This window comes from Caballeronia sp. LZ019, from assembly GCF_031450825.1.
Taxonomy (GTDB): Bacteria; Pseudomonadota; Gammaproteobacteria; order Burkholderiales; family Burkholderiaceae; genus Caballeronia.
In genome coordinates this window covers 1-227,978 of sequence record NZ_JARTVZ010000005.1, presented here as the reverse complement: position 1 = coordinate 227,978, position 227,978 = coordinate 1, and the positions used below count along the sequence as shown (strand labels likewise).

Below are 227,978 nucleotides of genomic sequence, written 5' to 3'. Positions count from 1 at the left end.
CGACTGCGAAGTCTTCTTCGTCTTCAACGGCACGGCGGCTAATTCGCTCGCGCTCGCGTCGCTGTGTCAGTCGTATCACTCGGTCATTTGCCACGAGCTCGCGCATATCGAAACGGACGAATGCGGCGGCCCCGAGTTCTTTTCCGGCGGCTCGAAACTGCTGACCGCGAAGGGCGAGAACGGCAAGCTCACGCCCGACGCAATCGAAGAACTCGTCACGAAGCGCGCCGATATTCACTATCCGAAGCCGAAGGTCGTCGCGCTCACGCAGGCGACGGAGGTCGGCACGGTCTATACGGTCGAGGAAGTGCGCGCGATCGCGGCAATCGCGAAGCGCCGGCATCTGAAGGTGCACATGGACGGCGCGCGGTTCGCGAATGCGGTGGCGACACTGAACGTGCATCCCTCGGAGATCACCTGGCGCGCGGGCGTCAACGTGCTGTGCTTCGGCGGCACGAAAAACGGCTTGCCGGTCGGCGAGGCGGTCGTGTTCTTCGACAAGGCGCTCGCCGCCGATTTCGCGTATCGCCTGAAGCAGGCGGGGCAACTCGCGTCGAAGATGCGCTTCATCTCCGCACCGTGGCTCGGCTTGCTCGATGACGACGTCTGGTTGCGCAACGCGCGCCATTCCAACGCGATGGCGCAACTGATGGCCGAGCGCCTCGCCGGTATCCCCGGCGTCAACGTGCTCTTCAAGCCGCAGTCGAACGCGGTGTTCGCGGAACTGCCGCCGCACGTTTCGGCGGGATTGCGCGCGAAGGGCTGGCGCTTCTATCAGTTCATCGGCTCGGGCGGTTGCCGTCTGATGTGCGCGTGGGATACGGCGCAAGAGACCGTCGAGCGTTTCACCGACGAAGTGCGCGCGCTCGCCGCGCGTTGAGCGCGCGTTGCCCCGTCCCGCGCCGATCCCCGATTGACACGCGCGCCGCGCGGCTCCTAACATGGCCGCACCATCCACCCTGCGTTTGGAATCGTCGTCCGCCATGGCCTTTATCTTCTACCTGACGCACATTCATCTCGGCTATGACTCGCTCGCGATGCTGCAAGGCGAATGCGAGCGCATCGGCATCAAGCGGCCGCTCGTCATCACGGACAAGGGCGTGGCGGCGGCGGGGCTGGCGGCGCGCGTCGTCGAAAGCGCGAAGCTCGGCGCGCTGCCCGTGTTCGACGATACCCCCTCGAATCCGACCGAAGCGATGGTCCTGCAGGCCGCTGAGCAATACAGACGCGAAGGCTGCGACGGGCTGATCGCGGTCGGCGGCGGATCGTCGATCGATCTGGCGAAGGGCGTGGCCATCGCCGCGACGCACGACGAGCCGCTCACGGCCTACGCGACGATCGAAGGCGGCAGCGGCAAGATCACCGAGCGCGCCGCGCCGCTGATCGCGGTGCCGACCACATCGGGTACGGGCAGCGAAGTGGCGCGCGGCGCGATCATCATCCTGAACGACGGGCGCAAGCTCGGCTTTCACTCGTGGCATCTGCTGCCCAAGTCGGCGATCTGCGATCCCGCGCTGACGCTCGGCCTGCCGCCCGGCCTGACCGCCGCAACCGGCATGGACGCGATCGCCCATTGCATCGAAACGTTTCTCGCGCCCGCGTTCAATCCGCCCGCGGATGGCATCGCGCTCGACGGCCTCGAGCGTGCGTGGGCGAACATCGAGCGCGCGACGCACGACGGTCAGGACCGCGACGCGCGTCTCGCCATGATGTCGGCATCCATGCAGGGCGCGATGGCGTTTCAAAAGGGCCTCGGCTGCGTGCATTCGCTGTCGCATCCGCTGGGCGGTCTCGCGGTGAACGGGCGCACCTCGCTGCATCACGGCACGCTCAACGCGGTCGTGCTGCCCGCCGTGCTGCGCTTCAACGAAAGCGCGCCGACGGTGGTGGCCGAGCGGCGCTTCGCACGCATGCGCCGCGTGATGAATCTCGCCGATGACGCCGATGTCGCGCAAGCCGTGCACGACATGACCGAGCGCCTCGGCCTGCCGACGCGTCTGTCGCAAATGGGCGTCGATGCGACCATGTTCGACAAGGTCCTGAAGGGCGCGCTCGCGGATCACTGTCACAAGACGAATCCGCGCGAGGCGAGCGCCGAGGACTATCGGCGCATGCTGACGGAGTCGCTCTGAACGATGACCAAGCCGGTTCGGACCACGCGGGCGGACTATCCGCATTTTCTGTCGATCAGCACGCGCTGGTCCGATAACGACGTCTACGGGCATGTGAACAACGTCGTCTATTACAGCTACTTCGATACGGTCGTGAACGAGTATCTGCTGCGCGCGGGCGTGCTCGATTTCACCGAGGGCGAGACGATCGGCCTGGTGGTCGAGACGCGCTGCAACTTCTTCGCATCGGTCGTGTTTCCGCAGCGTATCGACGCGGGCTTGCGGGTGGAAAAGCTCGGCAACACGAGCGTGCGCTACGAAGTCGCCATTTTCGCGGAAGACTCCGATGAAGCGGCCGCGCAAGGGCATTTCGTGCATGTGTACGTCGATCGCGAGACGCGCCGTCCGGTGCCGTTGCCCGCGCCGCTCGTCGATGCGTTGAAGCCGCTCGTCAACGCTTGAGGGCTTCGTCTTGCTTCAGTGGTTCATCGTCAGCCTGCTGAACGGCGTGAGCGTCGGGCTGCTGCTTTTCATGTTGTCGGCGGGCCTCACGCTGATCTTCTCGATGCTCGGCGTGCTCAACTTCGCGCACGCGAGCTTCTACATGCTGGGCGCGTATGTCGCGCAGGCGCTTGCGGTCCATGCCGGATTCTGGGGCGCGCTCGTGCTCGCGCCGCTCGTCGTCGGCCTGCTCGGCGCGGTCTTCGAACGATGGCTTCTGAGGCGCGTGCATCCGCGCGGCGCTCTCGCCGAGCTGTTGCTGACCTTCGGCGCCGCGATGGTCATCGGCGAGGGCGTGAAGCTGATCTGGGGACTCGGCCCGTTGCCCGCGACCGTTCCGCATCTGCTCGACGGCCCGCTCTTCACGCTCTATGGCGCGGCGTTCCCGCGCTATCGCGTGTTCATGATGACGCTGTCGGTTGCGACGCTCGTCGCGCTCGCGGTCGCGCTGCGGACTTCCAAGACGGGGCTGATCGTGCGTGCCGCATTGACCCATCCGGCGACCGTCGAAACGCTGGGGCACGACGTGCCGCGAATTTTCACGACGGTCTTCGCCGGCGGCTGCGCGCTGGCCGCGCTCGCGGGCGTGATTGGCGCGCCGCTCGCCGTGGTTGAACCCGCAATGGCCGATGCAATGGGGCCGATCGTGTTCGTCGTCGTCGTGATCGGCGGGATCGGATCGCTGGCGGGGGCGCTCGCGGCATCGCTCGTGATCGGCTGCGTGCAGACGTTCGCGGTTGGATCGACGGCGTCGGCGGGCAGTATCGCGGCATCGCTCGGCGTGAGCTTGCCCGACGCGTGGGCCGCGTTGACCGTCGCCCAGCTCGCGCCCGTATTGCCCTACGCGCTGCTCGTCGCGATGCTGGCCGCGCGGCCGCACGGCTTTCTCGGCGAGCGCACGCGCGATGCTTAGGTTCGTTGCGCTCGTTGCGGCGCTCGCGCTGCCGCCGTTGCTCATCGATCAGTCGTGGCTGCTCGCGTATCTCGCGCAGACGGCGACGCTTATCGTCTTCGCGCTTTCATACAACATCCTGCTCGGCGAAACGGGCCTGCTGTCGTTCGCCCATGCGGTCTATGCGGGCCTCGGCGCGTTCGCCGCCGCGCACGCGTTCAATGCGTTCGGAGTGCCGCTACCGTTGTTGCCGTTCGTCGGGGGATGCGCGGCGGCGCTCGTCGCATTGCCCATCGGCGCAATCTCGACGCAACGCGCCGGCACGCCATTCGCGATGATCACGCTCGGCATCGGCGAGCTCGTCGCGGCGAGCGTGTGGCTCGTGCCTTGCTGGTTCGGCGGCGAGGCGGGCGTGACGATCGATCGCGCGAGCGGAACATCGCTGCTCGGGTGGACGTTCGGGCCGCTGTCGCAGGCGTATGCGCTGATCGCGTGCTGGTGCGTGGTGTCGTCGATGGCGATGTTCGCGTTCTCGCGCACACCGATGTGCCGTCTCGCCAACGCCGTGCGCGACAACCCGGCCCGCGCGGCGGCGATCGGCTTCGCGCCGCGCGGCGTGCGCTTCCACGTGCTGGTGCTGTCGGCGTTCTTCGCGGGCATCGCGGGCGTGCTGTCGCTGATCAGTGTCGAGCTGGTATCGGCGGAAAGCGTGGGGCTGGCTCGCTCGACGGGCGTGCTCGTCGCGACGGTGATCGGCGGGACGGGATCGTTTTTCGGGCCGATGATCGGGGCGGTGCTGCTGACCTTCTTCAGCGTCGCGGTGGCGAGCGTGTCCGCCGCCTGGCCCATGTACCTGGGCCTCTTTTTCATGTGGGTGGTCGTGGCGTCGCCGGATGGCGTCGCCGGCTGCTTCGCAGGCGATGCACGCACGGTCGCGCTTCGGCTGCTGAGTGCGCTTCCGTGGGGCGTGGCGGCCGTTCTCGTGATCGAGACGCTGTATGGGCGCGAGCACATGCCGCGCATGATGTGGCTCGCCGCGCTGCCGCTCGCGATGCTGGCCGTGTGGCTCGCGCGACGGAGGACCGCACGATGACCGCGGCGCTGCACATGCACGGCGTCGTGAAGCGCTTCGGCGCAACCGCTGTATTGCGCGGCGTCGATCTGCACGTCGCGCAGGGCGAGCGCCACGCGATCATCGGCCCGAACGGCGCGGGCAAGTCGACGCTCTTCGATCTGATCTCCGGACGTGCGCGGCCGGACGAAGGACGCATCATTGCGCGCGGCGTCAACATCACGGGGCGCGCGCCGCATCGCGTGAGCCGAATGCTCGCCCGCAGCTTCCAGACGACGAGCGTGTTCGGCGGTCTGTCGGTGCTCGACAATCTGCGTTGCGCGGCGCTGGGCGCGGGATCGTCGCGTCTGCTGGATCGCTGGCTTCATTCGCGTTCGATCGATGATCGCGCCCGCGCGATGCTCGATGCGATCGGCTTGTCGTCCCGCGCCGATCATCCCGCCGCGCGCCTCACGTATGCGGAGCAACGCGCGCTGGACCTGGGGCTCGCGCTCGCCACCGATGCGCCGCTGATTCTGCTCGACGAGCCGACCGCCGGCATGAACCGCGCCGAGGCCGCGCGCGCGCTCGCGTTGATTCGCGCGACGACGGAAGGCCGCACGCTGCTCGTCGTCGAACACGATATGGACGCGGTGTTCGCACTCGCGGACCGCATCTCGGTGCTGGTGCGCGGACGCGTGATCGCATCCGATACGCCCGCCGCGATCCGCGCGAATCGCGATGTGAGGCAGGCGTATCTCGGAGCGACGCCATGAGTGAACTGCTGCGCATCGACGGCCTGCGCGCATGGTACGGCGCGGCGCAAGTGCTGCATGGCGTACAGCTTGCGATAGGCGACGGCGAAGCGGTCGCACTTGTCGGACGCAACGGTTCGGGGCGCTCGACGCTTGCGAAGGCGATCATGGGCCTCGTGCGATGCGAGGGCGACATGCGCTATCGCGGCGTCCAGCTTGTCGGTTTGCGCGCGTTTCGCATCGCGCGCCTGGGTATCGGTTATGTGCCGGAGACGCGCGATGTGTTTCCGACGCTGACCGTGCGCGAGAACCTCATGCTCGGGGAGAGGAGAGGCGCGCGTTTCACGTTCGACGATGCGTACCGGCTCTTTCCCTCCCTGCATGAACGCGCGACGGTGAGGGCGGGCGCGCTTTCCGGCGGCGAGCAGCAGATGCTGGCCATTGCCCGCACGCTGATGGGCGATCCGTCGCTGATCGTCATCGACGAGCCCGCCGAAGGGCTTGCGCCGCGTGTGATCGAGCAACTCGGGGCGGCGCTTGCGATGCTGCGTTCGCGCGGTGTCGCGATGCTCCTGATCGAAGAGCGCCTGACGATCGCGCGCATGCTCGATGCCCGCGTCGTGGTGATGGGGCATGGCGCCGTGCAGTTCGACGGGCCGCTCGCGGAACTGGGGCGGCGGGAGGAGGTGGTGCGTGAGTGGCTGGCGGTGGGTTGAAAATCACCCGGGCTCGTTAGGAGTTCACCCCTTGCTATCCCTCTCCACGATCCACTCATGCTTCGGATCGTTCCTGAAGTGCCACGTGCGCTTCTCTCCCGCCATCACGTTCAGATAGTAATTGTCGTAGCCATAAGGCACGACGACCGGATGATAGCCGCGCGGCACCATCACCACGTCGCGGTCCTCGACGGCCATCGTTTCATCGAGGTCGCGTTCATCGGTATAAACGCGCTGGAACGCGAAGCCTTGCGGCGGGTCCAGCCGATGGTAATACGTCTCTTCGAGCGCGCTCTCGGCCGGCACGTTGTCCTGATCGTGCTTGTGCGGCGGATAGCTCGATGCATGACCGCCCGGCGTCCTCACTTCCACGACGAGCAGCGACTCGGCGGCTTCCGTCTGCGGAAGAATATCGCAGACGTATCGCGTATTCGCGTGCTTGCCGCGCGTCGAGCGCTTCATCTGCGAAGGCGCGATGAGACGCGGCGGATAGATGCCCTTGGCCGGCGCGCTCGCCACGCCGATCTCCGATTCGCGATCGGCCCGCACAATGGCGGCGAGCTTCGGCGGCACATACACCGCGTACGGCGCCGCATCCTCGAACACGCTGTCACGCGAGCCGATCGATGCCCAATGCTCGTCGCCCGCTTCGACGCTCACCGTGCCCGTCAATACGACGATGCAGCTCTCGCGTTCCGCGTCGTAGACATGCACGACATCGCCCGCATCGAGACGATACGCCGCGAAGCCCACATGCTTCCAGCCTGCGGAATCCGGCGTGACGCGCGTGATGGTCTGTCCTTCACGCGATGCTTTCACTAGCAGGCTCATACGGCCTCCTTCGAGTTGTGCGGATGCGTTGCGTTCAACGAGCGCGCGCAGCGTGCGGTATCCCTTCTCGGCATACATACGGCTCCGCGCGATGACGGGGTCCTGTTCGGCTTCGACCACGAGCCAGCCGCGATAACCATGCTTCGCAAGACATGCGACGATGCCCGCATAATCCACCGCGCCATCGCCCGGCACCGTGAATGCGCCGTTGATGACGGCATCGAGAAAGCTCCAGTTGCGATTGCGCGCCAGCTTCACGATCTCGGGGCGCACGTCCTTGCAATGAACATGGCACACACGCGCAATATGCTTTTCCAGCATCGCGACGGCATCGCCGCCGGCGAACGTGATGTGTCCCGCATCGAAAAGCAGGCCGACGGCATCGGTCGTCGAGGCCATCAGGCGATCCACGTCCGCAGGCGTTTCGACATACGCACCCATGTGATGATGATAGGCGACGCGCACGCCCTTTGACAGCGTGTATTCGGCGAAGCGGTCGAGGCGTTCGGCGTATTGCGACCACTGGGCGTCGGAGAAGAAGCGCGGCCGTTGATACAGCGGACGCGGCGCGCCCTGGATCGAATCCGCGACTTCGCCATAGACCATGACGGTCGCGCCGTTCTGCGCGAGCAGGTCCAGATGCGGACCGACGGCTTCGATCTCTTCCTCCGCGCTGCGTTGCGCGAGCCGGCCCGAAAACCACCCTGAAACAAGGGCTAAATCGTATTGCGCGAGCAACGCCTTCAGCGCCTGCGGCTCGCGCGGAAACTTGTTGCCGAGCTCGAAGCCTTCATAGCCGATCTCGCGTCCTTCGGTCAGCGCGACGGACAGGGGCGTTTCGCCGCCGAGCGAAGGCAGGTCGTCGTTCATCCACGACAACGGATTGATTCCGATGCGGACTTGCAGGGGCATGGCGTTCGTCCTTGTCTAGTAGTCGTTGCCGTGGCGCGCGTGAATCGCGCGTTCGTATTCGGCCCGCGCGGACTTGACCGCATCGCGATCCGATACTTCCGGCACCGCGACTTCCCACCACCAGCCGCCTTCTTCGGTACTGCGCGCGGGATCGGTGTCGATCGAAATCAGATAGCTGCGATCTGCCGCGCGCGCGCGTTTCATCGCGGCCTGCAATTCGTCGATGTTCGCCACGTGCTCGGCAAGCGCGCCCATCGAACGCGCGTGCATCGCGAAGTCGATACTCGGTATCCCTAACGAACCGTGCTTGCAATCGTCGAGCAGATTGTTGAACGGCGCGCCGCCGCACGCCTGTTGCAAGCGATTGATGCAGCCATAGCCGCGATTGTCGAGCAGCACGACGATCAGCTTCGCACCCAGCATCACCGACGTGGCAAGCTCGCTGTTCATCATCAGATAGCTGCCGTCGCCGACCATGACGATGACCTCGCGCTCGGGCCGCGCGAGCTTCACGCCGACGCCGCCCGCGATTTCATAGCCCATGCACGAATAGCCGTATTCGACGTGATAGCCGCCCGGCGTGCCGGTGCGCCACAGCTTCTGCAAGTCGGCGGGGAGCGTGCCCGCGGCGCACACGACGATATCTTCCGCAGCCGATGCGTCGTGCGAACGCTGCACCGCGCCGATGACATCCGCTTCGCGCGGCAATCGTCCATCCGGCACGGTCATGTTCGTCACATGCGCGACGGTCTCGCGCCAGTCGTTCGCCGCGCGATGCGCTCGCGTCGTCCATTGCGGCGATGCGCGCCAGTCCCCGAGTGCTTGCGACAACGCTTCGAGCGCAATGCGCGCATCGGCTTCGATTGCGGTGGCGTTCTGCTTGAGCGCATCGAACGGATTCGCATTGATCGCGACGAGCCGCGCCTGCGTGAAAAGCGTATTCGATCCGGTCGTGAAGTCCTGCAGGCGCGTGCCGACGGCGAGCACGCAATCGCTCGCATGCGCAAGATCGTTCGCCGCCGATGAGCCCGTCACGCCGATGCCGCCCACGTTCAACGCATCGTCCCACGCGAGCGCCCCTTTGCCGGCCTGCGTCTCCGCCACAGGTACGCCGTGCCGGTGCGCGAAGTCACGCAGCGCTTCGCCGCCAAGGCCGTAGAGCACGCCGCCGCCCGATACGATCAACGGCTCGCGCGATTCGCGCAGCATCGCGGCGGCGCGTTCGATCTCGCGCGGCGCGGCAGCGGGCGCATGGAAATACACCGCGCGCGGCTCGAAGAAGGAAGCGGGGTAGTCGTAGGCCATCGCCTGAACGTCTTGCGGCAGCGCAAGCGTGACAGGGCCGCATAGCGCGGCATCGGTCAGCACGCGGATTGCACGAGGCAGCGCGCTCAGCAATTGCGCGGGATGCACGATGCGATCGAAATACCGCGAGACCGCTTTCAGCGCATCGTTCGCCGATGATCCGCCATCCTGACTATCTTCCAGTTGCTGCAGGACGGGATCGGGCGCGCGCGAGACGAAGATATCGCCCGGCAATAGAAGAACCGGCAGCCGGTTCACGTGCGCGAGCGCCGCCGCTGTGACGAGGTTGGTCGCGCCCGGCCCGATGGATGTTGTCACCGCCATCATGCGGCGCCGCATATGCGCCTTCGCATAGGCAATCGCGCTGTGCGCCATCGCCTGTTCATTGTGCGCGCGATACGTCGGCAACGCCTCGCGATGCTTGTACAAGGCCTCGCCCATGCCCGCGACATTGCCGTGCCCGAAGATCGCGAACACGCCGCCGAAAAGCGGTTCGCCGGTCTCCGTGCGCAACGCGGCGAGGTAGCGCACGAGGGCTTGCGCAACGGTCAGTCTGACGACGTTCATGCGGCTTGCTCCTGAGTTCCTTCGATGGACGTTTGCGACGATGCCCGCGCGTCGCGCCACGCGGCGATCAAGGTTTCGAACGTGCGGCGCACGCGTGCGATGAGTTGGGTATCGTCGATATCGCCCGCAAGCCATGCCTGGCTCGGTTCATGAAAGATAGTGCGGCCGACGGTGAACCCCTTGCACGTTCTCGACGATGCCGCCGCCTTGAACCCCTCGCGCAACTGATCGACACCCGCCGACAAGCCGAGCAGCACGACCCCGCGGCAATACGGGTCGCGTTCGGCAAGCAACGCATCGATGGCCTGCCATTGCGTCGCGCTCATCGGCTCGAGCTTCCACCACTCGGGGTAGATGCCGAGGTTATACAGACGCTTCAACGCGCGATACACCGTATCGTCTTCGACCGGCGGACCGTTTTTCGGCGCGATCACTTCGAGCAGCAGTTCGTGGCCGCTTGCCTGCACCGCATCGTAGAGCGCGCGCAATTGCGCTTCCTGTTCGAGCCGCACGTCATGGGGATGATCGGGATGATAGTGAACGAGGCACTTCACGACATGCTCGCGCGGCCATTCGATCAGCGTCGTGCCGACCGATCGTCCGTGATCGAACACGAGCGGCATCGAGCCCGGCAGTTCGACAGGCCGGCCGATCCACCAGCCGCGTCCCGTCGCGGCGTTGAGCGCGTCCTGTCCATAGCGGTCATCGATCAGCACGCCGATGCGCCCGGCAAGTCGGAGTTCGCTTTCGGTCTGCGCGACGGCATCGACGAACAGGCCCTTGAGCCTTGCAATGCGCGCTTCGTCTGCTCCCGCCTGTTGCGCAAGCTCGAAAAACTGATTGCGATGATCGAACGCGAAGCCGAGCACTTCGTCCCACTGCTTGCGCGCCGGACTCACGCGATGCAGCCGCGCGAGCGTCGCATCCTTGTCGGGACGACGCATGCGCAAGGGGTCTTGGTTAGCAGCAGCGAGGAAGTAATCGAGTTCGGCGGGCGTGGGCATCGCGGGCGCGCAGCCGTGCCGCGAGACGACGAGCGCGCCGCATGCATTCGCCGCGCGCGCGCAGGCTTCGAGCGGCGCATCGCGCAGCCATCCGGAAAGGAAGCCGGATGCGAAAGCATCGCCTGCGCCGAGCACGTTCAGCACTTCCACTTCGACGCCGCCGTGAACCGGCGCATCGTCGATGGATGCGGGCGTCGCGCCTTCGATGATCGAGCAGCCGAGCGGTCCGCGCTTCACCACGAGCGTTGCGTTCGTTACCGCGCGAACCATCGCGAGCGCATCGATCAATCGATCCTTGCCGCCCGCGATGCGGAACTCTTCTTCGGTGCCGATCACGAGATCGAAGCGCGGCAAGATGCGCTGCAGATGCGCGGTCACGCCTTCATTCGCCACGAAGCGCGTTTCGCCGTCGGCCTTGCCGGTCAGGCCCCACAGCACCGGCCGGTAATCGATGTCGAGCACGGTGCGGACATCGTTGCGCCGCGCATGGTCCAGCGCGCGCAGGCTCGTGCGATTCACCTGCTCCGTCGAGAAGTGCGTGCCGGTGATGAGCAAGGCCTTCGATGACGCGATATACGCTTCGTCGAAGTCGCTTTCATCGACAGCCATGTCCGCGCAATTCTCCCGGTAGAAGACGAGCGGAAAGGTGTTGCGGTCCTCGATGCCGAGCAGCACGAGCGCGGTAAGCCTGTCCTTGTCGATGCGAACGTGGCTCACATCGCAGCCTTCGCGCTGCAGCGTCTCGGTGAGAAAGCGCCCCATGTGATCGTTGCCGACGCGCGCGAGCATCGACGATCGCAGCCCGAGCCGCGCGCAGCCGAAGGCGATGTTCGCCGACGAGCCGCCGAGATACTTCGCAAACGACGACACGTCTTCGAGCCGCGCGCCGACTTGCTGCGCGTATAAATCGACGGCGAGACGCCCGAGACACACGATGTCGCGCGTGCGGTTCGCCGCAAAGCGTGATGGAGATTCTGCTGACATGGCTCGTGTCCTCATATCGTCGCGCCTTCGAGTTCGCTGATCATCTTCTGCATCTCGGCGCCGCCGGCCATCATGTCGAGCACTTCGTTCTTCGTGATGGTGTCCTTGGTGAACGTGCCCATCGAGCGCCCGCGGTTGAGCAGCGTGAACGAATCGCCGATCGGATAGGCGTGGTGCACGTTGTGCGTGATGAAGATCACGGAGATGCCTTTCTCGCGTGCCTTATGGATGAGCTTCAGCACGTTGAAACTCTGCTTTACGCCGAGCGCGGCAGTCGGTTCGTCGAGAATCAGGACGCGCGCGCCGAAGTGAATCGCGCGTGCAATCGCGAGACACTGCTTCTCGCCGCCGGACATCGTGCCGATGGGCTGATGCGGGTCGCGCACGTTGATGCCCATTTCGGCGAGCTTCGCGCGCGACGTTTCGGCGGCCAGATCGAGGTCCATCACGCTGAAGAGGCCGAAGCGCTTCTTCTGCGGTTCACGGCCCATGAAGAAATTGCGCGCAACGGAAAGCAGCGGCACCAGCGCGAGGTCCTGATACACGGTCGCGATGCCGAGATCGAGTGCTTCTTTCGGCGATTCGAAACGCACCGGCTTGCCATCGACGAGATATTCGCCGGAAGAGGGCGCATGCACGCCGGCCAGCGTCTTGATGAGGGTGGACTTGCCCGCGCCGTTATCGCCGAGCAGGCAGTGCACTTCGCCGCGCCGCAAGCGCAGCGTCACGCCGTTCAGTGCGATTACCTTGCCGAAGAACTTGCTGACGTTCTCCAGCGCGAGGATGTTGTCGTCGTTCATGGCGGTCGTCCTCATTGAGCGGCTTCATTGAGCCTGTGACACGCGGCGGCGTACATAGTGATTGAAGAGCACGGCAATGAGCAGCATCACGCCGAGGAACACGCGGAACCAGTCGGAACTCACGTTCGTATAAGTGATGCCGATCTGCACCACGCCGAAGATAAGTGCACCGAAACATGCGCCGACCACCGAGCCGTAACCTCCGGTCAGCAGCGTGCCGCCGATCACCGCCGCAATGATCGCTTCGAACTCTTTCTGCAGGCCGCGATCCGCCGCCGCCGATCCGATATCGCACACTTGCAGCACCGCGAAGAGGCACGAGCAGAACGCAGTCAGCACGAACAGCGATATCTTCACGCGCTTGACCGGCACGCCGACGTTCTTGGCAGCGTTGGCATCGCCGCCGACAGCGAGAATCCAGTTGCCGTAGCGCGTCTTGGCGAGCACGAATGCGCCGATGGCCGCGAGTGCGAGCCACCACAGGATGACTTTCGGCATGCCGGGCACCAGCGGTTCGCCGCTATCGAGCAGGGTGCCGACGCCCATATGTGCGAGCCACGTGAAGAAGCCATGCAGCGCGACGCCGTGAAACAGCGTGTTGGCGAGCCAGTCCTTTTGTGCGAGATCGCCGACGCCCGAGATGATCGTGCGATCCGCGAACATGATCGAGAGCGCGAGCGTGAGGCCGCGCAGAATGAAGAGAAACGCGAGCGTGACGATGAACGACGGCAGGCGCGTGCGCATCACGAGATAGCCGTTCAATGCGCCGAGCAGCATCGAAGCGATGAACGCGAAGAGGATCGACAGCGATATCGGCCAATGAAAGTAGACCGAGGGCAGCGCGACCATCATGCCGGCGAAGCCGATCATCGAGCCGATCGACAAGTCGAACTCGCCCGCGATCATCAGCAGGCACGCGCCGACCGCGAGCAAGCCGAGATACGCGGCGACTTGCGACCAGTTCATCACCCCGTCGAGATTGAACATGCCCGACGATCCCGCACCGAAGCCGAACACGAGAAACACGAGCACGGTGCCGGAAATCGCGGCGAATTCCGGGCGGTTCAGCAAGTGCCCGAACCACGACTGCTGGCGCACGCGCTCGTCCGACGGCTTGTCCCGGTCCGTTGCGGCGTCGGCGTTGTCCTGCTGAGGGTTCGCGTGGGGAGGATAGTGCTTGCCGGCTACGCCCATGATGGCTCCTTAGTACGACGATGCAATGTGATGCGATGCGTTTCGGTGCTGCTGCGTGCCTCGTGACGGATGGAGAGACGCGGGCGGCGTCGCGTGTTCGACCCGATGCCGCCCGAAGAGGTCAGCCGCGCATCAGCGATATTGCCCGGCGTACTTCACGACCTTGTCGAGGTTTTCCCTGGTGATGAAACCCGGTCCCGAGCGAATGTTTTTCGGCCCATAAGAAGGCTGAAGGCCATAGGTTTCGAGGCGCGCCCTGAACTTCGGGTTCGCTTCGAGGAGCTGGCGGATCTTCGCGGGATCGGTGGTGTGCTCCTTCTTGACGATGGCAAGCACCGCTACCGGGATATAGCCCTGCAGATACGGCTGCTGATCGATCGCGAACTTGATGGTGCCGTCCTTGATCGCCTTCGCGATGTCGTCGGAGAAATCGAAAGTCACGAAATAGAGCTTGTTTTGCAGGCCCATTTGCGCGACGGCCTTGAGCGTCGCGGACGCGGGCGTCGGTCCCAGCGTGAGCACCGCCTGCGTGTCCGGATGATTGCGCAGATACGCGGATACCTTCGATTGAATTTCCGTCGGGTCCTGACCGGAATCGAGCGTGGCGGCCTTGTAGTCCGCGCCGATGGCATCGGCGAAACCGCGGCATCGATCGAAGGACACGGTGTTGGTCGCGAGATGATTCACGCACAGAAACGACTTGATGCCCGCCGCCTTCGCTTTCTCGCCGGCTGCCTTGCCCGCGACGTATTCCGGCTGGCCGATATGCATGATCGCGTTGAGCTGCGCACTCTGCTCCTCGGTGCCGGAGTTGATCGTCACGAGCGGAATCTTTTTCGCGGTGACCTTGTTGATCGCGCTCTTCAGCACGTCGAAGTCTGCGATGGTGGTGATCACGCCGTCGTAATTGCGCGCGGCCGCCTGCTCGATCAGACGCGCCATGTCCGCGATATCCCCGTTCGGCGGATTGCGATAGTCGGTCTGCACGTTGAAGTCTTCGTCGGCCTGCCTGATCGAATTCTTGATGGTGTTCCACCACGAGTCGGAGTCCGGCGCGTGGCTGATGAGCACGAACCTGGCGTCCGGCGCGGCATGCGCGGGGGACGTCGTCAACAACGCGGCGCTGCATAACGCAGCAGCAGCCGCCAGCGCGCGCAGCGCGGCCCGACCGTTGCAAAGGGTCATTGTCTCCACCTATCTCGGTTGTTGTTCGGTGTGATCGTCCTGAGCCGATGCGAGCCTGCGTCGATGAGTCGATGAAACGATGCATCGTGCTCACGAGCGAGATTAGGTCAGTTTTCGGCGGGCTGCAATAGGTATTTCATCGGTGCGACAGATAGAAAATGCATTCCAATTTGCGTGCCGCCTTCCTATAATCGCTTCCACTGGGGCTCACTTCGAGCGCCGATGAAGCGAGTCTTTCATGCAGGACGAAACCAGCACCGACGTGGCCGGCGTTGACGAACTGATGCAACGCATCACCGATGCTTACGATTCGCTGCCGCGTCAGTTGAAGAGCGTGGCGACGTATATCGAGCAGCATCGACCGAGCGTGATGATGGACCGCACGAGCGATATCGCCGCTTCCTGCGGCGTGCATCCGTCGGCGGTGGTGCGCTTCGCGCAGCGCTTCGGCTTCTCCGGCTTCTCGGACCTGCAGGCGGTGTTCCGCCAGGCGTATGCGGGCGGCAACGCCTCGCAGAGCTATCAGCAGCGCATTCGCAAGCTGATCGACGAAAAGGCGGGCGAGGCGTCGGGCGTTTCGGTGGCGCGCGAATTCATCGCGGCGAGCCGTGCGGGTCTCGTCGAACTGGAAGCCGGGCTCGACGATGCGCAGTTCGAAGCCGCTGTCGAAATGCTGCAGCAGGCGGAGAACATCTACGTCGTCGGCGTGCGCCGCTCGTTCGCGGTGGCGAGCTATATCGTCTATGCGCTCGGGCATACGAAGAAGCGCGTGCATCTGGTGTCGGGCATCGGCGGGATGATCCACGAACAGATTCGCAGCGTGAAAAAGGGCGATGTCGTGATCGCGATCAGCTTCGCGCCCTACGGCAAGGAGACGCAGTATTGCGTGCGCGCGGCGCAGCATCACGGCGCGAAGACGCTCGTCATCACCGACAGTCAGCTTTCGCCGCTCGCGCGTCATGCGAGCGCCAGTCTGCTCGTGAAGGAGGGCAGCGCGTTTGCGTTCCGCTCGCTCACGAGCACCATCTGCCTGTGCCAGGCGCTTTTCATCGCGCTCGCGTACCGGCTGGAATTGAACGTCGAAGAATCCAGGGAGACAAGCGGCTATGACGATTGACGTGGCGGTGTTTGGGGCGGGGCGCATCGGCAAGATTCATGCGGCGAATCTGGCGCGGCAGCCGGGCGTGCGGCTCAGGTATGTCGTCGATGTGAACCGCGACGCGGCCGCCGCGCTCGCGGCGCAATATGGCGCACAGGTCGCCGATGTCGATGGCGCGATGGGCGACGCGTCCATCGGCGCGACGGTCGTCTGCTCCAGTACTGATACGCATGCCCAACTAATTGTCGCGTCGGCGGCGCAGAAGAAGCATGTGTTCTGCGAGAAGCCCGTCGATCTGACGGTGGAGCGGGCGCGCGCGTGTGCGGATGCGGTGGATCGCGCAGGCGTCGTCTGCATGATCGGCTTTCAGCGCCGTTTCGATCCGACATTCTCCGCGTTGAAGGCGCGTGTCGATGCAGGCGAGATCGGCGATCCCGAGATGCTGATCGTGACGAGCCGCGATCCGGGCGCGCCGCCTGTTGACTACATCCGTCATTCGGGCGGCATCTTCAAGGACATGCTGATTCACGACTTCGACATCTTTCGCTGGATGCTCGACGACGAAGCCGAGACGCTGCATGCGACGGGGAGCGTGCTGTCCGATCCGGCCATCGCCGATGCGGGCGATATCGATTCGACCGCCGTCACCATCCGTACGAAGCGCGGTCGGCTGTGTCAGATCAACACGGCGCGGCGCGCGGCATATGGCTACGATCAGCGCTTCGAACTCCTCGGCAGCGCGGGCATGCTGCAGGCGGGCAACGTGCGGCCGACCGAAGTCACCGCGTACTCGAAGACGGCCGTATCGAGCGACGTGCCGGAAGCGTTCTTTCTCGAGCGGTACCGCGCGGCGTATGCGCTGGAAAACGCGCATTTCTTCGATGCGGTCGTGCACGGCAAGCCGGTCCGCACGACCGTCGCCGACGGCGTGAAGGCGCTCGAGCTTGCCGAAGCCGCGACGCTTTCGTGGCGCGAGAAGCGCGTGGTTCATCTTGGCGAGAGCGCGGCATGAACACGGTGCGCGTGGGCATCGTCGGACTTGGGCGGCTCGGTCGGCGTCATGCGGAAAACCTCGCATGGCATGTGCCGGGCGCGCGGCTCGTTGCGGCGTGCAGTCCGGCGCCGGAAGAGCGGGAATGGGCGCAGGCGCGCTTCCCCGAGGCGGTGCTTCACGCCGATTACGAAGCGCTGCTCGCCGATGCATCGGTCGATGCGGTGTGGCTCGTCACGCCGACAGCGCTGCACGCGACGCAGATCATCGCTGCGCTGGCGGCGGGCAAGCACGTGTTCTGCGAGAAGCCGCTGTCGCTCGATCTCGCGGAGTGTGATCGCGTGATCGAGGCGCATGGGCGGCATGGGCATTCGCATGTGATGATCGGCTTCGTGCGCCGTTTCGATGCGAGCTATCGCGATGCGTTCGACAGCATCGCGAAGGGCGCGATTGGCCGGCCTTTCATGGTGCGCTCGCAAACTTGCGACAGGAACGACCCCGATGGCTTCTTCGTGCGCTTTGCGCCGACATCGGGCGGGCTGTTTCTGGACTGCAGCGTGCATGACATCGATCTCGCGCGCTGGCTGCTGGGTAATCCGCGAGCGAAGCGCGTCTTTGCGAGCGGGACCATCGCGATTCACGAGGGCTTGCGTGAGTGCGGCGATATCGATAACGGCGTGGGCGTCGTCGAATTCGACGATGGCCGGCTCGCCGTGTTCTACGCTTCCCGCACGATGGCGCATGGGCACGATACGCAAACGGAGGTGATCGGCACGGCGGGGGCGTTGTCGATAGGGCGCAATCCGCGCCTGAATCGCGTGGAGATCGCGGATGAATACGGCGTGCGCAATGCCTGCACGCCGACGTTTTTCGAGCGTTTCGAGGATGCGTTTCTGCGCGAGGCGCAGGCGTTCGTTAGCTTGCTCGCCGATGGCAAGCCGACCGGGCTGACGCTCGAGGATGCGCGCGAAGCGACGCGCATCGGGCTGGCGATGCGGGCCGCGTATGAATCGGGGCGTGCGGTGGATTTGTGAGCTCGCACACGCCGGCGTTCAGCCGACGACCATCGTGACCGGCTTGCCGATGCGGGCGAGCATCGCCACGAGTGTATCGATCGTGAACTTGCTCGTCTTCTTGTTGACGACATCGGATACGCGAGGACGTGTGACGTGCAGGGTCGCGGCGGCATCCGACTGTCTCAACTCATGCGCTTCGATCCACGAAGCAAGCTCGTTCATGAGCTGCTCCTTGAGTACGACCGTCTGATCGATGAGCGCCTGTGACTCGGCTTGATACCAGCGCGCTTCGTCGGGTGTGAAGCCGAGTTCGGCGAACAGATTCGCTCCGGCCTTTGTCACGTGCCGGACCTCGGTGTCGGCTTTGCTCATGATCGTGCCTTCCTTTCCCGAACGATTGCGCGATACCGAATCGCTGCAACCTCTTTGTCTTGTCTCGACGTCGCTTGTGTCTTCTTCTGGAAACAATGCAGCACGAAGACCGCTTCCTCGAACTTCGCCACGTACATCACTCGATAGATGCCGTTGATATCCCTGATGCGGATTTCGCGCACGCCGGGGCCGACGTCGTCGAATGGTTTCCAGTCTTCAGGATCCAGTCCGACTTGTAGCCGGCCAAGCTGGAAGCCCGCTTCTCGTCGCGCAGCAGACGGGAATTCGAGGATGTCCTCGTACGAAGAGCCGACCCAGCGGATTTCTTTCGCGTCGGTCGTTGTACAAAATTTTATACGGACGGCGCGTGCATCGAACAGCACGGGAAGGAAAAAGAACGGGTTCGCAATCTACCGAATTCCGCGCCGGCCCGGAACAAGTAAACTCCCATTAAGGATGTCTTTCGGCATGAGCGTTACGGCCGCGTATGAATCGGGGCGTGCGGTGGATTTGTGAGCGCTGCGTTAAAATCGATCTCTTACAGCGCTCAACGCAGGCACACGGAAGGTTCAATCGCGATGGAAGTTCACAAGGAAGTTGACGCGCGCGGGCTCAACTGCCCGTTGCCGATTCTGCGCGCCAAAAAGGCGCTCGCCGACATGACGAGCGGCCAGATTCTGAAAGTACTGGCCACCGACCCGGGATCGCAACGCGATTTCGCGGCCTTCGCCAGACAGACAGGCAACGAAATCGTGGAAACGTCGTCGCAGGACAAGACATTCATCTTTCTCATGCGCCGCCGCTGAATTCGGTGCTCATAAAACAAAATGCCCGTCACGTGCGTGACGGGCATTTTTTTATCGAGCCGACGAAGGGGCTTAGCCTTCGAGAATCGGCGAACGCGTGCGCAGATACTCTTCGAAGTCCTTCGACACTTCCGGATGGCGCAGCGCGAATTCCACCGTCGCCTTCAGATAGCCGAGCTTGCTGCCGCAATCGAAGCGCGTGCCGTGATACTTGTACGCCAGCACTTGCTCATCCGACAGCAGCGACTGGATCGCGTCCGTCAGTTGCAACTCGCCGCCCGCGCCCGGCTTCAGCGCGCGAATGTGATCGAAAACGCGCGGCTTCAGCACGTAACGGCCGACCACGCCGAGGTTCGACGGCGCAACCGCAGGCTCCGGCTTCTCGACGATGCCCGACAGCTTCACGATGTTGTCTTCCCATTCCTTCCCGTCGATGATGCCGTACGACTTCGTGTCCTGAGGCGGAATCTCTTCCACGCCGATGACCGAGCTGTGATAGTGGTCGAACACTTCGATCATCTGCGTGAGCACAGGCGGCTTGCCGTACAGCAAGTCGTCCGCGAGGATCACGGCGAACGGGTTGTCGCCGACGAGCTTTTCGGCGCACAGCACCGCATGACCGAGACCCAGGGCTTCGGCCTGACGCACGTAGAAGCAATCGACATGGCTCGGCTTGATGCTGCGCACGAGTTCGAGCAGCTTCTCCTTGCCGCGTGCCTCGAGCTCGGCTTCGATCTCATAGGACTTGTCGAAGTGATCTTCGATGGCGCGCTTGCTGCGGCCCGTCACGAAGATCATTTCGGTGATGCCGGCGGCCATGGCTTCTTCCACCGCGTATTGAATCAGCGGCTTGTCCACGACCGGCAGCATTTCCTTCGGGCTGGCCTTGGTCGCGGGCAGAAACCGCGTACCGAGACCCGCAACCGGGAAAACTGCTTTGGTAACTTTTAGCATGTGATAACCCTGATCCTTTAATCGTCTGAAATCATCTGGAACATCGAGCCAGTGAGCCGAAGGGAAGTCGGTATAAAACTCCCGGTTCAAGCGGGCAGTCGCAATAATTGCGCCTGAAGCTTCTCGATAGTGGTCTCATATTCTGCCAGCCTTTTGCGCTCCTGATCAACGACAGCGGCCGGCGCTTTTGAAACAAAACTTTCGTTACCGAGCTTGGCGTTACATTTTGCGATTTCGCCGTTCAACCGGTTGACTTCCTTCGAGAGGCGCTCGCGTTCGGCGGCGACATCGATCTCGACTTTCAGCACCAGTTTATGCGCGCCGATGATCGCTACCGGTGCGCCATGCGCCTCTTTGTCGAGAGCGGCTTCGTCGTCGATGATCTTCACTTCCGAAAGACGCGCGAGCGCCGCAACATAAGGCGCGAACGTCGAAAGACGCGCCGCGTCGCCGTGCGCGAGCAACGGCACTTTCACCGCGGGCGAGAGATTCATTTCGCCACGCAGATTACGACATGCATCGATCACCGCCTTCAGTTCGGCGGCCCACTGTTCCGACGATTCATCGATTTTCTTCGCTTCCGCACGCGGATACGGCTGCGTCATGATCGACGCTTCGCCTTCCTTCGCACCCGCGGGGTAGGCGTCCGTCAGCGGAGCGACCTTCTGCCAGAGCGCTTCGGTGATGAACGGGATCACCGGATGCGCGAGGCGCAGCACCGTTTCCAGCACGCGCAGCAGCGTGCGGCGCGTGGCGCGCTGCTGCTCGGGCGTGCCGTTCTGGATCTGCACCTTCGCGAGTTCGAGATACCAGTCGCAGTACTCGTCCCACACGAACTTGTAGATCGCGCTCGCGACGTTGTCGAAACGATAGTCCGCGAAGCCTTTCTCGACGTCCGCTTCCACGCGCTGGAGAAGCGAGACGATCCAGCGATCCGCCTGCGAGAAGTCCGTATAACCGCCGGGGCCGCAATCGCCCGGCTGGCACGCGCCCGGTTTCGAGAAACCGCAATCGTGGCCCTCGCAATTCATCAGCACGAAACGCGTGGCGTTCCAGAGCTTGTTGCAGAAGTTGCGGTAGCCCTCGCAGCGCGCGAGATCGAAATTGACGTTGCGGCCGAGCGTGGCCATCGACGCCATCGTGAAGCGCAGCGCATCGGTGCCGAACGACGGGATGCCCTCGGGAAACTCCTTGCGCGTCTTTTTCTCGATCTGCGCGGCCTGCTTCGGATTCATGAGGCCGACGGTGCGCTTGGCGACGAGCGCTTCGAGATCGATGCCATCGACGATGTCGATCGGATCGAGCGTGTTGCCCTTGCTCTTCGACATCTTCTGGCCTTCGGCGTCGCGCACGAGGCCGTGCACGTAGACGGTATCGAACGGCACCTTGCCGGTGAAGTGCGTGGTCATCATCACCATCCGGGCGACCCAGAAGAAGATGATGTCGAAACCCGTCACGAGCACCGACGAAGGCAGGAACGCCTTCAGCTCCGGCGTTTCGTTCGGCCAGCCGAGCGACGAGAACGGCACGAGCGCCGACGAGAACCACGTGTCGAGCACGTCGTCGTCGCGCTTGAGCGGGCCGGTGTAGCCTTGCGCATCGGCTTCGGCGCGGGCTTCTTCCTCGCTCTTCGCGACGAAAATTTCGCCGTTCTCGCCGTACCATGCGGGAATCTGATGGCCCCACCACAACTGACGCGAGATGCACCAGTCCTGAATGTTCTCCAGCCACTGATAGTAGGTCGTGGTCCAGTTTTCCGGCACGAACCTGATCTGGCCGCTGCGCACGACATCGAGCGAGGTTTCCGTGATCGACTTGCCCGGATTGAACGTGCCCTCGGGGGCGGGCTTCATCATCGCGACGAACCACTGGTCCGTCAGCATCGGCTCGATCACGACGCCCGTGCGGTCGCCGCGCGGCACCATCAGCTTGTGCGGCTTGACGGAGTCGAGCAGGCCGAGCGCTTCGAGATCGGCGACGACCTGCTTGCGCGCATCGAAACGGTCCAGGCCGCGATATTTCTCGGGCGCGTTGTCGTTGATCTTCGCGTCGAGCGTGAGAATTTCGATCTGCGGCAGCTTGTGGCGCTGGCCGACGGCGTAATCGTTGAAATCGTGCGCGGGGGTGACTTTCACGACGCCCGTGCCGAACTCGCGGTTGACGTAATCATCGGCGATGATGGGAATCTCGCGGTCGCACAGCGGCAGCACGGCCGTCTTGCCGATCAGATGCCGATAACGCTCGTCTTCCGGATGCACCATCAGCGCGACGTCGCCGAGCATCGTCTCGGGGCGCGTGGTCGCAACCGTCATGTGGCCCGAGCCATCCGGCAGCGGATACCTGATGTGCCACAGGCTGCCGTTCTCTTCTTCACTGACGACTTCGAGATCCGACACGGCGGTGCCGAGCACCGGGTCCCAGTTCACGAGACGCTTGCCGCGATAGATCAGCCCCTGCTTGTACAGCGTGACGAAGACATCGCGCACGGCGGCGGACATCTTGTCGTCCATCGTGAAGTATTCGCGCGACCAGTCGATCGACGCGCCGAGCCTGCGCACCTGATTCGTAATGGTCGAGCCGGATTGCTGCTTCCACGCCCACACGCGTTTCAGGAAGTCTTCCCGGCCGAGGTCGTGACGCGAGACGCCTTGCGCATCGAGCTGACGTTCGACGACGATCTGCGTCGCGATGCCCGCGTGGTCCGTGCCCGGCACCCACAGCGTGTTCTCGCCGAGCATGCGGTGATAGCGCGTGAGGCCATCCATGATGGTCTGGTTGAACGCGTGCCCCATGTGCAGCGTGCCGGTGACGTTCGGCGGCGGCAGTTGAATGGAGAAATTTTTCGCGCCTTCCTTGAACGTGGGCGCGGACAAGCCGCGCTTTTCCCATTCGGGGCCCCACTGGGACTCGATGTTTTGAGGCTCGAAGCTCTTCGCAAGCGTGTTGTCGCTCATCGTGAAATCTGCCGAAAAATGCGTGAAAAAGTGCGTGGAATCCCCAATTATAAGGTTCCGCCGGGTTCCGCCGGATGATTGTCGCCCTCAGCCGGACGGCATAGGCCCGAACGCCGCCATCGGCGCGGTCTTATAATGAGCGGCCCGCCTTCCGCCTTACGTGCGTCCCGATTTCTCCATGCCCGACTTACTCGCCAACCTCAACCCCGAACAGCTCGCCGCCGTGACGCTGCCCAACGAGCCTGCGCTGATTCTCGCGGGCGCGGGGAGCGGCAAGACGCGCGTGCTCATCACGCGCATCGCCTGGCTGATCCAGCAGGGCTATGCGTCGCCGCCGACCATCCTCGCGGTCACGTTCACGAACAAGGCCGCGCGCGAAATGATGTCGCGTCTGTCCGCGCTTCTTCCCATCGACACGCGCGGGATGTGGATCGGCACCTTCCACGGCCTGTGCAACCGCATGTTGCGCGCGCACTACCGCGACGCGGGCCTGCCGCAGACGTTCCAGATTCTCGACACCGCCGACCAGCTTTCCGCGATCAAGCGGCTCATGAAGGGGCTGAATGTTGACGATGAAAAGTACCCGGCGAAGAATCTGCAGTACTTCATCAACAACGCGAAAGAGCAGGGCCTGCGCCCGAAGGACGTTGACGCCACCGACAACTTCAATCGCAAGTTCGTGGAGCTGTACGAAGCGTACGATCAGCAGTGCCAGCGCGAAGGCGTCGTCGATTTTCCGGAGTTGCTGCTGCGCTGTCATGAACTGCTCGCGCACAATCCGCCGTTGCGCGCGCATTATCAGGCGCGCTTTCGCAACATCCTGGTCGACGAGTTCCAGGACACCAACAAGCTGCAGTACGCGTGGCTCAAGCTGCTCGCGGGCGAGCACAACGCCATCTTCGCCGTCGGCGACGACGATCAGTCCATCTACGCGTTTCGCGGCGCGAACGTCGGCAACATGCACGACTTCGAGCGCGAGTTCCGCGTGCGTAACCTCATCAAGCTCGAGCAGAACTATCGCTCTCACGGTCATATTCTCGATACCGCCAACTATCTGATCGCGAACAACGCGCGGCGGCTCGGCAAGAACCTGCGTACCGATGCGGGCCACGGCGAGCCGGTGCGCGTCTACGAGGCCGCGACGGATTCTCAGGAAGCGGGCTGGATCGTCGAGGAAATCAAGGCGCTCATCAATACCGGGCTGGCGCGCGGCGAGATCGCGGTGCTGTATCGGAGCAACGCGCAGTCGCGGACCATCGAACATACGCTCGTGAACGCGGGGATCGCGTATCGCGTGTATGGCGGGCTGCGATTCTTCGAGCGCCAGGAAGTGAAGCACGCGCTCGCGTATCTGCGCCTGATCGACAACCCGAACGACGACACCGCGTTCGCGCGCGTCGTCAATTTCCCGACGCGCGGCATCGGTGCGCGTTCCATCGAACAACTCGCGGACGCAGCGCGTCTCTATAACTGCTCGATGGCGGCGGCCGTGCCGTATGTGACCGGCAAGGCGGGATCCAGCCTCGGCGCGTTCGCGACGATGATCGCGAAAATGCGCGCCGAGACGCAGCAGATGAGCCTGCCGGAAACGGTCGAATACGTCGTGCGCGCAAGCGGCCTCGCCGCGTTCTATGAAACGGAGCGCGAAGGGCAGGACCGGCTGGAAAACTTGCAGGAACTGGTGAACGCGGCGGCGGCGTTCGTGAGCGAAGAGGGCTACGGCCTCGATACGCCCGCACGGTCCATCCCGCTGCGTCCCGGCGCGACGGCCGCGCCGGAAATCGCCGGGGTGAGCGAGGACGGCGAAATCGAAGTGCTCGATGCGCCCGGCATCGCCGATCCCGCACAGAATCCCGACACGATGACGCCGCTCGCGGGCTTCCTGTCGCATGCATCGCTCGAAGCCGGCGACAACCAGGCGCAGGCCGGGCAGGACGCCGTGCAACTGATGACCGTCCATGCGGCGAAGGGCCTCGAATTCACGGCGGTGTTCATCACCGGGCTGGAAGAAGGGCTGTTCCCGCACGAGAACAGCGCGCAGGAATCCGACGGGCTCGAAGAGGAGCGGCGGCTCGCGTATGTGGCCATCACGCGGGCGAAGGAGCGGCTCTATCTGTCGTTCGCGCAAAGCCGGATGCTGCACGGACAGACGCGCTACAACATCCGCTCGCGCTTTTTCGATGAATTGCCGGAAGGCTCGCTCAAATGGCTCACGCCGAAGGTCGAGCCGGGCGCGCGCTGGGGCGGGCGGTCGGACAACGCCGGCTGGGGCCGCGACTGGTTCGCGCGGCCGGGGCAGGAGCGCGGTGCTTCATCGGCGGCGAGCGCGGCGTTGCCGTCGTTCGCCAATGAGCAGCGTGCCGCCGATACGGGCTTCAAGGTCGGGCAGGCCGTCTTCCACACGAAGTTCGGCGAAGGCACCGTGACCGCGCTCGAAGGCTCGGGCGGCGATGCGCGCGCGCAAGTGCGCTTCAAGCGCCACGGCGAGAAATGGCTCGCGCTCGCGGTCGCAAAGCTGCAGGCGGTCGAATGAAGCGGCTCGGCATCATGGCGGCGCTGCCGCAGGAACTGGGCGATCTGATCGCCCGGATGCGCGCGGCCGGCGACGTGCGGACCGTCACGCTCGGGCAGCGCGAATATCACGTCGGCGAGGCGCATGGCGTCGGCGTCGTGGTGACGCTCGCGCGCATCGGCAAGGTCGCGGCGGCGGCGACGGCGAGCGCGCTGATCCACGTGTTCGAAGCCGATGCGATCGTCTTCACCGGCGTCGCGGGCGGCGTGCATCGCGATGTGCGGGTGGGCGATATCGTCATCGCCGATGCGTTGCTGCAGCACGATCTCGACGCCTCGCCGTTTTTTCCGCGCTACGAGGTGCCGTTGCTGGACCGGGCGCGTTTCGATTCGGACGGCGCGTTGGCCGATGCGCTGGCGGCTGCGGCACGCGCGTTCGTCGAAGCTGAAAGCGCCGCGCTCGCCGAACGCTTCGCGGTGACGGCGCCGCAAGTGCATCGCGGGCTGGTGGTGAGCGGAGACCGCTTCATCGCGAGCCATGACGAAGTATCCGCATTGCGCGACGCGCTGCCGGATGCGCTCGCCGTCGAAATGGAAGGCGCGGCGCTCGCGCAGGTCTGCTACGAGCACGGCGTGCCGTGCGCGGTCGTGCGGACCATCTCCGACACCGCCGATGCCGCCGCGCCGCTTTCGTTCGCGGAGTTTCTGGCGGCCATCGCCGGGACGTATTCGTCGGGCGTTCTCGGACGCTTTCTGCAAGCGCGCGGCTGAACCCGCCGCGCCTTCTCGTCGCACCTCCTCTCGAAATACACGATCGCGCTTGTTATTGAGAATGATTCTCAATACAATCGATCGTGATGCATTCGGAGGACGCCCGACATGACGAACCATTCCACCAGCGGCGCGCACGACGCACTCGAGCGCTGCGCCGTCGCCGTGAACGCCGCGAAGGTGCTCGAAACGACGCGCCGCGCCTGGTCCGCTGCGCCCGCGCTCGATGCCGGAAAGCAGGCCGATCGCCGGCCGCCGCGCGCGTTGCGGAAAAAGCGCGTCGTGCCGCGGCGTTCGCGCTGGCCGAGCCTCATCGCCGCCCTGAATCACTGGAGCCCGAAACCGCTGTGAACGCCGACCTTTTCACGAATCCGCCGCTCGCGCTCGACTCGCAACTCTTCGACGCCAGCCGTTTCCCGCTCGTCCGGCTGCGCCGCCGCGCGGTCCAGCCGGGGTTCGCATTCGCGTGGGCCGCGCAGATGCGCCGCCTGCTGGCGCTCGCGACGCCGTTCGTCGTCGTTGCGGAGCACGCAGGCGACGAAAGCCCCGATGATTTTCAGCTTCGCGCGGCCTGGCTGCGCACGCATCGCGCGGCGCTCGGCGCGCACTGCCGCGGCCTCGTCGTGATCGAACCGCGCATCGAGGCGCGCGCCGGCACGCGCGAAACGCTGCGCCGGCTCACCGATGGCAGCGGCGTGCGCACGGTCGTCGTATCGAGCATGCGCGTGGCGAACGAGCTCGCGCCGGTGCTGCTGAAACACGCCGCCACGCAGGCGGCCGCGCGTGTCTCGCGAAGCCGCGCGTCATAGAACCGTCGGACCGATCAGGGCGCGCCCTCTCTAGGCAGGCGTTCGCCCGCTGCTCTATTCTGTGGAGCCAACGCCGCTTTGCAGAGGACGCGCATGCCGACTTACCGAGAAGCGTATCGACGGTCGATCGACGAGCCTGAAGCCTTCTGGGCCGACGAGGCCCGCCGCATCCACTGGCAGACGCCGTTCGACAGCGTGCTCGATGCGAGCAATCCGCCGTTCGCGCGATGGTTCATCGGCGGGCGGACGAATCTCTGCCACAACGCGGTCGACCGCCATCTGGCGACGCGCGCGCAACAGGACGCGCTGGTCTATGTATCGACGGAAACGGGCATCGAGCGGCGCTACACGTTCGCCGAACTTCACGCCGAAGTGAACCGCATGGCCGCAGTGATGCGCTCGCTGTCGGTGAAGAAGGGCGATCGCGTGCTCATCTATCTGCCGATGATCCCCGAAGCCGTTTTCGCGATGCTCGCGTGCGCGCGCATCGGCGCGATCCATTCGGTCGTGTTCGGCGGCTTCGCGGCGCCGAACCTGGCGGCGCGCATCGACGATGCAGAGCCCGCGCTCATCGTCACCGCCGACGCGGGCGCGCGCGCGGGCAAGGTCATCGACTACACGCCGCTCGTCGATGAAGCGCTTTCCCGCGCCGAATTCAAGGTGACGCAAGTGCTGCTGATCGACCGCCAGCTTGCGCCCGAGCGATTGCAGGCGAGCTATCTCGTCGCCTACGAGCCGCTGCGCGAGCAGTTCTTCGACGCGCACGTGCCGTGCGAATGGCTCGAATCGAACGAACCGTCGTACGTGCTTTACACGTCCGGCACGACGGGCAGGCCGAAGGGCGTGCAGCGCGATGTCGGCGGTTATGCGGTCGCGCTCGCAGCGTCCATGGAGCACATCTTTCAGGGCGCGGCGGGCGACACGATGTTCACCGCATCCGACATCGGCTGGGTCGTGGGGCATAGCTACATCATCTATGCGCCGCTGATCGCGGGACTGACCACGGTGATGTACGAGGGCACGCCGGTTCGTCCCGATGGCGGCGTCTGGTGGCGGCTCGTCGAGCAATATGGCATCAACCTGATGTTCACCGCGCCGACTGCGCTTCGCGTGCTGAAGAAGCAGGACCCGGCGCTGATGGAGCGATACGATCTGTCGAGCCTGCGCACGCTGTTTCTTGCGGGCGAGCCGCTCGACGAGCCTACCGCGCAGTGGATTCAGAGCGCGTTGAAGAAGCCCGTCATCGACAATTACTGGCAGACCGAGACCGGCTGGCCGATGCTCGCGATTCCGCGCGGCATCGAGGCGTTGCCGTCGAAGCTGGGTTCGCCGGGCGTGCCGTCGATGGGTTTCGCGCTGACGCTGCGCGACGAGCAGACAGGCGACGTCTGCGCGCCGGGCGAGAAGGGCGTCGTGACGCTCGGCTATCCGCTGCCGCCCGGCTGCATGCAGACGGTGTGGGGCGATGACCGGCGTTTCGTCGACACCTACTGGCGCAGCGTGCCGAATCAGATGGTCTATTCGACCTTCGACTGGGGCGTGCGGGACGAGGACGGCTATGTATCGATACTCGGGCGCACCGACGATGTGATCAACGTCGCGGGGCATCGCCTGGGCACGCGCGAGATCGAGGAGGCGCTGTCGGCGCATGCGGCGGTGGCGGAAGTGGCGGTCGTCGGTGTCGCCGACCCGGTGAAGGGCCAGGCCGCGACGGCGTTCGTCGTGCTGCGCGACGCCGATCGCATCAATGCGCCCGGCGCGCGCGAGGGGATGGAAGCGGAGCTGTGTCATGCGGTCGATACGCAACTCGGCGCGATCGCGCGGCCGGCGCGCGTGCATTTCGTATCGATGCTGCCGAAGACGCGCTCGGGCAAGCTGCTGCGGCGCGCCATCGCGGCGCTGGCGGAAGGTCGCGATCCGGGGGATCTCCCGACGATCGAGGACGCGGGGGCGTTGGCGCAGGTGAGGTCGGCGCTGGAGGGGAAGTAGTGGCTTCCCGGCATTGATTTGCCGCAAGAAGCGCGCGAATTCCGCGTGCTTCGGCGAACCGCACGAAGACGTCGCTCATATGATTCGGAGGCCTTTTTACCGGAGGTCTTCATGTCATACCGCTACAACGACGCAGCCAATCTGGAAGGCGCCGAAATGGCCGGTTCGCACCAGTGCGTCGACCTCGTCGAGCACGATGCACACGCGCCCGCCACCGCGAGCTGGCGCGCAGGCACGAGCGTGCCCGATACCGCGATCATTCTGCCCGGGACGGCCATCGCTACCTTCGTTGGTGGGCGCTATCGAAGCCACGCTCACGGGAACCACGCCGCGCTTTTTTTGCGTCGCGAAGGTGACTGCATATGGGTAATGGACCAGTGGGGAAACGACAGTAACAAGCCGCTCGTATCGGCTCGCAAGCTCTGTCCCAAAGGCACGCGGAGAAGCGGCGGGTACGAGGACCCGAGCAACAATGCCGACGCTTTTTCCATCATCGAATGACGGCGAAGATGAATCGACTGTGCAGAGCCTTTGTCGGCCTTGCGTGTCTGCTCGCGTCTTTTTACGCGATGGCGATGCAAATCGAATGCCCTGCGCGCATCGACATGCAGCCCGCAGTCGTCACCGATGCCCCCGATGGCTGGCAGCCCGAGCAGCGACGCACGACGCTGCCGGTTCAGGACATGCTCGTGACCATCGGGCCGCCGGCGAACCGGCGCGACCTGAAGCCGGAGATCAGCAAGAACAACGGGCGGAAATCGTTCGAATGGAGATTCGTCGCGGCCGAGAACGACGAGGGAATCTGGCTCTCGTGCGGGTATGGGAACACCATCTTGCTTTCCCGAAAGCTGTCGGGACATGTCTCGCGATGCCGCGCGTCCGAATCGATCGCCGGCGGCGGATACAGGCAACTGATCGCAACCTGCGACTAAGAAAGCAAAACGCCCGGTCACGAACCACGACCGGGCGTTTGCGCATGAGGACGCGTTAGCGCGGCATCAGCGCATCAAGCCTTCGCATCCTTCGTCTTCGGCAGGAACACGGTAAGCACGCCGATCAATGGCAGGAACGCGCAGAGCTTGTACACATGGTCGATGCTCGTCACATCCGCGAGATGCCCGAGCACCGCCGCGCCGACGCCGCCCATCCCGAACGCGAAGCCGAAGAACAGCCCCGCGACCATGCCGACCTTGCCGGGAATCAGCTCTTGCGCATACACCAGAATGGCCGAGAACGCCGATGCCAGCACGAGGCCGATGACCACCGACAACACGCCTGTCCAGAACAGGTTGACGTAGGGCATCAGCAGCGTGAACGGCGCGACGCCGAGAATCGATATCCAGATGACCGCCTTGCGCCCGACCTTGTCGCCCACCGGCCCGCCGATGATCGTGCCCGCCGCGACCGCCGCGAGAAACACGAACAGATGAATCTGCGCGGCCTGCACGGAGACGCCGAACTTGCTGATCAGGTAGAACGTGAAGTAGCTCGTGATGCTTGCGAGATAGAAGTACTTCGAGAACACGAGCAGCACGAGCACGCTCATCGCCATGACGACCTTGTCGCGCGGAAGCGCGGCTTGCGTGCTTTGCGCGCGGCCCTTCTTCGTCGCGGGATGACGCTTGTACCAGCGGCCGATGTTCGCGAGCACGACCATCGCCAGGAGCGCCGCCGCCGAGAACCACGCGATACTGCGCTGGCCGTGGGGAATGACGATCAGCGCGGCAAGCAGCGGCCCGAGCGACGAGCCCGCGTTGCCGCCCACCTGAAACAGCGACTGCGCGAGACCGTGCTTGCCGCCCGACGCCATGCGCGCCACCCGCGACGATTCCGGATGAAACACCGACGATCCGCAGCCGACGAGCGCCGCCGCGATCAGCAGTGTCCCGAAGCTGCCGGCAACCGACATCAGCAACAGCCCCGACAGCGTGAAGCCCATGCCGACGGGAAGCGAATACGGTTTCGGATGTTTGTCCGTGTATAGCCCGACGAGCGGCTGGAGCAGCGACGCGGTGATCTGATACGTCAGCGTGATCAGCCCGATCTGCCCGAACGTGAGCGCGAATTCGCTCTTGAACATCGGATAGATGGCGAGGATCAGCGACTGGATCATGTCGTTGAGCAGGTGCGAAAAACTGATCGCGCCCAGCACGGAATAAACGGTGCGCTGCACGGCGGGCGCAGCGGCGGCAGTCGTTTCCGATGGCGGAAACGCGCCTTTGTCGATGCTCGTTTGCATGTCGATGGCTAAAAGAAACGGTTGTCTCGGGGTCTTCTAGATTGGGATTCATGCGCGAACCGCATGTCCGGCAAGTTTAGGTTGTCTTGCTTGCGGTGTCCTGCCAAGAATTGTCGCGAATCGGACACGGCTGCCCGATGCATTCGTCAGACGCTTGCGATTTTTGGCCGGTTATAAAAGCGCACGGGCGTCGCATCGGGCGAAGCAAGTGGTCGCGCTGGATGACGTTAAAGAAAACCGGAGCTCTGCCGTAGATGCACACAGAAGCAGAGCATGGAAGCGCGCCGAAGCGCGCACGCTCGACCATAACGATTACGGGGATCATCGATGAAACTGCACACGCTGCGCGCCGACAGGCGCGCGGGTTCACCGCGCGCGGCCAGGCGCGGCCTATCCGTCAAAGCATCGCTGCGCCTCGCGTTCGGCCTCGTGCTGGCGGGCACGCTCGCCATCGGCGCGATCTCGCTCACGCAGATCAGCCGTCTCAACGGCGCGACGGAATCGATTTATACGCAGGGCTATGTCGCGAGCCGCGCGGCGGAGGAAACGCGCGGGTATCTGTTGCGCGCGAGCCGTTCGCAGAAGATGCTGCTCACCGCGTCGACGGCGAAGGAGCGCGACGAGCTCGGCGATCAGATCGAGCACGCGCTGACGGAAATCGGCAAGGAGCAGGCGCAGTTATCGCAATACGTCGATCACGCCGACACCGACGCGCTCGCGCAGCAGAAGCGCTTTTCCGCGGCGCTCGGAACGTGGAGTGGCAATCTGCGCACCTTCGTCAGGCTGGTGAAGGAGCAGCCGCTCGATCTTTCGCAGATGAACTGGCAGGTCGGCACGCAGGATGTCTCGTTGCTGGTGGAGACCGGCAAGCTGGAAAAAATGGTCGACGAGCTGGTCGAGCGACGCGGCGCTGCCGCGAAGCGCACGATCGATGCGGCCGCGTTCATCTTCCAGTCGTCGTTCGTGATCGTGCTGGCGCTGACGGCGGCGCTGTTCGTGCTGGCGATCGTCGTCAGCGAGTGGATGGTGCGGCGCCTGTCGGGGCAACTCGGCGGCGAGCCGGGCTATGCGAAGGAGATTGCGAGCCGCATTGCGTCGGGCGACCTTGCGTATCCGATTGCGCTGAAGCGTCGCGACGATGCGAGCATGCTCTATGCGCTGTCCGAGATGCAGTCGGGCTTGTCCGCGACGGTCGGCGATATTGCGGCGAGCGCGGAGGCGATTGCGTCGGCGTCGAGCGAGATATCGACGGGCAACGTCGATCTGTCGCGCCGTACGGAGGAGCAGGCTGTCGCGCTGGAGAAGACTGCGGCGAGCATGGAACAGCTTACGTCGACGGTGCGTCAGAACGCCGACAACGCGATGCAGGCGACGACGCTCGCGCACAACGCGTCGGAGATCGCTGAGAAGGGCGGCGCGGTGGTGAATCGCGTGGTCGAGACGATGCAGCGCATCGATGCGAGCGCGAAGAGCATTGGCGACATCATTGGCGTGATCGAGGGGATTGCGTTTCAGACGAACATCCTCGCGCTGAACGCGGCGGTGGAGGCGGCGCGTGCGGGCGAGCAGGGGCGCGGTTTCGCGGTTGTGGCGGGCGAGGTGCGCAGTCTTGCGCAGCGTTCGTCGGCGGCGGCGAAGGAGATCAAGACGTTGATCGATACGTCCGTCTCGCGTGTTTCCGATGGTTCGACTTATGCGCAGGAAGCGGGCGCGACGATGGAGGAAGTGGTCAAGGCGGTGCGGCGCGTGACGGACATCATGGGCGAGATATCGGCGGCTTCGGCGGAGCAGAAGACGGGCATCGAGGCTATCGGACACGCGGTATCGCAGATGGATGCGGGGACTCAGCAGAACGCGGCGCTCGTGGAGCAGGCTGCGGCTGCGGCGCAATCGCTCGATGATCAAGCGCGCGCGCTTAAGGCGCTTGTGGGTAAGTTTCAGCTTTGCTGAGCTTGTGTTGGTCGTGGTGGTTGTATTTGTCGGTGAACTTGTATTCGTGTCGGTCTATTAGCTCGCCCCTCCCCGGGGCGGGGGTCACTTTCTTGGCTGTCGACCAGAGTTGGCGCTTTAGCGCCTTACTCTGGTCCCATGCAAAGAAAGTAACCAAAGAAAGCAGCCTCTGGGCCCGCAGCACTAACTCATGTGGTCACTCCGTAGAACACCCGTGGCCCTCAGCTTGACACAGCCCTGAATCACCTTCCACGCCCACTGACTACTTACGTCCTCCGAGCCCCTTGGCTCGCTAACACCAACGGGATGCCTAATCAATCGCAAAGTACATCTCTTGCATTTCGCACAATCGATTTCACCATGCTTTGCAGTCCATGGATCATCGATCGCGGATTTCGTTCGGGTTGCTAGGTGAAGCCCAAGATGTGAGTCGCTGGTCGTGGACCGGGGAAAACATTAAGATGTCTAAATAATGGCGTGTGTCTTTCCCTTCGTGGGTGAGTTTTGTTTAACAAACGACATGGTTTTGTATGCTCAGCCCGTGAAGAACGACGGTGTTAACGAGCCAAGGGGCTCGGAGGACGTAAGTAGTCAGTGGGCGTGGAAGGTGATTCAGGGCTCTGTCAAGCTGAGAGCCACCGATGTTCTACGAAGTGGTTACGCGTACTGTGCTTTGGGCCCGAAAAGCTGCTTTTTTTGGTTACTTTCTTTGCATGGGACCAGAGTAAGGCGCTAAAGCGCCAACTCTGGTCGACAGCCAAGAAAGTGACCCCCGCCCCGGGAAGGGGCGCACTAATAGACCGACACGAATACAGGTTCACCGAACGACCAGGTTCACCGAACGACCAAGTACACAGAAAACCCAATCGCACCCCTTGCGAAAAATCCGGAACAAGAACTAAAATCCCGACCGCAATGAGGGCGCGGCAGGAGCGCCCACTCTCGCGAAAGCCATACGCACCTGCCAGGCAGTAAAAAAAAGCATCGTCCACGCGTTCGATCGAACGCGTATCGAACCGCAACGTCGAACCTTATCCAGCCGCAGCGAGAACGGCGCATAGAAAGGGAACAACGTTATGTGGTCCACATCCTGTCCGATCGAATCGTCCGCAAGCAACACCGACTACCTGCGCGAACACGCGCGACGTCTGCTCAGACAAGCCCGCGACGGCGATGCAAGCGCGGCCTTGCCGATACTGCGCCGCCTGGCGGCAACATCGAGAGCCCCCGGCAGTCCGAGCCTGACAACCCTCCACGCCTCGCGCAGCGAATTACAGCTGAAGCACATGCTATCGATGCTGGCCATCGAACTGGGCTATCCAACCTGGGACGCATGCAAAGCCGACATCGACACACGCGAACCCGCCTGCATCGATCGATACCGCCTCGACGCCGGCGCGTTCAACGACTTCGAAAAGAACTGGTTCGCGAGCGAGCCCGAGGCACTCGACTGGCAGCGCAGCCACGGCGGCTACATCGTGCGATACGCCGGGCAGGCCGTAGCCATCCTGAAACGCTGAAAATACGCTGAATAAACGCTGAGAGGACGCGAACTGCAAGAGAAACCGAGCATTCAGATCAGCTCGACTTCCTTCCAGTTCGCGTTAGAAAAAAAACGGCTCAACTCCCGCGTGAGTTCGTTGAGCGCAGCCATCTCTTGCGGCGAAATCTTGTGCACATGCTGGCCGATCGTCCAGTCGCCATAAACGAGCGCAACGGTCGTATCGTTCGATTTCACCGGCAGCAGCACGAACGCCTGCGCTTCGCCGAGCGTCTCCTTGTACCAGCGGGGCAGCCGCGCGTCGATACGCGCATCGTGAGCATTCTCGATGAAAATCCCCACCGGATTCGTAATCGCAAGATGGAACACGTCCGGCCGGAACTCGGCGGCAAATCGCAGCGCCGGCAGCATCGGCTCGATACCGGAACCCAGCCCGAGCCGCGCCTGAAACTCGTTGTTGGCCTGCCGCACGAACACCACCGTGCGCGACAACCCGAGCCCCGCGAGCACCGCTTCCGATGCGAGCGCGAGCACCGGCCCCAACGCGTTCTTCGACGGCAGCGAGCGCAAGTCCTCGAGGCTCGCGCCGATGCGCGCCTCCGCCGACACGCCCGCCCGCGCGATCGCATCCGCGTTGGCCTGCAACTCGACGATCTCGCGCATCACGCCGTCGCCGCTCTCCTCGTTGGCGAGCGCGAGGCTCATCGCCGCGAGCGTTTCCGCATCGGTGTTGAGCGCGCCGCAATAACGTTCGGCGAGATCGACCAGCATCGATTCGCGTCCGTCCGCGGCCACGTTCTGCGCGGTGAGCGCATCGGCGACTTCCGTCGAATAGTTGGTGACGGCCTGCAGCCAGCGCACATGCCTCGGCACGGTTTCATCAGGAGGCGCGCTGGGATCGCTCACGCGCATGCCCGCGCGAATCGTCTCCGGAAGACGCCAGCGGTCCGCCGCCTCGATGCCGATTTCCTCGAACGTCACGCCCAACAGTTCGGCGCACGCGTGACTGTCACTGATGCGCTCGGCAGCGGCCTTGCGCCGCAGCTGATCCCACTCATGCTCGAGATAGAACGCGACGAGCAGCTTGCCGATCTGCCGCATCAGCGTGCAGACGACGGCTTCCTCCGCCGAGCGCAAATCGATGCGTTCCGTGACCTGCCGCGCCACCGTGCCCGACAGCAGCGTGCGGTTGAGCTCCAGCTTGGCGTCGATACGGCGCGGCGCGCTGTGATGAAAGTGATCGACGAGCTTGAGGCCCACGACCAGATGCCCGACCGCGTCCATGCCGAGCACCATCAGCGCGCGCGTGACCGTCGTGATGTTGCCGCCGAAAGCCATGTACATGGCGGAATTGGCGAGACGCAGCACCTTCTGCGTGAGCCCGAAATCCGACAGCACGACTTGCACGAGCGCCGTGAAGTCGAGGTCGTCGTCGCTCATCGCGGACACGGTCGTGCGCAGCGCCTGAGAGAGCATCGGGAAATCCCCGCGCTCGCTCATGCGCCCCCACAACTTGTCCAGTAGTTCGGCCTTGGTGCGTGCCATGCGTAATAAAACCTATCGTTCTCGCAACGGCTAATCCGAAGCGGCTGAAGCGCATCCATCCGTTCGGTCTTGCCCGAAGAGACGGAAGGCGTCGATAAATCGAGGCGCGATCGTCGATTAGAACACGAACATGCGTACTCTCATAATGTCTCGTGCAACAGCAGCGAGTGCGACTGGAACGAGCGCGCCAGTTCCTCCGACGGCAGCGCGTGACTGATCAGCCAGCCCTGTATGTGATCGCAGCCGAGATCCGCGAGCAGATCGCGCTGCGCTTCCGTCTCGACGCCCTCCGCGACGAGCTCGAGCCCGAGCGACTGCGCGAGCCCCACGACCGCGCTCACGATCGCGCGGTTGTTGCGCGACGTAATCAGGTTCTCGACAAAGCTGCGGTCGATCTTGAGCTTCGACAACGGGAAGCGCTGCAGATACGCAAGGCTCGAATAGCCGGTGCCGAAGTCATCGACGGCGAAGCGAATGCCGAGCGAGCGCAGTGTTTCGAGCAGGCGCGTCGCTTCCTCCGGGTCCTGCATCAAGAGGCTTTCGGTAATCTCGAAGACGATTCTTTCCGCGTCGATGCCCGTCAGCGCGATCGCTTCCTTCACCGCCGCGATGAAACGCTTGTCGCGGAACTGCTGCGGCGACACGTTCACCGATACGTAATCCAGCCGGATGCCGATGGCGTCCCACTGCACGAGCTGCATGCAAGCGGCTTTCAGCACCCAGTTGCCGAGATAGTTGATGAGACCGATCGACTCCGCGAGCGGAATGAAGAGCGACGGCGGCACGAGCCCGTGCACCGGATGATTCCATCGCATCAGCGCTTCCACGCCGACGACCGCGCCCGTGCGGATCTTCGTGATCGGCTGAAAAAAGAGCGAGAACTCGCCGTTGCGCACGGCTTCGTAGAGATCGGCTTCGAGCTTCAGGCGCTCGGCGTCGGCGGGGTTGTCGTCGAAGGTATGGAAGACGAGCGTGTTGCCTCCGGCCGCCTTCGCCTGCGCGAGCGCGAGATCGGCCATGCGCAGCAGGCTCGCCTGCACGCCGGGCTTGCCTTGCTTGCCTGCTGCGTTCTTTGCCGCCGCCAGATCGGGATACAGGGCGACGCCCACGCTCGCCGACAAATGCGTGTGCTGCCCGCGATACCGGTACGGCTGCGCGATCGCGGTCAGGAGACGCCGGCCGAGGCTTTCGGCGGCCTCGGCAGTCGCGCCGGCGGGCAGCAGCACGGCGAACTCGTCGCCGGCCATGCGCGCCACGCGCTCGCCGTGCGTGGCCGTATGCTGGATGCGCCGCGCGGTCTCGCGCAGCATGTCGTCGCCGGCGTCGTAGCCTAGCGCCCGGTTGATGCGCTGATAATCGTCGATATCGAGCAGCACGAGCGCCGCCTGCGTGCGTGTCTGCTCCGCTTCGGCCTGCGCCGCGCCGATCGCGCCTTCGAGCGCCGTCGCGTTTTCCAGACCGGTCAGCGGATCGTGATGCAGCGCATGCACGAGCGACAGTTCCCGCTCCCGCCAGCGCGATACGTCGAAGGCGGCGAGCGCGAAGCCCGGCGTGCCGAGCGCATCGGTCGACATCAGACGCAGCTCGACGCAGATCGGATAAGTGAGCGACTTCACAAGATTCAGTGTCGCCGATTCGAGCTTGCCGCTCATGCGCGCGCGGGCGATCAGCGCGTTCAGTTCATCCGCTTCCTCCGACGGCACGAGATCGTGCAGCGTCAGCATGTTCAGGTAGTCGCGGTGATAGCCGATGAAATCGATGCTCGCATCCGACACGTACTGAAAACGCAAGGCGTCGTCGAGTTGCGCGAGGAAATCGACGGGAGCGAGCGTCGGTTCGAACTCCGGCGCGCGGGCAGGGCGCACGGTCGCGGGCGCGGGTGCGTCGTCGACGGGGCGCGCGCGCTCGTCAGTCTCGTGGTGCGCTTGCGCTGCGCCGCCCCATGCGCGGCGCAGCGCATCGAGCGCGATGCGCCAGGGTGCGCGGCGGGAGTCGTTGATCCGGTTCGCTTGCATGGTCTGTTAGGGTTCTCGCGGCGGCGCACGCCGTCAGCGGTCGACGCAACCCACGCATCGGACGCTCGCGGCGGCGCGGTTGCCGCATCGAGCGGCTACCGTGCTGGCCGTGCCGGCACGGCGCGGCACGCTCTATCAGGCGAGTTATCGGCGGCGCGCGCCATTTCTTTAATGCCCATGCACGGCGAGCGAATCCAGGCTCCGGCTCGCGTTTTCGTTTACAGTGGCGCGTTCTGGCGATCGACCGCTTGCCCCGCGCCGTGCTGCGCCGTGCCGCGTGGTTCGATCGAATCCGAGAACTTGCTCGACACGTTCCGCCTCATGCTCGATGCCACTCCATTGCAGGCCGACGCACGCCGGCCCGCGTGCCCGCCTCCTGTCCGTCAACTCTTCGCGCAAACCTTTGCGCTCGCGCGGGGCGCAGCCCTGGGTTGCGCCGTCGCCCGCCCGTTTTCGTCATGACCCATTTCCCGTCAACGCGTGCGCCGCGCGTTTATGTCGGACGCCAGCCGATTCTCGATGGCGCCGGCGCGCTCGCCGCTTACGAACTGCTCTTTCGCGATAGCCCCGACAATCGCGCGCGCGTGCACGACGACGTCCAGGCGACCGCTCACGTCGTCGCGCGCACGGTCGGGGAGATGGGCGTATCGGCGGTGCTCGGCCTGCATGCGGGCTACGTCAACATGAGTCGCGAGCTGCTGTTTGACGACATCGTGCATCTGATGCATCCCGAGCGGTTCGTGCTGGAACTGCTCGAGAGCATCGTGTTCGACGACGCCCTCTTCAAGCGATGCGCGCAGTTGCGCCGCGAAGGCTTTCGCTTCGCACTCGACGATGTCGCGCGCATCGACGACACGCTGCTCGCCGCGCTGTCATCGGTCGATATCGTCAAGGTCGATCTGCTCGCGGCGGAGCGCAGCCACCTCGCCGAACTCGCGTCGCTCGCGAAGCGGCACGGCAAGCTGCTCGTCGCGGAGAAAGTGGAGACGCACGAGGCTTTCCTGGAAGCGCGCGATCTCGGTTTCGATCTCTTCCAGGGCTATTTCTTCGCGCGCCCGCAAGTGCTGTCGGCGCGTCGCGCGAGTCCCGCGCGCGGCACGCTGCTGCGGCTGCTCGCAGTGCTCGGGGCCGAGCCTGGCTTGCGAGAACTCGAAGCCGAACTCAAGCGCAATCCGGACATCGTGCTGCAATTGATGCGCCTCGCCAATTCGAGCGCACATGCGCGCGGGCGGCGCGTGTCGTCGCTGCGCGAGGCGGTGGCCGCGGCCGGCACGCGCCAGTTGATGCGCTGGACGCAACTGCTGCTCTATGCCGACGGCAGCGGCCTGCCGTGGCGTTCCGATCCGCTGCTGCAACTCGTCGGCGCGCGGGCGCGGTTCATGGAGCTCGCGGCGCATGCGCTGCGTCCATCGGATGAAGCCTTCTCCGACGCGGCGTTCATGGCGGGCGTGTTCTCGCTGGTGCATGTCGTGCTCGACATGCAGCCGGCGCAAATTGTCGATAAGCTGCATCTGGCGGCCGATATCAGCTCGGCGATCCTCGCCGGCGAGGGCGTGCTCGGCGCGCTGCTCGGCATCGCGCAGGCGGCCGAACGGGGCGATGCCCGCGCCATCGATACCTGCCGGCTCGCGGAACCCGCGCTCGACGCGCTGACGCCCGCGCTGCTCGCCCGGTTGCAGGTGGAGGCGGCGGCGTGGTTCGCGGGGCAGCCGCTCGACTGAAGCGCGGTTCGATCAACGTCAGGATGGGAGAGGGCACATGAGGAACGGATTGGGGAGACTGGCCGTGGCGATCGCGTGTGCCGCGGCGCTTTGTCCGCTCACGGCGGGCGCGACGCTCAAGCCGGGCGATGCCGCGCCGGACTTCGTCGCGAAAGCGTCGCTGGGTGGCAACGTCTACGATTACTCGCTCGCCGATGCGCTGAAGCAAGGCCCCGTCGTGCTGTACTTCTATCCGGCGGCGTTCACGAAGGGCTGCACGATCGAGGCGCATCAGTTCGCCGAGGCGGTCGATCAGTACAAGGCCGAAGGCGCGACGGTGATCGGCGTATCACACGACGATATCGACACGCTCAAGCGCTTCTCCGTGAGCGAATGCCGCAGCAAATTCCCGGTCGCCGCCGACGACGGATCGAAGATCATCCGCTCCTACGACGCCGCCATGCCGATGAAAAGCTCGATGGCCAATCGCGTGTCGTATGTGATCGCGCCCGACGGCAAGGTCATCTACGAATACACGAGCCTGTCGCCGGATCAGCATGTCGCGAATACACTGCAGGCGCTGCGCGACTGGAACGCGAAGCACAAAGCGCAGTGACGGCGCCAGTTCACGCGTTGAGACCCAGACAAGCGCCATGCCGATCGTTCTAGCGCTCGTCGCGCTCGCCGCGCTGATCTACGGCGCGGTGTGGTCCTTCAATGCGATTGATGCCCGCTTCGGGCTGTCGGTCGCAATCGGCGTCGCGCTGGTGGCCGCGGCGGCGATCGCGGCGGCCATTGCGTACTGGCTCGCGCGGCGTCGCGAGATCGCGCCGAATCTGCCGCGCATCAAGGGCGATGACGGCGCCGGCTGGACGCACGAACTCGCGCGCGAGTGGGGCGGCGTGCGGCTCGCGGCGGGCAAGCGGCTGCTCGACGTGCGCGTCGGCGAGAAGCGCGGCCACTATATCTTCGCGGACCTGCGTGGCGCGAGGATCGACGAAAGCGAGGGCTGGCAGGTGTTGCTCGATGTCGTCGATCCCGCGCACGGCCAGTGGCGTCTGCCGATGCGCAACCGCGCGGAGGCGCGCCAGTGGGCGCGCATCCTGTCGCTCGCGGTTCAGCAAAAGCTCTGAGCGGAACGCCGCGTCATTCGACGTGGTAGCCGATATCGCCGCGCACTTTCCCGCGGAATACCCAGTACGACCATGTCACGTAGACCATCAGCACGGGCAGCAGGAACATCGTGCCGATGAGAAAGAACGTATGCGAAATCGGCGACGCCGATGCGTCCCACAAAGTCACCGATGGCGGCGCGATGAACGGCCACAGGCTGATGACGAGGCCGGTGAACGCGAGAAAGAAGAGGCCCATCGAGCAGACGAAGGGCAGCGCTTCGCGGCCTTTGCCGAGGCTCGACCACAGTGTCCAGGCGAGCAGCGCGGTCAGCACCGGCACCGGCGCGAATGCGAGGCTGCCCGGAAAGCCGAACCAGCGCGCCGCGATGCGCGCATCTTCGAGCGGCGTCCAGACGCTGATGAGCAGGATGAACGCAATCACGCCGATCAGCGCGACGCGCGCCATCCTGCGGCCCCAGTCCTGCAAATCGCCTTCCGTTTTCAGGACGAGCCACGTCGCGCCCTGGAGCGAATAGCCGAAGATCAGCCCGACGCCGACGAGCAGCGGAAACGGCGCGACCCAGTCCCAGCTCGTGCCGGCGAACTGCCGTCCGTGGATCGGAAAGCCCTGGATGAACATGCCGAGGACGATGCCTTGCGCGAACGTCGCGACGAGCGAGCCGTAAGCGAACGCGCGATCCCACAGCCACTTGCGCGCGCCCGTCACTTCGCGGAATTCGAACGCGACGCCGCGAAAGATCAGGCCGAGCAGCATGAAGAGAATCGGGAAGTAGACCGCCGGGACGATGATCGCGAACGCGAGCGGGAACACGGCGAACAGGCCGCCGCCGCCGAGCACGAGCCACGTCTCGTTGAAGTCCCATACGGGCGCCACCGAGTTGATCATGAGGTTGCGTTCCTCCGGATCGCGGCGCAGCAGAAAGAGCATGCCGACACCGAGATCGAAGCCGTCGAGCAGCACGTACATGAAGACGGCCAGCGCCAGAATGGCGGCCCACAGCGGCACGAGATCGAGCATTGCGGTCTCCGTTATCGATGATGGAATCGGCTAGTTCGGCCTGCGCGGCGGCACGATGTCGTCGCTCGTCGCGACGTGGCCCGTCTGCCGCGACGTCTCGCCGCCCGACGACACCGCCGACAACGGCCGCGCCGCCCGCGTCTTCGGCTGAAGCATGTCGTTCTCGTGATCCTGCGTCGCCTGCGCGGGGCCGATACGCACCAGACGCCGGAGCAGGATGAAGCCCGCGCCGAAGATCACCGTGTAGGCGAGCACGTAGAGCAGCCAGGACAGCGCGACATCGCCGGTGGTGAGCGAGGGCGTCACCGAATCGCGCGTGCGCAGGATGCCGTACACCGTCCACGGCTGCCGGCCGGCTTCGGTGGTCGTCCATCCGGCGATCACCGCGATGAAGCCGAGCGGCATCGTGAAGGTCGCCGCGCGCAGCCATCGGCGGCTGTTTTCGAGCTTGCCGCGCGCGAACAGGACGACGCCGCTCGCGACGGTCGCGAGCATCAGCAGCGCCACGCCAACCATGATGTGAAAGGCGAAGAACACGACCGCGACAGGCGGACGATCCTCGCGCGGGAAATCCTTCAGCCCGCGCACGACGCCGTTCGGGTCGTGCGTGAGGTAAAGGCTGCCGAGCACGGGAATCGAGATTTCGAAGTGATTGCGCTCTTCGTCCTGATCGGGAATCGAAAAGAGATTCGCGGGCACGCGCGATCCCGTTTCCCAGAGCGCCTCCATCGCCGCCAGCTTGGCGGGCTGATGCTTGAGCGTGTTGAGGCCGTGCGCATCGCCGATCACCATCTGGAGCGGCACCATGATGGCGAGAAAGATCAGCGACATCTTCAGCATCACGCGGCTTTCCTCGATCGCGCGCCGCTGCAGCATGTACATCGCGCCGACGCCGAGTATCACGAAGGCCGTCGTCACGAGGAACGCGGTCACGGTATGCGCGAGTCGGAACGGGAACGACGGCGAGAAGATGACGTCGAAAAAGCTCACCACCTCGAAGCGGCCATCCGGCAGGATGCGGTAGCCCTGGGGCGTCTGCATCCAGCTATTGACGGCGAGAATCCAGAACGAAGATATGAGCGTGCCGATCGCGACGAACATCGCGGACATGACGTGCGCCCACTGCGGCACGAGCTTGCGGCCGAACAGCAGCACGCCGAGGAACGCCGATTCGAGGAAGAACGCGGTGAGCACTTCGTAGCCCATCAGCGAGCCGACCACGTTCGCGGTCTTGTCGGCGTAGCGGCTCCAGTTGGTGCCGAACTGAAACGGCATCACGATGCCCGACACGACGCCCATGCCGAACGACACCGCGAAAATCTTCAGCCAGAAGGCGGAGAGACGGCGGAAGACATCGCGCTTCGTGATCCACCAGTTGAATTCGAGCGTCGCGATGAAGCACGAGAGGCCGACCGTGAATGCGGGCAGCAGGATGTGGAATGCGACCACCCACGCGAACTGAAAACGGGACAACAGCACCGAGTCGATATGCATGAACGCTCCCTGGCCGGTTCTTCGTGTCTTGTTCGTTGCTTCGTTGGTTGCTCTGTGTGTCGCTTTCCTGGTTGCCTCTTGATACACCAGTTTCGCGGGACCGGTCGACGCCCCGTGCATCCGCGCTGCTGTAATAGAATGGCCGATTCGCTAAGCTATAGCCGTGCCGGACGACCGCACGCGCTTCGACTCATCGGGGACGGCCCCGCTTTTACAGGGAGTCACTGATGTCCTGGATCCTTCTTTTCATCGCCGGTCTGCTGGAAGTCGCATGGGCGGCCGGGCTCAAATCGTCCGAGGGCTTCACGAAACTCGGGCCGTCTGTCTTCACGCTCGTCACCGCCGTCGGCAGCTTCGTGCTGCTCGCGATGGCCATGCGGCAGTTGCCGCTCGGCACCGCCTATGCCGTGTGGACGGGCATCGGCGCGGTCGGAGCGTTCGTGTTCGGCATCGTGTTCATGGGCGAGGCGGTGTCGGCGGCGCGTATTGTCAGTGCAGTGCTGATCGTCGCGGGGTTGATCGGCCTCAAGCTGACGTCGGGACATTGAGGCGCGGCGCATCGGTGAACATCGTTGCGCTTTTCGATACCGATGCCGGGCGAGAATCGCGGGAACGGCAATCGCTTGGACGCCCGGTGCACCGCGCGCTTTTGCGTGGATATAATGGTCTTAAGACTTTCTTGAGAGCGCTCGAGTGTCTGGACGCGTCGTTTTTATCTCGCGCTTGCTGCACTCTCGCGTGTTTGCCGGAATCGGCCGTTCGATGCACGTGGCCACGGCGGTGCGTATTCGCGTGGGATCGGAGGAAGCGGTGGAGCGCTAACTTTGATCGACAGCCTTGCATGGGATCCGAGTAAGCGCTGAAGCGCTAACTCGGATCGACAGCTTTGCATGGGATGCGAGTAGGCGCTGAAGCGCTAACTCGGGTCGACAGCTTTGCATGGGACGGCAGTAAGCGCTAAAGCGCTAACTGCCGTTGACAGCCTTGCATGGGGCCGGAGTGAGCGCTGAAGCGCTAACTCCGGCCGACAGCTTTGCATGGGGCCGGAGTAAGCGCTAAAGCGCTAACTCCGGCCGACAGGAGACAGCAATGCTAGAGTCACTTTCGCTCGCGGCGGGCCTCTCATGGGCGAGCGGGCTGCGCCTGTATCTCACCGTCTTCATCGCCGGACTGTTCGAGCGCATCGGGCTCATTCACCTGCCGGATTCCCTCGCCGTGCTCGCCTCGCCATGGGTCATCGGCGTCGCAGGCTTTCTCACGGTCGTCGAATTCCTCGCCGATAAAATCCCCGCGCTCGATTCGCTCTGGGACGCCATCCACACCCTCATCCGCATTCCAGCCGGCGCCGTGCTCGCCGCCGGCTCCCTCGGACACGCCGATCCGGCCATGCTCACCGTCGCCGCGCTCGCAGGCGGCACGCTCGCCGGGGCGTCGCATTTCGCCAAGGCAGGCACGCGCGCCCTCATCAATCTGTCGCCAGAGCCGGTGTCGAACTGGGCCGCCTCCGCCACCGAAGACATCGGCGCACTCGGCGGGCTCGCGCTAGCGTTCTTCGTCCCCTTGCTGTTTCTCATCATGCTGATCGCGTTTCTCGTCGTCGCCGGATGGGCGCTGCCCAGGCTCGTGCGCGGCGTGCACGGGGGCGTGCTGCGCATGGCGAAGCACATGATGCCCGGCACGCATCACCCGATCAACCGACTGCGGAGCAAGCACGATTGAGCACCGCAGCCCGCAACGACAAACCCGCGGCCAAAGCGTCGCCTTCTCTCCACGATACGCATCCGACAGCCCGGCTCGACTTCCTGCAGACCGTGCGCCAGGCGTGGCGCATGACCGCACGCGACTGGCGGGCCGGCGAGCTCACGATGCTCCTGCTCGCGCTGGTGCTCGCGGTGGCGGCGCTCGCCAGCGTCGGTTTTCTCGCCGATCGCATGCGTCAGGGTCTCGCGCGCGATGGCCGTCAGATGATCGCCGCCGATTTCGTCGTGCGCGCCGATCACCCCGTCGATGCGATGTTCGCCGCAGAAGCCCGCTCGCTCGGACTCGACACCGCCGGCACGACGATCTTCCCGAGCATGATCAGCGCGACATCGCGCGAGCCGCTGTCGCGGCTCGCGGCGATCAAGGGCGTCACCGATGGCTATCCGTTGCGCGGGAAGCTGCGCATCGCGCCCGCGCCGGATACCCCCGACGCGCCCGCGCAGGGCATTCCCGCTCCCGGCACCGTCTGGGTCGATCCCGCGCTGCTCGATGCGCTCAAGACCCGAGCCGGCGGCACCGTGAAGGTCGGCACGCGGACGTTCACCGTGGCCGCCGTCATCACGCGCGAGCTGGATCGCGGCTTTTCGTTCATCAACTTCTCGCCGCGCCTCATGATGCGCGCCGACGAAATCGCCGGCACGGGCCTGCTCGGTTACGGAAGCCGTGTGACCTACCGGCTGCTGGTGGCGGGGCCGGATGCGCAGGTGGATCGCTTCGCGCAGTTCGCCCGCGACAAGACCGATGGCGGCAAGCTGCGCGGTGTGTCGCTGGAATCGCTGTCGGATGGGCAGCCGCAAGTGCGGCAGACCATCGACCGCGCGAGTCACTTCCTGACGCTGGTCTCGCTGCTGACGGCGCTCCTGGCGGCGGTCGCCATCGCGATGGCCGCGCATCGCTTCGCCCGGCGCCATCTCGACGGCTGCGCCGCGATGCGCTGTCTCGGCGTCAGCCAGCGCACGCTGCGTGCGCTGTTTCTCAACGAATTTCTCGCGATCGGCGTGATCGGCAGCGCGGCGGGCATCGCGCTCGGCTTCATCGGCCATCTCGTGCTGCTGCACTGGCTCGGCTCGCTCGTCGATGTCGAACTGCCGCCAGCGAGCGCGTGGCCGGCGCTCGAAGGCATCGCGATGGGCCTCGTGCTGCTGCTCGGCTTCGCGCTGCCGCCGCTGTTGCCGCTCACGCGCGTGCCGCCGGTCCACGTCATTCGCCGCGAACTGGGCGATGCCGGGCGCGTCGCTTATGCGGCGTACAGCGTCGGCGTGCTGCTGTTCGCGGCGCTGCTCGTCGTCGCGGCGGGCGAACTGAAGCTCGGCGGCATCGTCGCGGGCGGCTTCGCGGCGGGGCTGCTGCTGTTCGGCGCGATCGCGCGGGCGGCGCTGTGGGCGGCGGCGCGTATCGTGCGCCGCGAGAAAAGCCGCGCGGGCGTCGGCTGGCGGTATGCGCTGGCGTCGCTGGAGCGGCGCAGCGGGGCGAGCGCGTTGCAGATCACCGCGCTCGGCATCGGCCTGATGTGCCTGTTGCTGATCGCGATGACGCGCAACGATCTCATCAAGGGCTGGCGCGACGCCACGCCGCCGGATGCGCCCAACGAGTTCCTGATCGACATCCAGCCCGAGCAGCGCGACGGCGTGCTCGCCTATCTCCACGGACACGGCCAGCCGCAGGCCGCGCTGTCGCCGATGGTGCGCGCGCGTCTCGTGTCGATCAACGGCAAGCCGGTCAACCCGGACAGCTACGAGCGAGCCGATGCCAGGCGTCTCGTCGATCGTGAATTCAATCTTTCCTACACGACCGCGCTGCCCGACGACAACCGCGTGACGCAAGGCGCGTGGTTCGGCACGGACGCCAGGCCGCAGGTGTCGATCGAGGAGGGCATCGCGAAAACCATTCGCGTGAAGATGGGCGATGTGCTGCGCTTCGACGTCGCGGGGCTGCCGGTGGAAGCGCCCGTGACGAGCCTGCGCAAGGTCGACTGGAATTCGTTCAAGGTCAACTTCTTCGTGCTGATGCCGCCCGAGGCGCTCGCCGATCTGCCCGCGACGTTCATCACGAGCTTTCATCTGCCCGCCGACGACCAGCGCATGATCGACGGCCTCATCGCCGCCTATCCGAACGTCACCGCCATCGATACCGCGCCGATTCTCGCGCAGATTCAGCGCACGCTCGCCCAGGTGATCGGCGCGGTCCAGTTCCTGTTCCTGTTCACCCTCGCGGCGGGCGTGCTCGTGCTGTACGCCGCCCTTGCCGGCACGCGCGACGAGCGCATGCGCGAATCGGCGCTATTGCGGGCGCTCGGCGCGTCCCACAGGCAGGTGCGCTCGGTGCAGGTCGCCGAGTTCGTCGCAGTCGGCGCGCTCGCGGGACTGATGGCCGCGCTCGGCGCACAAGGCATCGGCTATGTGCTGGCGTCGCGCGTGTTCGAATTTCATATCGATTTCAATCCGTGGCTCGTGCCGGCGGGCATCGTCGCGGGCATCGCGTGCGCGGGGCTCGGCGGCTGGCTGAGCCTGCGTCGCGTGCTGGCCCGTCCGGCGCTGCAATCGCTGCGCGACGCGTAATTTTGTGGAAGCAATGACCGAAGTGACTGACCAAGAGCAACAACCGACCGCGTTCGAACTGGTCGGCGGCGAGGAGCGGGTGCGTGCGCTCGTCGATCGTTTCTATGACCTGATGGACCTCGAGCCGGAGTTCGCGGGCATCCGCGCGCTGCATCCGCCGACGCTCGACAATTCGCGCGACAAGACGTTCTGGTTCCTGTGCGGCTGGATGGGCGGACCGGACCACTACATCAGCCGCTTCGGGCATCCGCGCTTGCGGGCGCGCCATCTGCCGTTCGCAATCGCGTCCGCCGAGCGCGACCAATGGCTGCGCTGCATGGCGTGGGCGATGGAAGACATCGGCCTGCCCGAGCCGTTGCGCGAACGCCTGCTGACTTCCTTCTTCGATACCGCCGACTGGATGCGCAACCGTCCCGGTTGATTCGCCCGCTTTTGTATCGGGCGAGGCCGCGCTCGTTTGCGGCATCATCTGTCGGATCACCGGCCAAGCCAATCGAGGACAAGAAGTCATGAGCACACGCGCACTCTTTCGCGAGGACGCCTATCAGACGCGCTGCGACGCGACCATCACCGGAATCGACGAAACGGGCATCCATCTCGACCAGACCGTGTTCTATCCGCTCGGCGGCGGCCAGGCGGGCGATGCGGGCACGCTGACGCTCGGGGACGGCACGGTCATCGCCATCGCGGATACGCGCAAGGCCAGGTTCGAAGGCGCGACGCCCGACGACGCGGTGCACGTGCCCGCGCCCGGCCAGGAAGACGCGCTCGCGAAGCTGCAGGCGGGCGACAGGGTGAGCGCGGAGATCGACTGGGCGCGGCGGTATCGGCATATGCGGCTGCATACGGCGAGCCATCTGATCTGCGCCGTGCTGCCGTATCCGGTCGATGGCTGCAGCATCACGACCGACTACGCGCGGCTCGATCTCGCGACCGTCGAGCCGATCGAGCGGGAAGGCGTGGAGACGAAGCTGCGTGAATTGATCGGCGGATCGCACGACGTTCGCACCGAATGGATCACCGACGACGAAATGGCCGCGCGCCCCGAACTCGTACGCACGATGAGCGTGAAGCCGCCGATGGGTCTCGGCCGCGTGCGGCTCTTGCGCATCGAGAACGTCGATCTGCAGCCGTGCGGCGGCACGCATGTGCGCAACACCGGCGAGATCGGCGGGCTGCGCATCGCGAAGCTCGAGAAGAAAAGCGCACGCACGCGGCGGCTCGTGCTGGAACTGGCTTGAGTATCGATCCTCGCGCGCAGGCGGTGCTCGACGCGTGGTTCGGCGCGGCGGGTTCGCCCGAGTTCGGGACCGAGCGCAAGCAGTGGTGGACGAAAAAGCGCGCGTTCGATGCGATGCTCGTCGAACGCTTCGGCTCCCTGCTCGACGACGCGCAGGCGGGCGGCCTTCAGGCCTGGGAGCGTTCGTCGCCTGGCGCGCTTGCGCTGATCGTGCTGCTGGACCAGTTGTCGCGCAATTGCCATCGCCATACGCCGCGTGCGTTCGCCGGGGACGAACGGGCGCTCTCGCTTGCCAAGGCGATGGTCGAAAAGGGCGACGACCTGGGCCTGCCGACGGCGTACCATCGCGCGTTCGCGTACATGCCGTTCGAGCACGATGAATCGATGGAAAGCCAGCGTGAATCGCTGCGTCTCTTCGAGAAGCTAAAAGACGAAACGGGTGTCGCGAGCTTTTATGAATCGGCGGTGGCGCACGCGGAAGTCATCTGGCGGTTCGGGCGGTTTGCGCATCGCAACCGGATTCTCGGGCGCGCCACGACGCCCGAAGAAGCGGCGTGGCTGGCGAAGCATGGCGGGTTCTGAGTCGCACGGTTCTTGACGAAGCTTTACGCCAGACGAGTCGCCAAATAGCGTGCGCCGTCTAGAATCGAAGTCTCGCGACGGATGCGCTCGCTGCGGGAAACGACGAGACAACGCAGCAGCTCCATGTGCCATGCCTGATTTCAGCAACATTACGCTCGTCTCCGTGACCGGGCTCGACCACGCTCAGGGCGCGGCCTATGCGCTCGAATTAAGTGCGCGGCGCATGCCGGGTGCACGGGTCGTGCTCTTTTCGCCGCAATGTCCCGCGCATCTGTCGCCCGTCATTCATTACCGCGCGATCGCTCCGATGAACTACTACGAGTACAGCTGGTTCATGTTGTTCGGGCTGTGGCGCTTCATCGACACCGAGTATGCGATCGTCGTCCAGGATGACGGCTGGGTGCTCGATGCAGCGAACTGGCGCGATGAATTCCTTCAATACGACTACATCGGCGCGACGAATCATCTCGCGTGGGTGACATCGCCGTCGGGCAGCGGCTGGATGGGAGAATTCTCGTGGTGTAGCCGGCTAGGCCAATCCGACCACGTCATCATGCCAGTGCTCAACGGCGGCTTCAGCCTGCGCAGCCGGCGCATGATGCGCGCGCTCATCGACCATCCGCACATCAAGTACGAGCTATCGCCGCCCGACTTCGTAGGCGGCGAACCGATCGAAATCCGCTGGCTGACCTATGCCCAAAACGAGGACGTACAGTTGACTGCGGTCTTGAGAGAACGGCTGGAGGGTGTCGGTCTGCGCTATCCGCCGCTCGCCGTCTGCCAGCGGTTCTCCCTCGAATTCGCCGGCTACCATGACGGCGGCACCGATCCGATGCAGCTCTTCGGCCATCATTGCCGATGGCGCCGCCTCGTCAGCATCGATCCACCGACGGTTCGCTATTCCGTGCCGCGCAGCACGATGGAAAGGGCGTTCCGAGAGACGGATGTCGTGCAGATGCTTCTGCGGCGCGGGTATCGGGTGGAATTTGCGACAGAGCCGGCGTGATCGGCTCACCGCCCGCCGGTGACATCCAGAATCGCCCCCGTCACATACGACGACGCATCCGACAGCAGCCACACGATCGATTCGCCGACTTCATCCGCCGTGCCCGGCCGCCCGAGCGGCGTCTGCACGCCGAGCACCTGTGCGCGGTCCGGCTTTCCGCCGCTCGCGTGAATATCGGTTTCGATGAGGCCGGGGCGGATGGCGTTCACGCGCACGCCTTGCGGCCCGAGTTCCTTCGATAGCCCGATGGTCAACACATCGATGGCGCCTTTGGACCCGGCATAGTCGATGTATTCGTTCGGCGCTCCGAGCCGCGCCGCCGCCGACGACACGTTGACGAGCGCGCCGCCCTTGCCGCCGCGCGAGCGCGACAGCCGCCGCGCCGCTTCACGCGCGCAGAGATACGCGCCGAGCACGTTCGTATCGAAGATGCGCTTGAGACGCGCGACGTCCATATCCGCGAGCGCCGACCCGGGAGCCACGATGCCCGCGTTGTTCACCACGCCGTCGAGCTTGCCGAAGGCTTCTTCGGTGGCGTCGAACATCGCGAGGATCGCGGCTTCGTCGCATACGTCGCCCTGAATGGCGATCGCCTTGCCGCCCGCGGCCTGCACGGCGGCGACGGTTTCATCGGCGGCACGCGCGTTGGTCGCATAGTTGACGCCGACCGACCAGCCGCGCGCGCCCGCGAGCACGGCAGCCGAGCGGCCGATGCCGCGGCTTGCCCCGGTAATCAGGATGACTTTCGACATCGATTCGATCCTCAGACGACGTTGCGATTTTCCGACCACTTGTCGTGGGCGGGCGGCGTGTACGCTTCGAGTTTCGCGATCATCTCGCCGGAGTCGGCGGCGATCTGGATCAGGTCGAGATACGGCTTGCGCATGAAGCCTTCCTCGACGGTATGGCGAAGCATCGACAGGAGCGGCTCGAAATAGCCGTTCACGTTCAGCAGGCCGACCGGCTTCTGGTGATAGCCGAGCTGCGCCCACGTATAGACCTCGAAGAATTCTTCGAAGGTGCCGACGCCGCCGGGCATCGCGACGAACGCATCGGCGAGATCGGCCATCTTCTTCTTGCGCTCGTGCATGTCGGGCACGACGTGCAGTTCGGTGAAATCCGTATGCCCGACCTCCTTCGCCAGCAACAGCTCGGGAATGACGCCGACGGCGCGTCCGCCGGCGGCCAGAACCTCATCGGCGATGAGGCCCATCAAGCCGACACGGCCGCCGCCATAAACGAGCGACAAATCGGCTTCGACGAGCGCGCGGCCGAACGCTCTGGCCGCTTCGGCATAGACGGGGCGGGCTCCGGTCGCGGAGCCGCAATAGACACAGACTGCCTTCATTATCGGGAATCCTTCGGTGTTTCGGTCTTCGATGCGGCGGCCGCATCGTCGCGCGGCGGCAGGAAATCCGCGTATTGGCGCTTGGGTAGTCTACCGGACACCAGATCGTCGAAAAGCTGACGCGAGCGGCCGCGCAAATACGGCGCCATGATCGAGATGATATGCAGGCTCGCCTGATGGAGCTCCGCGCGGATCGCTTCCTGATCGTTGTACTTGCGCGGGTTCATCACGTACTGGTACGAGAGCCAGTACGTCGAGATCACACCGATGTTCGTCGCGATCACCTTGATTTCGTCGGGTGTCGCGACCATCTCGCCGTCCGCGACGAGCGCTTCGCACAACTGGCCGGCGAAGCGCACCTTGTGCGTGATGATCTGCTTGAAGTGCGTCTCGAGCGTGCGGTTGCGTGCGAGCAGGTCGTTCAGGTCGCGATAGAGGAACCGGTACGCCCACAGAAAATCGGCCATGTACTGCAGATACGACCACATCTCGTCGATGGTCGGACGGTGATCGTCCGGGAAGCGCAGCCGCTTCTGAATCTGCTGCTCGAATTGCGCGAAGATGCTGTTGATGATGTCGTCCTTGTTGCGGAAATGGTAGTACAGGTTGCCTGGACTGATCTCCATTTCCTCGGCGATGGTCGTCGTGGTGACGTTCGGTTCGCCGATATCGTTGAACAACTTCAGTGACAGCTCGAGAATCCGTTCGCGGGTGCGGCGGGGAGGTTTCGCTTCCATGTCGTCCGACCTTGGCATCCGGCTCGCGCGGGCGTGCAGAGAGTGCTCCCGTCCGCTTCCGTTGCTATTTTTGAGAATATCGGACGATTATAAACCGCGTCTCTGCCTTCCCGGACTTGCCTCTGCCGGCGGGGTTTCCTTTTTATAAGACGGAGTCAGGTCATCGCCATCACTTCGCGGACCGCGCGATCCATGCGGCGAACGCGGGCGCGAGCGGTCGCGGCCGTGACCGGGCGGCGACGGTCACGAGGACTTCTTATCAGTTGCGCGGTGCCGATTTGGCGGCGTTCGCGGGCGCCGCGACGATGCGCGTGCCTGCGAGCCGATCGTGGAGGAACTGGCGCGCCGGATCGAGCCGGACGGCCGCCGCCCACAGCGTGACCCAGACGCCGAACACGACGAGCGTTTGCGGCACGGCCAGCGACAACAGCGGATGCAGCGCGAGCGGCGGCAGGAACCACAGCCATGCGAACGCATAGCGGGCGAGGGCGCGCCCGGGTTTGACAGGCTCGCCGCGCGCATCGACGACTTTCAGGCGCCAGGTTTTCATCGGCAAGGTCTGTCCGCCGTGCGTCCAGAACCACACGAAGTAGGCAGCAAGCACGACGCCGATCCACGACATCAAGAGGTTGTGATGCGCGAGGCCGTTGCGTTGCTGCGTGAGCGTGCTGAAGAGATAGCCGGCGATGAACACGACGCCGAACAGAATGACGCCTTCGTACACCATCGTCGCGAGACGGCGGCGCAGCGCGGGCGCGTGAAGCGGCGGGATGGTCGGATCGGCGGCGCGGACGTCGTTCATTCGCGCGTCTATGATCCGTTGTACATCGACGGCGCTTGCTGCGGCGAAACAGGAATCGGCGTGGCGGGGACGATGCTCGCCGCGTTCGGGATGGCCGGCTGCGATGACACGCCCGGCAGCGACGCCGATGCGCCCGATTCGCCTTGCGCGTGCCCGGCGGCATGGCCCTGCTCGCGTGCGGTGACGAGACGGTTGATGTCCTTGACCTCCGTCTTGCCGGTCGGCGGCGCGCTGACGACCGTCGGACGGCGATTGTGCTCGCTCGCGGCGAGCTTCTTCTTCTGATCCTCGGGGAGCTTCTGATACGCGTCCCACGCGCGCTCGCGCTTGTCGAGCGGCACCGACTTCGACACCTGGTAGTTTTCCCGCGCGACCTTGCGTTCGTCGGGCGTCATCCGAACCCATTCCTGCATGCGCTGATGCAGGCGCTTCTGCGCTTCTGGCGACATCCGGTGATAGCGCGACGCGATCTTCAGCCACTTCTGCTTGCGTTCGTCGCTGAACGAATCCCACTGCGCGGCGAACGGCGCGAGCGCGGCATGCTGCGCGTCCGTCAGGCGATTCCACGAGAGCGGATTCGCCGACAGCGCGGCAAGCGGCAGGCCGTCGTTGTCGGCGGCGGCGCTCGCCCCGACGGGCGCGGCCTGGTTAGCGGTCGAGGCAGCAGGGGACGAGTAGAAGCGCGGGTAAGTGGCGGCGAACGCGACCAGACCCGCAATCGCGCAGCCAAAGACAATCGCGAGACCGCGCTTGTAACTCACCCGAAGATTCCCCCGCTGTGTTCGTTGCTCGATGAGCGATGTTTCAATGATTGCGTGTCAGGTACGCGTTGAAGCCGTGGTCGAGATAGGCGTCGAGCGGCAGGCTGTCGCTCATCATGGCCGCGTCGATGTCGGCCAGTTCGGCCTTGCGCTCCTGATCTTCCCAATACGCGACGCCCGCCAGCGCGACGGCGAGCGCGAGCACCGGCCACGCGAGCCCGAAGCCGCCGAGCCGGGCGGACAGGCCCTTGCGCGCGCGGGGCTCGTCGCCGAGCCCGCCTCCGCTGCCGAGGCCGCCCGCCGCGCCGGCGAACGCGGGCGAGGCAGACGTAAAGGCCGGCGTGAAGGCGGCGACGGGTACTTTCTCCGGCTTCTTGCGCGCGAGCGCCGCCCGTCGCGCGAGCGCGAGGCGGTCGCTTGCTGCGGCCGGAATATTCGACGCATTTTCGTCGAGCGCGCGAATCACTTTCAGCGCGAACTCGTTTTCGTTTAATTCAGGAGCGGAACTCATAGCGTGATCCCTTTGGCTTTCAGGGCTTGCGCGAGCGCGTGCGTGGCGCGTGAACAGTGTGTCTTCACGCTGCCCTCGGAGCAGCCCATCGCGGCGGCCGTCTCGGCGACATCCATATCTTCCCAGTAACGCATGAGAAACGCTTCTCGTTGACGTGCCGGCAATTTCTGAATTTCCGCGTCGATCAGGTTCAGCACCTGTTCGCGCTCAAGCCTGTTCTCGCTGCTTTCGCTGCCGCCGCTTTCCGCTTCTAATGTTTCGAGCGGATCGAATTCGTCGTCGTCCGCGCTTCCGAACGACGAAAACAGGCTCACCCAGGTATTGCGGACCTTCTGGCGGCGAAAGTAATCGTGTGTCGCATTCTGAAGGATACGCTGGAACAAAAGCGGAAGCTCGGCGGATGGACGGTCGCCGTACTTCTCCGCGAGCTTGATCATCGCGTCCTGCACGATGTCGAGCGCCGCGTCGTCGTCGCGTACGGTGTAGACGGTCTGCTTGAACGCGCGTCGTTCGACGCCCGCCAGGAAGTCGGCGAGTTCCTTGTCTGATGCCATCCGTTGGGGACCCGGCGCAGCGAAAGTTGCGTCGAAAGAGAATAAGGAGTTGCAGGGAAACCTGCGGATGCTAGCAAACTTTCACCGCCCCCGGAAAATTCGGGACGATTTATTGCCGGACGCCCGTGCGTTGCGTGAGCGGCGAAACGCGGCGGCGCAAGCGCGCGCAATGATCGGAAAATTTTTGCTTGACCCCAAGCGCCGAACCGGGCTATCTTTTCTGACTCGCATCATAAAGTGAAATGTCTGCTTTGAGGCGAGCCCAAGAAGCACGCCTGTCAAACCTAGACGCGCCGCTTGAACCCGAGCCACAAGCCCGGCAGAGAGCACCCGATCAATTTTTTGCCGAAAATTCGAAAGGTGATGAATGAACATGCCTAGCGCGGAATTCTCCACGTCGGATACCACTCCTCCCCACGACGCTGACTCCATCGGCGCGACCGTGCTCATGCGTGCGCTCGCCGACGAGAACGTCGAGTTCATCTGGGGCTATCCCGGCGGCTCGGTACTCTACATCTACGACGAGCTGTACAAGCAGGACCAGATTCAACATATCCTCGTGCGCCACGAGCAGGCCGCCGTGCATGCCGCCGACGCGTATTCGCGTTCCACCGGCAAGGTCGGCGTTTGCCTCGTGACCTCGGGCCCGGGCGTCACCAATGCCGTCACCGGCATCGCCACGGCCTATATGGATTCCATCCCGCTCGTCGTCATCAGCGGGCAGGTGCCCACTGCGGCCATCGGCCTGGACGCCTTCCAGGAATGCGACACCGTCGGCATCACGCGTCCCTGCGTGAAGCACAACTTCCTCGTGAAGGACGTGCGCGATCTCGCCGCGACCATCAAGAAAGCGTTCTACATTGCCCGGACAGGCCGTCCCGGTCCGGTGCTGATCGACATTCCGAAGGACGTGTCGAAGGCGCCGTGCCAGTACGAACCGGTCAAGAGCGTGTCGCTGCGGTCGTACAACCCGGTGACGAAGGGCCACTCCGGCCAGATCCGCAAGGCGGTGCAACTGCTTTTGTCGGCGAAGCGCCCGTATATCTATACCGGCGGCGGCATCATCCTCGCGGATGCGTCGCGCGAGCTGAACCAGTTCGCCGATCTGCTCGGCTATCCGGTCACGAACACGCTGATGGGCCTCGGCGGCTATCGCGCGAGCGACAAGAAGTTTCTCGGCATGCTCGGCATGCACGGCACCTACGAAGCCAACATGGCCATGCAGCACTGCGACGTGCTCATTGCAATCGGCGCGCGTTTCGATGACCGCGTGATCGGCGACCCGAAGCATTTCGCGTCGTCGCCGCGCAAGATCATCCATATCGACGTCGATCCGTCGTCCATTTCGAAGCGCGTGAAGGTCGACATCCCCATCGTCGGCGACGTGAAGGAAGTCCTGAAGGAGCTCATCGAGCAGCTTCAGCACGCGGAACACGGTCCGGATACGCAGGCGCTCAAGCAATGGTGGGACGACATCGAAGGCTGGCGCGCGAAAGACTGCCTGGCCTACGACCGCAAGAGCGAGATCATCAAGCCGCAATACGTCGTGGAAAAGCTCGCGGAACTGACCGACGGCAACGCGTTCGTCTGTTCGGACGTCGGACAGCACCAGATGTGGGCGGCGCAGTTCTATCCGTTCAACAAGCCGCGCCGCTGGATCAACTCGGGCGGTCTCGGCACGATGGGCTTCGGCCTCCCCGCCGCGATGGGCGTGAAGATGGCCTATCCGGACGAGGACGTCGTCTGCATCACGGGCGAAGGCTCGATTCAGATGTGCATTCAGGAACTGTCGACCTGCAAGCAGTACGACACGCCCGTGAAGATCATCTCGCTGAACAACCGCTATCTCGGCATGGTTCGCCAGTGGCAGCAGATCGAATACAAGAAGCGCTATTCCAGTTCGTACATGGACGCGTTGCCGGATTTCGTGAAGCTCGCCGAGGCGTACGGTCATGTCGGCATTCGCGTCGAAAAAACCGCGGATGTCGAGCCGGCGCTGAAGGAAGCGCTGCGCCTGAAGGATCGCACCGTATTTCTCGACTTCCAGACCGATCCGACCGAAAACGTATTCCCGATGGTGCAAGCCGGTAAAGGCATCACGGAAATGCTGCTCGGCTCTGAGGATCTATAACGCGGGTTTCGAATGCGCGGGTTCGCGTGGCGCCTGTCTCCACGAAAGACAGGTGCGGCGCGTGAATCCGCATCGAAGCTCAACTGGAACGCCATCGGGAAACGACATATGAAACACATCATCTCCGTACTGCTGGAAAACGAGCCGGGCGCGTTATCGCGTGTCGTCGGCCTCTTTTCGGCGCGCGGCTATAACATCGAAACGCTGACGGTGGCGCCGACCGAAGACAGTTCGCTGTCGCGGCTCACCATCGTCTCCATTGGCTCGGACGACGTGATCGAACAGATCACGAAGCACCTGAACCGCCTGATCGAGGTGGTGAAAGTGGTCGACCTGACAGAGGGCGCCCACATCGAGCGCGAGCTGATGCTCATCAAGGTAAGGGCGGTCGGCAAGGAACGCGAGGAAATGAAGCGGATGGCGGATATCTTCCGCGGCCGCATCATCGACGTGACCGAGAAGACCTACACGATGGAACTGACGGGCGCGTCCGACAAGCTCGACGCGTTCATCCAGGCGCTCGACGCCACGGCGATCCTCGAGACGGTTCGCACGGGCAGCTCCGGCATCGGCCGGGGCGAGCGCATCCTGAAGGTCTGACCGCCGGACCATCCAGTTAGCAGCGCAATCAAGCACACCAATTCACGCATCAGGACTCAAGGAACCACCATGAAAGTTTTCTACGACAAAGACGCCGACCTCTCCCTCATCAAGGGCAAGCAAGTGACCATCATCGGCTATGGCTCGCAAGGCCATGCGCACGCGCTGAACCTGAAGGAAAGCGGCGTGAACGTGACGGTCGGGCTGCGCAAGGGCGGTGCTTCGTGGAGCAAGGCCGAGAACGCCGGCCTGCCGGTGAAGGAAGTGGCCGAAGCCGTGAAGGGCGCCGATGTCGTCATGATGCTGCTGCCCGACGAGCAGATCGCCGAGGTCTACAAGAACGAAGTGCACGACAACGCGAAGAACGGCGCGGCCCTCGCATTCGCACACGGCTTCAACGTTCACTACGGCCAGGTGATTCCGCGTGCGGACCTGGACGTCATCATGATCGCGCCGAAGGCTCCGGGCCATACCGTGCGCAACACGTACCAGCAAGGCGGCGGCGTGCCGCACCTGATCGCGGTGGCGCAGGACAAGTCCGGTTCGGCGCGCGACGTGGCGCTGTCGTACGCAGCTGCGAACGGCGGCGGCCGTGCGGGCATCATCGAGACGAACTTCCGTGAAGAAACCGAAACGGACCTGTTCGGCGAGCAGGCCGTGCTGTGCGGCGGCACCGTCGATCTGATCAAGGCCGGTTTCGAAACGCTGGTCGAAGCGGGTTACGCGCCGGAAATGGCGTACTTCGAATGCCTGCACGAACTGAAGCTGATCGTCGATCTGATCTATGAAGGCGGCATCGCCAACATGAACTACTCGATCTCGAACAACGCCGAGTACGGCGAGTACGTGACGGGCCCGCGCATCGTGACGGAAGAGACGAAGAAGGCGATGAAGGCCGTGCTTACGGATATCCAGACCGGCGAGTACGCGAAGAGCTTCATCATCGAGAACCGCGCCGGTGCGCCGACGCTGCAATCGCGCCGCCGCCTGACGGCCGAGCATCAGATCGAGCAAGTGGGCGAGAAGCTCCGCGCGATGATGCCGTGGATCGCGAAGAACAAGCTCGTCGACCAGTCGAAGAACTAAGCGTGTCTGCGTGACCCCGCGTCACGGTTCTTGCTCAACCGAAAGCCGCCCGGAAGCCGCTGTGCGCCGGGCGGCTTTTGCTATCCTACGGTTTTTAGTGCGACGTGAGTCGCATCGACTGGACGGCGCAAGCCGTCCCATTGGTGGCACCTTGAGCCACCCCTTGTGTAGCAAACGAAACCGAGTGCGGTTTGGCTTGGAATCGTAGCTTTAGACGCACCGGAGTCTTCGGACCCTTGCGCGTAATCGCATTGACCTGATTACCGTCAGGTTCCGCCCAGTTAGCGGCTTCAACTCCGCTAACAAAGCGGATTGGAGTATGTGATTTTAGGGTAGGTCGAGCGCAAGCTCGGTTTGTCATTGTTCAATCTCACGGGGTTAGCCCCCCTATGAGGTAGAGAACCTGCTGTACGACCAGCAGTAGCCTAGGAGGACATGCGTCACTGGCAACGGTGGGGTGTGAAGCTTCTCTGACAATGTAGCCCCCGAAGTTTGGGTGACTGCCTGTTGTGAAACAGGTATTCAGAGACTCCTAGCAGCAAGGGGGTTGAGGCGCTAGGCTGGCTGATACGGTTAACGGAAGTGAACTGCTGATAAACCTCGTAAGTAGGACGATGCCAAAGCTGCTGATAGGCATTAACCAAAACGGTGTGCGGTCGGATAACTCGCTTGAAATTCGGGTTACGTCGTCTTAGGGCCGCCGGGGGAAAGGCAGAACCTACGTCAGTCATGTGGCAGGCCGGGAACACGGTAAGCCCGTATCGTTGCCAGTGCAGTTGGGCTGGCAGGCGGCCCGCAAGGAACGCTGTTGACGATGCGGGTAGAGGATGACGGAAAAAGCGAATGACGGGCTGTAATGGTCCGGATAGGGATTGAGACATCATCCCACGCGAAAGCGGGCAGACTTCCGTCTGGTCTACCGTCGCAAGATGGCTGACAGACCTTGTGACTTGGTGAGACACGAGCGCTCGCGTTCGTGCGTAGTACATGGATGACATATGGGCGCATGCGCCCGTATTTGTTCAACTGTTGTTCCCCAGCGGGGTGTGTCTATCCCGCTGGGGAAGATGCGCCTTCTGCTGTGGGAATGATCAACCCAAGGTAGGAGAGCAGCATGAAAGTATCTGTCCGGAAGGATGGATCTGCGCTTTCCCACGTGCCTGACAACTGGCACGCCGTAGATTGGCGTCGCGTCGAACGGAACGTGAGAGGGATGCAGATACGAATTGCGAAGGCGACGCGGGAAGGCGACTGGCGCAGGGTGAAAGCCTTGCAACGGATGCTGACCCGCACGTTGTCCGCAAAGCTGTACGCGGTACGACGTGTTACGCAGAATCAAGGTGCGCGAACGGCCGGAGTCGATCGCGAACTGTGGGATTCGCCTGAGAGCCGGTGGGAAGCTATCGGCAGGTTGAAGCGGCGTGGGTACAAGCCTTTGCCATTAAGGAGAGTCTTTATCCCCAAGGCCAATGGAAAGGAGCGCCCTTTGGGCATTCCGACCATGCGGGACAGGGCGATGCAAGCCCTGTATCTGCTGGCCTTGGAGCCGGTGTCGGAATCGACGAGTGATCCGAACTCTTATGGGTTCAGACTCAATCGCTCGACAGCCGATGCCATGTCGCAGATATTCGTCGCAATGTCCCAAAAGGGCTCGGCCCGATGGGTGCTGGAAGCGGATATCAAAGGCTGCTTTGACTGGATCAACCACGACTGGTTAGAAAGCCATGTCCCGATGGACAAGGAGATCCTCCGGAAGTGGTTGAAGGCTGGCCTGATTTACAAGGGGCAGCTACAGGCGACCGAGGCCGGTACGCCGCAGGGGGGCATCATCTCCCCGACGCTGGCAAATGTGACGCTGAACGGGCTGGAGCGTGAACTGATTGGGCACCTCGGTGCGACGTTGGGAATCGCGAAAGCCAAGAAGCTGAAAGTGAATGTGGTGCGATACGCGGATGACTTCGTGATCACCGGCGACTCGAAAGAGATTCTGGAAAACGAGGTCAGGCCTTGGGTGGAAGCATTCCTTGCTGTTCGGGGCTTGCAACTGTCCGAGACAAAAACGCGGATCACTCACATTGACGAAGGCTTCGATTTCCTTGGGTGGAATTTCCGGAAGTACTCGGGAAAGCTGCTCATCAAGCCGAGCAAGAAGAACGTGCAGACGTTCTATCGCAAGGTGTCGGAAACGATCAGTGGTAACAAGACGGTGAAGCACGAGGATTTAATCCGATTGCTGAATCCGATGCTACGGGGTTGGGCGCAATATCACAGCCCCGTCGTAGCTAAGCAGGCATACAGCCGCATGGAGTCTCTGATCTTCCGAAGACTTTGGTGGTGGTCAAAACGGCGACATCCAAACAAGGGTGCTGAATGGGTGAGGAAGAAATACTTTCATTCCGATGGCACTCGACACTGGATTTTTGCTGTTCCTGTAGTTCGAGACGATGGCAGTAACGGCTTGACCGAGTTGTACCAGCTTCGCGGTACATCGATCAGGCGGCATCGCAAGATCAAAGGCGACTTCAATCCTTTTGATCTTGGTTGGGAGCAGTATGGCGAACAATTGCGACAGGCGCGCATGGAAGTATCAATGCGTCATCGCAAGCAATGGGTTTCGCTATACCGATCGCAAGGCGGGCTGTGTGCGCACTGCGGCGGTGCTCCGACACGAGAGACCGGTTGGCACGATCATCATCTGGAATACCGGATGCATGGTGGTTCCGACGGCCTCTTCAATCGAGTGCTATTGCATCCCGACTGCCACCGACAAGTGCATGTAGGTAAAATTGCGCTAACTAAGCCGGCCCGGTCATAAAACTGGGCTTTGTACGTAGATTGGAGCCGTATGCGGGGAAACTCGCACGTACGGTTCTTAGGGGGCTCTCCTTCTGCGAAGAAGGGGGGCTACCCTCCTAAAACACAGAACACGTTCATGAACTATCCTCATCCGATCATTGCCCGCGAAGGCTGGCCGTTCATCGCCATCGCGGCCGTCGTTGCCATTCTCGTGCAGGCGATCGGCGGCTTCGGCTTCGCCTGGCTCTTCTGGCTGATCGTGATCTTCGTCGTCCAGTTTTTCCGCGATCCGCCGCGACCCATTCCCACTCAGCCGAACGCGGTGCTGTGTCCGGCCGACGGGCGCATCGTCGCGGTCGAAACGGCGCATGATCCTTACGCCGGACGCGAAGCACTCAAGATCAGCGTGTTCATGAACGTGTTCAATGTTCACTCGCAGCGTTCGCCCGTCGACGGCGCGATCACCAAGGTGCAGTACTTCCCCGGCGCGTACTTGAATGCTGCCGTTGACAAGGCATCGACCGAGAACGAGCGCAACGCGATCGTCCTGCATACGGCGGCCGGGCATACGGTGACGTCGGTGCAGATCGCGGGTCTGATCGCACGGCGCATTCTCTGTTACGTGCACGCGGGCGAACCGCTGACGCGCGGCCAGCGTTACGGCTTCATTCGTTTCGGCTCGCGCGTTGACGTGTATCTGCCGGTCGGAAGCCGGCCGCGCGTGTCGATCGGCGAGAAGGTGTCCGCCTCGTCGACCATCCTTGCCGAATTCGCGGAATAACGCGGAGGTTCCGATGGCGGCATTCAAGACGCGCCGTAACCGCGCGAACGCGACGCCGCCGCGCGCGTTCCGCCGCAACAAGGCCATTCAGGACGTGAGCGTCGTCGAGACGCGGCGCGCGAAGCGGCAGCAGTTTCTCCGCAAGCGCGGCATTTATCTGCTGCCGAATGCGTTCACCACGGCGGCGCTGTTTTGCGGCTTCTTCGCCGTCGTTCAGGCGATGAACGTGCGCTTCGAGATCGCGGCCATCGCCATTTTCGTCGCGATGGTCCTCGATGGCATGGACGGCCGCGTTGCCCGCATGACGCATACGCAAAGCGCGTTCGGCGAGCAGTTCGACAGTCTCTCGGACATGGTGTCGTTCGGCGTCGCGCCCGCGCTCGTGATGTACGAATGGGTGCTGAAGGATCTCGGGCGCTGGGGCTGGCTTGCGGCGTTCGTCTACTGCTCGGGCGCGGCGCTGCGGCTCGCGCGTTTCAACACCAACGTCGGCGTGGTCGACAAGCGCTATTTTCAGGGCTTGCCGTCGCCGGCTGCAGCCGCGCTGATCGCCGGTTTCGTGTGGCTCGCGACAGATAACCGCGTGCCGCTCAAGCTCGTGTGGCTGCCGTGGGTCGCGTTCGGTCTGACGATCTACGCGGGCGTCACGATGGTGTCGAACGCGCCGTTCTATAGCGGCAAGGCGCTCGACGTGCGGTATCGCGTGCCGTTCGCGGGCGTGCTGTTGATCGTGGTGGCGTTCGTGCTCGTATCGTCCGATCCGCCCGTCATGCTGTTCTGCCTCTTCGTGCTGTACGGCTTCTCCGGATACGTCTGGTGGGCCTATATGGCGATGCGCGGCAGGCCGAATCCGGCGCGCAGTTCGCAGCGCGATCACTGACGCGCGGGTTTATCGGCATCGGGAAGAGCGGCGGCCTGCAAGCCCGCCGCTCTTTTCATTCACGCGCAATCAACCCGCTTCCAGCACGCCGTTGCGCACCCGCACATGCTGGCCTTGCGCAAACGGCGGTTGCTGCTTGTACGTGAAATAGCGCGTCTTGCCGTTCTCCATTCTTACGCGCACCGAGTAATCGGTTTCGCTGCGGATGTGTTTCTCCACCGAGTTGCCCGCGAGACCGCCGCCGAGCGCGCCGAGCAGGGTCATCGCGGTGCGTCCGCCGCCGCGCCCAAACTGGTTGCCGACGACACCCCCGGCCACCGCGCCACCGACCGCGCCGATACCCGTGCCGTGTCCTTCGCGACGGACGGCGGAGATAGCTTCGACTGTGCCGCATGTCGAGCAGTACGCGGCTTTCGGCGGCGGCTGCTGCGCGTAGGAAGGTTGTGCGGGCGCCGGCTGGACAGGCGCCTGCTGCACCGGCTGCGGAGCGAGTTGCGGAGCGGGTTGCTGCGCGACCGGCTGTGCGGGCGCGGGTGCGGCCTGGCTGACCACCGGCTGTGGCGCGACGGCCGCCGTCTGCGTCTGCGGATTTTGAGCGGACGTGCTCGACGCCCTTGGAAATACCCCTGTAATCGCTGCCGTCGCGGCCAGACTTGCCACGATCACCGCGCCCGCCGCCGTCGCGACGAGCGGATGCAGACGCCGCTGCTGCGGTTGCGGCTGGCTGGCGTCGGAAGAGGGCGACGACGCGAATTTTCTGGTCCCGTTATCCATGCTGAACCTCCGTTCGAGGCAAAGTGCCGACGCCATCGATTCTGGTGCAAGCGTGCGATCGGCGCTTTTTCAGGTTGTAACTTCGTGTTTTCGTTAGGAAAGCACGTTGGATGCCAGCCTCGACCGGAAATAAAAAAGCGCGTCCCGCAGGACGCGCTTTTCAGCGTGGATAAACCGAGCGTACCGCTCAGTCCTCCCGCCGCAGATGCGGAAACAGAATCACATCGCGGATGCTGGGGCTATCAGTCAGCAGCATCACCAGCCGGTCGATGCCGATGCCGCATCCGCCTGTCGGCGGCATGCCGTATTCGAGCGCGCGAATGTAATCGGCGTCGAAGTACATCGCTTCTTCGTCGCCGGCATCTTTCTGGTCGACCTGCTTCTGGAAGCGCGCAGCCTGATCTTCCGGATCGTTCAGCTCCGAGAAGCCGTTCGCGATCTCGCGCCCCGTGATGAACAGCTCGAACCGCTCCGTGATGCCCGCCACGGTGTCCGACTCGCGTGCGAGCGGCGACACTTCGATCGGGTAATCGACGATATACGTCGGCTCCCACAACTGCGATTCCGCTGTTTCTTCGAAAAGCGCCAGCTGCAGCGCGCCGATGCCGGCATTCAGAAACGCGGGCTGCGTCGTATCGACTCCGAACTTCTTCAGCTCCGCGCGCACGAACACGCCGTCGTTCAATTGCTCGTCGGTGTATTGCGGCGCGTACTTTTGAATGGCCTGGTTGATCGTCAGCCGATGGAACGGCTTGCTCAAGTCCAGTTCGCGGCCCTGATACGTGATGGTCGCGGTGCCGAGCGCGTCGATTGCGGCCTGGCGGATCAGTTGCTCGGTGAAGTCCATCAGCCAGCGGTAGTCCGTGAACGCCGCATAGAATTCCATCATCGTGAATTCCGGGTTGTGACGCGGCGAAACGCCTTCGTTCCGGAAATTACGATTGATCTCGAACACGCGCTCGAAGCCGCCGACGATCAGCCGCTTCAAATAGAGCTCGGGCGCGATGCGCAGGAACATCTGCATGTCGAGCGCATTGTGATGCGTGACGAACGGCTTCGCCGCCGCGCCGCCGGGAATAGGGTGCAGCATCGGCGTTTCGACTTCCATGAAGTTCGCCTGCGCCATGAAGTTGCGGATCGACGTGACCGCCTTCGTGCGCGCCATGAACGTCTTGCGCGATTCCGGCGTCACGATCAGATCGACGTAACGCTGGCGATAACGCATTTCCTGGTCGGCGAGACCGTGGAACTTGTCGGGCAACGGGCGCAGCGCCTTCGACAGCAGCCGCAGCTCGGTGCAGCGCACCGACAGTTCGCCCTTGTTCGTGCGAAAGAGCACGCCGCGCGCCGCGACGATATCGCCCAGGTCCCACTTCTTGAACGCCTCGTAGACGTCCGCGCCGACATCGGCGGGCGTCACGAAAAACTGGATCTGGCCGCTGCCGTCCTGAACCGTCGCGAAGCTGGCCTTGCCCATCACGCGCTTGAGCATCATGCGGCCGGCGAGCGCGACGGGCAGGGGATTCGCTTCGAGCGCTTCCTTGTCGGTTTCGGCGTACTCGGTTTGCAGCGCGGCGGCCTGATGCGTCGGGCGGAAGTCGTTCGGATAAGCGACGCCTTGCTCACGCAGCGCGCGCAGCTTGTCGCGGCGCTCGGCGATGATCTGGTTGTCTTCCAGTTCGGGAGCGGCGCTCGTCTGGGTCGGTTCGGTCATGATGATTCTTGGCTTTTAAGGCGAGGCGGATGCGCGGTGAGTCGAAACGAAAAACGCGGATATCGAAGCCGATATCCGCGCCGGCGGTCAGACGCCCTGTTTCAGGCTCGCGCTGATGAAGTCGTCGAGGTCGCCGTCGAGCACGGCGCGCGTGTTGCTCATTTCCACGCTGGTGCGCAGGTCCTTCACGCGGCTCTGATCGAGCACGTAGGAGCGGATCTGATGGCCCCAGCCCACATCGGTCTTGCTCGATTCGAGCTTGTCCTGTTCGGCCTGGCGCTTGCGCATCTCGAATTCGTAGAGACGCGCTTTGAGCATCTGCATGGCTTCGGCGCGGTTACGGTGCTGCGAGCGGTCGTTCTGGCACTGCACGACGATGCCCGTCGGCGCGTGCGTGAGGCGCACGGCGGAGTCCGTCTTGTTGATGTGCTGGCCGCCCGCGCCCGATGCGCGATACGTGTCCGTGCGGATATCGGCGGGATTGATTTCGATCTCGATCGAATCGTCGATTTCCGGATACACGAACACCGACGAAAACGACGTATGCCGGCCGCCCGACGAATCGAACGGCGACTTGCGCACGAGGCGGTGAATGCCGGTTTCGGTGCGCAGATAGCCGTACGCGTATTCGCCTTCGACCTTGATGGTCGCGCTCTTGATGCCGGCGACATCGCCTTCGGATTCTTCGAGCACTTCGGTCTTGAAGCCCTTGCGCTCGCAGTAGCGTAGGTACTGGCGCAGCAGCATGGACGCCCAGTCGCACGCCTCGGTGCCGCCCGCGCCCGCCTGAATGTCGATGAAGCAGTTGTTCGGATCGGCCGGGTTCGAGAACATCCGGCGGAATTCCATGTCTTCGACGCGCGCCTTCAGCGCTGCGGCGTCCGCTTCGCAGGCGACGAGGGTGTCTTCGTCGCTTTCGTCGCGCGCCATGTCGAAGAGGTCCTGCGCGTCGCGCAGATCGTTGCCGAGCGCGGTCAGCGTCGTCACCACGCCGTCGAGCAGCTTCTTCTCACGACCGAGCGCCTGGGCGTTTTTGGAATCGCTCCAGACGTTGGGGTCTTCGAGTTCCTTGTTGACTTCGGTCAGACGCGCGAACTTGGCGTCGTAGTCAAAGATACCCCCGTAGCTCGTCCGCGCGGCGGCGCAGGTCGGCCAGAAGGCTTTCGATCGCGTTGAGACGTTCTGCTTCCATTGTCGATCTTCGGCTTCGTAAAAAGGTGCAATTATAGCCGATCGACACGTGGCGCCTGACGCGCCTGCGGCAGTTTCACTGCGAGTCGGCAAGCAATGCTTCGCATGCCGCGACGTGCTCGGCGGCCTCCTCCGCGGTGAGCTGGAACAAGTCCCGCGTGTAGGTCTGCGCGATCTGCTCCGGCGAAAAGCGCGAACGCACACGCGAATACAGCGCGCGCGTAACGGACGTCCTGCCTTCCTTCCGGCAACTCAGGCACAGATCGAGAAAGTCGGTAGTTTGCACCGAGCGCATATGCGCGTTTTCGGCGAAGAAGATAATGTCGGCGTCTTCGACAAAACGATTCATGTTGAAAACTGCGTGAAAACCGAAGGGCGGTTGTGAAGCGCGCGTGAATTCAAGCGAGAAACGATCGGCCAGCTGTTCGTCGGCGAAGCGAATGCCGAATTCGCGTTCCAGCAGTGGGCGATATGTGCGGCAGATCAGTTCGTCTTCGACGATTTGCGGATGCGGCGGAAACCGTTCGTCGGTTGCGAGTATCTCCAGAAGCCGCCGGGAACGCAGCGAAAAGCCGCCATTGCCGACGGACATCCCGTCGTGATGAAACGGCCAGCGCGCGCCGATGTAATCGCACGAGAAGAAATCTTCCGTCCACGCCGACGGATTGACGACGAAACCGTCCCATTGGATCAGCAAGACCCACGGCGTCGAAACGTGCCGCAGCAAGTGCTTGAGTATGAACGCACTGTATTCTTCTCGCGATCCGATTGCCGGAATCAGCGCGATTCGTGAATTGCTTTCGACGCGTTTATCAGTCAGTAAAACCGAATCGCCGAACAGGCAGCCCCGTTTTGAAATATCGAGTGCTCTCGATGCGAGCACGGGATTGATGCAATCGACGGCACAAAGCGTCACATTGCGCAGATTTATTTTCTGGGAATCCATCGGGAAACAAAAGCCTTCGGCTCGGAAATCCATCGATTATAGATGTCATCGAATAGAAGATTTCCGAGGGGCCGTCAAGCCGAATGAATGCCCTTCTAACCCGCGTGTTCGACGATCATTTGCACGCGCGCCACGCCGTTCCAGGAATCGCTGACGAGCCGGTACGCGACCGTCGCGCGCGGCGGCAACGGATCGACGTGATTGAACCAGATCGCGTTGAAGCGCTGCCGCCCGCGCATGAGCGACAGCTTCAGATGCTTCTCCTTGACGAGCGTCTGGGACGCGACATCGAATTCGCCGGAGAAGGTCGGCGCCGGGAAGCCCTGGCCCCAGACGGCGGCGTCGATCAGTTCCACGAATTGCGGCGTGAAGTACGCATCCTCCAGTTCGCCGTCCGTCTCGATGGTTCGAGCGACCGCTTCGGCCGTCAGCCATTCTCGCCCGACCGTTTCGAACGCGGCGGTGAAGCGCGCGATATCGGCGGTGGCGAGCGTGAGGCCCGCCGCCATTGCGTGGCCGCCGAACTTGTGGATGAGACCGGGCTCGCGCTTGCTGATCAGATCGACGGCGTCGCGCAGGTGAAAGCCCGGGATCGAGCGGCCCGAGCCTTTGGAAAGCGTGCCGGCGTCGTCGGCGTGCGCGAACGTGAACGACGGACGGTGAAAGCGCTCCTTCAGCCGCCCCGCGACGATGCCGATCACGCCCTGATGCCAGCCGGGATCGAAAAGCGTGAGCGTCGCGCGCTCGCCGGGATCGAAAGTTTGCAGCTCGGCGAGCGCCTGTTGCTGCATCCCCGCTTCGATCTCGCGCCGCTCGCGGTTCATCGAATCCAATTGCTGCGCGAGTTCCCACGCGCGGCCGATGTCGTCGGTAGTCAGGCATTCGATGCCGAGCGACATGTCCGACAGCCGGCCCGCCGCGTTCAGCCGCGGTCCGAGCGCAAAGCCGAGATCGAAGCCCGATGCGGCGCGCGCATCGCGGCCCGCCGCGCGAAACAGCGCCGCGATGCCCGGCTGCATGCGGCCCGCGCGAATCCGCTTGAGTCCCTGCGCGACCAGGATGCGGTTGTTCGCATCGAGCTTCACGACGTCCGCGACGGTGCCAAGCGCGACGAGATCGAGCAGGCCGTCCAGACGCGGTTCAGGCGCATTCCCGTAAGCGCCGCGCCGGCGCAATTCGGCGCGCAACGCGAGCAGCACATAGAACATGACGCCCACGCCCGCGATGCACTTGCTCGGAAACCCGCAGCCCGGCTGATTCGGATTGACGATCGCGCGCGCGGCGGGCAATTCGTCGCCGGGCAGGTGATGGTCGGTGACGAGCACGTCGATGCCGAGCGCATTCGCCGCCGCGACGCCTTCGACGCTGGCGATGCCGTTATCGACGGTAATCAGCAAGTCAGGCGGGCCGAGCGGCGAGCGTGCGGCCAGATCGACGATTTCGGGCGTCAGTCCGTAGCCGTATTCGAAGCGGTTCGGCACCAGATAGTCGATGGTCGCGCCGAACATGCGCAAGCCGCGCACGGCGACGGCGCAGGCGGTCGCGCCGTCGCAGTCGTAATCGGCGACGACGAGCATGCGCTTTTTCGCAGCGAGCGCATCGGCGAGGACGACGGCGGCATCGTCGCAACCCTTGAGGCCGACGGGCGCGTGCAGGCGCTTGAATTCGGTTTCGATCTCATCCGGCGACGTGACGCCGCGCGCCGCATAAAGCCGCGCGATCACGGGATGCAGGCCGTGGCGCATCAGCGCTTCGGCGTCGGCGGGAGACGAAACGCGCGTAACGATTCGGGTCATTCGGCTATGGCCTTCATTCGATGAAAAGCGCCGCAATCGGCCGGCGACGCCAGAACTTGCGCAAATCCGAACGCGTGACGGAAAGCGTCACCGAGCCGGTGTCGCCGCACAGCGTGATGCCGAGGCGCTTGAGCGAACCGTTCGACAGCGCGTCGAGCGCGGGCGCGAACCAGTCCTTCTCGAGCGCCCGAAGGGATGAGTTCCAGCGCGCCCAGTCCTGCTCGATGAACGGCGCGGAGAACGGATCGAGTTCGACGAGCGTAGTGCCTTCGGCATTCGCCTTCACGAGCGCGGGCAGGCTTTCCGGCGGCGTGTGCGCTTCGATGCCGGCGGCGATCGCCAGCCCGCGCGTCGCGGCGGCATCCGACATGACGCGTGCGAACGGACTCGTGACGGGACGCATCGCGCCTTGCGCATGCAGCCAGATGGAGTTGATCGCGGGCAGGCCGCGCGACTCGCGTTCCACGTTGAGCGGATGTTCGAACCACGCCATCTGCACTTCGTTCTGCAGCTTCATCCATGCGCGCGAGCGTTCGCCCGTGCGGGCTTCGTGCGGCAGCCAGATTTCGATGTTGCGTCCGGTCGCGCGCAACGGCGATGCCCCCGCGAGCGCGCCGAGCGCTTCACCGGACACGTACCAGCGCAGCGGCGTCGGCGCCTGCAACGCGATGCCCAGTTCTTCGATCACCGGCCGCGCCGTCTGAAGCAACGCGCGCGCTTCTTCGGTCCGCACGCCGAGCGTGGCGGGATCGATCAATACCAGATGATCGTGCGCGATCCGGACATGAACCGGCTCGATGCACGCCCACGACGCATCGCCGGGCGTGCCGCCATCGGCGAGAAGCATGAAGGGGGCGAGCGGGGCGTCGTCGGCGTGGCGCTCACCGGCCCCCTGCATAACCACGCCGAAGCGCTGCGCGATCCAGCGTTCGTGCGGCAGCGTGCGCTGGAAATCCTCTCCGATCACGCGTTCTTCGAGCGTGGCGCGGGCGAGCAGCTTGTCGAGCGCCGCGCTTTCCAGTCCGTGCAGCGCAGTGGCGGCGTCCGCCGCCGAGGGCAAAGCGAACGGCAGGAGAAGGTGAAGGTCGGGAACGGGCATGATGGTCGGCATTGTAGGGCATGCGCCGATGCCACGCGCGTCGGGGGAACGCTGCGAATCGCCCGCCGAAAGGCCTTCGCGCACTCCGCCGAATGGCCGATGCCAGCGCCCGTTTGTTACGGCGCTCACGCCACCTATGGCAAACTTTCGCAAATTCCGGCCATGCCCCGCATCGGTTCACGGCCGCGACAGCAACAGCAGACACAGGGATTCGCTTGAAACTTCCGTACGAATGGCAGATCGGCTGGCGCTACACGCGCGCCAGCAAACGCACCACAGGCAACGGCTTCATCTCCTTCATCGCGCTCGTGTCGATGGCGGGCATCGCGCTCGGCGTCGCCGCGCTGATCGTCGTGTTGTCGGTCATGAACGGCTTCCAGAAGGAAGTGCGCGACCGCATGCTATCGGTGCTCGCGCACGTCGAAATCTTCTCGCCGACCGGGTCGATGCCCAACTGGCAACTGACCGCGCAGGAAGCGCGCCGCAATCCGGAAGTGACCGGCGCGGCGCCGTATGTCGAAGCGCAGGCGCTGCTGACGCGGCAAGGCGCGGTGAGCGGCGTTGCGCTGCGAGGCGTGGAGCCGTCGCTGGAGCCGCAAGTGTCGGACATCGCGAAGGAAATGCGCGCGGGCAAGCTCGCGGATCTCGTGCCGGGGGAATTCGGCATCGTGCTCGGCCGCGATCTGGCGACGAACCTCGGCGTGATGACCGGCGACAAGATCACGCTAGTCGCGCCCGAAGGCACGATCACGCCGGCCGGCATGATGCCGCGGCTCAAGCAGTTCACGGTCGTCGGCATCTTCGAGTCCGGGCACTACGAATACGATTCGACGCTCGCGCTCATCGCCATCCGCGATGCGCAAGCGCTCTTTCGCCTGCCCGCGCCGACCGGCGTGCGCCTTCGCCTGAAGGACATGCAGCGCGCGCCCGAAGTCGCGCGGCAACTGTCGCATACGCTGTCCGGCGATTTGTACATCCGCGACTGGACGCAGCAGAACAAGACGTGGTTTTCCGCCGTGCAGATCGAGAAGCGCATGATGTTCATCATCCTCACGCTGATCATCGCGGTGGCCGCGTTCAATCTCGTTTCGTCGCTGGTGATGACCGTCACCGACAAGCAGGCCGATATCGCGATCCTTCGCACGCTCGGCGCGCAGCCCGGCTCCATCATGAAGATATTCGTGGTGCAGGGCGTGACGATCGGCTTCATCGGCACGGCGCTCGGCGTGTCGCTCGGCTGTCTCATCGCGTGGAGCATTCCGTGGCTCGTGCCGATGATCGAACATCTGATCGGCGTGCAGTTCCTGCCGCCTTCGGTCTATTTCATCAGCGAGCTGCCGTCCGAGCTCGTGCCGGGCGATGTCGCGAAGATCGGCGTCATCGCGTTCCTGTTGTCGTCGCTGGCCACGCTCTATCCGAGCTGGCGCGGCGCGAAGGTGCGTCCGGCGGAGGCGTTGCGTTATGAGTGACATGATTCCAGACAACAATATCGTGCTGCACGCGTCGGCGATTTCGAAGACCTTCGTGCAGGGCGGCTTCAACGTCCAGGTGCTCGACAACGCGCAGCTCGAAGTGCGGCGCGGCGAAAAGCTGGCGATCGTCGGCGCATCCGGCTCGGGCAAGAGCACGCTGCTGCATGTGCTCGGCGGACTCGACGAACCGAGCGCGGGCAAGGTGTCGCTGCTCGGCAAGCCGTTCACCGAGCTGAAGGAAAAGGAACGCAACGACTTGCGCAATCGCGCGCTCGGTTTCGTGTATCAGTTCCATCATCTGTTGCCGGAATTCACCGCGCTCGATAACGTCGCGATGCCGCTGCGCATCCGCCGCATGCCCGAGGACGCGGCGCGCAAGGAGGCGATGGCGATGCTCGAACGCGTGGGCATCGGGCATCGTGCGAAGCATCGGCCGGGCGCGCTGTCGGGCGGCGAGCGGCAGCGCGTGGCGATCGCGCGTGCGCTCGTCACGCGTCCGGCGTGCGTGCTGGCCGACGAGCCTACCGGCAATCTCGACGGCGGCACCGCCGATACGGTTTTCAATCTGATGCTGGAACTGTCGCAGACGCTCGAGACGAGCTTCGTGATCGTCACGCACGATGCCGATCTCGCCGCGCGTTGCGACCGCATCATGCGTTTGCGCGACGGCGTGCTGCACGAAGAGCCGTCGGTGCCGGTCTGAGCGTCGCGGACCACGGAGCGCGCCATGTGGATCGATACCCACTGTCATCTCGATGCCTCGGAGTTCGACGCGGATCGCGATGACGTCGCGCGCGCCGCGGTCGAGTCGAACGTGACGCGCATCGTGATACCGGGCGTCGAGCGCGCGAACTTCGATACAGTGCGAGTGCTCGCGCATCGCATCGAAGGCGGGGCGTATGCGCTCGGCATTCATCCGCTCTTCACGCCGCGCGCCACCGAGGATGACCTTCTCGTGTTGCGCGAACGGATTGCGGCGAGTCTCGACGATCCGCTCTTCGTCGGCATCGGCGAAATCGGGCTGGATTACTTCGTCCCGACGCTCGACGACGCGCGCCAGCAATTCTTCTATGGCGCGCAGCTCAAGCTCGCTCGAGAGTTCGATTTGCCGGTCATTTGCCATGTGCGCAAGTCGCAGGACAAGGTGTTGAAGGGCTTGCGCGTGAATCGGATTCATTGCGGCATCGCGCATGCGTTCAACGGCAGCTTTCAGCAGGCCGAGGCGTTCATCGCGCAGGGCATGCGGCTCGGCTTCGGCGGCAATCTGACGTTCGAGCGCGCGCGTCAGATTCGCCGGCTGGCGGCGGAGCTTCCCCTCGACGCGATCGTGCTCGAAACCGATGCGCCCGATATCGCGCCTGCGTGGCGGTACAAGGGGCGCAATACGCCGGATCAGGTCGCGGGCATCGCGAAGGTGCTCGCGGAGCTGCGCGGCATCGACGAAACCGCGCTTTCCCTAGGCACAACGGCTAACGCGCGCGCGGCGCTGCCCCGGCTGGGACTCGCTTCTTCATAATCGTTCGCAGGGTCATTCGATTCGGACCACTGATGGTGTCCGGGTGGATGCGTTCGCGTCGACGATGAAAGAGGAACGAGTGCGTGCGATGTTGCTGGGGTTTGCGTTGGGTGTCGGGTGGCTGCAGCAACAGGCGCGTTTGCCGGGCTTGCTGCTTTGTTGCGTGGCTGTCTGTATTGCACTGAGCGCGGGAGGCATCGCGCGCCGCCGGTTCGGAAGCAGCGCATTCGTGATCGCGGCGGTCGTCGCGGGCTTCGCGTATGCGGCGTTGCGCGCCGAGATTCGCTTGCGTCCGCATTTGCCGGTCGACTACGAGCAGCGCGATATCGAACTCACCGGCTTCGTGCGCGGTTTGCCTGAGCCACAGCCGCAAGGCACGCGCTTTCTGTTCGAAGTGGAGGCGAACGGCGCGGGGTTGCACGACTTCCCGAAGATCGTGAGGCTGCTTTGGGTGCCGGCGGCGACGCATGCTCCGCCCCCATCGCATGCCGGTCAACGGTGGACGCTCACCGCGCGTCTCAAACGCCCGCATGCGAACGCGAACTTCTCGCTGCGCGACGGCGAAGTGGCCCTGCTCGAGCGCGGCATTCGGGCGACGGGATCGGTATCGCTCGCGCGTGCGCCGCGTTAACTTCCCGGCGATGCGATCGGTCCGTGGCTCGCCATCGATCGATGGCGAGGGCATATTCGTCAGCGCATCGAGACGGTGCTCGGGAGCGCGCCGCATCGCGGGATCATCGTGGCGCTTGCGGTGGGCGCGCAGGAATCCGTCAGCGACGACGACTGGGCCATCATGCGCGCAACCGGCACGAGTCATCTGGTTGCGATTTCCGGGCTGCATATCGGCTTCGTCGCGGGGCTGGCGGCGCTGGCTTGCGGGTTCGTCTGGAGGCGAGTCAGGGTGCGCGGCGTGGACGGGCCGCTGCTCATGGCCACGCCGAAAGTCGCGGCGCTCGGGGCGGCGTCGTTTGCGGCGGTGTATGCCGCGCTTGCCGGATTCAACGTGCCGGCGCAGCGGACGCTGTGGATGCTGACGGTGTTCGCGATCGCGTTCGTGTGCGGGCGGCGGCCGGCGTCGTCGCTCGTGCTCGCGTGGGCGCTTGCGCTCGTGCTGCTTGCCGATCCGTGGGCGGTGACATCGCCGGGGTTCTGGCTGTCCTTCTGCGCCGTGGCGGCCATTTTGCATGCGATCGCGGCGCAAGGCCGGCGGGCGTCGAAGGCGCGAGGCGATGATGATGACGATTGGTTAGCCGGAGTGGAGGCGCGTGATCCGGTGTTGCCGGATGAAGGGGCGGCAGTTGCGTCGGATGAGGCGAGGGCGTCGAATGCGCGCCGAGCGTCGAATGTGTCGGATGCGTCGAGCATGTCTAACGCGGTGAACGCGGTGAGCGCGGTGAGCGCGGTGAGCGCGGTGAGCGCGGTGAACGCGGTGAACGCGGTGAACGCGGCGAACACGGCGAACACGGCGAACACGGCGAACACGGCGAACACGGCGAACACGGCGAACACGGCGAACACGGCGAACACGGCGAACACGGCGAACACGGCGAACACGGCGAACACGGCGAACACGGCGAATAAGGCGAATGCTTCGAATGCTTCGAATAAGTCGAGCATGTCTAACACGGCGGACGCGGCGAAAGCGTCGAACACGTCCTACGCGCTACATACGCGCGCCACACGACACTCACTGCTCACGCCGACTCCTATCGGCCCGAAGCGCCGGCTCATTTCCGCATTGCGCCGCACCGCTTCGAAGCTGCGCGCCCACATCGCATCCAGCGCGCGCGTCCAATACGCCGTCACGCTCGCACTCGCGCCGCTGACCGCGTACTGGTTCTCGCAGGTGCCGCTCGTCGGGCCGCTCGCCAACGCGTTCGCGATTCCGTGGGTCAGTTTCATCGTCACGCCGGCGACGCTCGCCGGTCTGATCCTTCCCGCGCCCGTCGATGCGCCCGCGTTCCACATCGCGCATGCCGCGCTTTCCGTCCTTTGCGACGCGTTGAAGCACCTCGCCGATGCCGGCCCCGCATGGTCCCTCTGGCGCCTGCCGCAGCCTCGACCGTTCGCGCTCGCCGCCGCACTGGCCGGGACAGCATGGGCGCTCGCCCCGCGCGGGTGGCCGTTGCGCTTCGCCGCGCCGCTGACCTGGCTGCCGCTGCTCGCGCCTGCACCACACGTCACACCGCCCGGCGCGTTCCGCATCACGGCGCTCGACATCGGCCAGGGCTCGGCGCTCGTCGTCGAGACGGCGAAGCACGCGCTGCTTTTCGACGCCGGCCCCGGTCCCGAATCGACCCACGCGGGCGAGCGCATCACCGCGCCGTATCTGATCGCGACCGGAACGCGCACGCTCGATGCGCTCGTCATCAGCCATTCCGATTCCGATCACTCGGGCGGTGCGCCGGCGGTGCTGCAAGCGATCGCCGTGCGCCAGCTGCTCGCATCGCTTCCCGCCGACGACGCGCTCTGGTCGGACGCCCGCAAGCGCGGCAGCGACACGCTGCGATGCGCGGCGGGACAACACTGGACGTGGGACGGCGTCGATTTCCGCATGCTGTGGCCGGACCCTGGCCCGCTGACGGGCAAGCCGAATCATCAGGGCTGCGTGCTGAAAATCACGAACGCGTCCGGGCGAACCGCGCTTCTCACCGCCGACATCGAAGCCGATGTCGAACGCACGCTTCTCGCCCGCAATCCATCTGCGTTGCGCGCCGATGTTCTCATCGTGCCGCATCACGGCAGCCGCACGTCGTTGACCGAACCTTTCCTCGATTCCGTCGAGCCGCTCGCCGCGGTATTTCAGGTAGGCTATCGCAACCGTTTTCACCATCCGAACCCGACCGTCCATGCGCGCTACCGGATGCGGGGCATCGTGCTCTCGCGCAGCGACGAAGACGGCGCGGCCCGCATCGACGTGGGCTCGGACATCGTGCTCGAACGCTTCCGGCAAACGCACGCGCGTTACTGGATGGACCACTGACAAGGAAGCGCTTGAAGGACATCATCCATTTCTCGCACGCGAACGGCTTTCCGGCATCGACGTATCGCACGGTATTCGCCGAACTCGCCGACGACTACGAGATTCGCAGCATCGAACGATACGGCCACGATCCGCGCTTCCCCGTCACGCGCGACTGGCCTTATCTCGTCGATGAACTCATCGACGACATGAGCCGTCATCGGCGTGAAGCAGGCGGCGCGCATCCGAAAGTGTGGCTGGTCGGCCATTCGCTCGGCGGCTATCTGTCGCTGATGGCGGCGCACAAGCGCCCGCAGTGGGTGAAGGGCGTCGTCATGCTGGATTCGCCGGTCATCGCGGGGTGGCGCAGCGGTCTGCTGCGCGTGATGCAATGGACCGGGCTCGACGAACGCCTGTCGCCCGCCGCCGCGACGCGCAACCGCCGCACGCGCTGGGCGAGCCGTGACGAGGCGTGGCGTCACTTTCGGGCGAAGCCCGCGTTCGCGCGCTGGGACGAACGGATGTTGTCGGATTACATCGAGTTCGGCATTCCGTCAACGCATCCCGATGGCACGCGCGCGCTCGCGTTCGACCGGCGGACCGAATACCTGATCTATCGCACGTTGCCGCACACGCTCGGCGCGCGGCTCGCGCATGGCGCGCCGGTGCCGGTCGGATTCGTCGCGGGCACGCAGTCGACCGAAGTGCGGCAGGTCGGACTCGCGATGACGCGGCGCATCGCCGGCGAGCATTTCGAGTGGATGGAAGGCAGCCATCTCTTCCCGATGGAACGGCCCATCGACACCGCTCGCGCCGTGCGGCGGCTGCTTGTCGCAATGGACCGATAGACGCGCATCGAAGCCGAAACGATCGCCATAAATGGCGTCAAAAGCAGGGCGCGCAAGGCGGATTTCACCGGCGCGCGCGTTGGGTCGCGGGCGGCCTTTACGGTATAATCCGTTTTTCCCGCGAGCATCTAGCGATGACCAAATATGTATTCGTCACCGGCGGCGTAGTTTCTTCCCTCGGCAAGGGTATTGCCGCCGCCTCCCTCGCCGCGATCCTCGAATCGCGCGGTCTGAAAGTCACTCTCCTCAAGCTCGATCCCTACATCAACGTCGACCCCGGCACGATGTCCCCGTTTCAGCACGGCGAAGTGTTCGTGACGGAAGACGGCGCGGAGACCGACCTCGACCTCGGCCACTACGAGCGCTTCATCAGCACGAAGATGCGCAAGGCCAACAACTTCACCACGGGCCAGATCTACGAATCGGTGATCCGCAAGGAGCGCCGCGGCGAGTATCTCGGCAAGACGGTGCAGGTCATCCCGCACATCACCAACGAAATCCAGGCGTTCGTCGAGCGCGGCGCGGCCGCCGCCACGTGCGGTCAGCCGGATGTCGCGATTGTTGAAATCGGCGGCACGGTGGGCGACATCGAATCGCTGCCGTTCCTCGAAGCCGCGCGTCAGATGAGCCTGCGCATGGGCCGCCACAGCGCGTGCTTCGTGCACCTGACGCTCGTGCCGTTCATCGCCACCGCGGGCGAACTCAAGACCAAGCCGACTCAGCACAGCGTGCAGAAGCTGCGCGAAATCGGTATCTATCCGAACGTGTTGCTGTGCCGCGCGGATCGCCCGATTCCGGACGACGAGCGCCAGAAGATTTCCCTCTTCTCGAACGTGCAGGAAGACGCGGTCATCTCGGTGTGGGACGCGGACAGCATCTACAAGATTCCGCAGATGCTCAACGATCAGGGCCTCGACGAGATCGTCTGCGACGAACTGAAGCTCTCGCCGCCGCCGGCCGACCTGAAGATGTGGTCGGATCTCGTGGAGAAGCTGGAGAATCCGAAGAACGAAGTGACCATCGGCATGGTCGGCAAGTATGTGGAACTGACCGAGTCGTACAAGTCGCTGATCGAGGCGCTGCGCCACGCGGCCATCCATACGTCGACGAAGGTCAACATCGAATATATCGATTCCGAGCAGATCGAAGCCGAAGGCACGGGCGCGCTGGAACATCTCGACGCCGTGCTGGTGCCGGGCGGGTTCGGGCGTCGCGGCACGGAAGGCAAGATCAAGGCCATCCGCTATGCGCGCGAATCGAAGACGCCGTATCTCGGCATCTGCCTCGGCATGCAGCTCGCGGTCATCGAATTCGCGCGCGACGTCGCCGGTCTCGCCGATGCGAACAGCACCGAGTTCGACTCGCACACCACGAACCCGGTCGTCGCACTCATCACCGAGTGGTATGACCGTGCTGGCCGCATCGAAAAGCGCACCGAAGAATCGGACCTCGGCGGCACCATGCGCCTCGGGTCGCAAAAGTGTCCGATCAAGCCCGGCACGATGGCCGAGCGCATTTACGGCACGGATGTGAACGAGCGTCATCGTCATCGTTATGAAGTGAATAACCGTTTCGTGCCGCAACTCGAAGCGGGCGGGCTTATCATCAGCGCGCGTACGCCGAGCGAAGACCTGCCGGAGATGATGGAGCTGCCACAATCGCTGCATCCGTGGTTCGTCGGCGTGCAGTTTCACCCCGAATTCACCTCGACGCCTCGCGACGGGCATCCGCTCTTCAAGGCGTTCGTCGAAGCGGCGCGTTCGCACGCGCTGGCTGCGGGCGGCGCGAAGGGCGGCGAGCAGATCGCCGCGACGGCAGGAGCGCAGGCATGAAGCTATGTCATTTCGAAGCGGGTCTGGACCAGCCCTTCTTTCTGATCGCGGGCACGTGCGTCGTCGAATCTGAACAAATGACGATCGACGTCGCCGGGCGGCTGAAGGAAATCACGTCCAAGCTCGGGATTCCGTTCATCTACAAGTCGTCGTTCGACAAGGCGAACCGCAGTTCGGGCAAGTCGTATCGCGGTCCGGGAATGGACGAAGGCTTGCGCATTCTCGGCGAAGTGAAGAAGCAGCTCGGCGTGCCCGTGCTCACGGACGTGCATGCCGAAGAGGAAATCGAAGCGGTGGCATCGGTCGTGGATGTGCTGCAGACGCCCGCGTTCCTGTGCCGTCAGACGGACTTCATCCACGCGTGCGCGCGTTCGGGGAAGCCCGTCAACATCAAGAAAGGCCAGTTTCTCGCGCCGCACGACATGAAGAACGTGATCGACAAGGCGCGCGATGCGGCGCGTGAAGCCGGTCTCTCTGAAGACCGCTTCATGGGGTGCGAGCGCGGCGTGTCGTTCGGCTATAACAACCTCGTGTCCGATATGCGTTCGCTCGCGATCATGCGCGAGACCGACGCGCCCGTCGTGTTCGACGCCACGCATTCCGTGCAGTTGCCGGGCGGGCAGGGCACCAGTTCCGGCGGCCAGCGCGAGTTCGTGCCGGTGCTGGCGCGCGCGGCAGTCGCTACGGGCGTCGCGGGGCTTTTCATGGAGACGCATCCCGATCCCGCGTGCGCGAAGTCGGACGGTCCGAACGCCGTGCCGCTGCATCGCATGGAAGCACTGCTCGAGACGCTCGTCGCGCTCGATCGCGCCGTCAAGAGCGGTCCGTTTCTCGAGAACGACTTCAACTAACGCGCGGGTCGGCATAGCCGGGCGGACGCCTCGCGGTCGGCGTCCGCTTCACGAGGACAGAAATGGTCGCGCGAAGGCAGGCGCGAACCACGAGAGCCGTCAGAAGGTCTGAGCGAAGCCAGTGCAGCATCGAGTCATCGCTTCATTGTGACCGACAGAATTCATCGTCAATTTGAGGAAACCATGAGTGCTATCGTAGATATCATCGGCCGCGAGATTCTCGATTCGCGAGGCAACCCCACCGTCGAGTGCGATGTTTTGCTCGAATCGGGCACGATGGGCCGCGCCGCGGTGCCGTCGGGGGCGTCCACGGGATCGCGTGAAGCCATCGAACTGCGCGACGACGAAGCCGGCCGCTACGGCGGCAAAGGCGTGCTGAAGGCGGTCGAACACATCAACACCGAGATTTCCGAAGCCATCATGGGCCTCGACGCCTCGGAACAGGCTTTCCTCGACAAGACCCTGCTCGAGCTCGACGGCACCGAAAACAAGTCGCGCCTCGGCGCTAACGCGTTGCTCGCCGTGTCGATGGCTGTGGCGAAGGCCGCAGCGGAAGAAGCCGGCCTGCCGCTCTATCGCTATTTCGGCGGCTCGGGCGCGATGCAACTGCCGGTGCCGATGATGAACATCGTCAACGGCGGCGCGCACGCGAACAACAGCCTGGACATCCAGGAATTCATGATCGTGCCGGTGAGCCAGCCGACCTTCCGCGAAGCGCTGCGTTGCGGCGCGGAAGTGTTCCACGCGCTCAAGAAGATCCTGTCGGATCGCGGCATGAGCACGGCAGTCGGCGACGAAGGCGGTTTCGCACCGAACTTCGGCAGCAACGACGAATGCCTCTCCACCATTCTCCAGGCCATCGAGAAGGCGGGCTATCGCGCGGGTGAAGACGTGCTGCTTGCGCTGGACTGCGCGGCGAGCGAGTTCTACCACGACGGCAAATACCAGCTCGCCGGCGAAGGCCTGCAGCTTTCGTCGGGCGAATTCACCGACTATCTCGCGACGCTCGCCGACAAGTTCCCGATCGTTTCCATCGAAGACGGCATGCACGAAAGCGACTGGAACGGCTGGAAGACGCTGACAGACCGCCTCGGCAAGAAAGTGCAGCTCGTCGGCGACGATCTCTTCGTCACGAACACGCGCATCCTGAAGGAAGGCATTGAGAAGGGCATCGCGAATTCGATCCTCATCAAGATCAATCAGATCGGCACGCTGACGGAGACGTTCGCGGCCATCGAAATGGCGAAGCGCGCCGGCTACACGGCGGTCATCTCGCACCGCTCGGGCGAAACGGAAGATTCGACGATCGCGGATATCGCCGTCGGCCTGAACGCCGGTCAGATCAAGACCGGCTCCCTGTCGCGCAGCGACCGTATCTCGAAGTACAACCAGTTGCTGCGTATCGAGGAAGACCTCGGCGATATCGCAAGCTATCCCGGCAAGTCGGCGTTCTACAACTTGCGCTAAAGCTTTCGCCGCTTTAGTCGATAAGGACGTTAGCTTTATTCTCTGTCCGCCGCGCCGGCTTCGGTGTCACTGAAGCCGTCCGGCGGCGCTTATTTCGGCTACTCGAATGCGGCTTGTAACTGTCGTTCTGGTCTTGTTGCTGGTGCTGATCCAGTACCCGCTCTGGTGGGGGCACGGCGGCTGGTTGCGCGTGCATGAATTGCAGCAGCAACTTGCGCAGCAGACCGACAAGAACATGAACCTGAAACTGCGCAACGAGCGCGTGCAGGGCGAAGTGCAGGACCTGCAAAGCGGCACCGCCGCTGTCGAAGAACGGGCCCGCTATGAAATGGGCATGGTGAAGGACAGCGAGGTGTTCGTGCAGTTCGTATCGCCCAATTCGACGGCGCCGGTCAGCTCGGCGAATGCGCCGTCGGTGAACGGCTCGACGCGCGGGCAGGTATCGGCGGCGCCGCTGCGGGTGGTGCCGAATCCGGTATCGCGTTCGAAGCAGGAATTGCGCGAGCTGGACCGCAAGGCGCGCAAGGAAAAAGAGGCGAAGAAAAAGCCAGGCGCGACGCAGTAATATCGGGCAGCGGACACACAAATGGCGCAGTCATCGACTGCGCCATTTGCTTTTGTACGGCAGAAATTGGGTGGATTACCACCAGGTCCCGAAGCCGACGCCCGTTCCCCAATATGGGCCGCCCCAGCCGCCGCTCGAATATCCGCCGTACACGCTGATGGGCGTCGCCGTGTAGCCGGACATCATCTTGGCATTGTTGCCGGCTGTCGCCGATTGCTGCGATTCGGCCAGCGCCTGCTTGTCGATCGCGTTATAGCGCTCCATCTGCTGCTCGGGCGTCAGCGCCTGTTGCACCGGCGCCGATGTGCTCGGCAGACGGCTATAGATCGGCGACGGGCCCGGCGGGTCCATCGCGCAGCCCGCGACAAGGAGTACGGCGGCCACGCCGGACGACAGTTTCAATAGCAACGAGACGTTTCTCATTTTCGACCTCCAGCCGGTCGGACAACTAAACAAACGCCAATCATAGCGCGCGGCGGTTCGCCTGGACCACGCGCGCGGTTTCGCCCGTTCATGCGATCCAGCGTTCGCCCGGCGCGTTCGACGGCACGCCGGACAAGGCTTCGACGGCGCTCAGTGCCGCTGGTCCGCTGCGGGGCTCACGCCTTGTGAGAGCTCTTTTGCGACAAAAAGTTGCGCAACGTCGACCGGATCGAACTCGTAGCGCTGATTGCAAAACTCGCAATGCACTTCGACGGCCCCGCGTTCGTCGATCACGCTGTCCACTTCCTCGCGGCCGAGCATCTTCAACATGCCGCCGACCTTCTCGCGCGAGCACGTGCACTGAAAGCGCGCCGCAGCGGGCTCGAAGTGCTGCACGTTCTCCTGCCAGAACAGGCGGCGAAATACCGTCTCCGGCTCTTCCTTCAGCAGTTCTTCCGTCGAGAGCGTGCTGCCGAGATGGCAGACGCGCTGCCACGTATCGGCGTCGTGCTCGCCAGGATGCGGAACGATGCCGCCATCGCCCGGCAGCTTCTGCAGCAGCACCCCGACCGCGCGGTCGGTATCGGCGGCGAGCCACATGCGCGTATCCAACTGCTCCGAGTGATGCATGTAGTGTTCCAGCACCTCGGCCATCGACGCGAGCGGCCCATGTTCGCCCGAGAGCGGCACGATGCCCTGATACGGCTGCTGGCCGGGCTTCTTGTCGGACGGATCGAGCGTGATGACGCAGCGGCCGTGACCGTGACGGTTGAGCAGGTCGGCGAGCGGCATGTCGCTCTGAAGTTCGCTTTCCGCGCCTTCGGCGAGCTTGGCCGTCGCGCGCAGCGACAGGTTCGAATTGCACTGCACGACCAGCATTTTCACGGGGCCGTCGCCATAAATCTGCATGACGAGCGTGCCGTCGAACTTGAGATTCGCGGAGAGCAGGGCGCACGCGGCCATCATTTCGCCTAGCACGTTGCGCACGGCCGGCGGATACGCCCGGCGCGCGAGCACTTCCTGCCACGTGTTACGCAGCGAGACGATTTCGCCGCGCACGGGCGCCGCATTGAACATGAATTTCTGCAACTGGTCGTTCACAACGCTTCCTTGGGTGTTGAGGCGGAACGTGCGGCGCCGCGTCTCGCGCAGCGCCGCCGCTCAGCCGATGCGCACGAGCTGCGCCTTGTAGTATTCACGCCGGTCGGCATAACTTGCCGTCGCGGCGCGCATGCGGGCGATGTCCGCTTCGCCGATCTCGCGCACCGCCTTGGCGGGCGCGCCGAGAATCAGCGTGTTGTCGGGGAACACCTTGCCCTCGGTGACGATGGCGCCCGCGCCAACCAGACAATTGCGGCCGATTACCGCACCATTCAAGACCACCGCCTGAATTCCGATCAGCGAGCCTTCGCCGACGGTGCAGCCGTGCAGCATCGCCTGATGGCCGACGGTGACGTCGTTCGCGATGGTCAGCGGAAAGCCGGGGTCCGCGTGCAGCACCGCGCCTTCCTGCACGTTGCTGCCGCGTCCGACGACGATCGGCTCGTTGTCGCCGCGCAGCGACGCGCCGGGCCAGACGCTCGCGTTCTCTTCGAGCGTGACCTGGCCGATGATCGTCGCGGTATCGGCGAGGAACACGCTTTCATGGATGGTGGGGGCGTCGTCGCCGAGTTTGTAGATTGCCACGGTGTCTCCTCAGGTCTTCGTCTGGTCTTCGATGGGGAAGGTCGCCGCGCGGCGCTAAAATGCGCGGCTTGCGCCGGCCGGACCGCTATGTGTCTGCTTTGCGCCTTGTGCCTGCGCCGGGATTAACATTTTAGCCGTTTGCGGCGTTTCGCCGCCGAGCGTGCCTTACCGCTTTCATTCAGACGCGCGATGCCGAACGTTCCGACCACTCCTGAATGCGCCCGCCGCAGCGCATTGTCGATACTGCGCGAGATCGATCCCGCCACGAAGGCGGAGCGGGCCCGCGCGCTTTACGAAGCGGCCTGCACGGGCGCGTCGCCGGTCGATTCCGCGCTCGAATTGCCCGATCCCGGCGACTTGCCGGGCCGCCCGGCGCGGCCCGCACTGGTAGAACCGTCGTCGCTCAAGCGGCGGGGCATGCAGTCGGAAGCCGGGCGCGCGGTATTGCTCCACGCGCTCGCGCACATCGAGTTCAACGCGATCAACCTGGCGCTCGACGCCGTCTGGCGGTTTCCGTCGATGCCGGCCGATTTCTATCTCGACTGGTTGAAAGTCGCGGCGGAAGAAGCGCATCACTTTTCGCTCCTGAGCGCGCGACTGGCGGAGTTCGGTCATGCCTACGGCGATTTCCCCGCGCACGACGGCCTCTGGGAAATGGCGCAGCGGACCCGCGCCGACGTGCTCGCGCGCATGGCGCTCGTGCCGCGCACGCTCGAAGCGCGCGGGCTTGACGCTTCCCCGCCGATTCGCAAGCGGCTCGCGCAGGCGGGCGATCACGCGTCCGCCGCGATCCTCGACGTGATCCTGCGCGACGAGATCGGCCACGTGCTGATCGGCAATCGCTGGTTCCGGACGCTGTGCGACGCGGCATCGCTCGACCCGCACACGGCTTACGAGCGGCTCGCCGCGCAGTATCACGCGCCCAAGCTGCGCGGTCCCTTCAACTTCGAAGCCCGTCGCGACGCCGGCTTCGACGAGGCCGAACTTCGCGCGCTCGCCGGACTCGACGGCTCCGCCTAAGCCGCACAGTCGCCGCTATACTCGAACGATCATCCTTTTTTTGATCGAGGCGGGCCATGAAAGAATCGCGCTCCGAGTTCGTCGATGCGCGCGGCGTGCGGCTGCACGTGCGCCGCTGGGGTTCGCCCGACGCGCCCATGCTCTTCATGCTGCACGGCTGGATGGACGTGTCCGCGTCGTTCCAGTTCGTCGTCGACGCGCTCGCCGGCGACTGGCAGGTGCTCGCCCCCGATGCACGCGGGTTCGGCCTGTCCGACTGGCCGGTTGCGCAACGGGGCGGCGGGCATTACTACTTTCCAGACTATTTCGCCGATCTCGACGCGCTGCTCGATCACTACGCGCCTGCCGGCGAAGTCAATCTCGTCGGGCACAGCATGGGCGCGAACGTATCGCTGCACTATGCCGGCGTGCGGCCGGAGCGCGTGCGGCGCGTCGTCGATCTCGAGGGCTTCGGGCTGGCTGCGGCGCGTCCGTCGCAGGCGCCGGGCGCCATCGCGCGGTGGCTCGACGAGTTGCGCATACCGCCGGCGTTGCGCAGTTACGCGACGCTCGATGAAGTCGCCGACCGGCTGATTCGGACGAATCCGCGTCTTCCCCGTTCGCGGGCGCACTTCCTGGCGCAACATTGGTCGCGCCGCGAAGCCGATGGCGCCTACCACCTGCTCGCCGATCCGGCACACAAGCTGCGAAGCCCTGCGCTGTACCGGCTCGACGAAGTGATGGCCGTCTGGTCGCGCGTGCGGGCGAAGGTGCTGCACGTGGAAGCCGAGGCGTCGCCGACGCTCGCGCGGTTCGCCGGCGACATGCCCATCGCCGAATTCAAGACGCGCTTCGCCGCGTTCGCCGACTGGCGCGAGGAAGCAGTGAGCGGCGCGGGGCACATGATCCATCACGATCAGCCCGAGCGCGTCGCGGAATTGATCGCATCGTTCTGCGCGTAGGTCGGCGTCGGCGGCGCCAAGCGCCGTTATGTGCCCTTAACGTAAAATCACGTTTATGAATCCGACCACCATCAACGCCGATCTGCACTGCCATTCCACTGTTTCCGACGGGCGGCTCGCGCCCGCCGAAGTGGCGGCGCGGGCGCATGCGGGCGGCGTCGCGATCTGGTCGCTGACCGACCACGACCAGCTGGGCGGCCAGCGCGAAGCACGCGCGGCGGCCGAGGCGCTCGGCATGCGCTATCTCGCGGGCGTCGAAATTTCGGTGACGTGGGCGGGGCGCACGGTGCATGTCGTCGGCATGAACGTCGACCCGGAAAACGAGGAACTGGCGAACGGCCTCGCCTCGACGCGCAACGGACGCGCGGCGCGCGGCGTGGCGATCGGCGACGCGCTGGCCGCGGTCGGCATTCCGAACGCCTACGAAGGCGCGCTGCGCTATACCGACGACCCCGACATGATCTCGCGCACGCACTTCGCGCGCTTTCTGGTGGACGAGGGCTACGCGCAAAGCACGTCGGACGTGTTCGCGCGCTATCTCGGCGACGGCAAGCCCGGCTTCGTCGGGCATCGCTGGGCGAAGCTCGCCGACGCGGTGAGGTGGATTCGCAACGCGGGCGGGGAGCCGATCATCGCGCATCCGGGGCGCTACGACTACACGCCGGTCGAATTCGCCGCGCTGTTCGACGAGTTCATCGGGCTCGGCGGCAATGCCATTGAAGTCGTGACCGGAAGCCATACGCCGGACCAGTATCGCGAGTACGCGGATGTCGCGCGCCGATACGGCTTCGAAGCGTCGCGCGGCTCGGACTTTCACGCGCCGGGAGAAGGGCGCATCGATCTCGGGCAGCTTCCGCCGCTGCCGCAGGACCTCATCCCTGTCTGGCATCGCTGGCTCTAGCGCGCCGGCTGTGAATCACTGGCGCGCATGCGTCTTGCGTCGCATCATCGCTGACTAGCCCGCGTCCGCGCCGCAGATGTCTCGCGCGAGCGCGTCGAACCGCGAACACGATCGGAACAACAAGGCGTCGCCATGTCCCAATTCTTTCGTATTCATCCGGACAATCCGCAGCCGCGGCTCATCAATCAGGCGGTGCAGATCGTTCGCGACGGCGGCATCGTCGCGCTGCCGACCGATTCGAGCTATGCGCTCGCCTGCCATCTCGACGACAAGGACGCCGTCGAGCGGCTTCGGCGCATTCGCGGCATCGACGACAAGCAATTGCTGTCGCTGCTCGTGCGTGATCTGTCCGAGCTGTCGAATTTCGCGATGGTCGACAACCGGCAATATCGGCTGATCAAGTCGGTAACGCCGGGGCCTTACGTGTTCGTCCTCCAGGCGACGAAGGAAGTGCCGCGCAGGCTGTCGCATCCGTCGCGCAAGACGATCGGCTTGCGGGTGCCGGACCACGCCATCACGCTCGCGCTGCTCGAAGCGCTCGGCGAGCCGCTGCTCGCGTCGACGCTGATCCTGCCGCCCGACAGCGAGCCGCTCAACGACGCCGAGGAAATCCGCGAGCGGCTCGAAAAGCAGATCGAACTCGTGATCGATTCGGGCGCGTGCCCCGCCGAGCCATCGACGGTGATCGATCTGTCCGGCGGCGAGCCGGTGCTCGTGCGCGCCGGACGGGGCAGTCTGGAGCCGTTCGGACTCGCTGCCTAGGCGGTTCGGTCATGGCGCGATTCGTCGTGCCTGGCGGCGTCGCGCTCGCCTGAAGACGGCCCTCCGCTTGATACAATACCGCCCCATGGATCCTTCTCTGATACAAACCATCGCGGTCTACGCGCTCCCGGTGATCTTCGCGATCACGCTGCACGAGGCCGCGCATGGTTATGCCGCGCGTCTGCTCGGCGACAACACGGCTTACGTGCTCGGCCGCGTTTCCATGAACCCGATGCGCCATATCGACCCCATCGGGACCATCGTCATTCCCATCGTGCTGTACTTCGTCACGAACGGCAGTTTCATGTTCGGTTATGCGAAGCCGGTGCCGGTCGCGTTCGGGAACCTGCGCAATCCGCGCTGGGGCAGCCTGTGGGTCGCGGCGGCGGGTCCGGGCAGCAACTTCGTTCAGGCGCTCGTCTGGGGCGTGCTGGCGGTTCTGCTCGCCGCGTTTAACGTCGACGAAGCGTTTCTCACGCGCATGGCCGCGGCGGGCGTCGCCGTGAACCTCGTGCTCGGCGTGCTCAACCTCTTTCCGCTGCCGCCGCTGGACGGCGGGCGCGTGCTGATGGCGCTCTTGCCGGTGCGCGCATCGATTGCATTCGCGAAGCTCGAGCCCTACGGTTTCTTCATCGTGATGGCGCTCGTCGTGACGGGCGTGCTGACGCGCTTCTGGCTGAGTCCGCTCGTGAACGTCGGTTACGCGGCGGTATCGGCCATTCTGAATCCCTTCGCTTCACTATTCCCATAAGATCATGTTCCCTGACCGTATCTTTTCCGGCATGCGGCCCACCGGGTCGCTGCACCTCGGCCACTATCACGGCGTGCTGAAAAACTGGGTGCGGCTGCAGTCCGAATACCCATGCTTCTTCGCGGTCGTCGACTGGCACGCGCTCACGACGCACTACGAGACGCCCGAGGTCATCGAGAAAAACGTCTGGGAAGTGCTGATCGACTGGCTGGCATCGGGCATCGACCCGGCGCAGGCGACGCTCTTCATCCAGAGCCGTGTGCCCGAGCATGCGGAACTGTCGCTCCTGCTCGGCATGGGCACGCCGCTCGGCTGGCTGGAACGCGTGCCGACCTACAAGGAGCAGATCGAGAAGCTGAAGGAAAAGGATCTCTCGACCTACGGCTTCCTCGGCTACCCGGTGCTGATGGCGGCGGACATTCTGCTGTATCGCGCGTCGCTCGTGCCGGTCGGTGAAGATCAGGTGCCGCACGTCGAAATGACGCGTGAAATCGCACGCCGCTTCAATAACCTCTACGGCAAGGAGCCGGATTTCGAGGAAAAGGCGCTCGATGCCGCGAAGAAGCTCGGCGGCAAGCGCTCGAAGCTGTATCACGAGTTGCGCGTCGCGTATCAGCAGGAAGGCGATGCCGAAGCGCTGGAACAAGCCCGCGCGATGCTGCAGGAATCGCAAAGCCTGTCGATGAGCGATCGCGAGCGTCTGTTCGGCTATCTGGAAGGCGCGCGCAAGATCATTCTCGTCGAGCCGCAGGTGCTGTTGACGGAAGCGTCGCGCATGCCGGGTCTCGACGGCCAGAAGATGTCGAAGTCGTACGGCAATACCATCGGCTTGCGCGAGGATGCGGAGACCATCACGAAAAAGGTCCGCACGATGCCGACCGATCCGGCGCGCGTGCGCCGCAACGATCCGGGCGATCCCGACAAGTGTCCGGTGTGGCAACTGCATCAGGTCTACTCGGACGAAGCCACGCACGAGTGGGTGCAGAAGGGCTGCCGCAGCGCCGGCATCGGTTGCCTCGACTGCAAGCAGCCGGTGATCGAAGGCATCCTGCGCGAACAGCAGCCGATGCTCGAACGCGCTCAGAAATACATGGACGATCCGTCGCTGCTTCGCGCGATCGTCGCCGATGGCTGCGACAAGGCGCGCAAGTTCGCGACCGAGACGATGCGCGACGTGCGCGAGGCGATGGGCCTCTCGTACAACTGATGGAAGCCGGCATTCCGAGCGCATGGGTCACGCGCTGGGCGCATCTCGTCGCGCCCGGTGCGCCGGTGCTCGATGTCGCAGCGGGCGGCGGGCGTCATGCGCGCTGGTTTGCGGCGCGCGGTCATGCGGTCCTCGCCGTGGATCGCGATGCCGATGCGCTCGAGTCGATGTCCGCCTGCGAGGGCATCGAGACGCTCGCGGCGGATATCGAAGGCGCGCCCTGGCCGGTTTCCGCCGATCGCCGGTTCGCTGCGGTCGTCGTAACGCACTATCTGCATCGGCCGCTGTTCGCGCACATGATCGACAGCGTCGCACCGGGCGGCATCCTGATCTACGAGACCTTCGCCGTCGGCAACGGGACGATTGGCAAGCCGTCCAATCCCGCGTTTCTGCTCGAGCCCGGCGAACTGCTGGAAGCGGTGCGGGGCCGGCTTCGTGTGATCGCTTATGAAGACGGTTTCGTCCAGACGCCGCGTGCTGCCTACGTGCAGCGAATTTGCGCGGTCCATGAAGTCGAGGCAGCTATGGACCGGCTCACGGTTGGTAACACACCCCCGGGTCCGCCGCGTTACGATTTGGCGGGCTAATCCGCTACAATCGCGTAATATCGCTTTTTGCGATTAAATTCACGATTAAATTCATAGAGTTTCATGACAAACGGAACTAGCAGCGGAACTAGCAGCGGAACTAGCAGCGGAACTAGCAGCGGAACTAGCGGCGGAGCTAGCGGCAGCAACGGCGGCATCCAGATCCGTGGCAGCATTCCTGCCATCGTCACGCCGATGCACGAGGACGGCAGCCTGGATCTGCCGGCGTTTCGAAAGCTGATCGACTGGCACGTCGAGCAGGGGTCGAACGGGCTCGTCGTCGTGGGAACGAGCGGCGAATCGGCGACGCTGTCGGTGGAAGAGCACGTGCTGATGGTGCAGACCGCGGTCGAGCACACCGCGAAGCGCATTCCGATCATCGCGGGCGCGGGCGCCAATTCGACGGCCGAAGCCATCGAGCTCTCCAGGCAGGCCAAAAAGGTCGGCGCCGACGCCACGCTGCAGGTGGTCCCGTATTACAACAAGCCGACGCAGGAAGGCATGTTCCGCCATTTCAGCGCGATCGCTGAAGCTGTCGACCTGCCCGTGATTCTCTATAACGTGCCGGGCCGCACCGTGGCCGACATGAGCAACGAGACCATTCTGCGTCTCGCGCAAGTGCCGGGCATCATCGGCGTGAAGGAAGCGACCGGAAATATCGATCGCGCCGCGTATCTCATCAAGCATGCGCCGGCGAATTTCGCGATCCTGAGCGGCGACGATCCCACGGCCATCGCGCTGATGCTGCTCGGCGGCCACGGCAACATCTCGGTAACGGCGAACGTCGCACCGAAGCAGATGAGCGATCTCTGCCGCGCGGCGCTCGAAGGCGACGCGGTCACCGCCCGCCGCATCCACCTGAGCCTGCTCGAACTGCACAAGCAGTTGTTCTGCGAATCGAACCCCATTCCGGCGAAGTGGGCGCTGCAGGCGCTCGGCCGCATGGAAGGCGGCATTCGCCTGCCGCTCACGCCGCTCGATGCGCGCTACCACGACGTCGTGCGCGGCGCGCTGCGCGACGCCGGGCTTCTCGGCTGATCGAGTGCTCGGGCGCGCGTCGCGACAGGCAATGAATCGAACGTGACCGCGCCGCACCGGATCGAGATGAAGCCGAGCCATTCACCCATTGCCATCCATTGGCCTCGATGACCCGCGCATGACCCCGCGCGGGAACCGACGCGGGCAATGCGTATCCAGCCGTTATCTGCAGCAAAGAAGGACCTCATGAAACATTCCGCTCTTCTCACCCGAGCCAAACGCCTGAGCGTGCTGTCGCTGGGCGCCGGCGTCCTTTTCTCGCTTGCGGGCTGCGAAACGCTGAACGACTGGCTCGCGCCCGACCGCGTCAACTACAAGGCGGCCGAGACCGCGCCCGCGCTCAACGTGCCGTCCGATCTCAGCACGGCCGACATCAGCCAGCGCTACGCGGCGCCGCCGCCCATCAACACGCTCGGCGGCGCGACGCAGCGCAACACCACGCCGGCCGGCAACCTGACGCTCGGCGTGCCGACCGCGCAGGACCCGTACGGCATGCACGTCGAAAGCGATGGCGATCGCCGCTGGCTCGTCGTCGATGGCCGCACGCCGGATCAAATCTGGCCGCAACTGCAGGAGTTCTGGACGGAGAACGGCTTCACGCTGAAGACCGATTCCGCGCAGACCGGCATCATGGCGACCGACTGGGCCGAAAATCGCGCGAACATTCCGGACGACTGGTTCAGGAAGAGCGTCGGCAAGCTGCTCGACTTCGCCTACTCGTCGGGCACGCGCGACATGTTCCGCACGCAGGTGGATCGCGCAGCGGACGGGTCGACGGACATTTCCGTCACGCATAGCGCGATGGAGGAAGTGCTGACGGGCCAGGACAAGACATCGTCGCGCTGGGAGACACGGCCGCGCAATCCGGCGCTCGAGGCCGCTTTCCTCGCGAAGATGATGCAGAAGTTCGGCCTCACCGAAGACCAGTCGAAGCAACTGATTGCGCAGGCGCGTCCGGCGGGCGCGAAGGTGGCGGTCGAGCAGACGGCGGGTGCATCGACGCTCGATCTCGCGGAGCCGTTCGATCGCGCATGGCTGCGCGTGGGCCTCGCGCTGGATCGCACCAATTTCACGGTCGACAATCGCGATCGCGAGAAGGGCATCTACTACGTGCATTATTCGGACTCCATGGCGGAGCTGAAGAAGGAAGGTCTCTTCGGCAAGCTCTTTTCCAGCAACACGCCGAAGCCCACGCGCCAGTTCCTCGTGAACGTGCGTCCGAAGGCCGATGCCGTGACGCAGGTCGCCGTCGTCGATGCGAACGGCCAGCTGGACAACTCGTCCGATGCGCAGCGCATCGTGTCCCTGCTGCACGCGCAGTTGAACTAGGCGGGCGGCGCGAGCGATTGTGAGATTCGCCAGTCTCGGCAGCGGTAGTGAAGGCAATGCGCTGCTCGTGGAATCGACGAGCGGCGCGACCACCACGCGCGTGCTGCTCGATTGCGGTTTTTCCGCGAAGGAAGTCGAGCGTCGGTTGCTTCGGCTCGGAACCAGCGCCGAGCATCTCGACGCCATCCTCATCACGCATGAACATACGGACCACATCGGCAGTGCGCTGACTTTGGCGCGCAAGTGGTCCATTCCCGTTCACATGAGCTGGGGCACCGCGCGCGCGGTCGGTGCGGACGAAGGCAAGGTCGACCTGCGCGTGGTATGGGGCGACGAAAGCGTCGCTATCGGCGATGTCAGCGTGTTGCCCTATACCGTTCCCCACGACGCCCGCGAACCTTTGCAATACGTCTTCTCCGATGGCGCAAGCCGCTTAGGCGTGCTGACGGACGTCGGTGTCGCGACACCGCATATCACGAGCGTGCTGAGCGGTTGCGACGCGCTCGTGCTCGAATCGAATCACGACCTTGCGATGCTTTCCGCGAGCCGTTACCCGGCATCGCTGAAGGCGCGCATCGGCGGGACGCACGGGCATCTGAACAACGATGCGGCCGCGGCAATCCTGGCATCGCTGGATCGTTCGAAGCTGCGTCATCTCGTCGCCGCGCATCTTAGTCAGCAAAACAATCTGCCTCATCTTGCGCAGGCTGCGCTTGCTGCAGTGCTGGATGCATCGGCGCCGGATGTCGTGGTGGCGACGCAAGCCGATGGCTTCGACTGGCTGTCGCTGTGAGGTGAGCGAAACGCTAGAAGCGTGCATCGACGAGGCACGACGACACCGCGTCAAGAAACAAAAAAACCGGCCCAAGAGCCGGTTTTTTTGTTTCAGGCCGCCATGAGCGGCCTGTGCCAGGCTCGAGGCGCTGGCGTAAGTGCCTGATGGCCTTACTGGCTTGCGCCCGATGCCGGAGCAGCAGCCGAAGCAGCAGCGTCCGAAGCCGCGCCAGCAGCCGAAGCTGCGTCGCTTGCAGCGGCCGAAGCGCTCGATGCAGCAGCGTTAGCGTCCGAAGCGGCAGCAGCCGGAGCCGAAGCAGCCGACGTATCGCTTGCAGCGCTCGGAGCAGCCGTATCGCTAGACTTGTTGCATGCAGCCAGAGCAACAGCAGCCAACAGGGATGCTACGAGGAGGGATTTCTTCATGATCACGTCCTTTTATGGTTAAAGGTAAGCAACAGCGCAAAGTACCGGTAATGTGTGCTCCAACACCGACCTGGGCCGCTGTGGAGCCTCACAATTCTTTTTGGTGTGAGACTTACTACGGCTTGGCCGGAAATTATAGGCACTTTCGTAACGACCGTCGATAAATGAGGGGCCGGTACGTTGTCTTTCTCATACAAATTTTCGTATTGCGGAACAGCAAAACCACGGCTTTGATAGAACTCGCCAGCGCTTTCACGTCAAGCGTTTCAGGCCGATGACTCCGTCTGAATCCAGCCCGCACGATACCACTCGTGCAGCAGGGATGTCATTGCCAAATCGCCTGTAAGTGTTACAAAGCGTTTCGCCTCCATTCGCCGGGAATCAGCGAGTTCTGGCAGCCACTTTTTCGCCTTTGCGGATAACGCGGCGGCCTCGCCATTAACGAAATACGAGTGCGTGTTGTAGAGCAAAATCGTCTTTCTATCTAGCCTGACACCCGTCTTTTTCGCGCGCTCAACAAATTTTTGCCCATTCAGCGCACGAACCGGCGGATCGAATACCACATTGGCTTTCGGCTCGCTCAGATAACTGCCTAAAAACTCGGCGATATCCTTATCAGTCCAACTGACGTTTGCAAGGATCGCGCCAACCCGTTCGACGAGCAGCGAGGGCAACGCGGCCGGCGTATCGACGGGCGGTTGGGCCGGATCACGATAACGCGCATCCGCTTTGCCCGGCGTCTTGTCGCTGGTGCGCTCCGCAAGGTGATACAGGAACTGCGCCGTCAGTTCATGCGCCGATGGCGCGCGAAAGCCGATGGAGCACGTCATGCATTCGCCCTCGGCGATACCGTCGTGCGCGATGTGCGGCGGCAGATACAACATGTCGCCGGGCTCCAGCACCCATTCTTCCTCCGCCTCGAAGTGCTGTAAAACTTTCAACGGCAGGCCGGGTTTTAGCGAGAGGTCGCGCTGCGCGCCGATACGCCAGCGGCGCTTGCCATGCACCTGCAGCAAAAAGACATCATAGGAGTCGAAGTGAGGACCGACGCCGCCGCCATCGGTCGCGTAGGAGATCATGAGATCGTCGAGACGCGCGTCGGGGATGAATCGAAAGCGGTTCATCAACGCGTGCGCACGTTCGTCATGCAGGTTCACGCCTTGCACGAGCAGCGTCCACTCGCGCTTCTTCACGGATGGCAGTTCATCGGGCGCGAACGGTCCATGCTCCAGATTCCACGTATTGCGGAAATGCGTGATAAGGCGCGATTCGACGTCGTCGGAATCGGCGAGTTCGAAGAGTTCTTCGCGAGCGAGCGGGGCCGACATGCCGGGGATCGCCTGGCGAATCAGCAGCGGTTTTTTCTGCCAGTAGCGCCGCATGAACTGCCGCGGCGTACGGTTGCCCAACAGGGGCGACACTTCGTCCGGAAGCGGCGCACGCGCGGGTTCGTTATGGTTGTCGGGAGGCAAAGGAGTAACGTCTGAGGGCCGCTGACGCATCGTATAATCGAGGCTTGTATCTTGGAGGATTCAATGAAAATTGCGAAAGACACTGTCGTTTCGGTCGCGTACAAGCTATCGGATGCGCAAGGCAATCTGATCGAGGAAAGCGACGAGCCGATGGTCTATCTGCACGGCGGCTATGATGGCACGTTCCCCAAGATCGAGGAAGCGCTGGACGGCCGCGAGCCCGGCTATGAAACACTGATTCAGCTCGAACCGCAGGATGCATTCGGCGAATACGATCCCGAACTCGTGAAGATCGAAGAGCGCAGCCGCTTTCCCGAGCCGCTCGAAGTGGGCATGCAGTTCGAAGGCACGCCGGAAGATAGCGACGACGAACTGGATACGCTCATCTATACCGTGACGGACGTCGCCGAAGACAAGGTGGTGCTCGACGGCAATCATCCGCTGGCGGGCATGGCGTTGCGTTTTGCGTTGTCGGTGCAGGAAGTGCGAACGGCGACCGAAGATGAAATCGAGCATCAGCATGCGCACGGTGCGGACGGCCTGCATATCGCGGACGAAGACGAAGACGACGACGAAGCCGAGCCGCGCAAGGACTCGGGTCCGACGCTGCATTGAGCGGCCATCGGGCGTAGCGGGCGGTAGTTGAAAAAGCGCAGCGAGAGGCTGCGCTTTTTTATTGTGCGCGACCGTTCGTGTTCACCGTCCCGCCCGGCGGCACGCTGGATGCCGGCGTGGGCAGTATCGGCGGAAGCGCCTGCGGCGGCGTCAGAATCGGCGGCAGACCGGAGGCTGGCTGAATGAGCGATGGCGCGGGCGGCAGCGCGTCGGGCAAGTCGTGATGCAGCGGCGCGGCCGGTCCCGACGCGGGCGCGGAATATGGCGCGCCGTACGAGTCGGCTTGCGGCTCGACGGGCTCGCGCTTGCGGGCGTCGGTCGCACCGTGCGGATCGCGCGCGCTTCGAACGTCACGCACGTCCCGCACACGCAAGCGAAAGGGCGGCCGCCATCCCGCATCGGTCGACACTTCGAGCCATTGCGATTGCGGCTTCTTCAACGCAAGCGCGACGCGCGTCAGGTTCGTCACCGTCAGGCCCTTGTCGTTGCGCAGCGGCTGATCGATATGAAAGCCGTTCGGCTCCGGCGCCTCGGTGCGATGAATCACGATGACCGGCCCGCGAAACGTCTCCGCTGCCTTCACGAGGCTGCGCTTGAGCTCCAGAAAGCCGTCACGCGGCGGCATCGTGCGCGAGAAGCGCAGCCACGCGAAGCGGTCGCGCCGCTCGTAACGTGCGAAGTCGGGATCGCCCTGAAGGAGGATGACGAGCGCGCGCAGCCCCGAGCGTCGTGCCGATTCCGCAGCATGTTCGAGCCAGAATGTCGTCGCGACGGCGCGGTCTTCGAATTCGCCGTTGCGCCCGCCTGCGGTCAGGTAATGATTGTTCGGGCTCGGCGCGTTGAGGCCGATGAACGCCACGCCTTGCGTCTGCCATCGCACCATTTCACGAAACGGGCGAAAGCGCGCGACGTCGCTCTCACGCGATAAAGCGAGCGGCTGCTGTCCGAGCGAATTTGCATCCGTGAAAAAAAGCTGGCGCACGAAATCGAGACGCTCGACGGGATCATAAGCGCCGGTATGCGTGAGGCCGCAGTCGGCCCAGTCGTGTTGTCCGAGCAGCAGCACGAGGGGCGCGCGCGAGCCGTCGAGCAGATCGCGGCGCGACTGGTATACACTGTCGCGGCAAGCCTCCGTGCTGCCTTTCACATTGCCGTCATAGACGATGAACGCGATATCGCGATCGCGCCCGATTGCGTCGAGCATCTGGCGTACGGGCGCTTCGTCGGCGGGACGGGCGAGCGCATCCGCGATGACGGCGAACGTCAGCGGATCGCCTTCTTGCGGATACGCGGCAGGACATGCGGCGGCCAGCACCGCCGCCACGACGGCATGCACCGTCGCGCTCACGACGCCCGACCGTCCGGCGATGGACCGGCCGACGCGCTTATCGCGACGCGTCCGGCGCGGAAGTCGCCAGTTCATGCAGTTCGTAGAGCAAATCGAGTGCGTCGCGTGGACGCAGGTCGTTCGGATCGACCGCGCGCAGCTTTTCGAGCGCGGGATGTTCCGGCGCATCCGCCTCGACGGGCTCGTTCGGCGCGTCTTCGAACGCATAAGGCGGGCTCGCGAAGAGGTCGAACTGTGCGGTCGGCTGGCCGATCGACTGCTGCTCGAGGTGCACGAGGTGCTTGCGCGCCGCGCGGATCACCGCGGCCGGCACGCCCGCGAGTTGCGCGACCTGCAGGCCGTAGCTCTGATTCGCCGGGCCTTCGCTGACGGCGTGCAGGAACACGATGCCATGATCGTGCTCCACCGCCGACAGATGCACGTTCGCCGCCTGCGCGAACTCCGAAGGCAATTGCGTGAGTTCGAAGTAGTGCGTGGCGAAGAGCGTATAGCAGTGATTGTGCGACAGCAGATGCCGCGCGATGGCCCACGCGAGCGCGAGGCCGTCGAACGTGGACGTGCCGCGTCCGATCTCGTCCATGAGCACGAGGCTCGACGCCGTCGCATCGTTCAGGATGGCGGCCGCTTCGGTCATCTCGACCATGAACGTGGAGCGGCCGCCTGCGAGATCGTCCGCTGCGCCGATGCGCGTGAAGATGCGATCCAGCTTGCCGAAGCGCGCGCGCTTGGCCGGCACATAGCTGCCGACATACGCCATCAGCGCGATCAGCGCGGTCTGCCGCATGAATGTGGATTTACCGCCCATGTTCGGGCCGGTGATGAGCAACAGCTTGCGCTCGTCGCTCAGGCAGCAGTCGTTCGCGATGAACTGCTCCACCTGCGCCTCGACGACCGGATGCCGTCCCTGTTCGATATCGATGCCGGCATCGGCGGCGAACTCCGGCGCGACCCAGTCGAGCGCGCGGGCGCGCTCGGCGAAGGCTGCGAGCAAGTCCAGTTCGGCGAGCGCGCCCGCGACGCGCTGGCAATCCGCGATGAACGGCAACAGGTTCTGCAAAAGCGCATCGTAAAGCGCGCGTTCGCGGGCGAGCGCGCGCTCCTGCGCGGACAGCGCCTTGTCTTCGAACGCTTTCAGTTCGGGCGTGATATAGCGTTCGGCGTTCTTGAGCGTCTGACGGCGGCGATAGTCGTCCGGCACTTTGTCCGTCTGACCGCGCGTGACTTCGATATAGAAGCCGTGCACCTTGTTGTATTCGACCCGCAGATTGGCGATCCCGGTGCGCGTGCGCTCGCGCGTTTCCAGATCGATCAGGAATTGATCGCAGTTCTCCGAAATATCGCGCAGTTCGTCGAGATCGGCATCGTAGCCGCGCGCGATCACGCCGCCGTCGCGGATCAGCGCAGCCGGTTCCGGGGCGATGGCGCTCGCGAGCAGATGCAGGCATTCGCCCGGCGGTTCGAGCGCCGCGCCGATGCGCGTGAGCGCAGCCGTCTGCGCAGGCAGCGCCGCGACGATGCGCTGAAGATCGGGCAGGGCGGCAAACGTGTCGCGCAGGCTCGAAAGATCGCGCGGACGCGCCGACAGCAGCGCGAGCCGCCCGGTGATGCGCTCGATGTCGGAAATCTTTCGCAGCGCGGTGCGCAAGGCGTCGAGACCGGTTGACGACGGCGCATCGAGCAGCGCGCCGATCGCGTGCTGACGTGCCCCGGCAATGGACGCATCGCGCGGCGGGTGATGCAGCCAGTGCCGCAAGAGGCGGCTGCCCATCGTCGTCGCGCAGGTATCGAGCAGCGAACACAGCGTGGGCGATTCCGTGCCGCGCAGCGTCTCCGTCAGTTCGAGATTGCGCCGCGTTGCAGGGTCGAGCCCGATGTACTCCGATTCATACTCGACCTTCAGGCTGCGCACATGGCGCAACTGCTGGCCTTGCGTCGCCGCCGCGTAGAGCAGCAGCGCGCCGGCCGCGCCGCACGCGCAGGTGAGCGATTCGCCGCCGAAGCCGTCGAGGCTCGCGACATCGAGCTGTTCGCGAAGACGCGCGGCGCCCGAGCCGACGTCGAAGTGCCACGCCGGCACGCGCGTCGTGGCCGCGAGCGTGGCGACGCCGAAGTTCGCCTGCACGTCGGCGACCGTATCGGCGATGAGCGTCTCCGACGGACGGATGCGCTCGAGCGCCGCCGCCACCTGCTCGGGCGCGACTTCCGCGAGCCGCAGCGCACCGCTCGCGAGATTGAGCCACGCGAGACCGACGTTCGTCACCACGCCGCGACGGTTATGCGCGGGGCAGAGCGCGAGCAGATAGACATCGCTTTTGTCGGAGAGCAGGGCGGCGTCGGTCAGCGTGCCGGGCGTCACGACGCGCACGACCTTGCGCTCGACCGGTCCCTTCGACGTGGCCGGATCGCCGATCTGTTCGACGATCGCGACCGATTCGCCGAGCTTCACCAGCTTGGCCAGATACTGCTCGCACGAATGATGCGGCACGCCCGCCATGCGAATGGGATTGCCGCCCGATGCGCCGCGCTGCGTGAGCGTGAGGTCGAGCAGGCGCGCGGCTTTCTCGGCATCGTCGAAAAAAAAGCTCGTAGAAATCGCCCATGCGATAGAACACGAGCGTGCCGGGATGATCCGCCTTGATGCGAAGATACTGCTGCATCATCGGCGTGTGCTGGGAGAAATCCGCGGGAAGCGCGGCTGCGGCCGATGCCGCAGGAGAGTCGGGAGTTGCCGTGTGATTGCCCATCTTGCGTGCGGTAAAAGCGAATGGACCGAAACGCAACGCGCGTTCAGCCGCGAGTCAGCCGCGGTTCAGCCAATGAGCAAGAGTTTAACCTGTCGGGGTTGGGCGAAGGAGACGGCCGGAAGGCATAGGCCGGATCGCGCAATGGAAAGGGGCCATCGCGCGATGGCCCCCGTGTCTGCCTGCCGGCGTCAGTGCGCTCAGGCGCGGCCCGCCAGAAAGCCGATCAACAGCGCGAGGCCCGCGACCGCGCCGAGCGTGTGCCACGGCTTGTCGTGCACGAAGTCATCGGCGTAACCGGCTGCATCGCCGAAGCGGCCGGAAATGGCCGAACCCGCGCCGTCCATCTGCGAGCGCGCGTACTTCAGCTTCGATTGCAACTGCTTGCGCAGCTTGTCGGCGTCGATGTCCTTCGCGCTGTGCAGCGAATCTTCCAGCTCATCGAGGAAGCTGCGCAACTGGTCGCTGGCCGAATCGACGACATCGCTCGCCCCGCGCACCGCGCGCTGGCCGACGTCGGCTGCGCCGGTGATTTTGCTATCGAGCGTCGAACGTGTGAACAATCCCATTTTCATGCTCCTTTATTGACGTGCCGAAGAATGGCAGCGTGCCTGCTTCGGCCGCGCTGCCTGCGCATCATGCGCTGATCCATTTTCTCTCGTTGACTGCTCTTACGACTTCGACTCGTCCGCCATCGTTCCCTCCCTCTGTCGCGATTCCGGGCGGCCTGAGGCGATGAACCGATACCACGCAGGAGCAAGCTTCATTCCTCGACGAGCGCGCCCAGGTCCGCTTCGCGCTCGTTGTGCGTGTGACGGCGCATCGCCAGCGCCATCATGCCGCAGACGAACACGCCGAAGATCACGATGATCCATTGCACCGGCACCTTCTCCGTCAGGAGCAGCGCGTAGGAACCGAGCATCGCGAGCACGGCGAGGTTCTGATTGAAGTTCTGCACCGCGATCGAATGACCGGCGGAAAGCAGCGTCGCGCCGCGATGCTGAAGGATCGCGTTCATCGGCACGATGAAGAAGCCCGACAGACCGCCGAGCGCGATCATCAGCGGATAAGCCATCAGGATGTACGCGGGCATGAACACCGGCCCGACTTGCACGCCCGCGCCGGCCGGGAACAGGTCCTTGTTGTAGAAGGCCATCGCCACCGCCACGGCGCCGATCAGCACGCCGACCGGCAACACTCTGAGCGACTGCCTCAGCGCGATCCGCGCCGATGCCGCCGCTGCGCCGAGCGCAATGCCCACGCCCGTCACGCCCTGCAGCACCGCCGCCTTCGACAGCGACAAGCCGAGGTTCGCGTCGGCCCACTTGAGCACGAGCAGTTGCAGCGTGACGGCGGCGCCCCAGAGCAGCGTCGTCACCCACAGCGCGATCTGCGCGAGCTTGTCGCGCCATAGCACCTTGAAGCAGTGCGAGAAATCGTGGACGAGGCGCGTCGGCTGCGTGAGCAGGTTCGGATAACGCGCGCCGGTATCGGGGATGAACGCGTTGATGACCGCCGCCGACGCGTAAATCGCCATCACGGCGAACATCGCGGCGTGCGCGGCGGTGCCGACGAACGGCAGATGGGCATGTTCGACCCATCGGCCGACGACCTGGCTCACGAGCGCGCCGCCGATGACGGTGCCGAGAATCGTCGAGCCGACTGTCGCCGATTCCAGCCACGCGTTGGCCGGGATCAGCTTCTCCGGCGGCAGCAGTTCGGTGAGAATGCCGTACTTCGCGGGCGAATAAGCAGCCGCGCCGAGGCCGACGACGCCATACGCGATCATCGGATGCACGCCCGCGAACATGAGCGCGCAGCCGCCCGCCTTGAGCGCGTTGGAGATGAACATCACGTGGCGCTTCTGGAGCGCATCGGCGAATGCCCCGACGAAGGGCGCGAGCACCACATACGAGATCGTGAAGAATATTTGCAGCAGCGGCGTGACCCAGGGCGCCGATCGCACGACCGCGAGCATCGCGATCGCCGCGATGAGCAGCGCGTTGTCCGCGAGCGATGAAACGAACTGCGCGGCGATGATCGTGTAGAAGCCTTTTTTCATGTGGGGCGGAGAGGCGGCGCGGCGCACCGGAGGAGAACGGCGGAAAGTGCGATGGTCTTGCGTCGAGCGAGCAAGCTGCGAACAGCGCGCACCGATTGCGGAGCATGGCGCGCGCGGCTCGGGAGCGAGGCGCGCCCGGCGCCCCGCGAGACGGTGTTACTCGCCCGTCACGCGCGTGCGCGAGTACATGTCGAGAATCTTGACCATCTGCGCGTAGACCTTCGGGTTCGCCGCGACGATCTCGTTCTTGAACAGGAAGTCCGATTCACCCGTGTAGTTGCCGACGAGCCCGCCCGCTTCGGTCACGATCAGGCTGCCCGCCGCGACGTCCCACGGATGGATGCCTTGCTCGAAGAAGCCGTCGAGGCGTCCTGCCGCGACGTTGGCGAGGTCGAGCGCGGCCGCGCCGGGGCGGCGCAGTCCCGCGCACGCCAGCGTCATTTCGCTGAAAAGGCGCGTGTAGGCGTTGAGGCCCTGGCCATCGCGGAACGGGAAGCCGGTGCCGATGAGCGCATCCGACAGACGATCCAGCTTGCCGACGCGGATGCGCCGCTCGTTCAGGTACGCGCCGCGCCCGCGCGATGCGGTGAAGAGGTCGTTGCGCGTCGGGTCGTAGACGACGGCCTGCGTCGCGATGCCCCGGTGCACGAGCGCGATCGACACGCAGTAATACGGAAAGCCGTGGATGAAATTGGTGGTGCCGTCGAGCGGATCGATGATCCACTGATATTCCGATTCGCGTTCGTCCGCGCCGGACTCTTCGGCGAGGATGGAATGATCGGGATAGGCGGTGTGCAGCGTCTCGATGATCGCGGCTTCGGCCGCCTTGTCGACTTCCGTCACGAAGTCGTTGTGCTGCTTCTTGCTGACCTGGAGGCGATCCAGGTCGAGCGACGCGCGGTTGATGATCTGTCCGGCGCGGCGCGCGGCCTTGACAGCGATATTGAGCATCGGTTGCATGAGCGAAATCCTTTGACCGCCGCGCTTTTATGCAATGGCGCGGGCGATGAAGTTGGCGACAACGGCTAGGTCGACGAAAGACGAATTGAATAAGAGCGGGGCGCTCGCGGACCGGAAGGCGGTCACGGCGCGAACTCGTCATTTTACCCGAAGCCGGATGTTTCCGATTGGCGGGAGCGGCCGGCGTGCTTCGGGATAAGATAGCCGATTCCCCGCTTCAGTTTTCTCGCAACCTTCAAGCAGAATCCGCCCCTTGGAATCCAACGAACTTTCTCTTCCCGCCGGCGGCTTCACGTCCACGCGGTTCATCCTCGTCGAGCCGAGTCATCCGGGCAATGTGGGCGCAGCGGCGCGCGCGCTGAAGACGATGGGCTTCTCGCGCCTCGTGCTCGTCGCGCCGCGCGTCGCGGATGTCAAGAACGAGCCCGAAGCGATCGCGATGGCGAGCGGCGCCGACGATGTCCTCGCGTCCGCACATGTCGTCGATACGCTCGCGGAAGCGCTCGTCGGCGTGCGCTGGTCCGTGGCGCTGACCGCGCGCACGCGCGAATACGGGCCGCCGCACATGCCGCCGCGCGCCGTCGCCCGGCGCGCGCACGAATCCGTGCGGCACGGCGATATCGCGCTCGTGTTCGGCAACGAGCGCACAGGCCTCTCCAACGCCGACGTCGAGCGTTGCAGCGCGCTTGCGCACATCCCGGCCAATCCCGCATACAGCTCGCTGAATCTCGCGCAGGCGGTGCAGGTGCTTGCCTACGAACTGCGCATCGCGTTTCACGAAGCCGCGCCGGCGTTGTCGCTCGTGGCGTCGGCGGAGCAGAGCGCGTCGAGCGATGAAATCGAAGGCATGTACGCGCATCTCGAAGAAGCGCTCGTCGCGCTCGAGTTTCTCGATCCCGCCAATCCGAAGAAGCTGATGTCGCGCGTGCGGCGGCTCTTCGCGCGCTCGGGGCTGGAACGCGAGGAAGTGAACATCCTGCGCGGCATCGCGAAGCACATTCTTCTGCGCGCAAGAAAGGACTGACGCAGACCGCGCTGCCATCGGGGGCATCGGGCGCGCTTTGCGCGCTCGCCCTACAATCGGCGAAAACGGCATGCCGATATAAGCATTGCGCTTTTCGTGCTTAAGCCCATGCGCGCTGATCGTGCTCAGGCCCCTGATGCAGCAGCGCCCCTTCCCCCGACAGACACTCCGACATGTTCGACCGAATCCGCGAAGACATTGCCGCCATCCGCGAGCGCGATCCTGCCGCACGCAGCGTCCTGGAAGTCGTCACGTGTTATCCGGGCCTGCATGCAATCGTGCTGCACCGCTTCGCGCACGCGTGCTGGCGGCGCGGCTGGCGCTGGTCGGGGCGCTTCGTGTCGCAGATCGGGCGCTTTCTCACCGGCATCGAAATCCATCCGGGCGCGACGCTCGGACGGCGCGTGTTCATCGATCACGGCATGGGCGTCGTGATCGGCGAAACGGCCGAGATCGGCGACGACTGCACGATCTACCAGGGCGTGACGCTCGGCGGTACGTCGCTGGCGCGCGGGGCCAAACGGCATCCGACGCTGGAACGCGGCGTGATCGTCGGCGCGGGCGCGAAGGTGCTCGGCAGCTTCACCGTCGGCGCAAACGCCAAGATCGGCTCCAATGCGGTCGTTGTGAAGCCGGTGCCGGCGGGCGGCACCGCGGTTGGCAATCCGGCGCGCATCGTGATGCCCGCGGTGCCGAAGCCCGCGACCGACGCGCGCGATGGCTTCTGCGCCTACGGCATTACGCCGAACGCCGACGATCCGGTGTCGCTCGCGATTCACGGTCTCATCGATCACGCGTCGAAGCAGTCGCAGCGCACCGACGAAATCGTCGCGGCGCTGGAGCGGCTCGGTGCGCGCGTGGAAGCGCTGCATGGCGTGGACGGCGCGACGCTCGTCGACCTCAAGCGCATGTGCTCCGCGATGGACGGCGAACCGCGCAACGTCGAGCGCCAGCTATAAGGGCAGAACGCGAATGCCGCTCGCGTCGATACGCAGATAACCGCCGCGCGGCTCGTCGATATCCAGTTCCCAGTCGGGCAGCACCCAGCGCACGCCGTCGGCTTCGCGATGCATCGCCGGGCGATGCGTGTGGCCGTGAATCATCGTATGCGTGCGGCTTTGCGTGAATAGCGACGCGACCGCGTTGCGCGTCACGTCGTATTTCGCCGATGCCTCGTGCGTGCGCGCGCCTTCGCTCGTCATTCTCATGCGTTGACCGATTGCAAGCCGCGTTCGAAGCGGCAGCGCGAGAAACAGGCGCTGGGCAACGCGATTGCGCGCGAAACGGCGAAACCGCTGGTAGCCGGTGTCGTCGGTACAGAGCGCGTCGCCGTGCGCGAGCACGATGCGCGTGCCGAACGCGGTCATCGTGAACGGATCGGGCAGCGGCATTGCGCCGGCTTCCTTCATGAAGCGCCGGCCCAGCAGAAAGTCCCGATTGCCGTGCATCACGTAGAGCGCGATGCCGCGCTCGGACAGCGTATGCATCAGCTTCGTCATGCGGCGCGCAAAGCGGCCGCGTTCGTCGGTGACGGCGGGGTCGAGCACGTCGTCGCCGATCCAGAATTCGAAAAGATCCCCGAGGATGAAGACGGAGTCGGCCTCGTTCGCCGTCACCTCGATGAAATGCTCGAACGCGGCGACCGTGTTCGGTATCGCCTCGCTCAGATGCAGGTCCGAAATGAAAAACAGCGGGCGCGCGTCATGCGCTGCGCCCGCTGCTTCGTGTTCCGTTTCGCGACCGAAAGACTTCGACTCGATCATGCGATGGAGATTCAGACCACGACGGCCTTCTCGATCACGACGTCATCGACCGGCACGTCCTGATGGAAGCCCTTCGAGCCGGTGCGGACCTTCTTGATCTTCTCGACGACATCCATGCCTTCGACGACTTTGCCGAACACCGTGTAGCCCCAGCCCTGCGGCGTCGGCGACGAGTGGTTCAGGAAGTCGTTGTCCTTCACGTTGATGAAGAACTGCGCGGTCGCCGAGTGCGGGTCGTTGGTGCGCGCCATCGCGATCGTGCCGTTGTCGTTCGTGAGGCCGTTGTTCGCTTCGTTGTTGATCGGCGCGTCCGTCGGCTTCTGGTTCATGCCCGGCTCGAAGCCGCCGCCCTGGATCATGAAGCCGTCGATCACGCGATGGAACACCGTGTTGTCGTAGTGGCCCTTCTTCACGTAGTTGAGGAAGTTCTCGACCGTCTTCGGCGCTTTTTCGGCGTTCAGTTCCAGCTTGATGACGCCGTGGTTCGTATGCAGTTCGACCATGTGTTTTCTCCTGTGTGTTCGGTTGTAGTTGGGCGGCGCGCGACTGCACGCCGCCAGGGATATTCGCGTTACTGCGACACGACGGTCGCCGACTCGATCACGGTCGGCTTCTGCGGCACGTCGGCCATCGGGCCGCGCGTCGTGGTCGGGCTGCCTTCGATCTTCTTCACGACATCCATGCCCGCGACGACCTTGCCGAACACGGCGTAACCGTTGCCGTCGGGGTTCGGATAGTCGAGGCCCGCATTATCGACCGTATTGATGAAGAACTGGGCCGTGGCCGAGTTCGGATTGCTGGTGCGCGCCATTGCGATCGTGCCGGTGGCGTTCTTCAGGCCGCTGCGGCTTTCGAGCGGAATCGGCGCGCGGGTCGGCTTTTCCGCGAAGCTCGTGTTATAGCCGCCGCCCTGAATCATGAAGCCCGGAATGACGCGATGGAAGATCGTGCCGCTGTACTGTCCGGACTTCACGTAGGCGAGAAAGTTCTCGACGGTTTTCGGCGCCTTCTCGGGATAAAGCTCGACGCGGATGTCGCCTTGCGAAGTCTTGAAGAGCACGTTCGGATGCGCGGCCTGCGCGGGTTGCCCGGGTTGAGCAAAGGCGGGGGCGGTCGCGATCAGGGCGGCGCCGGAAAGCGCCAGCATCAGCAATTTCATGAAGGTTCGATCCTCGGGTGATGAATGCAAAGCGTCAACCGCGACGGCGTTGCGTGCAATGGCGTCGCGCGAAGCTCATAGCTTAACCTGTGCGCGCCCACTCACGGCTGCTGCGGATTCGGCGCGACATACGGCGATGTCGGCAACGGGCCGCTCGGTCCGCCGAAAGGCGAGTACGTTTCGGGCGATGGCATGGTCGACGGCGTCTCGCCTTGCGTCGGCGTCCATTCATCCGAAGCCGCACGCGGCGCCGAAGCGCCTTGCGCGCCGGACGCCCCGCTCGACGCCGCACTTGCGGCACGCTTCTTCGGCGGCGGCGTGATGATGTTCTGGATGCCTGCGATGCGCTGGCGCGTAAGCGGGCTCGTGGAGCCGAGCGATTGCGCCCGCTTGTACGATTCGCTCGCGAGCCGCAGATAAAGGTCGCCGAGGTTGTCGTAGGCGAGCGCATAGCCCGGGTTCGCCTTCACCGCCGTTTCGAGCGCGGCGCGCGCATCTTCATAGCGGCCCTTCTTCGCATAGAGGGCGGCGAGATTGTTGTAAGGCTCGGGCAGCTCCGGGTATGCCTGCGTGAGTTCGGTGAACGCGGCGATGGCCTCGTCGTCGCGATTCAGCCGCGCCAGCACGGTTGCGCGCTTGAACTTCGCCTGCACGTCGCGCGGGTTCGTCGCGATGCGCGCATCGAGCTGCGCGAGCGCGGCGTTCCAGTCCTTGCTGGCGATGGACGCATCGATCTCCGGCGTGCCGTCCGCCTTCGCCGACGATACCTGCGCGAACGCCGCCGTTGACGTGACACAGCACGCCGCAACGCCGAAGACGGCGAGCGAAAGCGTCGCGAGAAGGCGCTGGCGAACACGAACGATGGTTGGCAGGCGGGAAACTTGCGAAGGCATGCGCGCTTGAGCGTGAGTCACTTGGAATCGGGTCAGGGAATGGAGCGGGGAGGGAGGGTGAATGAAGCACAATGCGCCACTCGAAACACCATGGACTGCGAGGGCTTCAGCCTGGCTCGCGGCATGACCGGCAACGCCTGTCGTGCGGCCGCTTGGAGATTTCATAGGCTCAAGTCCGAGTGTTATACTCCGACCCATTCTAACAAAAGGTCCGCCCGTTCCGCGCACGCCTTGCACGCCATGTTTCACACGTGGCCGCGCGTTGCCGACGCCGGACTCTCTTTGCCACTCGTGGCCGTCTCCGTCCTGGTCGACCGACCGTCGTGTTCGCGCTCGCGTGTGCGTATCATCCGTTCCCGCCAGCATCGAGCACGTCACTGCGCCGACAACGCACGGGTGCTCCGGTACACGCATTGCCCTCTATGAATTCGCTGCGCATCTACAACACGCTCGCGCGTGACAAGCAACCCTTCACGCCGCTTCGCCCCGGCGAGGTACGCATGTACGTCTGCGGAATGACCGTCTATGACTACTGTCATATCGGCCATGCGCGCGTGATGGTCGTGTTCGATGTCGTGCAGCGGTGGCTGCGCACGATCGGCTACAAGGTCACGTTCGTGCAGAACATCACGGACGTCGACGACAAGATCATCCGTCGCGCGGTCGAGAACAACGAGTCGATCAAGTCGCTCACGCAGCGCTTCATCCAGGCGATGCACGAAGACGCGGATGCACTCGGCGTCGCGCGTCCGGACCTCGAGCCGCGCGCCACCGATTACATTCCGCAGATGCTCGGCATGATCGATGCATTGCAGGCCAACGGCTATGCGTATCGCGCGAAGGACGGCGACGTGAACTACGCAGTGCGCAAGTTCGCGGGCTACGGCAGGCTGTCGGGCAAGTCGCTCGAAGACCTGCGCGCGGGCGAGCGCGTCGCCGCGAACGATGCGAAGGAAGATCCGCTCGACTTCGTGTTGTGGAAGCATTCGAAGGAAGGCGAGCCCGCCGATTCCGGCTGGGATTCGAAGTGGGGTCGCGGCCGTCCGGGATGGCACATCGAATGTTCGGCGATGGCCTGCAGCTTGCTCGGAGAGCAGTTCGACATTCACGGCGGCGGTCAGGACCTGCAGTTCCCGCATCACGAGAACGAGATCGCGCAAAGCGAAGGCGCGACCGGCAAGACCTTCGTGAACTACTGGATGCACAACGGCTTCGTGCAGATCGACAGCGAGAAGATGTCGAAGTCGCTCGGCAACTTCTTCACGATCCGTGAAGTGCTGGCAAAGTTTGATGCCGAAGTCGTGCGCTTCTTCATCGCGCGTGCGCACTATCGTTCGCCGCTCAACTACAGTGACGTGCATATCGACGATGCAAGGAACGCATTGACTCGCCTATATACCGCGCTGAAAGATGTCGAGCCGGACAATCAGCAACTTGACTGGGATGAGGCGAACGCGCAGCGTTTCCAGTCTGCGATGAACGACGACTTCAACACGCCCGTGGCCGTATCCGTGCTGTTCGATCTTGCAAGCGAAGTGAACCGCACGCACGACGCGGCGCTCGCTCGTCAGCTGAAGGGTCTGGGTCAGGTGCTCGGGTTCCTCGGGCGCGAGCCGCGCGCGTTCCTGCAGCAGGCGGCGGGCACGGATGCAGCGGACGGACTGTCGCCGCAGGAGATCGAAGCGAAGATCGCCGAGCGCATCGCCGCCAAGCAGGCGAAGAACTATGCCGAAGCAGACCGGATTCGCGCCGCATTGCTCGAAGCCGGTATTGCGCTTGAAGACAAACCGGGTGGGTCGACCGAATGGCGCCGCGTGTGATCGCGAACCTTCGAACCCTCTGATCGACTCGCCAGGCAGGAGGCAAGATGGCAACGGCCAGGAAGACGCCGGTCAAGCGACCCGCGCCAGGAAGCGCCGCGTCGCCCGCAACGAAGCGCGCGCGCGCTGCGCAATCGGAATCGACGACGCAAAGGAGCAATGGTGCAACGACGGCGACGGCCCGCAAGAGCGCGGCCAAACGCGCGATCTCGACGCGTTCCGCAGGCGACGGCGTAAGCAGCGCGCGACGCGGCAACGGCGAGGACATCGGCGCGCGTGCGTCGAAGGCGCGCACCGTGGAAGCCGAGATGCTGCCGGCGAAGGGCAACGGCCGCGCCGTCGCGGGCGATGCCGCCCATGCGCAGACGCTCGTCGCCGACAAGGAGCACGGCGAAGTCGTGCGCAAGTCGCGTGTCGTCACGGCGGATGCCGAGGTGTCCGCGCAAGTCGGCGGTTTCACACGCGAAGCCACGCGTCCTGACTATTGGGACAAGGCGTGCGCCGACCTGATGAAGCGCGACCGTATCCTCAAGAAGCTGATTCCGAAGTTCGGCGAGATCCATCTCGTCAATCTCGGCGATCCGTTCTCGACGCTCGCACGGTCGGTCGCCGGTCAGCAGATATCGGTGAAAGCCGCGCAAGCCATCTGGGAACGCGTGAAAACCGCGTGCCCCGAAGTCGTGCCTGCGCAGTTCATCAAGCTGGGGCCCGAGAAGCTGCAGGCGTGCGGCCTGTCGAAACGCAAGACCGAGTACATACTGGATCTCGCGCAGCATTTCGTATCGGGTGCGCTGCATGTCGATACGTGGGCGTCGATGGACGACGAAGCCGTCATCGCCGAACTCACGCAGATTCGCGGCATCGGCCGATGGACGGCGGAGATGTTCCTCATCTTCAATCTGTCGCGCCCGAATGTCCTGCCGCTCGACGACCTCGGCCTGATCCAGGCGATCAGCGTGAATTACTTCAGCGGCGAACCGGTCACGCGCAGCGAGGCACGCGAAGTCGCGGCGAACTGGGAGCCGTGGCGCACGGTCGCGACCTGGTACATGTGGCGCAGTCTCAACCCGATTCCCGCAGACCACTGATTTCACACAACAATTGCCGAGCTATCGTTGATTTATAATCGATAGCTTCCGCGCGTATTTATCAGGGACGGACGCGGTTAGAATAGACGCCCCTGCGCCCCGCCCGTTGTTCTAGGACTCGAACACATGAAGACCACGTTTCTGGATTTCGAGCAGCCGATCGCTGAACTCGAAGCGAAGATCGAAGAACTCCGCTTCGTTCAGGACGATTCCGCTGTCGACATCTCGGAAGAAATCGAGCGGCTGTCGAAGAAGAGCCAGCAGCTCACGAAGGATCTCTACGCAAACCTGTCGCCGTGGCAGGTTTCGCAAATCGCACGTCACCCGCAGCGTCCGTACACGCTCGACTACGTGAACGAGCTGTTCACCGACTTTCACGAACTGCATGGAGACCGCGCCTTCGCCGATGACCTCGCGATCGTCGGCGGCTTCGCGCGATTCAACGGCCAGCCGTGCATGGTGATCGGCCATCAGAAGGGCCGCGACACGAAAGAGCGCGCGCTGCGCAACTTCGGCATGCCGCGCCCCGAAGGCTATCGCAAGGCCGAGCGGCTCATGCGTCTCGCCGAAAAGTTCGGCATGCCTATCTTCACGTTCGTCGATACGCCTGGCGCGTATCCGGGCATCGGCGCGGAAGAGCGCGGTCAGTCGGAAGCCATCGGGCGCAATCTGTACGTGATGGCGGAACTCAAGACGCCGATCATCACGACGATCATCGGCGAGGGCGGTTCGGGCGGCGCGCTGGCGATCGCCGTCGCCGATTCCGTGATGATGCTGCAGTTCTCCACGTACTCCGTGATCTCGCCGGAAGGCTGCGCGTCCATTCTGTGGAAGAGTGCGGCGAAGGCGCCGGAAGCGGCCGAAGCGCTCGGCCTGACCGCTCATCGCCTGAAGGCGCTCGGGCTGATCGACAAGATCGTGAACGAACCGCTCGGCGGCGCGCATCGCGATCCGAAGGGCATGGCCGCGATGCTGCGCCGTGCGCTCGCCGACTCGCTGCGTCAGTTCCAGGGTCTGAGCGTGCAGGAATTGCGCGATCGCCGCTTCGACAAGCTGATGGCCTACGGCAAGTTCAAGGAAACGCTGCCCGGCGCATGAGCGGGCTTTCCTCTCTTCACGATCCCTCGTGATTTCCGACACCGACACCCCGGCCGGCCGCCTCGTTCTCGAGGCGGTGCGCGCTTCGGTGTCGGCCTCCGCGCTGCCATCCGATGCGCGGCTTGCCGTCGCACTCAGCGGCGGCCTCGATTCCACCGTTTTGCTCGATGCCGCCGTGCGCTGTTTCGGCGCGGCGCGCGTCGTTGCGCTGCACGTTCATCACGGCCTGAGCCCGAACGCCGATGCCTGGGCCGCGCATTGCGCCGCGTTCGCGGTATCGCTGGATGTGCGCCATGCGTCGCGGCACGTGGAGGTGATGCGTTCGGGCGGCGAAAGCCTCGAGGCCGCCGCGCGCGATGCACGGTATCGCGCGCTCGACGACATGTGCGATGAAGCGGGGGCGTCGGCGCTCCTGATCGCGCATCATGCCGACGATCAGGCCGAGACCGTGTTGCTGCAATTGCTGCGGGGCGCGGGCGTCGCGGGCCTCGCGGCGATGGCCCCGCAGCGCCTCGATGGCGCGACGCCGCGTCTGCGTCCGCTGTTGCGGCTGTTGCGCGCGCAGCTCGAGCAATACGCGCACGAGCGTGATCTGACGTGGATCGACGACGAGTCCAACGCCGACACGCGCTACGCACGCAATGCGCTGCGCCATGACGTGCTGCCGGTGCTCGCCGTGCATTTCCCGGGCTTTCGCGATGCCCTTGCGCGCACGGCGTCGCATGCGGCTTCGGCGCAGCGGCTGCTCGACGAGCTCGCGCGCATCGACATGGATACGGCGCGCAGCGGCGAGGACGGTGCGCTCGCGCTCGATGCGCTTCTCGCACTCGACGACGAACGCGCCATCAACCTCCTGCGCTACTGGATGCGCGCGTGCGGCTTGCAGGCGGCATCGACGGCGCGCACAGCGGATATCCTGCGTCAGCTTCGTCACGCGGCGAGCGCGCGCGACGGTCACGCGCTGCGCGTCGATCACGCGGGGCAGTGCTTGCGGGTGTATCGCAATGCGTTGTTCTGGGAGCAGGGCGACAGCGCCGATGCGCCCGATCTCGACCAGGGCGCGGCCATCGCCCGTGCACCGAGCGAATTGCGCTGGCAGGGCGATGAAGTCTGGCGCTTGCCGCAGTGGCGCGGTTCGTTCGTGTTCGAACCCGTCGATGCGCCCGGCCCCGATGTGATCGCGGAAGGCTTGCTGCGCGCCGCGCCGCTCGTCGCGCGGTCGCGTGGCGGCGGCGAGCGCATGCGCCTCGCGGCGGATGCGCCGAGCCGCACGCTCAAGAACCTGTTCCAGGAGCGCGGCGTTCCCGCATGGAAACGCGACGTGCCCTTGCTCTTCATCCGCGATGCGCTGCTGTTTGTGCCGTTCATCGGCGTGAACCGCGAAGTCGCGCCGGATATCGCATCCGAAAGCGCGAACGCGCCGTTACGCCGCATCGTGTGGCGGCCGGATCTGCTGCTCGCCTGATGCGGCGGCGTTGCACGCGAGCCGGTAGAATGGTTCCGCCAAGCGTGCAATCTTGAAATTTCGGCCTCGATCAGGTACCGTAGCTCGCTTGCCCGCCACGCGCTTTGCGCAGCATCTCCGTTCAAAAGACGCGAATTTCGCCTGCAGACGCGCGCCCTTGACGCACCTCTTGAGCACACTTGCGTGAGTACTGACCGCAAGGCGGGCATGCGGCGGCATCCCGCGTATCGTTGCTGGCTTCATCCATCCCCGAAGCGGTCGAGCAACGCACAGCACTTGCATTGAGCGCGTCAGCGCGTGTTTCCCTTCTGTTCAAGACGACAATGGCACTCATCGTACACAAATACGGCGGCACTTCGATGGGCTCGGTCGAGCGCATCAAGAACGTCGCCAAGCGCGTCGCGAAATGGCACAAGGCTGGCCACAAGATGGTCGTCGTGCCGTCGGCGATGTCCGGCGAAACGAATCGCTTGCTCGGTCTCGCGAAAGACATCACGGCGAACCCGGACCCGCGCGAACTCGACATGATTGCCTCCACGGGCGAGCAGGTCAGCGTGGGGCTTCTGGCCATCGCGCTGCACGCCGAAGGTCTCGACGCCGTGAGTTATGCCGGCTGGCAAGTGCCGATCAAGACGGACAGCGCGTTCACGAAGGCGCGCATCAGCGAGATCGACGGCGAGCGCGTGCTCAACGATCTGAACGCGGGCAAGGTCGTGGTCATCACGGGCTTTCAGGGCGTCGATCCGGAAGGCCACATCGCCACGCTCGGACGAGGCGGCTCGGACACGTCGGCGGTCGCGATCGCGGCGGCGCTGAAGGCCGACGAATGCCTGATCTACACGGACGTCGACGGCGTCTATACGACCGATCCGCGCGTCGTCGACGATGCGCGCCGGCTCGATCGCGTGACGTTCGAAGAGATGCTCGAGATGGCGAGTCTCGGCTCGAAGGTCCTGCAGATCCGCTCGGTGGAGTTCGCCGGCAAGTATCAGGTGAAGACGCGCGTGCTCTCCAGCCTGACTGACCCGCTGATGGCGCTCGACGAAGAGATGCACTCGGGCACCCTGATTACTTTTGAAGAAGACGAGAACATGGAAAAAGCAGTGATTTCTGGCATCGCGTTCCAGCGCGACGAAGCGCGCATCGCGGTGATGGGCGTGCCCGACAAGCCGGGCGTCGCGTATCAGATTCTCGGGCCGGTCGCCGATGCGAACATCGACATCGACATGATCATCCAGAACCAGAGCGTGAACGGCAAGACCGACTTCACGTTCACCGTCGGCCGCGGCGACTATCAGCGCGCACTCGAAATCCTGAACGGCCAGGTGAAAGGCCACGTTCAAGCCGAGACGGTGCTGGGCGATCCCAAGGTGTCGAAGGTGTCGGTGGTGGGCGTCGGCATGCGCTCGCACGTGGGCATCGCGAGCACGATGTTCCGCACGCTGTCGGAGGAGGGCATCAACATCCAGATGATCTCGACGTCGGAAATCAAGATCTCCGTGTTGATCGACGAGAAATACACCGAACTGGCGGTGCGCGCGCTGCACAAGGCGTTCGAGCTGGATCGCGCGTAAGAAGCGCAGGGGTTCGCTGCGTTTATTGCGATATCTGGCGGCGGAACATTCGAATTCGGTCGATTGGAAAAAATCGTCATGCGAATTTGACCACTGCCGGGGAACACGCTATTATCTCGATCTCGTTGCACTGCACTCCCGGTGCGACGAAAAGTTTGGGAGACGTGGCCGAGAGGTCGAAGGCACTCCCCTGCTAAGGGAGCATCTGGCTAAAAACTGGATCGAGGGTTCGAATCCCTCCGTCTCCGCCAGTAGTAGGAAGAAAACCCCGTAAGTTTAACGACTTACGGGGTTTTCGCTTTTTCGGCCCATCAATCAGCCCATCAGGGAACGCCGGTTATCGGCTGGGCTCGGGGTTCTATCGCTTCGCTCGCATTGCGCGAGCGTCGCGGGCTCAATACGGTTACAGGCCGCCAAGCCTGTTCCGGCGCAACCACGCGCCGGATTGCTCAGAACACGATGGGACCCCGCAAACAAAATCTACGATGGCGTCAAAGTTTGTCGATTTTCTCGGGCGGTGAGTGCGTTGTTGTGAGGGGCGGCTATTCTTCGCGGCGTCTGCGTGATACCCGTGCGTTCAGTAGACCAACAATAACGACTTCTCTAGAGTTGACCACATGCTGCGCCATGTTCTTTGCGTCGGAGATGAGCCGGAAACCGGCGGCTACATAGAGCCGCTAACCTCTGCCGCGCCGTCCACCATCATGGGAAATCCGGTCGCCTTCATAGGAGGCAAAGCGTTTTGCAACGTCTGCAAGACCTTCGGCTTGATATCCAAATCAGGCGGGCTGCATCGGAATACGAACTGTGGCCGAGAGATCGCCCTTGACGGCGACGTGCTGAATTGCCAGTGTCCGACGAAACCGCGAATAGTTGCTAAGACGCAGAGAATCGCGCGTCACGAGGACCACGCCGATGGATCCGGCGTTTCAGCATTCGCAACACCCAACTCAGCGGCCGACACAACGGCCGTCCGATTCGACGAACAGGTGCAGCTCGCCCTTGTTGATTCGTTCGATGGCTATCCTTTTGCCATAGAAATGGCAGATGGTCGCACGTTTAATGGGCGCATTGGAGCTGATGGCCAATTGCCGCGCATGTCGACCGGAGAGCGCGCTGAGGATTACATCATACATTGGGGTGACGAAGCGCTTGCGATAGTGAACGAGGACTGAGCAATGCCGAATAAACCAACCGTGGTACGCACCAACTCGACGCCGAACTCGTTTGGGGTTGTACAGCTAAGAGCCGTGACTTTCCAAGAACTGTGGGACAACTATCCGAACGGCAACCCATACGATAACCCGGCGTACGATAACCAGTGCGCTATACGCTTGAGCGTCACGCTTCATCGTGTCGGGATCGGAATGAAATCATTCTCGCAAAAAATTATTCGCCCAATGAACGGGGACAAGATCGGACGGATTTTGCTAGACGGAAAGGCAACGGCGACGCGCGCTGATGAAATGGGTCAATGGCTTAAGAGTCAACCTTTTGCAGGACTACCGAAAGCTGAAGACGTTACTGGAGCCGATTGGGAGGCGAAAGTAAGAGGCCGCACTGGCATCATCGAATTCTCGCGCTACTGGACACGCGATGGAGAGCGTGCGGAGAATGCGTCCGGTGGCCATATCGATTTATGGAACGGGAGAAAACTGACTTCACCAAGCTTTGAAGGGGGCATCAATACCTTCATGCGCTTCACACTAGGCATATCATCGGCTTGGTACTCGGACTTAGGCAAGTCGAAGCAGATCTTGTTTTGGGAGATCAAGTGAAGCGCGTCGCTTGGTCGCTCGCTTACCTGTGTATCGGTGCCGCGCTTTCGTGGCAATCGGCGGTGTGGATCAGTCGATTGTCACGGCGATTGTCGTGGCCGCTGTTCAGCACGCGCTGGCATGAATGCTGGGACATTGAGCATTGCGACGTGTCGGCAGTCGGCTATGTCTTTATCTTGGCCTACGTTTTTGTCCCGACTGTCGTTTGGGCGATTGTAGGATTCAAACGACGTGACGAAACTTTGTTGCGAGCAGGAACGGCGCTATTACTTGCTTTGGGTACCGTCGGTTTCTATGTGATCTACTACGCCGCAGTATGGCGTTGACTAGGAAGCGCCGAGCCGGCAGCCCGAAGAAAAGCCCCGCAAGGTTTGCGCCTTGCGGGGCTTCTGCTTTGCAAAGTCATGACCGACTCGTCTCGGTAACGTGGCATGAGCCCGTTGCGTCGCCGAAGTGTTCGTTGAAGTCGCGAGGGGCCTCGCCGGCCGTCCACGTTAATAGGCACGACTAATAAACGCTGGCCCGTTGCGAATAGTTGCGCTGCCGTCGCAATGACAGCCTGACCGTCGGCGTGCATAACTTCTTCTGATCGCCGAGGCGTTGCGGCGCGGCCTCGATGCCCGCGCCGTAAAACACCGGCGGCAACACTGCCGCCGGTTGACCTCAAATTACTTGCTCGAAGCGATGCGCTCTTCGATGTGCTTCGCACGCGAAGGCGACGACGGGTGCGAGCTCAACATGCTCGACTTGCCGCCGTCGAGCGCCGCCAGCTTCTGGAATGCCGTCACGAGGCCGGCCGGGCTGTAGCCCTTCTTCTTCTGCTGGTCGAACGAGTAGTCGTCCGCGGCGCTTTCCTGCGACTGCGAGAACTGCGCGTTGACGAACTTCTCCGACAGATCGCCGAGTTGCGAAGCCGAGAGGCTCGCGACCGCGCCGCCCGCCGCCGACGCCACCGAGCGCGCCGCCGACGTCGCGTAGGCGACCTGCATCGCCTTCTTCGTGTGACCGAGCGCCACGTGGCCCATCTCGTGACCCACGACGCCGCGCACTTCGTCGTCGTTCATCATGTCCATCAGGCCACTGTAGACGCGCACGCAGCCGTTGGCCATCGCCCACGCGTTGACATCCTTCGTCATGTACACCTTGTAGTTGACCGGGACGCCATTGATGTTGTCGCCCAGTTGCTTCGAGATGCGGTTCAGGCGCTGCGTGTACTGGCTCGACGCCGGCGCAATCTTGTTCTCCGCGTCCATTTGCTGGCAGGACTTGTCGGAGAGACCGCGCACGTCGCTGTCGCTGAGCGTGAGCGCCTGGGTGGCCAGTTGGCCCGACTGAAGGAGCGTATCGGGATTCAGATTGGCAACGCTGCCGCACGAGGCGAGCGTGAAGATGGCGGATGCAACTGCGGTCGCGGCCAATGCCAGGCGGGTAATTTTCATGGTCTGCCTATGTTTATGAGCTGTTGTGGTTGTCTATCCGCAAACATCGCGGACGGGCGCAATGCTCAATGGGAGTCGTGCCGTAAGCTATCCGACAATTCCGATTTTGCTGACAAAGAGCGATGCAAGGCCAGCGGCGAACGTGAATCAGTCGCGCGCGAAAAGCGAAACCGGTCACGGACAGGCGATAGCGGCAGGAGCGCAGCGGTCGACGAAAGCCGGGCGCCCGTCGCGCATCTTACATTTTCGCAAGCGTTAGCTTCAGTAATGGGACGTTACCAAGTCGAACACTCGTCGCACCGTTTCTCGATATAGTCCGGTCATACAACAAACAACGCATCGAGGTAGGGCTTCACATGAACAAGGTATCGAAGGCCTCCGTGGCCTACGCGCTCGTCATCGGCGGTTTGACGCTGTCCGGTGCGGCGATGGCGGGCGTTTCCGTGGGCGTCAACATCGGGATTCCGGCGCCTGTGTACGTCGCTCCGGCCCCCGTCTACGCGCCGCCTCCGCCGCCCGTCGTGTATGCGCCGCCGCCCGTGCCGGTGTACGCGCAACCGGCTATCGTGATCGGCTGGCACGGGGATCGATACTATGACGGCCGCCGCTACTGGGACCGCGACGACTGGTATCGCCATAACGGTCGCGGTCACGCATATGGGCACGAAAATCATGGGCGACACGGCTGGCATTGAGTAACCGTCTCGCATTGCCCCCAAAAAAACCACCCGCGCGGGTGGTTTTTTCTTGCCGTGCGACGGAACGGCGGAGTGTCCACCGTTGGCGGTTGGCGACAGAATGTAACAAAAAGTAAGCTTTCCTCTGACGTTACGTCAGAATGCGCAGGAACTTACAAAGCTGAAATATCCGCCAGAAAGCCTTTCGTTATATTTCCTGCACGCCAACATTCCAATAAAGAGGTTCGACGCCATGAAAGCCAAACTTACGGGGCGTATTCCTACAGCCGCGCTGAGCATCGTCGCTTGCGCTGCGATTAACACCGCTCACGCGGCGGATGTCCATGTGGGCGTCAATATCGGCACGCCCGCGCCGGTATATGTCACGCCGGCGCCCGTCTATGCGCCGCCGCCACCGCCAGTCGTCTATCAGGCTGCGCCGCCGGTGATCATCGGCTGGCATGACGACCGGTACTGGGACGGCCGGCGCTACTGGAGCCGCGGTGACTGGGAGCGGCATCACGGCCACGGGAAGGGGCACGACAAACACGGCCACGGTCACGGCAACGGACATGGCAACGGACACGGTCACGGTCACCACTGAGTGCCCGCGCGCCGCGTCGCTGCTCAACGAATGCATTTCGCGCGAATCGCGGCCCCTGCATCCGCCACGATGATTTGATATCGGCGCGCCAGAACGGCAAAAGGGCCGCTTCCCTCAGGAAAGCAGCCCTTTTTTGCTTGTCGCTGCGGGAACGCGCCAGGGCTTACTCGCCGATGCCCGCCATTCCACCCACGACCGCGTGGAAGCCCGAATCGACGTGAACGATCTCCGCGCTCACGCCGCCCGCCAGATCCGACAACAGGAACGCCGCCACATTGCCGACTTGCTCGATCGTCACGTTGCGCTTGAGCGGCGCGTTGTCTTCGACGAAATCGAGAATCTTGCCGAAGCCCTTGATGCCGCTCGCCGCGAGCGTCTTGATCGGGCCGGCCGAAATGCCGTTCACGCGCACGCCCTTGTTGCCGAGCGATACCGCGAGATAACGCACGCTCGCCTCGAGCGATGCCTTCGCGAGACCCATCGTGTTGTAGTTCGGGATCGCGCGTTCCGCACCGAGGTAGCTCAGCGTGAGCAGGGACGCGCTGTCCGACAGCATCGATTGCGCCGCTTTGGCGAGCGCCGGAAAGCTGTAAGCGGAGATGTCATGCGCGATGCGGAAGTTCTCGCGCGTCATGCCGTCGAGGAAATCGCCTGCGATAGCCTCGCGCGGTGCGAAGCCGATGGAATGCACGAGACCGTCGAGCGTGCCCCAGCGTTCCTTGAGCGACGCGAAGAGGGCGTCGATTTCCTCGTCGCTGCCGACGTCGCACGGATAGATCATGTCGCTGCCGAACTCCGTCGCGAATTCGGTGATGCGGTCCTTGAAGCGCTCGCCGACATACGTGAACGCCAGTTCCGCGCCTTCGCGCTTGCAGGCTTCCGCGATGCCATAAGCGATCGAGCGGTTCGACAGCAAGCCGGTCAGCAGAATTCGTTTTCCAGCGAGAAAGCCCATGAATGCTCCTTGAATGTCAATGTCACGCGAGGCGCGCGGGGCGGCTCGATTGCGGTTGCGGGGTGCGCGCTTCGCGTCGGGTGCTGCGCGCATCGGTTCGACGGGCGGGCAGGCATCGTGCTAGTGCCTCCCATGCGCCGGAACCGGATGGCGTTTCGATTGGGTAGAATTCTCTCACATCGACACTGCGGTCCGGCTGTCTTCAAGCCTTCTTCACTGCCCTGCAGGCCGCGTTTCCATCGTGCCGGGGCCCTTACTCATCCCGCAAGGAGCCTATGACCGGGCTGACGACGTCCGCCACGCCGATCGCATCATCGCCCGCCTGGGGCAAGCGCATCGCGCTCGCGCTCGCGGCGTGCATTGCCTGTGGTGCGGGCACGCCCGCGTATGCGGCGCATGCCATCGCACAGTACGGCGAGCCGAAATATCCGCCCGGTTTCAAGCACTTCGATTACGTCAATCCCGACGCCCCGCGCGACGGCACGCTGGTGCTGGCGAATCCGAATCGCCTCACGAGCTTCGACAAGTTCAATCCCTTCACTCTGCGCGGCAATCCCGCGCCGGGCCTCGGCCTCATGTTCGAGAGCCTGACGACCGGCAGCTCGGACGAAGTGGCGAGCGCCTATTGCCTTCTTGCCGACGATATCGCCGTCGCGCCCGATGGTCTTTCGACGACGTTCCACATCAATCCAAAGGCGCGCTTCACCAACGGCGACGCGGTCACCGCCGAAGACGTCAAGTTTTCGTTCGAAACGCTGAAGAGTCCGAAGGCCGCGCCGCAGTTTTCGGTGTACTTCGGGCAGATCGCGCGCGCGGTCGTCGTGGATCGGCTCACGATCCGCTTCGAATTCAAGGTCGCGACGCGCGAGATGCCGCTGCTCGCGGGCGGCATTCCGGTGTTTTCGCGGAAGTGGGGTTTGCGGTCGGACGGCACGCGCATCCCCTTCGATCAGCTCGCGTTCGAAAAGCCGATCACGAGCGGCGACTATCTGATCGACACGTTCGACAACGGCCGCACCATCACCTACAAGCGCGACCCGAACTATTGGGGCGCGTCGCTGCCGGTGCGCGTCGGCACGCACAACTTCGCGCGCATCGATTACAAGCTGTATTCCGATGCAACCGCGCGGCTCGAAGCATTCAAGGCGGGCGAATACGACGTGCTCGTCGAGAACGTCGCGCGAAGCTGGGTGCGGCGAGACATCGGCAAGCGTTTCGACAGTGGCGAGCTCATCAAGCGCGAGTTTCCACATCACAACGGCACGGGCATGCAGGGTTTCTTCATGAACCTGCGGCGGCCGCTTTTCAAGGATGTGCGCGTGCGCCAGGCGCTCGATCTCGCGCTCGACTTCGAATGGCTCAATCGCCAGTTGTTCTTCAATCAGTACAAGCGGACCGACAGCTTCTTCGTCAACACCGATCTCCAGGCGAAGGGCACGCCGAGCGAAGGCGAGCTCGCGATCCTGGAGCCGCTGCGCAGGAAGCTCGATCCGGCCGTCTTCGGCGAGATGCCGAAACAGCCGGACACCGATCCGCCCGGCTCGCTGCGGGCAAATCTCATCAAGGCGCGCGAGTTGCTGTCGCAAGCCGGATGGACCTATCGCGATGGCGCGCTGCGTAACGCAAAGGGCCAGCCGTTCGTGTTCGAGATACTGGACGATACCGGCGGCGGCGCGTCGATGGAGCCGGTCGCCGCCGCATTCGGCCGCAATCTGCAAAAGCTCGGCATCACGATGAACTTCCGCACGGTCGACTACGCGCTCATCCAGAAGCGCCTCGACGCGTTCGATTTCGACATGACGAGCGTGCGTCTGCCCGACGTGCAGGTGCCGGGCACCGAGCAGGTCTCGCGCTTCGCGAGCAAGTATGCGGACGAGCAGGGCTCCGACAATCTCGCGGGCGTGAAGTCGCCGGCCATCGATGCGATCCTGCACAAGGTCGTCGGTGCGCAGACGCGCGAACAGCTCGTCGATGCGACGCACGCACTCGATCGCGTGCTGATGCATGGCTACTACGTCGTGCCGCACTGGTACTCGGCGACGCACCGCATCGCGTATCGCAATACGCTGGGTTATCCGTCAACCCTGCCGCTCTATTACGCGGCGGACGAGTGGGTGCTGTCGACGTGGTGGAAGAAACCCGCCGGCGCTTCAAGGTAGAGGACGACGAGCATGTGGAGCTATATCGCGAAGCGCATCCTGTTGATGATCCCGACGCTCATCGGCGTGCTCACGCTCACGTTCGTCGTGATCCAGTTCGTGCCGGGCGGTCCGGTCGAACAGGCCGTGCACGACTTGCGGCGCGGCAATGCGGAAGGCGGAGGCGGTGGCGCGGGCTTCGGCATGCGCGCGCATACCGGCGTCGATGCGCAACAGATCGCGCAACTGAAGGCGCTTTACGGTTTCGACAAGCCGCCGCTCGAACGGTATTTGTCGATGCTCGGCAAGTTCGCGCGCTTCGATCTCGGCGAAAGCTACTTTCGGCATCAGAGCGTGTGGTCGCTGATCGTATCGAAGCTGCCGGTGTCGATCAGCATCGGCTTATGGACGTTCTTCATCACGTATCTGATATCGGTGCCGCTCGGCATCGCGAAAGCGGTGAAGAACGGCTCGCGCTTCGATGTCGCGACGAGCCTCATCGTGCTGATCGGCTTTGCTATTCCGGGCTTCGTGCTCGGCGTGCTGCTGCTCGTGCTGTTCGGCGGCGGCACGTTCCTGCAGGTCTTTCCGCTGCGCAACCTGACCTCCGATAACTGGGCGGCGCTCTCGCTCGGCGGAAAAATCGTCGATTATTTGTGGCACATCACGTTGCCGGTGGTGGCGTCGGTGGTGGGAAGTTTCGCCATCGTCACGATGCTGACGAAGAACGCGTTTCTCGACGAGATCCGCAAGCAATACGTATTGACCGCGCGCGCCAAGGGGCTGTCCGAGCGGCGCGTGCTGTGGAAGCACGTGTTCCGCAACGCGCTCCTGCCGCTGATCGTGGGCTTTCCGGCGGCGTTCATCGGCGCGTTCTTCACGGGCAGTCTGCTCATCGAGACGCTCTTTTCGCTCGACGGACTCGGGCTGCTTTCTTACGAATCGGTCGTGCGGCGCGATTATCCGGTCGTGCTGGGCACGCTTTATCTCTTCACGCTGATCGGGCTCGCGACGAAGCTCATTTCGGACCTCTGCTATGTCTGGGTCGATCCGCGCATTCAATTCGAGCAACTGGAGCGCTGACTTTGAACCGAGCCGCATCGTCGCGCCGCGCCGCGACCGCCAGCGACGGCCAGCCGCTTTCGAGCGAAGTATCGATCACGCCCGGGCAGCGCGTGTGGCTGCGCTTTCGGCAGAACCGGCTGGGTTACTGGAGCCTCGTCGTGTTCGTCGCGGCGTTCGTCATCAGCCTTGCCGGGCCGTTGTGGTCGAACGACAAGCCGCTCGTCGTGCGATATCAGGGGCAGTTCTACTTTCCGCTCGTGAAAACGTATCCGGAGACCACGTTCGGCGGCGATTTCCCCACTCCCGCCGATTATCTCGATCCCTTCGTGCGCGACCGCTTCAGCGCGCCCGGCAACTTCGCGGTGTATCCGCCGAATCACTACTACTACGACACGCTCAACTACTTCTCGAAGGGCTCGAATCCGGCGCCGCCGTCGCGTGAAAACTGGCTCGGCACCGATGATCGCGGACGCGATGTATTCGCGCGGCTGCTCTACGGCTTTCGCGTATCGGTGCTCTTCGCACTGGTGCTGACGGCTATCGGCACGGTACTCGGCGTGGTCGCGGGCGCGGTGCAGGGTTTTTTTGGCGGAAAGACGGATATCGTCGGGCAGCGGCTGATCGAAATCTGGAGCGCGCTGCCGGAGCTTTATCTGCTCATCATTTTCGCGTCGATTTTCGAGCCGAGCCTCGTGCTCCTGATCGTGCTGCTGTCGCTGTTCGGCTGGATCGGGCTGTCGGATTACGTGCGCGCCGAGTTCCTGCGCAATCGCACTCAGGACTATGTGCGCGCCGCGCGCGCGATGGGCTTGTCGAACTGGCAAATCATCTGGCGGCACGTGCTGCCCAATAGCCTCACGCCGGTCATCACCTTCTTGCCGTTCCGCATGAGCGGGGCGATTCTCGCGCTCACGAGCCTCGATTTTCTCGGCCTGGGCGTGCCGTCGCCGACGCCTTCGCTCGGCGAACTGCTGGCGCAGGGCAAGGCGAATCTCGATGCGTGGTGGATTTCGCTCTCGACTTTCGGCGTGCTCGTCGCGACGCTCCTGCTGCTTACGTTCATGGGCGATGCGCTGCGCAACGCGCTCGACACGCGCATCGCGGATGCGGTGAAAGCGGGAGGCGGGCAGTGAGCGAACCATTGCTGTCCATCGACAATCTGCGCGTGCGCTTCGGCGATACGCTCGCAGTCGACGGCGTGAGCCTCGACATTCGTCCGGGCGAGCGTGTGGCGCTCGTCGGCGAATCGGGTTCGGGCAAGAGCGTGACGGCGCTGTCGATTCTGCGGCTCATCCGCGATGCGGATGTCAGCGGCTCCATCCGCTTCGCCGGCGAGGAATTGCTCACCAAAAGCGAGCACGCGATGCGCGGCCTGCGCGGCTCCGATATCGCGATGATCTTTCAGGAGCCGATGACCGCGCTGAACCCGCTGTACACGGTTGGCGACCAGATCAGCGAAACCATCCAGTTGCACGACGGCGCGAGTCCGCGCGAGGCGCGCGAGCGTGCCATCGCGCTTCTCGCGCGCACCGGCATCACCGAACCGGAGCGACGCGTCCACAGTTATCCGCATCAGCTTTCGGGCGGCCAGCGTCAGCGGGTGATGATCGCGATGGCGCTCGCGTGCCGGCCGCGTCTCCTGCTCGCCGACGAGCCGACGACCGCACTCGATGTGACGATCCGCGCGCAGATCGTCGAATTGCTGCTGGAACTGCAGCGCGACGAAGCCGAGAAGCGCGGCATGGCGGTACTGCTCATCACGCACGATTTGAATCTGGTGAAACGCTTCGCGCAGCGCGTCGCGGTGATGGAGAAGGGCGTGCTCGTCGAAAGCGGAGCGGTCGATGCCATCTTCGAGGCGCCGCAGCATGCCTATACGCAGCGGCTCTTGCACAGCCGGCCGAAGCGCACCGTCCTGCCGGTGCTGCCGATCGCGCCGGTGCTGCTCGACGCGAAAGACGTCCGTGTCGAGTATCCGACGCGGCTTCGCGGATTCGAAGGCTGGTTCCGGCGCGGCCGCTTCAAAGCCGTCGACGACGTCACGCTCGCCGTGCGGCAGGGCGAAACGCTCGGGATCGTCGGGGAATCGGGATCGGGCAAGTCCACGCTCGCGATGGCGCTCCTCGGCCTGCAGCGCATCTCGCACGGCAGCGTGCAATTTCAGGGCAAGGCGCTCGACAGCTTTCGCGGACGCGAAAGAACGGTGCTGCGCTCGAACCTGCAGGTGGTTTTCCAGGACCCGTTCAGTTCGCTCTCGCCGCGGCAGACGGTGGAGCGGATCGTCGGTGAAGGCCTCGCGCTGCATCGGCCAGAACTCGACGCCAATGCGCGGCGCGCGAAGGTCATCGCCGTGTTGCGCGAAGTCGGACTCGATCGCGCCGCGCTCACGCGTTATCCGCACGAATTCTCCGGCGGACAGCGGCAACGCATCGCAATCGCCCGCGCGCTCGTGCTCGAACCGAGTATTTTGATTCTCGACGAACCGACGAGCGCACTCGATGTCTCAATCCAGACTCAAGTTCTGGCGCTTCTTGCCGATATTCAAAGAAAGCACAATCTGGGTTACGTCTTCATCAGCCACGACTTGCAGGTGATCGGCGCGATGGCGCATCGGGTCGCGGTCATGCGAGATGGAAATGTCGTCGAAGCTGGTGACGTGGAGAAGATTTTTGCGAATCCCTCCGACGAATACACACGAAACCTGCTGGCGGCTGCCCTGAATTCCTAAATTTCTTTCTTTTTCGCCAATTGCGTGTCCGCGTCCATTGTATTTTTCTATTTCTTTTGACAGTTAAATACTTTGTGGCTAGTATGCGTTCAAACTTTCGCATATCTCACTGATTTTTCAGTCTTTAATTGTAAAACCTACCGACCGATGCAGCCACTCACAATGACTCAGACATGCGCGCGCGCTGCCGCTGGCATGTTGATCGGCCTCCTGATGACAACCACTTCCGGCGCTTTCGCCGACGAAGTCAGCAGTTACAGCCAAAACGCCGGCAACGGCAACCTTGCTCCGAAGTCCGCCGACGCTGCAGCTCCGCTCGACAGCGCGAGCGCTCCCAGCGGCGCGAAGTCCTTTCTTTCCGGCATGGCGAGCAAAGCGGGCGACGTGGTCGTCGGCGCGCTCAATATGATCGGCGTGCGTTATCGCTGGGGCGGCAACACGCCGGACTCCGGTCTGGATTGCAGCGGCTTCGTGCGCTACGTCTTTCAGGACACGCTCGGCATGACGCTCCCGCGCCGCGCAGAAGAAATGAGTCGCGTGGGCGAAAAGGTCCGCGTGTCGGATCTGAAGCCGGGCGACCTCGTGTTTTTCAATACGATGCGCCGCTCCTTCTCGCACGTAGGCATCTATATCGGCGACAACAAGTTCGTGCATTCGCCGTCCACCGGCAGCACCATCCGCGTCAACGACATGGAAAGCGGCTACTGGGAACAGCGTTTCCAGGGCGCGCGCCGTATCGAGAATGCTCAGATTGGCGACGGCAGCGAACTGCGTCAGCGCGTCAGCGCCACGCTCGGCGGTTATTGACCGACCAATCGCTTCCTGACCATAGTCAACGAAAAGCCTGCTTCCTTGCGAACGCAGGCTTTTTGCTTTTCGGAGCGGCGTACTGGCAAGTCGCATTCACCGCCTATGGATTCCATCGGAAAGCCTCATTGCACGGGTTTCCAAAAGCCGTTATAGTTTTCGAATGAACTTTTCTTCGTTCCTCCTCTCGTCTTCTCTGGCTGGTGCGCCCCTACGCGCGCTATCGCTACTAGCGCCGCTCGCGCGCTGATTCTTCTCGCCTCCCGTCTGCTCGTTCAAGGTTTTCGACGCCAGCGGTGGCGCGAACACCCGGATTCCGTTTTGTCGTTTCATCTCGATATTCCCAACAATCGATAAATCTCCCCACAGGAGCCCAAAATGGCAGCAGACAAGTTGATCATCTTCGACACGACCTTGCGCGACGGCGAGCAATCCCCCGGCGCTTCGATGACGAAGGAGGAGAAGATTCGCATCGCCAAGCAGCTCGAGCGGATGAAGGTCGATGTGATCGAAGCCGGCTTTGCCGCGAGCTCGAACGGCGATTTCGACGCGATCAACACCATCGCATCGCTCGTGAAGGACAGCACGGTCTGCTCGCTTGCGCGTGCCAACGACAAAGACATTCAGCGCGCCGCCGATGCGCTCAAGCCCGCGAACCAGTTCCGCATCCACACGTTCATCGCGACCTCGCCGCTGCACATGGAAAAGAAGCTGCGCATGACGCCGGAGCAGGTGTATGAGCAGGCGCGGCTTGCGGTCCGCTTCGCGCGCAAGTTCACCGACGACGTCGAGTTCTCGCCGGAAGACGGCAGCCGCTCGGACATCGACTTCCTGTGCCGCGTGCTCGAAGCCGTCATCGCTGAAGGGGCGCGGACGATCAATATCGCCGATACGGTCGGCTACGGCGTGCCCGAGCTCTACGGCAATCTCGTGAAGACGCTGCGTGAGCGCATCCCCAATTCTGACAAGGCAATCTTCTCGGTGCACTGCCACGACGACCTCGGCATGGCCGTGGCGAACTCGCTCGCGGGCGTGCAGATCGGCGGCGCGCGGCAAGTCGAATGCACGATCAACGGCCTCGGCGAGCGCGCGGGCAATACGTCGCTCGAAGAAATCGTGATGGCGGTGAAGACGCGCAAGGATTACTTCGGGCTCGATCTCGGCATCGATACGACGCAGATCGTCCCGACCTCGAAGCTCGTGTCGCAGATCACCGGCTTTGTCGTGCAGCCGAATAAGGCGGTCGTCGGCGCGAACGCGTTCGCACATGCGTCGGGCATTCACCAGGACGGCGTGCTGAAGGCGCGCGACACCTACGAAATCATGCGCGCGGAAGACGTGGGCTGGAGCGCGAACAAGATCGTGCTCGGCAAGCTGTCCGGGCGCAATGCGTTCAAGCAGCGGCTCGAGGAACTGGGCGTGGCGCTGCAATCGGAAGCCGATGTGAACGCCGCGTTCGCCCGCTTCAAGGATCTTGCCGACCGCAAGGCCGAGATTTTCGACGAAGACATCATGCAGATCGTCTCCGAAGAATCCGCGGAAGCGCAGGCCAAGGAGCATTTCCGCTTCGTCTCGATGAAGCAGCATTCGGAGACCGGCGAGCAGCCGCAAGCGAGCGTCGTGTTCGCGGTGGAAGGCACCGAAGTCACCGGCGAAGCGCGCGGGAACGGTCCGGTCGATGCGACGCTGCACGCGATCGAATCGAAAGTGGACAGCGGCGCGGAGCTCGTGCTGTATTCGGTCAACGCCATCACCACCGGCACGCAGGCGCAGGGCGAAGTGACGGTGCGTCTGTCGAAGAGCGGGCGCATCGTGAACGGCGTCGGCACCGATCCGGATATCGTCGCGGCATCGGCGAAGGCGTATATCGCGGCGCTGAACAAGCTGCATTCGAAGGTCGAGAAGCTCAACCCGCAGCTTTGATGCGCGAGCGCTCCATCTGAAACAGGAAAGCCCTCCGAGCGAGGGCTTTCCTGCTTTTGCGCTTTGTCAGAACAGGCTGCGCCGGTCGGGATCGTGCAGCGGATCGGGCGTTTTCTGCGTCATGCGCAGGATGCCCTGATCGTCGAAATAAAAGTTGTACATCAGATACCAGAAGTTCGCTTCCATATAGCGATACGTCCACACTTCCCGCTTCATCAGCGGAAAGTACGACGTCTCGACCGGCCGGCCGAAGTTGACGAGCACGTCGTTCTTCGTCCACGTGCCGATCTGCGCCTTGTAGAACTCGTTCTCGTCGAGCACCTGGCGCACGCTGACGATTCGTCCGGATGCGTCGATATCGGCGGCAGTGGTGAATTCGCCGAGCGGCTGTGTCGGCCACATCAGGCGCTTGCCGCCGCCGGGCAGGTCATAGACTTCGCGCGGCGGGCCGAGTCGCGCGGTGATTGTCGATGCATCCGCGCCCGGCTGATAGTTCTGCCACGGCTGCGCGCACGCCGACAGCACAAGCGCGGCCCCCGCGCATGCCAGCGCGCCGCGCAGACGGATGAATGAGTGCAGCATTGCAGCCTCCACGTGCTTGTCCCGCGCGAGGGCGGGAATCGTTCGTCGTTTTCCGTGATTCTGACACGCGGCGCAAGAAGCATGCGCTCTTGCTCGCCCACGAGGCGCGGCCTATCATCCGCGCTTCCTCTCTCTCGGAAGGATCGATGGCAAGCGTTCATCCCCGGAAAAAATCGCGATGGTTGCTCGCGTGCGTCGCGTCCCTATGCGTTCAGGCGAGCGCGGCGACTCTGCCGCCGATCAGGCTCGCGATGATCGAAGGCATGTCCGGCCCGTTCGCAAACGCGGGCGCGGCGGTCGAGCGCAATCTGCGCTTCGGCGTGGAGCGCGTGAATGCGAAGGGCGGCGTGAAGCTCGCCGACGGCATGCATCCGCTGGAGCTGGTCGTGCTCGACGGCAAGGGCAGCAGCGAAGCGAGCCTCGTGCAACTGCGCTCGGCGATCGACGAGAGAATCGGATTCGTCATGCAGGGCAACAGTTCAGCGGTGGCTGCGGCGCTGGTCGCGGCCATCGACAAGCAGAACGCACGGGAGCCCGATCGCCGCGTGCTGTTCCTGAACTATTCCGCCGATGATCCCGCGCTCACCAACGAGGCGTGCAGTTTCTGGCATTTCCGTTTCGACGCGCACGCCGGCATGCGCATGGACGCGCTCGCCGATGCGCTCGCGCGCGACCAGGCGGTGAAGAAAGTCTATCTGCTGAATCAGGACTACAGCTTCGGTCACGACGTGAGCCGTGAGGCGCGGCGCGCATTGGCGGAGAAGCGGCCCGATGTCGCGATCGCGGGCGACGAGTTTCATCCGATCGGACGCGTAAAGGATTTCGCGCCGTATATCGCCAAGATTCGCGCGAGCGGGGCGGACGCGGTCATCACCGGTAACTGGGGCAACGACCTGACGCTGCTCGTCAAGGCGGCGCGCGAGCAGGGGCTCACAACGAAGTTCTACACGTTCTACGGCAATAGTCTCGGCGCTCCGGCCGCACTCGGCGACGCCGGCGTGAAGCGCGTGATCGCCGTCGCGGACTGGCATCCGAACGCGGGCGGCGCGGCTTCGGACGCGTATTATCGGGCGTTCCGCGCGCGCTTTCCGTCCGCATCGGACGATTACCTCGTACTGCGCATGCCGCTGATGGTCGAGATGCTCGCCACGGCGATGACACGCGCCGGCAGCGCCGATCCGCTCGCCGTGGCGCGCGCGCTGGAAGGCATGCGGTTCGAAGGCGAGGGCTTCCATCCGTTCAACGATGCGCGCGGCCGATCATCAACTGATTCAGCCCCTTTACGTGATGGAGATGGACAAGGCCGGCGCGCCGGGCGTGCGTTTCGACAACGAAGGCTCCGGTTACGGTTTCCGCACGCTCGTCGCGGCGCCGGCGGAAGCCACCGCGCAGCCGACGACCTGCAAGATGACGCGGCCGTCGCGCTGAGGACGGGCGGATCGCGTGCCGACCACGCGCTGTGCTATACTCTGCGCTTCGTTTTTGGCGCCAAGCTGAAGATGAAGGGAGACGGGCTCAGGCCGAGCTCGTCGAAGCAAACCACGGCACGGCCTTTCTTCCGTGACCGCCTGTCTGTTTCAAAGGAAAAGCAAATGTCCGTAGCAGAAATCAAGAAATCCGACGTCGTCGCTGAGTACGCGCGCGGCGCCAACGACACCGGCTCCCCCGAAGTGCAAGTCGCACTGCTCACGAGCCGCATCAACGAACTGACCGTCCACTTCAAGGCTCACACAAAGGATCACCACAGCCGCCGCGGTCTGCTGCGCATGGTGAGCCGCCGTCGCAAGCTGCTCGACTATCTGAAGGGCAAGGATGCGGACCGTTATCGCTCGCTGATCGAAAAGCTGGGTCTGCGCAAGTAATTGGCCCATAGCGTGGCTTCGCGGCCAGTGTTCTAACGAAGTGCCTGTGTCAGTTCGCTGATGCAGGCATTTTGTTTTTGCGCGATCCGCTCGCGAAGTGGTGCCTGATCGAAGTTTCATCGTCGGCACGTGTTGTTGCAGTCAGCAGTCCCGGTCGTACCCGGATGAGTCATCCGGTTCACACACGGTCCAGCCTCGCGGCAGAGCTTTGTGTCATTCCAGCGCGGCACGGCGGCGCAGTACGCGCGTCGCGCTGGAATGGCATAACACACCTCTCAAGCCTGGCGCGGGACCGTCCCAGCCCAGCGCCGTTCGACAGCCCCATGCGCTCGGTCGAAGGCGCGGCGCAACATAGAAGGAGTCGCAATGTTCAATAAGATCGTCAAAGAATTTAAGTGGGGACAACACAACGTCCGCCTCGAAACCGGTGAAATCGCGCGTCAGGCGAGCGGTGCGGTCATCGTCGATGTTGAAGACACCGTGGTTCTGGCCACCGTCGTCGGCGCGAAGACGGCGAAGCCCGGCCAGGACTTCTTCCCGCTGACCGTCGATTACCTCGAGAAGACCTACGCCGCCGGCAAGATCCCGGGCGGCTTCTTCCGCCGCGAAGGCCGTCCGTCCGAAGGCGAGACGCTCATCTCGCGCCTGATCGACCGTCCGCTGCGTCCGCTGTTTCCGGAAGGCTTCTATAACGAAGTGCAGGTAGTGATCCACGTCCTGTCGCTGAACCCGGAAATCCCGGCGGACATCCCCGCGCTGATCGGCGCGTCCGCTGCGCTCGCCGTGTCGGGTCTGCCGTTCAACGGCCCGGTCGGCGCCGCGCGCGTCGCGTACATCAACAACGAATACGTGCTCAACCCGACGCGCGCGCAGATGAAGGAATCGGCGCTGGATCTGGTCGTCGCGGGTACGGAGCGCGCGGTGCTGATGGTCGAATCGGAAGCGCAGCAGCTTTCGGAAGAAGTGATGCTCGGCGCGGTCGTGTTCGGTCACGACCAGATGCAAACCGCGATCGACGCGATCCACGAACTCGTGCGCGACGGCGGCAAGCCGGAATGGGACTGGCAGCCGGCCCCGAAGAACGAAGCGCTGATTTCGCGCGTGACCGAAATCGCCAAGCCGGAGCTCGAAGCGGCTTATCAACTGCGCAACAAGCAGGCGCGTTCGGCCAAGCTGAAGGAAGTCTACGCATCGACGTCGGCCAAGCTCGCCGAAGAAGCGGCGGCGTCGGGCACGGCGGCAGCGGATGCGGCCACCGTCGGCAACGTGCTGTTCGACATCGAAGCGAAGATCGTCCGCACGCAGATCCTGAACGGCGAACCGCGCATCGATGGCCGTGACACGCGCACGGTGCGTCCGATCGAAATCCGCACTGGCGTGCTGCCGCGCACGCACGGCTCGGCGCTCTTCACGCGCGGCGAGACGCAAGCGCTGGTCGTCGCCACGCTCGGCACGAAGGGCGATGAGCAGAACATCGACGCACTCGAAGGCGAGTACCGCGAGCGCTTCATGCTCCACTACAACATGCCTCCGTTTGCGACGGGCGAAACCGGCCGCGTCGGTTCGCCGAAGCGCCGCGAAATCGGTCACGGCCGCCTGGCCAAGCGCGCGCTGGTCGCGTGCCTGCCGAGCGCCGACGAGTTCGGCTACTCGATCCGCGTCGTGTCGGAGATCACGGAATCGAACGGTTCATCGTCGATGGCTTCGGTTTGCGGCGGCTGTCTCGCGCTGATGGACGCCGGCGTGCCGATGAAGGCGCACGTCGCGGGCATCGCGATGGGCCTGATCCTCGAAGGCAACAAGTTCGCGGTGCTGACCGACATCCTCGGCGACGAAGATCACCTGGGCGACATGGACTTCAAGGTGGCCGGCACGGCGCAAGGCGTGACCGCGCTGCAGATGGACATCAAGATCCAGGGCATCACGAAGGAAATCATGCAGGTCGCGCTCGCGCAGGCGAAGGAAGGCCGCATGCACATCCTCGGCAAGATGACCACGGCTGTGCCGGGCACGAACACGGAACTGTCCGAGTTCGCGCCGCGCATGATCACGCTGAAGATCAATCCGGAAAAGATTCGCGATGTGATCGGCAAGGGCGGTTCGGTGATTCGCGCGCTGACGGAAGAGACCAACACGACCATCGACATTTCGGACGACGGGGTGGTGACCATCGCGAGCACGAGCTCCGAAGGCATGGCCGAGGCGAAGAAGCGTATCGAGAACATCACGGCGGAAGTGGAAGTGGGCCAGGTCTATGAAGGCCCGGTGCTGAAGCTGCTTGATTTCGGCGCGATCGTGAACATCCTGCCGGGCAAGGACGGTCTGCTGCACATCTCGGAAATCGTCAACGAGCGCGTGAAGGACATCAACGACTATCTGAAGGAAGGCCAGATCGTGAAGGTCAAGGTCATCCAGACCGACGAGAAGGGCCGCGTGCGTCTGTCGGCCAAGGCGTTGCTGAACGAAGCCGCGCAAACGGAGACGACGCACCCGCAGCAGTAATGCGGTAATGTGTCCACGGCCGGCTCGCCTTACGCGAGCCGGCCGTTTTCATGTATGGGAGCGTCCGGGCTATGCATTGTCCGACGCGTCATCGGATTCGATGGCAGTGTGGCGCGTGCATCGCGCTTCGCGTGCGCACTGCCATCCGGTTAGAGCCGTATGTTCTTTCGATCAACCTGCCACGCATTCAGGGGAAAGCTATGAAGGCCATCGAAATCACGGAGTTCGGCGCACCCGAGGTGCTGAAGCCGGGCGAGCGTCCGATGCCCGAAGCGGGCAAGTGCGAAGTGCTGATCAAGGTCGCGGCTTCGGGCGTGAACCGTCCGGACGTCTTTCAGCGCAAGGGTGCCTATGCACCGCCGCCCGGCGCCTCGGACCTGCCGGGGCTGGAAGTGGCCGGGGAAATCGTCGATGGCGATTTTGACGCGAGGCACAATCCGTTCGGCTTGAAGAAGGGCGATCGCGTCTGCGCGCTGCTCGCGGGCGGCGGCTATGCGGAATACGCGGTCGCACCGATCGAGCAATGTCTGCCCGTCCCGGCCGGTCTGTCCGATATCGAAGCGGCATCGCTGCCGGAGACGTTCTTCACGGTGTGGAGCAACGTCTTCGAGCGCGCGCATCTCGGCGCCGGCGAGAACGGCGAAGAGGAGACGCTGCTCGTGCAGGGCGGATCGAGCGGCATCGGCGTAACGGCGATTCAGATCGCGCGAGCGCTCGGTTTTCGCGTGTTCGCCACGGCCGGCAGCGATGAGAAATGCCGTGCGTGCGAATCGCTCGGCGCGGAGCGTGCAATCAACTACAAGACGGAAGATTTCGTCGAAGTGGTGAAGTCGCTGACGAACGACCGCGGTGTCGATGTCATTCTCGACATGGTCGCCGGCGACTACCTGCCGCGTGAGCTTAAGGCGCTTGCCGACGGCGGGCGCATCTGCGTGATCGCGCTTCTCGGCGGCGCGAAGGCGGAAATCAATCTGAACGACATCTTGCGCCGCCGGCTGGTCATCACCGGTTCGACGCTGCGTCCGCGTCCGATTGCGTTCAAGGCGAAGATCGCTGCGAAGCTGAAGGAGCGCGTGTGGCCCGAGATCGAAGCGGGGCGCATCAAGCCGGTGATCCACCAGGTGTTTCCGGCGCGCGAGGCAGCCGCTGCCCATGCGCTGATGGAGAGCAGCACGCATGTCGGCAAGATCGTGCTCGACTGGCGCGAGAATGCGTGACGGCGCGCGATGCAAGACTCCGTTTTCGGCGGTTTGACCGGTTTCGCCGTATCACAGTAAAATCGCCTGTTTTGTAAGCAATCGGCAGTTCATAGCGCTTCATTCCATAACAAGGCGGTCCGCGCAGCAACGGGCCGTTCCTGATCGACAACAAGGGCGGCTGTCGCCAGCCGCCGAGCGACGAGACAATGTCCAGAGAACGAGCAAAACTGGTGGTGGGCAACTGGAAGATGCATGGTCGCATCAAAGACAATGCGGCCTTGCTGACCGAAGTCGCCGCGGGCGCATCGGCTTTGCAAAATGGCGTGAGCGTCGGCGTATGCGTGCCGTGTCCGTATCTGGCGCAATCGCAGGCGCTGCTCTCGGGCTCGCTGATGCGCTGGGGCGTGCAGGATATTTCGGCGCACGCGCAAGGCGCATACACCGGTGAAGTCGCTGCGGAGATGGCGGCGGACTTCGGCGCGACGTATGCGATCGTCGGACATTCGGAGCGTCGCGCGTATCATCGCGAAACGCCCGAACTCGTCGCGGCGAAGGCGCGTCGCGCGCTGGAAGCGGGCTTGACGCCGATCGTCTGTATCGGCGAAACGCTCGAGGAGCGGGAATCCGGCGCAACGGAGCAGGTCATCGGCGCGCAACTGGACGCCGTGCTCATCATGCTGAGCGCGGAGGAAGCGGCGCGTATCGTTATCGCTTACGAACCAGTGTGGGCGATCGGTACGGGCAAGAGCGCCACCGCTGAGCAGGCGCAGGGCGTTCACGCGTTCGTGCGCGCGAAGCTGGCTGAGAAGGGCGAGGCCGTGGCGAACGTGCCGGTGTTGTATGGCGGCAGCGTGAAGCCCGAGAACGCGCAGGAATTGTTCGGGCAACGGGACATCGACGGCGGGCTGATTGGCGGCGCGTCGCTGAAGTCGAAGGATTTTCTAGCGATCTGCCAGGCGGCGCACACCGCGACGCGATAAGCGGCCGGGCGCAGGGCAGTAGAAAGAGAGCAAGTCGCGGCACGTGAGTGCCACGGAAACATCAAGATCAGGTGAGTTGAAATGCTGTATTTGAAGACAATCATTATCGTCGTCCAGTTGCTGTCGGCGCTTGGCGTCATCGGACTCGTGCTGTTGCAGCACGGCAAGGGCGCGGACATGGGCGCGGCTTTCGGCAGCGGCGCATCGGGAAGCCTGTTCGGCGCGACCGGATCGGCCAACTTCCTTTCCCGCACGACTGCAATCCTCGCGGCCATCTTCTTCATCACGACGCTCGCGCTCACCTACCTCGGAAGTTACAAGCCGCAGGTTTCGGCTGGCGTGCTGGGCGGTGCAGCTCCGGTGCCTGCATCGGCACCTGCTGCGGGTGCTTCGACGCCGGCAGTGACCGCTCCTGCATCGGCAGCTCCGGGCACTGACGTGCCGAAATAACGTCCGGAACATTTTTTCGCGAAATTCGTGTTTTATGCGTTGAACAATTCTTGAGGCCTAGTTATAATTCAAGTCTTGAAGCGATTCGCGGCAATTAAGAAGTTGTTTTCCCGGATTGCAGTACAGTGCCGACGTGGTGAAATTGGTAGACACGCTATCTTGAGGGGGTAGTGGCGAAAGCTGTGCGAGTTCGAGTCTCGCCGTCGGCACCAAAAGTTATCCAATGCCAGCCGCTTGCAACGCTTCGGCTGGCATTGTCACTTCTGGAGTACCCTTACGTTGCTGCGGGCATCGTGAGTGCTCCCAAGTGAGTCCCACCGCCGGGTGGTCCGTCCCGGCAGAAGTGCCCAATCATCGACTGACCGAACCTACCGATCTGAGGATAGCCTTGAACCTCGCACCCTATTACCCCGTCTTCTTGTTCCTCGTGGTGGGCCTTGGTTTAGGTATAGCGTTGGTCAGCATCGGCAAGATTCTCGGTCCCAGCAGACCCGACACCGAAAAGAACGCGCCTTACGAGTGCGGCTTCGAAGCCTTCGAAGACGCGCGAATGAAGTTCGATGTGCGTTACTATCTCGTCGCAATTCTTTTCATCATTTTCGACCTTGAGACGGCGTTCCTGTTTCCGTGGGGCGTGGCTCTGCGTGATATCGGCTGGCCCGGCTTCATGGCCATGATGATCTTTCTCCTCGAATTCCTGCTCGGCTTCGCCTACATCTGGAGAAAGGGCGGGCTTGACTGGGAGTAACGGGTAGATCACCGGATTCATGGGCGGCTTTGGCTGGCTGCTCATCTGGAGTGGAAATCAAATGAGTATCGAAGGGGTCTTGAAGGAAGGCTTTGTCACCACCACGGCTGACAAGCTGATCAACTGGACGCGCACCGGCTCGTTGTGGCCGATGACGTTCGGTCTCGCGTGCTGTGCGGTCGAGATGATGCATGCGGGCGCGGCCCGCTACGACCTGGACCGCTTCGGCGTGGTGTTTCGCCCGAGCCCGCGTCAGTCCGACGTGATGATCGTCGCCGGCACGCTGTGCAACAAGATGGCGCCCGCGCTTCGTAAGGTGTATGACCAGATGGCCGAGCCCCGCTGGGTCATCTCGATGGGTTCGTGCGCGAACGGTGGCGGCTACTACCACTATTCGTACTCCGTCGTGCGCGGCTGCGACCGTATCGTGCCGGTCGATGTCTACGTTCCCGGCTGTCCTCCCACGGCCGAAGCGCTGGTCTACGGCGTGATCCAGTTGCAGGCGAAGATTCGCCGCACCAACACCATCGCCCGTCAATAAAGGCCTGAGCCTCCCCAACTATGGCAAGCAAACTCGAGACCCTGAAGGCGAACCTCGAGGCGGCGTTTGGCGGCCGTCTCCAGAGCATCACCGAGTCGCTGGGTCAGCTGACGGTCGTCGTGAAAGCGGCCGATTACCTCGAAGTCGCAACGAAGCTGCGTGACGATCGCACGCTCGCCTTCGAGCAGTTGATGGACCTCGCCGGCCTCGACTATTCGACCTATGGCGACGGCGCCTACGAAGGCCCGCGCTTCGCAGCCGTCCTGCATCTTCTCTCCGTTTCGAACAACTGGCGCGTGCGCGTGCGCGTGTTCGCACCGGACGACGACGTGCCGATCATCCCGTCGGTGGTCGATGTCTGGTCGTCGGCCAACTGGTACGAGCGCGAGGCGTTCGACCTCTACGGCATCGTGTTCGAAGGCCACCCCGATCTGCGTCGCATTCTGACGGACTATGGCTTCATCGGCCACCCGTTCCGCAAGGATTTCCCGGTGAGCGGTTTCGTCGAAATGCGCTATGACCCGGAAGAGAAGCGTGTCGTGTATCAGCCCGTGACGATCGAGCCGCGCGAAATCACGCCGCGCGTGATTCGCGAAGATCGCTACGGTGGCCTGAAACATTAAGAGAGCGTCATGGCAGAGATCAAGAACTACACGCTGAATTTTGGCCCGCAGCACCCTGCCGCACACGGCGTGTTGCGCCTCGTGCTGGAGCTGGATGGCGAAGTGATCCAGCGCGCCGATCCGCACATCGGCCTGCTGCATCGCGCGACCGAAAAGCTCGCGGAAACGAAAACGTTCATTCAGTCCGTGCCGTACATGGACCGTCTGGACTACGTGTCGATGATGTGCAACGAGCACGCTTACGTGCTCGCCATCGAAAAGCTGCTCGGCATCGACGTGCCGGTGCGCGCGAAGTACATCCGCGTGCTGTTCGATGAAATCACGCGGGTACTGAACCACCTGATGTGGATCGGCTCGCACGCGCTCGACGTCGGCGCGATGGCCGTGTTCCTCTACGCGTTCCGCGAGCGCGAAGACCTGATGGACGTCTACGAGGCCGTATCGGGCGCGCGCATGCACGCGGCCTATTACCGTCCGGGCGGCGTGTATCGCGATCTGCCGGACGCGATGCCGCAATACAAGGTCTCGAAGATTCGCAATGCGAAGGCGCTCGAGAAGATGAACGAGAACCGCCAGGGTTCGCTGCTCGACTTCATCGACGACTTCTTCACGCGCTTCCCCGGTTATGTCGACGAGTACGAAACGCTGCTCACCGACAACCGCATCTGGAAGCAGCGCCTCGTCGGCATCGGCGTGGTCAGTCCCGAGCGCGCGCTGCAGCTCGGCATGAGCGGCGCGATGCTGCGCGGTTCGGGCATCGAATGGGATCTGCGCAAGAAGCAGCCGTACGAAGTCTACGACCAGCTCGACTTCGACATCCCCGTCGGCGTGAACGGCGATTGCTACGACCGTTATCTCGTGCGCGTCGAAGAAATGCGTCAATCCACGCGCATCGCCAAACAATGCATTGCCTGGCTGCGTGCAAATCCCGGCCCTGTGATGATCGATAATCACAAGGTTGCGCCGCCGTCGCGTGTCGGCATGAAGAGCAACATGGAAGAGCTGATTCACCACTTCAAGCTCTTCACGGAAGGCTTCCACGTGCCGGAAGGCGAGACGTACGCCACGATCGAACACCCGAAGGGCGAGTTCGGCATCTATCTGGTTTCGGACGGCGCAAACAAGCCGTACCGCCTGAAGATCCGCGCGCCCGGTTATGCGCACCTCGCTTCGCTCGACGAAATGGCGCGCGGCCACATGATCGCCGACGCCGTCACGATCATCGGGACGCAGGACATCGTGTTCGGCGAGATCGATCGCTGATCCATTCGCCCGCTGCAAGCACGGCGCGCTCGTCGGGCCGCCGTCGCGGTGAGTCGGAGCGGGAAGCGTAGAAGCAATTACAGGAAACCGCAGGACGCCAGGTCTGCTGCAATAAGATGGTCGCGGCAGGTTTTCGTTCGGTAGGAATTGAAAGAGTCGTGTCTGAAAATGATCTCAGCTGAAGGCCTCAAAGAAATCGATCGTGCGATCGCGAAGTATCCCGCCGAGCAGAAGCAGTCGGCGGTGATGGCGGCGCTCGCTGTCGCGCAGGAGGAGCACGGATGGCTGTCGCCGGAACTGATGAAGTTCGTGGCCGACTATCTGGGCATGCCGCCTGTTGCAGTGCAGGAAGTCGCTACCTTCTACACGATGTACGAGCTCGCGCCGGTCGGTAAGCACAAGATCACGCTTTGCACGAACCTGCCTTGCCAGCTCGGTCCGGACGGCGGCTCGGACAGCGCCGCGCAGTATCTGAAGCAGAAGCTCGGCATCGATTTCGGCGAGACCACGCCCGATGGCAAGTTCACGCTGAAGGAAGGCGAGTGCTTCGGCTCGTGCGGCGATGCGCCCGTGATGCTGGTGAACAATCACCGCATGTGCAGCTTCATGAGCCGCGAGAAGATCGACCAGTTGATCGAGGAACTTTCGAAATGACGTCTCTCCACGATCGTCACATCAAGCCGCTGATCCTCGCCGGCCTCAACGGCGAGAACTGGCATCTCGAAGATTACGTTGCGCGCGGCGGCTACAAGCAACTGCGCCGCATCCTCGAAGAAAAGATTCCGCCCGAGCAGGTGATCGCCGACGTCAAGGCGTCGGGTCTGCGCGGCCGTGGCGGCGCCGGTTTCCCGACGGGCCTGAAGTGGAGCTTCATGCCGCGTCAGTTCCCGGGACAGAAGTATCTCGTCTGCAACTCCGACGAGGGCGAGCCGGGCACGTTCAAGGACCGCGACATTCTTCGCTGGAACCCGCACGCGCTGATCGAAGGCATGGCCATCGGCGCGTACGCGATGGGCATCACCGTCGGCTACAACTACATCCACGGCGAGATTTTCGAGGTTTATCGCGTGTTCGAAGCGGCGCTGGAAGAAGCGCGCGCAGCCGGTTATCTCGGCGCGAACATCTTGGGCTCCGGCTTCTCGTTCGAGCTCTACGCGCATCATGGTTACGGCGCGTATATCTGCGGCGAGGAAACGGCGCTGCTCGAATCGCTCGAAGGCAAGAAGGGCCAGCCGCGTTTCAAGCCGCCGTTCCCGGCCAGCTTCGGCGTGTACGGCAAGCCCACCACGATCAACAACACCGAGACCTTCGCGGCGGTGCCGTTCCTGCTGGAGATCGGGCCGCAGAATTATCTGGAACTGGGCAAGCCCAACAACGGCGGCACGAAGATCTTCTCGGTGTCGGGCGACGTGAATCGTCCGGGCAACTACGAGATTCCGCTCGGCACACCGTTTTCGACGCTGATGGAACTCGCCGGCGGCGTGCGCGGCAACTCGGTCAAGGCGGTCATCCCGGGCGGTTCGTCCGCGCCGGTGGTGCCGGGCGAGATGATGCTCGCCACCGACATGGACTACGATTCGATCGCCAAAGCGGGCTCGATGCTCGGTTCGGGCGCGGTCATCGTCATGAACGAAACTCGCTGCATGGTGCGCTCGCTGCTGCGCCTGTCGTACTTCTATTACGAAGAGTCATGCGGCCAGTGCACGCCTTGCCGTGAGGGCACGGGCTGGCTGTATCGCGTGGTGCATCGCATCGAGCATGGTCTCGGACGCAAGGAAGATCTGGATCTGTTGAACTCGGTCGCCGAGAACATCATGGGTCGCACGATCTGCGCGCTCGGCGATGCAGCGGCGATGCCCGTTCGCGGCATGCTCAAGCACTTCTGGAACGAATTTGAATATCACGTCGAGCACAAGCACTGTCTCGTCGGCGGGCACGCGCATCATGCGGCGTCCGAAGCGCTTACCGCGTAATCAGGCGCACAGTCAGTTGCGCGAAAGAGGTTGAGGACCATTCCCCATCATGGTTGAACTAGAAATTGACGGCAAGACGGTCGAGGTGCCTGAAGGCAGCATGGTGATCCAGGCTGCGCACAAGGTCGATACGTACATTCCTCACTTCTGCTATCACAAGAAGCTGTCGATCGCGGCGAACTGCCGGATGTGCCTCGTCGAAGTCGAGAAGATGCCGAAGGCGGTCCCCGCGTGCGCGACGCCTGTTTCGGCTGGCATGGTCGTTCGCACCACGTCCGACAAGGCCGTGAAGGCCCAGCAGTCGGTGATGGAATTCCTGCTGATCAACCATCCGCTCGATTGCCCGATCTGCGATCAGGGCGGCGAATGCCAGCTGCAGGATCTGGCGGTCGGTTACGGCAAGTCGCAGTCGCGCTATAGCGAAGAAAAGCGCGTCGTGTTCCACAAGAACGTCGGTCCGCTCATCTCGATGGAAGAGATGACGCGCTGCATCCATTGCACGCGCTGCGTGCGCTTCGGCCAGGAAGTCGCCGGTGTGATGGAACTCGGCATGCTGGGCCGCGGCGAGCACTCGGAAATCACCTCGTTCGTCGGCAAGACAGTGGATTCGGAACTGTCCGGCAACATGATCGACCTGTGCCCGGTCGGCGCGCTCACGAGCAAGCCGTTCCGCTACAGCGCGCGGACGTGGGAGCTGTCGCGCCGCAAGTCGGTGAGTCCGCACGATTCCGTCGGCGCGAATCTGGTCGTCCAGGTGAAGAACAACCGCGTGATGCGCGTTCTGCCGATGGAAAACGAAGCCATCAACGAATGCTGGATTTCGGACAAGGACCGTTTCTCCTACGAAGGCCTGAACAGCGACGAGCGTCTCAGCACGCCGATGCTGAAGCAGGGCGGCAACTGGATCGAGACCGACTGGCAGACCGCGCTCGAGTACGTGGCGAAGGGCATCAAGGGCATCAAGGCGGATCATGGCGCGAACGCCATCGCTGCGCTCGCGACGCCGCACAGCACGGTCGAGGAACTGCACCTGCTGAAGGCGCTGGCTGAAGGCGTCGGCACGCCGAACGTCGATTTCCGTCTGCGTCAGAACGATTTCTCCGCGCCGGTCGGTGCGGGCGCGCCGTGGCTCGGCGTGAAGATCGCGGATCTGTCGAATATCGACACCGCTTTCGTGATCGGCTCGTTCCTGCGGCGCGATCATCCGCTCTTCGCGGCGCGCCTGCGTCAGGCGGCGAAGAACGGCGCGAAGCTCACGTTCCTGAACGCAACCAATGACGACTCGCTGATTCCGACCGCGCATCGCCTGGTGGCGGCGCCGTCGGCATGGCTGGATCAACTGGCCGGTATCGCGGCGGCCGTGTCCGAGGCGCGCGGCGTCGCGTTGCCCGAGGCGTTTGCGGGCCGCGAAGCGTCGGCTGCGGCGAAGGACGTTGCCGCGTCGCTGTCGGCGGGCGACAAGCGTGTCGTGCTGCTCGGCAACGTGGCGGTTCAGCACCCGGATTTCGCGCAGATTCAGGCAGCGGCGCAGTGGATCGCCGACAACACCGGCGCGAGCTTCGGCTTCCTGACCGAAGGCGCCAACTCGGTCGGCGCGTATCTCGTCGATGCATTGCCCGGCGAAGGCGGCCTCAACGCACGCGAAGTATTCGAACAGCCGCGCGAGGGCTACGTGCTTCTCAACGCCGAGCCGGAATTCGATACGGCGAACCCGGCGCAAGCCATCGCCGCGCTGAAGGCGGCCGAGATGGTCGTCGTGATGTCGCCGTTCAAGCACGGCATGGAGTATGCGGACGTGCTGCTGCCCATCGCGCCGTTCACGGAAACATCGGGCACGTTCGTCAACGCGGAAGGCACGGCTCAGTCGTTCAACGGCGTCGTGCGCGGTCTGGGCGATACGCGTCCGGGCTGGAAGGTGCTGCGCGTGCTCGGCACGATGCTCGGCCTGCCGGGCTTCGAATTCGACACGGCCGAAGAAGTGCGCATCGCGGCCCTGGGCACGGGCGACCTGACCGCGCGTCTGTCGAACGAGACGACCGTGGCGGCGAAGCGCGCAGCTTCGAACATCGCGGTGAAGGGTGGCTTCGAGCGTCTCGCCGATGTGCCGATCTATCACGCCGACCCGCTCGTGCGTCGCGCGCCGTCGCTGCATCTGACGGCAGCGGCCCGCGAGGCGAATGTCGCCGGCCTGCCGACGACGCTCTTCGACAAGCTCGGCCTGAAGGATGGCGACGCGGTGCGAGTCAGGCAAGGCGATCTGTCGGTGGTGCTGCCCGCGGTCCGTGACGCGAATCTGGCTGAATCGGTGGTTCGCGTGCCGGCGGCCACGGCGGCCGGAGCGGCACTCGGCGGCCTGTTCGGTGAACTGGTAGTGGAGAAGGCGTAAATGGGCTTGTTCGATACGATCAACGCAGGCGGCACGCAGCTTCTTGGCGTCGCATGGCCGACCGTCTGGGCGCTCGTGCGCATCCTCGTCGTCGCGGTAGTGATCCTGCTGTGCGTCGCGTACCTGATTCTCTGGGAGCGCAAGCTCATCGGCTGGATGCACGTGCGTCTCGGTCCGAACCGCGTCGGCCCGGCGGGTCTGTTGCAGCCGATCGCGGACGTGCTGAAGCTGCTGCTGAAGGAAGTGATCCAGCCGACGCAGGCCAGCAAATGGATCTACGTGATCGCGCCGATCATGACCGTGGTGCCGGCGTTCGCCGTGTGGGCGGTCATTCCGTTCCAGGCGAAGGCGGTGCTCGGCAACATCAATGCGGGCTTGCTGTACATCATGGCGATCTCGTCGATCGGCGTGTACGGCGTGATTCTCGCGGGCTGGGCGTCGAACTCGAAGTACGCGTTCCTCGGCGCGATGCGCGCGGCGGCGCAGATGGTGTCCTACGAAATCTCGATGGGCTTCGCGCTGGTCGTCGTTCTGATGGTGGCCGGCACGCTGAACATGTCGGACATCGTCGCGTCGCAGCAGCGCGGCATCTTCGCGAGCTTCGGCGTGAACATCCTGTCGTGGAACTGGCTGCCGCTGTTGCCGATGTTCGTCGTGTACTTCATCTCGGGCATCGCTGAAACGAACCGTCACCCGTTCGACGTGGTGGAAGGTGAATCGGAAATCGTCGCGGGCCACATGATCGACTATTCGGGCATGGCGTTCGCGCTGTTCTTCCTGGCCGAATACATCAACATGATCGTCATTTCGGCGATCGCGGCGACGCTCTTCCTGGGCGGCTGGGATGCACCGTTCGGCTTCCTGTCGTTCATTCCTGGCGTCTTCTGGTTCGTGCTGAAAGTCTTCTTCCTGCTGTCGATCTTCATCTGGGCGCGCGCGACTTTCCCGCGTTACCGCTATGACCAGATCATGCGTCTCGGCTGGAAGGTGTTCCTGCCGGTGTCGGTCGTGTGGGTGGTCGTGGTCGGCTTCTGGATCATGTCGCCGCTCAACATCTGGAAGTAACGGCGAAAGAGCGGACGAAAACCATCATGAATGCAATTCAGAACTTCTTTAAGACCTTCTTTCTGACCGAACTGCTGAAGGGGCTGGCGCTGACGGGACGTTACACGTTCCAGCGCAAGATCACCGTGCAGTTCCCGGAAGAAAAGACGCCGGTTTCGCCGCGCTTCCGTGGCCTGCATGCGCTGCGCCGCTACGAAAATGGCGAAGAGCGCTGCATCGCGTGCAAGCTGTGCGAGGCGGTATGCCCGGCGCTCGCGATCACCATCGAATCGGAAACGCGCGCGGACAACACCCGCCGCACGACGCGCTACGACATCGATCTGACCAAGTGCATCTTCTGCGGCTTCTGCGAAGAGAGCTGCCCGGTCGATTCGATCGTCGAGACGCATATCCTCGAGTATCACGGCGAGAAGCGCGGCGACCTGTATTTCACGAAGGACATGCTGCTTGCAGTGGGCGATCGTTACGAGAAGGAAATCGCCGCGTCGAAGGCGGCGGACGCTCCTTACCGTTGATGCGGATTCGATGCCGGTGAAGAATCATGGCTCCGCGCGAGACCGGCATCCAAACCCAAGCGATTCTGTTGTTGCTGTCGGCGCACGTGAAGAGCGGGACGCGCGCCGACACACCATGCCTGATGATGGCCTAACGATGAACCGGTAATCATGGAATTCACAACCGTACTGTTCTACATCTTCGCGCTGCTGCTGACCGTATCCGCGCTAAAGGTGATCACTTCGCGCAACCCGGTGTCGTCCGCGCTGTTTCTCGTGCTCGCGTTCTTCAACGCGGCCGCAATCTGGATGCTGCTGCAAGCCGAATTCCTCGCGATCCTTCTGGTTCTCGTGTATGTCGGCGCCGTGATGGTGCTGTTCCTCTTCGTCGTGATGATGCTGGACATCAACATCGACGTGCTGCGACGCGATTTCCGGCGCTTCGTGCCGCTCGCGACCATCGTGGGCGCGATCATCGTGATCGAAACGGCGCTGATCCTGTGGCACGGCTACGGCGCGACCGTCACGCCGCTGCGCGATGCGGCAGCGGGCGCGGGCGTCGGCAGCGCCGCGGTGATGCCGAACACGCAACTGATCGGCAAGGTCATCTACACCGATTACATCTTCGCGTTCGAAATCGCGGGTCTCGTGCTGCTCGTCGCCATCATCGCGGCAATCTCGCTGACCATTCGCGACAAGAAGGACAAGAAGACGCAAACCGTCAGCAAGCAGGTCAAGGTTCGCCGCGAGGACCGCGTGCGTCTCGTGAAGATGCAGGCCGAGAAGCAGGCGCCGGACGCGTCTGTCGAGCCCGCCGTGACCGGCAACGTCGGCGCGGGCACGGTCGACAACAAAGGCTGAGCGAGAGAGGAGAAATCGAAACATGTTGAGTCTTGCCCATTACCTCGTGCTCGGCGCGATCCTGTTCGCGATCAGCATCGTGGGAATCTTCCTGAACCGCCGCAACGTGATCATCATCCTGATGGCCATCGAGCTGATGCTGCTCGCGGTGAATACCAATTTCGTCGCGTTCTCGCACTATCTGGGCGACGTGCACGGCCAGATCTTCGTGTTCTTCGTCCTGACCGTGGCCGCTGCCGAAGCCGCGATCGGTCTCGCGATTCTCGTGACCCTGTTCCGTAGCCTCGACACGATCAACGTCGAGGATCTCGATCAGCTCAAAGGTTAATTTCAGGCTAGGCTGTTATGTCCACGACACTCAACGAAAACCTCCTGCTTGCGATCCCGCTGGCGCCGCTCGCGGGCTCGCTGATCGCCGGGCTGCTCGGGCGTGCGATCGGGCGGAAGGGCGCGCATCGCGTGACCATTCTCGGCGTCTTCGTCGCGTTCATCCTGTCGGCGATCGTCTACGCCGACGTGCTGAAGGGCGCGAGCTTCAACGCCACCATCTACCAGTGGATGTCGCTCGGCTCGCTGAAGATGGAGGTCGGCTTCCTGGTCGACTCGCTCACCGCGATGATGATGGTCATCGTCACCTTCGTCTCGCTGATGGTGCACATCTACACCATCGGCTACATGGCGGAGGAAGACGGCTACCAGCGCTTCTTCTCGTACATCTCGCTCTTCACGTTCTCGATGCTGATGCTCGTCATGAGCAACAACTTCCTGCAGCTCTTCTTCGGCTGGGAAGCGGTGGGTCTCGTGTCGTACCTGCTGATCGGCTTCTACTACACGCGTGAAAGCGCCATCTACGCGAACCTGAAGGCGTTTCTGGTGAACCGCGTCGGCGACTTCGGCTTTCTGCTGGGCATCGGCTTGTTGCTCGCGTTCGCCGGATCGCTCAACTACGGCGATGTCTTCGCGCAAGGCGACAAGCTCGCGAACATGCAATTCCCCGGCACGACCTGGGGCCTGTTGACGGTCGCCTGCATTTGCCTCTTCATCGGCGCGATGGGCAAGTCCGCGCAGTTTCCGCTGCACGTGTGGCTGCCTGACTCGATGGAAGGTCCGACGCCGATCTCCGCACTGATTCACGCAGCGACGATGGTGACCGCCGGCATCTTCATGGTGACGCGCATGTCGCCGCTTTTCGAGCATTCGGACGCGGCGCTGTCGTTCGTCACGGTCATCGGTGCGATTACCGCGCTGTTCATGGGCTTCCTCGGCGTAGTGCAGAACGACATCAAGCGTGTCGTCGCATATTCGACGCTCTCGCAGCTCGGTTACATGACGGTCGCACTCGGCGTGTCGGCGTATCCGGTCGCAGTGTTCCACCTGGGCACGCACGCGTTCTTCAAGGCGCTGCTGTTCCTCGGCGCGGGTTCGGTCATCATCGGCATGCACCACGATCAGGACATGCGCAACATGGGCGGTCTCGCCAAGTACATGCCGATCACGTGGATCACGTCGCTGCTCGGTTCGCTCGCGCTGATCGGCACGCCGTTCTTCTCGGGCTTCTACTCGAAGGACTCGATCATCGATGCAGTGAAGCTCTCGCACCTGCCGGGTTCGGGCTTCGCGTATTTCGCGGTGGTGGCGAGCGTGTTCGTCACCGCGCTGTACTCGTTCCGCATGTACTTCATGGTGTTTCATGGCAAGGAGCGTTTCCGCGGTCCCAAGCACCCCGACTCGCCGATGGGCGCCGAAGAAGCGGCGCACGGTCATGGCCACGGCCACGGCCACGATGACCACGGTAACGGTCATGCGCACGAGCCGCACGAGAGCCCGTGGGTCGTTACGCTGCCGCTGATTCTGCTGGCGATTCCGTCGGTGGTGATCGGCGCGATCATGGTCGGCCCGATGCTCTTCGGCGACTTCTTCTCGCACGGCGTCGTGTTCGACAAGGTGATCTACATCGCCGAGAACCACGAAGGCATGCACGAAATGGCCGAGGAATTCCACGGCTGGTTCGCCATGGGCCTCCATTCCGTCACCGGTTTGCCGGTGTGGCTGGCGCTCGCCGGCGTGATCGTCGCCTGGTTCCTGTACATGAAGCGCCCCGATCTGCCGCCGGTCATCCGCCGCCGCTTCGGCCCGATCTACACGCTGCTCGACAACAAGTACTACTTCGACAAGATCAACGAAGTGGTCTTCGCAAAGGGCGCCATCGCAATCGGCCGCGGGCTGTGGAAAGAGGGCGATGTGGTCGTCATCGACGGCGTCGTCAACGGCAGTGCGCGATTCGTCGGCTGGTTCGCCGGTGTCATCCGCTTCCTTCAATCCGGTTACATCTACCACTACGCGTTCGCCATGATTATCGGCATGTTGGGGCTGTTGACCCTGTTTGTAACGCTCGGCGGCAAATAAGAGGCGAGGGACCCCATGCATTCTTTTCCGATTCTCAGTGTCGCGATCTGGTTGCCGATCATCTTCGGCCTGCTGGTTCTCGCGGTAGGCAATGACCGCAATCCGGCGCCCGCGCGCTGGGTCGCGCTGGTCGGCTCGGTGCTCGGTTTGATCGTCACCATTCCGCTGGTCACGGGTTTCGACTCGTCCACCGCCGCGCTGCAGTTCGTCGAGCAGGCGAACTGGATCGAGCGGTTCAACATCACGTATCACCTGGGCGTCGACGGCATCTCGATGTGGTTCGTCGTGCTGACCGCGCTGATCACGGTCATCGTCGTGATCGCCGGCTGGGAAGTGATCACCGAGCGCGTGTCGCAGTACTTCGCCGCGTTCCTGATTCTCTCGGGCATCATGATCGGCGTGTTCTCGACGGCCGACGGCATGCTGTTCTACGTGTTCTTCGAGGCCACGCTCATTCCGATGTACATCATCATCGGCGTGTGGGGCGGCCCGAACCGCGTCTATGCGGCGTTCAAGTTCTTCCTGTACACGCTCGCCGGCTCGCTGCTGATGCTGGTCGCGCTGCTGTATCTGTACACGCAGACGCACACGTTCGACCTCGCTACGTGGCAAGCCGCGAAGATCGGCATGACGCCGCAGGTGCTGCTTTTCATCGCATTCTTCCTGGCGTTCGCCGTGAAGGTGCCGATGTGGCCGGTCCACACCTGGCTGCCCGACGCGCACGTCGAAGCACCGACGGGCGGTTCGGTCGTGCTGGCGGCCATCATGCTGAAGCTCGGCGCATACGGCTTCCTGCGCTTCTCGCTGCCCATCGCGCCGGACGCGAGCCATTTCCTCGCTCCGGTAGTCATCACGCTGTCGCTGATCGCAGTGATCTACATCGGCCTCGTGGCGATGGTGCAGGCGGACATGAAGAAGCTCGTCGCGTATTCGTCGATTGCGCACATGGGCTTCGTCACGCTCGGCTTCTTCATCTTCAGCCAGCTCGGCGTCGAAGGCGCGATCATCCAGATGATCTCGCACGGCTTCATCTCGGGCGCCATGTTCCTTTCCATCGGCGTGCTGTACGACCGTGTCCACTCGCGTCAGATCGCGGATTACGGCGGCGTCGTCAACACGATGCCCAAGTTCGCGGCGCTGTCGATGTTCTTCGCGATGGCCAACTGCGGCTTGCCGGGCACGTCGGGTTTCGTCGGCGAGTTCATGGTGATTCTGGCTGCCGTGAAGTTCAACTTCTGGATCGGCTTCCTCGCCACGTTCACGCTGATTCTCGGCGCGGCCTACACGCTGTGGATGTACAAGCGCGTGTACTTCGGCGCGGTCGCGAACGACCACGTCGCCAAGCTCGCGGACATCAACAAGCGTGAGATGTTCATGCTCGTCGTGCTCGCGCTGTTCACGCTTTACATGGGCCTGCATCCGAAGCCCTTCACCGACGTGATGCACGAGTCGGTGGCAAACCTGCTCTCCCACGTCGCGCAGTCCAAGCTGCCGCTGGATCAGTAACGCCGTGCGGAGGAACTAAAAGATCATGCAAAACGCCCCTATGAGTGTCCTGTTGCCCGACGCGGTCCTGATGGCCGCGGTCGTCGTGGCCTGGTTGAACGACACGATCTTCGGACCGTCGAGCCGTCGCGTCACGTATCTGATCGCGCTCTGGTCGACGGTCGTCGTCGGCGTGTCGTTCGCGTTCACCGCGCTCGATCCGACGCCGCATTACTTCTTCTCGCGCATGTATATCGTCGATCCGTTCGCGAGCGCGATGAAAGCGGTCGTGACGCTCGGCTACGCGGTATCGATCATCTATTCGCGGAAGTACCTGGAAGACCGCGATCTGTTCCGCGGCGACTTCTTCCTGCTCGGCCTGTTCTCGCTGCTCGGCCAGTGCGTGATGATTTCGGGCAACAACTTCCTGACGCTGTATCTCGGCCTGGAACTGATGTCGTTGTCGCTGTATGCGGTCATCGCCCTGCGCAAGGACGTGCCGCAGTCGAACGAATCGGCGATGAAGTACTACGTGCTCGGCGCGCTCGCTTCCGGCTTCCTGCTCTATGGCGTGTCGATGCTGTACGGCGCGACCGGCTCGCTCGAACTGAACGAAGTGCTCAAGGCGGTGGCGTCGGGCCGCATCAACGACGCCGTGCTGCTCTTCGGCGTGATCTTCATCGTCGCGGGCGTAGCGTTCAAGATGGGCGCGGTGCCGTTCCATATGTGGGTGCCTGACGTCTATCAGGGCGCGCCGACCGCCATGACGCTGCTGACCGGCGGCGGCCCGAAGGTCGCGGCGTTCGCGTGGGGCCTGCGCTTCCTCGTGATGGGTCTGCTGCCGTTCGCAGTGGACTGGCAGGAGATGCTGGTGATTCTCGCGGCGCTGTCGCTGATCGTCGGCAACGTCACGGGTATCGTGCAGCGAAATATCAAGCGGATGCTGGCTTACTCGGCCATCTCCAACATGGGCTTCGTGCTGCTCGGCCTGCTTGCGGGCGTTGTCGACGGCAAGGTGACGGGCGCGGCGGGCGCATACAGCTCAGCAATGTTCTACAGCATCATCTATCTGGTGACGACGCTCGGCACCTTCGGCGTGGTCATGTTGCTGGCACGCCGTGACTTCGAAGCCGAAATGATCGACGACTTCAAGGGTCTCAATCAGCGCAGCCCGGTCTTCGCGTTCGTCATGATGGTGATGATGTTCTCGCTCGCGGGCATTCCGCCGACGGTCGGCTTCTATGCGAAGCTCGCCGTGCTCGAAGCAACGATGAACGCCGGCCTCACATGGCTCGCCGTGCTCGCGGTTCTGACCTCGCTGGTCGGCGCGTTCTACTACCTGCGTATCGTGAAGCTCATGTACTTCGACGCACCGCAGGACGCATCGCCGATCGAAGCCGGCACCTTCAATCGTTCGCTTCTCGCGTTCAACGGCCTGGCCGTGCTGGTGCTCGGTCTGGTCCCGGGCCCGCTGATGACGGCGTGCCTGCAGGCGATCTCGCATACGCTGCCGCTGTAATGTCGGCTGCGGGCTGGTTCATTGTGCTGTTGGCGCTCGTGGGCGCCAACATTCCTTTCCTGAATCAGCGCCTTTTCGCAGTCGTGCCGTTGCCGCTTCCCGCGGCGGCGGGGCGCAAGACCGCGAGGAAGAGCGCCTGGATCAGAATCGGCGAGCTTATCGTTCTGTACTTCGTCGTCGGCGCGCTCGGCTTCATGCTCGAAGCGCGCGCCGGCAACCGCTTCACGCAGGAATGGCAGTTCTATGCCATTACCTTCAGTCTCTTCGTGGTGCTCGCGTTTCCGGGCTTCACGTATCAATACCTCGTCAAACGCCGCTGACGGTCCTGCCGTCAGCGGCTTGTTTGCGTCCGACACAGGGTTCAGCATGGCAGATCACACGTCCACTCCCGGCAGCGATGACGGCCTCATCGAGAAGAAGGTCGAGAGCGTCACCCTGCACGCAGGGAAGTTCCTGACGCTTAAGCGCGACACCGTTGCCTTGCCCGACGGCAAACACGCCACGCGCGAGTTCGTCGAGCATCCGGGCGCGGTGATGATTCTCCCCGTGTTCGACGATGGCCGCGTGCTCCTCGAACGGCAGTTTCGTTATCCGGTCGGCCGCGTGCTGCTCGAGTTTCCGGCGGGCAAGCTCGATCCGAACGAGGACGAACTCGCGTGCGCGAAGCGCGAGTTGCAGGAAGAGACGGGCTACAGCGCGCGCGAGTGGACGTTTTTGACGCGCATCCATCCGGTGATTTCGTATTCGACGGAATTCATCGACCTGTATCTCGCGAGCGGCCTCACAGCCGGCGACGCCAAGTTGGACGAAGGCGAATTCCTCGAGACGTTCATCGCGGATCATGCGCAACTGATGACGTGGGTCAAGGACGGAACCATCAGCGATGTGAAAACGATCATCGGCGCGTTCTGGCTCGAGAAGCTCCGGTCCGGCGAGTGGCAGGCGGGCGAATCGATCAAGGCGTAAGCCGAAGCGTCGTCGAATATCGAAGCGGCCCATGTGGCCGCTTGGTCGTTTTGGTGCACTCGAACGGCTAAGCGTTGCACGCTTCGAACGGCTAGAATCCAAAGAACGGACGCCTTATCGTCCTACATGACGAACGACCGTTCACAAACAGCAGTTCCGAGCTTAAACTCCAAGAATCCCCATCAGCATGAAGGTCCTCGATTTAAAGTGCGCGCACGAGCATCGCTTCGAAGGCTGGTTCGCATCGGCCGACGAATTCGAGTCGCAGTTGGCGCGCAAGCTGGTCGCCTGTCCGGTCTGCTCGGCGACTGACGTCAGCCGCATGCCGTCCGCGCCGCGGCTGAATCTGTCGTCGGCGCGCGGGGATGCGTCCGCACCGGCTCAAGCGCCGGTGGCCGCTCCCGACGCCGCCGCGTTGCAGGCGCGCGCGCTGCAATTCTTGCGCGAGCTCGTCGAGAAGACTGAAAACGTGGGGGAGCGGTTCGCGGAGGAGGCAAGGCGCATTCACTACAACGAAGCGCCCGCGCGCAACATCCGCGGCGTTACGACGCCGGAAGACGCGCACGCTTTGCTCGAAGAGGGAATCGAAGTGATGCCGCTGCCGGTGCCGGCAGCGTTGAAGGAGCCGCTGCAGTAAGCGCGAGCGCGGCGTCTCCGAAGGCTTCGGCACGATGAGGAGACACCGCGCATGGATCTCGATTATTCCCCTGCGGACAATGCCTTTCGGGCCGACGTCCGCGTCTGGCTCGAAGCCAGTCTGCCACGCGCCCTGCGCGACAAAGTCCTCGGACACAAACATCTCAACCGCGATGACTACGCGAGCTGGCACAAGCTGCTTGCGGCGCGCGGCTGGTCGGCGGTGGCGTGGCCGCGCGAATACGGCGGTCCCGGTTGGGACGCCACGCGGCGTCACATCTGGGACGAGGAATGCGCCCGCGCCGGCGCGCCGATCGTGCTGCCGTTCGGCGTGTCGATGGTCGCGCCCGTGCTGATGAAATACGGCAGCGACGCGCAGAAGTCTCGCCATCTTCCACGCATCCTCAATGGCGACGACTGGTGGTGCCAGGGCTATTCCGAGCCCGGCGCCGGGTCCGACCTCGCGTCGCTGCGCACGCGCGCCCAGCGCCACGGCGATCACTACATCGTCAACGGACAAAAGACCTGGACGACGCTCGCGCAGCACGCCGACATGATGTTCTGCCTCGTTCGCACCGACAGCAGCGCGAAGAAGCAGGAAGGCATCTCGTTTCTGCTCATCGACATGAAGACGCCGGGCATCACCGTGCGTCCGATCATCACGCTCGATGACGATCACGAGATCAACGAAGTTTTCTTCGAGGACGTGAGGGTGCCGGCCGCCAATCTCGTTGGCGACGAGAATCGCGGGTGGACCTATGCGAAGTATCTGCTTGGCCACGAGCGCACGGGCATCGCGCGCGTCGGACAATCGAAGCGGGAACTGGCGTTTCTGAAGCGTCTCGCGCTCGATCGGAACAAGCACGGCAAGCCGCTGCTGCACGATCCCCTGTTCGCGGGCAAGGTCGCGGCGCTCGAGATCGAATTGATGGCCCTGGAGGTGACGGTCCTGCGCGTCGTCGCGAGCGAGGCGGGCGGAAGGGGACCGGGACCGGAAGCATCGATGCTCAAGATCAAGGGCACGGAAGTCCAGCAGGCGCTGACCGAACTGATGTTCGAAGCCATCGGCCCGCAGGCGGCCGCCTTCGATCCGGCATTCCTCGAAGGCGAGCGCGAAACGAGCGTGACCGGCGACGATGACGCCGCGCCGCTCGCCGCTTACTACTTCAACTTCCGCAAGACATCGATCTACGGCGGATCGAACGAGATTCAGAAGAACATCATCGCGCAGATGATTCTGGGACTTTGAGGAGCCGCCATGAACTTCGACTTCAGCGATGAACAGCAGCAGTTCCGCGATGCGCTGCGCCGCTATCTCGACAACGAGTATGGATTCGATGTGCGGCAACGAATCGTGGCATCCGAGGCGGGCGTCGATGGCAAGCACTGGCGCGCCTTCGCCGAGCTCGGCCTGCTCGCGTTGCCGGTTCCGGAAGCGCAGGGCGGCTTCGATGGCGGCCCGGTCGACATGCTCGTCGTCATGGAGGAACTGGGGCGCGCGCTCATCGTCGAGCCGGTGTGGGCGACGTTGTCGGGTATCGAGGCGTTGCGGCTCGTCGCATCGCAGGGAAGCGCAATGGCCGGCGAGTTGCTCGAGCGCGCGGCAACAGGCGACGTGCGGTTGACGGTCGCTTTCCACGAGCCGGACGCGCGCTACGACCTGTTCGACCTGCGCGCGACGGCCACCGTCACCGGCGATGCCTGCGCGATCACAGGCGTGAAGTCGGTCGTGCAGCACGGCGCGCAAGCGGATTACTGGATCGTGCCGGCGCGCGTCGACGGCGAGATCGCGATCTTCGTCGTCGCGCGCGATGCGGCCAACGCGGGCATCACCGAATATCGCACGATCGACGGCCAGCGCGCGGCAACCCTCGTCTTCGATGCAACGCCCGCCACGCGCCTCGATGAGCACGGCGCGGGGGCAGCGACGCTCGAACGCATCGCGGACTACGCCACTTTCCTGCTATGTGCCGAAGCGCTCGGCGCGCTCGATGCACTGAATCGCGCGACGATCGATTACACGAAGGAGCGCCAGCAATTCGGCGGACCCATCGCGCGGTTTCAGGTATTGCAGCATCGCATGGTGGACATGTTGATTCACACGGAGCAGGCGCGCTCGATCACCTACCTCGCCGCCGCACGCTATCCGAACGACGACGCCGCCACGCGCGCGCAAGCGATATCGGCGGCAAAAGCGCGTATCGGACAGGCTGCGCGCTTCGTCGGTCAGCAGGCGGTGCAGTTGCACGGCGGCATGGGCGTGACGAACGAGTTGCCGGTTGCGCACTGGTTCAAGCGCCTGTCGATCATCGAGACGACGCTCGGCGACGTGGATCATCATCTCGCGCGCTTTGCATCGTCGCCCGCGTTTTCCCTTACCGACGTTTGACGTTCAAGAGGACCTTTGCATGACCTATAGCTTTGAAGACTTCGAAGTAGGCGCGGCGGTGACGCTCAGCGCGCATGCCTTCACGCGTGAAGAGATCGTCGATTTCGCCGGCCGCTACGATCCGCAGCCGTTCCATCTTTCCGACGAAGCCGGGCGGGCGTCGCATTTCGGCGGTCTCGTGGCGAGCGGCTGGAACACCTGCTCGGCGATGATGGGCATCCTCGTGCGCGACATGCTCGCGGATTCCACATCGATGGGCTCGCCGGGCCTCGACAACATTCGCTGGCTGAAGCCGGTGCGCGTCGGCGATTCGGTGCGCCTCACGGTGCGCGTGCTCGATAAGCGCGTATCGAAGAGCAAGCCGGATCGTGGCATCGTGTCCACGCGATGGGAGGCACATAATCAGGATGGTGAACTGGTCCTGACGGTGGACTCTGCTGCGTTGTTCGGACTGCGCGAGCCGGCATCGCAGTCCTGATCGGATAGTCGTGGTATTCCGCCAGCGCCAGCCTGGCGATCGCGTTCCGGTGCACTTCATCCGGCCCGTCCGCCAGGCGCAGGCGCAAGGTGCGGGCAGACGCATACGCATACGCGGGCGGAGAGTCATCGCAGACGCCGCCCGCGCCGTGCGCCTGGATCGCCCAGTCGATGACCTGACACGCGACATCCCACGCGCATCTTTGTTGCCGACGGTTTCGACTTTCCCGGTGTCTTACCGCCGGGCCTCTTTTTTCCTTACTCTTGCGTTCCCGGAACAGGCCGCTGATCCCATATCATTGGTTCGTCCAGTGTCAACTCCAGACGGGGCCGCAGCTCCGGATGAGCTTGGGCTTGCGAAAGAAGCACCATGCAGCCGATTTGCCGGGCGTGTTCATCAGTGAAGGGAGCGGTGCTGAAGTCTTCCCTATCAGTGGGCACATTGAATACGAAGCCAGCCTGATCAATCACCGACTGCACGTGCTTGCGCATGACGCCGCAAAGTCGCACTTGCCGGGTGTCCTCGTCATAGAAGACGATCGTTGCTCGTAGGGTTTGCTCATTAGATTCCTCGACAGGTCTGGTATCGCGCAAATGCACGCGCTTTACACATTGCAAGCGTGCGAGTCATGCAGATGCGTCCCTCCGTGATCATCGTCCCACTTTCTGCGCGTATCGCCACGCGAGTTCCGCCATCGGGCGGGCGCGGCGTCCCGCGTCGATGGCTTGCGCGCTCGCGGCGGTGCCATCGGCGACGCGCTTCATGATGCCCTGCAGGATCGCCGCGATGCGGAACATGTTGTAGGCGAGAAAGAAGTTCCACTCGCCTTCGATGGTGAACCCCGTGCGCTCGCAATAGCGCGCGACATATGCGGCTTCTTCGGGAATCCCGAGCGATGTCCAGTCCAGTCCGGCGATGCCGCGAAACTGCGACGGTTCGACATGCCACGCCATGCAGTGATACGCGAAGTCGGCAAGCGGGTCGCCGAGCGTCGACAGTTCCCAGTCGAGCACGGCGAGCACGCGCGGCTCGTCGCGATGAAAAATGAGGTTGTCGAGCCGGAAGTCGCCATGAACAACGCTGGCTTTCCGTTCCGATGCGCGCGGAATGTGGTGCGGCAGCCAGTCGATCAGCCGATTCATCGCATCGATTTCCTCCGTCTGCGATGCGACGTACTGCTTGCTCCAGCGCCCGATCTGCCGCTCGAAGTAATTGCCCGGCTTGCCGTAATTCGCGAGACCGGCGGCTTCGGCATCGACCGTATGCAGGGCGGCGATCACGCGATTGGCTTCGTCGTAGACCGCGGCGCGCTCGCCCTGCGTCATGCCGGGCAGCGACGGGTCCCACAGCACGCGGCCGTCGACGAACTCCATGACGTAGAACGCGCGGCCGATCACGCTTTCGTCCTCGCAGAGCGCCAGCATGCGCGCGACGGGCACGTCGGTGGCGGCGAGCCCGTCCATCACGCGGTATTCGCGTTCGATTGCGTGAGCCGAAGGCAGCAGCTTCGCGGCGGGGCCGGGCTTGGCCCGCATCACATAGCTGCGCGATGGCGTGACCAGCTTGAACGTCGGGTTCGACTGGCCGCCCGCGAACTGCTCCATGTCGAGCGGACCCGCGAAGCCATCGACGTGCGATGCGAGCCATGCGGTCAGCGCATCGGTATCGAAGCGCTGCCGTTCGTGAACGGGGCGCGTGCCTTCGAATGCTGAAAAATCGGAGTGCTTGTTCGTATCGTTGTCGGGCATCGTCTCCTCCGGTCTGGTTGGCGAAGCGTCGTCAGTTCATGCCGCTCGCCTTGAATCGCACGAACTGCGCGTAGAGCAGTTCCATCGTCGTGTTGCGGACGTCCGCGTGCAGGGGCGAGGGCGGCGAGTGGTTGATCGCATGCACGACCCAGTCGCCGGGTTTGTCGCCGACATCGAGCGCGTTGATGCAGCCCGTCGCCTGCGACAGATGCCCGTAGAACGCGCGCCCGCCCGCAGTGATCGCATGCGAGAGCAGCGCGCGATTGACGCCGCCGTGCAGCACGAGCAGGACCGTGTCCCACGCGGTGTCGGCGCGCAGCCGGGCCATCGCGGGGAGGGCGCGGTCGAGCAATTCGCCGATGGTCTCGCCGCCTAGAAACTGCGTCGCCTCGGGCACGACGCCATCGAACACCGAGAGGAACGCGCGCTCGATGTCGCTCGTCGAAAGATTCGCGAGCCGGCCGCCGCGTATCTCCTGCCATTCCGGCCAGATTTCGATATCGACCGATTGCCCCGTCTCCGCCAGCACGCGCTGCGCGGTTTCCAACGTGCGCGGCAGGCCGCTCGCGATCACGCGATCGAAGCGTATGCGTTGCGCCGCGAACTCGCGCCCGGCCGCGCTCGCTTCCTCGCGGCCGCGTTCGTTGAGCGGCACGCTTTCGGGATCGATCGCGCGGCCTGTGTCGTCGAAATAGGTGACGTCGCCGTGACGCATCAGGAAGATGCGCCGCCGCTTCGGCAGTTCGTAGTGAGCCATGACTTAACGATAGTTGGGCTGGCGCTTGTCGAGGAACGCGGTGATGCCTTCGAGCGCATCGCCGTGATGGAGGGCATCGACGAAAGCGTCGCGTTCGAGATCGAGATGCGCGGCGAGCGGCTGCACGTCCGCCGCGTTGATCAGCGACTTGATGCGCGCGAGCGCTTTCGGCGACACGCTGCCGAGATCGTCGGCCCACGCGATGGCCGCATCGAGCGCAATGCCCTTCTTCGTCAGCCGGTTCACGACGCCGACCTCATAGAGACGCGGCGCGCCGATCGGCTTCGCTTCGAGCAGCACCTCGCTCGCGAGCGTGCGCGGCAGCGCGCGTGACAGGAACCACGAAGCGCCGCCATCCGGCGTCAGGCCGACGCGTGCGTACGACATGACGAAGCGCGCATCGTCGGCGGCGACGATCAGATCGCATGCGAGCGCGAGCGAGAAACCCGCGCCGGCCGCCGCGCCTTCGACCGCTGCGATCACCGGCTTGGTCGATGCCCGCAGCGCGCTGATCCATTCCGCGAGCAGGTCGATGCTTTCCGCCTGCACCGATGGCGCCTTCGCACGGTTCTCCAGCAGACGATTCAGATTGCCGCCCGCGCAGAAGAAATTGTCCGCGCCGGTCAGCACGATCGCGCGCACCGAGCTGTCGCGCTCGGCGGTGGAAAGCGCCTCGATGCCCGCTGCGTACATGTCCGGATGCAGCGCGTTGCGCGCGCCCGGATTAGACAGCTTCAGCACGAGCGTGGTGTCGCTGCCGGCGGGGCGATGTGTCAGAAGTTCGGCGCTCATCGGCGCTCCTCGTCGTGGGTGAGCGAAAGTCCAAGCTGCGCGCGGCGCGTGAGCCACGGAGAAGGGCGGTAACGCGGATCGCCGAGCACGCTTTGCATATTGCGCAGGATCGTGAGAATGGTCGCCGCGCCGAGCGAGTCGCCCAGCGCGAGCGGCCCGCGCGGATAGCCGAGCCCGAGCGTCACGGCGAGGTCGATATCCCCGGGCGTCGCAATGTCTTGCTGCGCGATATCGCAGCCGATATTGACGATCGTCGCCACGACGCGTTGTGCGACGAAGCCGGTGGAATCGCGGATCACGGTGACGGGCACGCCGTCGGCGGAAAAGAGCGCGTGGGCGGCGTCGCGCATGGCGGGCGTCGTCGCGGGCGTCGTCATGATCGTGCGGCGCGCGACGGTATCGAGCGGAAAGAGCGTGTCAACGGCGACGACGCGCGTGGCGTCGAGATGCTCCGCGACGGCGGTCGTCGTCGCATCGAAGCCGAGCGGCGTGACGACGATCAGCGATTCCGGCGCGGGCGTGACGCCGCAATCGATGTGAACGCCCGCGTCATGCTTCGCGATCACTTTGAGCACTTGCTCGCGCGCGGCAGGCGATGCGCGGCTGATCCACACGCGCGCCGGAAGTTGCGTCGGCGCGGGGGCTTCGTCGGGCGCCTGCTGCTTGCCATCGATATAACGATAGAAGCCTTCGCCCGCCTTGCGCCCGATCAGCCCGCCCGCGAGCCGCGTGCCGGTGATCGGCGACGGCGTGAAGCGCGGCTCTTCGTAGAACTGGTGATAGATGGATTCCATCACCGGATGCGAGACATCGAGCGCGGTCAGGTCGAGCAATTCGAACGGTCCGAGCCGGAAGCCCGCCTGCTCGCGCATGATGCGGTCGATATCCGCGAAGCTCGCGACGCCTTCGCTCGCCACGCGCAGGCCTTCGGTGTTCATGCCGCGCCCCGCGTGATTGACGATGAAGCCCGGCATGTCCTTCGCGCGCACCGGCGTGTGGCCGATGCGGCGCGCGAGTTCCATCAGCGCATCGCCGGCGCGCGGATCGCCGCGTAGTCCGTCGATGACTTCGACGACGCGCATCAGCGGCACCGGATTGAAAAAGTGGAAGCCCGCGACGCGCTCCGGTTTCGCGCAGCCCGCGGCGATCGCGGTGATCGACAGCGACGACGTGTTCGACGCCAGAATGCACGATGCGCCGACGACCGCTTCCAGTTCGCGAAAGACCTCGCGCTTGATGTCGATGTTCTCGACGATCGCCTCGACGACCGCGCCGCAGTCGGCGAGCTCGCTCAGGTCCTGTGCATCGTGGACGAGTGCGAACGCGGCGTGCGCGTCGGCCTCCTTGATCTTGCCTTTGGCGGCGAGCTTGCCGAACGTCTCGGACAGATACGCGCGCGCGGCGTCGAGCGCGGCCGGGTTCGAATCGTAGAGACGCACGGTCAGCCCGGCGAGCGCGGCGATCTGCGCGATGCCGCGTCCCATCGCGCCGCTGCCGACGATGCCGAGTGTCTCGATCTTGTATTCCTGCGGACTCATGATGCGTTTCGTCTCCTCGGTATGCTTCATCTGATCTGAATGTCCGGCAGTGAGACGCGGCTAGAGCTTGCTGAGCCGCTCCAGTGCCAGCGCAAGCGTCTCTTCCTTCTTCGCGAAGCAGAAACGCACGACGCCGGATTCGTGAGGCTCGTGATAGAACGCCGACACCGGAATGGCCGCGACGCCGATCTCGCTCGTGAGCCATTGCGAGAAGTCGGCTTCGGACATGTCGCTGATCGCCGAATAGTCGACGCACTGGAAGTACGTGCCGTCGCAAGGCAGCAGCGAGAAGCGCGTGTTCGCGAGGCCCGCGCGGAAGAAGTCGCGTTTCTTCTGGTAGAACGCGGGCAGTTCCAGATACGGCTTCGGGTCTTCGAGATAGTGCGCGAGGCCGATCTGCATCGGCGTGTTCACCGTGAACACATTGAACTGATGCACCTTGCGGAATTCAGCCGTGAGCGGCGCGGGCGCCGCGACGTAGCCGAGCTTCCAGCCCGTCACATGAAACGTCTTGCCGAAGCTCGACACGACGAAGCTGCGTTTCGCGAGTTCCGGATAGCGCGAGACGCTTTCGTGCGGCGCGCCGTCGTAGACCATGTGTTCGTAGACTTCATCGGAGACGATCAGCACGCCGGTGCCGCGCACGATGTCTTCGAGCTTGCGCATGTCCGCTTCCCGCCAGACGCGGCCGGTCGGATTGTGCGGCGTGTTGATCATCAGAAGGCGCGTCTTCGGCGTGATCGCGGCGGCGATCTTGTCGAAGGGCAGCGCGTAGTCCGGCGCTTCGAGCGATACGAACACCGGCTTGCCGCCCGCGAGTTCGATCGCGGGCACGTAGCTGTCGTACATCGGCTCGATCACGACGACTTCATCGCCCGGATGCACGCAGCACAGCACGGCGGTCAGCAGCGCCTGCGTCGCGCCGGCGGTGACGGTGATTTCGCGGTCGGCGTCGTAGGCGCGGCCGTAAAGCGCTTCGATCTTGCGCGCGATGGCCTGCCGCAGCGGCGCCGCGCCGGCCATCGGCGGGTACTGATTATGGCCGTCGCGCATCGCGGAGGCGACGGCGTCGACGATACGGGGATCGCAGTCGAAATCGGGGAAGCCCTGACCGAGATTCACCGCGCCCTTTTGTGCGGCGAGGGCGCTCATCACGGTGAAGATGGTCGTGCCGACGTTCGGCAGACGCGAGGGAAAGGACAGCTCGGGTGACGCTTCAGGCATTGGGTGCATGGCGTTCATGATGATTGTTGGACGTGGGCTGTGCGGTTCTCGCGCACGTTTCAGGCGACTTCTGCGATGGCCCTCGCTTCGAATGCCGCGACGAACGGCTTCGGCTCGGCGATGCGAAACGCGAAGTCGCGCGCGACGCGGCGTGCGAGCTTCAGCACCGCGCGGTCCTTCGAGACGAGCCAGTCCGCGTTCGATGCGTGCGCGAGTTCGAGAAACTTCTGGTCGTCGCGGTCGCGGCACTTCGGCAAGGGCCGCTCATCCGCCGATGCTTCCGGCGCGATCAGTGTCGACAGGCGCGCGAGCGTATCGAGCGCCGCCGCCTTGTCGATGTTGATGCGCACGAACTGCGGATAGTCGAGCACGTGCGTGAGTTCGGCGAGACACCGGGCATCGATCAACGCGTTGAGCGTGCGGGCTTCGAGCGCGGCGCGGATCGGCCGGGTGGCGGGATCGTCGAACACCAGGATGTCGATCCACACGTTCGAATCGAGCACGACGCGCGCTCTGGCGGGTGACGCGGCGGAATTTTCCATTCGATACAATCGGGGGTTTATGCCTATGATCGTCGGCGGGGTGCCGGCGAGCCTCCATGATAATCGTTCTCTCGCCTGCCAAATCGCTCGACTACGAGACGCCCGCCCACATCAGGAAGCACACGCTGCCCGAATTCGTCGATGATGCCGCCGAACTGATTCAGGGCTTGCGGCAGCTTTCGCCGCAGCAGATCGGCGGAATGATGGGTATCTCCGACCAGCTCGCCACGCTCAACTTCCAGCGTTACGCCGAATGGTCGAAGACTTTCGACGCGCAGAACTCGAAGCAGGCGGTGCTCGCGTTCAACGGCGACGTGTACGAAGGCTTCGCGGCGAAGACGCTCACCTCCGCCGATCTCGATTTCGCGCAGAACCACGTGCGCGTGCTGTCGGGGCTGTATGGACTCTTGCGGCCGCTGGATCTGCTGCAGCCGTACCGGCTGGAGATGGGCACGAAGTTTCCGAACTCGCGCGGCAAGGACCTGTACGCGTTCTGGGGCGAGCGCATCACGGCGGCGCTCAATGAGCAGTTCAGACGGCGGCGCGGCGCGCGGGTGCTGGTCAACTGCGCATCGGAAGAATACTTCAGGTCGGTGAAGCCGAAGCTGCTCGACGCGCCGGTGGTTTCGCCGGTGTTCGAGGACTGGAAGGGTGGCCGCTACAAGATCATCAGCTTTCATGCGAAGCGCGCGCGCGGACTGATGGCGCGCTATGCGGTGCAGAATCGGATCGACGAGCCGGAGGCGCTGAAGGGGTTCGACAGCGAAGGCTACCGGTTCGACGAAGAGGCATCGAACGATACGACTTACGTTTTTCGCCGCCGCATCGCGGAGTGATCTGCACGCATCGCGAGTGGACAAAGGACATCGACATGAGCATTTCCATCACCAGCAACTTCGACGCGGGCGCGATCGAGGTCATCGACGCCCGCAATCCCGCGGACATTCGTCTGCGCGTTCGGCCGGATACCCGCGCGGACTTCGCGCAGTGGTTCTACTTTCGCGTGTCGGGCGGGCGCGGCCAGCGCCTCGTGCTGACCTTCGAGAACGCGTCGAAGTGCGCGTTCCCCGATGGATGGCGCGATTACCAGGCGGTCGCGAGCTACGATCGCGTGAACTGGTTCCGCGTGCCGACGCAGTACGACGGCACGGAACTGGTGATCGACCATACGCCGGACTTCGATCGCATCTATTACGCGTATTTCGAGCCGTATAGCGAGGAGCGCCATGCCGAATTTCTCGGCGCGCTTCAGCAGATGCCCCACGCGACGCTGACGGAACTCGGCCGCACCGTCGAGAATCGGCCGATGTCGCTGCTCACGCTGGGTCTCGATGCGGAGCCGGGCGGACAGCCGAAGAAGAACATCTGGATCATCGCGCGCCAGCATCCCGGTGAAACGATGGCGGAATGGTTCGTCGAAGGGCTCGTCAAGCGCCTCGCCGGATGGGGCGACTGGTCCGGCGACCCCGTCGCGCGCGCGCTGTTCGATCGCGCGGTGTTTCACATGGTGCCCAATATGAATCCGGATGGCAGCGTGCTCGGCAATCTGCGCACCAATGCGGCGGGCGCAAACCTGAATCGCGAATGGATGGAGCCGAGCGCCGAGCGCAGCCCCGAAGTGCTGCTCGTGCGCGACGCGATCCGCGCGAACGGCTGCGACATGTTCTTCGATATCCACGGCGACGAAGGCATTCCGTATGTGTTCGTCGCGGGCTCCGAGATGCTGCCGGGCTTCACCGCGCAGCAGGCGAAGGAGCAGAAGGCGTTCGTCGAATTCTTCAAGCAGGCGAGCCCGGACTTCCAGGATGTCCACGGCTATGAGTCGGGCAAGTATCAGTCGGATGCGCTGAAGCTCGCGTCGAAGTACATCGGCAACGAGTACAAGTGCGTGTCGCTGACGCTGGAAATGCCGTTCAAGGACAACGCGAATCTGCCGGATGAGCGCGTCGGCTGGAACGGCGAGCGAAGCGCCGCGCTGGGCGCCTCCATGTTGCAGGCGATTCTTTGGCACTTGCAGGCGTTCGCTGACGGCATAGCGCGAGCTGATTGAACATCGCCGGCGTGCGATAAGAACGAAGGGCGTGGTCATCTTTCGATGGCCACGCCCTTTGTCTGGTTATGTCTTCTTGAGGCCTGGTTGAAGCTCAGTGCTTCTTCGATGTCTTCTTCGTGCTGCCCGACGCCTTCGTGGACTTGGCGGGCGCCTTGCTCGTCGTTGTCGCCTTGCCTGCCGGTGCCGCCTTGGTCTTCGCGCCGTGTCCGGCGGTTGCGCCGTGCTTCGCGCTACGCGCCGTGCTTCGCGCAACAGGCGCTTCCGCCCGCGGACGCAGGGGCGGGACGGGGTCATTCCAGCCGAACGCGAGCATTTGACTGCCGACATAGCCGCAGCGGAACTTGAGCGGCATGGGATCGCGCTCGCCGCTCTTCGACATGCCTTGTCCCTCGACGGTCACGACGTTGTCGACCTTGATGCGCTGCTTCTTCTCATCGAACGAATCGTTCCACGGTTCGATGGTGGAATGCGATGAATCGAAGGAAGATGCGGGGAATTCGACGTGATCGAACGCCGCCGATGTGCTGGCGATGAAGTTGCCGTGCGCTGCGCAATCGGCAACAAGCGGATTGGCGCTGTAATCGGTGACGAAGTGGTGAATCAGTTCATTGCGCTCGTCGAGCGTATCGGCAAAGGCGGATGCTGAGCATGCAAGCCATGCGCATACCGCGAACCGGCCGACGAGCCGCATGAGCCGGCGCGGTGCGTAATTACTTTCCATCAATTTGGCGCTAAGAAGACACGGGCAAGTAAGATGCCTCGTGTGGGGAAGGAGTTCAATCTTATCGTACTTTGTGCGCGCTCCGGACCGCCTGAAGTCCGAGATGATGCCGCCGGGCCCGTGAAAAGGCCGGCGCGTTCACACCCGAGGGCCGCGGTCCAGCCGATAGCGGCGGACGTCGTAGGTGGTGATCCACGCGGGCTTGTAGACCGTGATCAGGATGGTGAGCAGCCCCGTGAAGAGCGCCTCGCCGGTGCCGAGCAGCAGCGAGCCGCGCGTAAAGGCCGCAGGGACGTTGATGCGGCCGCCCGCAAGCGCCATCTCCAGAAGCACCGTTGCGCCGCATGCAGCCGCCACCGCCGCTGCCGAAGCGATGAAGCCGTGCCCGGCGATAAACGTGAAGAGGTTGCGCGGCAGCCACGCGTTGGAAAGACGTTGCAGCAGCGTCGATACCCCGACCGGGAGGGCGCCGAAAAGCAGGTACGTGGTTGCGACCGAGAGCCACGACGCATCGAGCACCACTGCCGCGAGCCCTGTGCTGGCGGCAGTGCCGATGAGCGCGAGCCGCCAGTCAAAGAGCGTGACCATGAGCGTTGCGCCCAGCAAGTGAATGACGGGTCCGTCGTCGAACCATGCATTGCACGCCCACAACACGGTCACCGACACGATCACGCCCAGCCACACGTGCTGAAGCGTAGCGTCATGCAGGCGGCTGAACGGCCGCTGCACGACTACGAGTGCGAGCAGCCCCGCGGCGACAAGCCAACTGCCGACGGTCAGCCACAGCGGTAGCGGTGTATAGAAGAACCCCATGCCTTGCATCTTACTCGTTGCGTGTGAAACGTGTGCGCAATCCACGAACCCGCTTTCCGCCATTGTTGCTAAAACGAAGCCTCAGGTTCCGCGGCCATGGGCAGGGGCGCGGCGGCGCCGTCCGTCAGGGGCGGATACTTGATGTGCCGATGACGAAGCGGAATGACGTTGGACTCGCCGGGCGTCGGGCGGACCGATTGCTGAGTTTCGCTGCGCAGGATCTCCAGGTGCGAGTTCTGCACGCCGTTGTAGATGGCCACCGCGGCTGCGCGATTCGTCGCGCCTAGTTGCTGAAAGATGCTCGCGAGATGAATCTTGACGGTGCCTTCACTGATGCCGAGCGTCTTCGCGATCATCTTGTTCGTGCTGCCCATATGGACGCAGCGCATGATCTGCTGTTGACGCGGCGACAGGGTCGAATGAATCCTCCTGCTGCGCGGTAGTGCAGCGTTGCTTTGAAAGCGGCGGAGCGGAAGGTCGCGCAGCGATTCGAGGTCGATGATATCGGGCGGAACATAGTGCCCGCCGATGAGCACCATCTCGAGCGCGCGGAGAATCAGGATAGGTTCGAGGGTGCGCGGGATCACGCCCATCGCGCCGGCGCCCATCAGCATATACACCTGCGCAGCCCCGCAGCGATCCACCATCGTGGCGGCGGGCACGCCGGGCGCGTTATCGAGCAATGTCTCCAGATCGCTCATGCGCAAGGTTTCGGCCCAGTCGATGACGATCATGCTGGCCTCGATGCGCTTCAGCGCCGACGCAGCTTGCCGCCAGTCTTTCACTTCGGTGAACTGTGCTTGACGCGCGACACGGCGCAGCAATGTTTTCAGGCCCGCACGGCGCTCCGCGTCCGAACCCATGATGATAATTTTCATGCTTGACCTCGTTTCAATACGTCCGCCGCCATTCGCGACGGGTCTCGACACCGGCGATTTGTCGGTGTCGGCGTCATATTGACAAACTTCTGGCCGTTGCGCGCCCTATCCGAACGGCATAGGCAAAATGGACAAAGCCCCGCGCGAGGCGGGGCTTGGCTGGGCGGCAAACTAGCTGAGTTTGGTCAGTGAAAATGAGGCTGCGCGGGCTCCGCGTCTTCAGGCATTTCCGCGTGTACGATCTCGCCGAGAGGGTCGGCATAAAGCGGGACGCCGCAGTCGTCGCAGAATTCCGGTTCGAAGCGGCCAGCGTGGCGGCGGACGTCCGAGACGCCTGCTTTCCTCAGCAGTTCGACGATTTCTTCGATCGGCCCGTCCGCCCCTTCCATGTCGGCTTCGTCTTCCATGGTGGCGTCTGCGTTCTCACGGCCATAAAGCGGCCAGACGACGCCGTAGATCACATCGTTGCTGCCACGGCGCGTGAAGCCGATGCGATATTCGTCGATACGGCGCTCGCCGAATCCGGCGATGACCGCACGCAGTTCCTGGGGTGCGGTGCCGAGCGTATCGAAAAGATAACGGACGGCAGTGCGAACAGTGTGGGGTCGTACTTGCTCATCAGCATCACGACACGCTGAATAGTAGGCATCCGGCAGCAAACATTCGAACTCGCAACCAGGCAGGATCGTCGCAAAGCTGGCTCCGCCCTGCGTCGCCCATTGTTCGAGACACTGACCGCGTTCGATCCGCGCGCCGTTCTCCTCTTGCTGCCAGCGGAAGAACGCGGCGTCCGCAGGCACGACAGCCACCGCGAGCAAGAAGCGCGGGTCGGCGAGAATCGGTGATGTCTCGGGCAAGTCGGACAGGTTGAGGCGGGCGGTGGCGCCGCCAAGCGCGGTCTGCATCAACTGTTGCGCGAGACGCGCCGTGTCGACGTGATGGCGCGGCAACTGGTCGATGCTATACAGGTACGGCGCGACGGCGACGCGCGCGTCGGATGCGAGAACATGTGCCTGCAATTGCGTGCGCAGGGCGTCGATCGTATCGCTCTTGAGCGTACCCGAGGGGATCGCATAACGCGTCCACGCGAGCACCGGCGCCGCGATCAACAGCGCTTCATGCGGAACGCCGTCGATGTCGATGCGGAACGACTCGCTGTGCGTTTCGGCCATATCGGCGAGTGCGCCGTAGGCATCGGGATGATTCTGCTGAAGGTGATCGAGCGCGGCATCGAGCGTCGTCTGGTTGCCGTTGCGCACGAGTTTGGCGATGATCGTGTCGAGGCGGCCTTCCCAGAAGCGATCCTCGACGCGGCTGCCCGAGGCGAACAGCGCGAGAGATAGACTGACGAGTTTGTCCGCGTCGGGGGGAATACGTTTTGCGGTTCGCGTGCGCATATCGATACAAGTTATTGGGGCAGTGAACCTTTTATTGTAGTCGCTCGGGCCACGGTTTTACCGGAGCGATCGTCGCGGAAGGCAGACAAGCGACGATGCGGCGCGCCTTGCGACGTAGCCGCGACGGCCAGGCACCGCAGTGACTTTGCAGATTTTCGTGTTGCAGGCCTTGCATATTGCCCCGGCGCTAACTAGAATTCCGTTCCTTCGCGATTCACTGAACGCGAAGGAAGCGGGATGAGGCGGTTTGGAAGGGCGCGGGAGAGTGGCGGTAGAAGGTCTCCAGCGCAGTCAGCAAGTAAAGCGATTCAAAAACTTGTTGACAGACTTCGAAGCGATGTTCATAATCTCGTTTCTCTGCTGCTGACGCAGCGACGCAAGACGAAGCAGGGTGGTCTGGCGAATGTTCTTTAAAAACTAACAGCCGATAAGTGTGGGCGCTTGATGGCGAGTGCGGTTCTGGTGCTTAGGTGCTGGAGCGACAAGCAAAAGTAATCAAGAGTCTCACACGAAGTATTAAGAGGAAGGTTTGTCTGTCTTCGGACGGATTAATCATCGTCAGTACGTTGAGTGAGCGACCGGTTTCTAACGGAACCGAAAAACAGTAACAGGTTTGAACTGAAGAGTTTGATCCTGGCTCAGATTGAACGCTGGCGGCATGCCTTACACATGCAAGTCGGACGGCAGCGCGGGCTTCGGCCTGGCGGCGAGTGGCGAACGGGTGAGTAATACATCGGAACGTGTCCTGTAGTGGGGGATAGCCCGGCGAAAGCCGGATTAATACCGCATACGATCTACGGAGGAAAGCGGGGGATCTTCGGACCTCGCGCTGCAGGGGCGGCCGATGGCAGATTAGCTAGTTGGTGGGGTAAAGGCCTACCAAGGCGACGATCTGTAGCTGGTCTGAGAGGACGACCAGCCACACTGGGACTGAGACACGGCCCAGACTCCTACGGGAGGCAGCAGTGGGGAATTTTGGACAATGGGGGCAACCCTGATCCAGCAATGCCGCGTGTGTGAAGAAGGCCTTCGGGTTGTAAAGCACTTTTGTCCGGAAAGAAAACTTCGTCCCTAATATGGATGGAGGATGACGGTACCGGAAGAATAAGCACCGGCTAACTACGTGCCAGCAGCCGCGGTAATACGTAGGGTGCGAGCGTTAATCGGAATTACTGGGCGTAAAGCGTGCGCAGGCGGTCTGTTAAGACCGATGTGAAATCCCCGGGCTTAACCTGGGAACTGCATTGGTGACTGGCAGGCTTTGAGTGTGGCAGAGGGAGGTAGAATTCCACGTGTAGCAGTGAAATGCGTAGAGATGTGGAGGAATACCGATGGCGAAGGCAGCCTCCTGGGCCAACACTGACGCTCATGCACGAAAGCGTGGGGAGCAAACAGGATTAGATACCCTGGTAGTCCACGCCCTAAACGATGTCAACTAGTTGTTGGGGATTCATTTCCTTAGTAACGTAGCTAACGCGTGAAGTTGACCGCCTGGGGAGTACGGTCGCAAGATTAAAACTCAAAGGAATTGACGGGGACCCGCACAAGCGGTGGATGATGTGGATTAATTCGATGCAACGCGAAAAACCTTACCTACCCTTGACATGGTCGGAACCCTGCTGAAAGGTGGGGGTGCTCGAAAGAGAACCGGCGCACAGGTGCTGCATGGCTGTCGTCAGCTCGTGTCGTGAGATGTTGGGTTAAGTCCCGCAACGAGCGCAACCCTTGTCCTTAGTTGCTACGCAAGAGCACTCTAAGGAGACTGCCGGTGACAAACCGGAGGAAGGTGGGGATGACGTCAAGTCCTCATGGCCCTTATGGGTAGGGCTTCACACGTCATACAATGGTCGGAACAGAGGGTTGCCAAGCCGCGAGGTGGAGCCAATCCCAGAAAACCGATCGTAGTCCGGATCGCAGTCTGCAACTCGACTGCGTGAAGCTGGAATCGCTAGTAATCGCGGATCAGCATGCCGCGGTGAATACGTTCCCGGGTCTTGTACACACCGCCCGTCACACCATGGGAGTGGGTTTCACCAGAAGTAGGTAGCCTAACCGCAAGGAGGGCGCTTACCACGGTGGGATTCATGACTGGGGTGAAGTCGTAACAAGGTAGCCGTATCGGAAGGTGCGGCTGGATCACCTCCTTTCTCGAGCTTCGCGCTTAAAGTTAAGCGCTCACGCTTATCGGCTGTCAGAAAGACAGGCTAAGGGTCTGTAGCTCAGTCGGTTAGAGCACCGTCTTGATAAGGCGGGGGTCGTTGGTTCGAATCCAACCAGACCCACCATCCGAATCAGGCGTGGCTGGGCAACACCTTAGTCAGGCCTCATCGGGGGATTAGCTCAGCTGGGAGAGCACCTGCTTTGCAAGCAGGGGGTCGTCGGTTCGATCCCGTCATCCTCCACCAATCCTCAATGCCTAGCGCTTCGGGTAAGCGTTAAGCATTGGCGATTGCTAGCCAGTTGATGTCGCAAGTATTGAAACACGCTTGTCGGCTAAACGTTCTTTAACAATCTGGAAGAAGTAGTAAAGAGAATCTGGGAAAGCGCTTAGAGATGGGCGCGAGTAGCAGGTTCAGGGTAGTGATTGTATCGAGTATGAAAAGTGATCTTAATGATGACTTGGAATACGGCACAACGCGAAAACTCAGCCTATGGCGGATGTGGCTCGATGAGAGACGCACTCGTTATAGGGTCAAGCGAACAAGTGCATGTGGTGGATGCCTTGGCGATCACAGGCGATGAAGGACGCGGTAGCCTGCGAAAAGCTTCGGGGAGCTGGCAAACGAGCATTGATCCGAAGATGTCCGAATGGGGAAACCCGGCCCGTATGGGTCACCCATGACTGAATACATAGGTCATGTGGAGCGAACGCGGTGAACTGAAACATCTAAGTAACCGCAGGAAAAGAAATCAACCGAGATTCCCAAAGTAGTGGCGAGCGAAATGGGAAGAGCCTGTACTCTTTATCTGCATTGTTAGCTGAACGCTCTGGAAAGTGCGGCCATAGCAGGTGATAGCCCTGTAAGCGAAAGCAGCGTGGAAGAACTAGGGGTACGACAAGTAGGGCGGGACACGTGAAATCCTGTCTGAAGATGGGGGGACCATCCTCCAAGGCTAAATACTCGTGATCGACCGATAGTGAACCAGTACCGTGAGGGAAAGGCGAAAAGAACCCCGGGAGGGGAGTGAAATAGATCCTGAAACCGCATGCATACAAACAGTCGGAGCCTCGCAAGGGGTGACGGCGTACCTTTTGTATAATGGGTCAGCGACTTACGTTCAGTAGCGAGCTTAACTGATTAAGGCAGGCGTAGCGAAAGCGAGTCCGAATAGGGCGATCAGTTGCTGGGCGTAGACCCGAAACCAAGTGATCTATCCATGGCCAGGTTGAAGGTGCGGTAACACGTACTGGAGGACCGAACCCACTAACGTTGAAAAGTTAGGGGATGAGCTGTGGATAGGGGTGAAAGGCTAAACAAACTTGGAAATAGCTGGTTCTCTCCGAAAACTATTTAGGTAGTGCCTCGTGTATCACCTTCGGGGGTAGAGCACTGTCATGGTTGTGGGGTCCATTGCGGATTACTACGCCATAGCAAACTCCGAATACCGAAGAGTGCAATCACGGGAGACAGACATCGGGTGCTAACGTCCGGTGTCAAGAGGGAAACAACCCAGACCGCCAGCTAAGGTCCCCAAGATTGGCTAAGTGGGAAACGAAGTGGGAAGGCTAAAACAGTCAGGAGGTTGGCTTAGAAGCAGCCACCCTTTAAAGAAAGCGTAATAGCTCACTGATCGAGTCGTCCTGCGCGGAAGATGTAACGGGGCTCAAGCCAGTCACCGAAGCTGCGGATGCGTACGCAAGTACGTGTGGTAGGAGAGCGTTCCGTAAGCCTGCGAAGGTGTGTCGAAAGGCATGCTGGAGGTATCGGAAGTGCGAATGCTGACATGAGTAGCGATAAAGGGGGTGAAAAGCCCCCTCGCCGTAAGCCCAAGGTTTCCTACGCAACGTTCATCGGCGTAGGGTGAGTCGGCCCCTAAGGCGAGGCAGAAATGCGTAGCTGATGGGAAGCAGGTCAATATTCCTGCACCATTGTTAGATGCGATGGGGGGACGGATCGCGGAAGGTTGTCCGGGTGTTGGACGTCCCGGTCGCTGCATTGGAGAAGGTGCTCAGGCAAATCCGGGCACAGGATTCAAGGGTGTGGCGCGAGCTTCTTCGGAAGCGAAGCAATTGGAAGTGGTTCCAAGAAAAGCCTCTAAGCTTCAGTCTAACGATGACCGTACCGCAAACCGACACAGGTGGGCGAGATGAGTATTCTAAGGCGCTTGAGAGAACTCGGGAGAAGGAACTCGGCAAATTGGTACCGTAACTTCGGGATAAGGTACGCCTCTGTAGCTTGACTGGCCTGCGCCAGAAGGGTGAAGAGGTTGCAATAAACTGGTGGCTGCGACTGTTTAATAAAAACACAGCACTCTGCAAACACGAAAGTGGACGTATAGGGTGTGACGCCTGCCCGGTGCCGGAAGATTAAATGATGGGGTGCAAGCTCTTGATTGAAGTCCCGGTAAACGGCGGCCGTAACTATAACGGTCCTAAGGTAGCGAAATTCCTTGTCGGGTAAGTTCCGACCTGCACGAATGGCGTAACGATGGCCACACTGTCTCCTCCCGAGACTCAGCGAAGTTGAAGTGTTTGTGATGATGCAATCTCCCCGCGGCTAGACGGAAAGACCCCATGAACCTTTACTGTAGCTTTGCATTGGACTTTGAACCGATCTGTGTAGGATAGGTGGGAGGCTATGAAACCGGAACGCCAGTTTCGGTGGAGCCGTCCTTGAAATACCACCCTGGTTTGTTTGAGGTTCTAACCTTGGTCCGTGATCCGGATCGGGGACAGTGCATGGTAGGCAGTTTGACTGGGGCGGTCTCCTCCCAAAGCGTAACGGAGGAGTACGAAGGTACGCTAGGTACGGTCGGAAATCGTGCTGATAGTGCAATGGCATAAGCGTGCTTAACTGCGAGACCGACAAGTCGAGCAGGTGCGAAAGCAGGTCATAGTGATCCGGTGGTTCTGTATGGAAGGGCCATCGCTCAACGGATAAAAGGTACTCTGGGGATAACAGGCTGATACCGCCCAAGAGTTCATATCGACGGCGGTGTTTGGCACCTCGATGTCGGCTCATCTCATCCTGGGGCTGTAGCCGGTCCCAAGGGTATGGCTGTTCGCCATTTAAAGAGGTACGTGAGCTGGGTTTAAAACGTCGTGAGACAGTTTGGTCCCTATCTGCCGTGGGCGTTGGATATTTGAAGGGGGCTGCTCCTAGTACGAGAGGACCGGAGTGGACGAACCTCTGGTGTACCGGTTGTCACGCCAGTGGCATCGCCGGGTAGCTATGTTCGGAAGAGATAACCGCTGAAAGCATCTAAGCGGGAAACTCGCCTTAAGATGAGATATCCCCGGGGCTTCGAGCCCCTTGAAGGGTCGTTCCAGACCAGGACGTTGATAGGTCAGGTGTGTAAGTGCAGTAATGCATTGAGCTAACTGATACTAATTGCCCGTAAGGCTTGATCCTATAACCAGTGTGTTTCGCAGTGAGTTAGCGCTTTAGCGCTTACTCAATGCAACCCCCGAAGGGGGCACGCCGGTTGAGTGACGCGACTGTGCCCAACAGTCACTACCGAATCTACTTCTTCCCAGATTGGTTGTGCCGTCCCCAACGCGCACAACAACAAGTCATGCCTGATGACCATAGCGAGTCGGTCCCACCCCTTCCCATCCCGAACAGGACCGTGAAACGACTCCACGCCGATGATAGTGCGGATCCCCGTGTGAAAGTAGGTAATCGTCAGGCTCCTCATGCGTTAAACAAAAACCCCACCCCATAAAGGTGGGGTTTTTGCGTTTGGGCGCAAGAATCTGCGCAGTAACCCGCCTTTCCTCGCACTCGCAAGCTCCCTCCTACGATCCTAGCGGTTACCATTCCACTCGAAATACTGTATAAATATACAGTACAGCTAGAGGTCGCACGTATCAGGCATGAGCGGCCCGTCCAATTTATCGAGCGGGAACATATGGGTGCCGCACTTTCATTGCTCGATTTCCAGCTGACTGCTCGCTTGCAACAACAGCTGTGGCAAGGCGAGCAGTTCAGCTCGTCGCATCCGAATGTTATCTCGAGCGGTTATCGGTTACTTGATCGCGTTTTGCCCGGCGCAGGCTGGCTTCCCGGCACCGTGACGGAATTGCTGATCGAAGAGAGCGGCGTTGGGGAAGTCCGCCTGCTTGCACGCTGCCTTCGAGAACTGACGACCATCCAGAGTCGTTCCGTCGTACTCATCGCGCCACCGTGGATGCCTAATTTCGCCGCCTTCCGGGCGATGCACATCGCGACGAACAAGCTGGTTTGGGTCAGAGCAACTGACGAGCAGGTGCTGTGGGCCGCGGAACAGTCGCTGAAGCAGGAGGGCATCGGCGCAGTGCTGATCTGGCTGCCGAAAGCGCGTCCTGAAGCGTTGCGCCGACTTCAGGTGGCGGTCCAGGAGTCGCAATCGTTGGCGTTTTTGTTCCGCCCGCTCAATGCCGCAAAGCAATCTTCCGCCGCGCCGTTGCGCATGGTGTGCAAGCCGATCCTCCCGCCCACCGCACAGACGATGAACCGTCGCGAATGGATGCAGGCCGTCATGCTGGAAATCGACATCATCAAGCGGCGCGGTCCGCTGCTGGAGAAGCCTTTGCAGTTGCGCTTGCCGTTGCAGTTGCCGGCGTTGCCCGAGCATTTGCGTCGCGCGAGTCAGCAAAGGAAAGCACGAGAGGTCAAACATGTTGTGGATAGCGGTGACATTGCCGCTTTTATCGCTCGAAGCAGTCAGGCCGCCATCGATGCCATCCGCATCGGCGAGTTCGATTTCGCCTGGAGCGAGGCCGACGGGCAATGACGACGCAGCAGACGCCATCGACCAGCCTTGCTTCGCGCTTGCCGATCACGCGCGCATCCTGCTGCCCGATCTCATCGCGTTTCGGCTCGGCGTGCGGCCCGGCAGCACGCGCTCGCACGCGTTCGCGCTGGCGCCGCGCCTGACGCTGCTGGCGGTGGATATCAGCGAGGAGCAGCGCGCGCTCGAAGCCGTCGCGTTGGCCTTGCTCGCCTTTACGCCGAAGGTCGTGCTCGCGCACGCCAATACGGTGCTGCTGGAAGTCAGCGGGAGCACGCGGCTGTTCGGCGGGCTGCGCGCGCTGCTGGCGAAGGTGACGTCCACGGTGAAGGGCTGCGGCTTTACTTCACGCCTGGGTTGCGCGCCGACTCCGTGGGGCGCGTGGCTGCTCGCGCACGCGCGTACGCGACGCGTGACGCGTCGTGTGCGAATCGTGAAAGGCACGACGCTCGTGCGCGTGCTCGACGCCTTGCCGGTATCGCTCGTTCCGTCGGCGGAATCACATGGCAATGTGTTCGAACAGATCGGCTGCTCGACGCTCGCCGATTTGCGCCACTTGCCGCGCAAGGGCGTGGCGCGCCGGTTCGGTCAAGGCATTCTGCAGTGGCTCGCGCAGGCGTACGGGCAGGCGCCGGATCCTCGCGAGGCGTTTTGCGCGCCCGCATCGTTCGAGGCGCGGCTCGAATTGCAGGCGCGCGTCGATAGTGCCGAGGCGTTGCTGTTCGCAGCGCGCCGGCTCGTGCTGCAGTTGGCCGGCTGGCTGAGCGCGCATCACGCCGCCGTCAGCGGATTCGCTCTGCTGCTCGAGCACGAACTCGCCGCGCGCAACGCGCCGAAAACCTCGACGTTGCAGATCGGCTGGGCCGTGCCGACGCGCGATGCCGACCACATCCTCTGGCTGCTGCGCGAAAAGCTGAATCAGACGACGCTCATCGCGCCGGTCATCGAGATGAAGCTGCTTGCCGACAAGGTCAGCGAGCACGCGCCGCCGTCCGACACGCTTTTTCCGATGCCCACCTCCGATAAAGAATCGATGGCGCAACTGCTCGAACGTCTGAGCGCGCGGCTGGGCGCGGAGAACGTCGTGCAACTGGTCGCGCGCGAGGATCATCGGCCGGAGGCGGCAATGACGGTCGAGCCGTATCAGATCGTGCGCGATGCCAGGCCGAAGCGCGGGGAAAAGCCGAAGGAAGCGCCTGCCGAAGCACTACCTGACGAAGAGCAGGAAACGGCGGAGCCGGACATGGAACTCGGCGAGCAGTTAGAACTTCCCGACCGGGCTGTTCCTTCGCAGCCGCGCCCGTCGTGGATTCTGGAGACACCGCAGCCATTGAAGCTGCGCAACGAGCGGCCGTTCTATCGTCGTCCGCTGAAGCTGATCAGCCGCACCGAGCGCATCGAGGCGGGATGGTGGGACGGCAACGGCGTGCAGCGCGACTATTACGTCGCCTCTGACGATCGCGGCCGCATGTTCTGGCTTTATCGCGAGCGATTGAGCGGCGCCTGGTTCCTGCACGGATTTTTCGGATGACGCCGCCATGGACGATCTGAACGACATCATCGGTCTGAGCGGCGAGGGCAGCGACTTGTCGGGCGCGGTGTCTGCATCGGCGCTTTTGCCCGGATATGCCGAACTGCACTGCCTGAGCAACTTCTCGTTCCTGCGCGGCGCGTCGCATCCGCAGGAACTGGCCGCTGCCGCGCTCGAACACGGCTATACCGCGCTCGCCGTCACCGACGAGTGTTCACTTGCGGGCGTCGTCCGCGCGCATGGCGCGATCAAGGACATTGAGGCAAAGGCGAAAGCCGCGATCGAGGCCGCACGGCTCGCAGGCCAGCCGCTACCCGACAAGCCGACGTTGAAGCTCATTATCGGCAGCGAATTGCATCTGACGGATGCGGATGGCCAGCCGTTCTGCACGCTCATCGCGCTCGCGACGAACCGCGAAGGCTACGGCAATCTGTCGGAGCTGATTTCGCTCGCGCGTTCGCGTTCGCCGAAAGGCCAATATCGGCTGGGGCCGGAAGACTTCACCGATCCGGCCGCATCGTCCGATGCCACGGACATCACTGATTTGCGCGGCGACATCGCGCATCTGAAGCATTTGCCCGGCTGCCTGCTGATTCTCGTGCCGCAGCGCGCAGCGACGCTTGCCGACACGCTCGACCGCGCGCACTGGCTCGCCGGTTTCGCGGCGGGGCGAGCGTGGCTCGCGCTGGAGTTGTGGCAGGACGGCAGCGACGACGAGCGTCTCGCCTCATGCCGCGTCATCTCCGAGGCGAGCGGTCTGCCGCTCGTCGCGGCAAGCGGCGCGCTGATGCACGCGCGATCGCGCAAGCCGTTGCAGGACACGCTGACCGCCATTCGACTGGGCCGGCCGCTCGGCGAATGCGGGTATGCGCTCGAAGCGAACGCGGAGCGGCATTTGCGCACGCGCTTGCGTATCGGCGCGCTGTATCCGAAGGCGGCGATCGCGGAAACGCTGAAAGTCGCGGCCCGCTGCACGTTCCGGCTCGACGAGCTTCAGTACGAATATCCCGAGGAACTCGTGCCGACCGGCGAGACGCCCGCCAGCTATTTGCGCAAAAAGGTGATCGAGGGCGCGAAGCAGCGCTGGCCGGACGGATTCGACGCCGACACCATCGGCCAGATCGACAAGGAACTGGAACTCGTCGCCGAACTGAAATACGAGAAGTATTTCCTGACGGTCTACGACATCGTCGCATTCGCGCGCAGCCAGGGCATCCTGTGTCAGGGACGCGGTTCGGCGGCGAACTCCATCATCTGCTTCTGTCTCTTCATCACCGAGCTCGATCCGGTCCGGATGGGTCTCCTGGTCGAGCGCTTCATCTCGCGGGCGCGCAACGAGCCGCCCGATATCGATGTCGATTTCGAGCACCAGCGGCGCGAGGAAGTCATCCAGTACATCTATCGGAAGTATGGGCGGCATCGCGCGTCGCTGGCGGCGTCGGTCACGACGTATCACACGAGAAGCGCGCTGAAGGACGTCGGCAAGGCGCTCGGACTCGATGCATCGCTGATCGAACGCATCGGCAAGTCGCAGCAGTGGTGGGATGGACCGTCGGCGGTCGCCGGCTATCTCAGAGAGGCGGGTTTTAGCGAGGACTCGCACATCACGCGGCATCTCATCCGCCTGACGCGCGAACTGCGCGGATTTCCGCGCCACCTGTCGCAGCACGTCGGCGGCTTCGTGATTGCGCGCGAGAGGCTGTCGCGGCTCGTGCCGATCGAAAACGCCGCGATGAAAGATCGCTGTGTGATCCAGTGGGACAAGGACGACATCGACCAGCTCAAGCTCCTGAAAGTAGATGTGCTCGCGCTCGGCATGCTGTCGGCGATCCGCCGCGCGCTCGAGTTCGTCGCGCTGCGGCGCGGTGTCCTGAATTTCGGCATTACGCACATTCGCCGCGAAGACAAGGCGGTGTATGAGATGTGTTGCCGCGCGGATACCATCGGCGTGTTTCAAATCGAATCGCGGGCACAGCAGAGCATGTTGCCGCGCTTGCGGCCCCAAAAGTACTACGACCTCGTGATCGAAGTAGCGATCGTGCGGCCCGGCCCGATTCAGGGCGGCATGGTGCATCCGTATTTGCGACGCAAGCAGGGTCTGGAAGACGCGGACTACCCGAAGGAAGAACTGCGGCCGGTGCTCGGCCGCACGCTCGGCGTGCCGATTTTTCAGGAGCAGGTGATGAAGCTGGCGATGGTCGCGGCGGGCTATTCGGCGGAAGAGGCCGATCAGTTGCGCCGCGCGATGGCCGCCTGGCGACGCGGCAGTTATCTGGAGGAGTATCAGGCCGACCTGATGAAGAAGATGCTCGCGCGCGGCTACGAGCACGACTTTGCGGCGCGTGTGTGCAAGCAGATCGAGGGCTTCGGCGAATACGGTTTCCCGGAGAGCCACTCGGCGAGTTTCGCGCTGCTCGTCTATTTCAGCGCGTGGATCAAGCGTTACGAGCCCGCGGCGTTTCTTGCCGGCTTGCTGAACAGCCAGCCGCTCGGGTTTTATTCGCCGTCGCAACTCGTGCAGGACGCGCGGCGTCACGGCGTCGAGGTTTTCGCGCCGGATGTTTCGCTGAGCGACTGGGAATCCGTGCTGGAAAGGGCGCCTGGGAGGGGCGAGCGCGTCGTGTTCGATCCCGGCAGGGAGCAGCGGCGTCAGCAGTTCTACGGCACGCCGCTACCGGATCAGGTGTTTCGCAAGACCATGCGGCGCGGCGCACGTAAGCTGAAGGCGCGCATCACGCTGGCTGCGCAGCGTTACGGCGCCAATGGGCCTGGCGTGCGGATCGGCCTGCAATTGATCAAGGGTCTGCCGCAAGCCGCGGCCGAGCGGATCATGATCGCGCGCGCCGAAGCGCCTTTCGTCGATGTCGACGATCTCACGCGGCGCGCGGCGCTGTCGCGTCGGGAACTCGAAGCGCTGGCGGCCGGCAATGCGCTCGCGAGCATCGCGGGGCACCGGCGTCAGGCGTGGTGGGCGGTGACCGCCCAGCAGCGCGCGCCGGAATTGCTGCGCGATGCCCCGATGACCGAAGCGCCGCTCGCGTTGCCGCGGGCATCGGAAGGCCGCGAAATCGTCGATGACTATGCGAGTCTCGGGCTCACGCTCAACCGCCATCCGCTGGCGTTGCTGCGCGCAAAGCTCTCCCGCCTGCGTTTCAGGACGGCCGCCGATCTGGCGGATATGAAAAGCGGACGCATCGTGCGCGCATGCGGCATCGTGACGGTGCGTCAGCGGCCGGGCACCGCCAACGGCACGATCTTCGTGTCGATCGAAGACGAAACGGGCGCAATCAACGTGATCGTCTGGCCGGGGCTCGTCGAAAAGCAGCGCAAGGTATTGCTCGGGTCATCGCTGCTCGGCGTGCATGGCGTCTGGCAGAACGAGGGCGACGTGCGGCATCTCGTCGCGCAACGGCTCGAAGACCATACCGCGATGCTCGGCCGCCTCGCTGCGGCGAGTCGCGATTTTCACTGAGCGTCACTGCGCCGGCAGTGCCGGATAGCCCGCCAGCAGACTTGCGATAGCCGTATCGAACGGCGTGCGCCGGCCGATACCGAGCGCTTCGAGCCGCGCCGAATCGAGATGGCAGTCGCGCGGTCGCGGGGTCGCGTCGGCGGGTGTGCGCTGCGCGATGAGTTTCGCGTCAACCTTCAGCGCCCGCGCGATGCGTTCCGCGATATCGAACTTCGTCATCGGCTCGTCGCCGGACCATTGGGTGATGCCCGAGATCGTCGCGCCCCGCGCGTGGTGCCCGATCATGCCGCGGATTACCACCGCGACGTCGGGCGTGTACGTCGGATAACGCGTCGCCCAGGCGTCCATCGTGGCGGGCGCGTTCGCCGGATCAGCCGATGCGACGATCGCCGGCGTGAGGCTCGTCACCGCCGATTCGCCCCAGTCAACGACCGGCCCGTAAAGCAGCGGCAAGCGCAGCACGCACGCGTTCGGATCGCAGCCGAGCAACGCACGTTCGCCGTCCAGCTTGCTTTGGCCGTAGGCGTTGAGCGGCGCGGGGGCGTCATCGGGCGAATACGGCGGGGACGTGCCGTCGAACACGTAATCGGTTGAAATCGACAGAACCCAGGCGCCGAGCGCGCGCGCTTCGGCAGCGATCGCGCCGAGCGCCTCGACGTTCAATGCGCGAGCGAGCGCGGGGTCGTTCTCGCACACGTCCGGCCGGCGCTCTGCCGCCGCAACGACGACCGCCTGCGGCTTCTCACGCCGAAGGAAGGCGCGCACGGCCTCGTGATCGCGAATGTCGAGCGGCACGCTTCCGTTCGCGGGCCGGCGATATGCCGTACGCACGACACGCCAGTCCTTCGCGTGTTGCGCCAGTTCCGCCGCGACCGCGCGTCCGAGCAGTCCCGACGCCCCGATCAGCGCGACCGTGAAGCGCTCGCCGCCCCTCATGCCGATGCGATGCCGACGACCGTGTAGCCGGCGTCGTCGATGGCATCCTTCAGCGCCTGTTCCGGCTGCGTGGAATCGATCGCGACCTTGCCGTTGTCGAGGTCGACGCGCACCTGCGCTTTCGGATCGATTTCCTGAATCGAGCGCGTGACCGCAGCGACGCAATGCTGGCAACTCATACCTTGAACCCTGAATTCCGTCATGTCGGTTTCCTCTTCGAATGAGCCTCAATATCGACATCGTATACCTTGCCATAATGGGAAGGTGTAGAGTCGGGCCAATAAATAACGAAGGAGCGGACCATGAACATCGGCGAGGCTGCGCGCGCATCGGGCGTGACGGCCAAGATGATTCGCTATTACGAGAGTGTCGGACTGCTCAATCCGGTCGGGCGTACGTCGGCGGGGTATCGCGTGTACGGGCCGCAGGAGGTGCATGCGCTGCGCTTCGTGCGCCAGGCGCGCAGGCTCGGCTTTCTCGTGGAAGACATTCGGAAACTGCTGGCGCTGTGGCAAGACCGCTCGCGCGCGAGCGCGGAAGTGAAAGCCATTGCGCTGGAACATGTTGCAGAACTGGATCGGCGTATCGCGGAACTGACGGACATGCGCGACACGCTGACGCACTTGGCGAAGCATTGCCACGGCGATGGCCGACCCGAATGCCCGATCTTGGACAAACTCGCGCAGTAGATGCACCGTTATGGTGCTCGGAAGTTGCCGTTTCTCGATAAATCAACGCCTTGGACATCGTTTCGGCACGCACCATTCCGAAACAGAATGCACCTTATGCATGCATTTCACTACCGGATTCCTGAGGGCACCGCTATAATCCGGGTTATCCCTAATGCGGGTTATCCCTGACCCGAACGCCAGGGACCATACAGAATCCTTGGAGAACATCATGTTTGCAATCCTGCTCGAAAAACTCAGCATCTGGTTTGAAGCCGCCGAACAACGCCGCCGCGAAGAATACCTCGCGCAATCGTCGGACGTGGTTCAACTCGAGAAGCGCATCCGCTCGCTCGAGAACAACGGCTACAACTTCTAAGGCAACGAGCCCCGCGCGAACAGCGCAAGAAGTCGAATGAAAGCCCCGCATTGCGGGGCTTTGTCGTTTCTGGCGGGGTGCGCGGTGCGCGCGAACCTTACTTTTTCTCCGGATGCGCGGCCAGCCACTGATTCATGAACGCGATTTCCTTGTCCTGCGCCACAATGATTTCCTTAGCCAGCTTGCGCAGCTTCGCGTCTTTCCCGTACTTCAGTTCGATCTTCGCCATCTCGACCGCGCCCCGATGATGCGGGATCATGTGCGCGACGAAATCGCGGTCCGCGTCGCCGGTGTACTGAATGTCCGACATGGCCGACATCATCGACTGGTCCGCGGCCTGAAAGGCAGCCGTGGAAGGGAAATCCGTGTCGCTCGCCGCAGGCTGGCTCGCGTTCATGCCAGGCATGTCGCCGTGCGCGGGCGCCGTCGTTTGTGCGATAGCGGTCGCGCTGCAGAAGGCGATGCAGACGGCGAGTAGCGCGCTTGTAGGTTTCATCGATTCTCCTTAGAGCTGTTGTCCGAGTCGAAGCGCCTAGCGTAAAGCTTGCCACCGGGGTAAGGTAAAGCGTTTCGTCTATTCAATCGAGCCAGCGATGCCAGGCGCTATCCGCAAGAAGATGAAGTTGCGCATCTGTATGCTCGTCGCCGTGTGCGTGCCATGTTGTCAGGTGACCTGGGCCAGGCCTGGCGGTGAACCGCTCGTGCTCGACACGCAGACCGGCATCCACAGCGGCGTGAGCGGAACGGTTCTGCAAAGCGCGCCGCTCGGAGCGCCCGGCATGGTGCCGATGGCGACGTTGCCAGGCTTGCAGCAACAAGAGCAGCAGCCGATCGTCGTTTCGCCGTATGTTCAGTATGGCGGCGAGAGCGCAGTGTCGCCGGGTACGAGCCAGGGCCACTATCGCAGGCAGCGTGCGCCGTATCCCTGAACGCCGCCGGCTCAGTCCGCGCGGTGCTCCAGCTTGAACGATGCGTTCGCGTCCTGCCCGAGCGCATCGACCAGGTAGGGCAGCGCGCCCTTGAGTTCGCTCGCCAGCTTGTACGGCGGATTCAGGATGAACATGCCGCTGCCGAAGAGACCGAAACCGTCCGCCGGCGGCGCCTTGATCGTCAGCGAGGCGTGCAGCCATCCGTTCGGCTGAATGGCCTTCAACTGTTCCGCGAAGCGCTGCGACTCCAAACGCGCGACCTGCGGGTACCACACCGCGTAGGTGCCCGTCGCGAACCGCTTCAGCGATTCCTCGAGACACGTCAGCGTGCGCGCGTAATCGCGCTTGTCCTCATACGACGGATCAATCAACACCAGCGCACGGCGCGGGGGCGGCGGAAGAAGCGCCTTGATGCCGTCGAAGCCGTCGCCGTCGTAGATCATGGCGCGGCGGCCGGCATCGCGAAAATTGTGGCGCAGCACGTCGATCTCCGTGCTGTGCAGTTCGAAGAGCCGCATGCGGTCCTGCTCGCGCATCGCGCGCCACGCCAGGTACGGCGAGCCGGGATAGAAGCGCAAGCCGCCGTCCGGATTCAACGCCCGTACTTCGTTGACGTAGTCCGAAAGCACTGCGGGCAGATCCGTGCGGTCCCACAGCCGCGCGATGCCGGTTTCGTACTCGGCGTTCTTGGCCGCGAAGCCTTCGGTGAGCGCGTACACGCCCGCGCCCGAATGAGTGTCGATGTACCAGTACGACTTGTCCTTGAGGCCCAGATAACGAAGCATTTGAATGACGATCGCGTGCTTCAGCACGTCGGCGTGATTGCCGGCATGAAAGGCGTGGCGGTAACTGAGCATGGCGAATGGCGCCTGAAATGAGAGCTAAACAGCCGATTGTAGCGGAGCATGTGCGACCGGCTTACGGGTTGATACGCTGGTGCGGCGCACCACGGCGTTCATGCACAATAGCCGGTCCCGGCCGCGCGTAGGAGTCAGCCGAACGGCATAGGCGGTGTCGCATGCATCGCTCAATTGGTCCTATGCCGAACGGACAGCTTGATGGGCCGCTGCATCGCGTGTTGTCATTCAGTCATCCGACAAGGAGATTCGCATGTCACAGAACGGTAAGCTCGACGGCAAGACGGCGGTAGTAACGGGCGCGGCGAGCGGCATCGGCCGCGCGATCGCTTTTACGCTCGCCGAGGCAGGCGCGGCCGTCGCGATCGCCGATCTGAATCAGGCCGGCGCGGATGCCGTCGCCGCCGAGATTCGCGGGAAAGGCGGCAAGGCGGTCGGCCTTGCGATGGACGTCACCGACGAGCAAGCCGTCGATAGCGGCATCGACCGCGTCGCGGCGGAGCTGGGCTCGGTGGACATTCTCGTATCGAACGCGGGGATTCAGATCGTCAATCCGATCGAGAGCTACGCCTACGCCGACTGGAAGAAAATGATGGCGATCCACGTCGACGGGGCGTTTCTGACCACCCGCGCCGCGCTGCGACACATGTACAAGGACGACCGCGGCGGCGTAGTCATCTACATGGGATCGGTGCATTCGCACGAGGCGTCGCCGCTCAAGTCGGCTTACGTCACGGCCAAGCACGGTCTGCTGGGGCTCTCACGCGTGCTGGCGAAGGAGGGCGCGAAGCATAACGTCCGCTCGCATGTTGTCTGTCCCGGGTTCGTGCGCACGCCGCTCGTCGACAAGCAGATTCCCGAGCAGGCGAAGGAGCTGGGCATCAGCGAGGAAGAAGTCATTCGCCGCGTGATGCTGGGCGGCACGGTAGACGGCGTGTTCACCACGGTCGACGACGTCGCGCAGACGGTGCTCTTCCTGTCCGCGTTCGAAACGGCGGCGCTGACGGGGCAGTCGTTTGTCGTCAGTCACGGCTGGCACATGCAATAAGGGGGCGCGTCGTGGCAGACATGGAACCGCTCACCGAGAACCAAACCGCGCCCGCTGCGCACAGCAAGCCGGCCCCTGACAAGCGCATCGCGTTGCCCCCGTACGAGACGATCGCGCTCATGCTGCAGGGCGGCGGCGCGCTCGGCGCGTATCAGGCCGGTGTCTATCAGGGGCTGCATGAGGCGGATATCCATCCGAACTGGATCGCCGGCATTTCGATCGGCGCGCTGAATACGGCGATCATCGCGGGCAATGCGCCGGAGAATCGCGCGACGCGTCTGCTGGAGTTCTGGGAAACGATCTGTCAGCCGGCCTTCGGCTTTCCGTTGCCCGCGTTCGCGGAGCGCGCGTTGTTCGAGTCGCCCGACGAAATCCGAAAGGCATTCACCGCCCTCCAGGCGGTCGGGGCGCTCGTGGAAGGGCAGAAAGGCTTCTTCGTGCCGCGCTTCCCGCCGCCGTCTCCGCTGGCCGCCGGTTCGCCGCAAACCGCCAGCTACTACGACACGACGCCGCTAAAAGCCACGCTCGAGCGCCTCTGCGACTTCGATCGAATCAACTCCGGCGAGACACGCGTGTCGGTTGGCGCGGTCAACGTCGGCACGGGCAACTTCGCCTATTTCGACAACACGCAGATGAAGCTGCGCGTCGAGCACTTCATGGCTTCGGGTGCGCTGCCGCCCGGCTTCGCGGCGGTCGAAATCGACGGCCAGTTCTACTGGGACGGCGGCCTCATGTCGAACACACCCTTGTACGAGATCGCGCAGGCTACGCCGCGCTGCGATACGCTCGGCTTTCAGGTCAACCTGTGGAGCGCGCGGGGACCGGTGCCGGACAGCATCGTCGATGTGATGGGCCGCGTGAAAGACGTGCAGTATTCGAGCCGCACGCGACTCGTGACCGATCAGATGCAGCGCGCACAGCGGTACCGCAACGTGCTGCAGCACGTGCTCGATCTCGTTCCCGAAGAGGTCCGCAAGAACGACGAATGGTGCCGCCGAGCCGCGGAACTCGCGTGCTCCAAGCGCTATAACATCATCCATCTGATCTACCGCCAGAAAGAGTACGAGGGACATTACAAGGACTACCAGTTCGGCCTGTCAACCATGCGCGAACACTGGGAAAGCGGGCTCACGGATATCCGCCGCACGCTCGCTCGTCGGGACTGGCTCGAAATGCCGAACGGCGAAGCGCGGTTCGTCACCCACGACATCCACCGCGAGGAACGCTGATTCGCCGAACCGGCCGTCCCGGCGCGTTTTGTCACCACTTTGTATAATCCGACCGCGCCGCTCCCATCGTTCTTCACGTTCTCGTCCCGATGAATTCGATCGCTGTCTGCTTCGTCTGTCTCGGCAACATCTGCCGGTCTCCCAGCGCGGAAGCGGTCATGCGCGAACTGGTCGCGCAGGCCAGGCTCGCGGACCGGATCATCATCGATTCGGCGGGCACGGGGGACTGGCACATCGGCCAGCCTCCGGATGAGCGCGCCCAGCGCGCGGCGAAGAAACGCGGCTACGACTTGTCCAGCCTGCGAGGCCGTCAGGTCGCGGCGGACGATTTCGCGCGCTTCGACCTCTTCATCGTCATGGACGACGCCAACGCATCGGCGCTCGCCTCGGTCTGTCCGCCGGAGCACCGGGACAAGATTCGTCTGCTGATGGAATTCGCCACGCTCGATGACAGCCGCGTCGTGGTCGATCCGTACTTCGGCGGCGAGGAAGGCTTCGAGCGCGTGCTCGATCAGTGCGAAGACGCGTGCGCGGGCTTGCTCAAGACGTTGCGCGCGCAGCTGATGGCGTGAACGGGCGCGGGCCGACGCGGCAGAAAGCAGCGGGCGAAAAATCCCCTTAAACCGCTACATATTTCGCCCCAGATACTTGACTAAAACTGTGGGCTATTTATACTTGACGAAAATCATCGAGTATTAGCGTTAGCCCCCAATTATGAGACTCACCACGAAAGGCCGTTTCGCCGTCACGGCGATGATCGACCTGGCGTTGCGCCAGGAGCAGGGCCCGGTGACGCTGGCAGGCATCAGTCAGCGCCAGCGCATCTCGCTTTCCTACCTCGAACAACTGTTCGGCAAGCTGCGGCGCCATGAGATCGTCGAATCGGTACGCGGTCCGGGTGGCGGGTACAACCTCGCGCGCCGCGCGGAAAACGTCACCGTGGCCGACATCATCATCGCGGTCGACGAGCCGATCGACGCCACGCAGTGCGGCGGCAAGGGCGCGTGCGAAGGCACGAAGCAGCACGACGGCCACTGCATGACGCACGAGCTGTGGGCGACGCTCAATCAGAAGATGGTCGAGTACCTCGATTCCGTCTCGCTGAAAGACCTGGTCGACCAGCAGCGCGCCCGCGAAGGTTCCGCGGCGGTGCTGCGCGACCGGCGCGCCGAGCCGGCCGGCGTCGAGGCCGCGCGTGTCGTGCCCAAGGGCCCAAATTCCATTTTCAATCTGGCCGGATGATCTGCGCCGCCGCGCGAAGCCGGCAACGGCGGCGCGGCAGGCAGCGGCCTGGCAGACGATTAGACCGATTATCCCGGAGCGACTGATGAATAACGATATTCCCCACCTGCCCATTTACATGGACTACAGCGCGACGACGCCGATCGATCCGCGCGTGGTGGACAAGATGATTCCGTATCTTCGCGAGCAGTTCGGCAATCCGGCCTCGCGCAGCCACCAGTACGGCTGGGACGCGGAGCGTGCGGTCGAGGAAGCGCGCGAGAACGTCGCGGCGCTCGTCAACGCCGACCCGCGCGAAATCATCTGGACTTCGGGTGCGACGGAATCGGACAACCTCGCCATCAAGGGTGCGGCGCACTTCTACAAGAGCAAGGGCAAGCACATCATCACCGTGAAGACGGAGCACAAGGCCGTGCTCGACACCACGCGTGAGCTGGAGCGCGAAGGCTACGAAGTCACGTATCTGGATGTGAAGGACGACGGTCTCATCGACCTGGAAAAGCTGAAGGCGGCCATTCGGCCGGACACGATCCTGGTCTCGGTGATGAGCGTGAACAATGAGATCGGCGTGATTCAGGACATCGAGGCGATCGGTGAGATCACGCGTGCGAAGGGCATCATTTTTCACGTCGATGCCGCGCAGGCCACCGGCAAGATCGAAATCGACCTGCAAAAGCTGAAGGTCGATCTGATGTCGTTCTCGGCGCACAAGACGTATGGCCCGAAGGGCATCGGCGCGCTGTACGTGCGCCGCAAGCCGCGCGTGCGCATCGAAGCGCAGATGCACGGCGGCGGCCACGAGCGCGGCATGCGTTCGGGTACGCTCGCGACGCATCAGATCGTCGGCATGGGCGAGGCGTTCCGCATCGCGCGCGAGGAAATGGCGACCGAAAACGAGCGCATCCGCATGCTGCGCGACCGGCTGCTGAAGGGCCTGCAGGATATCGAAGAGGTGTACGTCAACGGCGACATGGAGCGCCGTGTGCCGCACAACCTCAATATCAGCTTCAACTTCGTCGAAGGCGAATCGCTGATCATGGCGGTGAAGGATGTCGCGGTGTCGTCGGGATCGGCGTGCACGTCGGCCTCGCTGGAGCCGTCGTATGTGCTGCGTGCGCTCGGCCGCAACGACGAACTCGCGCACAGCTCGATCCGCTTCACGGTCGGCCGCTTCACGACCGAGCAGGACGTCGATTACGTCATCAACCTGCTCAAGAACAAGATCGCGAAACTGCGCGATCTGTCGCCGCTCTGGGAAATGCACAAGGACGGCATCGACATTTCGACCATTCAGTGGGCGGCGCACTGAGCGACGCGCGTCATCGAATAAAGGAGAGTTTGAATCATGGCTTATAGCGACAAGGTTCTGGACCACTACGAAAACCCGCGTAACGTCGGCTCGTTCTCGAAAGACGACGACACGGTCGGCACCGGCATGGTCGGCGCGCCCGCTTGCGGCGATGTGATGAAGCTGCAGATCCGTGTCGGCGCGGACGGCGTGATCGAAGACGCGAAGTTCAAGACGTACGGCTGCGGTTCGGCGATCGCGTCGAGCTCGCTCGTCACCGAATGGGTGAAGGGCAAGACGCTGGACGAGGCGATGTCGATCAAGAACACGCAGATCGCCGAGGAACTGGCGCTGCCGCCGGTGAAGATCCACTGCTCGATCCTCGCGGAAGACGCGATCAAGGCAGCGGTCGCCGACTACAAGCAGCGTCACGGCGCGGCCGCTCCGCAAGCGCAGGAAGCGCAAGCGAAGCAACAGGCAGCGTAAGCACGCGCACGGGACGGATTTTCGAAGCAGGGCAAGGCCGCAGCGGCGCCGCATGAACGGCGGCCACGCTGCGAGAAGCGGGATTTGAGCGCGAGAGACGCGAAGACTATGGCAATCACGTTGACGGAGAAGGCGGCACAACACGTGCAGAAGTATCTGACGCGGCGCGGCAAGGGCGTCGGCCTGCGCCTGGGCGTACGCACGACGGGCTGCTCGGGTCTGGCTTACAAGCTCGAGTATGTCGATGAACTCGCACCGGAAGACATGGTGTTCGAATCGGCCGGCGTGAAGGTCGTGATCGATCCGAAAAGCCTCGCGTATCTCGACGGCACGGAACTCGACTTCGCGCGCGAAGGGCTGAACGAGGGTTTTCGCTTCAATAATCCGAACGCGAAGGACGAGTGCGGCTGCGGCGAATCGTTCCGCGTATGACGCGAGTGACGCCGGCGGTTTCGGCAAAAGAGGCGGCGCGGGCCGCCTTTTTCATTCGCGTTTCTTGAACACACACCACGTCATGGCCACGCTCACCGACAGTCATTTCGATCTCTTCGACCTGCCGCAGACGTTCGCCGTCGATCGCCAGAAGCTCGACGACGCCTATCGCACCGTGCAGGCGCAAGTTCATCCCGACCGCTTCGCCGCCGCCGGCGACGCCCAGCGACGCCTCGCGATGCAATGGGCGACGCGCGCCAACGAGGCGTATCAGACACTGCGCGATCCGCTCAAGCGCGCGCGCTACATGCTGTCGCTGCGCGGCGTCGATGTCGGCGCGGAAAACAACACGGCGATGGAACCCGCCTTTCTGATGCAGCAGATGGAATGGCGCGAAAATATCGAGGATGCCGCCGCCGCGAAGAACGTCGGCGCACTCCAGGCGCTGCTCGACGAGTTGCGCGACGAAGAGCGCGTGCGCTTCACGAAGCTCGAAGCGTTGATCGACAGCAAGGCCGATCAGGCGGCGAGCGAAGCGGTGCGTCAGTTGATGTTCATCGAGCGCGTGGCGCATGAAATCGGCGCGCAGATCGAGCGGCTCGAACACTGACCAGCACGCGCCGGATACAACCCCACAAGACCAACGATGGCTTTACTGCAAATCTCAGAACCCGGCATGGCGCCCGCGCCGCACCAGCGGCGCGTCGCGGTCGGCATCGATCTCGGCACCACGAATTCACTCGTGGCCGCCGTGCGCAACAGCGTGCCCGAAGCGCTGCCCGACGAGGACGGCCACGTGCTGCTGCCGTCGGTCGTGCGCTATCTGGAGAAGGGCGGCCGGCGCATCGGCCGGATCGCGAAGGAAGAAGCCGCCACCGATCCGCGCAACACGATCGTCTCCGTCAAGCGCTTCATGGGCCGCGGCAAGAGCGAAGTGGAGGGCGCGGAGAACGCGCCGTACGATTTCATCGACGCCCCCGGCATGGTGCAGATTCGCACCATCGATGGCGTGAAGAGCCCGGTCGAAGTATCGGCGGAAATTCTCGCGACTTTGCGCTATCGCGCGGAAGACTCGCTCGGCGAGGATCTCGTCGGCGCGGTCATCACCGTGCCCGCCTATTTCGACGAAGCGCAGCGCCAGGCGACCAAGGACGCGGCCAGGCTCGCGGGCCTGAACGTGCTGCGCCTGCTGAACGAACCGACCGCGGCCGCGATCGCGTATGGCCTCGATAACGGCGCCGAAGGCCTTTACGCGGTCTATGACCTCGGCGGCGGCACCTTCGACCTGTCGATTCTCAAGCTCACGAAGGGCGTCTTCGAAGTGCTCGCGGCGGGCGGCGATTCCGCCCTCGGCGGCGACGACTTCGATCACGCGCTGTACCGGCATGTGCTCGCGCAGGCAGGCGTTCAGCCGGACGCGCCGGAAGACGTGCGCCTGTTGCTCGACCGCGTGCGTACCGCCAAGGAAGCGTTGTCGTCGGCGAGTGAAGCGCGTGTGCAGGCGACGCTATCGACGGGCGCGCGAATCGACGTGACCGTGAGCGAAGCGCAGTTCGCCGCGCTGACGGAATCGCTCGTCGCCCGCACGCTCGGGCCGACGAAGAAGGCGCTGCGCGACGCGAAAGTGACGCCCGCCGAAATCAAGGGCGTGGTGCTGGTCGGCGGCGCGACGCGCATGCCGGTCATCCGCCGTGCGGTCGAGGCATTCTTCGGCCAGCCGCCGCTCGTCAATCTCGATCCCGATCAGGTGGTCGCGCTCGGCGCCGCTGTTCAGGCGGATCTGCTCGCGGGCAACCGGCGCGGCGAAGGCGACGACTGGCTCCTGCTCGACGTGATCCCGCTGTCGCTCGGCGTCGAAACGATGGGTGGCCTCACCGAGAAGATCATCCCGCGCAATTCGACGATTCCGACCGCCCGCGCCCAGGATTTCACGACGTTCAAGGACGGCCAGACGGCGATGGCGATCCATGTCGTTCAAGGCGAGCGGGAGCTCGTCTCCGACTGCCGCTCGCTCGCGCGTTTCGAGCTGCGCGGCATTCCGCCGATGGCCGCCGGAGCGGCCCGCATCCGCGTCACATATCAGGTCGATGCGGACGGCCTGCTGTCCGTGTTCGCGCGCGAGCAGTTGTCGGGCGTGGAGGCGTCGGTGGTGGTGAAGCCGTCCTACGGTCTCGCCGATGACGACGTCGCGCGCATGCTCGAAGAGAGCTTCAGGACCGCGGAAACGGACATGCGCGCCCGCGCGCTGCGTGAAGCGCAGGTCGAAGCCGAGCGCCTCGTCGAAGCGACGCACGCGGCCCTCGCCGCCGACGGCGAATTGCTCGACGACGCCGAGCGCGCCGAAATCGACACCCTCACGGCCGAACTGGCGGCGCTCGCGAAGGGCGACTCGACGCAGCAGATCGAAGACGCGACCAAAGCGCTGTCCGCCGCCACCGACGAATTCGCCGCGCGCCGCATGAACAAGAGCATTCGCCGCGCGCTCGCCGGCCGCAAGCTCGACGACGTCTGATCCACTCAAGCATTCACGGAAAACCATGCCTCAAATCGTTGTGCTGCCTCATGTCGAACTCTGCCCGGACGGCGCGGTGATCGACGCCGATGTCGGCAAGAGTATCTGCGACAACCTGCTGGAACACGGCATCGAAATCGAGCACGCGTGCGAGAAGTCGTGCGCGTGCACGACCTGCCACGTGATCATCCGGGAGGGCTTCAACGCGCTGGAACCGTCGGAGGAGACCGAAGACGATCTGCTCGACAAGGCCTGGGGCCTGGAGCCGACTTCGCGGTTATCATGTCAGGCGATGATGCCGGCCGAGGAAGACCTGGTGGTCGAGATTCCCCGGTACTCCATCAATCACGCCAAGGAAAATCACTGACAGGAGGCTCGCCCATGAAGTGGACGGATACCCAGGAGATCGCGATGGCGCTCACCGACGCGCATCAGGATGTCGATCCCCAATACGTGCGTTTCACGGATCTGCATCGCTGGGTGACGGAACTCGACGGTTTCGACGACGACCCGCAGAACTCGAACGAGAAAATCCTCGAAGCGATCCAAGCGGCCTGGATAGAAGACGCGGATTATTGATTTCCCCACTGCATCGGTTCAGGCAAACGGCGGCGCTCGCAAGAGGCCGCCGTTTTTCATTCGGCGCGCCGCACGCCAGCGCCGCCATGTGCCGCCGTCGAATCTTGACAGAACTTGACGCCCCGAGCGTTGTTCACCTTTCCCCTGCGACTTAAAATCGCGCCCGCTATCTGTCGGCAACTAATGCCGACCGGCATCCATCACGCCCAGACGCCGTAGTTGCTTGCGCGTCGATGTTTGGCATAACGAACAAACTTTTACATGCCCGCGTCGAGGCGGCGTGGGGCCGTCCGTCCATCGGATGGTCTACGGGCGTTCATTTGAGGAGAAGTACATGGGGAAACTCGGCCTGTCGCGTCGTGGTTTTCTGAAAGCGGGCGCGCTTGCGGGCGTGTCGGTTTTCATTGCGCCGCTGGGAAGCCGCGCGTTCGCGGCCCTGTTCGAAGAGAAGATCCTGACGCCCGTGCAGTGGGATGCGGCGAGCGGCAACGCGAAGTTCCGCATCGACGGCATCGCGAAGGTGACGGGCGCGAAGGTGTTCGCCCGCGACATCCGCGCGAAGGACATGCCGCACTGGCCGCAGGAGCAGTCGCACGCGCTCGTTCTGCGCACGACGCTCGCGGATCGGACCTACGCGGGTATCGACCTTTCGTCGCTCGATGGCGGACTCGCGCCCGATCGCATCGTCACGGCGGACGATCTCGCGCGCGACAAGCTCGCGTTCCCCGCTTTCTACGGCGACGACATGCTGTTGCCCGCCGGCAAGACGCCCGCCTATCTGGGGCAGGCGGTCGCCATTCTGATTTATCACGACTTCGCGCGCTTCCGTCTCGCGAAGGACAAGCTGCAGTTCCGCGAAGGCGTCGTCCGCTACGGCGAGCGCACTGCGTTGCTCGAGCGGGATCCGTGGGCGTCGTTCCGCTTCGTGCGCGTCGGCGGCAAGACGCCGTATGACGACGACACCTTCTCCAGCATGAAGGACTCGCCGCTTTTCCCGCACATGATGAAGAAGCGCGAGCCGGTCTGGGCCGACGCACACGAGCATGGCAAGCTCGACGAACAGGGCATGTTCCACGCCGAGGCCATCGCGAGCGAGCTGGATCATCCGCCGGCGGAATGGCTCGTCGTGGATCGCGAGTACAAGACGCAATCCGTCGATACCGCTGCGCTCGAACCGGACAACGCGAACTGCTGGTACGACGCGGCGACGCAGTCGCTGCACATGGTCGTCCCGACGCAGGGGCCGCACGAAGTGGCGCACAGCGCGCTCGAAATGGCGGGCAAGTCGCGCTTCCCGGTGAAGAACCTGTTCCTGCATCCGTGCTACACGGTCGGCTACGGTTCGAAGGATCACTACAACGTGCCGTTCTACGGTCTCGTTGCGGCGATGTACGGCGATGGCCGCCCGGTGCGCCTCGCGTACGACCGCTTCGAGCAGTTCCAGCAGTCGCTCAAGCGGCACGCGTTCGACATGCGCTATCGCATGGCGGTCGACCGGAAGACTGGTCAGATCCAGTCGTTCAAGGGCGACTTCAGCGCGAACGGCGGCGGACGTTGCAACTTTTCGCCGTCCGTGGCGATGGTCGGCGCGACGGCTGCGCAGTCCATCTACTACATCCCGAAGAGCGACCTGACCGCTGTCGCGACGGCCTCGCGCGCGGTCGACGCCGGTTCGGCGCGCGGCTACGGCACGCTGCAGAGCATGGCGGCGACCGAGATGATGATCGACGATATCGCCGCTCAGCTCGATATCGATCCGATCGACCTGCGCCTCAAGAACGTGATGCGCACCGGCATGAAGAACACGCAGGGCGCGATTCCCGCTGGCGCCGTGCGCGCCGAGGAAGTGCTGCGCAAGGCGAAGGGCCATCCGCTATGGGTCGAGCGCGCGAAGCGCAAGGCCGAATTCGAGGCCGCGCATCCCGGCACGCGCTATGGCGTCGGCTTTGCGTGCACGCAGAAGGACTTCGGCACCGGCGCGGAAAGCGCGTTCGCGAAGGTCGAATTCACGGCGGACGGGCGCATCGCGCTGTCGCACTCCGGGGCGGAGATCGGCACGGGAACGTTGACCGCGCAGGCGCTCGTCGTCGCGAAGTGGCTGGGCAAGCCGGCCGCCGAGGTCCACATGGCCGTCACCGACTGGGCAGATCTGCCCGTCGTGACGAGCGGCGATCCGTACATCATGTCGCAGGCGGAGCAGGATCGTCTGAGCGCGAATCCGCGCTGGTCGCCGTCCTACATGTCGCCGGCGAGCGCCACCAACTCCGCGTACTACTTCTCGCACGCGACGCGCGAGGCGGCGCGCGTCGTGTTCCGTCACGGCCTGTGGCCCGCTGCGATGGCCATCTGGACCCGGGGCATCGGCGGCGGTCAGGCCGCGTCGTTCGTCGTCCGTATCGAGGATGCGCGCTGGATCGACGGGAAGCTCTCCGCCGACGGCCTCGAACCGATCCCGTTCGACGTCCTCGCGAAGAAGGCGCACGAACTCGGACTCGTGACCGGCGCGGTCGTGCATACGTTTAATCGCTGGCAATGGAGCGAGGCGCAGTTCGATATCGCGGGCAAGGCCGATCAGCTTCCGCTCGATGGGCTGTCGGTGCGCTTCGGCGCGAACGACGCGCAGCACAAGGGCAAGGCCACGGCCAACGGCTACACGGTGCTGGATCGCAAGAAGCTGTCGATTCCGCCCGTTCAGCGCAACAACGCAACGGTCACGTACTACAGCGCGGTCGGCACGCTCGTCGAACTCGCGGTGAACGAGGCGAGCGGCAAGGTCGAACTGCTGTCGCATCACTCGATCATGGAGTGCGGCAACCAGATTTCGCCGCAACTCGTGTCGGGCCAGTTGCACGGCGGCCTGGCGATGGGCATCGGCCACGCGCTGCACGAATATCTGCCGCTCTACGAAGACGGTCCCGGCAACGGCACCTGGAACTTCAACCGCTATCACTTGCCGCTCGCAAGTGACGTCGCCGTGTGGAAGCAGACCGGCGAAGTGTTGCCGCCGCTCAGCGAGACCGATCCGCCGAAGGGCATCGCCGAAGTGGTGATGATTCCGGTGGTCGGGGCCATCGTCAACGCGATCGCGCATGCGATCGGCCATCGCTTCACCGATCTGCCGGTGACGCCGAAAAACATTCAGGAGGTGCTCGCATGACGGCCATCCAATCCGCTGCGGGCGTCGAAATGCGCTCGCTCTCGATGACCATCAACGGCAACAAGGTCGGCCCGATGCAAGTGCCGGCCGGCCTGCCGATGATCGATTTCCTGCACGAGTACGCGGGCCTCACGGGCTCACGGCTCGGCTGCGGCCAGGGCATCTGCCATGCGTGCGTCGTGATCGTCGATCGCGCCGACGGGACCAGCGAGGAAGTGCGCACGTGCATCAACGGCGCGCATTTCTTCGACGGCAAGACGGTGCGGACGATCGAAGGCCACGCGAAGCGCAACGAGCAGGGCGAAGTCGTCGAACTGGCTCCGGTGCAGCAGAAGTTTCTCGAGCACTTCAGTTTCCAGTGCGGCTATTGCACGCCCGGCTTCGTCAACGCGACGACCGTGCTGCTGGAGCGGCTCAAGCGCGAGCCGGTCGCGAAGGATCGGATCGAAGCGACCATCATGGATGCGCTCAACGATCACATCTGCCGCTGCACGGGATACGTCCGCTATTACGAGGCGGTGAAGGACCTCGTGCTGTCCACGCCCGGACTCGTGAAGGACGCCGCATGATGGGAGCGACCGTGACTCGTTACTTCACCCGCGCGATGCGCGCGTTGCCGCTCGCGCTTGCAGCCGCCGGCGCGTTCGCGTTGTCGGCATGCGGCAGCCACGAGAGCGCCGCGCCGAAGACCAGCTCTCCCGAACTCGTTGCGCGAGGCCGCTATCTGTCCCAAGCCGCCGATTGCGCCGCGTGCCACACCGCGACGGGCGGCGCGCCGTTCGCGGGCGGGGTGAAGCTGGAATCGCAGTTCGGCACGTTCTACGGTACGAACATCACGCCCGATCCGAACTACGGCATCGGCAAGTGGAGCGCGGATGACTTCTACGCCGCGCTGCACGACGGCAAGGCGCCGAAGGGCAAGCTTTACCCGGCGATGCCGTACACCTCGTATCGGCAAATTACCCGCGACGACAGCGATGCGATTTACGCCTATCTCATGTCGCAGAAGCCTGCGGCCGTGCCGAACATCGACGCGAACCTGACGTTCCCGTACAACGTGCGCTTCGCCGTGCGTTTCTGGGACGCGCTGTTCCTGAAGGACCGGCTGCCCGATGCATCGACGGGGCAGTCCGCCGACTGGACGCGCGGTCGCTACCTGGCGAACGGCCTCGGTCACTGCACGGAATGTCATACGCCGCGCGGCGCGTTCGGGCAGCTTCAGGACGCGAAGACACTGCAGGGCGGAACACTCGGCCGCATCGGCGCCCCCGACATCACGCCCGCTGCACTGGCGGCGCGCGGCTGGACGGGTCCGGATCTGCAGGCATTCTTCTCCACCGGCTTCGCCAAGCAGGGCTCGGCGTTCAGCGAGATGCATCCGGTGATCTACCTGAGCACGCAGCATCTGAATCCGGACGATCTCCGCGCGCTGACGGTGTATCTGCTGGGCGACGCGCCGCCCGCACCGGCGCCGGTGACTGCGCAGCGTGGCGATGCGGCGCAACTGGCGGCAGGCCGCAATCTGTACCTCGATTCGTGCGCCGGCTGTCACGGCCGCGAAGGCGAGGGCAAGCCGCATGTCGCAGTGGCGATGAAGGAGAACTCGACGCTGCGTCAGAGCGATCCGCGCAATGTGATCGTGTCGATGCTCGACGGCATCGAGGCACAGGCGTTCCCGGGCGTCGAAAGCATGCAGCACATGCCGGGCTTCGCCGGGACGTACAGCGACGAGCAGATCGCGCAGTTGACGAACTATCTGCGCGCGACCTGGGGCGGACAGCGAAGCGACGTGACCGCCGAAGAGATCAAGTCGTTGCGTTAAAGAGGAAAGGCCACGCATTGCGTGGCCTTGGTGCTTTCAGGCCCTCCGTTTGTCGGACCTGGCGTTCAGACGCGCACGCCGCGCTCAACAAGCTGGCGCTGAAGCGCCGGCCACATCTTCGCCACCGCTTCCTCGCCCGCAAGTATCGCCGCGTTGCGCTGACTGAAGTCGCTGCTGCTCATCGCGTTGAGATTCGGGCGAATGACCGCGTCCGCGTACTTGTCGAGTTCATAGGCCTTGATCGACTGGCCCATGATCGTGAAGGTCTGCATCAGCACGTCGAAAGAACTTTGCGTGAGCGCGGTTTCCGGTCTCGCGGAGATGTTGACGGCGATCACGAAATCCGCGCCCATCTTGTGCGCGAACGCGGCGGGGACGGGGCTGACGAGCCCGCCATCGACGTATTCGTGATCGCCGATCTTCACCGGCTCGAAAATCGAAGGCACGCTGCACGACGCCCGCACCGCGATGCCGGTATTGCCGCGCTGAAAGAGAATCGGCTGGCCGTTTCTGAGATCCGTGGCGACGATGCCGAGCGGCTTCGCCATTTTCTCGATCGGCCGATTGTCGAGCGTCCTGTTGAGATAATTCTGCAGCGCGACGGCTTGCAGGATGCCGCGCGTGCGAAAGGGCATCGCCCAGTCGCTGATCGACGCTTCGTCCATTGTCAGGGCGAGTTTGTTGATCGCGATGCCGTTCATCCCCGATGCATAGAGCGCGGCGATCACCGATCCCGCGCTCGTGCCTGCAACGAGATCCACGCGCACGTTACGCGCTTCCAGCGCCTTGATGACGCCGATATGCGCAAAGCCGCGCGCCGCGCCGCCGCCGAGCGCGAGACCGATGCGGGCCGGGCGCTGCGAGCCCGCGTTCGCCGCAGGCGTCGCCGCGACGGGCGCGCCGCCGCCGCTCGTGGTCGTGCACGCGGCGAGAACGGAAGAGGCCGCCGCGAGCGAGAACGCGCGGCGCGAAAGGCGAGGTGACGATGACTTCAAGACGGACTCCAGCGATGCGGCAGGTTCGAAGCCGCTCGCGTTGGGCGACGGCTGAGCGTGCAAGGGAAGCGGCGCGCACATCATAAAACAAAGCCGCGCGGGGCGGCGCGAAGCGGTTGACGAGTATAATTTCGTCTCATTTTCCAGGTGGCGCGCGCCTCGTACACGTGGTGCTTTCCGTTCGCGCCGAGCGCTTCGGGCGACCGACATGCGAAGGCATCGCGGTTTGCGCGCGACGACCATCGAGTATTTCGAGAACAACGCAATGACCCAAGTCCGTACACGCTTCGCCCCGAGCCCGACCGGCTTCATCCACCTCGGCAACATTCGCTCCGCGCTTTATCCGTGGGCGTTCGCGCGGAAGATGAAGGGCACCTTCGTGCTGCGCATCGAGGACACGGACGTGGAGCGCTCCACGGAAGCCTCCGTCGACGCCATCCTTGAAGGCATGGCGTGGCTCGGCCTCGATTTCGACGAAGGCCCGTTCTATCAGATGCAGCGCATGGACCGGTATCGCGAAGTGGTCGCGCAGATGCTCGAGAACGGACTTGCGTATCACTGCTATATGTCGACGGAAGAACTCGACGCGCTGCGCGAACGGCAGCGCGCCGCCGGCGAGAAGCCGCGTTACGACGGCACGTGGCGCCCGGAGCCGGGCAAGGTGCTGCCGCCGGTGCCCGAAGGCGTGCAGCCGGTGGTGCGCTTTCGCAATCCGCTCACGGGCGTCGTCGCGTGGGACGACGCGGTTAAGGGACGCATCGAAATCTCGAACGAAGAACTCGACGACCTCGTGATCGCGCGGCCGGACGGCACGCCGACGTACAACTTCTGCGTGGTCGTTGACGATCTCGACATGAAGATCACCCACGTCATTCGCGGTGACGATCACGTGAACAACACGCCGCGCCAGATCAACATCCTGCGGGCGCTCGGCGGCGAGCCGCCGGTGTACGCGCATCTGCCGACCGTGCTGAACGAGCAGGGCGAAAAGATGAGCAAGCGCCACGGCGCGATGAGCGTGGTCGGGTATCGGGATGCCGGCTATCTGCCGGAAGCGGTCGTGAACTACCTCGCGCGGCTCGGCTGGTCGCACGGCGATGCGGAAATCTTCTCGCGCGAGCAGTTCGTCGAATGGTTCGATCTCGAGCATCTTGGCAAGTCGCCGGCGCAGTACGATCACGACAAGCTCAACTGGCTCAACGCGCATTACATCAAGGAAGCGGACAACGGGCGGCTCGCGGAACTGGCCCGGCCGTTCCTTGCCGAAGCGGGGATCGACGCCGCGGCCATCGATGGCGGCGCGCCGCTGGATCAGGTCGTCGCCCTGCTGAAAGACCGCGCATCGACGGTGAAGGAGATCGCCGATAACGCCGCGATGTTCTATCGCGAGCCGGCCATCGACCCCGACGCGTATGCGCAGCATGTGACCGATGCGGTGCGCCCGGCCATCGCCGATCTGCGCGCGGCGCTCAAACAGGCGGAATGGAGCAAGGAAGCCATCTCCGCCGCGCTGAAATCGACGCTGGCCGCGCACAAGCTCAAGATGCCGCAACTGGCGATGCCGGTGCGCCTGCTCGTCGCGGGCACGACGCACACGCCGTCCATCGACATCGTGCTGATGCTGTTTGGCCGCGAAGCGGTGCTGCGTCGGCTTGGGAAGGCGGCTGGTTGAGGAAGCGGCGCGCAATGGGCGGATGGCGGATCATCCATTGCGCGCGAAACCGGCAGGTGAGGCAGAAAAGTTTCGATTTATCGCCCCGAAGGTATTTACAAGTTCGAAAACGGCCGATAGAATCTCGTTTCTGTTCTGCAAGGGGGTATAGCTCAGCTGGGAGAGCGCTTGCATGGCATGCAAGAGGTCAGCGGTTCGATCCCGCTTACCTCCACCAAAGAACAGATGAAGCAGTTTCGCGAAGTATTGTCCGGATCAGTTGCCAGATTCGGAAGTCGCAAAAAATACTTCACAAGATACTCGAAGTTGTTTAGAATCTCGGTCTTCGTTGATTCGAAGCAGCAAACGGAATCAGCGAAGCAAGCATCAAAGACAGATTCACAAGTTTCTGTCCCCTTCGTCTAGAGGCCTAGGACATCACCCTTTCACGGTGAGTACAGGGGTTCGAATCCCCTAGGGGACGCCAGAACATCGGCGGCTGCTAGTTAAAAGCGCTGCAAGGTTTCATGAGCTGAATAAGCGCGTGAAACGACGAAAGAGCTGGAGCGGTAGTTCAGTTGGTTAGAATACCGGCCTGTCACGCCGGGGGTCGCGGGTTCGAGCCCCGTCCGCTCCGCCAACACTTTGTGAGCAGGAGTAAGTCCGGCTGATCAGCCGGTTTTTTTTTCGCCGCAGGGTTGCAATAAGTTTGTTGTCCCCTTCGTCTAGAGGCCTAGGACATCACCCTTTCACGGTGAGTACAGGGGTTCGAATCCCCTAGGGGACGCCAGAACATCGGCGGCTGCTAGTTAGCGCTGCACGTTCGCGAGGTTCATCATCCTCGCGGGCGGGATGAAAGAGTTGGAGCGGTAGTTCAGTTGGTTAGAATACCGGCCTGTCACGCCGGGGGTCGCGGGTTCGAGTCCCGTCCGCTCCGCCAACTCACGATGAGAAAATCCAGCCTTCGGGCTGGATTTTTTTTCGCCTGTTCTTTCCGCGCCGTCCGCTTGAATTCTGCGGCGTTTGCAAACCGCGTCCCGACCATCGCATTTTCGATTTGCCAGCACGCTCGCGCTGACATAGTGTGGAGGCACTGTCCCGTGCCTGCATGCGTGCGATGCTCGACCCGACCGAAGACCTTTCCCTCTACCAGCTCCGCCAGGCGACCATGGCCGACTTCCCGTTCGCCGAGGCGCTCACGCACGACAACATGGTCGGCTACTACCGGCGGCACAATCTCGTCTGGCGCGGCGATCTTTTCTTGTCGAGCTGGCGCGAATCCGAGAACTTCATCCTGCAGGCCGACGGCGTGCCGATCGGCATGATGCGCGTCACCGAGGAACATCACTCGCTTCATATCCGCGATGTCCAGATCGCGCAGGGCTATCGCGGCCGGGGCGCCGGCACCTTCCTGCTCGACACGGCCCATCGATGGGCGCGGGCGCGCGGTCTCACGGAATGCCAGTTGCGCGTGTTCGTCGATAACCCCGCCGCACGCCTCTATGTGCGCATGGGCTATCGGCCGGCCGGGCCTCGCCTGGCGCAACTCGGCGCGATCCGGCACATGGTTCGGCGTGTCTAGCGCGTTCGCCGCAGCCGATCAGAGGCTATCGACGTTGCGCTCGTCGCTGGCATCGCGTGCGAAGAAGGCGCGGGGACTTTCGCCGAAGGCGCGGCGGAACATCGCCGAGAACGCGCTCTGACTCTGATAACCCAGCTCCCGCGCAACCTGCGCGAGCGGCCGCCCCTGGCTCAATAGCGGAATGGCGCGCGCGAGCACGGCCTGCTGACGCCACTGCGAGAAACTTACGCCCAACTCGCGCCTGAAAAGCCGTGCGATGGTGCGCGTGCTCGCGCCCGCTTCCGATGACCAGCGCTCCAGGTCCGCATGCGACGGATCGGCGAGCACCGCGTTGCAGAGCGCGCGCAGGCGTTTCTCCGTGGGCATCGGCACGGAAAGCGGCAGCGGCTGCGAACGAATGATTTCATCGAGCGCGAGCGTGCCGAGCAGCCGCTCGCGCTCGCGGGTGATCGGCTTGTCATCGAGTGCTGCGATCACTTCGCGCAATAGCGGCGATACCTCGACGACGCGGCACGCATCGAGCCCCGGCGGCACGACGCTGGCATCCACGTAAAGCGTGCGCAGATACGCGTCCTCGACGATCACGACCTCGTGCGTGACGTTGGGCGGCATCCAGATCGCGCGCGAGGGCGGGACCATCCATGTGGAATCGGCGGTTGCGACGCGCAGCACGCCGCGCGACGTATAAGCTACCTGCGCCCACGCATGCGTATGCAGCGCGATCCGGACGCCGGACGGCACCGGTCGCGAGCGCACGCGGATGGGATGATCGAGCGTCGGCGAGTGCTCGACGGGGATATCGAGATGCTCGACCTCCTCGTTGAACGGCCGCGGATCGGCAAACGTCGCCATATTCGGATTGGTGTGAAACGTGCTGCATGACGGCGCTGAACTCTGGCCGCGACTTGTCGATGTTAATCGACCATTGCAGGCAGGGTTTTTTGGGCGGCGATAATGCTCGCTCATCCGATTGTCGACATGGGAGCGCTTCCGCCGATGCAACACGTTTTCGTCTATGGCACGCTTCGCGCGGGCGAGGTCAACGATATCAATGCCGCCGCGCAACGTCATGCGATTGCGGCGCCGACGCGGATCGGCGCGGCGCACGTGGCAGGCCGTCTATACGATTTCGGCTCGTATCCGGGACTGGTGCTGGACGACGCCGGCGCGCCCGTTCATGGCGATATCTATCTGATCGAAGATGCGCTCGTGCCCGTGCTCGATGAGATCGAGCACGTGTATCCGGGCGTGGAAGGGCTGTTCCGCGCGCATCGATTGCACGTCGAAGTCGAAATGGACGGCGGCGCGACGCACATCGATTGTCTGGTCTACCCGGTGACGGCCGCGGCGGCGCAAGGGCTGCCGCGCATAGAAGGCGGCGACTGGATCGCGCACCGCACTGCTCGCGCCTGAGCGAAGGGCGAAGGGCGAAGGGCGAAGGGCGAAGGGCGAAGGGCGAAGGGCGAAGGGCGAAGGGCGAAGGGCGAAGGGCGAAGCGAAAAGCGGGGCAAAAGCAACCCACGCCGTCACGCGACGCACATGCATCGCCGTGACGGCGCGGCCGACCCGCGCGGCGAGGTCGGAAAGCCGAAGCGCGTTACTCGGCCGAGTGCTTCTTCGACTTGCCGTGCGACTTCTTGTGATGGCCCGACTTGCCCGACGTTGACTGATCCATCTGCATGTCCTGCATGCTCGACTGACGCGATTGCAGCGCCTGCGCGCGCGACTCGACATCGGCGATCCGTGCCGGGTCCGTGCTCATGCGCACGCCTTGTTCGCTTTGCGCGTATGCCGATGCGACGGCGCTGATGGACAACAGAACAGCCAGGGACACCTTCTTCATTTTTAGCTCCTAATAGCAGTTGAACCCGGGAATCGCCTGCCGACCCGGTCAGACAGACCCAGGGATTCGAGCAAAAAGCGCTCCTGCTTTGCCGGCGAGCGCCTCTCCGGTCGAGCGACGATCCGGGTAAGTCGATCGTAAGCCTAAAACAAGTGCGCAGGATGTCGGGCAGGCGATTTCGGCCGGCCGTCGGCCGGTGCGGAATCATACCGGCGCGGTTCGGTCCTTTCTAGTCCTGATTATTTTGATATGGCGCCCTAGTAGAGGTGCAGCCAGCGATACACATGAAACCGCGCAAGCCCGACGAGTTCATGCAGCGCGAGCTCGCTATTTTCGAAACTCTTGAAACGCGGAATGAGCGTTAGCCGGGAGCGCCGCACGTCGGAGACATAAGGCTGTGGTTCATAGCCGAACGCTTCGAACGCCCGGACAGAACGCCGCATGTGATAGGCCGACGTGATGACGATCAACGCGCCATCGTGTGCATTCCCTAATATCTCGGCTACGTTCTGTGCGTTTTGATAGGTGTTCAGGCTCTTGTTTTCTCGCGTGAGATCGGCGGAAGGCACGCCTCTCGCCAGCACGTAGGGCGCGTAATTGTCGGCTTCCGCTTGTCCGTGATCCTGCGGATCACCGCCGCTGACGATCACGCGGCACGATGCGCCTCTCTCCCGGCACTCACGATACACCTGCGCCGCCGCCGCGATGCGCGGCATCGCGGCCCGCTTGGGAACCAGTCCCGAGTCGCTGCGCGAGGTTCCGCCGCCCATCAGGACGATCGTCGTCTTGGGTGCGAAGGAGGGCGGTATCGTCTCTTCATAACCGTACTGTGCGAGAGCGAACAGCGGTCTTGCGAACCAGCCTGTACCGAATCCCCAGGCGAGCAGTAATCCGACGATGGCGATTTGCTTGCGCCTTCTCGGCCAAAGCGCGAACAATGCAAAAAAAAGCAGCAATAAAGTAAATAGAACCAATTTGATTGGGGTAACGTATTGGTTTCAGGGCAATTCGCTCCGTCATCGCGTGTTCAGAGCGCATCGGCGAGTGGTGCAGAAAGCGCGTGATCAGCGCGCGTTCAACGGGGGTTTTTAAGAGAAAGCAGCACCTAACGCAAGCGGCGGCCAAACATTCAGGCTGCGAACGGTGGTCTCGCTCGTCAGTGTGAAATTCGGCGCGCCGCGTTTAGTTGACGTCGCGGGCCGTCTTGCGACCGTCACGAGCGTCGTCATGGCTGCATAGGAAGAAAGAACGAGATGACCACGTATTCCAACGAAGCCGTACTGGAAGCACTTCGCCGGGCGCAGTATCGTCAGGTTCCGTGGGCGAAACGCCCCAACGTTTTTGACCGTCTTCGCGCCCTCGGACTACTCGAACTCGCGCGGCAGAGAACCGTCGCGCCGGCGCCCGGGTTCCACGCACCCGTCGATATCGCCGTCGTCACCGAGCGGGGAAAGCAGGAATTTTCGCGGTTGTCGAAAGATGAGCGGTCGATCGACTGGGATCTGCGCCGGAGCGAGCCTTACACCTTCGGCGGCCACGAAGCGATGCTCGAAGCGAGAATCTAGTCCACGCGCTCGAGGGCAAGTCAGCCTTGGCTACTGGCCGAGGGTGCGGCGTCGTCGGTGCATGCGGGTGAGGAAAGTGGAAAAAAGCCCGTATCCTGGGATACGGGCAGACCGGATATCACTGTTGCCATGCTGTGCTCATGGCATAAGGTGTGACTGATGGCGGCGCGCGTGGTTCCGCCTCGACGAACGTCGGCGATCAGTGCTGCGGCGAGCGTTCTTCGCGATCGTTGTCAGGCCGGGCGCGCACGTTACTCGCGATATCCCCGCGCAGGTCCCCGCGCGGCGCGGGCGGTGCCGTAGCGCGGGCGCGCGCGGCGTTCTGTTGCGTGGCCGTCGCGGTCCGGGTACTCAGGCGCAAATCGGACGATGCCAGCGGCGGCTGCGTGTGGCCCGCTGCCGCTACGCCGGCGAGCGCACCGAGCGCACCTCGGACGAGCAGAGTCGATGCCTTCATGGAAAGTCCTTCGAGTCCTCGTGGACGTGTTTATCCATCCCACAAGCTATGCCTCGTCGGACCGAACCGCTGTAAGCAATGGTAAAGAGTTGTATCGCGTCAGGCGCGCAGCGCTTGGGCGATGAGGGAGAACAGCATGCGCGAAAGGGAGAGCGGCTGAGCCGTAGCCGGCGCGCAACCGGCTACGTCCAGAGAAGCGAACTCAGGCCATTTTGGCGGGCGCGCGCCACGATTCCGGATTGGTCCAGAATGCGCCGCGCAAGCGATCGCGGCTCGGCGGCGCCGGCGGCTTCACCGCGCTGGAGCCGATGCGTCCACGCAACGAGACCTCGCGGCCGTTGCTCGACAGACGCTTCACGATTTCGGCGAGCGTGCCATCGGCTTGCCATTCGTCGAAGCGACGACGGCAGGTGGGCGGCGAAGGATAACGGCCGGGGAGCTTCGACCAGCCTTCGCCTGTCGACAACACCCAGAGCACGGCGTTGACCACCGAGCGCGCTTCGACACGCGGACGGCCGCGCCGCTCGCTGCGTGCCGGCTCGGAACAGAACAACGCCTCAACCAGCGCCCACTCGTTATCTCTCAAATCGTCGAACAGCACCATATCTCACCTCAGCGAAGCTAACCCCGGTGCGCTGCCCCGCGCCGCGCACTCTGGTCGGAATCCGATGAACGAATACCAGGGAAGGCCGAAACCGCCGCGGCGACCATGTTTCGATATCTCCGCGTAGGACTCCGACCCTGTGCGCAATGAAATGCGAGAACCGTGCCATGCATGTCGCGAAATCCGGGAAACCCGCATGGCAGTAGGCTGACGCGATGCCAGCATGGCCCGTATCAGACCCGAAACGGATTGATTAAGAAATCGGGACAATCACCAATCCTGTGCAGCGGGCCCATCAGCCGTGCGTCGAGGGTGGATTGCTGCACTGCGGCGAAACCGCAGCTGCGAGCGGCGCGAGTCGCTATCCGCTTATAATCCGGCATGAAAACCGGCTATTAATGAATCATTGGAATGAACGCGCCTTTGAACGTGACGTTGCGGCAACTGCGCGTCTTTATCGAGGTATCGCGGCTGCGCAGCTTCAGCCGCGCAGGCGATGAGATCGGCCTCACGCAGTCGGCGGTCAGCCGGTGCGTGCGTGAGCTGGAAGGCGAGATCGGCCTGAAACTGATCGACCGGACCACGCGCGAAGTGCAATTGACGGATGTCGGCGTCGATCTCGTCGGCACGGTGTCGCGGCTGCTGGCCGATCTGGACGAAGCGCTGCGCGAAGTGCGCGACCTCGGGCAGCAGCGCCGCGGACGCGTGATCGTCGCCGCGAGTCCGACGGTCGCCTGCCGGCTGATGCCGCGCGTGATCGCATCGTGTCTGCGTCAGCATCCGCTGATCGCCCTCAGCCTGCGCGACGACGTGCAGTCGGACGTGGTGCGCAAGGTCAAATCGGGCGAAGTCGACTTCGGGGTCGTGATCGGCCCGTTCGCCGCCGACGAGCTCGAGTGCCAGCCCGTGATGACCGATTCCTTCTGTCTCGTCGCGCGACGCGACCACCCGCTCGCGCAGGATCGCGTCGCGCCCTGGGCCGCCCTCGCCGGCGAACGGCTCGTGATGCTCGATCACGCATCGGGCAGCCGGCCGATTATCGATGCCGTCATGGCGGAGCACGGCGTTGACGCGCACGTCGTGCAGGAGCTCGGTCATTCGGCGACCGTCTTCGGTCTCGTGGAGGCGGGCGTCGGCGTCAGCGTGCTGCCGTGGCTCGCGCTGCCGCTGCCGGCGGATTCGTCGCTCGTCGCGTTGCCGCTCGAGCCGCGCGCCGAGCGCACCGTCGAACTGGTGCGGCGGCGCGACCGGTCGTTGTCGCCTGCGGCGGAATCCGTCTGGACGCTGATCGCTGGGCTCCCGGCGCGAGCGGAAGAACTGGAGTGAGCGCGAATGAACGCGAATGAGCGGCGGGCCATCTCGAAATTGACGCCGCCGCGTTAGACTTCGTTCTTTTCGACGGAGCGGGCGATGAGTGAATCGGAAGGCGCGGTGATCGTTGAATTGAGCGGCTTGACGGGCGCGCAGCCGGACACGCGCGGCGCTCCTAATGCGCGCGATGCCGTGCGGGCGCTGCGGCCGTCGCAGATCCGCGAAGTCGCGAATGCGGGCTTCGGCGTGCCGGATGTGCTGCCGTTCTGGTTCGGCGAGTCGGACCGCGTCACGCCGCCGTTCATCCGGGATGCCGCGAGCCGCGCGCTCGCCGACGGCGCCACCTTCTACACGCACAATCTCGGTGTCGCACCGCTGCGCGAGGCGCTCGGGCGCTATGTCGGCGCACTGCACGGCGAGACGCCGGCGGCCAACATCGCGGTCACGAGTGCCGGAGTCAACGCGCTGATGCTGGCGGCGCAGCTCGTCGTCGGGGCGGGCGATCGCGTCGTCGCCGTGACGCCGCTCTGGCCGAACCTCGTCGAAATTCCGAAGATTCTCGGCGCGACGGTCGAGACCGTGTCCCTGAGCTACGGCCCGCGCGGCTGGGCGCTGGACGTCGAGCAACTGCTCGCCGCGTTGACGCCGTCCACGCGGATGCTGATGATCAACTCGCCCAACAACCCGACCGGCTGGACGATGACCCGCGACGAGCAGCGCGTCGTGCTCGAACACTGCCGGCGGCATGGCATCTGGATCGTCGCGGACGAAGTCTACGAGCGCCTCTATTACGGCGGGGAGGCAACGGTCGCGCCGTCGTTTCTGGATCTCGCGGCGCGCGACGAACGCGTGATCGCGGTCAATTCGTTCTCGAAAGCGTGGCTCATGACCGGCTGGCGTCTCGGCTGGATCGTCGCGCCGGCGGCCTTGATGGACGATCTCGGCAAGCTCGTCGAATACAACACATCGTGCGCGCCGTCGTTCGTGCAGCAGGCGGGCATCGTCGCGGTCGAGGAGGGCGAAGCCTTCACGCGATCGCTCGTCGCCGATCTGCGTGCAAGCCGCGATCACCTCGTGAAGGCGCTGCAAACCATCGACGGCGTGGATGTCCGCGCCCCCGACGGCGCGATGTACGTGTTTTTCTCGCTGCCCGGCGCGTCGAGCAGCCTTGCGTTGTGCAAATCACTGGTGCGCGAGGCTGGCCTCGGACTCGCGCCCGGCAGCGCGTTCGGCGCGGAAGGCGAAGGATTCGTGCGCTGGTGCTATGCGTGCGACCCGGCGCGACTCGACGAAGGCGTCGAACGCTTGCGGCGTTTCCTCGCGGAACGCACGTAATCAGTGAGCGCCGGGGCAGGGAATCAATCACCTTTACGCCCCGGTTCTTTTTGCGTAATATGGCGCTCAGTCATGCGCTTTCGCCTAGGAAAGCGCCACCTCGTCCGGCTGGGATGGCCCGGCGATTCGCTCACCGATCGCCCATTGACGCCTCTCCCCGGTGCGTGCTCCCAATCAATATGACCGATCAATCGGGCGAGCGCGTCTGAAACTCCGCGTCCAGCATTATCGCGCGCACCGCTTCGGTGCCGTTTGAACCCGCTCAGGCTCGATTTGAATTCGGATCATTGACCATACAGGGTTGACCCAAGCTGCATGAATACCCAAGAGGCGAAAATCGTCCTCGAGACCGCTTTGATTTGCGCGCAAGAGCCGTTGCGGCTGAGTGAGCTGCGCAAGCTCTTCGTCGAAGACATATCGGCGGATACCGTGCGCACGCTGCTCGAAGAACTCCAGGCCGCATGGTCGGATCGTGGCGTCGAGCTGGTGGCGCTCGCGTCGGGATGGCGCTTTCAGAGCAAGCCCGCCATGCGGACCTATCTCGATCGTCTGCATCCGGAAAAACCGCCGAAGTATTCGCGCGCCGTCATGGAGACGCTGGCGATCATTGCTTATCGTCAACCGGTGACGCGGGGCGATATCGAGGAAATTCGCGGCGTCACGGTCAATACGCAAGTGGTCAAGCAGTTGGAAGATCGCGGATGGATCGAGGTGATCGGTCATCGTGACGTGCCCGGCCGGCCCGCGCTCTACGCGACGACGAAGCAGTTCCTCGACGATCTCGGCCTCACCGCGCTCGACGAGTTGCCGGCGCTGGACAATCCGTCGTCGCAACTGGAAGCGACGCTGCTCGCGCAGCATTCGATCGATTTCCCGGATGGCGCGGCGGCGCAGACATCGCCGGAAAATGCTGCCGGCGAGAGCGGCGGGCAGGGCGCGCCAGCGGTGGTTATCGATCAGACCGGCGCAGGCGCGTCGGAGAGACACGACGAAGGCGGAACGGTTCATGCGGATTTCGATGGCGCCAATGCTGCCTCGCCGCTGACCGAACTTCGCGTGCAGCCGCTGAAGCCCGAGCACGAGGCCTCCGAAGCCGGCCGTGCGGATGCCGCTCGCGAAGCGCATGGGGACGAACAGGACACACACGCATCGGCCGACGCTGATCTGACTGACGACGATTCCGAAGAGGAACCGAAGGCGCGCCCCGCCTGATGCAATTGCATGGCCCCTGATTTCACCGGTCTTCGATAAAAGATTACGTCGAAGACGAAGGCCGGACCGGTCAGCGGATATTTTTGACGCGCCCCCTTGTGCGCGCAATTCGACATTTGAGGTTGTTTTGACACACTCCCACGACAGCGATTCGCCCGAATCCGCGCGGCCCGTGCATGCCGCGGACGCCCATGAGTCGGCCGATGCCGGCGAACGCACGCGCATCGACGAGAGCGCCGATGGCGATGATCGCCCGCGCCGCGGCCTGCGCCGCGGGCCGCGCAGCCTGATCGCGCGACGCCGCGCTGTCGCCAAGACGAAGGGCGCCGATGGCGCGCCCGCCGCGCCCGGCGCGGTGACGGAAGCGCCGCCCGATGGCGTCGTGGCTGCGCAGGTCCGCATGCCGCGCAAGGATGCGAGCGCGAAGAAGCCGCGCAATGCCGGCGGCGAACCGCACGAGGACAAGCAGGGCGAGAAGCCCGCGCAGAAGCAAGGCGGGCGCAAGAACACGCGTCGCAATCCGGGCGAGGCGGGAGTCGAGGCATCGGGCGATGCCGCAGCTGCTGCCCCGCGCGAAGGCGGCCGGCGCAAAGGTCCGCAGCAGAAGCGCGAGAAGCCGGAAAAGCAAGGCAAGCGCGGCGACGCGGGTCCCGCGACGGTCGAAAAGGCCGCCGCCGCTGCCGTCGACGACGTCTTCGCCTACGTGACATCGCCCGCATTCGACGCGGACAACGGCGCCGCCGGCGTGCGCGCGCCGATGCTGCGCCGTGGCCGCAACGCGCCTCAGCAAAAGCGCGTGCTCGAGCCGGACGACGACGCACCGAAGCTCCACAAGGTCCTCGCCGATGCCGGCATGGGCTCGCGGCGCGACATGGAAGAACTGATCATCGCGGGGCGCGTGTCGGTCAACGGCGAGCCGGCGCACATCGGCCAGCGGATCATGCCGACCGACCAGGTGCGCATCAACGGCAAGCCGCTCAAGCGCAAGCTCGCGAGCAAGCCGCCGCGCATTCTGCTGTATCACAAGCCGACGGGCGAGATCGTCAGCCACGCGGACCCCGAAGGGCGTCCGTCGGTGTTCGACAAGCTCCCGTCGATGAAAACGGCCAAGTGGCTCGCGGTCGGCCGTCTGGACTTCAACACGGAAGGGCTGCTGCTGCTCACCACATCGGGTGATCTGGCGAATCGCTTCATGCACCCGCGCTATAGCGTCGAGCGCGAGTACGCGGTGCGCGTCGTCGGCCAGTTGTCGGAGGCGATGAAGCAGAAGCTGCTGAAAGGCATCGAACTCGACGACGGTCCCGCGAACTTCCTGCGCATTCAGGATGGCGGCGGCGAAGGCACGAATCACTGGTATCACGTCGCGCTGGCGGAAGGCCGCAACCGCGAAGTGCGCCGGATGTTCGAAGCCGCTGGCCTGATGGTCAGCCGTCTGATCCGCACGCGTCACGGTCCGATCGCGTTGCCGCGCGGCCTCAAGCGCGGCCGCTGGGAAGAACTGGAAGACAATCAGGTGCGCAGCCTGATGGAGTCCGTCGGACTGAAGGCGCCGGTTGCCGAAAAGGGCGGACGCAGTGCGACGCCGCGTGTGCAGCCCGATCCGATGCAGACCTCGATGGGCTTCATCACGCGCGAACCCGTGTTGAGTTCGCACTCGCGCATGGCGCAGACGCCGGTTCGCGGCGGGCGGCGCGGTGCGGCGGCGGGCGGGATGCCGGGCGCGTTCGGCGTCGGCGGCATGGGGGGCTTCGGCGGGAACACCGGCAATGCGGGCGGTCCCGGCCGACGCGGCGGCCGTGAAGTGAACGGCAACCGAATCGGCGGTGAGCCGAACGGCAATCGCGCAAATGGCGGCGGTCGCGGTCCGGTTCAGCGCGGCGCTCGTCCGCAAGGCGGGCCGCAGGGTGCGAGCGGCCCGGCCAAGCGCGCAAACGGCAATGGCCCGCGCGGCGGCAATCGTCAGGGCGGCGGCCAGCAGCCGGGCGCAGCGCAAGGGAAGGCCGGTGCGGGTCGTGGCGGTCCGCGCAATCGCTCGCGCGGGCGATGAAAACCGTGCGCGTCGCCTGATCGGGCGACGGGCCGAACCGGTCGGAAGCGGTGCTTTCGACCGACTTCGAAAACGCGCAGCCAGCACTATCGAGAGAACGCAAAAAAGCATGCGATCCGGCGCGAAACGGGGCCGAACGCGCGCGCTACGTTTGCGTTTATCCCGAAAAATGGCTAAAATCACGAAGTCGCTGGGCACATAGTTTTCGCGCTGCCCGGGTGCGACCTCGGTTGAAAAAGATGGGCGTTGCGCCCATTTTTTTTTGGCTTTTTGGTTCGGCATCTCGGGAGCAGGGGTGCGCGCCCGGTCAAGGCGCTCGCCCGCAGGTGTTTCGCGGCGCGATGCGCGAACACCTTGGAGTTACTGTGCAACTGACGGAATTGATTGAAACCACGGTCTCGAGCCTGGGCTACGAGCTTGTCGATCTCGAACGTTCGGGAGGCGGCATGCTGCGCATCTATATCGACCAGCCGGCCGGTATCGCCATCGAAGACTGCGAAAAAGTCACGCGTCAGCTCCAGTACGTGCTCGAGGTCGAGAATATCGACTATGACCGCCTCGAAGTGTCGTCGCCGGGGCTCGATCGCCCGCTCAAGAAGCTGGCCGATTTCGAGCGCTTCGCGGGAAGCGAAGTCGTCATCACACTGAAAAAGCCGCTGGACGGGCGCAAGTCGTTCCGGGGCATTCTGCACGCCCCGCAAGGCGAAAAGATCGAATTGGAATTTGAAGGGAAGGACGGCGCCGCAGTGCTCGATTTCACGCTCGCGGACCTCGATAAAGCACGTCTCGTCCCCAAAGTTGACTTTAGGAGCCGCAAACAATGAGTCGCGAAGTTTTGATGCTGGCGGATGCGCTGGCGCGCGAAAAGAACGTCAACAAGGACGTGGTGTACGCAGCCCTGGAGGCTGCGCTTGCTTCGGCAACGAAGAAGCTGTTCGAGGAAGATGTCGATATCCGTGTCGCGATCGACCGTGAAAGCGGCGAACACGAAACGTTCCGCCGCTGGCGCGTGGTGCCGGACGAGGCCGGCCTTCAAGAGCCGGATCAGGAAATCCTGTTGTTCGAAGCGAAGGAGCAAAAGCCCGACGCGGAAGTGGACGATTTCATCGAAGAACCCATTCCCTCGATCGAGTTCGGCCGTATCGGCGCGCAGGCGGCCAAGCAGGTCATCCTGCAGAAAGTGCGTGATGCCGAGCGCGAGCAGATCCTGAACGACTTTCTCGAGCGCGGTGAAAAGATCATGACCGGCTCGGTGAAGCGTCTGGACAAGGGCAATTTCATCGTCGAATCGGGCCGCGTCGAAGCGCTGCTGCGCCGCGATCAGCTCATTCCGAAGGAAAACCTGCGCGTGGGCGACCGCGTGCGCGCGTACATCGCGAAGGTGGACCGCACGGCGCGTGGCCCGCAAATCGAACTCTCGCGCACGGCGCCCGAGTTCCTGATGAAGCTGTTCGAGCTGGAAGTGCCGGAAATCGAACAAGGGCTGCTGGAAATCAAGGCGGCCGCGCGCGATCCCGGCGTGCGTGCGAAAATCGGGGTGATCGCCTATGACAAGCGTATCGACCCGATCGGTACCTGCGTCGGCATCCGCGGTTCGCGCGTTCAGGCGGTACGTAACGAGCTCGGTGGCGAGAACGTCGACATCGTGCTATGGTCGGAAGACCCCGCGCAGTTCGTGATCGGCGCCCTCGCGCCGGCAGCCGTCCAGTCGATCGTCGTCGATGAAGAAAAGCATTCGATGGACGTCGTCGTCGACGAAAGCGAACTCGCGGTCGCCATCGGCCGCAGCGGCCAGAACGTTCGACTCGCCAGCGAACTCACCGGCTGGCAGATCAACATCATGACGCCGGACGAATCGGCGTTGAAGCAGAACGAAGAGCGTGGCAAGTTGCGCGACCTGTTCATGGCGCGTCTGGATGTGGACGAGGAAGTCGCAGACATCCTGATCGACGAAGGCTTCACGAGCCTCGAAGAAATCGCCTATGTGCCGCTCAACGAGATGCTCGAAATCGAAGCCTTCGACGAAGACACTGTGCACGAGCTGCGCAACCGCTCGCGCGATGCGCTCCTGACGATGGCCATCGCCAACGAAGAGAAGGTGGAAGGCGTCGCGCTCGATCTTAAAAGTCTGGAAGGCATGGACAACGAGCTTCTCGCGAAGCTCGCGGAGCACCAGGTTCAAACCCGCGACGACCTCGCGGAGCTGGCAGTAGATGAACTGGTCGAAATGACCGGTATGGAAGAGGATGCCGCTAAGGCGTTGATCATGAAAGCACGTGAACACTGGTTCCAGTGAGAAATGACCATGGCGCACTGAAATTTGGCGGCCGGTTCGGCCGCGTGACCCCGATCTAACCGCAAGGATTGGTCCTTGCATCAAGAGGAATGAATGGCGAGTAACAACGTAGCCCAATTTGCCGCGGAACTCAAAATGCCTGCGGGCGTCCTGCTCGAGCAGTTGCAGGCGGCTGGCGTCCAGAAAGCGAGCGCAAATGACGACCTGTCCGAGACGGACAAGGCGCGTCTGCTCGATCATTTGCGCAAGTCGCACGGTTCCGCCGAGGCCGACAAGCGCAAGATCACTTTGACCCGCCGGCATACGTCGGAAATCAAGCAATCCGACGCAACGGGTAAAGCTCGCACCATTCAGGTCGAGGTGCGCAAAAAACGTGTTTTCGTGAAGCGCGACGAAACCGGCGTCGAGCAGCCTGTCGAAACGCCGAATCACGTCGAAGAGCCGGAAGTCGACGAGGCCGAACTGCAGCGCCGCGAGGAAGAAGCACGCCGCGCCGCCGAGCAGCTCGAGCGCGAAGAGCGCGAGCTGAAGGAGCGTCAGGCTCAGCTCGAGCGCGAGGAAGCGGAGCGTCGCGCTCGCGAGGAAGCGGCCGAAGCCGAGCGTCGCAAGCAGGAAGCCGAGGCGGCACGCCGCGCGGCGGCGGCGGCGCAGGCAGCCGAAATCTCGCGCGCGGCTCAGGCTGCGCGTCAGGAATCGCGCGCGCAGGTCACCGCGGAAGCGAAGGCCGAGCCGAAGCAGGACAAACAAGACAAGCAGGACGACAGCGCCCAGCGCGCAGCCGCTGCTGCCGCCGAGAAGGCCGCCGCGGAAAAGGCAGCGGAAGAGAAGGCAGCCACCGAGCGCGCCGCGCAGCGCGAAGCCGCGAAGAAAGCGGAAGAAGACGCGAAGGCGGCCGCTGAGAAGGCGCGCATGGAGCAAGAAGCAATCGCGAAGCGCAGGGCGGCGGCCGAAGCCGAAGCGCGCGCTATCCGCGAAATGATGAACACGCCGCGCAAGGCGCAAGTCAAGGCGCCGGAGCCGGCGCCTGCTGCGAAGCCCGCGGAAGCGGCGAAGGCGGCCGAGGCCAAGGGTACGCTGCACAAGCCGGCGAAGCCGGAAGGCGCGCAGGCAGCCCGCCCCGCAGTGAAGAAGCCGGCTGTCGGCGGTGCGGCAGCGCCCGCAACGGCGGCTCCTTCCGGCGACAAGAAGAAGGCCGGCGGCAAGGGCGGCTGGCAGGACGACGCATCGAAGCGCCGTGGCATCAAGACGCGCGGCGACACGAGCGGCGGCGTCGATCGCGGCTGGCGCGGCGGTCCGAAGGGCCGTGGCAAGCATCAGGACCAGACCACGTTCCAGGCGCCGACCGAGCCGATCGTCCGTGAAGTGCACGTGCCGGAAACCATTTCGGTGGCCGACCTCGCGCACAAGATGTCGGTGAAGGCTTCCGAAGTCATCAAGGTGATGATGAAGCTCGGCCAGATGGTCACCATCAATCAGGTGCTGGACCAGGAAACCGCGATGATCGTCGTGGAGGAACTGGGTCATCGCGCGGTTGCGGCCAAGCTGGACGATCCGGAAGCGCTGCTGATCGAAGGCGAAACGACCGAGGAAACGGCGGAGCGTCTGCCGCGTCCGCCGGTGGTGACCGTGATGGGCCACGTCGACCACGGCAAGACGTCGCTGCTCGACTACATCCGTCGCGCGAAAGTGGCGGCGGGCGAAGCGGGCGGCATCACGCAGCATATCGGCGCTTATCACGTCGATACGCCGCGCGGCGTCATCACCTTCCTCGACACGCCGGGTCACGAAGCCTTCACGGCCATGCGTGCGCGCGGCGCCAAGGCGACCGACATCGTCATTCTGGTGGTCGCAGCCGACGACGGCGTGATGCCGCAGACGAAGGAAGCGATTGCTCACGCGAAGGCGGGCGGCGTGCCGATCGTCGTCGCGATCAACAAGATCGACAAGCCGGAAGCCAACCCGGACCGCGTGAAGCAGGAACTGGTCGCGGAAGGCGTGGTGCCGGAAGAGTACGGCGGCGATTCGCCGTTCATCGAAGTGTCGGCGAAGACCGGCAAGGGCATCGACGATCTGCTGGAAAACGTCTCGCTGCAGGCCGAAGTGCTGGAACTGACCGCACCGGTCGAAGCGGCCGCGAAGGGCCTCGTCATCGAAGCCAAGCTGGATAAGGGCAAGGGCCCGGTCGCGACCATCCTGGTGCAGTCGGGCACGCTGAATCGCGGTGACGTGGTTCTCGCGGGCAGCGCCTACGGTCGCGTTCGTGCAATGCTGGACGAAACTGGCAAGCCGACGAAGACCGCGGGTCCGTCGATCCCGGTCGAAATCCAGGGCCTGTCGGAAGTGCCGGCGGCGGGCGAAGAAGTCATCGTGTTGCCGGACGAGCGCAAGGCGCGCGAAATCGCGCTGTTCCGTCAGGGCAAGTTCCGCGACGTGAAGCTCGCGAAGCAGCAGGCCGCGAAGCTCGAAAACATGCTCGAGCAGATGGGCGAAGGCGAAGTGCAGAACCTGCCGCTCATCGTCAAGGCGGACGTGCAGGGCTCGCAGGAAGCGCTGGTGCAGTCGCTGCAAAAGCTGTTGACGGGCGAAGTGCGCGTTCAGATCGTGCACAGCGCGGTCGGCGCGATCAGCGAGTCGGACGTCAACCTGGCGACGGCGTCGAAGGCGGTCATCATCGGCTTCAACACGCGTGCGGATGCGCAAGCCCGCAAGCTGGCCGAATCAAACGGCATCGACATTCGCTACTACAACATCATCTACGACGCAGTGGATGAGGTGAAGGCGGCGATGTCCGGCATGCTCGCGCCGGAGAAGCGCGAGACGGTGACGGGCACGGTGGAAGTGCGTCAGGTCATCCGCGTGCCGAAGGTCGGTCTGATCGCGGGCTGTATGGTGACGGACGGTTTCGTCAAGCGTTCCTCGTCGGTGCGCGTGATCCGCAACAACGTCGTCATTCATACGGGCGAGCTGGATTCGCTGAAGCGCTTCAAGGACGACGTCAAGGAAGTGCGTCAGGGCTTCGAGTGCGGTATCTCGATCAAGAACTTCAACGACATCGTCGAAGGCGATCAGCTGGAAGTCTTCGAAGTGACGGAAGTGGCTCGCACGCTGTAACGCATCACTACGCTGAGCCTCGGGGCGGAGCGGGCCAATTGGCTGGCTCCGCCTTTTTCTTTGGCGCGGCGGCGGATTAGAAACGGAACGAAATCATGGCTAAAAGACGGACATCCACGAACCGCAACGTGCAGATTGCGGATCAGATTCAGCGCGATTTGTCGGAGCTGATGCGCGAGGTGAAAGATCCGCGCGTCGGAATGGTGACGATTCAAAGCGTCGAGCTCACGCCGGACTACGCGCACGCGAAGGTCTACTTCACCACGCTGACGGGCGATCCCAAGCAGACGCAGGAAGCGCTGAATCACGCGGCGGGGCATCTCCACAATCAGTTGTTCAAGCGGCTGCATATTCATACGGTGCCGACGCTGCACTTCCACTATGACCAGACGATCGAGAAGGCTGTCGAGATGTCGCGCCTGATCGACGAGGCAAACGCGACGCGCGCGAAGGACGACGAGGAAGGCGCCTGAGCGATGACCGCTTCGAAGAATCAGGCCGCGCGGCCCAAGCTCGTGCGCCGCGCGCTCGATGGCGTGCTGCTGCTGGACAAGCCGCTCGGGTTGTCGAGCAACGACGCGCTCATCAAGGCGAAGCGCATCTATCTCGCGAAGAAAGCCGGTCACACCGGCACGCTCGATCCGCTCGCGACCGGCCTCTTGCCGCTTTGCTTCGGCGAGGCCACGAAGTTTTCGCAGGACCTGCTCGAAGCCGACAAGACGTACGAAGCGACGATGCGTCTGGGTATCCGCACGGCGACGGGCGATGCCGAAGGCGAGGCGGTCGAAGTCCGCGACGTCGCGTGCGATGAAGCGGCCGTCGAAGCGGCGATGACGCGATTTCTAGGCGATATCGTGCAGGTGCCGCCGATGTACTCGGCATTGAAACGTGATGGCAAGCCGCTCTACGAGTATGCACGCGCGGGGCAGACGGTCGAGCGCGAAGCCCGTCCGGTGACGATCCACGCTTTGAAGATGATCGCGTGCGCGCTGCCGCTCGTGACCTTTCGCGTGACGTGCAGCAAGGGTACGTATGTGCGTACGCTCGCGGAAGATATCGGTGAGGCGCTCGGCTGCGGCGCGCATCTGACGGCGTTGCGTCGCACGGGCGTTGGCGCGTTGACGCTCGAGAACGCGGTGACGCTGGACGAACTGACGGCACTGAACGAAGCGGACCGGGACGCGCGGCTTCAGCCGGTGGATGCGCTGTTGTCCACGTTTCCCGCCGTGCAGCTCGACGACGAAGCATGTCGCCGGTTTCTGCATGGGCAGCGGCTGAAGCTGGCCGACGTATCGCCCGATCAAATCGAAGCGGGCCGCGTGCGCGTCTATGCGCAGGAAGGCGGCCGATTGCTCGGCGTCGCGAAAGCGGGCGAGGGCGTGCTCGCGCCGGAGCGGCTGGTGGTCACGGCAAGCTGAGAGCGTAAAAGAAAAGCCCGGAGGCGCAAGACTCCGGGCTTTTTTTCTCAGGCGTGCGGCGCAAGAAGACTCAATGCGCCGCCGAAGCCGCCGCCGCCGAATCCCCGCCGCCCGCACGTTCCGGGCGCGTAATCCAGATCAGCGCGATCAGCGCGACGAAAATCCCCGCCGAAATATAAAACATGTCGTTCACGCCGAGCTGCGCGGCCTGCTGCGTCGCCATGCTGTTGAAGAGACCGTAAGTCTGTTCCTGCGACATGCCCAGCGCGCCCATCTGCTGCATCGAATTGGCGAATGTCGGGTTGTAGGCGTTCGCCTGTTCGACGAGCTGCGCGTGATGCACGATCGTCCGATGCTCCCACGCCGTCGAGAAAATCGACGTGCCGATACCGCCGCACATGATCCGCACGAAGTTCGACAATCCCGACGCCGCCGGAATCCGATGCCCCGGCAGGCCCGACAGCGTGATCGACACCAGCGGAATGAAGAAGCCCGCCATGCCGATGCCCTGAATCAGCGTCGGCAGCGTCAGCGACCACGTATCGACGCCGGTCGTGTAACGCGAACGCATCCAGAAGCAAAGCGCAAACACGAGAAACGCAGCCGTCGCGATGCGGCGCGGATCGGTGCGCGGCAGGAACTTGCCGGTGATCGGCGAAAGCAGGATCGCGAACACGCCGACGGGCGCCATCACGAGCCCCGCGTTGGTCGCGGTATAGCCGATGTCCGTTTGCAGCCACAGCGGCAGCAGCACCAGATTGCCGAAGTAGAGGCCGTATCCGACCGACAACGCGATCGTCCCGCCCGTGAAGTTGCGCAGATTGAAGAGCGACAAATCGACGACCGGATGCTCCGCCGTCAACTCCCACACGATAAAGAACGCGAACGAGATGACCGCGATCAGCGCGAGCACGACGATGGTCGTCGAATTGAACCAGTCGAGGTCCTTGCCCTTGTCGAGCATGACCTGCAGCGAGCCGACCCACACGACCAGCAGCGCGAGTCCGACCGTGTCGATCGGCGCCTTGCGGATGGCCGAATCGCGGTCGCGGAAGATCGCGTACGTCGCGAGCGCCGCCGCGATCCCGACGGGAATGTTCACGTAGAAGATCCACGGCCACGAGATGTTGTCCGAAATCCATCCGCCGAGCACGGGGCCGGCAACGGGCGCGATCAGCGTGGTCATCGACCACATGGAGAGCGCCATCGGCGCTTTTTCGCGTGGATAGCTTGCAAGCAGCAGCGTTTGCGAGAGCGGAATCATCGGGCCGGCGACCGCGCCTTGGAGCACGCGCGCGGCGAGCAGGAAGGGCAGCGTCGGCGCGAGCCCGCACAGCCACGACGCGAGCACGAAGAGAATGATCGAGCCGAGAAAGAGGCGCACCTGGCCGATGCGCTGCGTGAGCCAGCCGGTGAGCGGCACCGAGATCGCGTTGGCGACCGCGAACGACGTGATGACCCATGTGCCCTGATCCGACGATACGCCGAGGTCGCCGGAGATCGACGGAATCGATACGTTCGCGATGGACGTGTCGAGCACGTTCATGAACACCGCGAGCGACACGGCGATCGTCCCGACGACCAGTTTCCCGCCCGAGAGAGGCGCATGAACGACGTTAGCTTGAGACATGTGTTAGGTCCGCGATACTGCCGCTTACATGAGCTTGGCGGCCGACGCCGACTTCGCCGCACTGCCGCGCGAAGCGGACGACGGCGACGACGACGCGCCCTGCGTACCAGCGCTCGTACCGGCGTTTTGCTGGATGATGCGCGCGATTTCAGCGTCCGCCTGCTCGCCGTACTTGTCGAACACGTTGGTCTGATACACCGTGTTCTGCGCCGCGCCCAGCTGGCCGCCTTGGTCGTCCTTGATCGTGACATCGACGTTCATCGACAGGCCGATACGCAGCGGATGCTGTTCCAGTTCCTTCGGATCGAGCTGGATACGGACCGGCAGGCGCTGCACCACCTTGATCCAGTTGCCCGTCGCGTTCTGCGCCGGCAGCAGCGAGAACGCCGAGCCGGTGCCGGCGGAAAAGCCGATCACCTTGCCGTGGAACACCACGCCCGAACCATAGAGGTCGGCCGTCAGTTCGACCGGCTGGCCGATGCGCATGTGCTTCAGCTGCACTTCCTTGAAGTTGGCGTCGACCCATACGGCGTTGAGCGGCACGATCGCCATCAGCGGATTGCCCGGCGCCACGCGCTGGCCGACCTGCACCGAGCGCTTCGCCACGTAGCCGGTGACCGGCGCGGGCAGCGTGTTGCGCGCATAGTTGATGTACGAATCGCGCACCTTCGCGGCGGCGGCGAGCACGTTCGGATGATCGGCGATGGTCGTGTTGGCCGTCAGCGACCGGTTCGACGCGAGTTCCTGCTGGGCTGCGTCGAGCGCGGCCTGCGCGCTGCGCACGGCATCGCGTGCGTGCGAGATTTCTTCCTGCGATACCGCGCCCGTCTTCGCAACGGTCAGGCGGCGGCGAAGGTCGTCCTGCGCGCGCGACAGGTCCGATTTGCGCAGCGCGATCTGCGCTTCGTACTGGTTGTTGTTGACGAAGAACGTACGGACCTGGCGAACCGTCTGCGCGAGGTTCGCTTCGGCCTGATCGAGCGCGACCTTCGAATCGGCCGGATCGAGCGCGACGAGCGGATCGCCCGCTTTCACGGTCTGCGTATCGTCGGCATTGACGGATATGACCGTGCCGACCACTTGCGGCGTGATCTGCACGACGTTGCCGTTGACGTACGCGTCATCGGTGTCTTCGTGGAAGCGCGCGACGAGGAAGTAATACAGGCCGTACGCGACAGCCGCGATGATGATGACGAGCACGATCAGCGCCATCAGCCGGCGGCGCTTGCCGTTGTTTTGCTTCGGCGCGGGCGCGGCGGCGGGTGCGCTGGCGGCGTTTTGTTTAGGGTCGCTCATGAAGGGCTCCGAAAATTCCGTATTGGTCTTGATGCGTGTTCTTGTGCGCGGCTCAGTGCGATGCCGCCTGATTCGCGGTCTGGTTCGCGGCCTGGCGCTGTCCGCTGCCGTCGATGGCGAGGTCGGTGCTCGTCGCGTCGAATCCGCCGCCGAGTGCGCGGATCAGCGCGATTTGCAGATCGCTTCGCTTCAGGCGCAGGTTCGTCACCGTCTGCTCGTTGGCGAGGCGGTTCTGATCGGCCGTCAACACCTGCAATTGCGGCGACAGGCCCGCCTTGTAGCGGATCACCGCGAGCTGGTAGGCGCTCGTGGCTGCGGCGAGTGCGCGCTGTGCGTCGGCCATTTGCCTGTCGAGCGCGCGGATCGCGGCGATGTTGGTCGCCACGTCGTTCAGCGCGTTGATGAGCGTCTGGTTGTAGTTCGCGACATCGCCCTCGAAATCCGCGTAGCGGCCTTTCAGCTGCGCGCGCAGTGCGCCGGCGTCGAAGATCGGCAGGTGGATTGCCGGGCCTGCCTGAATCTGCCGGCTGCTCGCCTGCAGGAAACGGCCCCAGCCGAAGGCATCGAAGCCGAAGCCCGCCGCCAGGTTGATGTCCGGGAAGAACTCGGCCTTCGCTTCCTTGATGTTGTGCGTAGCCGCTTCGATCTGCCAGCGGGCCGCGACGATATCCGGCCGGCGCGAAATCAGATCGGCGGGCACGTTGTCGGGCAGCGCCACGTTGATGTCCGGATTGATCACCGGATTGGCGATCTGCAGCCCGCGATCGGGACCCTTCCCGAGCAGCGCCGCCAGCTGATAGCGCACCGACTGGATTTGCCCGTCGAGCTCGCTGAGATTGGTCTGGCTGGTCGCGACGTTGCCCTCGGCCGTGCGCTGTTCGACGTTCGTGTCGAGACCGGCGGTGACGCGCCCGCTCGTGATGCGGCCCACGTTCTCCCGATTGGCGATTTCGCGCTGCGTGACGTCCCGCAGCGCGTAGAGCAGCGCCAGCTGGTTGTACGTGCGCGCCACCGACGCGGCCAGCGTGACGCGCGCCTGCTGCATGTCCGCCTCGGCGGCTTTCTGCTGCGAAACCGCCATGTTCAGGCGCGAGCGGTTCTTGCCCCACAGATCGAGGTCCCACGACGCGCTCGCGAGCACGTTGTTCTCGCTGTACCACGTCCCGCCGTAGGGCGGCGGGAAGAGGGCGTTCGCCGAGTACAGCTCGCGCGTCCACGAATACTTCACGTCGGCGTGCGGATACAGCGTCGAGCGCGAGCTTTCGATATAAGACGACGCCTTCGCGATGCGCGCCTGCGCCTGCGCGATGCTCGGATTGCCCGCGAGCGCCTCGTCGATCAGTTGCGGCAGTTGCGGGTCGCCGAACTGTTTCGCCCAGTCGAGGCTCGGCCACTGGCCGCCCTGCGCCGGCACGCTCTGCGAAGACTCCAGAGTCTCGGGCGCGGTGATCTGCTTGTCGCTCGAAATGCCCGCGTAATTCGCGCAGCCCGCGACCGCGAGCGCTGCCACGGCGGCGGCCACGGCGCTCTGCGCTCGGCGCAATCCGCTCGCGGGCCGAAGTGCGGACAAGGAAAGGTGTTTCATCGCTCGTCTCTCGAGAGAGGTATGGATTATGGACGTTGCAACTATCTCAGGTGCTGGCAGACCGAAATCTGCGTCATCGCGAAGGCGCGCCTGGCTTCTCGACATTGCCGGCGAGGCAGGCGGCGGCGGGATCGCACGTGTTCGCGAGAATCCGGCGCAGCATGCTCTTCAGGAAGCCCACTTCGTCGGGCGTGAAGCCCGCAAGCAGCGTGTCGAGCACGCGGGTGAAGATCGCCGGAACCTGCTCGGCCATCGCGCGCCCGTCCGGGGTGAGCGCAAGACGCACGACACGCCGGTCCTCGTTGCTGCGCACGCGCGACAGCAGCCCGCGCTTTTCCAGACGGTCGATGAGGCGCGTGACCGCGCTCGCATCGATGCCGTATTCCCGCGCGATATCGGCGGCCGTCATGCACTTGCCGACCGCCAGCATGAACACGATGCTCGCCTGCGTGCTCGTGATGCCGAGTTCGGACGTCGTGTGCTGCGTCACCATGTTCCAGAGCGTCGAGCGCACGCGACTGAGCAGATAGCCGACGCTTTCGCTCAGCACATAGCTGTCGATCGCCGTGGGTTTTGGAGCGTCGCTCATGAAAGGAATATGCAAGTGCAATAGTGGACTAGGCAGGATTATAGGCGCGGCGTTACGTCGCCTGCAAGGAACTTTTATGAAGCTGCTTACAATCTGCGCGCGGCTTCCTCCGATGCGTTGTGGGACGGGGCTTCGCGCGTGGGTGGAGTCGGCGCGGCCCCGCCGGCCTCGCGTCGCGGATTCGGGTAGCGTCCTATTGTCGAAAAGCGGACGTTTGTGCGTGCTATACTTTACGGTTCTCACCGCGCCGGGCCGGAAGAGTAGTTCAAATCCCTGAAGTCTTCCGAGCGATCCACGCCGGGCGTCACGCACGATCTGACGCTCAATCGACGGTTTGCCGAGCCAGCAGGAGCCTTCAACTCCTGGGTTCGCTTCGACGGCGCACAACCAAGATATCCCTTATGACTCGCGCCCTCCGCAATATCGCCATCATTGCCCACGTCGACCACGGCAAGACCACGCTCGTCGACCAGTTGCTCCGTCAATCGGGCACGTTCCGTGAAAACCAGCAGGTCGCCGAGCGCGTCATGGACTCGAACGACATCGAAAAGGAACGCGGCATCACGATCCTCGCGAAGAACTGCGCGGTCGAATATGAAGGCACGCACATCAATATCGTCGATACCCCCGGGCACGCCGACTTCGGCGGCGAAGTGGAGCGCGTGCTGTCGATGGTCGATTCGGTCCTGCTGCTCGTCGATGCCGTCGAAGGCCCCATGCCGCAAACGCGCTTCGTCACGAAGAAGGCGCTGGCGCTCGGCCTGAAGCCGATCGTCGTTATCAACAAGGTGGATCGTCCGGGCGCGCGTATCGACTGGGTCATCAACCAGACCTTCGATCTGTTCGACAAGCTCGGCGCAACCGAAGAGCAGCTCGACTTCCCCGTGGTCTACGCATCCGGCCTCAACGGCTATGCGGGCCTCGATCCGGACGTGCGCGAAGGCACCATGCGTCCGCTGTTCGAAGCCATCCTCGAGCACGTGCCGGTTCGCCCGGCCGACCCGGACGGTCCCCTGCAACTGCAGATCACCTCGCTCGACTACAACACGTATGTCGGCCGGATCGGCGTGGGCCGCGTTGCGCGCGGCCGCATCCGCCCCGGCATGCAAGTGGCCGTGCGTTCGGGTCCGGACGGCGCGATCCTGAATCGCAAGATCAACCAGGTGCTGTCGTTCCACGGCCTCGAGCGCGTGCAGGTCGAAGAAGCGCAGGCGGGCGACATCGTGCTGATCAACGGCATCGAGGAAATCGGCATCGGCGTGACCATCTGCTCGCCGGAAAACCCCGAAGCGCTGCCGATGATCACCGTCAACGAACCGACGCTCACGATGAACTTCCTCGTGAATTCGTCGCCGCTCGCGGGTAAGGAAGGCAAGTTCGTGACGAGCCGCCAGATTCGCGACCGTCTGATGAAGGAATTGAATCACAACGTCGCGCTGCGCGTGAAAGATACCGGCGACGAAACCACGTTCGAAGTGTCGGGCCGCGGCGAATTGCACCTGACGATTCTCGTCGAGAACATGCGCCGTGAAGGGTATGAACTCGCGGTGTCGCGTCCGCGCGTGGTGCTGCAGGAAATCGACGGCGTGAAGTGCGAGCCGTACGAGAACCTGACGGTCGATATCGAAGACCAGCACCAGGGCGGCGTGATGGAAGAACTCGGCCGCCGCAAGGGCGAAATGCTCGACATGACCTCCGACGGCCGCGGCCGCACGCGTCTCGAGTACAAGATTTCGGCGCGCGGTCTGATCGGCTTCCAGAGCGAGTTCCTGACGCTCACGCGCGGCACGGGCCTGATGAGCCATACGTTCGACTCCTACGCGCCGGTGAAGGAAGGCTCGGTAGGCGAGCGTCGCAACGGCGTGCTGATCTCGCAGGACGACGGCGCCGCTGTCGCTTATGCGCTCTGGAAGCTGCAGGATCGCGGCCGCATGTTCGTGTCGCCGGGCGATGCGCTGTATGAAGGCATGATCATCGGCATTCACAGCCGCGACAACGACCTCGTCGTGAACCCGATCAAGGGCAAGCAGCTGACCAACGTGCGCGCGTCGGGCACCGACGAAGCCGTGCGCCTCGTGCCGCCCATTCAGCTTTCGCTGGAATACGCGGTCGAGTTCATCGATGACGACGAACTCGTCGAAGTGACGCCGCAGTCCATCCGTCTGCGCAAGCGTCATCTGAAGGAACACGAGCG

204 protein-coding genes, 9 tRNA genes, 3 rRNA genes and 5 pseudogenes (1 of these 221 running past the window's edge) are annotated in these 227,978 nt (G+C 63.6%); 149 read left to right on the top strand and 72 right to left on the bottom strand.

Annotated features, from left to right (window positions below; translation table 11 throughout):
• The 7 genes and pseudogenes from P9255_RS14425 to P9255_RS14395 form a co-directional block, all read left to right on the top strand.
• A pseudogene (locus tag P9255_RS14425) lies at positions 1-880 on the top strand (threonine aldolase family protein) (it extends 172 nt beyond the left edge of the window).
• Positions 881-983: 103 nt separating this feature from the next.
• Positions 984-2,132 (top strand): iron-containing alcohol dehydrogenase, encoded by a 1,149-nt coding sequence (locus P9255_RS14420; RefSeq protein ID WP_309790755.1) that lies wholly within the window; start codon positions 984-986, stop codon positions 2,130-2,132.
• Positions 2,133-2,135: 3 nt separating this feature from the next.
• Complete coding sequence (locus tag P9255_RS14415) at positions 2,136-2,573, top strand: thioesterase family protein (protein ID WP_309789909.1); 438 nt, start codon at positions 2,136-2,138, stop codon at positions 2,571-2,573.
• Positions 2,574-2,643: 70 nt separating this feature from the next.
• A complete protein-coding gene (locus P9255_RS14410; protein WP_309790754.1) occupies positions 2,644-3,525 on the top strand; it encodes a branched-chain amino acid ABC transporter permease in 882 nt (293 codons plus the stop codon).
• A complete protein-coding gene (locus P9255_RS14405; protein ID WP_309789908.1) occupies positions 3,518-4,597 on the top strand; it encodes a branched-chain amino acid ABC transporter permease in 1,080 nt (359 codons plus the stop codon). Before P9255_RS14410 ends, P9255_RS14405 begins: the two co-directional genes overlap by 8 nt.
• Positions 4,594-5,331, top strand: a complete 738-nt coding sequence (locus tag P9255_RS14400; RefSeq protein ID WP_309789907.1) for an ABC transporter ATP-binding protein — start codon at positions 4,594-4,596, stop codon at positions 5,329-5,331. Before P9255_RS14405 ends, P9255_RS14400 begins: the two co-directional genes overlap by 4 nt.
• Positions 5,328-6,026 (top strand): ABC transporter ATP-binding protein, encoded by a 699-nt coding sequence (locus tag P9255_RS14395; RefSeq protein WP_309789906.1) that lies wholly within the window; start codon positions 5,328-5,330, stop codon positions 6,024-6,026. Before P9255_RS14400 ends, P9255_RS14395 begins: the two co-directional genes overlap by 4 nt.
• 24 nt (positions 6,027-6,050) lie before the next feature.
• Here P9255_RS14395 and iolB read toward each other — a convergent pair whose 3' ends face one another.
• From iolB to P9255_RS14360, 7 genes and pseudogenes are all read right to left on the bottom strand, one after another.
• Positions 6,051-6,857 (bottom strand): 5-deoxy-glucuronate isomerase, encoded by an 807-nt coding sequence (iolB, locus tag P9255_RS14390; RefSeq protein WP_309764465.1) that lies wholly within the window; start codon positions 6,855-6,857, stop codon positions 6,051-6,053.
• Positions 6,858-6,890: 33 nt separating this feature from the next.
• A pseudogene (gene iolE, locus P9255_RS14385) lies at positions 6,891-7,769 on the bottom strand (myo-inosose-2 dehydratase); the annotation flags it as partial.
• Positions 7,770-7,784: 15 nt separating this feature from the next.
• A complete protein-coding gene (iolD, locus tag P9255_RS14380) occupies positions 7,785-9,641 on the bottom strand; it encodes a 3D-(3,5/4)-trihydroxycyclohexane-1,2-dione acylhydrolase (decyclizing) (RefSeq protein ID WP_309789905.1) in 1,857 nt (618 codons plus the stop codon).
• On the bottom strand, positions 9,638-11,629 hold the full coding sequence (gene iolC / locus P9255_RS14375) for a 5-dehydro-2-deoxygluconokinase (protein ID WP_309789904.1): 1,992 nt from the start codon (positions 11,627-11,629) through the stop codon (positions 9,638-9,640). Before iolC ends, iolD begins: the two co-directional genes overlap by 4 nt.
• An 11-nt stretch (positions 11,630-11,640) precedes the next feature.
• Entirely contained in the window at positions 11,641-12,429 is a 789-nt protein-coding gene (locus P9255_RS14370) for an ATP-binding cassette domain-containing protein (protein WP_404980335.1), read from the bottom strand.
• A 24-nt stretch (positions 12,430-12,453) separates the two neighbouring features.
• Positions 12,454-13,623 (bottom strand): ABC transporter permease, encoded by a 1,170-nt coding sequence (locus P9255_RS14365; RefSeq protein ID WP_309789903.1) that lies wholly within the window; start codon positions 13,621-13,623, stop codon positions 12,454-12,456.
• Between the two features lie 132 nt (positions 13,624-13,755).
• Positions 13,756-14,808, bottom strand: coding sequence for a sugar ABC transporter substrate-binding protein (locus P9255_RS14360; RefSeq protein WP_309764472.1), 1,053 nt, complete (start codon positions 14,806-14,808; stop codon positions 13,756-13,758).
• A gap of 238 nt (positions 14,809-15,046) precedes the next feature.
• On the opposite strand from P9255_RS14360, the gene P9255_RS14355 reads away from it, so the two are divergent.
• The 3 genes from P9255_RS14355 to P9255_RS14345 are packed head-to-tail and all read left to right on the top strand — an operon-like array spanning position 15,047 to position 17,932.
• Positions 15,047-15,925, top strand: a complete 879-nt coding sequence (locus tag P9255_RS14355) for a MurR/RpiR family transcriptional regulator (protein WP_309789902.1) — start codon at positions 15,047-15,049, stop codon at positions 15,923-15,925.
• On the top strand, positions 15,915-16,919 hold the full coding sequence (gene iolG, locus P9255_RS14350) for an inositol 2-dehydrogenase (RefSeq protein ID WP_309789901.1): 1,005 nt from the start codon (positions 15,915-15,917) through the stop codon (positions 16,917-16,919). The genes P9255_RS14355 and iolG overlap by 11 nt, the downstream gene beginning before the upstream one ends.
• The gene (locus P9255_RS14345; protein ID WP_309789900.1) at positions 16,916-17,932 is read left to right on the top strand and encodes a Gfo/Idh/MocA family oxidoreductase; all 1,017 of its coding nucleotides are present in this window, start codon (positions 16,916-16,918) and stop codon (positions 17,930-17,932) included. The genes iolG and P9255_RS14345 overlap by 4 nt, the downstream gene beginning before the upstream one ends.
• 18 nt (positions 17,933-17,950) lie before the next feature.
• Here P9255_RS14345 and P9255_RS14340 read toward each other — a convergent pair whose 3' ends face one another.
• Both P9255_RS14340 and P9255_RS14335 read right to left on the bottom strand, forming a co-directional pair.
• On the bottom strand, positions 17,951-18,286 hold the full coding sequence (locus P9255_RS14340; protein WP_309789899.1) for an XRE family transcriptional regulator: 336 nt from the start codon (positions 18,284-18,286) through the stop codon (positions 17,951-17,953).
• Positions 18,283-18,669 carry a type II toxin-antitoxin system RelE/ParE family toxin gene (locus tag P9255_RS14335; RefSeq protein WP_309789898.1) on the bottom strand — a complete coding sequence of 129 codons (387 nt, stop codon included), beginning with the start codon at positions 18,667-18,669 and terminating at the stop codon, positions 18,283-18,285. Before P9255_RS14335 ends, P9255_RS14340 begins: the two co-directional genes overlap by 4 nt.
• Before the next feature lie 195 nt (positions 18,670-18,864).
• Between P9255_RS14335 and P9255_RS14330 the strand changes: the two genes are divergently transcribed.
• Entirely contained in the window at positions 18,865-19,092 is a 228-nt protein-coding gene (locus P9255_RS14330) for a sulfurtransferase TusA family protein (RefSeq protein ID WP_309764477.1), read from the top strand.
• 72 nt (positions 19,093-19,164) lie between these two features.
• Here P9255_RS14330 and galU read toward each other — a convergent pair whose 3' ends face one another.
• The gene (gene galU / locus P9255_RS14325; RefSeq protein WP_309764478.1) at positions 19,165-20,046 is read right to left on the bottom strand and encodes a UTP--glucose-1-phosphate uridylyltransferase GalU; all 882 of its coding nucleotides are present in this window, start codon (positions 20,044-20,046) and stop codon (positions 19,165-19,167) included.
• Positions 20,047-20,132: 86 nt separating this feature from the next.
• Positions 20,133-23,000, bottom strand: a complete 2,868-nt coding sequence (locus P9255_RS14320; protein WP_309789897.1) for a valine--tRNA ligase — start codon at positions 22,998-23,000, stop codon at positions 20,133-20,135.
• A gap of 178 nt (positions 23,001-23,178) precedes the next feature.
• On the opposite strand from P9255_RS14320, the gene P9255_RS14315 reads away from it, so the two are divergent.
• The 7 genes from P9255_RS14315 (at position 23,179) to P9255_RS14285 (ending at position 30,012) form a co-directional block, all read left to right on the top strand.
• Positions 23,179-25,533 (top strand): UvrD-helicase domain-containing protein, encoded by a 2,355-nt coding sequence (locus P9255_RS14315; protein WP_309789896.1) that lies wholly within the window; start codon positions 23,179-23,181, stop codon positions 25,531-25,533.
• A complete protein-coding gene (locus P9255_RS14310; RefSeq protein ID WP_309789895.1) occupies positions 25,530-26,282 on the top strand; it encodes a 5'-methylthioadenosine/adenosylhomocysteine nucleosidase in 753 nt (250 codons plus the stop codon). Before P9255_RS14315 ends, P9255_RS14310 begins: the two co-directional genes overlap by 4 nt.
• 108 nt (positions 26,283-26,390) lie before the next feature.
• Positions 26,391-26,633 (top strand): hypothetical protein, encoded by a 243-nt coding sequence (locus tag P9255_RS14305; RefSeq protein ID WP_309789894.1) that lies wholly within the window; start codon positions 26,391-26,393, stop codon positions 26,631-26,633.
• Entirely contained in the window at positions 26,630-27,091 is a 462-nt protein-coding gene (locus P9255_RS14300; protein WP_309789893.1) for a hypothetical protein, read from the top strand. The genes P9255_RS14305 and P9255_RS14300 overlap by 4 nt, the downstream gene beginning before the upstream one ends.
• Before the next feature lie 93 nt (positions 27,092-27,184).
• Positions 27,185-29,080 carry a propionate--CoA ligase gene (locus P9255_RS14295; protein WP_309789892.1) on the top strand — a complete coding sequence of 632 codons (1,896 nt, stop codon included), beginning with the start codon at positions 27,185-27,187 and terminating at the stop codon, positions 29,078-29,080.
• Between the two features lie 111 nt (positions 29,081-29,191).
• Entirely contained in the window at positions 29,192-29,581 is a 390-nt protein-coding gene (locus P9255_RS14290) for a BPSL0067 family protein (RefSeq protein ID WP_309789891.1), read from the top strand.
• Positions 29,578-30,012, top strand: a complete 435-nt coding sequence (locus tag P9255_RS14285; RefSeq protein ID WP_309789890.1) for an STY0301 family protein — start codon at positions 29,578-29,580, stop codon at positions 30,010-30,012. The genes P9255_RS14290 and P9255_RS14285 overlap by 4 nt, the downstream gene beginning before the upstream one ends.
• Positions 30,013-30,086: 74 nt before the next feature.
• Here P9255_RS14285 and P9255_RS14280 read toward each other — a convergent pair whose 3' ends face one another.
• A complete protein-coding gene (locus P9255_RS14280) occupies positions 30,087-31,319 on the bottom strand; it encodes an MFS transporter (protein ID WP_309789889.1) in 1,233 nt (410 codons plus the stop codon).
• Between the two features lie 327 nt (positions 31,320-31,646).
• Between P9255_RS14280 and P9255_RS14275 the strand changes: the two genes are divergently transcribed.
• Together P9255_RS14275 and P9255_RS14270 are read left to right on the top strand one after the other, a co-directional pair.
• On the top strand, positions 31,647-33,269 hold the full coding sequence (locus P9255_RS14275) for a methyl-accepting chemotaxis protein (protein WP_309789888.1): 1,623 nt from the start codon (positions 31,647-31,649) through the stop codon (positions 33,267-33,269).
• A gap of 1,295 nt (positions 33,270-34,564) precedes the next feature.
• Complete coding sequence (locus tag P9255_RS14270; RefSeq protein ID WP_309764488.1) at positions 34,565-34,789, top strand: hypothetical protein; 225 nt, start codon at positions 34,565-34,567, stop codon at positions 34,787-34,789.
• A gap of 53 nt (positions 34,790-34,842) precedes the next feature.
• On the opposite strand, the gene P9255_RS14265 is transcribed toward P9255_RS14270, so the two are convergent.
• Positions 34,843-36,315 carry an HDOD domain-containing protein gene (locus P9255_RS14265; RefSeq protein WP_309789887.1) on the bottom strand — a complete coding sequence of 491 codons (1,473 nt, stop codon included), beginning with the start codon at positions 36,313-36,315 and terminating at the stop codon, positions 34,843-34,845.
• Positions 36,316-36,455: 140 nt separating this feature from the next.
• A complete protein-coding gene (locus P9255_RS14260) occupies positions 36,456-38,330 on the bottom strand; it encodes a GGDEF domain-containing protein (RefSeq protein ID WP_309764490.1) in 1,875 nt (624 codons plus the stop codon).
• Positions 38,331-38,788: 458 nt separating this feature from the next.
• Between P9255_RS14260 and P9255_RS14255 the strand changes: the two genes are divergently transcribed.
• From P9255_RS14255 to P9255_RS14245, 3 genes are read left to right on the top strand one after another with little or no spacing between them, the layout of a single operon-like run.
• Entirely contained in the window at positions 38,789-40,051 is a 1,263-nt protein-coding gene (locus P9255_RS14255; RefSeq protein ID WP_309764491.1) for an EAL domain-containing protein, read from the top strand.
• Between the two features lie 37 nt (positions 40,052-40,088).
• Positions 40,089-40,646 carry a peroxiredoxin gene (locus P9255_RS14250; RefSeq protein WP_309764492.1) on the top strand — a complete coding sequence of 186 codons (558 nt, stop codon included), beginning with the start codon at positions 40,089-40,091 and terminating at the stop codon, positions 40,644-40,646.
• A gap of 37 nt (positions 40,647-40,683) precedes the next feature.
• Positions 40,684-41,163: a hypothetical protein gene (locus P9255_RS14245; RefSeq protein WP_309764493.1), complete on the top strand. Its 480-nt coding sequence runs from the start codon at positions 40,684-40,686 to the stop codon at positions 41,161-41,163.
• A gap of 13 nt (positions 41,164-41,176) precedes the next feature.
• On the opposite strand, the gene cydB is transcribed toward P9255_RS14245, so the two are convergent.
• Both cydB and P9255_RS14235 read right to left on the bottom strand, forming a co-directional pair.
• A complete protein-coding gene (gene cydB / locus P9255_RS14240; protein ID WP_309789886.1) occupies positions 41,177-42,184 on the bottom strand; it encodes a cytochrome d ubiquinol oxidase subunit II in 1,008 nt (335 codons plus the stop codon).
• A 30-nt stretch (positions 42,185-42,214) separates the two neighbouring features.
• Positions 42,215-43,678, bottom strand: coding sequence for a cytochrome ubiquinol oxidase subunit I (locus tag P9255_RS14235; protein WP_309764495.1), 1,464 nt, complete (start codon positions 43,676-43,678; stop codon positions 42,215-42,217).
• A gap of 227 nt (positions 43,679-43,905) precedes the next feature.
• Between P9255_RS14235 and sugE the strand changes: the two genes are divergently transcribed.
• The 7 genes from sugE to P9255_RS14200 all read left to right on the top strand — a co-directional run bounded on the left by sugE (position 43,906) and on the right by P9255_RS14200 (position 50,825).
• Positions 43,906-44,226 (top strand): quaternary ammonium compound efflux SMR transporter SugE, encoded by a 321-nt coding sequence (sugE, locus tag P9255_RS14230; protein WP_309764496.1) that lies wholly within the window; start codon positions 43,906-43,908, stop codon positions 44,224-44,226.
• Positions 44,227-44,767: 541 nt separating this feature from the next.
• A complete protein-coding gene (locus P9255_RS14225) occupies positions 44,768-45,397 on the top strand; it encodes a DUF4126 domain-containing protein (RefSeq protein ID WP_309764497.1) in 630 nt (209 codons plus the stop codon).
• Positions 45,394-47,997, top strand: a complete 2,604-nt coding sequence (locus tag P9255_RS14220; RefSeq protein ID WP_404980334.1) for an ABC transporter permease — start codon at positions 45,394-45,396, stop codon at positions 47,995-47,997. The genes P9255_RS14225 and P9255_RS14220 overlap by 4 nt, the downstream gene beginning before the upstream one ends.
• Before the next feature lie 13 nt (positions 47,998-48,010).
• Positions 48,011-48,418 (top strand): group II truncated hemoglobin, encoded by a 408-nt coding sequence (locus P9255_RS14215; protein WP_309764498.1) that lies wholly within the window; start codon positions 48,011-48,013, stop codon positions 48,416-48,418.
• Positions 48,419-48,506: 88 nt separating this feature from the next.
• Entirely contained in the window at positions 48,507-49,238 is a 732-nt protein-coding gene (locus tag P9255_RS14210; protein ID WP_309789885.1) for an alanyl-tRNA editing protein, read from the top strand.
• Between the two features lie 2 nt (positions 49,239-49,240).
• A complete protein-coding gene (locus P9255_RS14205) occupies positions 49,241-49,819 on the top strand; it encodes a DUF924 family protein (RefSeq protein WP_404980434.1) in 579 nt (192 codons plus the stop codon).
• Between the two features lie 130 nt (positions 49,820-49,949).
• A complete protein-coding gene (locus P9255_RS14200) occupies positions 49,950-50,825 on the top strand; it encodes a DUF5672 family protein (protein ID WP_309789883.1) in 876 nt (291 codons plus the stop codon).
• A 5-nt stretch (positions 50,826-50,830) separates the two neighbouring features.
• On the opposite strand, the gene P9255_RS14195 is transcribed toward P9255_RS14200, so the two are convergent.
• From P9255_RS14195 to P9255_RS14165, 7 genes are all read right to left on the bottom strand, one after another.
• Complete coding sequence (locus P9255_RS14195) at positions 50,831-51,577, bottom strand: SDR family oxidoreductase (RefSeq protein ID WP_309764502.1); 747 nt, start codon at positions 51,575-51,577, stop codon at positions 50,831-50,833.
• Between the two features lie 11 nt (positions 51,578-51,588).
• A complete protein-coding gene (locus P9255_RS14190; RefSeq protein WP_309789882.1) occupies positions 51,589-52,173 on the bottom strand; it encodes a TIGR00730 family Rossman fold protein in 585 nt (194 codons plus the stop codon).
• The gene (locus tag P9255_RS14185) at positions 52,173-52,910 is read right to left on the bottom strand and encodes a TetR/AcrR family transcriptional regulator (RefSeq protein ID WP_309764504.1); all 738 of its coding nucleotides are present in this window, start codon (positions 52,908-52,910) and stop codon (positions 52,173-52,175) included. The genes P9255_RS14190 and P9255_RS14185 overlap by 1 nt, the downstream gene beginning before the upstream one ends.
• Positions 52,911-53,169: 259 nt before the next feature.
• A complete protein-coding gene (locus tag P9255_RS14180; protein ID WP_309789881.1) occupies positions 53,170-53,712 on the bottom strand; it encodes an RDD family protein in 543 nt (180 codons plus the stop codon).
• An 8-nt stretch (positions 53,713-53,720) separates the two neighbouring features.
• Positions 53,721-54,473, bottom strand: a complete 753-nt coding sequence (locus P9255_RS14175; RefSeq protein WP_309764506.1) for a DUF3106 domain-containing protein — start codon at positions 54,471-54,473, stop codon at positions 53,721-53,723.
• Positions 54,474-54,516: 43 nt separating this feature from the next.
• On the bottom strand, positions 54,517-54,984 hold the full coding sequence (locus P9255_RS14170; RefSeq protein WP_309789880.1) for a DUF3619 family protein: 468 nt from the start codon (positions 54,982-54,984) through the stop codon (positions 54,517-54,519).
• Positions 54,981-55,538: an RNA polymerase sigma factor gene (locus P9255_RS14165; RefSeq protein ID WP_309764508.1), complete on the bottom strand. Its 558-nt coding sequence runs from the start codon at positions 55,536-55,538 to the stop codon at positions 54,981-54,983. The genes P9255_RS14170 and P9255_RS14165 overlap by 4 nt, the downstream gene beginning before the upstream one ends.
• A 367-nt stretch (positions 55,539-55,905) precedes the next feature.
• On the opposite strand from P9255_RS14165, the gene P9255_RS14160 reads away from it, so the two are divergent.
• From P9255_RS14160 to pssA, 6 genes are all read left to right on the top strand, one after another.
• Complete coding sequence (locus P9255_RS14160; protein WP_309789879.1) at positions 55,906-57,669, top strand: acetolactate synthase 3 catalytic subunit; 1,764 nt, start codon at positions 55,906-55,908, stop codon at positions 57,667-57,669.
• Between the two features lie 108 nt (positions 57,670-57,777).
• Positions 57,778-58,269, top strand: a complete 492-nt coding sequence (ilvN, locus tag P9255_RS14155) for an acetolactate synthase small subunit (protein WP_008341906.1) — start codon at positions 57,778-57,780, stop codon at positions 58,267-58,269.
• Positions 58,270-58,338: 69 nt separating this feature from the next.
• Positions 58,339-59,355: a ketol-acid reductoisomerase gene (gene ilvC / locus P9255_RS14150; RefSeq protein WP_309764510.1), complete on the top strand. Its 1,017-nt coding sequence runs from the start codon at positions 58,339-58,341 to the stop codon at positions 59,353-59,355.
• A 1,114-nt stretch (positions 59,356-60,469) separates the two neighbouring features.
• Positions 60,470-62,170: a group II intron reverse transcriptase/maturase gene (ltrA, locus tag P9255_RS14145; protein ID WP_309789878.1), complete on the top strand. Its 1,701-nt coding sequence runs from the start codon at positions 60,470-60,472 to the stop codon at positions 62,168-62,170.
• Positions 62,171-62,287: 117 nt separating this feature from the next.
• Entirely contained in the window at positions 62,288-62,932 is a 645-nt protein-coding gene (locus P9255_RS14140; protein ID WP_309764512.1) for a phosphatidylserine decarboxylase, read from the top strand.
• Positions 62,933-62,945: 13 nt separating this feature from the next.
• Entirely contained in the window at positions 62,946-63,812 is an 867-nt protein-coding gene (gene pssA / locus P9255_RS14135; RefSeq protein WP_309764513.1) for a CDP-diacylglycerol--serine O-phosphatidyltransferase, read from the top strand.
• Positions 63,813-63,881: 69 nt separating this feature from the next.
• Here the strand turns inward: pssA and P9255_RS14130 are convergent, their stop codons facing one another.
• The 6 genes from P9255_RS14130 to P9255_RS14105 all read right to left on the bottom strand — a co-directional run bounded on the left by P9255_RS14130 (position 63,882) and on the right by P9255_RS14105 (position 71,344).
• Entirely contained in the window at positions 63,882-64,586 is a 705-nt protein-coding gene (locus tag P9255_RS14130; RefSeq protein ID WP_309789877.1) for a glycine zipper 2TM domain-containing protein, read from the bottom strand.
• 187 nt (positions 64,587-64,773) lie between these two features.
• A complete protein-coding gene (gene lysS / locus P9255_RS14125) occupies positions 64,774-66,300 on the bottom strand; it encodes a lysine--tRNA ligase (protein ID WP_309789876.1) in 1,527 nt (508 codons plus the stop codon).
• Between the two features lie 87 nt (positions 66,301-66,387).
• Positions 66,388-67,492, bottom strand: a protein-coding gene (gene prfB, locus P9255_RS14120; protein WP_309789875.1) for a peptide chain release factor 2 whose coding sequence is annotated in 2 segments (ribosomal slippage) — positions 66,388-67,419 and positions 67,421-67,492 — 1,104 coding nt in all. Because the reading frame shifts where the segments join, the coding sequence is not laid out codon by codon here.
• A 75-nt stretch (positions 67,493-67,567) separates the two neighbouring features.
• Positions 67,568-68,437 carry a DUF5672 family protein gene (locus P9255_RS14115; protein WP_309789874.1) on the bottom strand — a complete coding sequence of 290 codons (870 nt, stop codon included), beginning with the start codon at positions 68,435-68,437 and terminating at the stop codon, positions 67,568-67,570.
• Positions 68,438-68,532: 95 nt separating this feature from the next.
• Positions 68,533-70,233, bottom strand: coding sequence for a single-stranded-DNA-specific exonuclease RecJ (recJ, locus tag P9255_RS14110; protein WP_309789873.1), 1,701 nt, complete (start codon positions 70,231-70,233; stop codon positions 68,533-68,535).
• 13 nt (positions 70,234-70,246) lie between these two features.
• Positions 70,247-71,344, bottom strand: a complete 1,098-nt coding sequence (locus P9255_RS14105) for a regulator (protein ID WP_309789872.1) — start codon at positions 71,342-71,344, stop codon at positions 70,247-70,249.
• A 203-nt stretch (positions 71,345-71,547) separates the two neighbouring features.
• Here P9255_RS14105 and P9255_RS14100 point away from each other — a divergent pair, with 203 nt between their 5' ends.
• The 10 genes from P9255_RS14100 to ftsB all read left to right on the top strand — a co-directional run bounded on the left by P9255_RS14100 (position 71,548) and on the right by ftsB (position 82,845).
• A complete protein-coding gene (locus tag P9255_RS14100) occupies positions 71,548-72,801 on the top strand; it encodes a lipoprotein-releasing ABC transporter permease subunit (RefSeq protein WP_309789871.1) in 1,254 nt (417 codons plus the stop codon).
• A complete protein-coding gene (lolD, locus tag P9255_RS14095; RefSeq protein WP_309764522.1) occupies positions 72,794-73,507 on the top strand; it encodes a lipoprotein-releasing ABC transporter ATP-binding protein LolD in 714 nt (237 codons plus the stop codon). The genes P9255_RS14100 and lolD overlap by 8 nt, the downstream gene beginning before the upstream one ends.
• Positions 73,508-73,531: 24 nt before the next feature.
• Entirely contained in the window at positions 73,532-74,320 is a 789-nt protein-coding gene (locus tag P9255_RS14090; protein ID WP_309789870.1) for a TatD family hydrolase, read from the top strand.
• Positions 74,321-74,384: 64 nt separating this feature from the next.
• Positions 74,385-74,951: a ComEC/Rec2 family competence protein gene (locus tag P9255_RS14085; RefSeq protein ID WP_309789869.1), complete on the top strand. Its 567-nt coding sequence runs from the start codon at positions 74,385-74,387 to the stop codon at positions 74,949-74,951.
• A 75-nt stretch (positions 74,952-75,026) separates the two neighbouring features.
• On the top strand, positions 75,027-77,303 hold the full coding sequence (locus P9255_RS14080) for a ComEC/Rec2 family competence protein (RefSeq protein ID WP_309789868.1): 2,277 nt from the start codon (positions 75,027-75,029) through the stop codon (positions 77,301-77,303).
• A gap of 11 nt (positions 77,304-77,314) precedes the next feature.
• Complete coding sequence (locus P9255_RS14075; RefSeq protein ID WP_309789867.1) at positions 77,315-78,130, top strand: alpha/beta hydrolase; 816 nt, start codon at positions 77,315-77,317, stop codon at positions 78,128-78,130.
• A 134-nt stretch (positions 78,131-78,264) separates the two neighbouring features.
• Entirely contained in the window at positions 78,265-79,962 is a 1,698-nt protein-coding gene (locus P9255_RS14070) for a CTP synthase (protein ID WP_309789866.1), read from the top strand.
• The gene (kdsA, locus tag P9255_RS14065; protein WP_309789865.1) at positions 79,959-80,813 is read left to right on the top strand and encodes a 3-deoxy-8-phosphooctulonate synthase; all 855 of its coding nucleotides are present in this window, start codon (positions 79,959-79,961) and stop codon (positions 80,811-80,813) included. Before P9255_RS14070 ends, kdsA begins: the two co-directional genes overlap by 4 nt.
• A gap of 183 nt (positions 80,814-80,996) precedes the next feature.
• On the top strand, positions 80,997-82,280 hold the full coding sequence (gene eno / locus P9255_RS14060) for a phosphopyruvate hydratase (RefSeq protein ID WP_309764541.1): 1,284 nt from the start codon (positions 80,997-80,999) through the stop codon (positions 82,278-82,280).
• A 106-nt stretch (positions 82,281-82,386) separates the two neighbouring features.
• A complete protein-coding gene (ftsB, locus tag P9255_RS14055) occupies positions 82,387-82,845 on the top strand; it encodes a cell division protein FtsB (protein WP_309789864.1) in 459 nt (152 codons plus the stop codon).
• A gap of 75 nt (positions 82,846-82,920) precedes the next feature.
• On the opposite strand, the gene P9255_RS14050 is transcribed toward ftsB, so the two are convergent.
• The 3 genes from P9255_RS14050 to P9255_RS14040 all read right to left on the bottom strand — a co-directional run bounded on the left by P9255_RS14050 (position 82,921) and on the right by P9255_RS14040 (position 84,954).
• Positions 82,921-83,268 carry a hypothetical protein gene (locus tag P9255_RS14050; protein ID WP_309789863.1) on the bottom strand — a complete coding sequence of 116 codons (348 nt, stop codon included), beginning with the start codon at positions 83,266-83,268 and terminating at the stop codon, positions 82,921-82,923.
• A gap of 150 nt (positions 83,269-83,418) precedes the next feature.
• On the bottom strand, positions 83,419-84,369 hold the full coding sequence (gene hslO, locus P9255_RS14045; RefSeq protein ID WP_309789861.1) for an Hsp33 family molecular chaperone HslO: 951 nt from the start codon (positions 84,367-84,369) through the stop codon (positions 83,419-83,421).
• 60 nt (positions 84,370-84,429) lie between these two features.
• Entirely contained in the window at positions 84,430-84,954 is a 525-nt protein-coding gene (locus P9255_RS14040) for a gamma carbonic anhydrase family protein (RefSeq protein ID WP_309764546.1), read from the bottom strand.
• Positions 84,955-85,143: 189 nt separating this feature from the next.
• Here P9255_RS14040 and P9255_RS14035 point away from each other — a divergent pair, with 189 nt between their 5' ends.
• The 10 genes from P9255_RS14035 (at position 85,144) to P9255_RS13990 (ending at position 94,283) form a co-directional block, all read left to right on the top strand.
• The gene (locus tag P9255_RS14035; protein ID WP_309789860.1) at positions 85,144-85,974 is read left to right on the top strand and encodes a ferritin-like domain-containing protein; all 831 of its coding nucleotides are present in this window, start codon (positions 85,144-85,146) and stop codon (positions 85,972-85,974) included.
• Positions 85,975-86,030: 56 nt separating this feature from the next.
• A complete protein-coding gene (locus P9255_RS14030) occupies positions 86,031-86,915 on the top strand; it encodes an alpha/beta hydrolase (protein ID WP_309789859.1) in 885 nt (294 codons plus the stop codon).
• A 70-nt stretch (positions 86,916-86,985) separates the two neighbouring features.
• Positions 86,986-87,816 (top strand): 3',5'-nucleoside bisphosphate phosphatase, encoded by an 831-nt coding sequence (locus tag P9255_RS14025; RefSeq protein WP_309790751.1) that lies wholly within the window; start codon positions 86,986-86,988, stop codon positions 87,814-87,816.
• A 132-nt stretch (positions 87,817-87,948) separates the two neighbouring features.
• Entirely contained in the window at positions 87,949-88,578 is a 630-nt protein-coding gene (locus P9255_RS14020; protein ID WP_309764550.1) for an L-threonylcarbamoyladenylate synthase, read from the top strand.
• Positions 88,579-88,663: 85 nt separating this feature from the next.
• Entirely contained in the window at positions 88,664-89,329 is a 666-nt protein-coding gene (locus P9255_RS14015) for a site-2 protease family protein (RefSeq protein ID WP_309789858.1), read from the top strand.
• A 4-nt stretch (positions 89,330-89,333) separates the two neighbouring features.
• Positions 89,334-90,536: a tryptophan--tRNA ligase gene (locus P9255_RS14010; protein WP_309764552.1), complete on the top strand. Its 1,203-nt coding sequence runs from the start codon at positions 89,334-89,336 to the stop codon at positions 90,534-90,536.
• On the top strand, positions 90,536-91,123 hold the full coding sequence (locus tag P9255_RS14005) for a class I SAM-dependent methyltransferase (protein WP_309789857.1): 588 nt from the start codon (positions 90,536-90,538) through the stop codon (positions 91,121-91,123). The genes P9255_RS14010 and P9255_RS14005 overlap by 1 nt, the downstream gene beginning before the upstream one ends.
• A 63-nt stretch (positions 91,124-91,186) precedes the next feature.
• Positions 91,187-92,161 carry a 4-hydroxy-tetrahydrodipicolinate synthase gene (gene dapA / locus P9255_RS14000; RefSeq protein ID WP_309789856.1) on the top strand — a complete coding sequence of 325 codons (975 nt, stop codon included), beginning with the start codon at positions 91,187-91,189 and terminating at the stop codon, positions 92,159-92,161.
• Between the two features lie 186 nt (positions 92,162-92,347).
• Positions 92,348-93,490: an outer membrane protein assembly factor BamC gene (bamC, locus tag P9255_RS13995; RefSeq protein ID WP_309764555.1), complete on the top strand. Its 1,143-nt coding sequence runs from the start codon at positions 92,348-92,350 to the stop codon at positions 93,488-93,490.
• A gap of 19 nt (positions 93,491-93,509) precedes the next feature.
• Entirely contained in the window at positions 93,510-94,283 is a 774-nt protein-coding gene (locus P9255_RS13990; RefSeq protein ID WP_309789855.1) for an MBL fold metallo-hydrolase, read from the top strand.
• A gap of 152 nt (positions 94,284-94,435) precedes the next feature.
• Here the strand turns inward: P9255_RS13990 and P9255_RS13985 are convergent, their stop codons facing one another.
• Positions 94,436-94,690, bottom strand: coding sequence for a hypothetical protein (locus tag P9255_RS13985; RefSeq protein ID WP_084592983.1), 255 nt, complete (start codon positions 94,688-94,690; stop codon positions 94,436-94,438).
• Positions 94,691-94,956: 266 nt separating this feature from the next.
• Positions 94,957-96,192, bottom strand: coding sequence for a cupin domain-containing protein (locus tag P9255_RS13980; RefSeq protein ID WP_309789854.1), 1,236 nt, complete (start codon positions 96,190-96,192; stop codon positions 94,957-94,959).
• Positions 96,193-96,225: 33 nt separating this feature from the next.
• Here P9255_RS13980 and P9255_RS13975 point away from each other — a divergent pair, with 33 nt between their 5' ends.
• Positions 96,226-96,777 carry a peptidylprolyl isomerase gene (locus P9255_RS13975; protein ID WP_309764558.1) on the top strand — a complete coding sequence of 184 codons (552 nt, stop codon included), beginning with the start codon at positions 96,226-96,228 and terminating at the stop codon, positions 96,775-96,777.
• Between the two features lie 58 nt (positions 96,778-96,835).
• On the opposite strand, the gene P9255_RS13970 is transcribed toward P9255_RS13975, so the two are convergent.
• From P9255_RS13970 to P9255_RS13950, 5 genes and pseudogenes are all read right to left on the bottom strand, one after another.
• The gene (locus P9255_RS13970) at positions 96,836-98,200 is read right to left on the bottom strand and encodes a hypothetical protein (RefSeq protein ID WP_309789853.1); all 1,365 of its coding nucleotides are present in this window, start codon (positions 98,198-98,200) and stop codon (positions 96,836-96,838) included.
• Positions 98,163-100,785 (bottom strand): annotated as a pseudogene (gene mutS, locus P9255_RS13965) (DNA mismatch repair protein MutS). The gene P9255_RS13970 and the pseudogene mutS overlap by 38 nt, the downstream one beginning before the upstream one ends.
• A 281-nt stretch (positions 100,786-101,066) precedes the next feature.
• Complete coding sequence (locus tag P9255_RS13960; RefSeq protein WP_309789852.1) at positions 101,067-101,435, bottom strand: glycine zipper domain-containing protein; 369 nt, start codon at positions 101,433-101,435, stop codon at positions 101,067-101,069.
• 194 nt (positions 101,436-101,629) lie between these two features.
• Positions 101,630-102,928: a lysophospholipid transporter LplT gene (gene lplT, locus P9255_RS13955; RefSeq protein ID WP_309789851.1), complete on the bottom strand. Its 1,299-nt coding sequence runs from the start codon at positions 102,926-102,928 to the stop codon at positions 101,630-101,632.
• Positions 102,929-103,084: 156 nt separating this feature from the next.
• The gene (locus P9255_RS13950) at positions 103,085-103,888 is read right to left on the bottom strand and encodes an inositol monophosphatase family protein (RefSeq protein ID WP_309789850.1); all 804 of its coding nucleotides are present in this window, start codon (positions 103,886-103,888) and stop codon (positions 103,085-103,087) included.
• A 244-nt stretch (positions 103,889-104,132) separates the two neighbouring features.
• Between P9255_RS13950 and P9255_RS13945 the strand changes: the two genes are divergently transcribed.
• Together P9255_RS13945 and cysE are read left to right on the top strand one after the other, a co-directional pair.
• Positions 104,133-104,912: an RNA methyltransferase gene (locus P9255_RS13945; RefSeq protein WP_404980433.1), complete on the top strand. Its 780-nt coding sequence runs from the start codon at positions 104,133-104,135 to the stop codon at positions 104,910-104,912.
• A gap of 173 nt (positions 104,913-105,085) precedes the next feature.
• Positions 105,086-105,871 carry a serine O-acetyltransferase gene (gene cysE, locus P9255_RS13940; protein WP_309764565.1) on the top strand — a complete coding sequence of 262 codons (786 nt, stop codon included), beginning with the start codon at positions 105,086-105,088 and terminating at the stop codon, positions 105,869-105,871.
• Here the strand turns inward: cysE and P9255_RS13935 are convergent.
• From P9255_RS13935 to P9255_RS13920, 4 genes are all read right to left on the bottom strand, one after another.
• Positions 105,866-106,675: a UDP-2,3-diacylglucosamine diphosphatase gene (locus P9255_RS13935; RefSeq protein ID WP_309789848.1), complete on the bottom strand. Its 810-nt coding sequence runs from the start codon at positions 106,673-106,675 to the stop codon at positions 105,866-105,868. The two genes, cysE and P9255_RS13935, sit on opposite strands and share 6 nt — an antisense overlap.
• 11 nt (positions 106,676-106,686) lie before the next feature.
• On the bottom strand, positions 106,687-107,178 hold the full coding sequence (locus tag P9255_RS13930) for a peptidylprolyl isomerase (protein WP_309764567.1): 492 nt from the start codon (positions 107,176-107,178) through the stop codon (positions 106,687-106,689).
• A 68-nt stretch (positions 107,179-107,246) separates the two neighbouring features.
• Entirely contained in the window at positions 107,247-107,834 is a 588-nt protein-coding gene (locus P9255_RS13925) for a peptidylprolyl isomerase (protein WP_309764568.1), read from the bottom strand.
• Between the two features lie 101 nt (positions 107,835-107,935).
• Positions 107,936-108,727, bottom strand: coding sequence for a tetratricopeptide repeat protein (locus tag P9255_RS13920; RefSeq protein WP_309789847.1), 792 nt, complete (start codon positions 108,725-108,727; stop codon positions 107,936-107,938).
• Positions 108,728-109,149: 422 nt separating this feature from the next.
• Between P9255_RS13920 and cysS the strand changes: the two genes are divergently transcribed.
• From cysS to P9255_RS13875, 9 genes are all read left to right on the top strand, one after another.
• Positions 109,150-110,547, top strand: coding sequence for a cysteine--tRNA ligase (gene cysS, locus P9255_RS13915; protein WP_309789846.1), 1,398 nt, complete (start codon positions 109,150-109,152; stop codon positions 110,545-110,547).
• A gap of 47 nt (positions 110,548-110,594) precedes the next feature.
• On the top strand, positions 110,595-111,635 hold the full coding sequence (locus P9255_RS13910) for a DNA-3-methyladenine glycosylase (protein ID WP_309789845.1): 1,041 nt from the start codon (positions 110,595-110,597) through the stop codon (positions 111,633-111,635).
• Between the two features lie 126 nt (positions 111,636-111,761).
• Positions 111,762-112,733, top strand: coding sequence for an acetyl-CoA carboxylase carboxyltransferase subunit alpha (locus tag P9255_RS13905; protein ID WP_309764572.1), 972 nt, complete (start codon positions 111,762-111,764; stop codon positions 112,731-112,733).
• A 28-nt stretch (positions 112,734-112,761) separates the two neighbouring features.
• Positions 112,762-114,198, top strand: a complete 1,437-nt coding sequence (tilS, locus tag P9255_RS13900) for a tRNA lysidine(34) synthetase TilS (protein WP_309789844.1) — start codon at positions 112,762-112,764, stop codon at positions 114,196-114,198.
• A gap of 323 nt (positions 114,199-114,521) precedes the next feature.
• Positions 114,522-115,772 carry an aspartate kinase gene (locus tag P9255_RS13895; protein WP_309764574.1) on the top strand — a complete coding sequence of 417 codons (1,251 nt, stop codon included), beginning with the start codon at positions 114,522-114,524 and terminating at the stop codon, positions 115,770-115,772.
• A 158-nt stretch (positions 115,773-115,930) separates the two neighbouring features.
• A tRNA-Ser gene (locus P9255_RS13890) sits at positions 115,931-116,023 on the top strand.
• A gap of 366 nt (positions 116,024-116,389) precedes the next feature.
• Positions 116,390-116,947, top strand: coding sequence for a PAAR domain-containing protein (locus P9255_RS13885; protein WP_309789843.1), 558 nt, complete (start codon positions 116,390-116,392; stop codon positions 116,945-116,947).
• A 3-nt stretch (positions 116,948-116,950) separates the two neighbouring features.
• Complete coding sequence (locus P9255_RS13880) at positions 116,951-117,550, top strand: type VI secretion system amidase effector protein Tae4 (RefSeq protein ID WP_309789842.1); 600 nt, start codon at positions 116,951-116,953, stop codon at positions 117,548-117,550.
• Positions 117,547-117,876, top strand: a complete 330-nt coding sequence (locus P9255_RS13875; protein ID WP_309789841.1) for a hypothetical protein — start codon at positions 117,547-117,549, stop codon at positions 117,874-117,876. The genes P9255_RS13880 and P9255_RS13875 overlap by 4 nt, the downstream gene beginning before the upstream one ends.
• Positions 117,877-118,218: 342 nt before the next feature.
• Here P9255_RS13875 and P9255_RS13870 read toward each other — a convergent pair whose 3' ends face one another.
• Positions 118,219-118,989: a M48 family metalloprotease gene (locus tag P9255_RS13870; protein ID WP_309764588.1), complete on the bottom strand. Its 771-nt coding sequence runs from the start codon at positions 118,987-118,989 to the stop codon at positions 118,219-118,221.
• A 356-nt stretch (positions 118,990-119,345) separates the two neighbouring features.
• Here P9255_RS13870 and P9255_RS13865 point away from each other — a divergent pair, with 356 nt between their 5' ends.
• Both P9255_RS13865 and P9255_RS13860 read left to right on the top strand, forming a co-directional pair.
• Positions 119,346-119,684, top strand: a complete 339-nt coding sequence (locus P9255_RS13865; protein ID WP_309789840.1) for a hypothetical protein — start codon at positions 119,346-119,348, stop codon at positions 119,682-119,684.
• A 235-nt stretch (positions 119,685-119,919) separates the two neighbouring features.
• Positions 119,920-120,270, top strand: coding sequence for a hypothetical protein (locus P9255_RS13860; RefSeq protein ID WP_309789839.1), 351 nt, complete (start codon positions 119,920-119,922; stop codon positions 120,268-120,270).
• A 163-nt stretch (positions 120,271-120,433) separates the two neighbouring features.
• Here the strand turns inward: P9255_RS13860 and fabI are convergent, their stop codons facing one another.
• Positions 120,434-121,225, bottom strand: a complete 792-nt coding sequence (gene fabI, locus P9255_RS13855; protein ID WP_309764591.1) for an enoyl-ACP reductase FabI — start codon at positions 121,223-121,225, stop codon at positions 120,434-120,436.
• A gap of 275 nt (positions 121,226-121,500) precedes the next feature.
• Here fabI and P9255_RS13850 point away from each other — a divergent pair, with 275 nt between their 5' ends.
• The 6 genes from P9255_RS13850 to P9255_RS13825 all read left to right on the top strand — a co-directional run bounded on the left by P9255_RS13850 (position 121,501) and on the right by P9255_RS13825 (position 129,886).
• A complete protein-coding gene (locus tag P9255_RS13850) occupies positions 121,501-123,384 on the top strand; it encodes an extracellular solute-binding protein (protein ID WP_309764592.1) in 1,884 nt (627 codons plus the stop codon).
• A gap of 12 nt (positions 123,385-123,396) precedes the next feature.
• The gene (locus tag P9255_RS13845) at positions 123,397-124,446 is read left to right on the top strand and encodes a microcin C ABC transporter permease YejB (RefSeq protein WP_309764593.1); all 1,050 of its coding nucleotides are present in this window, start codon (positions 123,397-123,399) and stop codon (positions 124,444-124,446) included.
• 2 nt (positions 124,447-124,448) lie between these two features.
• Positions 124,449-125,561 carry an ABC transporter permease gene (locus P9255_RS13840; RefSeq protein ID WP_309789838.1) on the top strand — a complete coding sequence of 371 codons (1,113 nt, stop codon included), beginning with the start codon at positions 124,449-124,451 and terminating at the stop codon, positions 125,559-125,561.
• On the top strand, positions 125,558-127,156 hold the full coding sequence (locus P9255_RS13835) for a dipeptide ABC transporter ATP-binding protein (protein WP_309789837.1): 1,599 nt from the start codon (positions 125,558-125,560) through the stop codon (positions 127,154-127,156). Before P9255_RS13840 ends, P9255_RS13835 begins: the two co-directional genes overlap by 4 nt.
• Positions 127,157-127,303: 147 nt before the next feature.
• Positions 127,304-127,963: a C40 family peptidase gene (locus tag P9255_RS13830; RefSeq protein ID WP_309790750.1), complete on the top strand. Its 660-nt coding sequence runs from the start codon at positions 127,304-127,306 to the stop codon at positions 127,961-127,963.
• Between the two features lie 378 nt (positions 127,964-128,341).
• The gene (locus P9255_RS13825; protein WP_309764596.1) at positions 128,342-129,886 is read left to right on the top strand and encodes a 2-isopropylmalate synthase; all 1,545 of its coding nucleotides are present in this window, start codon (positions 128,342-128,344) and stop codon (positions 129,884-129,886) included.
• A gap of 66 nt (positions 129,887-129,952) precedes the next feature.
• Here P9255_RS13825 and P9255_RS13820 read toward each other — a convergent pair whose 3' ends face one another.
• Positions 129,953-130,468 (bottom strand): hypothetical protein, encoded by a 516-nt coding sequence (locus P9255_RS13820; protein WP_309789836.1) that lies wholly within the window; start codon positions 130,466-130,468, stop codon positions 129,953-129,955.
• Between the two features lie 146 nt (positions 130,469-130,614).
• On the opposite strand from P9255_RS13820, the pseudogene P9255_RS13815 reads away from it, so the two are divergent.
• From P9255_RS13815 to P9255_RS13685, 27 genes and pseudogenes are all read left to right on the top strand, one after another.
• Positions 130,615-131,896: pseudogene (locus P9255_RS13815) on the top strand (branched-chain amino acid ABC transporter substrate-binding protein).
• A gap of 71 nt (positions 131,897-131,967) precedes the next feature.
• Positions 131,968-132,330 carry a 30S ribosomal protein S15 gene (gene rpsO, locus P9255_RS13810; RefSeq protein ID WP_309789835.1) on the top strand — a complete coding sequence of 121 codons (363 nt, stop codon included), beginning with the start codon at positions 131,968-131,970 and terminating at the stop codon, positions 132,328-132,330.
• Positions 132,331-132,696: 366 nt separating this feature from the next.
• Positions 132,697-134,832 carry a polyribonucleotide nucleotidyltransferase gene (gene pnp, locus P9255_RS13805; protein ID WP_309764599.1) on the top strand — a complete coding sequence of 712 codons (2,136 nt, stop codon included), beginning with the start codon at positions 132,697-132,699 and terminating at the stop codon, positions 134,830-134,832.
• Positions 134,833-135,032: 200 nt separating this feature from the next.
• Entirely contained in the window at positions 135,033-136,049 is a 1,017-nt protein-coding gene (locus P9255_RS13800; RefSeq protein WP_309789834.1) for an NAD(P)H-quinone oxidoreductase, read from the top strand.
• Between the two features lie 188 nt (positions 136,050-136,237).
• Entirely contained in the window at positions 136,238-137,011 is a 774-nt protein-coding gene (tpiA, locus tag P9255_RS13795) for a triose-phosphate isomerase (protein ID WP_309764601.1), read from the top strand.
• A gap of 81 nt (positions 137,012-137,092) precedes the next feature.
• Positions 137,093-137,461 (top strand): preprotein translocase subunit SecG, encoded by a 369-nt coding sequence (gene secG / locus P9255_RS13790; RefSeq protein ID WP_309764602.1) that lies wholly within the window; start codon positions 137,093-137,095, stop codon positions 137,459-137,461.
• A gap of 127 nt (positions 137,462-137,588) precedes the next feature.
• Positions 137,589-137,673: transfer RNA gene (locus P9255_RS13785), tRNA-Leu, on the top strand.
• 176 nt (positions 137,674-137,849) lie between these two features.
• Complete coding sequence (locus P9255_RS13780; protein WP_309764603.1) at positions 137,850-138,209, top strand: NADH-quinone oxidoreductase subunit A; 360 nt, start codon at positions 137,850-137,852, stop codon at positions 138,207-138,209.
• 61 nt (positions 138,210-138,270) lie between these two features.
• Entirely contained in the window at positions 138,271-138,750 is a 480-nt protein-coding gene (locus tag P9255_RS13775; RefSeq protein WP_006052903.1) for an NADH-quinone oxidoreductase subunit B family protein, read from the top strand.
• Positions 138,751-138,770: 20 nt separating this feature from the next.
• A complete protein-coding gene (locus P9255_RS13770; protein ID WP_309789833.1) occupies positions 138,771-139,373 on the top strand; it encodes an NADH-quinone oxidoreductase subunit C in 603 nt (200 codons plus the stop codon).
• A 9-nt stretch (positions 139,374-139,382) separates the two neighbouring features.
• A complete protein-coding gene (locus P9255_RS13765) occupies positions 139,383-140,636 on the top strand; it encodes an NADH-quinone oxidoreductase subunit D (protein ID WP_309764605.1) in 1,254 nt (417 codons plus the stop codon).
• A gap of 168 nt (positions 140,637-140,804) precedes the next feature.
• Positions 140,805-141,290: an NADH-quinone oxidoreductase subunit NuoE gene (gene nuoE, locus P9255_RS13760; RefSeq protein ID WP_035959385.1), complete on the top strand. Its 486-nt coding sequence runs from the start codon at positions 140,805-140,807 to the stop codon at positions 141,288-141,290.
• Entirely contained in the window at positions 141,287-142,609 is a 1,323-nt protein-coding gene (gene nuoF, locus P9255_RS13755; RefSeq protein WP_035959384.1) for an NADH-quinone oxidoreductase subunit NuoF, read from the top strand. Before nuoE ends, nuoF begins: the two co-directional genes overlap by 4 nt.
• Before the next feature lie 49 nt (positions 142,610-142,658).
• Entirely contained in the window at positions 142,659-144,995 is a 2,337-nt protein-coding gene (gene nuoG / locus P9255_RS13750) for an NADH-quinone oxidoreductase subunit NuoG (RefSeq protein ID WP_309789832.1), read from the top strand.
• On the top strand, positions 144,996-146,060 hold the full coding sequence (nuoH, locus tag P9255_RS13745) for an NADH-quinone oxidoreductase subunit NuoH (protein WP_309764607.1): 1,065 nt from the start codon (positions 144,996-144,998) through the stop codon (positions 146,058-146,060).
• A 26-nt stretch (positions 146,061-146,086) separates the two neighbouring features.
• Positions 146,087-146,575, top strand: coding sequence for an NADH-quinone oxidoreductase subunit NuoI (gene nuoI / locus P9255_RS13740; protein ID WP_035959380.1), 489 nt, complete (start codon positions 146,087-146,089; stop codon positions 146,573-146,575).
• A gap of 150 nt (positions 146,576-146,725) precedes the next feature.
• On the top strand, positions 146,726-147,415 hold the full coding sequence (locus tag P9255_RS13735; RefSeq protein WP_309764608.1) for an NADH-quinone oxidoreductase subunit J: 690 nt from the start codon (positions 146,726-146,728) through the stop codon (positions 147,413-147,415).
• A gap of 22 nt (positions 147,416-147,437) precedes the next feature.
• On the top strand, positions 147,438-147,743 hold the full coding sequence (gene nuoK / locus P9255_RS13730) for an NADH-quinone oxidoreductase subunit NuoK (protein ID WP_007588140.1): 306 nt from the start codon (positions 147,438-147,440) through the stop codon (positions 147,741-147,743).
• Between the two features lie 17 nt (positions 147,744-147,760).
• Positions 147,761-149,821 carry an NADH-quinone oxidoreductase subunit L gene (gene nuoL / locus P9255_RS13725; RefSeq protein ID WP_309789831.1) on the top strand — a complete coding sequence of 687 codons (2,061 nt, stop codon included), beginning with the start codon at positions 147,761-147,763 and terminating at the stop codon, positions 149,819-149,821.
• 15 nt (positions 149,822-149,836) lie between these two features.
• On the top strand, positions 149,837-151,327 hold the full coding sequence (locus P9255_RS13720; protein ID WP_309764610.1) for an NADH-quinone oxidoreductase subunit M: 1,491 nt from the start codon (positions 149,837-149,839) through the stop codon (positions 151,325-151,327).
• Between the two features lie 25 nt (positions 151,328-151,352).
• Positions 151,353-152,825 (top strand): NADH-quinone oxidoreductase subunit NuoN, encoded by a 1,473-nt coding sequence (gene nuoN, locus P9255_RS13715; RefSeq protein WP_309789830.1) that lies wholly within the window; start codon positions 151,353-151,355, stop codon positions 152,823-152,825.
• Positions 152,825-153,145 carry a DUF2818 family protein gene (locus P9255_RS13710; RefSeq protein WP_309764612.1) on the top strand — a complete coding sequence of 107 codons (321 nt, stop codon included), beginning with the start codon at positions 152,825-152,827 and terminating at the stop codon, positions 153,143-153,145. The genes nuoN and P9255_RS13710 overlap by 1 nt, the downstream gene beginning before the upstream one ends.
• Before the next feature lie 46 nt (positions 153,146-153,191).
• Positions 153,192-153,791: an NUDIX hydrolase gene (locus P9255_RS13705; protein ID WP_309764613.1), complete on the top strand. Its 600-nt coding sequence runs from the start codon at positions 153,192-153,194 to the stop codon at positions 153,789-153,791.
• 187 nt (positions 153,792-153,978) lie between these two features.
• Positions 153,979-154,428, top strand: coding sequence for a DUF1178 family protein (locus P9255_RS13700; protein ID WP_309789829.1), 450 nt, complete (start codon positions 153,979-153,981; stop codon positions 154,426-154,428).
• 51 nt (positions 154,429-154,479) lie between these two features.
• Positions 154,480-155,676, top strand: a complete 1,197-nt coding sequence (locus P9255_RS13695) for an acyl-CoA dehydrogenase family protein (protein ID WP_309789828.1) — start codon at positions 154,480-154,482, stop codon at positions 155,674-155,676.
• A 9-nt stretch (positions 155,677-155,685) separates the two neighbouring features.
• Positions 155,686-156,816, top strand: coding sequence for an acyl-CoA dehydrogenase family protein (locus P9255_RS13690; RefSeq protein WP_309789827.1), 1,131 nt, complete (start codon positions 155,686-155,688; stop codon positions 156,814-156,816).
• Between the two features lie 19 nt (positions 156,817-156,835).
• Positions 156,836-157,294 carry a MaoC family dehydratase gene (locus P9255_RS13685; protein WP_309789826.1) on the top strand — a complete coding sequence of 153 codons (459 nt, stop codon included), beginning with the start codon at positions 156,836-156,838 and terminating at the stop codon, positions 157,292-157,294.
• Positions 157,295-157,307: 13 nt separating this feature from the next.
• On the opposite strand, the pseudogene P9255_RS13680 reads toward P9255_RS13685, so the two are convergent.
• The 8 genes and pseudogenes from P9255_RS13680 to P9255_RS13645 form a co-directional block, all read right to left on the bottom strand.
• A pseudogene (locus tag P9255_RS13680) lies at positions 157,308-157,484 on the bottom strand (acyl-CoA dehydrogenase family protein); the annotation flags it as partial.
• 67 nt (positions 157,485-157,551) lie between these two features.
• The gene (locus P9255_RS13675) at positions 157,552-157,887 is read right to left on the bottom strand and encodes a hypothetical protein (RefSeq protein WP_309789825.1); all 336 of its coding nucleotides are present in this window, start codon (positions 157,885-157,887) and stop codon (positions 157,552-157,554) included.
• Positions 157,888-157,944: 57 nt separating this feature from the next.
• Entirely contained in the window at positions 157,945-159,042 is a 1,098-nt protein-coding gene (locus P9255_RS13670; protein ID WP_309789824.1) for a phosphotransferase, read from the bottom strand.
• Positions 159,043-159,073: 31 nt separating this feature from the next.
• A complete protein-coding gene (locus P9255_RS13665) occupies positions 159,074-159,799 on the bottom strand; it encodes a histidine phosphatase family protein (protein WP_309789823.1) in 726 nt (241 codons plus the stop codon).
• A 3-nt stretch (positions 159,800-159,802) separates the two neighbouring features.
• Positions 159,803-160,591, bottom strand: coding sequence for an oxepin-CoA hydrolase, alternative type (locus P9255_RS13660; RefSeq protein WP_309764620.1), 789 nt, complete (start codon positions 160,589-160,591; stop codon positions 159,803-159,805).
• Positions 160,588-162,129 (bottom strand): 3-hydroxyacyl-CoA dehydrogenase, encoded by a 1,542-nt coding sequence (locus P9255_RS13655; RefSeq protein ID WP_309790749.1) that lies wholly within the window; start codon positions 162,127-162,129, stop codon positions 160,588-160,590. Before P9255_RS13655 ends, P9255_RS13660 begins: the two co-directional genes overlap by 4 nt.
• 60 nt (positions 162,130-162,189) lie before the next feature.
• Positions 162,190-163,371 (bottom strand): pyridoxal phosphate-dependent aminotransferase, encoded by a 1,182-nt coding sequence (locus P9255_RS13650; protein WP_309764621.1) that lies wholly within the window; start codon positions 163,369-163,371, stop codon positions 162,190-162,192.
• A 41-nt stretch (positions 163,372-163,412) separates the two neighbouring features.
• Positions 163,413-163,895 carry a putative toxin-antitoxin system toxin component, PIN family gene (locus P9255_RS13645; protein WP_309789822.1) on the bottom strand — a complete coding sequence of 161 codons (483 nt, stop codon included), beginning with the start codon at positions 163,893-163,895 and terminating at the stop codon, positions 163,413-163,415.
• Positions 163,896-163,951: 56 nt separating this feature from the next.
• On the opposite strand from P9255_RS13645, the gene yaaA reads away from it, so the two are divergent.
• Both yaaA and P9255_RS13635 read left to right on the top strand, forming a co-directional pair.
• Positions 163,952-164,731, top strand: coding sequence for a peroxide stress protein YaaA (yaaA, locus tag P9255_RS13640; protein WP_309764623.1), 780 nt, complete (start codon positions 163,952-163,954; stop codon positions 164,729-164,731).
• 35 nt (positions 164,732-164,766) lie between these two features.
• A complete protein-coding gene (locus P9255_RS13635) occupies positions 164,767-165,945 on the top strand; it encodes a M14-type cytosolic carboxypeptidase (RefSeq protein WP_309789821.1) in 1,179 nt (392 codons plus the stop codon).
• A 94-nt stretch (positions 165,946-166,039) separates the two neighbouring features.
• Here the strand turns inward: P9255_RS13635 and P9255_RS13630 are convergent, their stop codons facing one another.
• From P9255_RS13630 to P9255_RS13615, 4 genes are all read right to left on the bottom strand, one after another.
• Entirely contained in the window at positions 166,040-166,669 is a 630-nt protein-coding gene (locus P9255_RS13630) for a BspC domain-containing protein (protein ID WP_309789820.1), read from the bottom strand.
• Positions 166,670-166,807: 138 nt separating this feature from the next.
• Positions 166,808-167,482: an energy-coupling factor ABC transporter permease gene (locus tag P9255_RS13625; protein WP_309790748.1), complete on the bottom strand. Its 675-nt coding sequence runs from the start codon at positions 167,480-167,482 to the stop codon at positions 166,808-166,810.
• A gap of 68 nt (positions 167,483-167,550) precedes the next feature.
• Positions 167,551-168,360: a response regulator transcription factor gene (locus P9255_RS13620; RefSeq protein ID WP_309764626.1), complete on the bottom strand. Its 810-nt coding sequence runs from the start codon at positions 168,358-168,360 to the stop codon at positions 167,551-167,553.
• A 185-nt stretch (positions 168,361-168,545) separates the two neighbouring features.
• Positions 168,546-169,757 carry a DUF2863 family protein gene (locus tag P9255_RS13615; protein WP_309764627.1) on the bottom strand — a complete coding sequence of 404 codons (1,212 nt, stop codon included), beginning with the start codon at positions 169,755-169,757 and terminating at the stop codon, positions 168,546-168,548.
• Positions 169,758-170,372: 615 nt separating this feature from the next.
• Here P9255_RS13615 and P9255_RS13610 point away from each other — a divergent pair.
• The 8 genes from P9255_RS13610 (at position 170,373) to P9255_RS13575 (ending at position 181,693) form a co-directional block, all read left to right on the top strand.
• Positions 170,373-171,904 (top strand): 16S ribosomal RNA (locus P9255_RS13610).
• Between the two features lie 61 nt (positions 171,905-171,965).
• A tRNA-Ile gene (locus tag P9255_RS13605) sits at positions 171,966-172,042 on the top strand.
• 44 nt (positions 172,043-172,086) lie between these two features.
• Positions 172,087-172,162 (top strand) — tRNA-Ala (locus tag P9255_RS13600).
• Positions 172,163-172,447: 285 nt separating this feature from the next.
• Positions 172,448-175,330 (top strand): 23S ribosomal RNA (locus P9255_RS13595).
• 166 nt (positions 175,331-175,496) lie between these two features.
• A 5S ribosomal RNA gene (gene rrf / locus P9255_RS13590) occupies positions 175,497-175,609 on the top strand.
• The 16S, 23S and 5S rRNA genes sit together here with 2 tRNA genes alongside, the layout of an rRNA operon.
• A 220-nt stretch (positions 175,610-175,829) precedes the next feature.
• The gene (gene imuA, locus P9255_RS13585; protein WP_309789819.1) at positions 175,830-176,693 is read left to right on the top strand and encodes a translesion DNA synthesis-associated protein ImuA; all 864 of its coding nucleotides are present in this window, start codon (positions 175,830-175,832) and stop codon (positions 176,691-176,693) included.
• Positions 176,638-178,221, top strand: a complete 1,584-nt coding sequence (locus tag P9255_RS13580) for a DNA polymerase Y family protein (protein WP_309789818.1) — start codon at positions 176,638-176,640, stop codon at positions 178,219-178,221. Before imuA ends, P9255_RS13580 begins: the two co-directional genes overlap by 56 nt.
• Before the next feature lie 7 nt (positions 178,222-178,228).
• Positions 178,229-181,693 carry an error-prone DNA polymerase gene (locus P9255_RS13575; protein WP_309789817.1) on the top strand — a complete coding sequence of 1,155 codons (3,465 nt, stop codon included), beginning with the start codon at positions 178,229-178,231 and terminating at the stop codon, positions 181,691-181,693.
• A 3-nt stretch (positions 181,694-181,696) separates the two neighbouring features.
• Here P9255_RS13575 and P9255_RS13570 read toward each other — a convergent pair whose 3' ends face one another.
• Positions 181,697-182,629 carry an SDR family oxidoreductase gene (locus P9255_RS13570; RefSeq protein WP_309789816.1) on the bottom strand — a complete coding sequence of 311 codons (933 nt, stop codon included), beginning with the start codon at positions 182,627-182,629 and terminating at the stop codon, positions 181,697-181,699.
• On the bottom strand, positions 182,626-182,832 hold the full coding sequence (locus tag P9255_RS13565) for a heavy-metal-associated domain-containing protein (RefSeq protein WP_309789815.1): 207 nt from the start codon (positions 182,830-182,832) through the stop codon (positions 182,626-182,628). The genes P9255_RS13570 and P9255_RS13565 overlap by 4 nt, the downstream gene beginning before the upstream one ends.
• Positions 182,833-182,931: 99 nt before the next feature.
• Between P9255_RS13565 and cueR the strand changes: the two genes are divergently transcribed.
• Together cueR and P9255_RS13555 are read left to right on the top strand one after the other, a co-directional pair.
• Entirely contained in the window at positions 182,932-183,318 is a 387-nt protein-coding gene (cueR, locus tag P9255_RS13560) for a Cu(I)-responsive transcriptional regulator (protein ID WP_309789814.1), read from the top strand.
• Positions 183,319-183,529: 211 nt separating this feature from the next.
• The gene (locus P9255_RS13555) at positions 183,530-183,676 is read left to right on the top strand and encodes a DUF3563 family protein (protein WP_152562693.1); all 147 of its coding nucleotides are present in this window, start codon (positions 183,530-183,532) and stop codon (positions 183,674-183,676) included.
• Between the two features lie 97 nt (positions 183,677-183,773).
• Here P9255_RS13555 and P9255_RS13550 read toward each other — a convergent pair whose 3' ends face one another.
• Positions 183,774-184,172 carry a DUF305 domain-containing protein gene (locus P9255_RS13550; RefSeq protein WP_309764634.1) on the bottom strand — a complete coding sequence of 133 codons (399 nt, stop codon included), beginning with the start codon at positions 184,170-184,172 and terminating at the stop codon, positions 183,774-183,776.
• Between the two features lie 97 nt (positions 184,173-184,269).
• Between P9255_RS13550 and P9255_RS13545 the strand changes: the two genes are divergently transcribed.
• On the top strand, positions 184,270-184,605 hold the full coding sequence (locus P9255_RS13545; protein ID WP_309789813.1) for a hypothetical protein: 336 nt from the start codon (positions 184,270-184,272) through the stop codon (positions 184,603-184,605).
• Positions 184,606-184,616: 11 nt separating this feature from the next.
• Here the strand turns inward: P9255_RS13545 and P9255_RS13540 are convergent, their stop codons facing one another.
• On the bottom strand, positions 184,617-185,462 hold the full coding sequence (locus P9255_RS13540) for a 23S rRNA (adenine(2030)-N(6))-methyltransferase RlmJ (RefSeq protein ID WP_309789812.1): 846 nt from the start codon (positions 185,460-185,462) through the stop codon (positions 184,617-184,619).
• 253 nt (positions 185,463-185,715) lie between these two features.
• Between P9255_RS13540 and P9255_RS13535 the strand changes: the two genes are divergently transcribed.
• The 14 genes from P9255_RS13535 to P9255_RS13470 all read left to right on the top strand — a co-directional run bounded on the left by P9255_RS13535 (position 185,716) and on the right by P9255_RS13470 (position 199,257).
• Positions 185,716-186,510: a 3-hydroxybutyrate dehydrogenase gene (locus P9255_RS13535; protein WP_309789811.1), complete on the top strand. Its 795-nt coding sequence runs from the start codon at positions 185,716-185,718 to the stop codon at positions 186,508-186,510.
• 20 nt (positions 186,511-186,530) lie between these two features.
• Positions 186,531-187,739 (top strand): patatin-like phospholipase family protein, encoded by a 1,209-nt coding sequence (locus tag P9255_RS13530; protein ID WP_309790747.1) that lies wholly within the window; start codon positions 186,531-186,533, stop codon positions 187,737-187,739.
• A gap of 89 nt (positions 187,740-187,828) precedes the next feature.
• Positions 187,829-188,311 carry a low molecular weight protein-tyrosine-phosphatase gene (locus P9255_RS13525; RefSeq protein WP_309764639.1) on the top strand — a complete coding sequence of 161 codons (483 nt, stop codon included), beginning with the start codon at positions 187,829-187,831 and terminating at the stop codon, positions 188,309-188,311.
• A gap of 142 nt (positions 188,312-188,453) precedes the next feature.
• Complete coding sequence (gene iscR, locus P9255_RS13520; RefSeq protein ID WP_309764640.1) at positions 188,454-188,981, top strand: Fe-S cluster assembly transcriptional regulator IscR; 528 nt, start codon at positions 188,454-188,456, stop codon at positions 188,979-188,981.
• Positions 188,982-189,066: 85 nt separating this feature from the next.
• Positions 189,067-190,290 carry an IscS subfamily cysteine desulfurase gene (locus tag P9255_RS13515; protein ID WP_309764641.1) on the top strand — a complete coding sequence of 408 codons (1,224 nt, stop codon included), beginning with the start codon at positions 189,067-189,069 and terminating at the stop codon, positions 190,288-190,290.
• Between the two features lie 36 nt (positions 190,291-190,326).
• Positions 190,327-190,755 carry a Fe-S cluster assembly scaffold IscU gene (gene iscU, locus P9255_RS13510; protein WP_309764642.1) on the top strand — a complete coding sequence of 143 codons (429 nt, stop codon included), beginning with the start codon at positions 190,327-190,329 and terminating at the stop codon, positions 190,753-190,755.
• Between the two features lie 108 nt (positions 190,756-190,863).
• Positions 190,864-191,187, top strand: a complete 324-nt coding sequence (gene iscA / locus P9255_RS13505; RefSeq protein ID WP_040050933.1) for an iron-sulfur cluster assembly protein IscA — start codon at positions 190,864-190,866, stop codon at positions 191,185-191,187.
• Positions 191,188-191,269: 82 nt separating this feature from the next.
• Positions 191,270-191,797, top strand: coding sequence for a Fe-S protein assembly co-chaperone HscB (hscB, locus tag P9255_RS13500; protein ID WP_309790746.1), 528 nt, complete (start codon positions 191,270-191,272; stop codon positions 191,795-191,797).
• A gap of 36 nt (positions 191,798-191,833) precedes the next feature.
• Positions 191,834-193,699, top strand: coding sequence for a Fe-S protein assembly chaperone HscA (gene hscA, locus P9255_RS13495; RefSeq protein WP_309764643.1), 1,866 nt, complete (start codon positions 191,834-191,836; stop codon positions 193,697-193,699).
• A 25-nt stretch (positions 193,700-193,724) separates the two neighbouring features.
• Positions 193,725-194,066, top strand: a complete 342-nt coding sequence (gene fdx / locus P9255_RS13490) for an ISC system 2Fe-2S type ferredoxin (protein WP_309764644.1) — start codon at positions 193,725-193,727, stop codon at positions 194,064-194,066.
• Positions 194,067-194,080: 14 nt separating this feature from the next.
• Positions 194,081-194,278 (top strand): Fe-S cluster assembly protein IscX, encoded by a 198-nt coding sequence (gene iscX, locus P9255_RS13485; RefSeq protein ID WP_309764645.1) that lies wholly within the window; start codon positions 194,081-194,083, stop codon positions 194,276-194,278.
• Positions 194,279-194,612: 334 nt separating this feature from the next.
• Positions 194,613-197,435, top strand: coding sequence for a molybdopterin cofactor-binding domain-containing protein (locus tag P9255_RS13480; RefSeq protein ID WP_309789810.1), 2,823 nt, complete (start codon positions 194,613-194,615; stop codon positions 197,433-197,435).
• On the top strand, positions 197,432-198,004 hold the full coding sequence (locus P9255_RS13475; RefSeq protein ID WP_309789809.1) for a 2Fe-2S iron-sulfur cluster-binding protein: 573 nt from the start codon (positions 197,432-197,434) through the stop codon (positions 198,002-198,004). Before P9255_RS13480 ends, P9255_RS13475 begins: the two co-directional genes overlap by 4 nt.
• Positions 198,004-199,257, top strand: a complete 1,254-nt coding sequence (locus tag P9255_RS13470; RefSeq protein WP_309790744.1) for a c-type cytochrome — start codon at positions 198,004-198,006, stop codon at positions 199,255-199,257. The genes P9255_RS13475 and P9255_RS13470 overlap by 1 nt, the downstream gene beginning before the upstream one ends.
• Before the next feature lie 65 nt (positions 199,258-199,322).
• On the opposite strand, the gene P9255_RS13465 is transcribed toward P9255_RS13470, so the two are convergent.
• Positions 199,323-200,333, bottom strand: coding sequence for a patatin-like phospholipase family protein (locus P9255_RS13465; RefSeq protein WP_309790743.1), 1,011 nt, complete (start codon positions 200,331-200,333; stop codon positions 199,323-199,325).
• Between the two features lie 127 nt (positions 200,334-200,460).
• Between P9255_RS13465 and gltX the strand changes: the two genes are divergently transcribed.
• The 7 genes from gltX to P9255_RS13430 all read left to right on the top strand — a co-directional run bounded on the left by gltX (position 200,461) and on the right by P9255_RS13430 (position 203,485).
• Positions 200,461-201,924, top strand: a complete 1,464-nt coding sequence (gene gltX / locus P9255_RS13460; protein WP_404980333.1) for a glutamate--tRNA ligase — start codon at positions 200,461-200,463, stop codon at positions 201,922-201,924.
• A 141-nt stretch (positions 201,925-202,065) separates the two neighbouring features.
• Positions 202,066-202,141: transfer RNA gene (locus P9255_RS13455), tRNA-Ala, on the top strand.
• 173 nt (positions 202,142-202,314) lie between these two features.
• Positions 202,315-202,390, top strand: a tRNA-Glu gene (locus tag P9255_RS13450).
• Between the two features lie 76 nt (positions 202,391-202,466).
• Positions 202,467-202,543 (top strand) — tRNA-Asp (locus P9255_RS13445).
• A gap of 74 nt (positions 202,544-202,617) precedes the next feature.
• Positions 202,618-202,693 (top strand) — tRNA-Glu (locus P9255_RS13440).
• 73 nt (positions 202,694-202,766) lie between these two features.
• A tRNA-Asp gene (locus P9255_RS13435) sits at positions 202,767-202,843 on the top strand.
• A gap of 177 nt (positions 202,844-203,020) precedes the next feature.
• Entirely contained in the window at positions 203,021-203,485 is a 465-nt protein-coding gene (locus tag P9255_RS13430) for a GNAT family N-acetyltransferase (protein WP_309789807.1), read from the top strand.
• An 18-nt stretch (positions 203,486-203,503) separates the two neighbouring features.
• Here P9255_RS13430 and P9255_RS13425 read toward each other — a convergent pair whose 3' ends face one another.
• Entirely contained in the window at positions 203,504-204,337 is an 834-nt protein-coding gene (locus tag P9255_RS13425; protein ID WP_309764650.1) for a helix-turn-helix transcriptional regulator, read from the bottom strand.
• Between the two features lie 144 nt (positions 204,338-204,481).
• On the opposite strand from P9255_RS13425, the gene P9255_RS13420 reads away from it, so the two are divergent.
• Positions 204,482-204,898 carry a gamma-glutamylcyclotransferase family protein gene (locus tag P9255_RS13420; protein ID WP_309764651.1) on the top strand — a complete coding sequence of 139 codons (417 nt, stop codon included), beginning with the start codon at positions 204,482-204,484 and terminating at the stop codon, positions 204,896-204,898.
• Positions 204,899-205,082: 184 nt separating this feature from the next.
• Here P9255_RS13420 and P9255_RS13415 read toward each other — a convergent pair whose 3' ends face one another.
• Both P9255_RS13415 and P9255_RS13410 read right to left on the bottom strand, forming a co-directional pair.
• Positions 205,083-205,328 carry a hypothetical protein gene (locus tag P9255_RS13415; RefSeq protein ID WP_309764652.1) on the bottom strand — a complete coding sequence of 82 codons (246 nt, stop codon included), beginning with the start codon at positions 205,326-205,328 and terminating at the stop codon, positions 205,083-205,085.
• 257 nt (positions 205,329-205,585) lie between these two features.
• Entirely contained in the window at positions 205,586-206,098 is a 513-nt protein-coding gene (locus tag P9255_RS13410) for a YdcF family protein (protein ID WP_309764653.1), read from the bottom strand.
• A 483-nt stretch (positions 206,099-206,581) separates the two neighbouring features.
• Between P9255_RS13410 and P9255_RS13405 the strand changes: the two genes are divergently transcribed.
• Positions 206,582-206,893, top strand: coding sequence for a hypothetical protein (locus P9255_RS13405; RefSeq protein WP_309764654.1), 312 nt, complete (start codon positions 206,582-206,584; stop codon positions 206,891-206,893).
• A 199-nt stretch (positions 206,894-207,092) separates the two neighbouring features.
• On the opposite strand, the gene P9255_RS13400 is transcribed toward P9255_RS13405, so the two are convergent.
• Both P9255_RS13400 and P9255_RS13395 read right to left on the bottom strand, forming a co-directional pair.
• Positions 207,093-207,350: a hypothetical protein gene (locus P9255_RS13400; protein WP_309789806.1), complete on the bottom strand. Its 258-nt coding sequence runs from the start codon at positions 207,348-207,350 to the stop codon at positions 207,093-207,095.
• Positions 207,351-207,552: 202 nt separating this feature from the next.
• Entirely contained in the window at positions 207,553-207,954 is a 402-nt protein-coding gene (locus P9255_RS13395; RefSeq protein WP_035969202.1) for a transposase, read from the bottom strand.
• A gap of 423 nt (positions 207,955-208,377) precedes the next feature.
• Here P9255_RS13395 and P9255_RS13390 point away from each other — a divergent pair, with 423 nt between their 5' ends.
• The 9 genes from P9255_RS13390 (at position 208,378) to truB (ending at position 220,684) form a co-directional block, all read left to right on the top strand.
• Positions 208,378-209,280, top strand: a complete 903-nt coding sequence (locus P9255_RS13390; protein WP_309790742.1) for a LysR substrate-binding domain-containing protein — start codon at positions 208,378-208,380, stop codon at positions 209,278-209,280.
• An 84-nt stretch (positions 209,281-209,364) separates the two neighbouring features.
• Entirely contained in the window at positions 209,365-210,600 is a 1,236-nt protein-coding gene (locus tag P9255_RS13385; protein ID WP_309764656.1) for a pyridoxal phosphate-dependent aminotransferase, read from the top strand.
• Positions 210,601-210,915: 315 nt separating this feature from the next.
• On the top strand, positions 210,916-211,812 hold the full coding sequence (gene scpB / locus P9255_RS13380) for an SMC-Scp complex subunit ScpB (RefSeq protein WP_309789805.1): 897 nt from the start codon (positions 210,916-210,918) through the stop codon (positions 211,810-211,812).
• A 127-nt stretch (positions 211,813-211,939) separates the two neighbouring features.
• Positions 211,940-213,859, top strand: a complete 1,920-nt coding sequence (rluB, locus tag P9255_RS13375) for a 23S rRNA pseudouridine(2605) synthase RluB (protein WP_309789804.1) — start codon at positions 211,940-211,942, stop codon at positions 213,857-213,859.
• Between the two features lie 365 nt (positions 213,860-214,224).
• The gene (gene rimP, locus P9255_RS13370; RefSeq protein WP_309765443.1) at positions 214,225-214,683 is read left to right on the top strand and encodes a ribosome maturation factor RimP; all 459 of its coding nucleotides are present in this window, start codon (positions 214,225-214,227) and stop codon (positions 214,681-214,683) included.
• Positions 214,680-216,155, top strand: coding sequence for a transcription termination factor NusA (gene nusA / locus P9255_RS13365; RefSeq protein ID WP_040050197.1), 1,476 nt, complete (start codon positions 214,680-214,682; stop codon positions 216,153-216,155). The genes rimP and nusA overlap by 4 nt, the downstream gene beginning before the upstream one ends.
• A 93-nt stretch (positions 216,156-216,248) precedes the next feature.
• Positions 216,249-219,266 carry a translation initiation factor IF-2 gene (infB, locus tag P9255_RS13360; RefSeq protein WP_309789803.1) on the top strand — a complete coding sequence of 1,006 codons (3,018 nt, stop codon included), beginning with the start codon at positions 216,249-216,251 and terminating at the stop codon, positions 219,264-219,266.
• A 95-nt stretch (positions 219,267-219,361) separates the two neighbouring features.
• Entirely contained in the window at positions 219,362-219,739 is a 378-nt protein-coding gene (gene rbfA, locus P9255_RS13355) for a 30S ribosome-binding factor RbfA (RefSeq protein ID WP_309789802.1), read from the top strand.
• A gap of 3 nt (positions 219,740-219,742) precedes the next feature.
• Positions 219,743-220,684, top strand: a complete 942-nt coding sequence (gene truB / locus P9255_RS13350; protein WP_309789801.1) for a tRNA pseudouridine(55) synthase TruB — start codon at positions 219,743-219,745, stop codon at positions 220,682-220,684.
• 70 nt (positions 220,685-220,754) lie between these two features.
• Here the strand turns inward: truB and P9255_RS13345 are convergent, their stop codons facing one another.
• From P9255_RS13345 to P9255_RS13330, 4 genes are all read right to left on the bottom strand, one after another.
• Positions 220,755-222,314: a DHA2 family efflux MFS transporter permease subunit gene (locus tag P9255_RS13345; protein ID WP_309764663.1), complete on the bottom strand. Its 1,560-nt coding sequence runs from the start codon at positions 222,312-222,314 to the stop codon at positions 220,755-220,757.
• A 24-nt stretch (positions 222,315-222,338) separates the two neighbouring features.
• Entirely contained in the window at positions 222,339-223,610 is a 1,272-nt protein-coding gene (locus tag P9255_RS13340) for an EmrA/EmrK family multidrug efflux transporter periplasmic adaptor subunit (RefSeq protein ID WP_309789800.1), read from the bottom strand.
• Positions 223,611-223,662: 52 nt separating this feature from the next.
• Positions 223,663-225,195, bottom strand: coding sequence for an efflux transporter outer membrane subunit (locus P9255_RS13335; RefSeq protein WP_309789799.1), 1,533 nt, complete (start codon positions 225,193-225,195; stop codon positions 223,663-223,665).
• A gap of 73 nt (positions 225,196-225,268) precedes the next feature.
• Entirely contained in the window at positions 225,269-225,784 is a 516-nt protein-coding gene (locus P9255_RS13330; RefSeq protein ID WP_309789798.1) for a MarR family transcriptional regulator, read from the bottom strand.
• A gap of 401 nt (positions 225,785-226,185) precedes the next feature.
• Between P9255_RS13330 and typA the strand changes: the two genes are divergently transcribed.
• The coding region (typA, locus tag P9255_RS13325; RefSeq protein WP_309789797.1) for a translational GTPase TypA at positions 226,186-227,978 on the top strand (1,793 nt) is incomplete at its 3' end.

Excerpts from the sequence above, each read along its gene's own strand:
- secG (WP_309764602.1), top strand. The coding sequence starts at position 137,093 with ATGCTGTATTTGAAGACAATCATTATCGTCGTCCAGTTGCTGTCGGCG.
- bamC (WP_309764555.1), top strand. The coding sequence starts at position 92,348 with ATGAAACATTCCGCTCTTCTCACCCGAGCCAAACGCCTGAGCGTGCTG.
- P9255_RS13515 (WP_309764641.1), top strand. The coding sequence starts at position 189,067 with ATGAATAACGATATTCCCCACCTGCCCATTTACATGGACTACAGCGCG.
- P9255_RS13765 (WP_309764605.1), top strand. The coding sequence starts at position 139,383 with ATGGCAGAGATCAAGAACTACACGCTGAATTTTGGCCCGCAGCACCCT.
- P9255_RS13880 (WP_309789842.1), top strand. The coding sequence starts at position 116,951 with ATGCCGAATAAACCAACCGTGGTACGCACCAACTCGACGCCGAACTCG.
- P9255_RS14395 (WP_309789906.1), top strand. The coding sequence starts at position 5,328 with ATGAGTGAACTGCTGCGCATCGACGGCCTGCGCGCATGGTACGGCGCG.
- P9255_RS14310 (WP_309789895.1), top strand. The coding sequence starts at position 25,530 with ATGAAGCGGCTCGGCATCATGGCGGCGCTGCCGCAGGAACTGGGCGAT.
- nuoL (WP_309789831.1), top strand. The coding sequence starts at position 147,761 with ATGTCCACGACACTCAACGAAAACCTCCTGCTTGCGATCCCGCTGGCG.
- P9255_RS14290 (WP_309789891.1), top strand. The coding sequence starts at position 29,192 with ATGTCATACCGCTACAACGACGCAGCCAATCTGGAAGGCGCCGAAATG.
- lysS (WP_309789876.1), bottom strand. The coding sequence starts at position 66,300 with ATGACCGAACCGACCCAGACGAGCGCCGCTCCCGAACTGGAAGACAAC.
- P9255_RS14245 (WP_309764493.1), top strand. The coding sequence starts at position 40,684 with ATGCCGATCGTTCTAGCGCTCGTCGCGCTCGCCGCGCTGATCTACGGC.
- P9255_RS13340 (WP_309789800.1), bottom strand. The coding sequence starts at position 223,610 with ATGAGCGACCCTAAACAAAACGCCGCCAGCGCACCCGCCGCCGCGCCC.
- P9255_RS13910 (WP_309789845.1), top strand. The coding sequence starts at position 110,595 with ATGGCAACGGCCAGGAAGACGCCGGTCAAGCGACCCGCGCCAGGAAGC.
- P9255_RS14315 (WP_309789896.1), top strand. The coding sequence starts at position 23,179 with ATGCCCGACTTACTCGCCAACCTCAACCCCGAACAGCTCGCCGCCGTG.
- P9255_RS13685 (WP_309789826.1), top strand. The coding sequence starts at position 156,836 with ATGACCTATAGCTTTGAAGACTTCGAAGTAGGCGCGGCGGTGACGCTC.
- P9255_RS13580 (WP_309789818.1), top strand. The coding sequence starts at position 176,638 with ATGCCATCCGCATCGGCGAGTTCGATTTCGCCTGGAGCGAGGCCGACG.
- P9255_RS13470 (WP_309790744.1), top strand. The coding sequence starts at position 198,004 with ATGGGAGCGACCGTGACTCGTTACTTCACCCGCGCGATGCGCGCGTTG.
- P9255_RS13690 (WP_309789827.1), top strand. The coding sequence starts at position 155,686 with ATGAACTTCGACTTCAGCGATGAACAGCAGCAGTTCCGCGATGCGCTG.
- P9255_RS14345 (WP_309789900.1), top strand. The coding sequence starts at position 16,916 with ATGAACACGGTGCGCGTGGGCATCGTCGGACTTGGGCGGCTCGGTCGG.
- P9255_RS14165 (WP_309764508.1), bottom strand. The coding sequence starts at position 55,538 with ATGGCATCAGACAAGGAACTCGCCGACTTCCTGGCGGGCGTCGAACGA.
- P9255_RS14195 (WP_309764502.1), bottom strand. The coding sequence starts at position 51,577 with ATGTCGAAAGTCATCCTGATTACCGGGGCAAGCCGCGGCATCGGCCGC.
- infB (WP_309789803.1), top strand. The coding sequence starts at position 216,249 with ATGGCGAGTAACAACGTAGCCCAATTTGCCGCGGAACTCAAAATGCCT.
- P9255_RS13575 (WP_309789817.1), top strand. The coding sequence starts at position 178,229 with ATGGACGATCTGAACGACATCATCGGTCTGAGCGGCGAGGGCAGCGAC.
- ltrA (WP_309789878.1), top strand. The coding sequence starts at position 60,470 with ATGAAAGTATCTGTCCGGAAGGATGGATCTGCGCTTTCCCACGTGCCT.
- P9255_RS14305 (WP_309789894.1), top strand. The coding sequence starts at position 26,391 with ATGACGAACCATTCCACCAGCGGCGCGCACGACGCACTCGAGCGCTGC.
- P9255_RS13845 (WP_309764593.1), top strand. The coding sequence starts at position 123,397 with ATGTGGAGCTATATCGCGAAGCGCATCCTGTTGATGATCCCGACGCTC.
- P9255_RS13895 (WP_309764574.1), top strand. The coding sequence starts at position 114,522 with ATGGCACTCATCGTACACAAATACGGCGGCACTTCGATGGGCTCGGTC.
- P9255_RS13865 (WP_309789840.1), top strand. The coding sequence starts at position 119,346 with ATGAACAAGGTATCGAAGGCCTCCGTGGCCTACGCGCTCGTCATCGGC.
- nusA (WP_040050197.1), top strand. The coding sequence starts at position 214,680 with ATGAGTCGCGAAGTTTTGATGCTGGCGGATGCGCTGGCGCGCGAAAAG.
- P9255_RS13465 (WP_309790743.1), bottom strand. The coding sequence starts at position 200,333 with ATGTGCGCGCCGCTTCCCTTGCACGCTCAGCCGTCGCCCAACGCGAGC.
- yaaA (WP_309764623.1), top strand. The coding sequence starts at position 163,952 with ATGATAATCGTTCTCTCGCCTGCCAAATCGCTCGACTACGAGACGCCC.
- P9255_RS13870 (WP_309764588.1), bottom strand. The coding sequence starts at position 118,989 with ATGAAAATTACCCGCCTGGCATTGGCCGCGACCGCAGTTGCATCCGCC.
- recJ (WP_309789873.1), bottom strand. The coding sequence starts at position 70,233 with ATGACCCGAATCGTTACGCGCGTTTCGTCTCCCGCCGACGCCGAAGCG.
- P9255_RS13565 (WP_309789815.1), bottom strand. The coding sequence starts at position 182,832 with ATGACGGAATTCAGGGTTCAAGGTATGAGTTGCCAGCATTGCGTCGCT.
- P9255_RS14255 (WP_309764491.1), top strand. The coding sequence starts at position 38,789 with ATGACCCATTTCCCGTCAACGCGTGCGCCGCGCGTTTATGTCGGACGC.
- sugE (WP_309764496.1), top strand. The coding sequence starts at position 43,906 with ATGTCCTGGATCCTTCTTTTCATCGCCGGTCTGCTGGAAGTCGCATGG.
- P9255_RS14170 (WP_309789880.1), bottom strand. The coding sequence starts at position 54,984 with ATGAGTTCCGCTCCTGAATTAAACGAAAACGAGTTCGCGCTGAAAGTG.
- P9255_RS14410 (WP_309790754.1), top strand. The coding sequence starts at position 2,644 with ATGTTGTCGGCGGGCCTCACGCTGATCTTCTCGATGCTCGGCGTGCTC.
- iscA (WP_040050933.1), top strand. The coding sequence starts at position 190,864 with ATGGCAATCACGTTGACGGAGAAGGCGGCACAACACGTGCAGAAGTAT.
- P9255_RS13830 (WP_309790750.1), top strand. The coding sequence starts at position 127,304 with ATGCAGCCACTCACAATGACTCAGACATGCGCGCGCGCTGCCGCTGGC.
- P9255_RS13550 (WP_309764634.1), bottom strand. The coding sequence starts at position 184,172 with ATGAAACCTACAAGCGCGCTACTCGCCGTCTGCATCGCCTTCTGCAGC.
- P9255_RS14105 (WP_309789872.1), bottom strand. The coding sequence starts at position 71,344 with ATGCCGACCATCATGCCCGTTCCCGACCTTCACCTTCTCCTGCCGTTC.
- P9255_RS13405 (WP_309764654.1), top strand. The coding sequence starts at position 206,582 with ATGACCACGTATTCCAACGAAGCCGTACTGGAAGCACTTCGCCGGGCG.
- rpsO (WP_309789835.1), top strand. The coding sequence starts at position 131,968 with ATGAAGGGAGACGGGCTCAGGCCGAGCTCGTCGAAGCAAACCACGGCA.
- P9255_RS13885 (WP_309789843.1), top strand. The coding sequence starts at position 116,390 with ATGCTGCGCCATGTTCTTTGCGTCGGAGATGAGCCGGAAACCGGCGGC.
- P9255_RS13410 (WP_309764653.1), bottom strand. The coding sequence starts at position 206,098 with ATGGGCGGCGGAACCTCGCGCAGCGACTCGGGACTGGTTCCCAAGCGG.
- P9255_RS14215 (WP_309764498.1), top strand. The coding sequence starts at position 48,011 with ATGACCGAAGTGACTGACCAAGAGCAACAACCGACCGCGTTCGAACTG.
- P9255_RS14140 (WP_309764512.1), top strand. The coding sequence starts at position 62,288 with ATGAACTATCCTCATCCGATCATTGCCCGCGAAGGCTGGCCGTTCATC.
- P9255_RS14405 (WP_309789908.1), top strand. The coding sequence starts at position 3,518 with ATGCTTAGGTTCGTTGCGCTCGTTGCGGCGCTCGCGCTGCCGCCGTTG.
- P9255_RS14200 (WP_309789883.1), top strand. The coding sequence starts at position 49,950 with ATGCCTGATTTCAGCAACATTACGCTCGTCTCCGTGACCGGGCTCGAC.
- P9255_RS13660 (WP_309764620.1), bottom strand. The coding sequence starts at position 160,591 with ATGAGCGCCGAACTTCTGACACATCGCCCCGCCGGCAGCGACACCACG.
- P9255_RS14265 (WP_309789887.1), bottom strand. The coding sequence starts at position 36,315 with ATGGCACGCACCAAGGCCGAACTACTGGACAAGTTGTGGGGGCGCATG.
- P9255_RS14250 (WP_309764492.1), top strand. The coding sequence starts at position 40,089 with ATGAGGAACGGATTGGGGAGACTGGCCGTGGCGATCGCGTGTGCCGCG.
- P9255_RS13925 (WP_309764568.1), bottom strand. The coding sequence starts at position 107,834 with ATGAAATTGCTGATGCTGGCGCTTTCCGGCGCCGCCCTGATCGCGACC.
- P9255_RS13650 (WP_309764621.1), bottom strand. The coding sequence starts at position 163,371 with ATGAACGCCATGCACCCAATGCCTGAAGCGTCACCCGAGCTGTCCTTT.
- kdsA (WP_309789865.1), top strand. The coding sequence starts at position 79,959 with ATGAAGCTATGTCATTTCGAAGCGGGTCTGGACCAGCCCTTCTTTCTG.
- P9255_RS13705 (WP_309764613.1), top strand. The coding sequence starts at position 153,192 with ATGGCAGATCACACGTCCACTCCCGGCAGCGATGACGGCCTCATCGAG.
- P9255_RS14180 (WP_309789881.1), bottom strand. The coding sequence starts at position 53,712 with ATGAACGACGTCCGCGCCGCCGATCCGACCATCCCGCCGCTTCACGCG.
- P9255_RS13860 (WP_309789839.1), top strand. The coding sequence starts at position 119,920 with ATGAAAGCCAAACTTACGGGGCGTATTCCTACAGCCGCGCTGAGCATC.
- P9255_RS13820 (WP_309789836.1), bottom strand. The coding sequence starts at position 130,468 with ATGCTGCACTCATTCATCCGTCTGCGCGGCGCGCTGGCATGCGCGGGG.
- P9255_RS13535 (WP_309789811.1), top strand. The coding sequence starts at position 185,716 with ATGTCACAGAACGGTAAGCTCGACGGCAAGACGGCGGTAGTAACGGGC.
- cydB (WP_309789886.1), bottom strand. The coding sequence starts at position 42,184 with ATGCTCGATCTCGTGCCGCTGTGGGCCGCCATTCTGGCGCTGGCCGTC.
- P9255_RS14020 (WP_309764550.1), top strand. The coding sequence starts at position 87,949 with ATGTCCCAATTCTTTCGTATTCATCCGGACAATCCGCAGCCGCGGCTC.
- P9255_RS14340 (WP_309789899.1), bottom strand. The coding sequence starts at position 18,286 with ATGAGCAAAGCCGACACCGAGGTCCGGCACGTGACAAAGGCCGGAGCG.
- P9255_RS14190 (WP_309789882.1), bottom strand. The coding sequence starts at position 52,173 with ATGAAGGCAGTCTGTGTCTATTGCGGCTCCGCGACCGGAGCCCGCCCC.
- cysE (WP_309764565.1), top strand. The coding sequence starts at position 105,086 with ATGTTCGACCGAATCCGCGAAGACATTGCCGCCATCCGCGAGCGCGAT.
- P9255_RS13665 (WP_309789823.1), bottom strand. The coding sequence starts at position 159,799 with ATGGCTCACTACGAACTGCCGAAGCGGCGGCGCATCTTCCTGATGCGT.
- P9255_RS13770 (WP_309789833.1), top strand. The coding sequence starts at position 138,771 with ATGGCAAGCAAACTCGAGACCCTGAAGGCGAACCTCGAGGCGGCGTTT.
- pssA (WP_309764513.1), top strand. The coding sequence starts at position 62,946 with ATGGCGGCATTCAAGACGCGCCGTAACCGCGCGAACGCGACGCCGCCG.
- P9255_RS14415 (WP_309789909.1), top strand. The coding sequence starts at position 2,136 with ATGACCAAGCCGGTTCGGACCACGCGGGCGGACTATCCGCATTTTCTG.
- P9255_RS13545 (WP_309789813.1), top strand. The coding sequence starts at position 184,270 with ATGCCAGGCGCTATCCGCAAGAAGATGAAGTTGCGCATCTGTATGCTC.
- P9255_RS13625 (WP_309790748.1), bottom strand. The coding sequence starts at position 167,482 with ATGGGGTTCTTCTATACACCGCTACCGCTGTGGCTGACCGTCGGCAGT.
- ilvC (WP_309764510.1), top strand. The coding sequence starts at position 58,339 with ATGAAAGTTTTCTACGACAAAGACGCCGACCTCTCCCTCATCAAGGGC.
- P9255_RS14260 (WP_309764490.1), bottom strand. The coding sequence starts at position 38,330 with ATGCAAGCGAACCGGATCAACGACTCCCGCCGCGCACCCTGGCGCATC.
- cueR (WP_309789814.1), top strand. The coding sequence starts at position 182,932 with ATGAACATCGGCGAGGCTGCGCGCGCATCGGGCGTGACGGCCAAGATG.
- P9255_RS13970 (WP_309789853.1), bottom strand. The coding sequence starts at position 98,200 with ATGAACTGGCGACTTCCGCGCCGGACGCGTCGCGATAAGCGCGTCGGC.
- P9255_RS14330 (WP_309764477.1), top strand. The coding sequence starts at position 18,865 with ATGGAAGTTCACAAGGAAGTTGACGCGCGCGGGCTCAACTGCCCGTTG.
- P9255_RS13540 (WP_309789812.1), bottom strand. The coding sequence starts at position 185,462 with ATGCTCAGTTACCGCCACGCCTTTCATGCCGGCAATCACGCCGACGTG.
- P9255_RS13395 (WP_035969202.1), bottom strand. The coding sequence starts at position 207,954 with ATGGTGCTGTTCGACGATTTGAGAGATAACGAGTGGGCGCTGGTTGAG.
- P9255_RS13425 (WP_309764650.1), bottom strand. The coding sequence starts at position 204,337 with ATGGCGACGTTTGCCGATCCGCGGCCGTTCAACGAGGAGGTCGAGCAT.
- P9255_RS13930 (WP_309764567.1), bottom strand. The coding sequence starts at position 107,178 with ATGGTCGAACTGCATACGAACCACGGCGTCATCAAGCTGGAACTGAAC.
- tpiA (WP_309764601.1), top strand. The coding sequence starts at position 136,238 with ATGTCCAGAGAACGAGCAAAACTGGTGGTGGGCAACTGGAAGATGCAT.
- P9255_RS14280 (WP_309789889.1), bottom strand. The coding sequence starts at position 31,319 with ATGCAAACGAGCATCGACAAAGGCGCGTTTCCGCCATCGGAAACGACT.
- P9255_RS13700 (WP_309789829.1), top strand. The coding sequence starts at position 153,979 with ATGAAGGTCCTCGATTTAAAGTGCGCGCACGAGCATCGCTTCGAAGGC.
- P9255_RS13420 (WP_309764651.1), top strand. The coding sequence starts at position 204,482 with ATGCAACACGTTTTCGTCTATGGCACGCTTCGCGCGGGCGAGGTCAAC.
- P9255_RS13920 (WP_309789847.1), bottom strand. The coding sequence starts at position 108,727 with ATGCCTTCGCAAGTTTCCCGCCTGCCAACCATCGTTCGTGTTCGCCAG.
- eno (WP_309764541.1), top strand. The coding sequence starts at position 80,997 with ATGAGTGCTATCGTAGATATCATCGGCCGCGAGATTCTCGATTCGCGA.
- P9255_RS14090 (WP_309789870.1), top strand. The coding sequence starts at position 73,532 with ATGTGGATCGATACCCACTGTCATCTCGATGCCTCGGAGTTCGACGCG.
- rbfA (WP_309789802.1), top strand. The coding sequence starts at position 219,362 with ATGGCTAAAAGACGGACATCCACGAACCGCAACGTGCAGATTGCGGAT.
- truB (WP_309789801.1), top strand. The coding sequence starts at position 219,743 with ATGACCGCTTCGAAGAATCAGGCCGCGCGGCCCAAGCTCGTGCGCCGC.
- P9255_RS14210 (WP_309789885.1), top strand. The coding sequence starts at position 48,507 with ATGAGCACACGCGCACTCTTTCGCGAGGACGCCTATCAGACGCGCTGC.
- ilvN (WP_008341906.1), top strand. The coding sequence starts at position 57,778 with ATGAAACACATCATCTCCGTACTGCTGGAAAACGAGCCGGGCGCGTTA.
- P9255_RS13670 (WP_309789824.1), bottom strand. The coding sequence starts at position 159,042 with ATGCCCGACAACGATACGAACAAGCACTCCGATTTTTCAGCATTCGAA.
- nuoK (WP_007588140.1), top strand. The coding sequence starts at position 147,438 with ATGTTGAGTCTTGCCCATTACCTCGTGCTCGGCGCGATCCTGTTCGCG.
- iolG (WP_309789901.1), top strand. The coding sequence starts at position 15,915 with ATGACGATTGACGTGGCGGTGTTTGGGGCGGGGCGCATCGGCAAGATT.
- P9255_RS13645 (WP_309789822.1), bottom strand. The coding sequence starts at position 163,895 with ATGGAAAATTCCGCCGCGTCACCCGCCAGAGCGCGCGTCGTGCTCGAT.
- P9255_RS13985 (WP_084592983.1), bottom strand. The coding sequence starts at position 94,690 with ATGAAGAAATCCCTCCTCGTAGCATCCCTGTTGGCTGCTGTTGCTCTG.
- P9255_RS13950 (WP_309789850.1), bottom strand. The coding sequence starts at position 103,888 with ATGCAACCGATGCTCAATATCGCTGTCAAGGCCGCGCGCCGCGCCGGA.
- P9255_RS13345 (WP_309764663.1), bottom strand. The coding sequence starts at position 222,314 with ATGTCTCAAGCTAACGTCGTTCATGCGCCTCTCTCGGGCGGGAAACTG.
- P9255_RS13335 (WP_309789799.1), bottom strand. The coding sequence starts at position 225,195 with ATGAAACACCTTTCCTTGTCCGCACTTCGGCCCGCGAGCGGATTGCGC.
- P9255_RS13720 (WP_309764610.1), top strand. The coding sequence starts at position 149,837 with ATGCATTCTTTTCCGATTCTCAGTGTCGCGATCTGGTTGCCGATCATC.
- P9255_RS14085 (WP_309789869.1), top strand. The coding sequence starts at position 74,385 with ATGAAAGAGGAACGAGTGCGTGCGATGTTGCTGGGGTTTGCGTTGGGT.
- lolD (WP_309764522.1), top strand. The coding sequence starts at position 72,794 with ATGAGTGACATGATTCCAGACAACAATATCGTGCTGCACGCGTCGGCG.
- nuoF (WP_035959384.1), top strand. The coding sequence starts at position 141,287 with ATGACGTCTCTCCACGATCGTCACATCAAGCCGCTGATCCTCGCCGGC.
- P9255_RS14400 (WP_309789907.1), top strand. The coding sequence starts at position 4,594 with ATGACCGCGGCGCTGCACATGCACGGCGTCGTGAAGCGCTTCGGCGCA.
- P9255_RS13570 (WP_309789816.1), bottom strand. The coding sequence starts at position 182,629 with ATGAGGGGCGGCGAGCGCTTCACGGTCGCGCTGATCGGGGCGTCGGGA.
- lplT (WP_309789851.1), bottom strand. The coding sequence starts at position 102,928 with ATGAAAAAAGGCTTCTACACGATCATCGCCGCGCAGTTCGTTTCATCG.
- nuoH (WP_309764607.1), top strand. The coding sequence starts at position 144,996 with ATGGGCTTGTTCGATACGATCAACGCAGGCGGCACGCAGCTTCTTGGC.
- P9255_RS13695 (WP_309789828.1), top strand. The coding sequence starts at position 154,480 with ATGGATCTCGATTATTCCCCTGCGGACAATGCCTTTCGGGCCGACGTC.
- P9255_RS13905 (WP_309764572.1), top strand. The coding sequence starts at position 111,762 with ATGAAGACCACGTTTCTGGATTTCGAGCAGCCGATCGCTGAACTCGAA.
- dapA (WP_309789856.1), top strand. The coding sequence starts at position 91,187 with ATGACAAACGGAACTAGCAGCGGAACTAGCAGCGGAACTAGCAGCGGA.
- imuA (WP_309789819.1), top strand. The coding sequence starts at position 175,830 with ATGGGTGCCGCACTTTCATTGCTCGATTTCCAGCTGACTGCTCGCTTG.
- P9255_RS14115 (WP_309789874.1), bottom strand. The coding sequence starts at position 68,437 with ATGGATTCCCAGAAAATAAATCTGCGCAATGTGACGCTTTGTGCCGTC.
- P9255_RS13330 (WP_309789798.1), bottom strand. The coding sequence starts at position 225,784 with ATGAGCGACGCTCCAAAACCCACGGCGATCGACAGCTATGTGCTGAGC.
- iolB (WP_309764465.1), bottom strand. The coding sequence starts at position 6,857 with ATGAGCCTGCTAGTGAAAGCATCGCGTGAAGGACAGACCATCACGCGC.
- galU (WP_309764478.1), bottom strand. The coding sequence starts at position 20,046 with ATGCTAAAAGTTACCAAAGCAGTTTTCCCGGTTGCGGGTCTCGGTACG.
- P9255_RS14355 (WP_309789902.1), top strand. The coding sequence starts at position 15,047 with ATGCAGGACGAAACCAGCACCGACGTGGCCGGCGTTGACGAACTGATG.
- P9255_RS13525 (WP_309764639.1), top strand. The coding sequence starts at position 187,829 with ATGAATTCGATCGCTGTCTGCTTCGTCTGTCTCGGCAACATCTGCCGG.
- P9255_RS13775 (WP_006052903.1), top strand. The coding sequence starts at position 138,271 with ATGAGTATCGAAGGGGTCTTGAAGGAAGGCTTTGTCACCACCACGGCT.
- P9255_RS13530 (WP_309790747.1), top strand. The coding sequence starts at position 186,531 with ATGGAACCGCTCACCGAGAACCAAACCGCGCCCGCTGCGCACAGCAAG.
- pnp (WP_309764599.1), top strand. The coding sequence starts at position 132,697 with ATGTTCAATAAGATCGTCAAAGAATTTAAGTGGGGACAACACAACGTC.
- gltX (WP_404980333.1), top strand. The coding sequence starts at position 200,461 with ATGCGAAGGCATCGCGGTTTGCGCGCGACGACCATCGAGTATTTCGAG.
- iscU (WP_309764642.1), top strand. The coding sequence starts at position 190,327 with ATGGCTTATAGCGACAAGGTTCTGGACCACTACGAAAACCCGCGTAAC.
- P9255_RS14285 (WP_309789890.1), top strand. The coding sequence starts at position 29,578 with ATGACGGCGAAGATGAATCGACTGTGCAGAGCCTTTGTCGGCCTTGCG.
- P9255_RS13735 (WP_309764608.1), top strand. The coding sequence starts at position 146,726 with ATGGAATTCACAACCGTACTGTTCTACATCTTCGCGCTGCTGCTGACC.
- P9255_RS13555 (WP_152562693.1), top strand. The coding sequence starts at position 183,530 with ATGTTTGCAATCCTGCTCGAAAAACTCAGCATCTGGTTTGAAGCCGCC.
- P9255_RS13415 (WP_309764652.1), bottom strand. The coding sequence starts at position 205,328 with ATGAAGAAGGTGTCCCTGGCTGTTCTGTTGTCCATCAGCGCCGTCGCA.
- hscA (WP_309764643.1), top strand. The coding sequence starts at position 191,834 with ATGGCTTTACTGCAAATCTCAGAACCCGGCATGGCGCCCGCGCCGCAC.
- P9255_RS13615 (WP_309764627.1), bottom strand. The coding sequence starts at position 169,757 with ATGCGCACGCGAACCGCAAAACGTATTCCCCCCGACGCGGACAAACTC.
- P9255_RS14320 (WP_309789897.1), bottom strand. The coding sequence starts at position 23,000 with ATGAGCGACAACACGCTTGCGAAGAGCTTCGAGCCTCAAAACATCGAG.
- P9255_RS14070 (WP_309789866.1), top strand. The coding sequence starts at position 78,265 with ATGACCAAATATGTATTCGTCACCGGCGGCGTAGTTTCTTCCCTCGGC.
- P9255_RS14010 (WP_309764552.1), top strand. The coding sequence starts at position 89,334 with ATGTTCCCTGACCGTATCTTTTCCGGCATGCGGCCCACCGGGTCGCTG.
- P9255_RS14235 (WP_309764495.1), bottom strand. The coding sequence starts at position 43,678 with ATGCATATCGACTCGGTGCTGTTGTCCCGTTTTCAGTTCGCGTGGGTG.
- nuoI (WP_035959380.1), top strand. The coding sequence starts at position 146,087 with ATGAATGCAATTCAGAACTTCTTTAAGACCTTCTTTCTGACCGAACTG.
- fabI (WP_309764591.1), bottom strand. The coding sequence starts at position 121,225 with ATGGGCTTTCTCGCTGGAAAACGAATTCTGCTGACCGGCTTGCTGTCG.
- P9255_RS14005 (WP_309789857.1), top strand. The coding sequence starts at position 90,536 with ATGGAAGCCGGCATTCCGAGCGCATGGGTCACGCGCTGGGCGCATCTC.
- P9255_RS14160 (WP_309789879.1), top strand. The coding sequence starts at position 55,906 with ATGAACATGCCTAGCGCGGAATTCTCCACGTCGGATACCACTCCTCCC.
- iscR (WP_309764640.1), top strand. The coding sequence starts at position 188,454 with ATGAGACTCACCACGAAAGGCCGTTTCGCCGTCACGGCGATGATCGAC.
- P9255_RS14365 (WP_309789903.1), bottom strand. The coding sequence starts at position 13,623 with ATGGGCGTAGCCGGCAAGCACTATCCTCCCCACGCGAACCCTCAGCAG.
- hscB (WP_309790746.1), top strand. The coding sequence starts at position 191,270 with ATGGCCACGCTCACCGACAGTCATTTCGATCTCTTCGACCTGCCGCAG.
- iscX (WP_309764645.1), top strand. The coding sequence starts at position 194,081 with ATGAAGTGGACGGATACCCAGGAGATCGCGATGGCGCTCACCGACGCG.
- ftsB (WP_309789864.1), top strand. The coding sequence starts at position 82,387 with ATGCGGCTTGTAACTGTCGTTCTGGTCTTGTTGCTGGTGCTGATCCAG.
- P9255_RS14050 (WP_309789863.1), bottom strand. The coding sequence starts at position 83,268 with ATGAGAAACGTCTCGTTGCTATTGAAACTGTCGTCCGGCGTGGCCGCC.
- P9255_RS14295 (WP_309789892.1), top strand. The coding sequence starts at position 27,185 with ATGCCGACTTACCGAGAAGCGTATCGACGGTCGATCGACGAGCCTGAA.
- P9255_RS13480 (WP_309789810.1), top strand. The coding sequence starts at position 194,613 with ATGGGGAAACTCGGCCTGTCGCGTCGTGGTTTTCTGAAAGCGGGCGCG.
- P9255_RS13635 (WP_309789821.1), top strand. The coding sequence starts at position 164,767 with ATGAGCATTTCCATCACCAGCAACTTCGACGCGGGCGCGATCGAGGTC.
- P9255_RS13655 (WP_309790749.1), bottom strand. The coding sequence starts at position 162,129 with ATGAGTCCGCAGGAATACAAGATCGAGACACTCGGCATCGTCGGCAGC.
- P9255_RS13850 (WP_309764592.1), top strand. The coding sequence starts at position 121,501 with ATGACCGGGCTGACGACGTCCGCCACGCCGATCGCATCATCGCCCGCC.
- P9255_RS13960 (WP_309789852.1), bottom strand. The coding sequence starts at position 101,435 with ATGGGATTGTTCACACGTTCGACGCTCGATAGCAAAATCACCGGCGCA.
- P9255_RS13800 (WP_309789834.1), top strand. The coding sequence starts at position 135,033 with ATGAAGGCCATCGAAATCACGGAGTTCGGCGCACCCGAGGTGCTGAAG.
- P9255_RS14275 (WP_309789888.1), top strand. The coding sequence starts at position 31,647 with ATGAAACTGCACACGCTGCGCGCCGACAGGCGCGCGGGTTCACCGCGC.
- nuoG (WP_309789832.1), top strand. The coding sequence starts at position 142,659 with ATGGTTGAACTAGAAATTGACGGCAAGACGGTCGAGGTGCCTGAAGGC.
- iolC (WP_309789904.1), bottom strand. The coding sequence starts at position 11,629 with ATGTCAGCAGAATCTCCATCACGCTTTGCGGCGAACCGCACGCGCGAC.
- P9255_RS13710 (WP_309764612.1), top strand. The coding sequence starts at position 152,825 with ATGTCGGCTGCGGGCTGGTTCATTGTGCTGTTGGCGCTCGTGGGCGCC.
- P9255_RS13385 (WP_309764656.1), top strand. The coding sequence starts at position 209,365 with ATGAGTGAATCGGAAGGCGCGGTGATCGTTGAATTGAGCGGCTTGACG.
- P9255_RS13430 (WP_309789807.1), top strand. The coding sequence starts at position 203,021 with ATGCTCGACCCGACCGAAGACCTTTCCCTCTACCAGCTCCGCCAGGCG.
- P9255_RS14270 (WP_309764488.1), top strand. The coding sequence starts at position 34,565 with ATGCTGGCCATCGAACTGGGCTATCCAACCTGGGACGCATGCAAAGCC.
- P9255_RS14030 (WP_309789859.1), top strand. The coding sequence starts at position 86,031 with ATGAAAGAATCGCGCTCCGAGTTCGTCGATGCGCGCGGCGTGCGGCTG.
- fdx (WP_309764644.1), top strand. The coding sequence starts at position 193,725 with ATGCCTCAAATCGTTGTGCTGCCTCATGTCGAACTCTGCCCGGACGGC.
- P9255_RS13400 (WP_309789806.1), bottom strand. The coding sequence starts at position 207,350 with ATGAAGGCATCGACTCTGCTCGTCCGAGGTGCGCTCGGTGCGCTCGCC.
- P9255_RS14225 (WP_309764497.1), top strand. The coding sequence starts at position 44,768 with ATGCTAGAGTCACTTTCGCTCGCGGCGGGCCTCTCATGGGCGAGCGGG.
- cysS (WP_309789846.1), top strand. The coding sequence starts at position 109,150 with ATGAATTCGCTGCGCATCTACAACACGCTCGCGCGTGACAAGCAACCC.
- P9255_RS14130 (WP_309789877.1), bottom strand. The coding sequence starts at position 64,586 with ATGGATAACGGGACCAGAAAATTCGCGTCGTCGCCCTCTTCCGACGCC.
- P9255_RS13630 (WP_309789820.1), bottom strand. The coding sequence starts at position 166,669 with ATGGAAAGTAATTACGCACCGCGCCGGCTCATGCGGCTCGTCGGCCGG.
- nuoE (WP_035959385.1), top strand. The coding sequence starts at position 140,805 with ATGATCTCAGCTGAAGGCCTCAAAGAAATCGATCGTGCGATCGCGAAG.
- P9255_RS13935 (WP_309789848.1), bottom strand. The coding sequence starts at position 106,675 with ATGATCGAGTCGAAGTCTTTCGGTCGCGAAACGGAACACGAAGCAGCG.
- P9255_RS13975 (WP_309764558.1), top strand. The coding sequence starts at position 96,226 with ATGAAAATTGCGAAAGACACTGTCGTTTCGGTCGCGTACAAGCTATCG.
- P9255_RS13475 (WP_309789809.1), top strand. The coding sequence starts at position 197,432 with ATGACGGCCATCCAATCCGCTGCGGGCGTCGAAATGCGCTCGCTCTCG.
- iolD (WP_309789905.1), bottom strand. The coding sequence starts at position 9,641 with ATGAACGTCGTCAGACTGACCGTTGCGCAAGCCCTCGTGCGCTACCTC.
- nuoN (WP_309789830.1), top strand. The coding sequence starts at position 151,353 with ATGCAAAACGCCCCTATGAGTGTCCTGTTGCCCGACGCGGTCCTGATG.
- scpB (WP_309789805.1), top strand. The coding sequence starts at position 210,916 with ATGAATACCCAAGAGGCGAAAATCGTCCTCGAGACCGCTTTGATTTGC.
- P9255_RS14015 (WP_309789858.1), top strand. The coding sequence starts at position 88,664 with ATGGATCCTTCTCTGATACAAACCATCGCGGTCTACGCGCTCCCGGTG.
- P9255_RS14370 (WP_404980335.1), bottom strand. The coding sequence starts at position 12,429 with ATGAACGACGACAACATCCTCGCGCTGGAGAACGTCAGCAAGTTCTTC.
- P9255_RS14035 (WP_309789860.1), top strand. The coding sequence starts at position 85,144 with ATGCCGAACGTTCCGACCACTCCTGAATGCGCCCGCCGCAGCGCATTG.
- P9255_RS14185 (WP_309764504.1), bottom strand. The coding sequence starts at position 52,910 with ATGGAAGCGAAACCTCCCCGCCGCACCCGCGAACGGATTCTCGAGCTG.
- P9255_RS14360 (WP_309764472.1), bottom strand. The coding sequence starts at position 14,808 with ATGACCCTTTGCAACGGTCGGGCCGCGCTGCGCGCGCTGGCGGCTGCT.
- P9255_RS13620 (WP_309764626.1), bottom strand. The coding sequence starts at position 168,360 with ATGAAAATTATCATCATGGGTTCGGACGCGGAGCGCCGTGCGGGCCTG.
- P9255_RS14420 (WP_309790755.1), top strand. The coding sequence starts at position 984 with ATGGCCTTTATCTTCTACCTGACGCACATTCATCTCGGCTATGACTCG.
- P9255_RS13825 (WP_309764596.1), top strand. The coding sequence starts at position 128,342 with ATGGCAGCAGACAAGTTGATCATCTTCGACACGACCTTGCGCGACGGC.
- P9255_RS13980 (WP_309789854.1), bottom strand. The coding sequence starts at position 96,192 with ATGCGTCAGCGGCCCTCAGACGTTACTCCTTTGCCTCCCGACAACCAT.